Origin of the sequence: Pelagerythrobacter marinus (assembly GCF_034375205.1) — a bacterium.
Lineage (GTDB): Bacteria > Pseudomonadota > Alphaproteobacteria > Sphingomonadales > Sphingomonadaceae > Pelagerythrobacter > Pelagerythrobacter marinus.
This window is the reverse complement of the sequence record NZ_CP139719.1, coordinates 282235-507500: the sequence shown is the minus strand read 5'-3', so window position 1 is coordinate 507500 and position 225266 is coordinate 282235. Positions and strand designations below refer to the sequence as shown.

The 225266-nt window shown below is 66.4% G+C and carries 198 protein-coding genes, 1 tRNA gene, 1 other RNA gene and 4 pseudogenes (1 of these 204 running past the window's edge); 105 read left to right on the top strand and 99 right to left on the bottom strand.

Annotated elements, in window-relative coordinates:
• The first annotated feature begins 319 nt into the window (after positions 1-319).
• The 4 genes from T8T98_RS02345 to T8T98_RS02330 all read left to right on the top strand — a co-directional run bounded on the left by T8T98_RS02345 (position 320) and on the right by T8T98_RS02330 (position 6435).
• On the top strand, positions 320-1852 hold the full coding sequence (locus T8T98_RS02345) for a lipopolysaccharide biosynthesis protein (protein WP_251104191.1): 1533 nt from the start codon (positions 320-322) through the stop codon (positions 1850-1852).
• 111 nt (positions 1853-1963) lie between these two features.
• Entirely contained in the window at positions 1964-2941 is a 978-nt protein-coding gene (locus T8T98_RS02340; RefSeq protein WP_251104192.1) for a retroviral-like aspartic protease family protein, read from the top strand.
• 56 nt (positions 2942-2997) lie between these two features.
• A complete protein-coding gene (locus T8T98_RS02335; RefSeq protein WP_251104193.1) occupies positions 2998-4815 on the top strand; it encodes an ABCB family ABC transporter ATP-binding protein/permease in 1818 nt (605 codons plus the stop codon).
• A gap of 114 nt (positions 4816-4929) precedes the next feature.
• Positions 4930-6435, top strand: coding sequence for a SulP family inorganic anion transporter (locus T8T98_RS02330; RefSeq protein WP_251104194.1), 1506 nt, complete (start codon positions 4930-4932; stop codon positions 6433-6435).
• Between the two features lie 31 nt (positions 6436-6466).
• On the opposite strand, the gene T8T98_RS02325 is transcribed toward T8T98_RS02330, so the two are convergent.
• Genes T8T98_RS02325 through T8T98_RS02310 form a run of 4 tightly spaced genes read right to left on the bottom strand, consistent with a single transcriptional unit; the run spans position 6467 to position 9276 of the window.
• Positions 6467-6871: an ACT domain-containing protein gene (locus T8T98_RS02325; RefSeq protein WP_251104195.1), complete on the bottom strand. Its 405-nt coding sequence runs from the start codon at positions 6869-6871 to the stop codon at positions 6467-6469.
• Positions 6871-8172, bottom strand: a complete 1302-nt coding sequence (hslU, locus tag T8T98_RS02320) for an ATP-dependent protease ATPase subunit HslU (protein WP_160732026.1) — start codon at positions 8170-8172, stop codon at positions 6871-6873. Before hslU ends, T8T98_RS02325 begins: the two co-directional genes overlap by 1 nt.
• Before the next feature lie 27 nt (positions 8173-8199).
• A complete protein-coding gene (gene hslV, locus T8T98_RS02315) occupies positions 8200-8760 on the bottom strand; it encodes an ATP-dependent protease subunit HslV (RefSeq protein ID WP_160732025.1) in 561 nt (186 codons plus the stop codon).
• A 48-nt stretch (positions 8761-8808) separates the two neighbouring features.
• Positions 8809-9276, bottom strand: coding sequence for an outer membrane protein assembly factor BamE (locus tag T8T98_RS02310; RefSeq protein WP_237486649.1), 468 nt, complete (start codon positions 9274-9276; stop codon positions 8809-8811).
• 166 nt (positions 9277-9442) lie between these two features.
• Between T8T98_RS02310 and T8T98_RS02305 the strand changes: the two genes are divergently transcribed.
• A complete protein-coding gene (locus T8T98_RS02305; RefSeq protein ID WP_251104196.1) occupies positions 9443-9961 on the top strand; it encodes a ubiquinol-cytochrome C chaperone family protein in 519 nt (172 codons plus the stop codon).
• Complete coding sequence (locus T8T98_RS02300; protein ID WP_251104197.1) at positions 9958-10476, top strand: YceD family protein; 519 nt, start codon at positions 9958-9960, stop codon at positions 10474-10476. Before T8T98_RS02305 ends, T8T98_RS02300 begins: the two co-directional genes overlap by 4 nt.
• A 27-nt stretch (positions 10477-10503) precedes the next feature.
• Here the strand turns inward: T8T98_RS02300 and ssb are convergent, their stop codons facing one another.
• From ssb to T8T98_RS02270, 6 genes are all read right to left on the bottom strand, one after another.
• Positions 10504-11052 carry a single-stranded DNA-binding protein gene (gene ssb, locus T8T98_RS02295; protein WP_251104198.1) on the bottom strand — a complete coding sequence of 183 codons (549 nt, stop codon included), beginning with the start codon at positions 11050-11052 and terminating at the stop codon, positions 10504-10506.
• Positions 11053-11173: 121 nt separating this feature from the next.
• On the bottom strand, positions 11174-11584 hold the full coding sequence (locus tag T8T98_RS02290) for a nuclear transport factor 2 family protein (RefSeq protein WP_160732021.1): 411 nt from the start codon (positions 11582-11584) through the stop codon (positions 11174-11176).
• 131 nt (positions 11585-11715) lie between these two features.
• Positions 11716-12138: a nucleoside-diphosphate kinase gene (ndk, locus tag T8T98_RS02285; protein ID WP_160732020.1), complete on the bottom strand. Its 423-nt coding sequence runs from the start codon at positions 12136-12138 to the stop codon at positions 11716-11718.
• A 93-nt stretch (positions 12139-12231) separates the two neighbouring features.
• Positions 12232-12729: a hypothetical protein gene (locus T8T98_RS02280; protein WP_251104199.1), complete on the bottom strand. Its 498-nt coding sequence runs from the start codon at positions 12727-12729 to the stop codon at positions 12232-12234.
• Positions 12730-12770: 41 nt separating this feature from the next.
• Complete coding sequence (locus T8T98_RS02275; RefSeq protein WP_160732018.1) at positions 12771-13214, bottom strand: DNA polymerase III subunit chi; 444 nt, start codon at positions 13212-13214, stop codon at positions 12771-12773.
• Positions 13215-13224: 10 nt separating this feature from the next.
• Complete coding sequence (locus tag T8T98_RS02270) at positions 13225-14682, bottom strand: leucyl aminopeptidase (RefSeq protein WP_251104200.1); 1458 nt, start codon at positions 14680-14682, stop codon at positions 13225-13227.
• Between the two features lie 114 nt (positions 14683-14796).
• Here T8T98_RS02270 and T8T98_RS02265 point away from each other — a divergent pair, with 114 nt between their 5' ends.
• From T8T98_RS02265 to rsmA, 4 genes are all read left to right on the top strand, one after another.
• The gene (locus T8T98_RS02265) at positions 14797-17187 is read left to right on the top strand and encodes an LPS-assembly protein LptD (RefSeq protein WP_251104201.1); all 2391 of its coding nucleotides are present in this window, start codon (positions 14797-14799) and stop codon (positions 17185-17187) included.
• A 130-nt stretch (positions 17188-17317) separates the two neighbouring features.
• Complete coding sequence (locus T8T98_RS02260) at positions 17318-18646, top strand: peptidylprolyl isomerase (RefSeq protein ID WP_160732016.1); 1329 nt, start codon at positions 17318-17320, stop codon at positions 18644-18646.
• Positions 18643-19668 carry a 4-hydroxythreonine-4-phosphate dehydrogenase PdxA gene (pdxA, locus tag T8T98_RS02255; protein WP_251104202.1) on the top strand — a complete coding sequence of 342 codons (1026 nt, stop codon included), beginning with the start codon at positions 18643-18645 and terminating at the stop codon, positions 19666-19668. Before T8T98_RS02260 ends, pdxA begins: the two co-directional genes overlap by 4 nt.
• Entirely contained in the window at positions 19665-20513 is an 849-nt protein-coding gene (gene rsmA / locus T8T98_RS02250) for a 16S rRNA (adenine(1518)-N(6)/adenine(1519)-N(6))-dimethyltransferase RsmA (protein ID WP_251104203.1), read from the top strand. The genes pdxA and rsmA overlap by 4 nt, the downstream gene beginning before the upstream one ends.
• Positions 20514-20561: 48 nt before the next feature.
• On the opposite strand, the gene T8T98_RS02245 is transcribed toward rsmA, so the two are convergent.
• Both T8T98_RS02245 and T8T98_RS02240 read right to left on the bottom strand, forming a co-directional pair.
• A complete protein-coding gene (locus T8T98_RS02245; RefSeq protein ID WP_251104204.1) occupies positions 20562-21443 on the bottom strand; it encodes an OmpA family protein in 882 nt (293 codons plus the stop codon).
• A 249-nt stretch (positions 21444-21692) separates the two neighbouring features.
• Positions 21693-23792, bottom strand: a complete 2100-nt coding sequence (locus tag T8T98_RS02240) for a malate synthase G (protein ID WP_251104205.1) — start codon at positions 23790-23792, stop codon at positions 21693-21695.
• Positions 23793-24018: 226 nt separating this feature from the next.
• On the opposite strand from T8T98_RS02240, the gene T8T98_RS02235 reads away from it, so the two are divergent.
• The 4 genes from T8T98_RS02235 (at position 24019) to T8T98_RS02220 (ending at position 27908) form a co-directional block, all read left to right on the top strand.
• Positions 24019-25227: a hydrolase gene (locus T8T98_RS02235; RefSeq protein WP_251104206.1), complete on the top strand. Its 1209-nt coding sequence runs from the start codon at positions 24019-24021 to the stop codon at positions 25225-25227.
• Positions 25224-26240 (top strand): arginine N-succinyltransferase, encoded by a 1017-nt coding sequence (locus tag T8T98_RS02230; protein WP_160732010.1) that lies wholly within the window; start codon positions 25224-25226, stop codon positions 26238-26240. Before T8T98_RS02235 ends, T8T98_RS02230 begins: the two co-directional genes overlap by 4 nt.
• Positions 26241-26262: 22 nt before the next feature.
• Complete coding sequence (locus T8T98_RS02225; RefSeq protein WP_251104207.1) at positions 26263-27513, top strand: N-succinylarginine dihydrolase; 1251 nt, start codon at positions 26263-26265, stop codon at positions 27511-27513.
• 152 nt (positions 27514-27665) lie between these two features.
• Complete coding sequence (locus T8T98_RS02220) at positions 27666-27908, top strand: hypothetical protein (RefSeq protein ID WP_160732008.1); 243 nt, start codon at positions 27666-27668, stop codon at positions 27906-27908.
• Between the two features lie 146 nt (positions 27909-28054).
• Here the strand turns inward: T8T98_RS02220 and ssrA are convergent.
• Both ssrA and mscL read right to left on the bottom strand, forming a co-directional pair.
• Positions 28055-28401, bottom strand: a transfer-messenger RNA (tmRNA) gene (gene ssrA, locus T8T98_RS02215).
• Between the two features lie 76 nt (positions 28402-28477).
• Positions 28478-28915 (bottom strand): large conductance mechanosensitive channel protein MscL, encoded by a 438-nt coding sequence (gene mscL / locus T8T98_RS02210; RefSeq protein ID WP_160732580.1) that lies wholly within the window; start codon positions 28913-28915, stop codon positions 28478-28480.
• A 166-nt stretch (positions 28916-29081) separates the two neighbouring features.
• Here mscL and T8T98_RS02205 point away from each other — a divergent pair, with 166 nt between their 5' ends.
• From T8T98_RS02205 to T8T98_RS02185, 5 genes are read left to right on the top strand one after another with little or no spacing between them, the layout of a single operon-like run.
• On the top strand, positions 29082-29762 hold the full coding sequence (locus T8T98_RS02205; protein ID WP_251104208.1) for a LemA family protein: 681 nt from the start codon (positions 29082-29084) through the stop codon (positions 29760-29762).
• Positions 29763-29773: 11 nt separating this feature from the next.
• The gene (locus tag T8T98_RS02200) at positions 29774-30643 is read left to right on the top strand and encodes a TPM domain-containing protein (RefSeq protein WP_322295794.1); all 870 of its coding nucleotides are present in this window, start codon (positions 29774-29776) and stop codon (positions 30641-30643) included.
• Positions 30644-30646: 3 nt separating this feature from the next.
• Positions 30647-31321, top strand: coding sequence for a TPM domain-containing protein (locus tag T8T98_RS02195; RefSeq protein ID WP_160732006.1), 675 nt, complete (start codon positions 30647-30649; stop codon positions 31319-31321).
• Positions 31321-31860, top strand: coding sequence for an NUDIX hydrolase (locus tag T8T98_RS02190; protein ID WP_251104209.1), 540 nt, complete (start codon positions 31321-31323; stop codon positions 31858-31860). Before T8T98_RS02195 ends, T8T98_RS02190 begins: the two co-directional genes overlap by 1 nt.
• Before the next feature lies 1 nt (position 31861).
• Positions 31862-32644 carry an SDR family oxidoreductase gene (locus T8T98_RS02185; RefSeq protein WP_251104210.1) on the top strand — a complete coding sequence of 261 codons (783 nt, stop codon included), beginning with the start codon at positions 31862-31864 and terminating at the stop codon, positions 32642-32644.
• A 21-nt stretch (positions 32645-32665) separates the two neighbouring features.
• On the opposite strand, the gene T8T98_RS02180 is transcribed toward T8T98_RS02185, so the two are convergent.
• Entirely contained in the window at positions 32666-32887 is a 222-nt protein-coding gene (locus T8T98_RS02180; RefSeq protein WP_251104211.1) for a PspC domain-containing protein, read from the bottom strand.
• Complete coding sequence (locus T8T98_RS02175; protein WP_202388870.1) at positions 32884-33003, bottom strand: recombination protein F; 120 nt, start codon at positions 33001-33003, stop codon at positions 32884-32886. Before T8T98_RS02175 ends, T8T98_RS02180 begins: the two co-directional genes overlap by 4 nt.
• Before the next feature lie 228 nt (positions 33004-33231).
• Between T8T98_RS02175 and recF the strand changes: the two genes are divergently transcribed.
• Positions 33232-34314 (top strand): DNA replication/repair protein RecF, encoded by a 1083-nt coding sequence (gene recF / locus T8T98_RS02170; protein WP_251104212.1) that lies wholly within the window; start codon positions 33232-33234, stop codon positions 34312-34314.
• A gap of 13 nt (positions 34315-34327) precedes the next feature.
• Here the strand turns inward: recF and T8T98_RS02165 are convergent, their stop codons facing one another.
• Entirely contained in the window at positions 34328-35053 is a 726-nt protein-coding gene (locus T8T98_RS02165; RefSeq protein ID WP_251104213.1) for an arylesterase, read from the bottom strand.
• Positions 35054-35100: 47 nt separating this feature from the next.
• Here T8T98_RS02165 and T8T98_RS02160 point away from each other — a divergent pair, with 47 nt between their 5' ends.
• Complete coding sequence (locus tag T8T98_RS02160; protein WP_160732001.1) at positions 35101-35790, top strand: ABC transporter ATP-binding protein; 690 nt, start codon at positions 35101-35103, stop codon at positions 35788-35790.
• On the top strand, positions 35783-38302 hold the full coding sequence (locus tag T8T98_RS02155) for an ABC transporter permease (RefSeq protein WP_251104214.1): 2520 nt from the start codon (positions 35783-35785) through the stop codon (positions 38300-38302). The genes T8T98_RS02160 and T8T98_RS02155 overlap by 8 nt, the downstream gene beginning before the upstream one ends.
• Before the next feature lie 103 nt (positions 38303-38405).
• On the opposite strand, the gene T8T98_RS02150 is transcribed toward T8T98_RS02155, so the two are convergent.
• Both T8T98_RS02150 and T8T98_RS02145 read right to left on the bottom strand, forming a co-directional pair.
• The gene (locus T8T98_RS02150; RefSeq protein ID WP_251104215.1) at positions 38406-41030 is read right to left on the bottom strand and encodes a TonB-dependent receptor; all 2625 of its coding nucleotides are present in this window, start codon (positions 41028-41030) and stop codon (positions 38406-38408) included.
• 241 nt (positions 41031-41271) lie between these two features.
• Positions 41272-41727, bottom strand: a complete 456-nt coding sequence (locus T8T98_RS02145) for a DUF805 domain-containing protein (protein ID WP_251104216.1) — start codon at positions 41725-41727, stop codon at positions 41272-41274.
• Between the two features lie 205 nt (positions 41728-41932).
• Here T8T98_RS02145 and typA point away from each other — a divergent pair, with 205 nt between their 5' ends.
• Positions 41933-43768 carry a translational GTPase TypA gene (gene typA, locus T8T98_RS02140; protein WP_160731997.1) on the top strand — a complete coding sequence of 612 codons (1836 nt, stop codon included), beginning with the start codon at positions 41933-41935 and terminating at the stop codon, positions 43766-43768.
• A 24-nt stretch (positions 43769-43792) separates the two neighbouring features.
• On the opposite strand, the gene T8T98_RS02135 is transcribed toward typA, so the two are convergent.
• Positions 43793-44557: a ZIP family metal transporter gene (locus T8T98_RS02135; RefSeq protein ID WP_251104217.1), complete on the bottom strand. Its 765-nt coding sequence runs from the start codon at positions 44555-44557 to the stop codon at positions 43793-43795.
• Between the two features lie 218 nt (positions 44558-44775).
• Here T8T98_RS02135 and putP point away from each other — a divergent pair, with 218 nt between their 5' ends.
• Complete coding sequence (gene putP / locus T8T98_RS02130) at positions 44776-46251, top strand: sodium/proline symporter PutP (protein ID WP_251104218.1); 1476 nt, start codon at positions 44776-44778, stop codon at positions 46249-46251.
• Positions 46252-46344: 93 nt separating this feature from the next.
• Positions 46345-47019: an extensin family protein gene (locus T8T98_RS02125; protein WP_251104219.1), complete on the top strand. Its 675-nt coding sequence runs from the start codon at positions 46345-46347 to the stop codon at positions 47017-47019.
• A gap of 4 nt (positions 47020-47023) precedes the next feature.
• Here the strand turns inward: T8T98_RS02125 and T8T98_RS02120 are convergent, their stop codons facing one another.
• The 7 genes from T8T98_RS02120 to T8T98_RS02090 form a co-directional block, all read right to left on the bottom strand.
• The gene (locus T8T98_RS02120; RefSeq protein WP_251104220.1) at positions 47024-47623 is read right to left on the bottom strand and encodes a response regulator transcription factor; all 600 of its coding nucleotides are present in this window, start codon (positions 47621-47623) and stop codon (positions 47024-47026) included.
• A gap of 155 nt (positions 47624-47778) precedes the next feature.
• Entirely contained in the window at positions 47779-48531 is a 753-nt protein-coding gene (locus tag T8T98_RS02115; RefSeq protein ID WP_251104221.1) for a proteasome-type protease, read from the bottom strand.
• Complete coding sequence (locus T8T98_RS02110; protein ID WP_251104222.1) at positions 48531-49346, bottom strand: transglutaminase family protein; 816 nt, start codon at positions 49344-49346, stop codon at positions 48531-48533. Before T8T98_RS02110 ends, T8T98_RS02115 begins: the two co-directional genes overlap by 1 nt.
• 3 nt (positions 49347-49349) lie before the next feature.
• Positions 49350-50294: an alpha-E domain-containing protein gene (locus T8T98_RS02105; RefSeq protein ID WP_160731990.1), complete on the bottom strand. Its 945-nt coding sequence runs from the start codon at positions 50292-50294 to the stop codon at positions 49350-49352.
• Positions 50295-50310: 16 nt separating this feature from the next.
• On the bottom strand, positions 50311-51738 hold the full coding sequence (locus T8T98_RS02100; RefSeq protein ID WP_251104223.1) for a circularly permuted type 2 ATP-grasp protein: 1428 nt from the start codon (positions 51736-51738) through the stop codon (positions 50311-50313).
• Positions 51739-51807: 69 nt separating this feature from the next.
• Complete coding sequence (locus tag T8T98_RS02095; protein ID WP_251104224.1) at positions 51808-52581, bottom strand: esterase/lipase family protein; 774 nt, start codon at positions 52579-52581, stop codon at positions 51808-51810.
• A gap of 93 nt (positions 52582-52674) precedes the next feature.
• Positions 52675-53217 (bottom strand): DUF3617 domain-containing protein, encoded by a 543-nt coding sequence (locus tag T8T98_RS02090; RefSeq protein WP_160731987.1) that lies wholly within the window; start codon positions 53215-53217, stop codon positions 52675-52677.
• A gap of 105 nt (positions 53218-53322) precedes the next feature.
• Between T8T98_RS02090 and uvrB the strand changes: the two genes are divergently transcribed.
• The 4 genes from uvrB to T8T98_RS02070 all read left to right on the top strand — a co-directional run bounded on the left by uvrB (position 53323) and on the right by T8T98_RS02070 (position 58285).
• Entirely contained in the window at positions 53323-55512 is a 2190-nt protein-coding gene (gene uvrB, locus T8T98_RS02085) for an excinuclease ABC subunit UvrB (protein ID WP_160731986.1), read from the top strand.
• 48 nt (positions 55513-55560) lie between these two features.
• Entirely contained in the window at positions 55561-56124 is a 564-nt protein-coding gene (locus T8T98_RS02080) for a hypothetical protein (protein WP_251104225.1), read from the top strand.
• Between the two features lie 84 nt (positions 56125-56208).
• Positions 56209-57723, top strand: a complete 1515-nt coding sequence (locus T8T98_RS02075) for a S10 family peptidase (RefSeq protein ID WP_251104226.1) — start codon at positions 56209-56211, stop codon at positions 57721-57723.
• The gene (locus T8T98_RS02070; protein WP_160731983.1) at positions 57695-58285 is read left to right on the top strand and encodes a hypothetical protein; all 591 of its coding nucleotides are present in this window, start codon (positions 57695-57697) and stop codon (positions 58283-58285) included. The genes T8T98_RS02075 and T8T98_RS02070 overlap by 29 nt, the downstream gene beginning before the upstream one ends.
• Here the strand turns inward: T8T98_RS02070 and T8T98_RS02065 are convergent.
• Positions 58197-60359 (bottom strand): protein-disulfide reductase DsbD family protein, encoded by a 2163-nt coding sequence (locus tag T8T98_RS02065; RefSeq protein ID WP_251104227.1) that lies wholly within the window; start codon positions 60357-60359, stop codon positions 58197-58199. The two genes, T8T98_RS02070 and T8T98_RS02065, sit on opposite strands and share 89 nt — an antisense overlap.
• On the opposite strand from T8T98_RS02065, the gene T8T98_RS02060 reads away from it, so the two are divergent.
• Positions 60358-61611, top strand: coding sequence for an FAD-dependent monooxygenase (locus T8T98_RS02060; RefSeq protein WP_251104228.1), 1254 nt, complete (start codon positions 60358-60360; stop codon positions 61609-61611). The two genes, T8T98_RS02065 and T8T98_RS02060, sit on opposite strands and share 2 nt — an antisense overlap.
• Position 61612: 1 nt before the next feature.
• Here T8T98_RS02060 and T8T98_RS02055 read toward each other — a convergent pair whose 3' ends face one another.
• Genes T8T98_RS02055 through hemC form a run of 3 tightly spaced genes read right to left on the bottom strand, consistent with a single transcriptional unit; the run spans position 61613 to position 64218 of the window.
• Complete coding sequence (locus tag T8T98_RS02055) at positions 61613-62536, bottom strand: MICOS complex subunit MIC60 (RefSeq protein WP_251104229.1); 924 nt, start codon at positions 62534-62536, stop codon at positions 61613-61615.
• A gap of 51 nt (positions 62537-62587) precedes the next feature.
• The gene (locus tag T8T98_RS02050) at positions 62588-63271 is read right to left on the bottom strand and encodes a uroporphyrinogen-III synthase (protein WP_251104230.1); all 684 of its coding nucleotides are present in this window, start codon (positions 63269-63271) and stop codon (positions 62588-62590) included.
• Entirely contained in the window at positions 63268-64218 is a 951-nt protein-coding gene (hemC, locus tag T8T98_RS02045; protein ID WP_251104231.1) for a hydroxymethylbilane synthase, read from the bottom strand. Before hemC ends, T8T98_RS02050 begins: the two co-directional genes overlap by 4 nt.
• Positions 64219-64263: 45 nt before the next feature.
• Here hemC and tsaD point away from each other — a divergent pair, with 45 nt between their 5' ends.
• From tsaD to T8T98_RS02000, 9 genes are all read left to right on the top strand, one after another.
• Positions 64264-65292: a tRNA (adenosine(37)-N6)-threonylcarbamoyltransferase complex transferase subunit TsaD gene (gene tsaD, locus T8T98_RS02040; protein ID WP_251104232.1), complete on the top strand. Its 1029-nt coding sequence runs from the start codon at positions 64264-64266 to the stop codon at positions 65290-65292.
• Complete coding sequence (locus T8T98_RS02035; RefSeq protein WP_251104233.1) at positions 65289-66305, top strand: NAD(P)H-dependent glycerol-3-phosphate dehydrogenase; 1017 nt, start codon at positions 65289-65291, stop codon at positions 66303-66305. Before tsaD ends, T8T98_RS02035 begins: the two co-directional genes overlap by 4 nt.
• Positions 66302-67801: a lipopolysaccharide biosynthesis protein gene (locus T8T98_RS02030; RefSeq protein WP_251104234.1), complete on the top strand. Its 1500-nt coding sequence runs from the start codon at positions 66302-66304 to the stop codon at positions 67799-67801. Before T8T98_RS02035 ends, T8T98_RS02030 begins: the two co-directional genes overlap by 4 nt.
• A gap of 65 nt (positions 67802-67866) precedes the next feature.
• Positions 67867-68607 carry an OmpA family protein gene (locus T8T98_RS02025; RefSeq protein ID WP_251104235.1) on the top strand — a complete coding sequence of 247 codons (741 nt, stop codon included), beginning with the start codon at positions 67867-67869 and terminating at the stop codon, positions 68605-68607.
• A 111-nt stretch (positions 68608-68718) separates the two neighbouring features.
• Positions 68719-69369, top strand: a complete 651-nt coding sequence (locus tag T8T98_RS02020) for a hypothetical protein (RefSeq protein WP_160731976.1) — start codon at positions 68719-68721, stop codon at positions 69367-69369.
• A gap of 85 nt (positions 69370-69454) precedes the next feature.
• On the top strand, positions 69455-69817 hold the full coding sequence (locus tag T8T98_RS02015) for a response regulator (RefSeq protein ID WP_160731975.1): 363 nt from the start codon (positions 69455-69457) through the stop codon (positions 69815-69817).
• A gap of 147 nt (positions 69818-69964) precedes the next feature.
• Positions 69965-71149, top strand: a complete 1185-nt coding sequence (locus T8T98_RS02010) for an acyl-CoA dehydrogenase (RefSeq protein ID WP_251104236.1) — start codon at positions 69965-69967, stop codon at positions 71147-71149.
• On the top strand, positions 71149-71799 hold the full coding sequence (gene maiA / locus T8T98_RS02005) for a maleylacetoacetate isomerase (protein WP_251104237.1): 651 nt from the start codon (positions 71149-71151) through the stop codon (positions 71797-71799). Before T8T98_RS02010 ends, maiA begins: the two co-directional genes overlap by 1 nt.
• Complete coding sequence (locus tag T8T98_RS02000) at positions 71796-72806, top strand: fumarylacetoacetate hydrolase family protein (RefSeq protein WP_160731973.1); 1011 nt, start codon at positions 71796-71798, stop codon at positions 72804-72806. Before maiA ends, T8T98_RS02000 begins: the two co-directional genes overlap by 4 nt.
• Before the next feature lie 135 nt (positions 72807-72941).
• Here the strand turns inward: T8T98_RS02000 and T8T98_RS01995 are convergent, their stop codons facing one another.
• The 4 genes from T8T98_RS01995 to T8T98_RS01980 form a co-directional block, all read right to left on the bottom strand.
• A complete protein-coding gene (locus tag T8T98_RS01995; protein ID WP_251104238.1) occupies positions 72942-76145 on the bottom strand; it encodes an autotransporter outer membrane beta-barrel domain-containing protein in 3204 nt (1067 codons plus the stop codon).
• A 94-nt stretch (positions 76146-76239) separates the two neighbouring features.
• On the bottom strand, positions 76240-78600 hold the full coding sequence (locus tag T8T98_RS01990) for a TonB-dependent receptor (protein ID WP_251104239.1): 2361 nt from the start codon (positions 78598-78600) through the stop codon (positions 76240-76242).
• 2 nt (positions 78601-78602) lie between these two features.
• Positions 78603-79562: a FecR family protein gene (locus T8T98_RS01985; protein ID WP_251104240.1), complete on the bottom strand. Its 960-nt coding sequence runs from the start codon at positions 79560-79562 to the stop codon at positions 78603-78605.
• A gap of 56 nt (positions 79563-79618) precedes the next feature.
• Positions 79619-80146, bottom strand: a complete 528-nt coding sequence (locus tag T8T98_RS01980) for an RNA polymerase sigma factor (RefSeq protein WP_251104241.1) — start codon at positions 80144-80146, stop codon at positions 79619-79621.
• 187 nt (positions 80147-80333) lie between these two features.
• On the opposite strand from T8T98_RS01980, the gene T8T98_RS01975 reads away from it, so the two are divergent.
• The 5 genes from T8T98_RS01975 (at position 80334) to T8T98_RS01955 (ending at position 86842) form a co-directional block, all read left to right on the top strand.
• Positions 80334-81638 (top strand): acyl-CoA dehydrogenase family protein, encoded by a 1305-nt coding sequence (locus tag T8T98_RS01975; RefSeq protein WP_251104242.1) that lies wholly within the window; start codon positions 80334-80336, stop codon positions 81636-81638.
• Between the two features lie 152 nt (positions 81639-81790).
• Positions 81791-83218, top strand: a complete 1428-nt coding sequence (locus T8T98_RS01970) for an MFS transporter (protein ID WP_251104243.1) — start codon at positions 81791-81793, stop codon at positions 83216-83218.
• 17 nt (positions 83219-83235) lie between these two features.
• Entirely contained in the window at positions 83236-84447 is a 1212-nt protein-coding gene (locus T8T98_RS01965; RefSeq protein ID WP_160731966.1) for an acyl-CoA dehydrogenase family protein, read from the top strand.
• A 15-nt stretch (positions 84448-84462) separates the two neighbouring features.
• A complete protein-coding gene (locus tag T8T98_RS01960) occupies positions 84463-85533 on the top strand; it encodes an acyl-CoA dehydrogenase family protein (protein WP_160731965.1) in 1071 nt (356 codons plus the stop codon).
• A 4-nt stretch (positions 85534-85537) separates the two neighbouring features.
• Positions 85538-86842 carry an MFS transporter gene (locus T8T98_RS01955; protein ID WP_251104244.1) on the top strand — a complete coding sequence of 435 codons (1305 nt, stop codon included), beginning with the start codon at positions 85538-85540 and terminating at the stop codon, positions 86840-86842.
• On the opposite strand, the gene T8T98_RS01950 is transcribed toward T8T98_RS01955, so the two are convergent.
• The 3 genes from T8T98_RS01950 to T8T98_RS01940 form a co-directional block, all read right to left on the bottom strand.
• Complete coding sequence (locus tag T8T98_RS01950) at positions 86843-88075, bottom strand: TetR/AcrR family transcriptional regulator (protein WP_251104245.1); 1233 nt, start codon at positions 88073-88075, stop codon at positions 86843-86845.
• Between the two features lie 62 nt (positions 88076-88137).
• Positions 88138-89892 carry a class I adenylate-forming enzyme family protein gene (locus tag T8T98_RS01945; RefSeq protein WP_251104246.1) on the bottom strand — a complete coding sequence of 585 codons (1755 nt, stop codon included), beginning with the start codon at positions 89890-89892 and terminating at the stop codon, positions 88138-88140.
• A 2-nt stretch (positions 89893-89894) separates the two neighbouring features.
• The gene (locus tag T8T98_RS01940) at positions 89895-91073 is read right to left on the bottom strand and encodes an acetyl-CoA C-acyltransferase (protein WP_251104247.1); all 1179 of its coding nucleotides are present in this window, start codon (positions 91071-91073) and stop codon (positions 89895-89897) included.
• Positions 91074-91287: 214 nt separating this feature from the next.
• On the opposite strand from T8T98_RS01940, the gene T8T98_RS01935 reads away from it, so the two are divergent.
• The 6 genes from T8T98_RS01935 (at position 91288) to T8T98_RS01910 (ending at position 100770) form a co-directional block, all read left to right on the top strand.
• Positions 91288-92523, top strand: coding sequence for a serine hydrolase domain-containing protein (locus T8T98_RS01935; RefSeq protein ID WP_407675062.1), 1236 nt, complete (start codon positions 91288-91290; stop codon positions 92521-92523).
• Positions 92524-92538: 15 nt separating this feature from the next.
• On the top strand, positions 92539-94578 hold the full coding sequence (locus T8T98_RS01930; protein WP_251104248.1) for a 3-hydroxyacyl-CoA dehydrogenase NAD-binding domain-containing protein: 2040 nt from the start codon (positions 92539-92541) through the stop codon (positions 94576-94578).
• Between the two features lie 414 nt (positions 94579-94992).
• Complete coding sequence (locus tag T8T98_RS01925; protein ID WP_251104249.1) at positions 94993-98004, top strand: TonB-dependent receptor domain-containing protein; 3012 nt, start codon at positions 94993-94995, stop codon at positions 98002-98004.
• Between the two features lie 198 nt (positions 98005-98202).
• On the top strand, positions 98203-99144 hold the full coding sequence (locus T8T98_RS01920) for an acyl-CoA thioesterase (RefSeq protein WP_251104250.1): 942 nt from the start codon (positions 98203-98205) through the stop codon (positions 99142-99144).
• A gap of 52 nt (positions 99145-99196) precedes the next feature.
• Positions 99197-99961, top strand: a complete 765-nt coding sequence (locus tag T8T98_RS01915) for an SDR family NAD(P)-dependent oxidoreductase (RefSeq protein WP_251104251.1) — start codon at positions 99197-99199, stop codon at positions 99959-99961.
• Entirely contained in the window at positions 99958-100770 is an 813-nt protein-coding gene (locus T8T98_RS01910) for an SDR family NAD(P)-dependent oxidoreductase (RefSeq protein WP_251104252.1), read from the top strand. Before T8T98_RS01915 ends, T8T98_RS01910 begins: the two co-directional genes overlap by 4 nt.
• 40 nt (positions 100771-100810) lie before the next feature.
• Here the strand turns inward: T8T98_RS01910 and feoB are convergent, their stop codons facing one another.
• Genes feoB through T8T98_RS01890 form a run of 4 tightly spaced genes read right to left on the bottom strand, consistent with a single transcriptional unit; the run spans position 100811 to position 104288 of the window.
• Complete coding sequence (gene feoB / locus T8T98_RS01905) at positions 100811-102691, bottom strand: ferrous iron transporter B (protein ID WP_251104253.1); 1881 nt, start codon at positions 102689-102691, stop codon at positions 100811-100813.
• Positions 102688-102927, bottom strand: coding sequence for a FeoA family protein (locus T8T98_RS01900; RefSeq protein ID WP_251104254.1), 240 nt, complete (start codon positions 102925-102927; stop codon positions 102688-102690). Before T8T98_RS01900 ends, feoB begins: the two co-directional genes overlap by 4 nt.
• A gap of 55 nt (positions 102928-102982) precedes the next feature.
• Complete coding sequence (locus tag T8T98_RS01895) at positions 102983-103660, bottom strand: COQ9 family protein (RefSeq protein ID WP_251104255.1); 678 nt, start codon at positions 103658-103660, stop codon at positions 102983-102985.
• Between the two features lie 10 nt (positions 103661-103670).
• Entirely contained in the window at positions 103671-104288 is a 618-nt protein-coding gene (locus T8T98_RS01890) for an ankyrin repeat domain-containing protein (RefSeq protein WP_237486629.1), read from the bottom strand.
• Positions 104289-104424: 136 nt separating this feature from the next.
• On the opposite strand from T8T98_RS01890, the gene T8T98_RS01885 reads away from it, so the two are divergent.
• From T8T98_RS01885 to T8T98_RS01850, 8 genes are all read left to right on the top strand, one after another.
• Positions 104425-105018 (top strand): SCO family protein, encoded by a 594-nt coding sequence (locus T8T98_RS01885; RefSeq protein WP_251104256.1) that lies wholly within the window; start codon positions 104425-104427, stop codon positions 105016-105018.
• The gene (locus tag T8T98_RS01880) at positions 105006-105449 is read left to right on the top strand and encodes a YcgN family cysteine cluster protein (RefSeq protein WP_160731952.1); all 444 of its coding nucleotides are present in this window, start codon (positions 105006-105008) and stop codon (positions 105447-105449) included. The genes T8T98_RS01885 and T8T98_RS01880 overlap by 13 nt, the downstream gene beginning before the upstream one ends.
• Complete coding sequence (locus T8T98_RS01875; RefSeq protein ID WP_251104257.1) at positions 105446-106171, top strand: M48 family metallopeptidase; 726 nt, start codon at positions 105446-105448, stop codon at positions 106169-106171. Before T8T98_RS01880 ends, T8T98_RS01875 begins: the two co-directional genes overlap by 4 nt.
• Positions 106172-106234: 63 nt before the next feature.
• Positions 106235-106684 (top strand): hypothetical protein, encoded by a 450-nt coding sequence (locus T8T98_RS01870; protein ID WP_160731950.1) that lies wholly within the window; start codon positions 106235-106237, stop codon positions 106682-106684.
• Positions 106665-107690 carry a bifunctional diaminohydroxyphosphoribosylaminopyrimidine deaminase/5-amino-6-(5-phosphoribosylamino)uracil reductase RibD gene (gene ribD / locus T8T98_RS01865; protein ID WP_251104258.1) on the top strand — a complete coding sequence of 342 codons (1026 nt, stop codon included), beginning with the start codon at positions 106665-106667 and terminating at the stop codon, positions 107688-107690. Before T8T98_RS01870 ends, ribD begins: the two co-directional genes overlap by 20 nt.
• 5 nt (positions 107691-107695) lie before the next feature.
• Positions 107696-108313 carry a riboflavin synthase gene (locus T8T98_RS01860; protein ID WP_251104259.1) on the top strand — a complete coding sequence of 206 codons (618 nt, stop codon included), beginning with the start codon at positions 107696-107698 and terminating at the stop codon, positions 108311-108313.
• 208 nt (positions 108314-108521) lie between these two features.
• On the top strand, positions 108522-110891 hold the full coding sequence (locus T8T98_RS01855) for a TonB-dependent receptor domain-containing protein (RefSeq protein WP_251104260.1): 2370 nt from the start codon (positions 108522-108524) through the stop codon (positions 110889-110891).
• 137 nt (positions 110892-111028) lie between these two features.
• The gene (locus tag T8T98_RS01850; RefSeq protein WP_251104261.1) at positions 111029-111514 is read left to right on the top strand and encodes a hypothetical protein; all 486 of its coding nucleotides are present in this window, start codon (positions 111029-111031) and stop codon (positions 111512-111514) included.
• A gap of 80 nt (positions 111515-111594) precedes the next feature.
• Here the strand turns inward: T8T98_RS01850 and T8T98_RS01845 are convergent, their stop codons facing one another.
• Both T8T98_RS01845 and T8T98_RS01840 read right to left on the bottom strand, forming a co-directional pair.
• Positions 111595-112770, bottom strand: coding sequence for an amino acid aminotransferase (locus tag T8T98_RS01845; protein WP_251104262.1), 1176 nt, complete (start codon positions 112768-112770; stop codon positions 111595-111597).
• Positions 112771-112860: 90 nt separating this feature from the next.
• Positions 112861-113712 (bottom strand): DUF1134 domain-containing protein, encoded by an 852-nt coding sequence (locus tag T8T98_RS01840; RefSeq protein WP_251104263.1) that lies wholly within the window; start codon positions 113710-113712, stop codon positions 112861-112863.
• A 229-nt stretch (positions 113713-113941) separates the two neighbouring features.
• On the opposite strand from T8T98_RS01840, the gene T8T98_RS01835 reads away from it, so the two are divergent.
• Positions 113942-114033, top strand: a tRNA-Ser gene (locus T8T98_RS01835).
• A gap of 43 nt (positions 114034-114076) precedes the next feature.
• Here the strand turns inward: T8T98_RS01835 and T8T98_RS01830 are convergent.
• From T8T98_RS01830 to T8T98_RS01820, 3 genes are all read right to left on the bottom strand, one after another.
• Positions 114077-115576: a methyl-accepting chemotaxis protein gene (locus tag T8T98_RS01830; protein ID WP_251104264.1), complete on the bottom strand. Its 1500-nt coding sequence runs from the start codon at positions 115574-115576 to the stop codon at positions 114077-114079.
• Positions 115573-115893 (bottom strand): hypothetical protein, encoded by a 321-nt coding sequence (locus tag T8T98_RS01825; RefSeq protein WP_251104265.1) that lies wholly within the window; start codon positions 115891-115893, stop codon positions 115573-115575. The genes T8T98_RS01830 and T8T98_RS01825 overlap by 4 nt, the downstream gene beginning before the upstream one ends.
• A 100-nt stretch (positions 115894-115993) precedes the next feature.
• Positions 115994-118417 (bottom strand): PAS domain-containing protein, encoded by a 2424-nt coding sequence (locus T8T98_RS01820; protein WP_322295793.1) that lies wholly within the window; start codon positions 118415-118417, stop codon positions 115994-115996.
• Positions 118418-118623: 206 nt separating this feature from the next.
• Between T8T98_RS01820 and T8T98_RS01815 the strand changes: the two genes are divergently transcribed.
• The 5 genes from T8T98_RS01815 to T8T98_RS01795 are packed head-to-tail and all read left to right on the top strand — an operon-like array spanning position 118624 to position 125651.
• Positions 118624-120531 carry a cellulose biosynthesis cyclic di-GMP-binding regulatory protein BcsB gene (locus T8T98_RS01815; protein ID WP_251104267.1) on the top strand — a complete coding sequence of 636 codons (1908 nt, stop codon included), beginning with the start codon at positions 118624-118626 and terminating at the stop codon, positions 120529-120531.
• Positions 120532-120533: 2 nt separating this feature from the next.
• Positions 120534-122420, top strand: coding sequence for a glycosyltransferase family 2 protein (locus T8T98_RS01810; RefSeq protein WP_251104268.1), 1887 nt, complete (start codon positions 120534-120536; stop codon positions 122418-122420).
• On the top strand, positions 122417-123880 hold the full coding sequence (locus tag T8T98_RS01805) for a hypothetical protein (protein ID WP_251104269.1): 1464 nt from the start codon (positions 122417-122419) through the stop codon (positions 123878-123880). Before T8T98_RS01810 ends, T8T98_RS01805 begins: the two co-directional genes overlap by 4 nt.
• Complete coding sequence (locus T8T98_RS01800; RefSeq protein WP_251104270.1) at positions 123877-124848, top strand: response regulator; 972 nt, start codon at positions 123877-123879, stop codon at positions 124846-124848. Before T8T98_RS01805 ends, T8T98_RS01800 begins: the two co-directional genes overlap by 4 nt.
• On the top strand, positions 124845-125651 hold the full coding sequence (locus T8T98_RS01795) for a transporter (protein ID WP_251104271.1): 807 nt from the start codon (positions 124845-124847) through the stop codon (positions 125649-125651). The genes T8T98_RS01800 and T8T98_RS01795 overlap by 4 nt, the downstream gene beginning before the upstream one ends.
• 3 nt (positions 125652-125654) lie before the next feature.
• Here T8T98_RS01795 and T8T98_RS01790 read toward each other — a convergent pair whose 3' ends face one another.
• The 5 genes from T8T98_RS01790 to T8T98_RS01770 all read right to left on the bottom strand — a co-directional run bounded on the left by T8T98_RS01790 (position 125655) and on the right by T8T98_RS01770 (position 132771).
• Entirely contained in the window at positions 125655-126563 is a 909-nt protein-coding gene (locus T8T98_RS01790) for a glycoside hydrolase family 113 (RefSeq protein ID WP_251104272.1), read from the bottom strand.
• Positions 126564-126762: 199 nt separating this feature from the next.
• Complete coding sequence (locus T8T98_RS01785) at positions 126763-128421, bottom strand: alkaline phosphatase D family protein (protein ID WP_251104273.1); 1659 nt, start codon at positions 128419-128421, stop codon at positions 126763-126765.
• A gap of 14 nt (positions 128422-128435) precedes the next feature.
• The gene (locus T8T98_RS01780; protein ID WP_251104274.1) at positions 128436-130763 is read right to left on the bottom strand and encodes a TonB-dependent receptor; all 2328 of its coding nucleotides are present in this window, start codon (positions 130761-130763) and stop codon (positions 128436-128438) included.
• 105 nt (positions 130764-130868) lie between these two features.
• Complete coding sequence (locus T8T98_RS01775; RefSeq protein WP_251104275.1) at positions 130869-131537, bottom strand: NHL repeat-containing protein; 669 nt, start codon at positions 131535-131537, stop codon at positions 130869-130871.
• Between the two features lie 10 nt (positions 131538-131547).
• Entirely contained in the window at positions 131548-132771 is a 1224-nt protein-coding gene (locus T8T98_RS01770; RefSeq protein ID WP_251104276.1) for a helix-turn-helix domain-containing protein, read from the bottom strand.
• Between the two features lie 192 nt (positions 132772-132963).
• On the opposite strand from T8T98_RS01770, the gene T8T98_RS01765 reads away from it, so the two are divergent.
• From T8T98_RS01765 to T8T98_RS01720, 10 genes are all read left to right on the top strand, one after another.
• On the top strand, positions 132964-133623 hold the full coding sequence (locus T8T98_RS01765; RefSeq protein ID WP_251104277.1) for a glutathione S-transferase family protein: 660 nt from the start codon (positions 132964-132966) through the stop codon (positions 133621-133623).
• 151 nt (positions 133624-133774) lie between these two features.
• Positions 133775-134209, top strand: coding sequence for an EF-hand domain-containing protein (locus tag T8T98_RS01760; protein ID WP_251104278.1), 435 nt, complete (start codon positions 133775-133777; stop codon positions 134207-134209).
• A 272-nt stretch (positions 134210-134481) separates the two neighbouring features.
• The gene (locus tag T8T98_RS01755; RefSeq protein WP_251104279.1) at positions 134482-134886 is read left to right on the top strand and encodes a DUF2946 family protein; all 405 of its coding nucleotides are present in this window, start codon (positions 134482-134484) and stop codon (positions 134884-134886) included.
• A gap of 75 nt (positions 134887-134961) precedes the next feature.
• On the top strand, positions 134962-135525 hold the full coding sequence (locus tag T8T98_RS01750; RefSeq protein WP_251104280.1) for a copper chaperone PCu(A)C: 564 nt from the start codon (positions 134962-134964) through the stop codon (positions 135523-135525).
• Complete coding sequence (locus T8T98_RS01745; RefSeq protein ID WP_251104281.1) at positions 135518-136141, top strand: SCO family protein; 624 nt, start codon at positions 135518-135520, stop codon at positions 136139-136141. The genes T8T98_RS01750 and T8T98_RS01745 overlap by 8 nt, the downstream gene beginning before the upstream one ends.
• A gap of 33 nt (positions 136142-136174) precedes the next feature.
• Positions 136175-138193, top strand: coding sequence for a TonB-dependent receptor family protein (locus T8T98_RS01740; RefSeq protein ID WP_251104282.1), 2019 nt, complete (start codon positions 136175-136177; stop codon positions 138191-138193).
• Between the two features lie 13 nt (positions 138194-138206).
• Positions 138207-139550, top strand: coding sequence for a PepSY-associated TM helix domain-containing protein (locus tag T8T98_RS01735; RefSeq protein WP_251104283.1), 1344 nt, complete (start codon positions 138207-138209; stop codon positions 139548-139550).
• Between the two features lie 327 nt (positions 139551-139877).
• Positions 139878-141260: a glycoside hydrolase family 140 protein gene (locus tag T8T98_RS01730; protein ID WP_322295792.1), complete on the top strand. Its 1383-nt coding sequence runs from the start codon at positions 139878-139880 to the stop codon at positions 141258-141260.
• 109 nt (positions 141261-141369) lie between these two features.
• Complete coding sequence (locus tag T8T98_RS01725; RefSeq protein WP_251104284.1) at positions 141370-143559, top strand: thiamine pyrophosphate-dependent enzyme; 2190 nt, start codon at positions 141370-141372, stop codon at positions 143557-143559.
• The gene (locus tag T8T98_RS01720; protein ID WP_251104285.1) at positions 143556-144599 is read left to right on the top strand and encodes an ACP S-malonyltransferase; all 1044 of its coding nucleotides are present in this window, start codon (positions 143556-143558) and stop codon (positions 144597-144599) included. The genes T8T98_RS01725 and T8T98_RS01720 overlap by 4 nt, the downstream gene beginning before the upstream one ends.
• On the opposite strand, the gene T8T98_RS01715 is transcribed toward T8T98_RS01720, so the two are convergent.
• Entirely contained in the window at positions 144593-146683 is a 2091-nt protein-coding gene (locus tag T8T98_RS01715) for a TonB-dependent receptor (protein WP_251104286.1), read from the bottom strand. The genes T8T98_RS01720 and T8T98_RS01715 overlap by 7 nt on opposite strands.
• A 110-nt stretch (positions 146684-146793) precedes the next feature.
• On the opposite strand from T8T98_RS01715, the gene T8T98_RS01710 reads away from it, so the two are divergent.
• From T8T98_RS01710 to T8T98_RS01690, 5 genes are read left to right on the top strand one after another with little or no spacing between them, the layout of a single operon-like run.
• Entirely contained in the window at positions 146794-148308 is a 1515-nt protein-coding gene (locus tag T8T98_RS01710) for a flavin-containing monooxygenase (protein ID WP_251106007.1), read from the top strand.
• 58 nt (positions 148309-148366) lie between these two features.
• Positions 148367-149122: a competence/damage-inducible protein A gene (locus tag T8T98_RS01705; protein ID WP_160731922.1), complete on the top strand. Its 756-nt coding sequence runs from the start codon at positions 148367-148369 to the stop codon at positions 149120-149122.
• Positions 149123-149157: 35 nt separating this feature from the next.
• Positions 149158-149529, top strand: a complete 372-nt coding sequence (locus T8T98_RS01700; protein ID WP_322295791.1) for a polysaccharide deacetylase family protein — start codon at positions 149158-149160, stop codon at positions 149527-149529.
• Between the two features lie 9 nt (positions 149530-149538).
• Positions 149539-150117 (top strand): polysaccharide deacetylase family protein, encoded by a 579-nt coding sequence (locus T8T98_RS01695; RefSeq protein ID WP_251104288.1) that lies wholly within the window; start codon positions 149539-149541, stop codon positions 150115-150117.
• Positions 150117-151028, top strand: a complete 912-nt coding sequence (locus T8T98_RS01690; protein ID WP_251104289.1) for a GNAT family N-acetyltransferase — start codon at positions 150117-150119, stop codon at positions 151026-151028. Before T8T98_RS01695 ends, T8T98_RS01690 begins: the two co-directional genes overlap by 1 nt.
• Positions 151029-151064: 36 nt before the next feature.
• Here the strand turns inward: T8T98_RS01690 and T8T98_RS01685 are convergent, their stop codons facing one another.
• The 5 genes from T8T98_RS01685 to secE form a co-directional block, all read right to left on the bottom strand.
• Positions 151065-151244: a hypothetical protein gene (locus T8T98_RS01685; RefSeq protein ID WP_251104290.1), complete on the bottom strand. Its 180-nt coding sequence runs from the start codon at positions 151242-151244 to the stop codon at positions 151065-151067.
• Positions 151245-151412: 168 nt separating this feature from the next.
• Positions 151413-152108, bottom strand: coding sequence for a 50S ribosomal protein L1 (gene rplA / locus T8T98_RS01680; protein WP_160731918.1), 696 nt, complete (start codon positions 152106-152108; stop codon positions 151413-151415).
• A gap of 4 nt (positions 152109-152112) precedes the next feature.
• Positions 152113-152544 carry a 50S ribosomal protein L11 gene (gene rplK / locus T8T98_RS01675; protein WP_160731917.1) on the bottom strand — a complete coding sequence of 144 codons (432 nt, stop codon included), beginning with the start codon at positions 152542-152544 and terminating at the stop codon, positions 152113-152115.
• Between the two features lie 218 nt (positions 152545-152762).
• On the bottom strand, positions 152763-153299 hold the full coding sequence (gene nusG, locus T8T98_RS01670) for a transcription termination/antitermination protein NusG (protein WP_160731916.1): 537 nt from the start codon (positions 153297-153299) through the stop codon (positions 152763-152765).
• A 72-nt stretch (positions 153300-153371) separates the two neighbouring features.
• Positions 153372-153566 (bottom strand): preprotein translocase subunit SecE, encoded by a 195-nt coding sequence (secE, locus tag T8T98_RS01665; RefSeq protein ID WP_160731915.1) that lies wholly within the window; start codon positions 153564-153566, stop codon positions 153372-153374.
• 260 nt (positions 153567-153826) lie between these two features.
• Between secE and T8T98_RS01660 the strand changes: the two genes are divergently transcribed.
• Positions 153827-155365, top strand: coding sequence for an alanine/glycine:cation symporter family protein (locus T8T98_RS01660; protein WP_160731914.1), 1539 nt, complete (start codon positions 153827-153829; stop codon positions 155363-155365).
• Between the two features lie 84 nt (positions 155366-155449).
• On the opposite strand, the gene T8T98_RS01655 is transcribed toward T8T98_RS01660, so the two are convergent.
• A complete protein-coding gene (locus T8T98_RS01655) occupies positions 155450-155599 on the bottom strand; it encodes a hypothetical protein (protein WP_202388866.1) in 150 nt (49 codons plus the stop codon).
• Between the two features lie 212 nt (positions 155600-155811).
• Positions 155812-156231 carry a winged helix-turn-helix transcriptional regulator gene (locus T8T98_RS01650; RefSeq protein ID WP_251104291.1) on the bottom strand — a complete coding sequence of 140 codons (420 nt, stop codon included), beginning with the start codon at positions 156229-156231 and terminating at the stop codon, positions 155812-155814.
• A gap of 88 nt (positions 156232-156319) precedes the next feature.
• Between T8T98_RS01650 and T8T98_RS01645 the strand changes: the two genes are divergently transcribed.
• Positions 156320-157186 (top strand): pirin family protein, encoded by an 867-nt coding sequence (locus T8T98_RS01645; protein ID WP_251104292.1) that lies wholly within the window; start codon positions 156320-156322, stop codon positions 157184-157186.
• Positions 157187-157260: 74 nt separating this feature from the next.
• On the opposite strand, the gene T8T98_RS01640 is transcribed toward T8T98_RS01645, so the two are convergent.
• From T8T98_RS01640 to T8T98_RS16300, 5 genes are all read right to left on the bottom strand, one after another.
• Positions 157261-157572 (bottom strand): hypothetical protein, encoded by a 312-nt coding sequence (locus tag T8T98_RS01640; RefSeq protein WP_251104293.1) that lies wholly within the window; start codon positions 157570-157572, stop codon positions 157261-157263.
• A 13-nt stretch (positions 157573-157585) separates the two neighbouring features.
• Positions 157586-158653 (bottom strand): Leu/Phe/Val dehydrogenase, encoded by a 1068-nt coding sequence (locus T8T98_RS01635; protein WP_251104294.1) that lies wholly within the window; start codon positions 158651-158653, stop codon positions 157586-157588.
• A 137-nt stretch (positions 158654-158790) separates the two neighbouring features.
• Positions 158791-159267 (bottom strand): Lrp/AsnC family transcriptional regulator, encoded by a 477-nt coding sequence (locus T8T98_RS01630; RefSeq protein ID WP_160731908.1) that lies wholly within the window; start codon positions 159265-159267, stop codon positions 158791-158793.
• Between the two features lie 390 nt (positions 159268-159657).
• Complete coding sequence (locus T8T98_RS01625; RefSeq protein WP_228135201.1) at positions 159658-160557, bottom strand: MlaD family protein; 900 nt, start codon at positions 160555-160557, stop codon at positions 159658-159660.
• A gap of 51 nt (positions 160558-160608) precedes the next feature.
• Complete coding sequence (locus T8T98_RS16300) at positions 160609-161058, bottom strand: MarR family winged helix-turn-helix transcriptional regulator (protein ID WP_224802040.1); 450 nt, start codon at positions 161056-161058, stop codon at positions 160609-160611.
• A 177-nt stretch (positions 161059-161235) separates the two neighbouring features.
• Here T8T98_RS16300 and T8T98_RS01615 point away from each other — a divergent pair, with 177 nt between their 5' ends.
• From T8T98_RS01615 to T8T98_RS01605, 3 genes are read left to right on the top strand one after another with little or no spacing between them, the layout of a single operon-like run.
• Positions 161236-162363: an HlyD family secretion protein gene (locus tag T8T98_RS01615; protein WP_050599652.1), complete on the top strand. Its 1128-nt coding sequence runs from the start codon at positions 161236-161238 to the stop codon at positions 162361-162363.
• Between the two features lie 3 nt (positions 162364-162366).
• Positions 162367-163920 (top strand): DHA2 family efflux MFS transporter permease subunit, encoded by a 1554-nt coding sequence (locus T8T98_RS01610; protein WP_050599572.1) that lies wholly within the window; start codon positions 162367-162369, stop codon positions 163918-163920.
• Between the two features lie 37 nt (positions 163921-163957).
• Positions 163958-165445: an efflux transporter outer membrane subunit gene (locus T8T98_RS01605; RefSeq protein ID WP_050599651.1), complete on the top strand. Its 1488-nt coding sequence runs from the start codon at positions 163958-163960 to the stop codon at positions 165443-165445.
• A 440-nt stretch (positions 165446-165885) separates the two neighbouring features.
• On the opposite strand, the gene T8T98_RS01600 is transcribed toward T8T98_RS01605, so the two are convergent.
• The 11 genes from T8T98_RS01600 to T8T98_RS01550 all read right to left on the bottom strand — a co-directional run bounded on the left by T8T98_RS01600 (position 165886) and on the right by T8T98_RS01550 (position 180203).
• Positions 165886-168822, bottom strand: coding sequence for a TonB-dependent receptor (locus T8T98_RS01600; protein ID WP_322295790.1), 2937 nt, complete (start codon positions 168820-168822; stop codon positions 165886-165888).
• A 419-nt stretch (positions 168823-169241) separates the two neighbouring features.
• A complete protein-coding gene (locus tag T8T98_RS01595) occupies positions 169242-170213 on the bottom strand; it encodes an alpha/beta fold hydrolase (protein ID WP_067182404.1) in 972 nt (323 codons plus the stop codon).
• Entirely contained in the window at positions 170210-171847 is a 1638-nt protein-coding gene (locus T8T98_RS01590) for a flavin-containing monooxygenase (RefSeq protein ID WP_067182402.1), read from the bottom strand. Before T8T98_RS01590 ends, T8T98_RS01595 begins: the two co-directional genes overlap by 4 nt.
• A complete protein-coding gene (locus T8T98_RS01585; protein ID WP_067182399.1) occupies positions 171844-173454 on the bottom strand; it encodes an acyl-CoA synthetase in 1611 nt (536 codons plus the stop codon). Before T8T98_RS01585 ends, T8T98_RS01590 begins: the two co-directional genes overlap by 4 nt.
• A 63-nt stretch (positions 173455-173517) precedes the next feature.
• On the bottom strand, positions 173518-174609 hold the full coding sequence (locus tag T8T98_RS01580; protein WP_067182397.1) for an acyl-CoA dehydrogenase family protein: 1092 nt from the start codon (positions 174607-174609) through the stop codon (positions 173518-173520).
• The gene (locus T8T98_RS01575; RefSeq protein ID WP_067182395.1) at positions 174609-175859 is read right to left on the bottom strand and encodes an acyl-CoA dehydrogenase family protein; all 1251 of its coding nucleotides are present in this window, start codon (positions 175857-175859) and stop codon (positions 174609-174611) included. Before T8T98_RS01575 ends, T8T98_RS01580 begins: the two co-directional genes overlap by 1 nt.
• Positions 175860-175865: 6 nt before the next feature.
• The gene (locus T8T98_RS01570; protein ID WP_006834185.1) at positions 175866-176342 is read right to left on the bottom strand and encodes a Zn-ribbon domain-containing OB-fold protein; all 477 of its coding nucleotides are present in this window, start codon (positions 176340-176342) and stop codon (positions 175866-175868) included.
• Positions 176339-177511, bottom strand: a complete 1173-nt coding sequence (locus tag T8T98_RS01565) for a thiolase C-terminal domain-containing protein (protein ID WP_067182393.1) — start codon at positions 177509-177511, stop codon at positions 176339-176341. Before T8T98_RS01565 ends, T8T98_RS01570 begins: the two co-directional genes overlap by 4 nt.
• Positions 177508-178263, bottom strand: a complete 756-nt coding sequence (locus tag T8T98_RS01560) for a ubiquinone biosynthesis protein COQ4 (RefSeq protein WP_237233938.1) — start codon at positions 178261-178263, stop codon at positions 177508-177510. The genes T8T98_RS01565 and T8T98_RS01560 overlap by 4 nt, the downstream gene beginning before the upstream one ends.
• A gap of 18 nt (positions 178264-178281) precedes the next feature.
• On the bottom strand, positions 178282-179424 hold the full coding sequence (locus tag T8T98_RS01555) for an NAD(P)H-dependent flavin oxidoreductase (RefSeq protein ID WP_067182388.1): 1143 nt from the start codon (positions 179422-179424) through the stop codon (positions 178282-178284).
• 50 nt (positions 179425-179474) lie between these two features.
• Positions 179475-180203 carry a FadR/GntR family transcriptional regulator gene (locus tag T8T98_RS01550; RefSeq protein WP_011415894.1) on the bottom strand — a complete coding sequence of 243 codons (729 nt, stop codon included), beginning with the start codon at positions 180201-180203 and terminating at the stop codon, positions 179475-179477.
• A 201-nt stretch (positions 180204-180404) separates the two neighbouring features.
• Between T8T98_RS01550 and T8T98_RS01545 the strand changes: the two genes are divergently transcribed.
• The 5 genes from T8T98_RS01545 (at position 180405) to T8T98_RS01525 (ending at position 187290) form a co-directional block, all read left to right on the top strand.
• Positions 180405-181667, top strand: a complete 1263-nt coding sequence (locus T8T98_RS01545) for a cytochrome P450 (RefSeq protein ID WP_006834190.1) — start codon at positions 180405-180407, stop codon at positions 181665-181667.
• Between the two features lie 28 nt (positions 181668-181695).
• A complete protein-coding gene (locus T8T98_RS01540; RefSeq protein ID WP_006834191.1) occupies positions 181696-182022 on the top strand; it encodes a 2Fe-2S iron-sulfur cluster-binding protein in 327 nt (108 codons plus the stop codon).
• 68 nt (positions 182023-182090) lie between these two features.
• A complete protein-coding gene (locus T8T98_RS01535) occupies positions 182091-183302 on the top strand; it encodes an acyl-CoA dehydrogenase family protein (protein WP_067182385.1) in 1212 nt (403 codons plus the stop codon).
• Between the two features lie 18 nt (positions 183303-183320).
• On the top strand, positions 183321-184391 hold the full coding sequence (locus tag T8T98_RS01530; RefSeq protein WP_067182382.1) for an acyl-CoA dehydrogenase family protein: 1071 nt from the start codon (positions 183321-183323) through the stop codon (positions 184389-184391).
• 166 nt (positions 184392-184557) lie between these two features.
• Entirely contained in the window at positions 184558-187290 is a 2733-nt protein-coding gene (locus tag T8T98_RS01525; protein WP_322295789.1) for a TonB-dependent receptor, read from the top strand.
• A 214-nt stretch (positions 187291-187504) separates the two neighbouring features.
• On the opposite strand, the pseudogene T8T98_RS01520 reads toward T8T98_RS01525, so the two are convergent.
• From T8T98_RS01520 to T8T98_RS01510, 3 genes and pseudogenes are all read right to left on the bottom strand, one after another.
• Positions 187505-187759, bottom strand: a pseudogene (locus tag T8T98_RS01520) (integrase core domain-containing protein); the annotation flags it as partial.
• Positions 187760-187777: 18 nt separating this feature from the next.
• Positions 187778-188918, bottom strand: a protein-coding gene (locus tag T8T98_RS01515; RefSeq protein ID WP_089213974.1) for an IS3 family transposase whose coding sequence is annotated in 2 segments (ribosomal slippage) — positions 187778-188678 and positions 188677-188918 — 1143 coding nt in all. Because the reading frame shifts where the segments join, the coding sequence is not laid out codon by codon here.
• Between the two features lie 60 nt (positions 188919-188978).
• Positions 188979-189588, bottom strand: a pseudogene (locus tag T8T98_RS01510) (transposase); the annotation flags it as partial.
• Positions 189589-190133: 545 nt separating this feature from the next.
• On the opposite strand from T8T98_RS01510, the gene T8T98_RS01505 reads away from it, so the two are divergent.
• Positions 190134-190310 (top strand): transposase, encoded by a 177-nt coding sequence (locus T8T98_RS01505; protein WP_228766238.1) that lies wholly within the window; start codon positions 190134-190136, stop codon positions 190308-190310.
• Positions 190311-190516: 206 nt separating this feature from the next.
• Here the strand turns inward: T8T98_RS01505 and T8T98_RS01500 are convergent, their stop codons facing one another.
• The 6 genes and pseudogenes from T8T98_RS01500 to T8T98_RS01475 all read right to left on the bottom strand — a co-directional run bounded on the left by T8T98_RS01500 (position 190517) and on the right by T8T98_RS01475 (position 199935).
• Positions 190517-191146, bottom strand: coding sequence for a TetR/AcrR family transcriptional regulator (locus tag T8T98_RS01500; protein WP_082737149.1), 630 nt, complete (start codon positions 191144-191146; stop codon positions 190517-190519).
• A gap of 632 nt (positions 191147-191778) precedes the next feature.
• Positions 191779-193027, bottom strand: a pseudogene (locus T8T98_RS01495) (IS3 family transposase).
• Positions 193028-193643: 616 nt separating this feature from the next.
• The gene (locus T8T98_RS01490; RefSeq protein WP_067186978.1) at positions 193644-194894 is read right to left on the bottom strand and encodes an NAD(P)/FAD-dependent oxidoreductase; all 1251 of its coding nucleotides are present in this window, start codon (positions 194892-194894) and stop codon (positions 193644-193646) included.
• 306 nt (positions 194895-195200) lie between these two features.
• Complete coding sequence (locus T8T98_RS01485) at positions 195201-197387, bottom strand: TonB-dependent receptor (protein WP_322295788.1); 2187 nt, start codon at positions 197385-197387, stop codon at positions 195201-195203.
• Positions 197388-197434: 47 nt separating this feature from the next.
• Positions 197435-199036, bottom strand: a complete 1602-nt coding sequence (locus T8T98_RS01480) for a class I adenylate-forming enzyme family protein (protein WP_082737147.1) — start codon at positions 199034-199036, stop codon at positions 197435-197437.
• A 56-nt stretch (positions 199037-199092) separates the two neighbouring features.
• Positions 199093-199935, bottom strand: a complete 843-nt coding sequence (locus T8T98_RS01475) for an alpha/beta fold hydrolase (RefSeq protein ID WP_067182368.1) — start codon at positions 199933-199935, stop codon at positions 199093-199095.
• A 130-nt stretch (positions 199936-200065) separates the two neighbouring features.
• On the opposite strand from T8T98_RS01475, the gene T8T98_RS01470 reads away from it, so the two are divergent.
• Positions 200066-200854 carry an SDR family NAD(P)-dependent oxidoreductase gene (locus T8T98_RS01470; protein WP_082737146.1) on the top strand — a complete coding sequence of 263 codons (789 nt, stop codon included), beginning with the start codon at positions 200066-200068 and terminating at the stop codon, positions 200852-200854.
• 10 nt (positions 200855-200864) lie between these two features.
• Here the strand turns inward: T8T98_RS01470 and T8T98_RS01465 are convergent, their stop codons facing one another.
• The gene (locus tag T8T98_RS01465) at positions 200865-201662 is read right to left on the bottom strand and encodes an IclR family transcriptional regulator (RefSeq protein ID WP_067182365.1); all 798 of its coding nucleotides are present in this window, start codon (positions 201660-201662) and stop codon (positions 200865-200867) included.
• Positions 201663-201903: 241 nt separating this feature from the next.
• On the opposite strand from T8T98_RS01465, the gene T8T98_RS01460 reads away from it, so the two are divergent.
• The 3 genes from T8T98_RS01460 to dmpG all read left to right on the top strand — a co-directional run bounded on the left by T8T98_RS01460 (position 201904) and on the right by dmpG (position 204731).
• The gene (locus tag T8T98_RS01460; protein WP_067186977.1) at positions 201904-202695 is read left to right on the top strand and encodes a fumarylacetoacetate hydrolase family protein; all 792 of its coding nucleotides are present in this window, start codon (positions 201904-201906) and stop codon (positions 202693-202695) included.
• Between the two features lie 78 nt (positions 202696-202773).
• Positions 202774-203691, top strand: coding sequence for an acetaldehyde dehydrogenase (acetylating) (locus T8T98_RS01455; protein WP_067182363.1), 918 nt, complete (start codon positions 202774-202776; stop codon positions 203689-203691).
• Entirely contained in the window at positions 203691-204731 is a 1041-nt protein-coding gene (dmpG, locus tag T8T98_RS01450; protein WP_067186976.1) for a 4-hydroxy-2-oxovalerate aldolase, read from the top strand. The genes T8T98_RS01455 and dmpG overlap by 1 nt, the downstream gene beginning before the upstream one ends.
• 547 nt (positions 204732-205278) lie before the next feature.
• On the opposite strand, the gene T8T98_RS01445 is transcribed toward dmpG, so the two are convergent.
• The 5 genes from T8T98_RS01445 to T8T98_RS01425 form a co-directional block, all read right to left on the bottom strand.
• Complete coding sequence (locus tag T8T98_RS01445) at positions 205279-205824, bottom strand: 3-phenylpropionate/cinnamic acid dioxygenase subunit beta (protein WP_082737145.1); 546 nt, start codon at positions 205822-205824, stop codon at positions 205279-205281.
• 18 nt (positions 205825-205842) lie between these two features.
• Complete coding sequence (locus tag T8T98_RS01440) at positions 205843-207162, bottom strand: SRPBCC family protein (protein WP_067182357.1); 1320 nt, start codon at positions 207160-207162, stop codon at positions 205843-205845.
• Positions 207163-207193: 31 nt separating this feature from the next.
• Positions 207194-208012, bottom strand: a complete 819-nt coding sequence (locus T8T98_RS01435; RefSeq protein ID WP_067182354.1) for a DODA-type extradiol aromatic ring-opening family dioxygenase — start codon at positions 208010-208012, stop codon at positions 207194-207196.
• A 57-nt stretch (positions 208013-208069) separates the two neighbouring features.
• Positions 208070-208354 carry a hypothetical protein gene (locus T8T98_RS01430; protein ID WP_067182352.1) on the bottom strand — a complete coding sequence of 95 codons (285 nt, stop codon included), beginning with the start codon at positions 208352-208354 and terminating at the stop codon, positions 208070-208072.
• Positions 208355-208477: 123 nt separating this feature from the next.
• The gene (locus T8T98_RS01425; RefSeq protein WP_067182350.1) at positions 208478-209551 is read right to left on the bottom strand and encodes an NADPH:quinone oxidoreductase family protein; all 1074 of its coding nucleotides are present in this window, start codon (positions 209549-209551) and stop codon (positions 208478-208480) included.
• 371 nt (positions 209552-209922) lie between these two features.
• On the opposite strand from T8T98_RS01425, the gene T8T98_RS01420 reads away from it, so the two are divergent.
• Positions 209923-210174 (top strand): hypothetical protein, encoded by a 252-nt coding sequence (locus tag T8T98_RS01420; protein ID WP_067182347.1) that lies wholly within the window; start codon positions 209923-209925, stop codon positions 210172-210174.
• A 338-nt stretch (positions 210175-210512) separates the two neighbouring features.
• Here the strand turns inward: T8T98_RS01420 and T8T98_RS01415 are convergent, their stop codons facing one another.
• From T8T98_RS01415 to T8T98_RS01400, 4 genes are all read right to left on the bottom strand, one after another.
• Complete coding sequence (locus T8T98_RS01415; protein ID WP_067182344.1) at positions 210513-211283, bottom strand: NUDIX hydrolase; 771 nt, start codon at positions 211281-211283, stop codon at positions 210513-210515.
• A gap of 77 nt (positions 211284-211360) precedes the next feature.
• Positions 211361-212947 carry an ABC1 kinase family protein gene (locus T8T98_RS01410; RefSeq protein ID WP_067182342.1) on the bottom strand — a complete coding sequence of 529 codons (1587 nt, stop codon included), beginning with the start codon at positions 212945-212947 and terminating at the stop codon, positions 211361-211363.
• Positions 212944-213510: a MarR family winged helix-turn-helix transcriptional regulator gene (locus tag T8T98_RS01405; RefSeq protein WP_067182339.1), complete on the bottom strand. Its 567-nt coding sequence runs from the start codon at positions 213508-213510 to the stop codon at positions 212944-212946. Before T8T98_RS01405 ends, T8T98_RS01410 begins: the two co-directional genes overlap by 4 nt.
• A gap of 228 nt (positions 213511-213738) precedes the next feature.
• The gene (locus tag T8T98_RS01400; protein ID WP_067182336.1) at positions 213739-214215 is read right to left on the bottom strand and encodes a MarR family winged helix-turn-helix transcriptional regulator; all 477 of its coding nucleotides are present in this window, start codon (positions 214213-214215) and stop codon (positions 213739-213741) included.
• Positions 214216-214291: 76 nt separating this feature from the next.
• Here T8T98_RS01400 and T8T98_RS01395 point away from each other — a divergent pair, with 76 nt between their 5' ends.
• Positions 214292-215179, top strand: a complete 888-nt coding sequence (locus T8T98_RS01395; RefSeq protein WP_322295787.1) for an alpha/beta fold hydrolase — start codon at positions 214292-214294, stop codon at positions 215177-215179.
• Positions 215176-215589: a hotdog fold thioesterase gene (locus T8T98_RS01390; protein WP_082737144.1), complete on the top strand. Its 414-nt coding sequence runs from the start codon at positions 215176-215178 to the stop codon at positions 215587-215589. The genes T8T98_RS01395 and T8T98_RS01390 overlap by 4 nt, the downstream gene beginning before the upstream one ends.
• A 155-nt stretch (positions 215590-215744) precedes the next feature.
• Here T8T98_RS01390 and T8T98_RS01385 read toward each other — a convergent pair.
• Together T8T98_RS01385 and T8T98_RS01380 are read right to left on the bottom strand one after the other, a co-directional pair.
• Positions 215745-216817, bottom strand: a protein-coding gene (locus T8T98_RS01385) for an IS3 family transposase (protein WP_089217183.1) whose coding sequence is annotated in 2 segments (ribosomal slippage) — positions 215745-216658 and positions 216658-216817 — 1074 coding nt in all. Because the reading frame shifts where the segments join, the coding sequence is not laid out codon by codon here.
• A gap of 202 nt (positions 216818-217019) precedes the next feature.
• Positions 217020-217736, bottom strand: coding sequence for an AMP-binding enzyme (locus tag T8T98_RS01380; RefSeq protein ID WP_233453979.1), 717 nt, complete (start codon positions 217734-217736; stop codon positions 217020-217022).
• 104 nt (positions 217737-217840) lie between these two features.
• Here T8T98_RS01380 and T8T98_RS01375 point away from each other — a divergent pair, with 104 nt between their 5' ends.
• Together T8T98_RS01375 and T8T98_RS01370 are read left to right on the top strand one after the other, a co-directional pair.
• Positions 217841-218377: a Mov34/MPN/PAD-1 family protein gene (locus T8T98_RS01375; RefSeq protein ID WP_082737143.1), complete on the top strand. Its 537-nt coding sequence runs from the start codon at positions 217841-217843 to the stop codon at positions 218375-218377.
• Positions 218378-218790: 413 nt separating this feature from the next.
• Positions 218791-219866, top strand: a pseudogene (locus tag T8T98_RS01370) (IS3 family transposase); the annotation flags it as partial.
• An 834-nt stretch (positions 219867-220700) separates the two neighbouring features.
• Here T8T98_RS01370 and T8T98_RS01365 read toward each other — a convergent pair.
• Positions 220701-220916, bottom strand: coding sequence for a helix-turn-helix transcriptional regulator (locus T8T98_RS01365; protein WP_063511184.1), 216 nt, complete (start codon positions 220914-220916; stop codon positions 220701-220703).
• Positions 220909-221400 (bottom strand): hypothetical protein, encoded by a 492-nt coding sequence (locus T8T98_RS01360; RefSeq protein ID WP_063511185.1) that lies wholly within the window; start codon positions 221398-221400, stop codon positions 220909-220911. Before T8T98_RS01360 ends, T8T98_RS01365 begins: the two co-directional genes overlap by 8 nt.
• Positions 221401-221767: 367 nt before the next feature.
• Here T8T98_RS01360 and T8T98_RS01355 point away from each other — a divergent pair, with 367 nt between their 5' ends.
• The 6 genes in view from T8T98_RS01355 to T8T98_RS01330 are tightly spaced (at most 31 nt apart) and all read left to right on the top strand, a layout consistent with a single transcriptional unit that may run on beyond the window.
• Complete coding sequence (locus T8T98_RS01355) at positions 221768-222100, top strand: hypothetical protein (protein WP_006834207.1); 333 nt, start codon at positions 221768-221770, stop codon at positions 222098-222100.
• A gap of 31 nt (positions 222101-222131) precedes the next feature.
• Positions 222132-222419 (top strand): type IV conjugative transfer system protein TraL, encoded by a 288-nt coding sequence (gene traL / locus T8T98_RS01350; RefSeq protein WP_006834208.1) that lies wholly within the window; start codon positions 222132-222134, stop codon positions 222417-222419.
• A gap of 12 nt (positions 222420-222431) precedes the next feature.
• Entirely contained in the window at positions 222432-223001 is a 570-nt protein-coding gene (locus T8T98_RS01345) for a type IV conjugative transfer system protein TraE (protein ID WP_067695812.1), read from the top strand.
• Positions 222998-223813, top strand: a complete 816-nt coding sequence (locus T8T98_RS01340) for a type-F conjugative transfer system secretin TraK (RefSeq protein WP_089217186.1) — start codon at positions 222998-223000, stop codon at positions 223811-223813. Before T8T98_RS01345 ends, T8T98_RS01340 begins: the two co-directional genes overlap by 4 nt.
• Positions 223813-225129 carry a TraB/VirB10 family protein gene (locus T8T98_RS01335; protein ID WP_089217187.1) on the top strand — a complete coding sequence of 439 codons (1317 nt, stop codon included), beginning with the start codon at positions 223813-223815 and terminating at the stop codon, positions 225127-225129. Before T8T98_RS01340 ends, T8T98_RS01335 begins: the two co-directional genes overlap by 1 nt.
• Positions 225126-225266, top strand: partial view of a DsbC family protein gene (locus tag T8T98_RS01330; protein ID WP_322295786.1) — the beginning only. 732 nt of this gene lie beyond the right edge of the window; only the first 141 of its 873 coding nucleotides appear in the window; its start codon is at positions 225126-225128; the stop codon falls past the right edge of the window. The genes T8T98_RS01335 and T8T98_RS01330 overlap by 4 nt, the downstream gene beginning before the upstream one ends.

Genomic DNA, 225266 nt, shown 5'->3' with positions numbered 1-225266 from the left:
GGTGGAAACCGTCAGCGCCGCGTCGGTGAGAGGCCATCTAGGTGGGGTTCGGGATTCGGTCAACGCCTTTTTGCAATTTTGTTTCGTTTTTTCGCGAAACCCGCAGAAATCCGCGGTTTTCGAAGCCAACTTTCTCGCCGGGCCGAGCGCGCCTCCGGGCCGAATCCGACGCCGGACGCCCCGATTCAGCGATTCAGACCCGAATCCGCCCCCTCGCCCGGCACCGATTCCGGTCGAATCCGGCCGGCGCCCGGCCCGAATCCCTTTCCGTGCCGCCCCGCACAGCGAATCTTCACCTTTCGCGGTTAACGCCGCGCTCGTGAAAGAGATTAAGCATTCGATGACCGGGGGCGACGCCGCGTTCGCCGACCGCGTGCGGCGCGCGCTCGCGTGGCGCTGGGGCACGCAAGTGCTCGCACAGATCATAACCTGGACATCCACCATCCTGGTCGTGCGCCTGCTTTCCCCCACCGACTACGGCCTGTTCGCCATGGCGCAGACCGTCATCACCGCGCTCGCCTTCCTCAATGGGCAGAGCTTCGCCACTTCGCTGATCCAGGCGGACAAGGTGGACGAGCGCCGGATCGGCCAGGTCTTCGCCCTGCTGCTGATGCTGAACGGCGGGCTGGCCGCGGTCCAGTTCCTCATGGCCCCGCTCGCCGCCGACTATTACGACGAGCCGCTGATTGCCGACATGCTGCGCATACAGGCGCTCATTTTCCTGACGATTCCCTTCTCCGCCCTGCCGCAGGAACTGCTGGCGCGGCGAATCGAGTTTCGCAGCCAGGGCCTGGTCAACCTGGTCTGCGCCGTCGTCGGCGCGACCACCGCGCTTACCCTGGCCTGGTACGGTTTCGGCGTCTGGGCGCTGGTCTATGCCCCGATCGCCATGTTCACGACCCGCGCGATCGGCCTGACCCTGGCCGCGCGAATCCTCGTCAGGCCGGTCTTCGACCTGCGCGGCGCGGGCGACCTGATCTCTTTCGGCGGGGCGCTGACGCTGTGCCAGCTGTTCTGGATCGTGCAGAGCCAGAGCGACATCGTGATCGCCGGCCGCGCGCTGGAGACCCACGATCTCGGTCTTTATTCCGAGGCGCTGTTCCTGACCCTGATCGTCACCGGCCGGTTCCTGCCCCCGATCAACGAGGTCGCCTTCCCCGCCTATGCCGAACTGCACAAGGCCGGGCGCGCGCTCGCCCCCTATTTCCTGCGCAACGCGCGGATGGTCCTGCTGGTCGTCGCGCCCGTATATGTCGGCCTGTCGCTCACCGCGGAGCCGGCGATCCTCACCCTGTTCGGCAGCAAGTGGGCCGAAATGGCGCCATTCGTATCGGGCCTCGCGCTGGCCATGCCGTTCTTCGCGCTGCAGATCATCTGTTCGCCCACGACCAATGCTATCGGGCGCCCGCGCATATATCTGACGACGGCCTTCTGCGGCGCGCTGATCTTCCCCGCGCTGTTCCTGGCCGGGATCCGTTTCGGGCCGCTCGGCCTCGTCTATGCCTGGTGGATCGCGGCGCCGATGCTGCTCGCTGTCACCCTGGCGCTGACCCTGCCCGCGATCGGCGCGCGCCTGCGCGATCTCGTGGCGGCGATCGCCCCGGTCGCCGCGGCCTGCGGCGTGATGGCCGCGGTGGTGATCGCGGCATCGCCGCTCGCCGCCGATTGGTACCCGGTCGCGCAGCTGGCATTGCTCGGCTTCGTCGGCGCGGCTGCCTATGCGCTCGTGCTCTGGTTCGTCTGGCCCCATGTCGTGCGCGACGCCTGGGCCATGTTGCGCCAGCGCCCCGCGCCGGGGGAGGAGCAGCCCGCCGCGGCCGAGCCGGCCGTCGCCGGTTCGCCGAACGGCTGATCGCGCGCGCCCCGGCCCGCGCCCGCCATCGGCGGTGCCGTGAGCAGGCGGGCGCGATTAGGCCGCTCACCCCGTCTATGGTATATTGCCCCACTTCGTGGGGAGAATGCGATGCCGTTCCCGATGCTGCCCGCGGCCGCGCTGCTGCAGATCGCCGCGCCCGAGCCGATCCAGACCCCGCCGCCGATCGCGGAGCCCGACACGGCGGAGACTTCCGCCGCCCTGCTCGACCGGATCGCCGCCGCCGGGGGCGAGACGATCGAAAGCCGCACCGACTATTATCAGCGCATGACCGTGCCGGTCACGATCGAGGGCCAGGGGCCGTTCCGGTTCATGATCGACACCGGCGCGCAGGCGACCGTGGTGACCCACGGGCTGAAGACCCGGCTCGGCCTGCCTTCGCTGGGCAGCGCCACCGTCGTCGGGATGGCCAGCGCGCGCGAGGTCGAACTGGTCGAGCTGAACGGGCTGGAATTCGCCGCGCGGACATTCGACGACATCCATGCCCCCCTGCTGGAGGCGCGGCACGTCGGCGCGGACGGGATCCTGGGGCTCGACAGCCTGCAGGACCTGCGCGTCCTGATCGATTTCCGCGAGAACACGATCGCGGTCGACGATGCCGAGGCGCTGGGCGGCAATCGCGGTTACGAGATCATCGTCCGCGCGCGGCGCAAGCTGGGCCGGCTGATCATCGCCAATGCCCGGATCGACGGGATCCGCACCGCGGTGATCATCGACACCGGCGCGCAGGGCAACCTCGGCAACCTGGCCCTGCAGAAGCGCCTGCGCGCGAGGAAGCGCGACGAAGTCCGCACGACCGACGTTCACGGGGCGGAACTGGTGGGCAAGCTCGACTTCGTCGAATCGCTCAGGATCGACAAGTTCCAGCTGGCCAATGTCCCGGTCGCCTTTGCCGACGGGCCCGCTTTCGCCGCGCTGGGGCTGGCCGACCGGCCGGCGCTGGTCCTGGGAATGCGCGACCTGCGCCTGTTCGACCGCGTGGCAATCGATTTCGAGGCGCGGACCGTGCTGTTCGACGTGCCGCGCGGGGTGGCCACCCGCTCGCGTTACCAGCACGGCCGATTCTAGGCCGCCGGCCCGCCCCGCCATTGCGCTGTCGCGGGGGGATGGCCACATAGCGCGCGATGCCGCGCGACACCCCTTCCCCGGCCACCGGGCCCGCCGATGGCTGGGCGACCATTCGCCGCTTCCTTCCCTATCTATGGCCCCGGGACAACCCGGCGCTGCGGCGGCGGATCGTCGGCGCGCTGGTGCTGGTCCTGCTGGCCAAGGGAACGACGCTGGCCCTTCCCTATGCCTACAAGCGGGCGGTCGATGCGATGACCACGCCGGCGAACGAGGTCGCGATGGTCGCGATCGCCTTCGTCCTCGCCTATGCCGCCGGCCGCTTTGCCAGCGTCGTGTTCGACAACTTGCGCAACGTGGTCTTCGAACGCGTCGGCCAGGAGGCGACTCGCCACCTGGCGGAGGATACTTTCGCCCGGCTGCATCGCCTTTCGCTGCGTTTCCACCTCTCGCGCCGCACGGGCGAAGTCACCAAGACGGTCGAGCGCGGGACCAAGAGCATCGATTCGATGCTCTATTTCCTGCTGTTCAATATCGCCCCGACCGTGATCGAGCTGATCGCGGTGGCGGTGATCTTCTACCTGAATTTCGGCTGGGGCCTCGTCCTCGCGACGGCGCTGACCGTTGCGGCCTATGTCGCGGTGACCCGCTGGATCACCGAGTGGCGCGCGCGCCTGCGCAAGGAGATGAACGATCTCGACGGCCAGGCCCTGTCGCGCGCGGTCGATTCGCTGCTGAACTACGAAACGGTGAAATACTTCGGGGCCGAGGGGCGCGAGCGCGAGCGCTACGGGCAGGCGGCGCGGGCCTATGCCGAGGCGGCGATCCGCAGCGAGAACTCGCTCGGCCTGCTCAACGTCTCGCAGGCACTGATCACCAACCTGCTGATGGGCGGAGCCATGGCCTATACCGTCTGGGGCTGGAGCCAGGGCGAACTGACCACGGGCGACCTCGTCTTCGTCAACACCTACCTCGCCCAGCTCTTCCGCCCGCTCGACCTGCTCGGCTGGGTCTACCGCACCGTGCGCCAGGGGCTGATCGACATGGCGGCGATGTTCGAACTGATCGACACCCCGGCCGAAGTGGAGGACGCGCCCGGCGCGCCCGCCCTCGTCGTGCGCCGGCCCGGCGTCGCGTTCGAGAACGTCGTCTTCGGCTACGAGCCGGGGCGGACGATCCTGCAGGGGCTGAGCTTCGCGGTGCCGGCCGGGGCGCACGTGGCGATCGTCGGGCCTTCGGGCGCGGGCAAGTCCACGATCGCGCGTCTTCTCTTCCGGTTCTACGATCCCCGGTCCGGCCGGGTGACGATCGACGGGCAGGACATCGCGCAAGTGACACAGGCCAGCCTGCGCGCCGCAATCGGGATCGTCCCGCAGGACAGCGTGCTGTTCAACGACACGATCGGGTACAACATCGGCTATGGCCGCGCCGAAGCGACGCCCGAGGCGATCGAGGCGGCCGCGCGCGGTGCCGCGATCTGGCCGTTCATCGAAAGGCTGCCGGCGGGCCTCGACACCGAAGTCGGCGAACGCGGCCTGAAGCTTTCCGGCGGCGAGAAGCAGCGGGTCGCCATCGCGCGCACGCTGGTGAAGGATCCGCCGATCCTGCTGCTGGACGAGGCGACGAGCGCGCTCGATTCGCGCACCGAGCAGGATATCCTCGCCACCCTGCACCGCGTGAGCCGCGACCGCACGACGATCTTGATCGCCCACCGCCTCTCGACCATCGCCGGCGCGGACGAGATCCTCGTTATGGACCGGGGCCGCCTGGCGGAGCGCGGCAGCCATCCCGCGCTCCTGCGTGCAGGCGGGCTCTATGCGGAAATGTGGCGGCGCCAGCAGGCGGAAAAGGCAGCACCGGCGGGCCAATCCGGCTGAGGCCGGGGCACGTTGCGGGGCAGCGCCGGGTTGCACCGCGCGCCACTATCGGTCAGGGGCCTTGCTGCATCGCAGCATCGCCGCCCCCGCGCGGCCAGTTACGGACCCATGCCAATGATTTCCACCGCCGCGCTCAAGCGCGATTGGTTCGCCCAGCCGCGCGCAGACATTCTCGCCGGGATCGTCGTCGCCCTCGCCCTTATTCCCGAGGCGATCGGTTTCTCGATCATCGCCGGGGTCGATCCGCGCGTCGGTCTCTACGCCTCGGTCGCGATTGCCATGGTGATCGCCTTCACCGGCGGGCGTCCCGGCATGATCTCGGCCGCGACCGCGGCTGTGGCCGTGGTGGTCGTGCCGCTGGTGCGCGATCACGGGGTGGAATACCTGTTCGCCGCGACGATCCTGATGGGCATCTTCCAGGGCATCGCCGCGCTCCTGCGGCTGGACCTGCTGATGCAGTTCGTCTCGCGTTCGGTCATCACCGGCTTCGTCAACGCGCTGGCGATCCTGATCTTCATGGCGCAGCTGCCGCAGCTCGATCCCACAGCCGACGGAATCGGCTGGATGACCTACGCCATGGTCGCCGCCGCGCTGGCGATGATCTACCTCATCCCCAAGATCTTTACCGCCGTGCCCAGCCCGCTGATCGCGATCATCGTGCTCACCGCGCTGTCGATCTGGATCGATGCGCCGGTCAACACGGTGTCCGACATGGGCGAACTGCCCGAGGGCCTGCCCTATTTCGCGCTGCCCGACGTTCCGCTGACCTGGGAAACGCTGGCGATCATCGCGCCCTATTCGGCGACGATGGCGGCGGTCGGCCTGCTCGAATCGCTGCTCACCGCGCAGATCGTCGACGACATGACGCATACCGGAAGCAACAAGCGCCGCGAGAGCGGTGGCCAGGGCGTGGCCAACATCGTCGCCGCATTCTTCGGCGGCATGGGCGGCTGCGCGATGATCGGCCAGTCGGTCATCAACGTCGCCAGCGGCGGGCGCGGACGCCTGTCGACCTTCACCGCGGGCCTGGCGCTGCTGATCCTGCTGGCCGTGCTGGGCGATCTCGTCGGCCAGGTGCCGATGCCGGCGCTGGTCGCGATCATGATCATGGTCTCGATCGGGACGTTCAGCTGGAACTCGATCCCCAATATCGGAAAGCACCCGTGGCAGAGCTCGGTCGTGATGCTGGCGACCGTGGCGGTCGTCGTCGCCACGCACAATCTCGCGCTGGGCGTGCTGGCGGGCGTAATCCTGTCGGGCGTGTTCTTCACCCACAAGGTGATGACGATGTTCGAGGTCGTGCGCGAACGCGACGGCGAAACCGCGGTCTATCGCGCAAAAGGGCAGATCTTCTATGCCAGCGTCGAGCGCTTCGAGGCCGCGCTGGGCCCCGAGAGCCTGCAGCCCGATCCCGCCGACCACGTGATCATCGACGTGTCGAAAGCGCATTTCTGGGACATCAGCGCGGTCGGCGCGCTCGACAAGGTGGTGGAGCGGATGCGCCGCAACGGTCGCAGCGTGAAAGTCGTCGGCCTCAACCGCGCGAGCGCCGACCTGGTCGACAAGTTCGCGCTGACCGACAAGACCGGCGTGGAGATAGGCCTCGCGCCGCATCCCTGAGGAAATAGCCGCAGGAACGCCGTCCCAGCCGCTACTTCAGCGACGCCGCCAGTTTGCGCAGCACGTCCATTGCCTCATCGGCGCGGGCGGAAGGCACGAAGGCGTGATCGTGATGCAACGCCGCGACCACGTTGCAGGCTATGCCCGCTTCGGCCAGCGCACCCGACACGGCGGCGGTCAGGCCGACGCCTTCGAGGTCGGAATGCACCATCAGCGTGATGCGCGCGAAGTCAGGGCCTTCGATGCCCAGCTCTTCGGCCAGGGCGGCGGGGACGATCGCGGTTACGCCCTCATCCTCGCGGAAGGTGCCGATGGCCGTGCCGAGCAATTGCGGGGCGGTGTCCGGGCTGACGAGAACGAAGCGCCAGATGCGCGGGTCGAGCCGGGGCTGCATGGCGGCGATCATCGCGCGGCCATCGCGCACCCGGCCCGCCATCACAGGATATATTTGCTGAGGTCCGCATCGCCGGCGAGGTCTTCCAGCCGTTCGCGGACATAGGCGGCATCGATCGTCACAGTTTCGCCGCCGTGTTCCTCCGCCTCGAAGCTCAGTTCCTCCAGCAGCTTTTCCATCACCGTCTGCAGGCGCCGCGCGCCGATGTTCTCGACACTCTCGTTCACTTGCGCAGCGATGCGGGCGATTTCCTGCACCGCGTCCTCGCCCAGTTCGAGCGTGACCTGCTCGGTTCCCAGCAGCGCCTTGTACTGCGCGACGAGGTTGGCCCGCGTTTCGCTGAGAATGCGGACGAAGTCCTCCTCGGTCAGCGCGCGCAGCTCGACGCGGATCGGCAGGCGGCCCTGCAATTCGGGCAGCATGTCGGACGGCTTGGCGACGTGGAACGCGCCCGATGCGATGAACAGGACATGGTCGGTCTTCATCGGCCCGTACTTGGTCGAAACCGTCGTCCCTTCGATCAGGGGCAGGAGATCGCGCTGCACGCCCTCGCGGCTGACCGATCCGCCGCGCACGTCGCTGACCGCGATCTTGTCGATCTCGTCGAGGAACACGATGCCGTTCGTCTCGGCATTTTCCAGCGCGACCCGGGCGACGTCGTCCTGGTCCATCCGGCGTTCGGCTTCCTCCTCGACCAGCTTGTCCCACGCGTCGGGAACCTTGAGCTTGCGCCGCTTGAGGTTCTGCTTGCCCATCGCCTTGCCGAGCATGTCGGACAAGTTGATCATCCCGACATTGCCGCCCATGCCGCCCAGGTCGAACGGCATCTGCGGCGCTTCCTCGACCTCGATCTCGACCTCGACGTCGTTCATCGCGTTCTGGACGATCCGTTCGCGGAACGATTCGCGCGTCGCCTCGCTGGCGTTTTCGCCCACCAGGGCCTTCAGCAGGCGATCCATCGCCGCCTTCGACGCTGCCTCGCGCACGGCCTCGCGCCGGCGATCCTTCTCCAGCCGGATCGCTTCTTCCACCAGGTCGCGCGCGATCTGCTCTACGTCGCGGCCGACATAGCCGACCTCGGTGAACTTGGTCGCCTCGACCTTCACGAACGGGGCATCGGCCAGCCGGGCGAGGCGCCGGCTGATCTCGGTCTTGCCGCAGCCGGTGGGGCCGATCATCAGGATGTTCTTGGGCGTCACCTCATCGCGCAGGTCGGGCGAGAGACGCTGGCGGCGCCAGCGGTTGCGCAGGGCCACGGCCACGGCGCGCTTGGCGTCCTTCTGGCCGATGATGTGCTCGTCCAGCGCGGCGACGATCGCCTTGGGGGTCAGTGCTTCGGTCATGGAATTCAACAATCCGGTCAGGCGGGATCAGACGGTTTCGACCGTCACGTTTCCGTTGGTGAACACGCAGATATCGGCCGCGACGGCCATCGCCTTGCGGGCGATCGCCTCGGCATCGTCTTCATAGGCGTCGAGCGCGCGCGCGGCGGCAAGCGCATAGTTGCCGCCTGAACCGATCGCCGCGATCCCGGCGTCGGGTTCCAGCACGTCGCCATTGCCGGTCAACACCAGCAGGGCATCCTTGTCGGCGACGATCATCAGGGCTTCGAGATTGCGCAGGTACTTGTCGGTGCGCCAGTCCTTGGCCAGTTCCACCGCGGCGCGCATCAGTTGCCCGCTATACTGCTCCAGCTTCTTTTCCAGCCGTTCGAACAGGGTGAAGGCATCGGCCGTGGCGCCGGCGAAACCGGCGACGACCGCGTCGTCCTTGCCGATCCGGCGGACCTTGCGCGCATTGGGCTTCATCACGGTGTTGCCCATGGAGACCTGCCCGTCCCCGGCGATCACCGTCCGGCCGCCTTTCCTGACACCGATGATGGTGGTTCCGTGCCACTGGATCAGGCCGTGGCTCGCCGCGTTGTCGCTCATGCCGGGCGATATGGGGTGGGTGCCGCGCCGGTCAAGCGACGCGCCCCCTCAGGTGCCCGGGCCGCCGCCGCCGACCCCGGCCGCGCCGACCTGGCCGATATTGCCGAACAGGTCCTCGAAGAAACCGCGCTCGCGCCCCAGCGTCGGCGTCTCGTCGCCGTCGGGATCGAGGTAGACGACTTTCTCCAGCCCCGACTGTTCGGCCGCCACGACATTGCCGCCGGCATCGAAAGAGACGGCCAGCACCGAGTGTTCGCGGATCGTCGGGCTGACGAAGGGCCGGCGCCCGGTGACGCTGGAGACATAGTACCAGGTCGTCTGGCCGAACTGGCTGGTGAACGTCGGGCGGCCCAGCGTCGCGGCGACCGACTGCTGGTTGTCGATCCCCGGCTGGATCGCGCTGACGAGGACCGGGTCCTGGATATAGCCGCGGTTTTCGCGGATCGCGCTGCACCCGCTCGCCGCCAGCGCCGCCGCCATGACAGCTGCCGCGCCGAGAACCTTGCCTGCCTTCATCGAGAAACCTTCCGAATTCGTCGCCCGCACCTTTGCCAGCCGCGGAGAAACCCTCTATCGGCGCGAGCCTTACGGCGATGCGCGCGCGCTTGCAACTTTGCCGCGCGCAGGCACTGGGCGCGGCGGGTTGAATTGCCGCTGAACATTCGGGCAGGCAGCACGGGCAATGTCATTTCTTGCAGGAATTTTCGGGCGGCGACGCGATCCGCGGGACGCTCTCGTCCCCCTCTGGCGCGCCGTGGTCGCGGCCGCGCGACAACCGGAATGGTATGCCGAATGCGGCGTGGCCGACAGCGAGGAAGGCCGCTTCGACATGCTCAGCGCGATCATGGCCGCGGTGATCGTGCGGATGGAGCGCGACGGGCACCTCCATCCGCAGACCGCGCTGCTGACCGAGCTTTTCGTCGAGGATATCGAGGCGCAGCTGCGCCAGCAGGGGATCGGCGATCCGACCCTGGGCAAGCGCATGGGCAAGCTGATGAGCGCGCTGGGCGGCCGGATCGGCGCCTATCGCCCCGGCCTGTCCGCCGGCGACGAGGCGGCCCTGGCGAGCGCGGCGGAGCGGAACGTGACCTTCGCCGGCACCGCGCGCGGCGAATGCGTGGCGCGGCGGCTGGCGGCGTTCCATCGCCGCCTCCAGCAGACCCCCGACGACCGCCTGCTGGCGGGGGAGATCGGACGATGAGCGACAGCGAGATGTCCCGCGTCGTGCCGCTGCGCCAGGCTGACGGCCAGTCGATGACGGTCGAGGCAAGCGCGCAGGAACGCGCCGCGCTGGCGCGCCGTTTCGCGATCGTTTCGGTCGACAGCCTCTCGGCCGACGTCGCGCTCGAGCGCGAGGGGAGCGAGGTCGCCGTGTCCGGCCGGCTCGCGGCCGAGATCGTGCAGACCTGCGGCGTTTCGGGGGAGGATTTTCCCGTCCGGATCGAGGAGCCGATCGCGCTGCGTTTCGTCCCCGAGGTCGTTCGCAGCGTCCCCGATGAAGAAATCGAGCTGGAAGAGGCCGAGCTGGACGAGATCGAGTATTCGGGCGACGCCTTCGACCTGGGCGAAGCGATCGCGCAGACGCTCGGCCTCGCGATCGATCCCTATGCCGAGGGGCCCAATGCCGATGCCGCTCGCAGGGAAGCGGGGATCATCTCGGACGAGGCGCCTTCCGGCCCGCTGGCCGACGCGCTGCGCAAGCTGCGCGACGGCTGAATTTAACAGCCGGGCTCCGGCGCCCCGTCAGAACGGGATATCGTCGTCGAGATCGTCGTAGTTGGCGCCGCCACGCGATCCCGCGCCGCCCTGGCCCCCGCCGCCCTGGCCGCCACCGCCCGGGCCGCCGCCACCCTGGTTCCAGCCGCCGTCGTTGCCGCCGCCGCCCTGGTTCCAGCCGCCGGCACCGCCGCCGCCACGCTGGCCGCCGCCACCGCCGCCGGGCGCGCCGTCGAGCATTGTCAGCGTGCCGTTGAAGCCGCGCAGGACGACTTCGGTCGAATAGCGATCCTGCCCGTTCTGGTCCTGCCACTTGCGGGTCTGCAGCTGGCCTTCGACATAGACCTTGGACCCTTTGCGCAGGTAGTTCTTTGCGACGTTGATCAGCCCTTCGGAAAAGATCGCGACGCTATGCCACTCGGTCCGTTCCTGGCGCTCGCCGGTATTGCGATCCTTCCACTGTTCGCTGGTCGCAATGCGCAAGTTGCACACCGCGCCGCCGTTCTGGAACTCGCGCACTTCGGGATCGGCGCCGAGATTGCCGATCAGCATGACTTTGTTGAGGCTGCCCGCCATTGGAATCGCTTTCCTCTCGATTTCGTGGGCAGGGGCTTAGCCAATGGCTCGGGAGCGCGCCACCCCGGGGCCGCGCCAAACTGAAGATAGTTTTCGCACCGTGCCGCGCGCCGGCTACGGTTCAGCGCAGCTCCGCCCCGCGCGCCGCCTCGGGCATCAGGATGCGGGCGAGCGCGGGCGAATCCTCGCCATAGCTCTGCCAGTGAGTCAGCTTGCCGCCTTCGGCCCGGGCCCGCCAGAGCGTATCGTGCGAGAGCCGTTCCTCGCGCGCGGAGGCCCGCCCTTTGAGCAGGACGTCGCCTTCGTGCATGACGATCTTCATGTCGTGCAGCTTGTAGTCCGGATCCAGTTCGAAGAGGCGGCGCGTCGCGGTCGCGAAATTGCGGCGCCCTTCGATCCATTCGCCCCGGCTGTCGACGTAGCGGACATGCTCGTCCAGCAGGGCATCGACCCTGTCGGCATCGCGCGCATTGAGCGCGTCGACGTAGAGCTTGACCACCTTGACCGGCTCCGGCGTGTTCCATTCGAACATGGTTCGACCTTCCCGCACCGCCCGTTTTCGGCCGGATCCCTTAAACGGCCGTCAGGCGATACGGGCGCGACCCTACCACGCCCGGTCGAGTCGCGCCTAATGTCGAGTGCCAGGCCGTGGCCCGGGCGGGGTCAGCCGACGATTTCGTCTTCGTCGAAGAAGAAGTCGATCTCGATCTTCGCGTTCTCGTCGCTGTCGGACCCGTGGACCGAGTTCGCCTCGATGCTTTCGGCGAACGTCTTGCGGATCGTGCCCTCGGCCGCGTCGGCCGGGTTGGTCGCGCCCATGACGTCGCGGTTGCGCTTGACCGCGTCCACGCCTTCGAGGACCTGGACCACGACCGGGCCGCTGGTCATGAACTCGACCAGTTCGCCGAAGAAGGGGCGTTCCTTGTGCACGGCGTAGAAGCCCTCGGCCTGTTCGCGCGTCATGCGGATGCGCTTGGACGCGACGACGCGCAGGCCGGCGTCTTCCAGCATCTTGGTGACCGCGCCGGTCAGGTTGCGGCGGGTGGCGTCGGGCTTGATGATCGAAAAGGTGCGGGTGACCGCCATGGGGTGTTCCTTCGGTGTCTGAAGAATGCGGGAAACGTGCGGCGGCCCACTAGCCGCGGCTCGCCCCTGCTGCAAGCCCGCTTGGCCGGCGGCTCAGTCGAACGCCTCGCCCACCATCAGCTGGGCGGTGGTCGGCCCGTCGGCGGAAGGCGTGGCGGTAAAGCTGAACGGCGAGCCGTCGGACGCCTTGCCGCCGATCATCCGCATCGAATCGGTCGTCATGTCGAGTGTCAGGTCCACCCCGGCGCCCTCCGCCTGGCGGCGGTAGAAGGCGATCATCGCCTCCGGCGCGGCATCGGCCTCCATCGTCAGCAGGGCGCCTTTCGATCCCGGTTCCTCGAACACCGTGTTGGCCGTGACCTGCGCGCCGGGGTAGACGGTGAACCCGTCCGGCAGGTCCACCGGCACGTCCGCGCCCGATCGCATCGTGGCGGTGCCGTCGGCGGTTTCCATCCGCGCCGAAACGCCCTCCCCCGCGGTATCGACCGCATATGTCCCCGATTCGCCACCCTGCGCGCCGGGCACGGGATCGCTGCCGCAGGCGGGCAGCAGCGGCAGGAACGCGACGATCGCCAGTCTCTTCATGGCCATTCTCCCCGGTCGGGAGGAGCCTAGGCCCCGCGCGGCAAAGATCAACGCCTGCGGACCCACTTGCCCGCCTCCAGCTCGTGGAACTCGCGCGTCACGTCGTCGCGGTCGTCGAACCGGCGCCAGACCTCGCGCGCGGCGGCGCGACCCGCCTCGTCGAAGAACAGGAGGACGCGATCGAAGTCCTCGGCCTCCGCCCGCCACACCCCGTCGGCCAGCGCGGCCACGCGCGCGCCGTTATCCGCGCGGCAGGCCTGCGACAGCAACACCGGCTGGTGCGCGGCATGGGGCTGGTCCGCGCGGCCATTGGCGAGGAAATCGTCGGGCGCGTGTTCCCACAGCGCGCCGCCGACCCGGCCGAGCAGGTCGGCATCCTCGGCCACGATCAGCAGCCGCTGCCCCTGCCGCATCGCGGCGCGCGCGATCAGCGGCAGGACGCGTTCGACAGGCTGGCCCGGCGCAAGATAGAACCCGACGCGCAAGGCCACCCGGCCCGCCTCAACCTTCGAGCGTGCTGCGCACGAAGCGGTCGATCAGCCGCGCGCCATAGCCGGTTGCGCCCTTGTCCCAGGTCGCGCCGGGCTTGTCCGCCCAGACCATGCCGGCGACGTCGCAGTGCGCCCAGGCCACGCCCTTGTCGATGAAGCGCTGGAGGAACTGCGCCGCCGTGATCGAGCCGGCGGGACGCGGGCCGACGTTCTTCATGTCGGCGATCTGGCTGTCGATCAGCTTGTCGTAGGCCGGGTCGAGCGGCATGCGCCACAGCTTGTCGCCGCTGGTCCGGCCCGCGGCCAGCAGGTCTTCGGCGAGGCTGTCGTCGTTGGCGAAGACGCCGGCGTGTTCGCTGCCGAGCGAGATCACCATGGCCCCGGTCAGAGTCGCGAAATCGACGATCCGCCGGGGGGAGAATTCCTTCTGCGCCCAGTGCAGCGCGTCACACAGGACCAGCCGCCCTTCGGCATCGGTATTGAGCACCTCGATCGTCTGGCCCGACATCGAGGTGAGGATGTCGCCCGGGCGGATCGCGTTGCCATCGGGCATGTTCTCGACCAGGCCGACGACGCCGACGACATTGGCCTTCGCCTTGCGCCGCGCGATCGCGAGCATTCCGCCGACGACCGCGCCCGCGCCGCCCATGTCCCACTTCATGTCTTCCATGCCCGCCCCGGGCTTGAGCGAGATGCCGCCGGTGTCGAAGGTGACGCCCTTGCCGACGAAGACCGTCGGCGCCTCGTCCCCGCCGCCGTTCCAGCGGATCGCCAGGAGGCGCGACGGCTGGGCCGAGCCCTGCCCAACGCCGAGCAGCGCGCCCATGCCGAGGCGCCCCATCTCGTCCTCGTCCAGCACGATCAGCTCGGCGCCGGTATCGGCGAAGGCCGCCTGGCATTTCTCGACGAAGCTGACCGGATAGACCTTGTTCGGCGGCTCGGTCACCAGTTCGCGGGTGAACTCGACCCCGTCGGCCAGCGCGCTCTCGACCGACCAGGCCGCCTCGCTGCCCTCGGCCGCGCCGACCACGACGATCTTCTCGAGCGAGCGCTTCTGCTCGTCCTTCAGCCGCGTGCGATAGGCATCGTGCCGCCAGGCGCGCAGGCGCAGGCCCAGCAGCACGGCGGCGACGTCCTGCGCGCGAAGCCCGCTGCCCGACAGGTCGAGCGCGAGCGTGCTTTCGCCCGAGGTCAGATAGCGCGCGGCGAGCGCGGCCCCGGCCTTTTCCAGGTTGGCCGTGCGGCCTTCGGCCCCGGGTTCGCCCGCCCCGGCCAGCGCCACGCGCACGACCGTGCCGCCGCGTTCCACGAACCCTTCGAACAGTTCGCCCGCCCGGCCCTTGAAGCGCGCCGAACGCGCCCCTTCGGCGAGCGGCGCCTCGATCCCGTCGGGCAGGCCGTCCTTGTCGGCGACGAGCGCGATCAGCCGGGTTCCGGCCGGGAGACTGGGGGAAAACTCGAAATTCATGAAAACTCCAGGAATTTGCTGTGCGCGCCCGTTCTGGCGCCTGGCTGCACCGGGCCATCGGGGCGAATTGCGATGGCGATTGCGATTAGGCGCGACCGGTGCAATAGGCAAGCCATGCTCCCCGCCGTGCCGACCGCCCCGCAAGCCGAGAAACGCCGCTTGCCGCGGGCTGCGTGGCTGGCGGGCGCGGCGCTGGCCGGGCTCGCCGCGATGCCCGCCGCCCGGGCGCAGGACGGGCCGCCCCCTGCCCCGCCCCCGGGCGGGGAAGCGCAGGATGGGACCCCGGGGGCAGGCCCCGATGCGGCCGCAGACGACCTGCTCCGCACCCCCGCGCCGCCGGCCCCTGCATCGCCCCCGGCCGGGCAGGACGGCCCTGGACCCGACGCGCCGACCGGGCCGAACGAGATCGCGTTCGAGACCGACACCCTGTCCTACGATTCCACCGGCGACGTCGTGACCGCCAGCGGCAATGTCGTGCTGCGCAGCGCCGACCGGTCGGTGCGCGCGGACGAGGTCACGTGGAACCGCGCGACCGGGCAGATCGTCGGCCGCGGCAACGTGCGCTTCGTCGACGAGGAGGGCAATCAGCTCTACACCTCGCGCATCGAGCTGACCGACGAGTTCGAGGCCGGCGCGATGGAAGACCTGCTGCTGGCCCTGCGCGAAGGCGGGCGGCTGGCGGCCGAAGCCGGCGCGCGCGGCGACGACGGCACCGTGATCCTGTCGCGCGCCGCCTATACCGCCTGTGCGGTCGAGGATGCCGCCGGATGCCCGAAGGACCCGAGCTGGCGCGTCACCGCCGACCGGGTGGTCTACGACCCGGCCGACAACCGCGTGCGCTTTACCGGCGCATACCTGGAGATCTTCGGCGCGCGCCTGCTTCCCCTGCCGGGGCTCGCGATCCGCACCGACGGGCGCGCGGTGTCCGGCTTCCTCGTGCCCGACCTGCGGGTTTCCGAATCGAACGGCGTCGAAGTCAGCGGCAGCTATTACTGGCGGGTCGCGGACAACAAGGACCTGACGCTGGGCGCGCATGTCTTTACCGAGGCCCCGCCGATGGCATCGGCGCAGTGGCGGCACCTGACCGGCAGCGGCGCCTACCAGATCACCGGCTACGCCACCCACAGCAGCCGCATATCCGACTTCACCGGCGCCGCCGTTTCGGAAAGCGACCCGCGCGGATACCTGTTCGCCAACGGCCGGTTCCAGTTCGATCCGCACTGGAGCCTGACCGGCTCGCTGCGCCTCGCCAGCGACCGCACATTCCTGCGCCGGTACGACATCAGCCGCGACGACCGCTTGCGCTCGACTTTCGACGTGGAGCGGATCGACGACGATTCCTACCTCTCGATCGCCGGCTGGGCGACCCAGACCCTGCGCATCGGCGTGCCGCAGGGCGAAGTGCCGGTGGCCCTGCCGGTGATCGACTATCGCCGCCGCCTGGCCGATCCGGCGGGGCTGGGCGGCACGCTGGAGTTTCAGCTCAACTCGCTCGCGATAATGCGCGACGAGGGCCAGGATACCCGGCGCGCCTTCGCCGGCGCGCGGTGGGACCTGAAACGGATCACCGGGCTGGGCCAGGTCGTGACCCTGACCGGGATGGTGCGCGGCGACGTCTATCACAGCGACGAGAACGCGCTGACCGAAACCGCCGTCTATCGCGGCAACCCGGGCTGGGAAACGCGCGGCATCGCGGTCGCCGCGATCGACGTCGAATGGCCTTTCGTGGGCGAGCTTCTGGGCGGCACGCAGGTCTTCACCCCGCGGGTGCAGTTCGCCGCCAGCCCGCCGATCCGCAACCTCGACGTCCCGAACGAGGATTCGCGCGCGATCGACCTGGAGGATTCCAACCTCTTCGCGCTCAACCGCTTTCCCGGGTACGACCGGGTCGAGGACGGGGCGCGGGTCACCTACGGGTTCGACTGGGAACTGCAGGTCCCCGACTGGCGCGTACGCACGACCGTGGGCCAGACCTACCGGTTCGACAAGGATCCGGGCGTCTTCATCGACGGCACCGGCCTCAGCGAACGGGTGTCGGACTTCGTCGGCCGGACCGAAGTGCGCTTTCGCGATTTCCTCAGCTTCACGCACCGCTTCCGGCTCGACAAGGACAACTTCGCCGTGCGCCGGAACGAGCTGGACGCCAGCATCGGCAGCAAGCGGACATATGCCGAGATCGGGTACCTGCGGCTCGACCGCGACATTGCCGAGGAGATCGAGGATCTCCAGGACCGCGAGGAACTGCGCCTCGCGACCCGGATCGCCTTCGCGCGCTACTGGTCGATCTTCGGCGCGGGCGTGTTCAACCTGACCGACCGGCAGGAAGACCCGACGCTGACCTCGGACGGCTTCGACCCGGTGCGGACCCGGCTGGGCATCGCCTACGAGGACGACTGCCTCGAACTCGGCGTGACCTGGCGGCGCGACTATACCGACGCCGGCGATGCCCGGCGCGGCGACACGTTCCAGTTCTATTTCGCGCTGCGCAACCTCGGCTTCCGCTAGGCCGACCATCGCGATTGGCACTGCGGCGCAAGTGCGCTATCCGGCCGGTCACTCAGCTTCGGTTAAGTCGCCCGCTGCGACAGGCCGGGGCCAATGCAGGCGCCGCAGCGCGCCGTAACGGGATGTACACGTGATCGAATTCAGGTTTTCCAGGTTGCTTGCCGGGCTTGCCGCGCTGACCCTTTCCGGCACGCCGCTCGCGCTCCACGCGCAGACCGCGGCGTCGAGCGCGCTCGACATTCCCGAAGACGCATCGCTGCTGCAGGAAAGCGATCCCAACGTCCGCACGGCCACTGCCGTGGTGAACGGCACGGTCATCACCCGGACCGACATCGAACAGCGGCTGGCCCTGCTGCTCGCCTCCGCCAACCTGCCGCCCGAACAGATGCAGGCGGCGCGGATGCGGATCTTCCGCAACCTGATCGACGAGACGCTGCAGATCCAGGCGGCCGAGGCGCAGGAAATGCCCGTCACCGACCAGGAGGTGGAGGCCCGCTACGTCGATATCGCCCGGCGCAACGGGCAGGAAGCGGCCGGGATGGACGAGGCGCTGCGCGCCATGGGCTCCTCCCCCGCCTCGCTCAAGCGGCAGATCCGGGCCGAGCTGGCCTGGCAGCGGCTGCTGAGCCGGAACGTCGCGCCCTTTGTCAACGTCTCGGCCGAGGAAGTGAAGGAAGTGCTCGCCCGGCTCGAGGCCGATCGGGGCAAGGAAGAATACAGGCTGGGCGAAATCTACCTCGCCGCCACGCCCGCCAACCGCGAGGCGGTGCGCCAGAACGCGCTGCGGATCGTCGAACAGCTGCGCCGCGGCGCCGATTTCTCGGTCTATGCGCGCCAGTTTTCCGAGGCGACGACCGCCGCCAACGGGGGCGACCTCGGCTTCGTGCGGCTGGAAACCCTGCCCGCCGAAATGGCCACCGTCGCGCGCGAGATGCAGCCGGGCCAGCTGGTCGGCCCGTTCGAGATCCCCGGCGGGTTCGAAATCCTCTACCTGATCGACAAGCGCACGATCGGCATGCCCGATCCGCGCAACGCGATCCTCAGCCTGAAGCAGATCTCGATCACGTTCCCCCCGGGGGTGAGCGAGGCCCAGGCCGGCGCGCGGGTCGAACAGTTCACCACCGCCGTGCGCAACTTGAGCCGGTGCGACGATGCGGAGCGCGTCGCGGCAGAGATCGACGCCGAAGTCGTGACCAACAACGGGATGCGGCTGGGCCAGCTGCCCGAACCGCTCCAGCCCGCCCTGCTCGAACTCCAGGTGGGGCAGACGACGCCGCCGTTCGGCTCGATCGAGGAAGGCGTGCGCGTGCTGATGCTGTGCGGCCGCCAGGACCCCCAGGCCGACGGCGGCCCGACGTTCGACCGGATCATGGCGCAGATCGAGGACGACCGCATCGCCAAGCGCGCGCAGAGCTATCTCCGCGACCTGCGCAACGACGCCTACATCGAGTACAATTGACCGGTCCGCGTCCCGGCCCGCTGGCAATCTCGCTGGGCGACCCGGCGGGTATCGGGCCCGAACTGATCGCCGAAGCCTGGCGCCGGCGCGCCGGGGCGGACCTGCCGCCGTTCGCCGTGACCGGCGGGGCCGAGGCCCTGCGCGCGGCCGCAGCCTCGCGCGGGATCGCCCTGCCCGTCCAGCCGATCGCCGACCTGGCCGAAGCGCCCGGCGTCTTTGCCCGCGCCCTGCCCGTGCTGGGCGCGGCGGACGGGGACTGGGCGCCCGGCTCGCCCTCGGCCGAAGGGGCGCGGCTGGCGTTCGATTCGCTGGCCGCGGCGACCCGGCTCGCGGCCGAGGGACAGGCCGCGGCGGTGGTGACCGCCCCGGTCGCGAAAGGCTGGCTGGCACGGGTCGGCTTCGACCATCCGGGGCAGACCGAATATGTTGCCGCCGCCTGCGGCTTGGCCCCGGGCGACGCCGTGATGATGCTGGCCGGGCCGAACCTGCGCGCGGTGCCGCTCACCGTGCATGTCCCGCTCTCCGAAGTGCCCGCCAGCCTCTCGCAGGACCTGATCGTGCGCCGCGCGCGGATCGTGGCCGCGGCGCTGGCGCGCGATTTCGGCCTCGCGCAGCCGCGGCTGGCCGTGGCGGGCCTCAACCCCCATGCCGGGGAAGAGGGGCGCTTCGGCGACGAGGAAACGACGATCATCGCCCCCGCGGTGGCGCAGCTGCGCGACGAGGGGATCGAGGTCACCGGGCCGCACCCGGCCGATGCCCTGTTCACCCCGCGCGCCCGCGCCCGCTACGACGCGGCGCTGTGCATGTACCACGACCAGGCGCTGATCCCGCTCAAGGCGCTCGATTTCGACGAAGGGGTCAACGTCACGCTGGGCCTGCCGCTGGTACGCACGAGTCCCGATCACGGGACCGCGTTCGACATCGCGGGCAAGGGGCTGGCCGATCCCGGCGCGATGATCGCCGCGATCGCCATGGCCGGCGCCTGCGCCGCCCGGCGCGCGGGGGCCCGGGCCCGGTCATGAGCGCCCCGCCAGCCTCGCCGCCGCCCCCGCCGCCCCTGCCCCCGCTGCGCGAGGTGATCGCGCGCCACGGGCTCAGCGCGTCGAAGGCGCTGGGGCAGAATTTCCTCTTCGACGCGCAGTTGCTGGGCCGGATCGCGGCGATCCCGGGGCCGCTGGACGGCAGGGCCGTGCTGGAGATCGGCCCTGGCCCCGGCGGGCTGACCCGCGCGCTGCTGGCGGCCGGGGCACGCGTCACCGCGATCGAGATGGATCGCCGCTGCCTGCCCGCGCTGGACGAACTGGCGCAGGCCCACCCCGGCCGCCTTCGCGTGGTCGAAGGCGACGCGATGCGGATCGATCACGACGCGCAAATGGGCGAGCCTTACGCGGTTGTCGCCAACCTGCCTTACAACGTCGGCACCGCGCTGCTGGTGCGCTGGCTGGGCGCGGCGGCCTGGCCCCCGCGCTGGCGCAGCCTCACGCTGATGTTCCAGCAGGAAGTCGCCCAGCGGATCGTCGCCCGGCCGGACAGCGCGGCCTACGGGCGGCTGGCGGTGCTGGCCCAGTGGCGCAGCACGGCGCGGCTGGCCATGAAGGTCCACCGCAGCGCGTTCACCCCGCCGCCCAAGGTCATGAGCGCGATCGTCCACCTCGAGCCCGCAGCCATGCCGGAAGGGGTATCGCCGCGCGTCCTGGAACGGGTGACCGAGGCCGCCTTCGGCCAGCGGCGCAAGATGCTGCGCCAGAGCCTGAAGGGCCTGCCCGGCGCGATCGAGGCGCTGGACGCGATCGGGATCGATCCCCGGCGCCGGGCCGAGACCCTCGCGGTGGAGGAATTCGTCGCGCTCGCGCGCGGGCTTTCGTAATGCGCGGCAGCCGCGCGGGGCAGGCCTGCGCCCGCCCCGCGCGCCCGGTCACAGGCCGTCCACGCTCTTGCTGACGAGGATGTTCACCGCCACGCGACGGTTCTGCGCCTTGCCTTCCGGCGTCGAGTTGTCGGCCAGGGGATCGGCCTCCGCCATGCCGGTCGGGGTCAGCATCCGGTAAGGCGCCCAGCCGCAGGCCTGCTGCAGGTGGTTGACCACCCGGCTGGCCCGCCGTTCGCTGAGCTGCTGGTTGAATTCCTGGCTGCCGGTCGAATCGGTATAGCCGACCACCAGCATCAGCGCGTTGTCGGTCGCTTCCGCCTGGGCGGCGGTGGCGCACAGGTCCGCCTTGGCCCGTTCCGACAGGCGGGCCTTGCCCACGTCGAAATGAACGTTGGTCGTGCCCTTGATGTTGTACTTGTCGATATCGCCCATGCGGCCGCGCAGGGCCTCGGTCGCGGCGGCCTGCTCGGCGAAGCCCTGGGCCGTGCCGCTGCGGATCATCGAGGCGATGCGCAGGTCCTTCTGCTTCAGCGCGACCTTGCTGGCGATCAGCCCCTCGCCCCATTCGACCGTCTCGACCGAAACGGGCAGTCCGTTGAGCAGGGCATCGGGGCCGAGACTGTCGCGGTCGAGGCCGAGGAAGCCGCCGCGGGCGCGGATCTCGGTCGCCTGGCCGACCGCCACCACCGTGCGCGTCCCGTCTTCGGCGGTGACCTGCACCCGGTCGCCGTCGCGCGCGGAAATGACGCCCTCGATCTCGGGCCCTTCGGGAAGGCCGGCGAGATCGGCCGGAAGCGAGCCGTAGACGGTCGTGACGTATTCGCCCTCCGGCGCGTCGTGCGGCTGCGCGTGGACGGCGCCCGACGCCGATACCGCAAGCATCGCCAGCAGGAAGCGGCCCCTGGGCCTTCTGGAATTCGGATTCATGTACGCTACTCCTTGATCTGCACCGGCCGGCCTGCGCGAGCCCGACCGTCGAGACCCCCCTTGTTCTTCGGGCGCCGGCAGCGGGCAGCGCATGGTCCGCCCCCGCCGGTGCCGGGGACAGGGCTGTTCAGCCCGGCCTTGCCGGCCGATGAACGCCGTGCATCCGCGGCGCCCGACACGGGCGGCCCGGGCGCGAGGTGCGATGAACCGTTGCCCTGCCCCCCGCGGGGCGCGAAGGCGCGCGAATGGTCAGCCGCGCTTGGCCACCGCGCGCCAGTGGTGCAGCAGCGGCTCGGTATAGCCGCTCGGCTGCTCGACGCCCTTGAACACGAGGTCGCAGGCCGCGCGGAAGGCGGGGCCGTCCTCGTTCCCCGTCAGCGGGACATAGGCGGGGTCGCCGGCGTTCTGGGCATCGACCTTGGCCGCCATGCGGCGCAGGCTGTCCATCACCTGTTCGCGCGTGCAGACGCCGTGGAGCAACCAGTTGGCCATGTGCTGGCTGGAAATGCGCAGGGTCGCGCGGTCTTCCATCAGGCCGACATCGTGGATGTCGGGCACTTTCGAACAGCCGACCCCCTGGTCGATCCAGCGCACGACATAGCCGAGCAGCCCCTGCGCGTTGTTGTCCAGTTCCTCGCGCACTTCCTCGTCCGACCAGTTCGCGCCCTCGGCGAGCGGGATCGTCAGCAGGGCGTCGAGGCCCGGCGCCCCGCCCAGTTCGCGCTGGACCGCGAAGACATCCTTGCGGTGATAGTGCAGCGCGTGGAGCGTGGCCGCGGTCGGGCTGGGCACCCAGGCGGTGTTGGCCCCGGCTTCCAGGTGGCCGATCTTCTGTTCCATCATGTCGGCCATCATGTCGGGCGCGGCCCACATGCCCTTGCCGATCTGCGCCTTGCCCGAAAGCCCGCAGGCCAGCCCGATCGCGACATTGCGCCTTTCATAGGCATCGAGCCAGGCGCTGGCCTTCATCGCGCCCTTGCGGATCATCGGCCCGGCCTGCATCGAGGTGTGGATCTCGTCCCCCGTACGGTCGAGGAAGCCGGTGTTGATGAACACGATCCGGTCCTTCACCGCGTGGATGCAGGCCGCCAGGTTGGCGCTGGTGCGCCGTTCCTCGTCCATAACGCCGACCTTGATCGTGTGCCGCCCGAGGCCCAGGAGATCCTCGACCGCGTCGAACAGGTCGTTGGTGAACGCGCACTCCTCCGGCCCGTGCATCTTGGGCTTGACGATATAGATGCTGCCGGTGCGGCTGTTGCCGAAGCGCGTGTGCCCGCCGACGTCGAGCGCGCCGATCGCCGCGGTGAAGACCGCGTCCATGATCCCTTCGGGCATCTCCTCCCCGCCCGGCAGGGCGATGGCCGGGCTGGTCATCAGGTGGCCCACGTTGCGCACGAACAGCAGGCTGCGCCCCGGCAGGCTCCGCTCGTTGCCGTCGGGAGCGGTAAAGGCGACGTCGCCGGCGAGAGCCCGGGTGACGCGCCGCCCGCCCTTCTCGAACGATTCGCTCAGGTCGCCGCGGATCACGCCCAGCCAGTTGCGATAGGCCAGCGCCTTGTCCTCGCCATCGACCGCCGCGACCGAATCCTCGCAGTCGCAGATCGTCGTCAGCGCGGATTCGAGCATCACGTCGGCTATCCCGGCGCGGTCGTCGCGCCCGACCGGGTGGTCGCGGTCGATCACGACCTCAATATGCAGGCCGTTGTTGACGAACAGCGGCCCGCGCCCCGTGCGCCCCGCGTATTGCGCCGGGTCCGCCAGCGCGATCTCGTCCGAAAGGTCGGTCACCTCGCTCCAGCTGCCGGCGGCGAGCGGCACCGCCTGGTCGAGGAACTGCCGCACGCGGGCGATCACCGCCGCACCGCGTTCCGCGTCGTAGCCGCCGGGCCGCGGCGGTGGCGCGTCGAGCGCGTCGGTGCCGTAGAAGGCATCGTAGAGGCTGCCCCAGCGCGCATTGGCCGCGTTGAGCAGGAAACGGGCGTTGAGCACCGGCACGACCAGCTGCGGGCCGGCCATCGTCGCGATCTCCGCATCGACGTCGCGCGTGCCGATGGTGAACGCCCCGGGCTCTTCCACCAGGTAGCCGATGTCGTGCAGGAACGCGCGATAGGCCGCCGCGTCGTGCGGCCGGCCCCGGCGTTCGCGGTGCCAGGCGTCGATCTGCGCCTGCAGTTCCTCGCGCCGTTGCAGGAGCGCGCGGTTGCGCGGCGCGAAGCGTTCGGCAATCGCGGCGAAGCCGCGCCAGAAGGCCCCGGCATCCCGCCCCAGCACGGGCAGGACATCGTCTTCCAGCAATGTCGCAAGCGCAGGGTGGACCTGCAATCCGGCACGTTCGATCTTGTCGCTCATTCGTCCTCACTCGTTACTGGCCGCACGAAAACACTACGTGCGCGATCATGGCAGTATCCCGGGGAGGAGGACAGGACGCGCTATGGCCAAGCCGGGGGCGGATTGCAACGCCGCGGTGGCACGGGGGTGGACGGGCGGCCGCGCGCGGCTAGAATCGCACTTATCCAGACCGCGCCGGCCGCTACGGGTTCTGCCGGGCGGAGAATCACGCTAGGCCAGGTTGCGAATGAAACCGGATTTCGACAGCAATGCCGCGCGCGAGGCGATCGATGCCGACGCCATGCTTGCCCAGGTGCAGGCGTGGAGCGCGATCAACACCGGCACCGCCAACCTCGACGGGCTGGCACGCCAGGCCGACGCCCTGGCGGAGGCTTTCGCCGAGCTTCCGGGAGAGATCGAACTGGTCGATCCCGCGCCGGTGACCGCGATCGACGCCGCGGGCGCGGAAGTGGAACGGGCCTTCGGGCGGCACCTCGTCCTGCGCGTACGGCCGCAGGCGCCGCGCCGGCTGCTCCTGACCGGGCACATGGACACGGTCTTCCCGGCCGACCACCCGTTCCAGGACCAGCGCTGGCTGGACGAGGAAACGCTGAACGGCCCCGGCCTTGCCGACATGAAGGGGGGCATTGCCGTCATCCTCCACGCGCTGACCGCGTTCGAACGCACGGCCGCGGCGGAGCAGGTCGGCTACGACGTGCTGATCAACTCGGACGAGGAAACCGGCTCGCTCGCCTCCGCGCCGCTGATCGAGCAACTGGCGCGGGGCAAATATGCCGCGCTGACCTACGAACCCTCGGCCCTGCCCGACGGCACGCTGGCCCATGCGCGCGGCGGCAGCGGCAACTATTCGCTGACCGTCGGCGGCCGCTCGGCCCACGCCGGCCGCAACCCGCAGGACGGGCGCAACGCGATCGTCGCCGCGGCGGCGCTGGTCCTGGGGCTGAAGCGGCTCCAGGCCGAGGATTGCCCGGTCAACCCCGCGCGGATCGATGGCGGATCGGCGAACAACGTCGTGCCCGACCACGCGATCGTGCGCTTCAACATCCGCCCGCGCAGCCCCGATGCCGCCGAGCGGTTCGAAAGCGGGCTGGTCGCCCTCGTCGGCGAGGTGCAGCAGGCCCACGAAGTGGCCGTCAGCCGCCATGGCGGGATCACCCGCCCGCCCAAGCCGGTGGACCGGCGGGCGCAGAAGCTGTTCGACCTCGTGCGCGATTGCGGCGCCGCGCTGGGCCAGGACATCGCCTGGCAATCGACCGGCGGCGTGTGCGACGGCAACAATATCGCCGCCACCGGGGTGCCGGTGGTGGACACGATGGGCGTGCGCGGCGGCGCCATCCATTCGCCCGACGAGTTCCTGATCGTACCCTCACTGGCGGAACGGGCCGCGCTGAGCGCGCTCGTCCTGCACAGGCTTGCCACTGGAGATCACGTTTGACTTTCGCCCTGCGCGCCGCGCGCGCCGACGACCTTGAGCCGATCTACGAAATGGCCAAGCTGACCGGCGGCGGCTTCACCAACCTGCCTCCCGACCGCGACGCCCTCTCGGCCAAGCTCGCCCGGGCCGAGGCCGCCTTCGCCCGCAAGGACGACGAGCTGGGCGACGACCAGTTCGTGCTGGTGCTGGAAGACACCGCCGGCGGCGCGGTGCGCGGCACCTGCCAGCTGTTCAGCCAGGTCGGCCAGCAATGGCCGTTCTATTCCTATCGCCTGACCACGCTGACCCAGCATTCGCAGGAACTGAACCGGACCGTGCGGGCCGAGCTGCTGAGCCTCGTCACCGACCTGGAGGGATGCAGCGAAGTCGGCGGGCTGTTCCTCCACCCGGGGGAGCGGGCCGGCGGGCTCGGCCTGCTGCTCGCGCGCAGCCGTTACCTGTTCATCGCCATGCACCGGCGGCGCTTCGCCGACCGGGTCCTGGCCGAGCTGCGCGGGATCATCGACGATCGCGGCGGGTCGCCGTTCTGGAACGGGGTCGCCGGGCGGTTCTTCGGCATGAGCTTCCAGGAAGCGGACTATTTCAACGCGATCAACGGCAACCAGTTCATCGCCGACCTGATGCCCAAGCACCCGGTCTATGTCGCCATGCTCGACGACGATGCGCGCAGCGTGATCGGCCTGCCGCATCCGTCGGGGCGGGCGGCGATGAAGATGCTGGAGAAGGAAGGCTTCGCCTACGAAGGCTACGTCGACATCTTCGACGGCGGGCCGACGATGACGGCGCGCACCGACCAGGTGAAAAGCGTCGCCGCCGCGCATCCGCACGCGGTCGAACGGTGCGATCTCGACTACGGCGAACGCGCGATCCTGGCGACCGGGGAACTGGAGGGCTTCCGCGCCGCCTACGGAATGCGCGAGATCACGCCCGAAGGCACGCTGGCGATCGACGAGGCCGCCGCCGCGGCGCTGCAGGTATCGCCGGGCGACGAGGTCTGGAGCGTTCCGCGATGAGCCGAACGCAGGGGCGCCCCGCATGGCACTGACCGAGATCAACTTCGACGGCATCGTCGGGCCCAGCCACAACTACGCCGGGCTGAGCCTGGGCAATATCGCCAGCGCGAGCCACAAGGGCGATCCGTCCTATCCGCGCGCCGCGGCGCTGCAGGGGCTGGCCAAGATGCGCGGCAATCTCGCGCGCGGGCTGGCCCAGGGCTTCCTCCTTCCCCTCCCCCGCCCGAACGGCGCGCTGCTGGAGCGGCTGGCGGTGGACGAGACGGCCGATCGCGCGCTCCTGGCGGCGGCCTGGTCGGCCAGTTCGATGTGGACCGCCAACGCGGCCACCGTCAGCCCCGCGCCCGACACGGCGGACGGGCGCTGCCACCTGACCCCGGCCAACCTCGCGACGATGCTCCACCGCGCGCAGGAGTGGCGCGACACGCGCCGCCAGCTGGAAATCGCCTTCGCCGACCGCGCGCATTTCGCGGTCCACGACGCGGTGCCGGCCAGCTTCGGCGACGAGGGCGCGGCCAACCACATGCGCTTTTGCGAAGGCCATGGCGCCCCCGGGGTCGAGGTGTTCGTCTATGGCCGCCCGGGCGGCCGCTTCCCCGCGCGCCAGCACGAACAGGCGAGCCTGGCGGTCGCGCGCCTCCACCGGCTCGACCCGCAGCGGACCGTCTTCATCGAGCAGAATCCCGAGGCGATCGAGGCCGGGGCTTTCCACAACGACGTGGTCGCCGTCGCCAACGAGCGGGTCCTGTTCTGCCACGAGAAAGCCTTCGCCGACCAGGCCGGCGCCTGCGACGCGATCCGCCGCCGCTTCCCGGCGCTGGAAGTGGTCGAGGTGCCCGCGGCCGAAGTCTCGCTGGCCGAGGCGATCCGGACATACCTGTTCAACGCCCAGCTCGTGACCCTGCCCGAAGGCGAAATGGCGCTCGTCGTGCCCGAGGAATGCCGCGAAAGCGCCGCCGTCTGGGGCTGGTGCGAACGGATGCTGGCCGGCAACGGGCCGATCCGCCAGGTGATCCCGGTGGACGTGCGCCAGTCGATGGCCAATGGCGGCGGCCCCGCCTGCCTGCGCCTGCGCGTGGTGGCCGACCCGGCGACGATCGACCCGCGTTTCCTGCTCGACGAGGCGCGCGCCGACCTGATCGAGCGCACGATCGCCGCCGCCTGGCCCGAACAGATCGACCCGGCGGACATCGGCTCCGCCACCCTCGCCCAGCAGGTTCGCGCGGCGCGCGCGGCCCTGCTCGACGCGCTCGATCTTACGGAGCTTCCCTGAACGGCACAGCCTGGCAAGGCGGACTGGACGGCCCGGGCGCGAGCGATAGAAACTGGCAGGCCGGTTAACCCTTGGCCCGCGCGGCAACCGGGGGCCGGGAACGCGATCGGCGCGGCCGGCGTTAACGGTCGTGACAAGTCCAGAGGAATTCGATGCTTCGCAAGTTGGCCCGGCTGTTCGTGATCAAGACCCGGTTCGAGGCCTACGTGATCATCTATGCCCTCGCGCTCGGCGCGACGGCGCGCGGCTCGGCCTATCTCGCGCAATATCCGGGCTGGGGCGGCAAGGCCCTGTTCCTCGCCTGCACCGGCGCGGTCTTCCTGGCCGGAGCCAAGATCCTCGACGCCCTGCGGTACGAGCGCGAGCGGCGCGAGGCGGCGCAGCGGACCCGCTGACGGGCAGCCCCTGACAGCGCGCAGCCGCCTACGTATCGCGGCGCACCACTCGGGCAGCCGCGAAAGCGACATGCCGGAACCGGCAAAAGGGATGGCAGGAAAGGGGAAAGGATGGGGGATTCTGTTGCCAGGCTCCCCCGGGCCCCCGGTATCCGTTCTGTTGACCGGTCGGTCCAACCGCGCTCTTAGCTTTGTAAATTCAGGCCGCTAGGCCGTCACATTACGCAGCGAGAGCAAGTGCTTCGTTGTCGTTGGCACTTATGAGTTTTGAGCCTTTAACGGGTTACTCAGCCCGGGCGAAAACAGTGTCTTTCAACACACGTCGATCCTGGTTCGGCCCCGTCAGCAAGCGCCTGCTGGCAGGCGTTTCCTGGTGGAGCCGCCGGGTACTGCCCCCGGGTCCGTTGTGCCTATTGCACACCGCACTTTATCGCCATAGCCGACCGAAACCGGCACGTCCCTATATAGGCAGGCCGACGTGAATGTGAAGTGAGCGGATCGCTCCCCCGCGCCGGGCCGCTGCACACGGCCCGGACCAACCCGGCCTCGTGCCGGGCGCGGGATGGCGGTCAGCCGCGTTTCTTCAGCTCGTCGCGGATTTCCTTGAGCAGGTCCAGCTCGGTCGGCCCGGTGGGCTTTTCCTCGGGCGGCTTCTTCTCGAACTCGGCCATCACGCGGTTGGCGTAGCGGACCAGCAGGAAGATGATGAAAGCCAGGATCACGAAATTGATCGCCGCCGTCACCAGCGCGCCATAGCCGATCATCGCGGCGCCCGCCTCTTTCAGCGCGGCGTAGTCGCTGGTCGATCCTTCGTACCCCTCGGGCGTGGACAGGAGGATGAAATAGCTGGAGAAGTCCACGCCGCCGAAGATCCAGCCGACCAGCGGCATGATCACGTCTTCGGTCAGCGAGGTCACGATCGTGCCGAAGGCTCCGGCGATGATCACGGCCACGGCAAGGTCGATCACGTTGCCCTTTGCAATGAAAGCCTTGAATTCCGTGAGCATGGACAAGCTGCCTCCTCGAACGATTGGTCCCGTCCCCGGTCTGTGCCAGCTTGGCGCGGTCCTGCCAAGCCCGCCGGCCCCGCTTGAAAAGCCCCGGCGGTGTGCTATCTGCGCAATACAGATTGCCGCGGCGCACGGTGCGCCCGCGCAAGGGGAGCTTTACTCGATGAACTGGAAATCCGTCCGGCGTTTTTCGCTCGTTGCCCTCGCCTCGCTCGGCCTGGCGGCCTGCGGGATCAACTCGGTCCCCGCGGCCGAAGAAAACGCCAAGGCCAAGTGGGCCGACGTCCAGGCCGCGTTCCAGGAACGCGCGAACCTGATCCCCAACCTGGAACAGATCGTCCTGTCTTCCGCCGAGCAGGAGCGCGAGACGTTCAACCAGGTGATCGAGGCGCGCGCCTCGGCCACCCGGCCCGAGATCCAGGTCGACGGTGCCGACCTGAGCAACCCGGAAGCCATGGCCCAGTACCAGCAGGCGCAGAGCCAGCTCGGCAGCGCGCTCAGCCGCCTGCTCGTATCGGTCGAACGCTATCCCGAACTGCGCAGCCAGGAAAACTTCGGCCGTTTCATGACCCAGATCGAAGGGCAGGAAAACCGCATCCGCGTGGCCATCCGCGATTACAACGAGGCGGTGCGCCAGTATAACACCACGATCCGCACGTTCCCCGACACGATCGGCGCCAATCTGATCCACGGGGCGGGACCGATGGTTCCGTACGAGGCGGTGAGCGAAGGCGCCGAAGTCGCGCCGACGCTGAACATGCGCGCCGGCGGCAACGGTGCCGCCGCGGGTGCCGGGGCGAACGACAACGCCGCCGACCAGCCCGCCGCCGCGGCCGCCAACTGAACACCGGCCAAGTGACCGGCCCGCAACCGAACGCCCTGCCCGCGCGCGGTGGGGCCTCGCCCGCGCTGCGCGGGGCGCTGTGCCTGCTGCTGGCCCTGGCCGGTGCGCTCGCGCTCGCGCTGCCCGCCGGCGCGCAGGATTTCCCCGAGCGCGGGACCGCGCCGGTCGTCGATGCGGCCAATATCATCGACCCCGCGACCGAGGCGGAGCTGACCGAGGCGCTCGACGCCTTCGAACAGCGCACCCAGCGCCAGTTTGCCATCGCCACGATCCCCGATCTGCAGGGATACGACATCGCCGACTACGGCTATCGCCTCGGGCGCGAATGGGGCCTGGGCGACGCGGAGAACAACGACGGCATCATCCTGATCGTGGCCCCCAACGAACGGCGGATGCGGATCGAGGTCGGCTATGGCCTCGAAGGGGTGATCCCCGATGGCCTGGCGTTCGAATACATCGAGGAAATGAAGCCGTTCTTCCGCGACGGCGACTATTCGGCCGGCATCGCGCTGGGCGCGCAGCGGATCATGGACCAGCTGGAACTGCCCCCGGAAGAGGCCGCGCGGGTCGCCGCCGAGGCGGAGCAGTCGCGCGAGAGCGAGGGCGGCTTTCCCTTCGGCGCACTGATCTGGCTCGCCTTCGTGTTCATGTTCTTCGTCCTGCCGATGCTGGGCGGCGGCCGGCGCCGGCGCTATCGCCGCGGCGTGGGCGGTGTCGTGGGGGACATCGTCCTGTGGGAAGCGGGCAAGGCGATCGCGCGCGGCCTGTCCGACGACGGCTGGGGCGGCGGCGGCGGTTTCGGCGGCGGGGGCGGCGGCTTCGGCGGTTTTTCCGGCGGCGGCGGCAGTTTCGGGGGCGGCGGCGCCTCGGGGGGATGGTAGGCGATGGGATATCTTGACGCCGATGGACATCGCACCGTCACCGACGCGGTCGCGGCGGCCGAGTTGGAAACCTCCGGCGAAATCGTGACCGTGATCGGCGACCGGTCGGACGATTATAACGACATCGCCCTGCTCTGGGCCATCGCCGCCGCCTTTACCGCGATGAGCGTGCTGGCTCTGTTTCCCGAGGTCTTCCTCGGCCTGATCGACGCGCTGATGGGCGGGTGGACGCACGAGTGGACCCCGGGCGAGCTGTTCGGCATCGCGACCGCCGTCGGCCTGGCGAAATTCGCCGCGGTCTGGGCGATCCAGCTGTGGCAGCCGCTCAAGTTCGCGCTCGTCCCCGGCCCGGTGAAGAGCGCGCGGGTCCACGCCAAGGCGGTCAAGCTGTTCAAGGTCGGCGCCGAACGGCGCACCCACGGGCGGACCGGGGTGCTGATCTACCTCTCGATGCGCGAACACCGCGCGGAAATCGTCGCCGACCAGCCGATCGCGGAAAAGGTCCCGGCCGATGTCTGGGGCGAGGCGATGGCCGACATGCTGGCCGAAATCCGCAAGGGCTGCGTCGCCGAAGGCATGGCCGCCGGGGTGCGCGACGTCGGCAGGGTCCTGTCGGGCCACTTCCCCCGCGCCGAAGACGACCGGAACGAACTGCCCGACCGGCTGATCGAGGTCTGATGACCGCCGACCGGGACGCGCCTGAAGAGATCGTCTGGCAGGGCAAGTACATCGTCGCGCGCAAGCGCGGCCGGTGGGAATACGTCTCGCGCGCGCGGGGCATCCGCGCGGCGGTGATCCTCGCGATCGAGGACGGGCACGTCCTGCTGGTCGAGCAGTATCGCGTCCCCCTCGGCCGGGTGTGCCTCGAACTGCCGGCCGGGCTGGTCGGCGACGACGCCGGGTGCGAGGACGAGGCGGTCGAGACGGCCGCGATCCGCGAGCTGGAAGAGGAAACCGGCTACCGCGCCGCGCGGGTGGAGGAACTGGGCGAATTCCACTCCTCGCCCGGGATGGTCAGCGAGAGCTTCACGCTCCTGCGCGCGCACGGCCTGCGCCGCACCGGCCCGGGCGGCGGCACCGATGGCGAGGATATCACCGTCCACCGGGTGCCGCTGGCCGAAGTGGCCGCGTTCGTCGCCGCGCGCCGCGCGCTGGGCCACGCGGTGGACGTGCGTATCGCCCTCTTGCTGACGGGCGCAATCCTGGGGGAGAGCTGACATGGCGGGAAGATGTGCGGGCAAGCTGGCGCTGGTCACGGGCGCGGCGCAGGGGCTGGGCGCAGCCCATGCCCGGCGGCTGGCGGAAGAAGGCGCGCGGGTGCTGTGCACCGATATCAACGGCGAAGGCGCCGCGGCCACGGCGGAAGCGATCGTGCACGACCTGGGCGCGGGGGCCGCGTTTTCCTGCGCCCACGACGTGACCGATCCCGACCAGTGGGACCGCGCCCTCGCCACCGCGCGCAGCGAACTGGGGGGCCTCAACGTCCTGGTCAACAACGCCGGGATCGGCGTCGGCGGCAATATCGAGAGCTGCGATTTCGAGGACTGGCGGCGCTGCTTCGCGGTGAACGTCGATTCGATCTTCCACGGTTGCCAGAAGGCCCTGCCGCTGATGCGCGACCATGCGCCGGGTTCGATCGTGAACATTTCCAGCATCGCCGGCCTGATCGCGAGCGACACGATGCCGGCCTACAACGCCAGCAAGGCGGCGGTGTGGATGCTGACCAAGTCGATCGCGTTGCACTGCGCGAAGAACAACATGGGCATTCGCTGCAATTCGATTCACCCGACCTTCGTCGACACGCCGATCCTCGATGGAACGGCGCGCCAGCACGATCTGGACAAGGATGTCCTGCTGGAGAAGCTGGCGCGGCAGATCCCGCTCAGGTTCGTCGGCGAGCCGGGCGATATCGCCAATGCCGTGGTTTACCTGGCGAGCGAGGAAAGCCGGTTCATGACGGGGGCCGAGATCAAGCTGGACGGCGGTATCTCGGCGATGTGACGGGCCCCGCCGGGAGGCCCGTCAATCGGCGATCAGCGCGATCGCGAGGTAGACCAGGATCAGCGATCCGAACCCGACCAGCGTGCCGACGGCGAAGCCGATGCGGACCAGGTTGGCGTCGATCCCGAAGTGGTTGGCGATCCCGCCGCAGACCCCGAACAGCTTGGCATTGGCCTTGTCGAGGCGGAAGCTGCTGTCGGGCGTCACGGCGGGCTTTTCCTGCTGGCGGTCGAGCCGGCTCACACCAGGATACCCGCGGGGCTGGCCGGAACGATCGCGGCGGCGAAGAAGACGGCCGACACGGCGAGGGCCGAAACGGCGGCGAAGACGCGGTTGCTCATGTCGTTGAACGTTTGCATGGTGATATTTCCCTTCCTGGATCTGTGTCCGTGAGCCAATCCCGCGAACGCTCCCTGCTTTGCACGGGGCGTGCCAGTTTCGAAAAACGGCGGAAATCCGCCATTTCTTCGTCGGCTCGCTAGGTTCACGCGATATTCATTCCCGCTATTTGGGAAATGACGCCAACTTTCGGCATCGCCTGAATCCGGTGGTCTTGCAAACACCGTCTCGCTATCGCCGCGATCTCGATGGCGCTCGATCTCATCTCCCTTTCCGACTTCCGCAATCACGCGCACAGCGAGCTGTCGGGAACCGCGCATTTCAACCTGCTCACCGGAGAAAACGGGGCGGGCAAGACCAATGTTCTCGAAGCGCTTTCGCTGCTGGCCCCCGGCCGCGGCCTGCGCCGCGCCCCGCTGGCGGAACTGGCGCGGGGCGGCGGGAGCGGCGGCTTCGCCATCGGGGCCTCGCTCCGCGACGGATCGGGCGAGCCGGTGCGGCTGGGCACCTTCGTGCGCGCCGATCGGCCGAACCGCCGGCTGGTCCAGGTCAACGGTGCGGAAGCGAGCGCGGCGAGCCTGGCCGAGTGGCTGGCGATCGGCTGGCTCACGCCGGCGATGGATCGTCTCTTCACCGACAGCGCCGGCGGGCGGCGGCGTTTCGTCGATCGCCTGGCGCTCGCGCTGGAACCCGCCCATGCCCGCCACGCCGCGCGCTACGAGGCCGCGCTGCGCGAACGCAACCGCCTGCTGGCGGACGATGCGCCGCCCGATCCGGTCTGGCTGGACGGGGTCGAGCGGCAACTGGCCGAGCACGGCAGCGCCCTCGCCCAGGCGCGCGGGCGCACGATCGCGGCGATCGCGCGGGCCCTGGCCGATTTCCCCGACGAACCTTTCGCCCGCCCCGCGCTCGCCCATGCGGCCGGCGGCCCGACCGGAGAAAGCGATCTCGCCGCCGCGCTGCGCGATAGCCGCCGCCGCGACCGCCAGGCCGGGCGGACCCTCGTCGGCCCGCATCGCGACGACCTGGACGTGGTCATGGCGGGCAAGGGTGCCCCGGCCGCGATCTGTTCGACCGGCGAACAGAAGGCGATGCTGATCGCGATCACGCTGGCCCATGCCGAGCTGGCGGCGCGCGGACGACCGGGCCTGCTCCTGCTCGACGAAGTCGCCGCGCACCTCGACCCCTTGCGGCGCGAGGCGCTGTTCGAGCGGCTGCGCGCGGGCGGAGCGCAAGTCTGGCTGACCGGGACGGAGCCGGCCCCGTTCGCCGCGATCGCGGGCGAAGCCGCCATGTGGACGGTCGAGGGCGGCACGGTGACCCGCCGCTAGGGCGGCCGCACGGCTACCGGGCCGGCTGCAGTTCCCGCTCTGGCTCTGGCTCCGGCTCTGGCAGGGCCGCGACAACCTGGTCGGCGGTCGCCGCCACCAGCGCCTCGATCCCCTCGGCCGTGGGATGGATGCGGTCGTCCTGGATCAACTCCGGCCGGTCGTAGACCGGCTCGAGGAAGAACGGCACCAGCTCGGCCCCGTATTCCTCCGCCAGCGCGGGATAGAGCGCGTCGAACGCGGCCTGGTACTCCGGCCCGTAGTTGGGCGGCGCGCGCATGCCCATCAGCAGGACGGGGATGTCCCGATCGCGCAGGATCTCCAGCATCCGGGCCAGGTTCGCCCGGGTTTCCTGCGGCTGCAACTGGCGCAGCAGGTCGTTGCCGCCCAGTTCCAGGATCACCAGGTCGGGCGCGCGTTCCTGCGCGTCGAGCGTGAAGGCGAGCCGCTGCAGACCTGCCGCGGTCGTGTCGCCCGAGACGCCGGCATTGGCGACGCGGGCATCGATCCCCCGGGCGCGCAAGGCGTTCTCCAGCCGCGCGGGATAGCTTTCGTCCGCGTCGAGGTTGTAGCCGGCGAACAGGCTGTTCCCGAACGCCAGAATGCGCCGTTCCGGCCCGGTCACCGGGGCGGCTTCCTGCGCGGCTTCTTCCCACGGGGCACTGTCGTGCCGCGGCGGCTCGCCGCTGCCGCAACCGGCCAGCAGGGCGGCGAGAAGGATCGACGAAAGGGCGAGACGCATCGGCAAGGCTCCTTGTTCCTCGCCCCTGCCTATGCCATCGCCACGGCGTGACAAGCCCTCCTCTCGCCATTTCGGCACGCAACCTCACCCTCACCCTCGGCCAGTCCGGCGCCCCGGTCGAGATCCTGCGCGGGATCGACCTCGATATCCGGGGCGGCGAAGTCGTCGCGCTGCTCGGCCCGTCGGGCTCGGGCAAGAGCTCGCTGATGGCCGTCCTCTCGGGCCTCGAACGCGCGAGCGGCGGCACGTTGCAGGTCGCCGGGCAGGATTTCGCCACGATGGACGAGGATTCGCTCGCGCTCGCGCGGCGCGGCCACATCGGGATCGTGCTCCAGGCCTTCCATCTCCTGCCGACGATGACCGCGCTCGAGAACGTCGCCACCCCGATGGAACTGGCCGGCGAAAGCGACGTCAGGGCCCGCGCCCGAGCCGAGCTGGAGGCGGTGGGCCTCGGCCACCGGCTCGACCACTATCCGCAGCAGCTTTCGGGCGGGGAACAGCAACGCGTGGCGATCGCGCGCGCCACCGCGCCGCGCCCGCGGCTGATCTTCGCCGACGAGCCGACCGGCAACCTCGACCTCGCGACCGGACACGGCATCATCGACCTGCTTTTCGCCCGTCGCGCCGATACCGGGGCGACCCTGCTGGTGATCACCCACGACCCGGAACTGGCCGAGCGGTGCGAGCGCGTCGTCACGATCGAGGACGGCCGGATCGCGAGCGACACCGGTGGCTGACTCGCTACCCCTCTCCGCGGCCTGGCGGATTGCCCGGCGCGATCTCAACGCGCGGTTCAGGGGCCTGCGCCTGCTGCTGGTCTGCCTGTTCCTGGGCACCGGCGCGCTGGCCGCGATCGGCACGCTGACCGGCGCGATCGAGCGCGAGCTGGCCGATCGCGGGCAGGTCCTGCTCGGGGGCGACCTGGAGATCGAGGTCTGGCAGCGCGACCTCCTCCCCGAAGAGAAGACCGCGCTCGCCGAATATGGCCGGATCTCGGGCGGGACGCGGCTCCAGGCAATGGCCAGCGCGGGTGGGAACGCCGCGCCGGTGGAACTGAAGGCGGTGGACGAGGCCTGGCCGCTCTACGGCCGCCTGACCCTGGAGGGCGGGCGCACGGCCGGGGCCCCGGCACCGGGCGAGGCCTGGCTGGCGCCGGGCGCGCTCGACCGCCTGGGCATCGCGGTGGGCGACAGCTTTCGCATCGGCACCGTGGAACTGGTCGCCGCCGGGGTGATCGCGGATGAGCCCGATCGCCTGTCCGAAGGGTTCCAGCTGGGCCCCACCGTCATCGTGGCCGAGGACCTGCCGCGCGCCGCCGGCCTGCTGGCCCCGGGGGCCATGTACCAGTCGAAGTATCGGGTCGCCTTTTCGCCCGACCGCGATCCGGAAGCGGTGGAGGAGGCGCTGGAAGCGCGCTTCCCCGAGGCCGGCTTCGATCTCCGCACCCGCGATCGCGCCTCGCCCGGGGCCGACCGCTTCGTCGGGCGGATGGGCGAATTTCTCACCCTCGTCGGCCTCGCCGCGCTGGTGATCGCCGGGATCGGCATCGGCGGCGGGGTCACATCGTACCTCGACGCGCGCCGCGCGAGCATCGCGACGCTGAAGGTGCTCGGCGCGACCAGCCGCGACATCGCCCGCATCTACGCGCTCCAGGTCGGCGCGGCGGCCGTGGTCGGCAGCGGGCTGGGCCTTCTCGCCGGCCTGCTGGTCACGCCGCTCCTCTCGGCCGCCTTGCAGGATCTCCTGCCGGTGCGCGGCGGCTTCGTCCTCGCACCGGGCGCGCTCCTGCTCGCCGCCGGGTACGGGCTGCTGGTGGCGCTGGTATTCGCGGCCCCGCCGCTGCTGCGCGCCCGGCGGTTCCCCGCGATGGCGCTGATGCGCGCGCGCGTGGCGCCCCTGGCCCACGACACCGCCGCCCTGCGCTGGGTCGCGGCCGGCCTCGCGGGGATCGTCGCGCTCGTCCTCCTGACCTCGCGCGATCCGCTGCTCGCGGCGATGTTCCTCGCCGGCGCGGCCGCCACGCTGGGCGCCCTGGCCCTGCTCGGGCGAGCGATAGCGCGGCTCGCCGCGCGCCTGCCGCGCCCCGCCAGCCCGCTGCTGCGCAACGCCATTGCCAACCTGCACCGGCCCGGTTCGTCCACCGGCGCGCTCGTCACCGCGCTCGGCTTCGGCCTCTCGGCCTTCGTCCTGCTCGCCGGGATACAGACCGCGATCGGCGGCAATATCGATCGGCGCGTGCCGCAGCAGGCGCCCGACTACTTCGTGCTCGACATTCCGCGCGACCGCGCGGCGCAGTTCGAAACGCTGGTCGAAAGCGAGCATCCGGGCGCGGCGATCCGCATGGTCCCGGCGCTGCGCGGCTCCGTCCTCGCCTATGGTCCGCGCGATTCGATGATCCGCGTGGCGGACCTGGAGGAAATCCCCGACGGGGCGTGGGGCCTTCGGGGCGAGCGCGGGCTGACATATGCCGACCGGGTGCCGCCGGGCAACACGCTGGTCGAAGGCGAATGGTGGGGGCCGATGTGGGCCGGCGAACCGCTGGTCTCGGTGGACGAGGAACTGGCCGAGGCCGCCGGGATCGCCGTGGGCGACTATATCACCGTCGGCGTGCTGGGGGTGGAGCGCACCGCGCGCGTGGCCAACCTGCGCCGGATCGACTGGGAAAGCATGGGCTTCAACTATGTCTTCGTGTTCAGCCCTAACGTGCTGCAGGACGCGCCGCACAATCTCGCCGCGACGATAGAGCTGCCGCCCGGCGCGCCTGCTGCCGCCCTGCTGCAACGGCTGGTGCGCGAATTCCCCTCCAGCTCGGTGATCGAGGTCGGGCAGGTGCTGTCGCAGGCGCGCACGATCCTGGGCCAGGTCGGCATCGCCACCTTCGCCGCCGCCTCGGTCGCGGTGCTCGCGGGGCTGGCCGTGCTGATCGGCGCGATTGCCGCGGCACGCGCGGCACGGACATACGACACCGTGATCCTGCGCGTTCTGGGCGCCAGCCGGCGGCAGGTCCTGGCCATGCAGCTTGTCGAATACGGGCTGCTGGCGCTGGCATTGGCCATCGTCGCCTTCGCGCTCGGCTCGGCGCTGGCCTGGCTGGTCGTGACCCGCCTGTTCGAATTCGACTGGCTGCCCGACTGGGGGGCCATGCTCGCCGTTCTCGGGGCCGGCGTCGTGGTCGTAATCGTCTTCGCCCTGGCCGGTTCGCTACCGCTGCTGCGGGCGAAGCCGGCGCGGGCCCTGCGCGCGCTCTAGCGCTTCCCCGCCCCGGCAGACGGAACCTGCACACAGGAAAGGGGCCGCCCGGCACAGGCGGCCCCTTCGTTTATCTTCGTCCGGCCCCGTCGGGCGGGCGGTGTCAGAACTTGAACCGCACCGTGCCGCCGTAAGTGCGCGGCTGGTTGGGATAGCCCGAGACCGTCCCCGCCTGCGCGACGCCGTCGAAAATCTGCGTCATGTAACGCTGGTTCGTGAGGTTGCGGACGAAGCCGCTGATTTCCAGCCCCATGTCGAGCGCCAGCGTGAGCGAGGCGTTGACCTGGTTCACTTCGCGCCGGAACAGGCGCGCCATGGCGATGCCCGCTTCGTTGCTGCCGAAGCCGGTCAGGCCGTCGGTGATCTGCGTATTGCTCTCGTGGTAATAGTCGAGCCGGCCGATCAGGGCATTGCCCGACACGCCGAATTCGTGCGTGTAAGTGGCCGACGTGGCGAGCGTCCATTCCGGGATCCCGGCCGGGCGCGCGCCCGACAGGTCGCCCAGGGTCGAGTTGGGGAAGCTGTCGTACTTCGGATCGAGGTAGGTCAGCGCGAACGTGAACACCAGCGGATCGGCCGGCTGGATCATCGAATCGAACTCGAACCCGCGGGTGGACTGTTCGCCCGCGTTGGCCAGCGCGAACCCCGTGCCGGTGAAGACGTTCGACTGGAAGCCTTCCAGCGTCTGGTCGAACAGCGCCATGTTGAAGCGCAGGCCCGGGAAATCGCCCTTGAGGCCGATTTCGTAGACTTCCGCCTCTTCCGGCCCGGCAAAGCGCGTGCCGGTGGTGAGGTTCGGCACGGCCAGGCCAGCATCGCGGATCGGCGACGACGGCGCGAGGATCGTGCTGCCATAGGGCCCGGGCGTGTAATCGGCGGGCAGCGGGCGGCTGTCGCGCGAGAGGTTGACCGAAGACGCCTTGAAGCCCGTCGCATAAGTGACATAGGCGTTCAGCCGGTCGGTCACGTCGAACGCGGCGCGCAGCGTGTAGCTGAAATCGTCGTCGCGCGTGCGGCCCGGCTCGACCGCGTTGGGCACGTCGAGGAACGGCGGCAGGAACTGCAGCGGCTGCAGCGCCAGCAGCGGATTCGTCGCCGGGTTGCTCGCCCCGGCGGCAATCGCCTGGAACGCGGCCGGATTGGCCTGCTGGAAGGCGGCAATGGTCGCGCCGTCCACGCTGCCCGGCGGCACGCCCAGCGCGTTCGCGATCTGCCCCACGATCACCACGTCCACCAGGTTCACGTTCGCCAGCGGATCGAGCGAATCCTGCTCGAGCGTGAAATCCTTCTTGTCCTTGGTGTAATTGAACCCGGCGGTCAGCGTCAGGCCGTCGAACGGCTCGAAATCGACCGTGCCGAAGATCGACCAGGCCTCGTTATCGAGCGTGAAATACTCGCGGGTGGAGGGGCCTTCGGCGAAGATCGAACCCTGCGTGAAGCCGAGCTGGCTTTCGACGAAGCCGAGCGTGCCGGGCGTTCCGCTTCCGGCCAGGAGATCGAAGAACGGCCGCGCGTCGGGCCCGTTGCTGAGGCCGCTGTGCTGTTCGACCTGTTCGTTGAAATAGAACGCGCCGAGCAGGAAGTTCACCGGCCCGTCGAAATCGGACGCGATGCGGAATTCCTGGGTGAAGGTGTCGTAGGCCTGGTCGCGCATTTCGCTGACCACGTCGGCGCTGGAGAAATCGACGTCCTGCTGGCTCAGCGAACGCAGCTCGCGGTAGGCGGTGATCGAGGTCAGCGTCAGCGCGCCAAGCTCGAGATCGGCCTGGAGCGAGCCGCCGTAGTTCTCGATCTCGTTGACCGGCAGGGTGTTGAGATAAGTCCGATCGGAAAACAGGTTCTCCGGATCGATCTGCCCGCCCACCGCGAACAGCAGCGGCACCGTCGGCCCGGCCACGACATTGCCGGCGAAGCAGCACAGCTCGTCGATCTTGGCATAGTCGCCGATCGCGCGGATGCGCAGCGGGCCGCCGTTTTCGAACAGCAGCTGCCCGCGCACCGAGTAGCGGTCGCGCTCGTTGATCTTCTCGTCGAGGTTGACGACATCGACATAGCCGTCGCGCTTGTTCAGGCTGCCGTCGAGCGAGAAGGCGATGCTGTCGCTGATCGGGCCGGTGATGTCGCCCTTCAGCACGATCTGGTCGAAATTGCCGTAAGTCGCGCTGACCGATCCGCCGAAGTCGAACTGCGGCGCGCGCGTCACGACCGAGATGACACCGGCGGAGGCGTTCTTGCCGAACAGCGTCGACTGCGGCCCGCGCAGGACCTCGACCCGCGAGACGTTGGCGATATCGGCGATCTGCCCGGCCGAGCGCGAGCGGAAGACGCCGTCGATGAACACGCCGACCGACGGTTCGATACCCGCGTTGTTTGCGCCGTTGCCGAAACCGCGGATGATGAAGGTCGTGTTGGCCGAGCTTTGCAGCTGGCTGACGCGCAGCGAAGGCGCCACCGTCTGCAGGTCGATCAGGTCGCGGATCTCCGCCCGCTCCAGCGTTTCGCCGGACGTGACGCTGACCGAAACCGGGGTTTCCTGGAGGGTCATCTCGCGCTTCGTCGCGGTCACCACGATCGGTTCGCCGGCGGACATCGGGGCGGCCACCTCGCCCGTTTCCCCGGCCGGGTCGGCTGCCGTTTCCGGTGCCTCCTGCGCAAACGCCGACACCGGCAGGGCAACGCCGGCCACACCTGCAAACAGGGCCGAGCGAACGGAAGCTGAAAAGCGCATCGAGTTTCCTCTCCAAAAAACCATTATCGGCGCGAGCTCGTGAAGGGGGGCCCCGCCTGGCTCCCGCGAATAGGTTCTCTTTCCGAACCTCTCAAGCGCGCCGTGGCGCCCTTCCCCATCCGGGAACGGGCGATGTGCCTTTCGAGTCACAGGTGCCGTTACGGCAAGGCGAGGGGGCGGCAGGCAGGCCGCGCGAACCGCCGCGAATCCTCGCGGCAGGGCAGGCCGCGCTCTCCCGAAGCTAGGCGAAAACCTCCGGCGTTGCTGGCCCCTTGGGATCCTCTCCGAACCGATTCGGCCCCGGAGTGCCGGGCAGCAGCATCAGCACGAGGTAGGCTATGCTGGCGAGGATGCCGATGAGCGGAATCGCGCCCGCGACGATGAAGCCCAGAAACCACCAGCCCGACATGTCCCGATCGTGCAAGCGGCGTACATTGACCGCGATGTTCGGGATCAACGTTGCCAGCCACCACAGCGGCAGGAGCAGGCCGATGCCGGACAACAGCCCGCCATAGACGGTCATCGCCCCCGCGCTATCGTCGAAAGTCGAGAGGTCAGGCCTGCCGAACCCGAAGACCAGCGCCGTGATGGCCGCGAGCACGATCGCATTGAGCAACGCGAACATCCAGTATTCCAGGCGCCGCGAGCGGCCCGAGAAATCGAAGTAGCGCTTCAGCGGCAAGATCATCCAGTTCATCGACAAGTCCCCCATCCGCGAAAGTGGCCCCCGTTCGGCCCTTCCCGACCGCGCGAATGAACCACAAGCCTCCGCCGCCAGCAACGCCAATTGTCATCGGGCGGGCCGCCCCCGCTTGCCCCGGGCCCCGTGCTCGTCTACGGCGCGCGCGTTTATTGCGCTGCACCATCGTCGCGCGCCAGCACCGAACCGAAAGCTCCGAAAGATGTCCGAACGTCTCCGCAACGTGGCGATTATCGCCCACGTCGACCATGGCAAGACCACCCTTGTCGACCAGCTCTTCCGCCAGTCCGGCACGTTCCGCGACAACCAGCGGGTCGACGAGCGGGCGATGGATTCCAACGACCTGGAAAAGGAACGCGGAATCACGATCCTGGCCAAGTGCACCTCGGTCGAATGGTCGGGCGGCGACGGGGAAGCGACCCGGATCAACATCGTCGATACCCCGGGCCACGCCGACTTCGGCGCCGAGGTGGAACGCATCCTGTCGATGGTCGATGGGGTGATCCTGCTGGTCGATTCGGCCGAAGGCGCGATGCCGCAGACCAAGTTCGTCACCGGCAAGGCGCTGGCGCTGGGCCTGAGGCCGATCGTCGTCGTGAACAAGATCGACCGCCCCGACGGCCGCCCGCAGGAAGTGCTGGACGAAGTGTTCGACCTGTTCGTCAGCCTCGACGCCAACGACGAACAGCTCGACTTTCCCGTTCTCTACGCCTCGGGCCGCGACGGCTACGCGAGCGAGGACCAGGCCGCGCGCGAGGGCACGCTGGAACCGCTGTTCGAGCGGATCGTGAACCACGTGCCGGCGCCGGGCCTCGACGACAGCGGGCCGTTCACCTTCCTCGCCACCCTGCTCGATCGCGACAACTTCATGGGCCGCGTGCTGACGGGGCGCGTCCAGTCGGGCACGGTGAACGTCAACGACCCGATCCACGCGCTCGACGCCGACGGCAACGTGATCGAGACGGGCCGCGCGACCAAGCTGCTCGCCTTCCGCGGGCTCGACCGCGTGCCGGTGGACAGCGCGCGGGCCGGCGATATCGTGGCGCTGGCCGGACTGGAGAAGGCGACCGTCGCCAATACCCTGGCCGATCCCGCGGTGAAGGAACCGATCGCCGCGCAGCCGATCGACCCGCCGACCCTGGCCATGCGCTTCGCCGTCAACGACAGCCCGCTGGCCGGGCGCGAGGGCAGCAAGGTCACCAGCCGCATGATCCGCGACCGCCTGCTGCGCGAAGCCGAAACCAATGTCGCGATCCGCGTGACCGAGAGCGACGACAAGGACAGTTTCGAGGTTGCCGGCCGCGGCGAATTGCAGCTGGGCGTGCTGATCGAGACGATGCGGCGCGAGGGCTTCGAACTGGGCATCAGCCGCCCGCGCGTGCTGTTCCGCGAGGAAGGCGGCCAGCGCCAGGAGCCCTACGAAACGGTCGTGATCGACGTCGACGACGAACACTCCGGCACGGTCGTCGAGAAGATGCAGCGGCGCAAGGCCGACCTGACCGAGATGCGGCCGAGCGGCCAGGGCAAGACGCGCATCACCTTCTCCGCGCCGAGCCGCGGGCTGATCGGCTACCACGGCGAATTCCTGTCGGACACGCGCGGAACGGGGATCATGAACCGCCTGTTCGAGAAGTACGACGTCTACAAGGGGCCGATCGAAGGCCGGATCAACGGCGTGCTCATCTCCAACTGCGCGGGCGAGGCGGTCGGCTACGCGCTGAACGCGCTGGAGGAGCGCGGCGAGCTGTTCATTGCGCCCCAGGCCAAGGTCTACGAAGGGATGATCATCGGCGAGAATGCCAAGCCGGAAGATCTCGAGGTCAACCCGCTCAAGTCCAAGCAGCTCACCAATTTCCGCTCGACCGGGAAGGACGACGCGATCCGGCTGAGCCCGCCGCGCAGGATGAGCCTGGAACAGGCGATCGCCTATATCGACGACGACGAGATGGTCGAGGTCACCCCGCAGTCGATCCGTCTGCGCAAGGCGATCCTCGACCCGCACGAGCGCAAGAAGGCGAAACGGCGCGCGGAAGCCTGACGCCGGGCCGGCACATGGCGGCGATCACGTCGCCATGTGCAGTTCCCCCAGCGCCAGCGCGGCATAGAGCGCCGCGCCGCCGAAGAACGGCAGGAAGTAGCTCTGGCGTTCTTCCGGCAGCTCTTCCTTGAGCACGACCAGCACGATCGCGCCCCCGACGAAGGCGAACAGCCCGCCGATCGCCAGCGAGGCGAGCGTCAGGACGACGCCAGTGGCCCAGCCAGCCAGGGTCGCGAGGGCGAGCGCGCAGCGCCCCCGCCGGTCGTAAAGCTCCACGTGGTGGCGCCGCACGCCGTAATCGGCGGTGACGAAATGGAGCATCATCGCCACGAAGTAGAGGGCCAGCCCGGCGAGGCTGTCGTCCTCGCGGTGGTTTAGGAGATAGGCGATGACGAAGATCAGCAGGCCGCTGGCGGCGATGTGCAGGCGGAACATCGCCTTCTCGGGCCGGTCGCGCCCTTCCTCCTCCCGCCGTGAGTCGCGCGAGGTGACGATGGCCCGCTCCATCCCGTAGAACAGGATCATCCCGGCCAGCGCCAGCGTGTAGACCACCGCCTCCGCCAGCGGCGCGGCGAGGCCCGTCGCCCGTTCGAACGTCGCGGCATGGGCGCCGATCTCGGGCATGATGTGCAGGAAGACGTAACCGACGGCGACCCCGCCGGCGAAACTCAGCCAGCGGCTGCGCGGGACCGCGTCGAGAAACCGCAGGTGGCCGACGAACAGGTGCACCGCGCAAAAGCCCAGGGCCATGGCGAACGAGACGGCGGCGAGAACGGGATCGCTGGTCATCGCGCGCCCCTTGTGGACCTTTCGCGACCGGATCGGCAACCGTCCGGCCCGCCCCCTTTTTGCCCGGGCGACCGGAATTGCGCGAACACGCCATATTGTTTCGGATACCGGCGGCGCCGCCTAACATTCCGGCTGCGCCGGCCGGAGGGCGCTCGATCGGTCGCGAATTTCCCACTGCCGGTAGCCATCGCCGCGCTTGCTTGTTACCCCCCTGCCCCATGCAGACAGGGACCCTCGTATCGCTCGCCGCCTATTTCATCCTGATGCTGGGCATCGGGCTCTATGCGTGGCGCAAGTCGACCGACACATCGGAAGCCTATCTCCTCGGCGGCCGGCAGCTCCACCCGGCCGTTGCCGCGCTCAGCGCCGGCGCATCGGACATGTCGGGCTGGCTCCTGCTCGGCCTGCCCGGCGCGCTCTATGCCGCCGGCCTGGTCGAGGCATGGATCGGCATCGGCCTGTTTGTCGGCGCCCTCGTGAACTGGATCGTCGTCGCGCCGCGACTGCGCAAGCAGACCGTGCAATATGGCAATGCCCTGACGATCCCCGAATTCCTGGCCAACCGCTTCCCCGACCAGGCGACCGCGCTGCGGGTCGTCTCGGCGATCATCATCGTCGTCTTCTTCACCGTCTATACCGCCGCCGGCCTCGTCGGCGGGGGCAAGCTGTTCGTGACCAGCTTCGCCGGCCTGTTCGGCGATACGGGGATGAGCGATTACATGTTCGGCATCCTGCTGACCGCCGGGGTCGTGCTCGCCTACACGATGGTCGGCGGTTTCCTGGCCGTCAGCCTGACCGATTTCGTCCAGGGCTGCATCATGGTCGTCGCGCTGGTCATCATGCCGCTGGTCGTCATGTTCGGCCCGGGCGGCAGCGCCGGCGAATCGCTGACGCAGGTCCAGCCCGGCTTCCTCGATATCGGTTACGGCCTCACTTTCCTCGGCTTCCTCTCGGCGGTCACCTGGGGGCTCGGCTATTTCGGGCAGCCGCACATCATCGTGCGCTTCATGGCCGTGCGCAGCCTCAAGGACGTGGCCGTCGCGCGCAACATCGGCATGGGCTGGATGTTCGTGTGCCTGATCGGCGCGATCGGCGTCGGACTGGCCGGCCGCGCCTATGTCGCGCGCAACGGGCTGGCCGTGGAGGACCCGGAGACGATCTTCATCGTCCTTGCCAACCTGCTGTTCCACCCGCTCGTGACCGGCTTCCTCCTCGCCGCCCTGCTCGCCGCGATCATGAGCACGATCAGTTCGCAGCTGCTCGTCTCGTCGAGTTCGCTGACCGAGGATTTCTATCGCCTGTTCCTGCGCAAGAAGGCGAGCGAGCGCGAGATCGTGAACGTCGGCCGGGCTGCCGTCCTGCTGGTCGCGCTGGCGGCAATGGTCATCGCCTCCGACCCCGAAAGCAAGGTCCTGGGCCTGGTGTCCAATGCCTGGGCGGGCTTCGGCGCAGCCTTCGGGCCGCTGATCATCCTGTCGCTGACCTGGAACCGGATGACCGGCGCGGGCGCGGTCGCCGGGTTGGTGGTCGGCGCCGGGGTCGTGGGCCTGTGGATCGCGATGGGCTGGAATGCCGGCTTCCTCGGCGGCGAAGGCATCTACGAGATCATTCCCGGCTTCATCGCCGCCTGGCTGGCGATCTGGGGCGTCAGCCTGGCGACGGTCCCGCCGCAGCGGGCCGTGCCGGCCGAGTAACCTGCCGCGCCCTCGGCGCCGGGGAACAGGGCGCGGGGAAGCGGGGCGCCGCGGAAAGGCGCCATTAACCGGAGCGCCTGCAAGAAGGGCGCGATGTTTCGCGCGCTCGCCTCAGCTCTCGCCATGCTGGCGCTGGCCGGGTGCCAGCTCCTGCCCGAAGGCGACCGCGGCCGCGGCCCCCGCCCCCCGGCGGAAAGCGGGGGCGGGACGGTTTCCAACAACGCGCTGGCGCGCCAGTGCCTGGCCGAGTTGGGCGCGACGGGCGCAGCCTTCACCCCGCTGCCAGACCGCTACGCCGGACCGGGCTGCTCGCTCCTCAACACGGTCGAGCTTAGCCGCCTCGCGGGGGACCGGGGGAGTTTCTCGATCAGCAACCTCGGCCCGGTCGCCTGTCCCACGGCCCAGGCCTTCGCCGCATGGGCGCGCTACGGCGTCGATCGCGCCGCGCGCGTCTATCTCGGCAGCCCGGTGGTGCGGATCGAGACGATGGGCAGCTATGCCTGCCGCAACGTCGCCGGGAGCGGGCGGCGATCCGCCCATGCCACGGCCGAGGCGATCGATATCGGGGCCTTCCACCTCGCCGACGGACGCCGGATCAGCGTACTGCACGACTGGGACGGCGGCACCGCTGCCGAACGCGAGTTCCTGCGTGTCGTGCAGCGCAGCGCCTGCAAGCGGTTCCGCACCGTCCTGGGGCCGGAATACAACGCCGCGCACCGCGATCACTTCCATCTTGAACGGGGCGGCGACGGCGGCTTCTGCCGCTGAGCGGTCAGCCGTCGGCGTCGAGGCGGATGCGAACCGCCTCGGCCGGGTGGCGGGCGCCGAGCTTGGCCATCATGTTGGCGCGGTGGATCTCGACCGTGCGCGGGCTGATGCGCAGCGTCTGCGCGATCGCCTTGTTGCTCTGCCCGCGCGTGAGCCATTCGAGCACCTCGCGCTCGCGCCGGGTCAGCGTGCCCACCCGCTTGCGCGCCTCGATCAGGCGGCGCTGCGCCGCCAGGTGCTCGCCCGCCTCGTCGCCGAGCCGGCCCAGCAACTCGTGGAAGCTGTTCTCGCTCGCCGGCAGGGCCAGGAAATCGAGCGCCCCGGCGCGGATCGCGCGGACGACCTGCCCCACGTCCGGCTCCGGCGCGGTGGCGATCACCGGCAGACCGATCGCCTTGTTCCGCAAGGCCGCGATCGCGCCGCCGATGTTTCCGGCCCCGTCGCAGCGGACCAGCGCGAGGCCGCCGGCCGGGCAGTATTCGCCCAGTTCGCCGAGCGAGGCATAGACTTCCGCGTGGTGCCCCGCCGCCAGCGCCAGCCGCGCGAGTGCCGCGCGCTGGCGCACGTCCGGCTCCACGACATGGAAAGTCTCCGCCCCGTCCATGGATGCAAGGGATGGCGGGAAGTCGGGGCAAGCGCAGGCGGGACTATCTCCATTGTGCAGGTTTTTCGTCCCTCGCCCTGCATCGACCGACCCGCCGCCACCCGCCTGCGCCGGATCGCCCCCCGGCCGCGGCGATGGCTCCGGAACGGAGGCAGCTAGTCGTCGTCGGGGGCGTAGAAGCTGTAATCGGGCAGCGAGTGGAAGGCTTCGCGCAAGGCATCGCCCCAGCGCGACGATATCGCCTGGAAATAGGCGTCGTCATGGGTGATCCGGCGCGTATGCGTCGCGTCGAACCCGTCGCGCGCGATGACCATGAGGTCGAGCGGCAGCCCGACCGAGAGGTTGGCCTTGAGCGTCGAATCGAACGACACGGTCAGCAGCTTCACCGCGTCCTCGAAGCTCATCTCGCGGTCGTAGCCGCGGATCAGGATCGGCCGCCCGTACTTGGTTTCCCCGATCTGGAAGAACGGCGTGTCGAAGCTCGCCTCGATGAAATTGCCTTCGGGGTAGATCAGGAACAGGCGCGGCTCCATTCCCTTGATCTGCCCGGCGAGGATGATCGAGGCGGTGAACCGCCCCCGCCCGCGGTCGCCATTGGCGAGCTGGCGTTCCTCGATCGTCGAGCGCAGGAGATGGCCGATCTCGGTCGCGACCTGGAACATGCTCGGCGCCTCGAGCAGGGAATTGCGCCGTTCGCTCGGCGCCTTGGTCCGCTCTTCCAGCTGGCTGATCACGGCCTGGGTCGTGGCGAGATTGCCCGCGGTCATCACTGCCAGCATCCGTTCCCCGGGGACGCGCCAGTGGAACATCTTGCGAAAGACCGAGATATTGTCGACGCCCGAATTGGTCCGGGTGTCGCTCATCAGGACGAGGCCCTTGTCGAGCACCATGCCCACGCAATAGGTCATTACTGGTCCACCTGCTGTTGTTCCACCGCGACATCGACGTGGAGGTCCTCGCTGGCAACGCCAAAGCTGATCCCGGTGACGGGCGCCGCGTCGCGATAGTCGAGGCCCGTCGCAACCCGCACATAGCGCGGATCGGGGCTGATCCCGTTGGAAATGTCGAACCCGACCCAGCCCAGCCCCTCCACGTGCGCCTCTGCCCAGGCGTGGGTCGCCTCCTGATCGACCCGGTCGTTCATCATCAGGTAGCCGCTGACATAGCGCGCCGGGATCTTCGCCGCGCGCGCGGCGCCGATGAAGATATGGGCGTGGTCCTGGCAGACCCCGCGCCCGGCGGCGGCCGCTTCCTCTGCCGTCGTGCCGACCCCGGTGGCCCCGGTGCGATATTCGACCCGGCCGCGGATGCGCTGCAGCAGGGCGTGCAGGAAATCGAGCCGCGCCCCCGGTGCACAATCGAGGTCGCCCACCAGGCCCTGCACCGCATCGCCGGGACGGGTCAGCCGCGTCTGGGCGAGAAAGCTCCACAGCGGCAAGTGGCCCGAGTGCCTGCCGATCACCCCGGCGTTGTCCTGCGTGTCGACGGTGCCCGAACAGCTGACGACGACTTCGCGCGCGCCCTGTTCCACCGCGACCAGCGTGACGGTGTTGAAATGCTGATCGTCGTATTCGAGCTGCGGCACCGCGTTCTCGTAAGTCATCGACCAGTCGAGAATGTCCTGCCCCTGGGTCGCCTTCGGCGTCAGGCGCAGCCGCTGCAGCGCGTGGACCACCGGCTCGGCAAAGGCATATCGGGTCGTATGGCGGATCGAAAGGCGCATCGGTCAGCTCAGGAACCGGTAGTCTTCGGCAATGGCGCGCGCGATCGCATGGTTCGCCTCCATGAATTCCAAAAGGAACTCGTGCAGCCCCTGTTCGAAGATCCCCTCGATCGTCAGCTCGCCCAGCCGCGTCGCCTGGGCGCGCATCTGGGCATTGCTGTCCCCCTCGCGGCCATGCATGCGCGCCAGTGCCGCCAGCTCCTCGCGCAGGGCGGAGTGGCAGAACGCGAGGCTGCGCGGGAAGCGATCGTCGAGCACCAGGAACTCGACGATCTGGCGCGCCTCGATCCGCCCGGCGTTGAGCCAGCGGAAGGCCCGGTCGCCCGATACCGACCGCAGGACCTGGTCCCACTGCCCGGTGTCGAGGCTGGTCCCGACGTAGGAAAGCGAGGGCAGGAGCAGGTAGTATTTCATGTCGAGGATACGCGCGACGCAATCGGCACGCTCCACGAAAGTGCCTGCGCGCGCGAAATGGAACCCCTCGTTCCGCAGCATCGAGCCGGTGATCGCGCCGTGGACCGCGGTGCCCGCGCGGCGGATGATCTGGACCGCCTCGCCCACGCTGCTCTGCGCCACCGGCCGCGCGAGCAGGCGGGAGATCTCCATCCAGCTTTCGTTGATCGCTTCCCACAGCTCGCCGCTGATCGCATTGCGCACCGCCCGCGCGTTGGTCCGCGCCGCGCCGATCATCGCCAGCACGCTGGAGGCATTGTCCGGATCGCGCAGCAGGTAGTTCCAGGCCTGGTGGCCGGTATAGGTGCCGTGCTTCGCCTCGTAACCGGCGCGCTGGCCGAATGCCTCGATGACGGAGCGCCATTCCTCCTCCGCCGTGGCCACGTCGCGGGTCAGCGCCATGTGGAACCCGGCCTCCAGCAGGCGCGCGGTATTCTCCGCCCGCTCGAGATAGCGGCACATCCAGAACAGGCCGTGCGCGGTCCGGCCTAGCAAGGGCACCTCCTGTCCATCAGTCCTTCAACACCCAGGTATCCTTCGTGCCGCCGCCCTGGCTCGAATTGACCACCAGCGAGCCCTTGCGCATCGCCACCCGCGTCAGGCCGCCGGGCACGATCTCGATCCCGTCGGGCGAAACGAGAACGAACGGGCGCAAGTCCACGTGCCGGGGGGCAAGGCCGCTGCGGCTGAAGATCGGGCAGGTCGAAAGCGACAGCGTCGGCTGGGCGATGTAGTTTTCCGGCCGCGCCTCCAGCTTGCGCCGGAACCGCGCCAGTTCGCGCCGCGAGGCGGCCGGGCCGATCAGCATCCCGTAACCGCCCGAACCGTGGACTTCCTTGACCACCAGGTCGGCCAGGTTGTCGAGCACGTAGGCCAGGCTTTCGCGGTCCGCGCAGCGCCAGGTCTCGACATTGGGCAGCAGCGGCTTCTCGCCGGTATAGAATTCCACGATCTCGGGCATGAAGCTGTAGATCGCCTTGTCGTCGGCGACGCCGGTGCCGGGCGCATTGGCGATCGTGATCCCGCCCGCGCGATAGACGTCCATGATCCCCGGCACGCCGAGGATCGAATCCGGGTTGAACGTCAGCGGGTCGAGGTATTCGTCGTCCACCCGGCGATAGAGCACGTCCACCGGCTCGTAGCCGCGGGTGGTCCGCATCGCCACGCGCCCGTCGGTAACGCGCAGGTCGCTGCCCTCGACCAGCTCGGCCCCCATCTGGTCGGCAAGGAAGGCGTGTTCGTAATAGGCGCTGTTGTAGATGCCCGGCGTCAGCACCGCGACCGTCGGCCGGCCCGAGGTGCCCGAAGGCGCGCAAGCGGCAAGGCTCTTGGCGAGGCGGCGCGGATAGTCCGATACCGGGCAGACCGGGATCCGCGTGAACAGCTCGGGGAACATGGCCATCATCGTCTCGCGGTTCTGGAGCATGTAGCTGACGCCCGAAGGGGTCCGCGCATTGTCTTCCAGCACGTAGAACTCGTCGGGCCCGGTGCGGACCAGGTCGATCCCGACGACATGGGTATAGACCCCGCCCGGCGGGGTGAAGCCGACCATGTTCGGCAGCCAGGCCGCGTTGTCGCGCAGCACACGCTGGGGAATGCGCCCGGCGCGCACGATTTCCTGCCGGTGGTAGAGATCGTGGATGAAAGCGTTGAGGGCGCTGACGCGCTGTTCGATGCCCCGCGTCAGGCGGCGCCATTCGGCGGCCGTGATGATCCGCGGCACCATGTCGAAGGGGATCAGCCGTTCCTCGGCCTCGTCCTCGCCATAGACGTTGAAGGTGATGCCGGTGCGGCGGAACGCGATCTCGGCATCGCGATGCTTGCCCATCAGGAAACGCGATTCCTGGTCCTCGTACCAGTTCAGGTAATCGCGATAGGCCGGCCGTACGGCGCCGTCGCCGGCCCGCATCTCGTCGAAAGTCGCGTCAGGCGCGTACATGAACCCCCTTGCCACGAATTCCTGGCGCAGCATGGGCCGGCCGGTCGCACTTCGTGCCCAAAGAAAGGTTCAGGCCCGGTCCAGTTCCCGCAACACGGCGTGGATCGATTCGGGCGCGTAGGTGAACCCCATGTGCGTGCAGCGCAGGGCCACCGCGCGATCGCGCTCGCACCCGCGCCCGCAGGCGCTGCGGGGGCTGACGATCCCGTCGCGCGGGCTCCACAGCGCCACGGTGGGCACGGGCGGTTTCTCGCAGATGTCGGTTTCGATCGGCGGCTGGTCGACCCGGTGGCCGGTCACGAACTGGTACACCCGCCAGGCATGGTTGGCGCGCGGGTTGCCGGAAAAGGGCGACCCCATGGTGATGACCTTGGCCACGCGGTCGGGGTGGCGCTTGGCGATCTCGCGCGCGAACAGGCCGCCCAGGCTCCAGCCGACCAGGTAGACGTCGCGGCCATAGCGTTCGTGCACTTCGACCAGGCGCCGTTCGAGGTAGCGGATATTGGCCTCTGTCGGCCCGAAATTGACGCCCAGGCCCCAGCGCTTGACCTTGTGCCCGGCGCGTTCGAGCAGGCCGGCCATGTAGCGCATGCGGATCGGATGGGTCGCGAAGCCGGGCAGGAGCATGACCGTGCGCACATGCGCGGCGGCGGGAATGTCGATCCGGCGGAAAGGCCGGCGAAACGGCTCGACCAGGTGCGACAGCTCGCCCAGCAGGTATCGCAGCCTCGGCCCGCCGCGCGCATCGGCGGCCGGCTCGCTGGCCAGCTCCCAGCGTTCCAGCAGCTCTTCGCGCGAACTGGGCAAGTGCTCGAAAGAGGACGGGGCGGGAGAACTGGCCATGCGATCGCTATACCCTTTTCGGGCTAACGGCCGCTGAACGCCCCCGTTCCGGCGCGTGGCCGGCTTCATGGTCGGCCCGCGCACCTGCGCCCGTTACGGACAGTCGCCGACCCGTTCGGATTCGACTTCCATCGTCATGCGCATCTCGCCGCCGGGGATGGCGGCGGCTTCCTGGCGGATTTCCATCCGCATCCGGCTGGATTCGGGCGCCACCGTGCCGTCGATCGTCATCTGCGCGTTGACCCCGCCCGGCCCGGTGCAGGTCAGCGCGGCATCGAGATCGCTTCCGTCCGCCTCGAAGCTGGAGAAATCGCAGCTGACCCCGCGATCGCCCTCGCCCAGGTCGCGCACGACCCGGCGGAACCCCTCGTCCGCCTGTTCGCGCGTGACGCACTGGGTATGCTCTTCCCCGCGCAGGCCGGCCGCCATCTCGCGCATGCGCGCGGCCTGTTCGGGCGGGATGCCGGGAATGTCGAATTCCACGATCTCCGCCGTACTGCGATAGAGGCCGGGCCGCGGCTTGGTCAGCTTGTCGGCCGCCGCGATGACTTCTTCCGCCGTTTTCGGTTCGTCCGGCTCGCTGCTGCAAGCCGCCAGCGCCAGCGCGCCCCCCGCAATCATGACAAACGCACGCATTCGATCGCTCCCTCTCGATGTCCCCGAGCGGTGACACTGCTACCAAGCGGGCCGCGCGCTGCCAACCGCTTGCCGCGGGCGGGATGCAGGCCCATATTCGCCGCCATGGCCGAACTCGTCATCCGCCGGGGCCTCGAAGAGCCGGACACTTCGGGCAGCTTCACCCCGCACAAGCCGCAGCGCCCCGAAAAGAGCATGGGCGGGCGCAAGTTCGAACTCGTGTCCGACTATCGCCCCGCGGGCGACCAGCCGGCCGCGATCCGCGAACTTGCCGAGGCCGCGAAGGAAGGGGAGCGGACCCAGGTCCTGCTGGGCGTGACCGGTTCGGGCAAGACCTTCACGATGGCCAAGGTGATCGAGGAACTGCAGCGCCCGGCGCTGATCCTCGCGCCGAACAAGATCCTCGCCGCGCAGCTTTATGGCGAGTTCAAGAGCTTCTTTCCCAACAACGCGGTCGAGTATTTCGTCAGCTATTACGACTATTACCAGCCGGAGGCCTACGTCCCGCGGTCGGATACCTATATCGAGAAGGAAAGCTCGGTAAACGAGGCGATCGACCGGATGCGCCACTCTGCCACGCGCGCCCTGCTGGAGCGGGACGACGTGGTGATCGTCGCGTCGGTTTCCTGCCTCTACGGCATCGGTTCGGTCGAGACTTACTCGGCCATGATCTTCGACATCAAGAAAGGCGAGACGGTCGACCAGCGCGAGCTGATCCGCAAGCTCGTGGCCCTGCAGTACAAGCGCAACGATGCCGCTTTCGCGCGCGGCAACTTCCGCGTGCGGGGCGACAGTCTGGAAATCTTCCCCAGCCACTACGAGGACATGGCCTGGCGGGTCAGCTTCTTCGGCGACGAGATCGAGGAAATCAGCGAGTTCGATCCGCTCACCGGTGCCAAGGGCACCCGGCTCGACAAGGTGCGCGTCTATGCCAACTCGCACTACGTCACGCCCGGCCCGACGATGAAGCAGGCGAGCGAGGCGATCCGCTTCGAACTGACCGAGCGGCTGAAGGAACTGCACGAGGAAGGCCGCCTGCTCGAAGCCCAGCGGCTGGAACAGCGGACCAATTTCGACCTGGAGATGATCGCCGCCACCGGTTCGTGCGCGGGGATCGAGAACTACAGCCGCTTCCTGACCGGGCGCCTGCCGGGCGAACCGCCGCCGACCCTGTTCGAATACCTGCCCGAAAATGCGCTGCTGTTCGTCGACGAAAGCCACCAGACGGTGCCGCAGATCGGCGCAATGGCGCGCGGCGACCACCGGCGCAAGCTGACCCTGGCCGAATACGGGTTCCGCCTGCCCAGCTGCATCGACAACCGCCCCTTGCGCTTCAACGAATGGGACGCGATGCGCCCGCAGACCATCGCCGTCTCGGCCACGCCCGGCGGGTGGGAGATGGAACAGACCGGGGGCGTCTTCGCCGAACAGGTTATCCGCCCGACCGGCCTGATCGATCCCCCGGTCGAAATCCGCCCGGTGGAAGACCAGGTGCAGGATTGCATCGCCGAGGCCAAGGCCACCGCGCAGAAAGGTTACCGCACGCTGGTGACCACGCTGACCAAGCGCATGGCGGAGGACCTGACCGAGTTCATGCACGAACAGGGCGTCAAGGTCCGCTACATGCACTCCGACGTCGAAACGCTCGAGCGGATCGAGCTGATCCGCGACTTGCGCCTCGGCGTCTACGACGTGCTGGTGGGGATCAACCTGCTGCGCGAGGGGCTCGACATTCCCGAGTGCGGGCTGGTCGCGATCCTCGATGCCGACAAGGAAGGCTTCCTGCGTTCGGAGACTTCGCTGATCCAGACGATCGGCCGCGCCGCGCGCAACGTCGATGGGCGCGTGATCCTCTATGCCGATCGCGTGACCGGATCGATGGAACGGGCAATGGCCGAGACCGAGCGCCGGCGCGAGAAACAGCGCGCCTATAACGAGGAACACGGCATTACCCCGCAGACGATCCGGCGCGAGATCGCCGATATCGTCGCCCACACGGCGTCGAAGGACGGCGTCACCGTGGGCCTCGAGGCGGAGGACGGGCGTAACAACCTCGTCGGCCACAACCTGCGCGCCTATATCGAGGACCTGGAGAAGAAGATGCGCGCCGCGGCGGCCGATCTCGAGTTCGAGGAAGCCGGCCGGCTGCGCGACGAGATCAGGCGGCTCGAGAACGACGAGCTGGGGCTGGACGACAGCGAGAAGAAGGCCCCGCGCGTCGGGCGCAGCAACGAGGGGAAGCCGGGGACGCGCAAGCTGCGTTACGGCAAGACCCAGCGCAAGTGGGGCAAATAGGCGGAACGACTGGCCCGCGCGCACCGTTGCCGGTGCAGGAGGTGCCCGATGAAACATGTCATTCCCGCCCTGGCCGCCCCTGCGCTGGCCCTGGCCCTTGCCGCGTGCGGCGACGCCGACCGCGGCGACGAGACCACCCTCGCCGAAAGCGACCCGATCGCTGCCGGCGATGGCGCGACGCCGCCCGCTCCGCCGCAGGGCGCGCGCGACGACACCGACCCCGCCATGGGCCCCACGGCCGCGCCCGGGGGCTGGACCACCAAGACGATGGCCGGCGCGCCGGCGGCCCTGTTCGGTCCGCCCGATAGCGAGGCCGCCTTCTCGGTCCGCTGCGAAGACGGCACGCTCGTGCTCTCGCGCTCGGTCCTGCTGCCCGAGGGCGAAGCGTCGATGACCGTCGCCGCCGGGGGCGAGACGCGCACGCTCGCGGCGTCATCTTCGCCCGACCCGATGCCTTCGGTCACCGCCCGCCTGCCGGGCGCCGACCCCTTCATCGGCCAGCTGGCCGACGCGACGGGTGCGATCTCGGTCACCGTGGGCGGCGAACGGACGCTGGAGGTGCCCTCGGCCCCGGCCTTTCGGCAGGTCGTCGGCGGCTGCATGGCCAGCTGACGCGCCGCGCGCGGCTGGGGAAAGGGCCCGGCCGCACCGGCAGCGGCGATTTACCTTGCACGGCGGGTTTGCCATAGGGCGGACATGAAACGTCGTATCCTGCCCGCATTCGCCCTCTTCGCCGTGCTCGCCGCCCCGCTTGCCGGGGCACCCGCCCGGGCGGCCGAACCCGCAGACAGGGAAGCCGGCGACGGGCAGGCCGAAGCCTACGAGGCCAATTCGGCCAGTCGCACTTTCACCGGCACGTTCGGCGGGCGCAGCCTGCGCTATACCGCGACGGTCGAGGAGCAAGTGCTGAAGGGCGATGACGGCACGCCCAAGGCGGCGATCGTCACGACCGCCTACGTCGCCGAGCCGCGCGACCCGGCCCGCCCGGTCACTTTCCTGTTCAACGGCGGCCCCGGCTCCGGCTCGGTATGGTTGCAGATGGGCGCCTTCGGCCCGCAGCGGGTCGCGATCCCGTCCGACGCGCGCGACGACGGCGCGCCCCCCTTCCCCATCGTGCACAACCCGGATTCGATCCTCGACGTCACCGATCTCGTCTTCATCGACCCGGTCGGCACCGGTTTCAGCCACACGATCGGCGATACGAAGGGCGAGGAATACTGGGGCGTGACCAAGGACGCCAAGTCGGTGGCCGCGGTGATCCGCAAGTGGATCAGCGACAACGGCCGCTGGAACAGCCCCAAGTTCCTCGGCGGGGAAAGCTACGGCACGACCCGCTCGGCCGCGGTCGTGCACGAGCTGGAGGGGGGATACAACGACGTGTCGCTCAACGGCGTGATCCTGATTTCCGCCGTGCTCGATTTCGGTGCCGGGGCGGAGACCCAGGGCGCGGAGCTGGGCTATATCACCACGCTGCCGACAATGGCGGCGACCGCGCTCTACCACGGCAAGGCAACCGCCCCCTCGGTCGAAGGGTTCGTCGAGGAAGCCCGCCAGTTCGCGATCGGCCCTTACGCGGCCTTCCTCCTGAAAGGCCAGAACGCCGATGCCGCCGAACGCGCCGCGGTGCGGGCCCAGCTGGCGCGCTTCACCGGGCTTTCGGAAGACTTCCTCGACCGGGCGGACCTGCGCGTGACCTCGGGCCGGTTCTACAAGGAACTGCTGCGCGACCGCGGGCTGACGGTGGGCCGGCTCGACAGCCGCTATACCGGCGTCGACTACGACAATGCGGGCGAAACGCCCGACAACGATCCCAGCTTCTACGGGATCGACGGCGGCTATGCGGCCGCGATCAATCACTTCATGCGCGAGACGATCGGCTATCGCACCGATCGCGACTACGTGACGATCGGCAATGTCGGGCCGTGGGACTGGCGCCTGCCCGGCGGGCGCGACACCAATGCCTATCTCAACGTCGCGCCTTACCTCGGCAAGGCGATGCGCGAGAACGCCGACATGCGGATCCTCGTCGCGCAGGGATGGTACGATTTCGCCACCCCGTTCTTCGCCGCCGAATATGCCCTGACGCGGACCGGTTTCCCGCAGGACCGGATCGAGTGGCAATATTACGATTCCGGCCACATGATGTACATTCGCGACGAGGATCGGCGCAAGCTGTCGGACGATGTCCGGGCCTTCATCCGCGCGCGGTGACGCGGTGACGTTCCGGCCGGCCCTTGGCGCCGCCCTGGTCCTGCTCGCGGGCTGCAAGCCCCCGGCGACCGACGACTACGTCGAACGCGTCGCGCTGGACGAAACGCGCGCCCGCGCCAGCGACCCGCTTCCTTCGCCCGATGTCGAGGGCGCGCTCTGGGCCGAAACCGGCCAGGCGGGGCGCCTCGTCTACGGCAAGCCGGGCGAGGCGCCGCTGCTCGCCCTCGCCTGCGAACAGGGGGCCGGTGCCGCGCGGATCCGCGTGACCCGGTTCGTGTCCGCAGACCCGAAGGCGAAGGCGGTCCTGGCTCTCGTCGGCAACGGCCACGCCGCGCGCATCCCGGTCGATGCCACGTGGAACGGGCGCGCGTGGCTGTGGGAAGGGCACATCGCGGCCGACGACCCGGCCATCGGGGTGCTGACGGGCCCGCGCCGGATCGAGGCGACGGTGCCCGCCGGCGGGACGGTGGAAATCAATCCCAGCCCGCGCCCGCGGCACCTGGTGGAAGTGTGCGCGGGCCAGCGCGCGCCTGGCGACCCGGTACCGCCCGAGCCAGGCTGACGAGCGCCTCCGGCCCCAGGACCTGCGGCAGTTGCCGCCCTTCCTCGCCCGGGTCGTACCACAGGTAGAGCGGCACCCCGGCCGCGCCGTGATCGGAAAGGAACTGCGTGATCGCAGGGTCGCGCCGGGTCCAGTCGCCGCGCAAGGTCACGACGCCCGCGGCGGCGAAGGCCTCGCGCGTGGCCTCGCGCTCTATCGCGACGCTTTCGTTGACCTTGCAGCTGACGCACCAGTCGGCGGTGAACCAGACGAAGACCGGCTGTCCGCCGGCCCGCGCGCGCGCCAGCGCCTCTTCGCTGAAAGGCTCGGGATCGAGAAGGCTCTCGGCCGCTTCGACTTCCTCGCTCGCGAGCCGCGGGAGAAAGGCGATCGCGCCGATCGCCAGCATCAGCGCCGCGGCGAGGCCCGCCTGGCGGCCTGCGCCCTGCCTGCGCCCGGCAAGCGCGAGGAAGAGGACCAGGATCGCCGCCATCGCCGCGGCGGCCCAGCCCAGTTGCGGGCCGCCGAGCCGGAACGCGAGCCACAGCAGCGCGAGCGCGGTCAGGCCCATCGGCACGGCCATGACCCGGCGGAAGGTTTCCATCCACGGGCCGGGTCGCGGCAGCAGCCGGCGCAGCGCCGGGACGAGGCCGATCGCGAGGAAGGGCAGCGCGAGCCCGAGGCCGAGCGCGGCGAACAGGACGAGCGCCTCCAGCGGGGGCAGGACCAGCGCGGCCCCCAGCGCGGCCGCCATGAACGGGCCCGTGCAGGGCGTGGCGACGAAAGCCGCCAGCAGCCCGGTCGCGAAGGCACCGGCCGGTTCGCCCCGCCGGGTCAGCGCGATCGAAGGCAAGGCGAACAGCCCGGCAAGATTTGCGGTGATCGCGCTCGCCAGTGCCAGCAGCGCGATCACGACGGCCGGTTCCTGCAACTGGAACGCCCAGCCGACCGCCTCGCCGGCCGAACGCAGCGCGAGCAGCACGCCGCCCAGCGCGACGCAGGCGAGCAGGGCGCCGGCGGTATAGGCGATCCCTTCGCGCCGCGCCTCGGCCTGGCTCTCCCCCGCCCGCGCCAGGCTCAGCGCCTTGAGGCTCAGGATCGGGAACACGCAGGGCATGACGTTGAGCAGCAGGCCGCCCGCCAGCGCACCCAGGACCAGCAGCCAGAGCGCCGGCGTCTCCTGGACCGCGACCGGCTTGCCCGCGCTCGGCACCGCGCCCGGCACCGCGGTGAAGCGCACCCCCACCTCGCGCGAGAAGGCCAGGATGCCGTCGAGCCGGGAAGGCGCCGGTTCGCGCACGATTTCCGCCGGCAGGTTCAGCTGGTCCAGCGGCACTTCCGCCACCAGCAGGTCGCCGTCGCGATAGAACGTCTGCTCGCGCGCGTAGGCCGGCCGCCGGCCCTTGCCCAGCTCGCGCTCCTCGATGAACAGGTGCGGGCTGGACAGGGTCATGTCGGCAGGCAGGGGGATGCCGATGCGCAGGCGGCGATCCTCGATCGCGAAGTTCGCCCGGCTGTCGAGCATCGGCGCGATCGCCGCGCGCCAGCGCACGAAGCGCGGATCGCCGCCGCCGGCCTCCGGCGGGTCCAGCGTCAGCTCGGCGCGCTGCGGGACGCAGAGCTTGTCGGTGCAGGCAAGATAGTCGGCCGTCACGCCGATCGGGCCGATCTCCGACAGGTCCGCCCCGCGCGGCACGCGGATCGGCACGAGGACCGCATAGGACCCTTCGTAGACGTGGTTCATCAGCCCGCCGATCACCAGCCGGCGCGGCACCGGGTATTGCGGCTCGCCCGCCGACCATCCGCGGGGGAGGTCCCAGGCGAGCTCCATCCCCAGCCCGGCATCGCCGGGGTTCGACCAGTACCCGTGCCATTCGGGCGACCGGGGGGTGAAATGAAGCGCCAGCATCCATTCGCCGCCCGCGACCGGGGGGCCTTCGGCCGCCAGGGCGGCACGGATGTTCTCGTCGCCGATCTCGGGCTGGGCCGCCGCGCGGCCCGGGGTGAACAGGGCCAGCACGGCCAGCAGTGCCAGCACGGCCCAAGCGAACCGGCGGCCCGCCCCGCCCATTGTCCTTGCCTCGATCACGCGCATGGCCCTAGGACGGAGAAAGGATTACCGCAACGAGAAGGCGATGGACGACACCCGCGACCTGTTGATCCTGGGCGGCGGCCTGGTGGGCATGACCCTGGCGCTGGCCGCGGCGCGGCAGGGCCTGTCGAGCCACGTGGTCGATCGCGCCGATCCGGCCGAGCTGACCGCCGAGGGTTTCGACGGACGGGCGAGCGCGATCTCGACCGCGAGCTGGAACCTGTTCCGCAACATCGGCCTCGCCCCCGCGCTGGAGCCGTATGGCTGCCCGATCGAGGCGATCGCGGTGACCGACCAGCTCAGGCCCGGGCGAATCGACTTCCGCCCCGAGGCGCACGAAGGTTCGCTGGGCCGGATGTTCGCCAACCGCACGCTGCGGCTCGCGCTGTTCGAGGCGGCGACGCAGGAACCGCTGATTGCCTGGCATTCGCGGGCCGAAGTGGTCGCGCGCGACAGGGGCGAGCACGCCGTTTCCGCCCGCCTCGCCGACGGACGCACGCTGCGCGCCGCGCTGATGGTCGGCGCGGAAGGGCGCATGTCGCCCACGCGCGAGGCCGCCGGGCTGGCGATCGCGAACTGGCGTTACGGCCACAGGGCGATCATCGCCGGCCTCGAACATGCCGACCCGCACCGGGGGGTGGCATGGGAAATCTTCTACCCCGCCGGCCCTTTCGCCCTGCTGCCGATGCGCAGCGGCGATGCCGCGCACCGCAGCGCGCTGGTCTGGACCGTGGACGAGAAGGACGCCGCCGGCACGCTCAAGCTGTCCGACCGGGCCTTCCGCGCGGAAGTGGAAAAGCGCATGGGCGGCGTGCTCGGCGGCGTGCGTGCGGTCGGGCCGCGATCGTCGTTTCCGCTCGGCTTCCATCACACCGCCCGGATCACCGCGCACCGCCTGGCCCTGGCCGGCGATTCGGCGCACGGCATCCACCCGATCGCCGGGCAGGGCCTCAACCTCGGCCTGCGCGACGTGGGCGCCCTGGTCGAAGTCCTGGCCGAAGGCGCGCGCCTCGGCCTGGAGCCGGGCGATGCCCAGATGCTCGCCCGCTACGAGCGCTGGCGCGGGCTCGATTCGTTCATGGTTGCGCTCGCCACCGACGGGCTGACCCGCCTTTTCGGCGTCCCCGGCCGCACGGCCTCGCTCGTCCGCCGCGCCGGGATGGCGGGCGTCCAGCGCCTGCCCGCGCTCAAGCACTGGTTCATGGACGAGGCGCGCGGCGTTTCGGGCGACGTGCCCGAACTGATGCGCGGGTGACTTATTCCCCCTCGGCGGGATTTTCCGCCGGGCTGGGCTGTTCGATCTGGTTGCCCGACCCGTCGCGCAGGCGCCGCGGCTCCAGCACGGCGGAAGTCTCGATCAGGTCGAGCGCCTGGCGCGCCGCGACATAGCGTTCGGCGTCGGCGATCCACCGCTGCGCCTGGGCGGCGCCGGGCATCTTGCCGACTTCCTCGATCGCCTTGTTCACCCGCCCGCTCTCGAGGAAGAACCGCGCACGTTCGATCCGCCGCCGCGGCTGGGGCGAGGGGGTGGTTTCGCGCCGGATGACGAACAGCTCGCTCAACTCGTGGCCGATCCGTTCGATCAACGGGGCATCGCGCGCCTCGGTCAGTTGCGGCGCCAGCCCTTCCAGCCGCGCGACGAGCACGTCGAGCGTGACAGGGTTGCGCGAAAACTCGATGATCGTGTTGACCGCGTTGGGCTTGGCATCGCCGAAGCGCAGCCGCAGCTGGTCGGCGAGATAGCCCAGTTCGGCCCCGCGATCGAGCGCGCGGCGCGTGGCGAAGGCGATCAGCAGCCCTTCGGCGCGCGCGGCATTGCCGGCCGCGGCCTGGGCCTGGAGATCGAGCCGGGCGAGCCGCTGCTCGGCCGCGGCCAGCCGCTGGTCGAGCCCGCCTTGCTGTTCGGCCACCTGCTCGACCCGCTGGTCCGCACCGCCGGCGGCCGCGGTCGCCGCGGGCGACGGGCTGGCGACCGGCGCCGGCGCGGGATCGCCGGCCGCCGCAATCGGCTCGGCCACAGGCTGCGCGGGCAGGGGATCGCCACCCATCCCGAAGTCGGCGCCCGAACGCCAGGCGAAATAGCCGACGATCAGCGCGCCGAGGAGGAAGGCCGCCGCGGCAACTGCCAGAATGGGCTTGAGTGATCCGCTCGACCGGGTCTGGTTCGGGTATCTGTCCATCGAAATCCGTTCTGCTACCCGCAGTTCGTTGCAGGTGCCGCCCCGTGCGGGTCAATGGCACATGTCGCGCGCCAATGCCAGCAGCGCGGCATCGCTCGGCTCCGCCGCGACGCCGAGCGCGCGCCAGCCCCCGCCGGCGAGGTCCGCGATCCGCGGCGCCAGGGCGGCCAGGGCGACCGCGCCGCGGTCGATACCGCGCCGGTCGCATTCGGCGGCGAAATGACGCGCCGCCTCCCCCGAATGCAGCAGGACGAGCGCGCCCGCGCGCAGCCGCCCGGCCAGTTCCGGCGGGACGGGGCAATGGGCGATCTCGTAGACCACGCGCGTTGCGATCGACAGCCCGGCGACCGGCGCCAGCGCGCGGTGCCGGCGCCCGGCCAGCCGCAGCAGGCGCAGCGGCGCGCGCTCGCGCAGGCCCTCCACCACCGCCTGGAGGCCGCCGGTGCCGACCGTGTCCACCGCCAGCCCGGCCTCGCGCGCGGTCGCGGCGGTCGCCGCGCCGACGACGTGCGCGGGCCGCCCGCGCCAGCCGGCGAGCGCCGGCCCGGCATGGCGAACGGCATTCGCGCTGCCGAGCAGGAGGCCGTCGAACCGCGCGGCCTCGGGCGCGTCCCAGGCCACCGGGGCCACTTGTGCGAGCGGATGGCCGTGTACCTCCAGGCCCGCAGCGCGGGCGGCGGCAAGGCTCGCGCCCAGGCCCGGTTCGGGCCGGATCACGACCACCGGCAGGCTCATCGCGGCGTGGCCGAACCTTCCGGCGGCCCGGCAAAATGCGGGGCGATACCCGGCGTCGCCCGCGCCAGCAGGTCGGCAGCGAGCGCGGCGGGAGCGCCCGGCGCGCCGGGCGTGACACGGCATTCCCCCTCGACCCGCTCGTTGCCGTCGGGGCTGAACAGGACGGCGCGCAGGACGATGGCCTCCCCCTCGTGCCGCGACAGCGCGGCGACCGGGCTGTGGCAGGTCGCGCCCAGCGCCGCGAGCAAGGCACGTTCGGCCAGCACGCTTGCCCGCGAAGGGGCGTGATCGACCGCGGCGAGCAGCGCGCGCACGGCGGCATCGCCCGCGCGGCACTCGATCCCGATCGCCCCCTGCGCCGGTGCCGGCAGCCAGTCGGTCGCCGGCAGCGGCGTGCCCACCCCTTCTTCGCCCAGGCGGCCCAGTCCGGCGGCGGCGAGCAGCGTCACCTCGGCTTCCCCCGAAGCCAGCCGGGCAAGCCGGGTGGCGACATTGCCGCGGAACGTCACCACCGCGCAATCGGGCCGGTGGTGGAGCATCTGCGCCGCCCGGCGCGGCGCGCTGGTGCCGACGCGCGCCCCGCGCGGGATCTCGGCCAGGCTGGCCGCGCCGACCAGGACGTCGCGCACGTCGGCGCGCGGCAGGATCGCGGCAATCGCCAGGGCTTGCGGCCGCACCGTTTCCACGTCCTTCATCGAATGGACCGCCCCGTCGATCCGCCCCTCGCCCAGCCAGGCGTCGAGTTCCTTGGTCCACAGCGCCTTGCCGCCGATTTCGGCCAGGGGCCGGTCCTGCACCTTGTCGCCGCTGGCGCGCACGGGAACGAGCTCGACCGCGCTTTCGGGCCACCCGTGCGCCGCGCACAGACGGGCCCGCGCCTCGCGCGCCTGGGCCATGGCAAGCGGCGACTGACGGGTTCCGAGGCGAAGCTTTGGCTGGTCGGTCATGGGCGATGCTTGCCCTAGCGGGCCAATTTGTTCAGGGAAAGCGGCATGGGGATCGTGCTTGGCATCGAATCGAGCTGCGACGAGACCGCGGCCGCCCTCGTCACCACCGACAGGCGGATCGTGGCGCAGCGCATCGCGTCGCAGGACGCGGAGCACGCGCCGTTCGGCGGCGTCGTGCCGGAAATCGCCGCGCGCGCCCATGCCGACCGCCTGGCCCCGATGGTCGAGGCGGTCATGCGCGAAGGCGGGCTGGAGCTTCACGAGCTCGACGCGATCGCGGCGACCGCCGGCCCCGGGCTGATCGGCGGCGTCATGGTCGGGCTGGTCACGGCCAAGGCGCTGGCCATGGCCGGCGAGGTGCCGCTGATCGCGGTCAACCACCTCGAAGGGCATGCGCTCTCCCCCCGGCTGGCCGATCCGTCGCTGGCGTTTCCCTATGCCCTCCTGCTGGTTTCGGGCGGGCATTGCCAGATCCTGCGGGTCGAGGGCCTGGGCCGTTACCGCCGGCTGGCGACGACGATCGACGATGCCCTTGGGGAAGCGTTCGACAAGACCGCCAAGATCCTCGGCCTCGGCTTCCCCGGCGGCCCGGCGGTAGAGCGGCTGGCCCGCGAGGGCGATCCGCGCGCCGTGCCCCTGCCGCGCCCGCTGGTCGGCAGCGGCGAACCCCATTTCAGTTTCGCCGGGCTGAAGAGCGCCGTGCTGCGGGCCCGCGAAAGCGGCCGCTACCGCGATGCCGACATTGCCGCCAGCTTCCAGCAGGCCGCGCTCGATTGCGTGGTCGATCGCCTGGCGCTGGCGCTCGATGCCATGGAGCCGGTGCCCTCGCTCGTGGTCGCGGGCGGGGTCGCGGCCAATCGCGCGATCCGCGGCGCGCTGGAAGACCTCGCGGAAGGGCGCGGCCTGCGGTTCGTCGCCCCGCCGCCCGCGCTGTGCACCGATAACGCGGCGATGATCGCCTGGGCCGGCTGCGAACGGATCGGCCAGTCCGATCCGCTCGACATCGCGGCCCGCCCGCGCTGGCCGCTCGATCCCGGGGCCGAGCCGGTGCGCGGCGCGGGGTACAAGGCATGAGCGCGCGCGAGGGGGCGATCGGCGTCGTCGGCGCGGGCGCCTGGGGCACCGCGCTGGCGCAGATGCTGGCCTCCGACGGGCGCGACGTCCTCCTCTGGGCGCGCGAGAGCGACCTCGTCCGCGAAGTCAACGAAAGCCGCCGCAACCCGCTCTACCTTCCCGCGGCCGAACTGGCCCCGACGATCCGCGCGACCGAGGCGCTGGGCGACCTGGCGGCCTGCGCCACGATCCTGGCCGTGACCCCGGCGCAGCATCTCGGCGCGGTCCTCGGCGGGCTGGAGGCCGCCCCGCGCGATCTCGTCCTGTGCAGCAAGGGGATCGAGGCGGGCACAGGGCGCCTGATGAACGCCGTCGCTTCGCAGGCCGTGCCGGGCAGCGAGATCGCGGTCCTTTCCGGCCCGACGTTCGCCCACGAGGTCGCCGCCGGCCTGCCCACCGCGGTCACCCTCGCCTGCGGCGGGGGTGAGGCGCAGTGGGACCGGCTGGCCCCCGCGATCGCGCGGCCTTCGTTCCGCCCCTATTATTCCGACGACCTCGTCGGCGCGGAGATCGGCGGCGCGGTCAAGAACGTGCTCGCCATTGCCTGCGGCGTAGTCGACGGGCTGGCGCTGGGCCAGAACGCGCGCGCGGCCCTGATCGCGCGCGGCTATGCCGAAATGCTCCGCTTCGGCGAAGCGCTCGGCGCGCGGCCGGAAACGCTCGCCGGCCTGTGCGGGCTGGGCGACCTGGTGCTGACCTGTTCGTCCACCTCGAGCCGCAATTTCTCGCTCGGCAAGGCGCTCGGCGAAGGGCAATCGGCCGCGAGCCTGATGGCCGACCGGCGGACCGTGGCCGAGGGCGCCCATACTGCCCCCGTCCTGACCGAGCTGGCCATGCGGCACGGGGTCGCCATGCCGATCGTCGCGGCGGTCTATCGCCTGCTCGGCGGGGCGCCCGCGCGCGAGATCGTCAGCGAATTGCTCGCCCGGCCGCTGCGGTCCGAGCAGGACCCGGCGCAGGACGACCCGGCGTGAGCGAGACCGCGCAACAGGGCGACATCGCCGCGCTGGCCAAGGGCGGACGAACCAATTTTTTCGGCTTCCTCCTGCGGCTGGCGGCGCGCCTGCCGTTCCTGTTCATCGCCGGGCGCCTCTACGGCGCGGAAGAGCTGGGCCGCTTCGCCTCCGCCCTCGTCGTCGTGGAACTGCTCGCGCTGGTCTGCTCGATGGGGGAGAAGCGCGGCCTGGCGCAGCGCCTGTCCGAAGGCGAAGGCATTCGCCCCGCGAACCTGGTGTTCGACGGGCTCCTGCTCGCCCTGCTCCTTTCCTGCGGCGCGGCGGTGTTCCTGTGGTTCGTGCCGGCCCCGATGTTCCCGGCCGGCGAATACGGCCTGCTCGACAAGCTCCTCGTCACCGCGATCCCCGCCTATGCCCTGACCGAGATCCTGCTGGCGGCCCAGGCCTATCGCTATGACATCGCGACCACGGTGCGCGCGCGCGCGATCGTGGAGCCGTGGACGATCTCGATCATGGCCGGCGTATTCTATTTCCTCGTTCCCGAGGCGGGCCTGTCGCTGGCCTATATCGCCTCGATCTACGCCGGGCTGGCGGCGGCGGCCTGGCCCTTCGCGCGGACATACGGCCTGCCGCGCGGCTGGCGCCCCAACCTGCCCGACATGTGGCGCATGTCCACCCGCGCCTTCCCGCTGGCGACGGCCGACGCGATCGAGTGGGGAACGCGCCGGCTCGACATCTTCATCCTCGGCCTTTTCGCCGCCCCGGCCGCGGTCGGCATCTATTACGTCGCGCAGCAGGTCGCGAGCCTGCCGCAGAAGCTCAAGACCAGCTTCGAGCCGATCCTCGGCCCGGTGATCACCCGCAACCTGAAGGAGAACAATCTCCCCGCGATCGCGAAACAGGTGTGCCAGGTCGGCTTCTGGATCGTCGCCGCGCAAGCGGGCATCGCGCTGGCGCTGGGCGTTCCGGGGGAAGCGGTCATGGGCCTCGTCGGGCCCAATTTCGTCGGCGGCACCGGCGCGCTGTCGTTCCTGCTCGCGGCCGAAGTGGTCGCGGCCACCGCCGTCGTGTCGGAAGCGGCGCTGGTCTATGTCGCGCGCAAGCGCAACCTCGCCATCTCGCTCGCCACGATCGCCCTGCAGGGCGCGCTTACCGTGGCCGCGATCCTGGCGGTCGAGCGGATGGACCTCGGCGAACCCTACAAGGCGGCTGCGGCCGCGATATCGCTGATGATCGCGCTGGGCGTGGCCTCGCTGGTCAAGGCCTGGCTCCTCTCGCGCATCCTGGGCGAACGGGTGAACAACTGGCGCTGGGCGCTCGTCTGGGCGGCCGCGCCGGCGATCGCCGTCGGATACCTGGCCACGCGAATGCCCGAATGGGCGGAACTGATCTTCGGCATCCCGCTGATCCTGCTGACATATGGCTGGGTGATCTGGCGCAAGGGCTTCGGCCCGGAAGACCGCGTGCTGTTCCGCCGCAATGTCGAGGGTGCCGGGGGCGAGGCGCAGGCCTGACCGGGCAGGTGCGCGGCACGGCCGCGATTGCGCCGGCGGCGGGCAGTGATTAAGGCACTGGAACGATGCCGTTTCGCCCGATCATCGCCATTGTCGCCGGCGCGCTGGCAACCGCCGCCATGGCGCTCGCCGGGGCGACGATGTCGGCCCACGAGATCCAGGCGGGCCTGGAACGGCAGGCGGCCGCGGCGATCGCCCGGAACGGCGGGACCGGCGTGACCGCCCATTTCACATCGCCTTCGGGCTGGCCCTCGCGCCACCCGGTGCTGGAAAGCCGGGGCGGGCTGGACGAAGGGACGCGGGCCGAGGTCGCCCGCGCGGTCGCGGAGATTCCCGGGATCGGCGGGGTGCGCTGGGCCGACGGCGAGGCGCGGGCCCAGGTCGAGGGGATCGAGTATACCCCGATGCATTGCCAGGAAGACGTCGATGCACTGCTGCGCGCGCGGACGGTGCGGTTCGAACAGTCGCGCAGCACGATCGACCGGGCGAGCCAGCAATTGCTCGACGAAGTCGCCGCCGCGCTGCGCCCGTGCCTGGGCAGCATCATCGCGATCACCGGCCATACCGACAGTTCCGGGACCGAGCCGGGCAACCTTGCGCTTTCGCGCGAACGGGCCGAGGCGGTTCGCCAGGCGCTGATCGCGCGCGGCATCCCGGGCGACGGGCTGCGCGCGCGGGGCGTCGGTTCCAGCGAGCCGGTGGAAGGGCTCGCGCCTGCCGACCCGGCCAACCGCCGGATCGAGTTTTCCGTCATCGCGACCGAGCCGCTGGAAATCGCGCCGGTCGATGTCCCGGGGGCGCGCTGATGGCAATCTGGTTCGAATTGATGGTGATGCTGCTGGTCACATATGCTCTCGGCCTGGGGGTCGGCTGGCTGTTGTGGGGCCGGGTATCGAGGGACATGGGAGAATGATCGCATGATGCAGATTGTGCAGACCTGGTGGCCGCTTTTCGTCGCGGCGCTCTTGCTGGGCATCGTCGTGGCCTGGTGGATCTTCCGGCCCGGGCGCAGCGCCCGCGTGGTCGATCGCAGCGGGGCGGACGTACTCGACGAAGGGGCGGCGCCCGCCGCGCGCAACCAGGCGCTCATCGACGCCCCGCCCGCCGCGGCGGCCCAGCCACCGGTGGTCCCGCCGGGCGTCGCCGGAACCGGCACGGCGGTCGCCGCCGCGGTCGAGGCACAGCAGGCGAAAGCCGCGCCCGACGCGGCCGAGGAAGCCCCCGCCGCCGGAAGCAGCGCACCGCCCCCGCCCGCTCCGGCCCCTGAAGCGAAACCCGCGGCCCCCGCCGGCACCGCGACCCCCGACACCGCGACCACCACCGCAGCGGGCGCGGACGATCTCACCCGGATCAAGGGCGTCGGCCGCAAGCTGGACGAGCTTCTGCGCTCGCTCGGCGTCACCGGCCTGGCCCAGATCGCGGCGTGGGACGATGCCGAGATCGACCGCGTCGATGCGCAGCTGGGCCGGTTCCAGGGCCGCATCCGGCGCGACAACTGGGTCGAGCAGGCGCGGCTACTTTCCGCCGGCGACATGCGCGGTTACGAGGACAAGTTCGGCAAGCTGTGAGCCGTGTTCCCGGGCAATCCCGGGAACATTTTCCCTGTCTGAGATTTAATCGATTAAATGTAATCGTAATTTCAACAGGTTCGCCATGTCTGATCATGTTCGTATTCTCGTCGCCGAAGACGAATTCATCGTCGCCTTCGACTTGTGCGATACGGTGAAGGAAGCCGGCTTCGAGGTCGAAGGCCCGCATTCCGAGATTTCGACCGCCATGCTGGCGGTGCAGAAATCGCGCCCCGACCTCGCCATCCTCGACGTTCGCCTGGAAGACGGCGACAGCTTCAAGCTGGCCGAAACCCTGATGGCGGAGGACGTTCCCGTCATCTTCCACTCGGGCCAGTTCAGCCCGGACGAGGTGCGTCGGCGCTTCCCCTCGGCCATCGCCTGCGCGAAGCCCTGCCCGCCCACTGTCATGCTGGACAAGGTGCGCGAGGCGCTGTCGGTCCATTGATGCGGCCGGCAGGCGGCGGCCTGTGCTTTCGCCGCCCCAAGGATTTCTCCGCGACGCAGCCTCGCCGCAGCCGCCCGCGCAAGGTGCGCGGGCTTGTCGTGTTTGCCCAAGCCTGCAAAAGGTGAGGAGACAGTTACAGGAGAAACCATGGCCGGAATGGTGCCGTTCAACTGGCAGGACCCGCTCGACCTCGACAGCCAGCTGAGCGAGGACGAACGCATGATCCGCGACGCCGCCCGCGGCTTCGCGCAGGGCGAGCTTCAGCCGCGCGTGCAGCAGGCGTTTCGGCAAGAGGCCGATGCGCCCGAGCTCTTCCCCCTGATGGGCCGGGCCGGCCTGCTGGGCGCGACGATCCCCGAGGAATTCGGCGGCGCCGGCGCGGGCTATGTCGCCTATGGCCTGATCGCGCGCGAGATCGAACGGGTCGATTCCGGCTATCGCTCGATGGCCTCGGTCCAGTCGAGCCTCGTCATGTACCCGATCCACGCCTACGGCACCCCGGAACAACGGCGCAAGTACCTGCCCGGCCTGGCCAGCGGCGAGTTGATCGGCTGCTTCGGCCTGACCGAGCCCGACGCCGGCTCCGATCCCGGCGCGATGAAGACATATGCGAAGAAGGACGGCGACGGCTATTCGCTGTCGGGTTCGAAGACCTGGATTTCCAACGCCCCCTTCGCCGACGTCTTCGTCGTCTGGGCCAGGAGCGAGGCCCATGGCGGCGCGATCCGCGGCTTCGTGCTGGAAAAGGGCATGGCCGGGCTGTCCGCGCCGAAGATCGAAGGGAAGCTGAGCCTGCGCGCATCGACCACCGGCATGGTGGTGATGGACGAGGTGAAGGTCGGCGCCGACGCGCTCCTGCCCGACGTCGAAGGGCTGAAGGGGCCGTTCGGCTGCCTCAACCGCGCGCGCTACGGGATCTCCTGGGGCGCGATGGGCGCGGCGGAATTCTGCCTCGAGGCGGCGCGCCAGTACGGCCTCGATCGCCACCAGTTCGGCGTGCCACTGGCCTCGAAGCAGCTTTACCAGCTGAAGCTGGCCAACATGACCAGCGAGATCGCCCTCGGCCTCCAGGCCAGCCTGCGCGTCGGCCGCCTGATGGACGAAGGCCGCTTCGCGCCCGAGATGATTTCCATCGTCAAGCGCAACAATGTCGGCAAGGCGCTGGAGATCGCCCGCGCCGCGCGCGACATGCACGGCGGCAACGGCATTTCCGACGAGTACCAGGTGATCCGGCACATGGTGAACCTGGAAACGGTCAACACCTACGAGGGGACGCACGATGTCCACGCGCTGATCCTCGGCCGGGCGATCACGGGGATTGCGGCGTTCTGATGAAGCTCCACGGATACTATCGCAGCTCGACCAGCTATCGCCTGCGGATCGCGCTCAACCTGAAGCGGATCGATTACGAGTACGTGCCGGTCAACCTGCTGGCGGGCGAGCAGGCGGGTGATGCCTACAAGGCACGCAACCCCTTCGCCAGCGTGCCCCTGCTGGAGGCGGACGGGCGCGACCGGGCGCAGTCGATGGCGCAGCTGGAATGGCTGGACGAGGCCTATCCCCAGCGCCCCCTCCTGCCCGCCGACACCGAACGGCGTTTCACCGTGCGCGAGCTTGCCTATGCGATCGCGACCGAAACGCACGCGCCGAACAATCTCCAGGTGCTCAAGTACCTGAAGGCCAGTTTCGGCGCTTCGCAGGAACAGGTCGATACCTGGTACCGGCACTGGCTCTCGCGCACCTTCGCCCCGGTCGAGGCGCGGCTGGAGCAGCTCGGCACCGGCGATTTCCTGTTCGACGGCCCCGGCCTGTTCGAGGTCGTCCTCCTCCCGCAGATCTACAACGCGCGCCGCTTCGCGCTCGACCTGTCGGCCATGCCGCGGATCGAGCGGATCGAGGCGGCGTGCCTCGCGCTCGAACCCTTCCAGCGCGCCCATCCCGACAACCAGCCGGACAACCCGGAAAAAGGACAGGACACATGAAGCTCGCAAGCCTCAACGACGGAACCCGCGACGGCAAGCTCGTCGTCGTTTCGCGCGATATCACCCGCTGCTGCGCGGCCGACAATATCGCCCCGACGATGCAATATGCGCTCGACAACTGGGCCGAAGTCGCGCCCAAGCTCGAAGTGCTCTACCGCGATGTGGAGCACGAGGCGGTCCCGTGCGAGCGGTTCCACGAGCGCGACGCCCATTCGCCGCTGCCGCGCGCGTACCAGTGGGCGGACGGTTCGGCCTACATCAATCACGTCGAACTGGTGCGCAAGGCGCGCGGGGCCGAAGTGCCCGAGAGCTTCTATCACGATCCGCTGATGTACCAGGGCGGCTCCGACGATTTCCTTCCCCCGCGGGCGGACATCCCGCTGAAGGACACCGCGTGGGGCTGCGACATGGAAGGCGAAGTCGCCTGCATCGTCGACGACGTCCCGATGGGCGTTTCCGCCGAGGACGCGGCCGGGCACATCAAGCTGCTGATGCTGGTCAACGACGTTTCGCTGCGCGGGCTGATCCCGGGCGAGCTGGCCAAGGGCTTCGGCTTCTTCCAGTCCAAGCCGGCGACGGCCTTCAGCCCGGTCGCGGTGACGCCGGACGAGCTGGGCGACGCCTGGCAGGGCAACGTGGTTCATCGTCCGCTGATGGTGGATTACAACGGCCAGCCCTTCGGCCGCGCCGATGCCGGCCAGGACGCGACCTTCAGCCTGGCAGAGCTGGTCGCCCACGCGGCCAGGACGCGCAACCTGGGCGCGGGCGCGATCATCGGCTCGGGCACAGTGTCCAACCAGGGCCCCGAAGGCGATCCGGGCAAGCCGGTGTCCGAAGGCGGCAAGGGCTATTCCTGCATTGCCGAGATCCGCATGATCGAGACGATCGCCCAGGGCGAGGCGAAGACGCCGTTCATGTCGCCGGGGGACAAGGTCGCGATCTGGATGGAGGACGAGGCCGGCCATTCGATCTTCGGCAAGATCGAACAGGAAGTGGTCCAGGCCTGACCGGTCCGACGTACCGGTAGAAGGGACGCTCCCGGCAACGGGGGCGTCCCCGGGCAAAAAAGATGGCCATGCCGCCCGGCCGGAGGGGACCGGACGGCATGGCCGGCCCACGTCAAACGTGGGCTGGGGGGGGCCTCAGAATCCCATGCGGATCGTGCCCCGCAGGGTGAAGCCGACATCATCATGACGTTCCTCGGCACCGGCTTCACCCGAGATGGTGAAGGCTTCGTCGCCGCCGAGCGCACGCAGGCGGGCGAACCAGCCGTTGGCGCCCTGCTCCGCCTGGAGCGTGAACGGGTCCCCACCTTCGAAATGCGCGGTCGTGTCGCCCAGCGAGCCGCCGACGATCTCGCGCCAGCCGCCCTCGCCCTCGATCCGGAACCACGTCCGGTCGCGCGCGCGCATGCCCTTGAAATCGACCCCCAGCGTCAGGCCGCCGTTCACGGCGAACTCGTCGCTGGTGCGCTCGGCCACGGTCAGGTTCAGCCCCTCGCCGCCGGTATCGGTATATCCGTCTTCCTTCAGCCGGACGTAATCGACGCTTACCGCCGGGCGGAAGAAGAAGAACTGGCTGCCCCCTTCGAACGATGCGCCGGCCATGAAGCTGGTGACGGTGCCATCCCATTCGCGCTCGATATCGCGCGAGACGACCTCCTCGCCCAGCTTGGCGTCGAAGTGGCGCGTGCCGTCGAAATCGACCATGCCGATGCCGGCCCGGGCGAAAGTCTGCAGGCCGCCCCACTTGCCGACCCAGTGGGCCGCGACCTCGTAAGTGCCCGAATGGACCGCGCTCGTGTCGCCGGTGTCGTGGCGGTTCCACAGGTATGTGATCGTGCCGCCGAAGCGGCCCAGCCCGGTCGCGATCTCGGCACCGGCGGCGAAGCCGAGGCCGCTCTGGTCGTAGGCGGCCGTTTCGCCCTGGTCCTTCTGCGAGCCCCAGCCGCCGGCATCGAAGATCAGGTGGATCCTGGATGACGGTTCGATCGGCCCGTGCGGATCGGCGAGGAAGCGCGCCATCGTGCGGGTGCCCAGGCTGACCCCTTCGAACGCGCCGCCGGCGTGGTCGGGCAGCATCAGCGTCACCGTTTCGCGGAAGGCATTGCCCTCGGTGATGTTGAGGAAGACGCCGGCGATCTCCTCGTCGCCGCCCAGGGCATCGAGGATCGCGTCGTACGCTGCCGCCTGCGACCGGTTGAGCCCCAGTTCGCTCACGGTCTTGCGGCCGATTTCCACCGCCAGCTCGTTGGCCGCCTCGTCCGCGTCGATCGTCGCCTTGTACATGAACGGCAGCAGCGAGCTGTCGCCGGTCAGTTCGTCGCCCACCTGCAAGTCGCCGGCGGTCAGGACGACATAGCGCCCTTCGGCATCGTTGATGTCGGCCAGGCGGAAGCGCAGCTTCGCCTCGTCGTCGAAGGCAGCCGTGCCGGCGACGTCGATCAGCGTCCCCTCGCCCGCGTCCTTGTCCAGCGTGACGTCGAGGATCGCGCCCGAGGCCATGTCGAGCGAGGCGATCGCCGTCGGGCGGGAAAGCGCGAGCGTGCCGCCATCGACCCGGACCGCGAGACCGGCCGCGTTGGTCAGCGTGCCGCTGAAGCGCGCCGAGCCGGCCAGCGTCAGTTCGTCCGCGCCGCCGCCGAAATCGACCGAACCGTCGAACGCCGACTTGCCGGCCAGGCTCATCGTGTCGGCGCCGCCGCCGAACACGACCGCGCCGGACTGCTCCGCGTCGCCGGACAGGGCGAGGCTGTTGTCGCCTGCACCGAAAGTCACGTTGCCTTCCACCGTGCCGTCGGCGATCTCGAAGCTGTCGTCGCCGCCGCCGAACAGTACGTCGCCGGTGATCGAGGGGGCATCCTTGTTCGCCGCGACCTCGGTCTGCCGCACGGTCGCGCCGGTGGTATTGGCCGAGAGGTCGATCGCCATGTTGCGGTCCGAATCCTCGTCCGCCCCGCTGGCCGAGATCGCCCCGCTGTTTTCCACCAGCGCAACGCCGCCGCTGCGGTCCACGATCGCAATCGCGGTGCCGTCGTCGCCCGAGACGGCAGCCTTGATCGTCCCGCTGTTGCGGATCGTGTCGACATTGCCGCCTTCGTCCACGACCACTGCGATCGCGCGCGATTCCTCTTCCTTGCCGGCGCTGGCGTTGATCGTGCCGGAATTGCGGATCTCGGGCACGGTCGCATCGGCCCCGATCCGCAGCGCGGTCGCCTCCGCCGCGCCGACCGCCTTGGCCGCGACGGTGCCGGAAATGGCCATGCCATTGGCAATATCGACCGCGCCGCCGCGGCCGCCGATCACCAGGCCGTTGCCGTCGATATCGGCATAGACGCCGGAGCCGCCGACTTCGCCTTCGATGATCAGGCCGAAATCGTTGCCGCTGGCCGCGACGGGGCCGATCGCGATGTCGCGGTCCTCGGCACCGATCACCATGGCCGGCGCTTCGCCGGCCGACACGATCTTGGCCGTGCCTTCCTTGTCGTCGTCGATCCCGTCGCCGTCTTCGTCGTCGTTGCCCGAATCGCTGTCCTTCGGCGCCGCGGCAAGGACGATGCCGCCCGTCACGTCGCCTTCGACGACGAGTGCGGACCCGCCCTGCAGCATGTCGTCATCGTCGAGCTTGGACGCGTCGGACGGGGGCGAGGGATAGCGATAGCCGCTGGACGAAATCTCCCCCTGGACGACCATCGCCCCGTCGACGTCGCCGTCGAAGTGCGCGCCCACGGTGCCTTCGCCGCGCACGGTGACCTTGCCCGCCAGGCGCACGTCGCCGTCGATGTCCTGCGTGCGGACGCCGACCGAATCGGTGCCGATGACAGTGGTTTCGCCGTCGTGCGTGAAATCGCCGGCCAGCGCGCCGCCCAGCACGATGCCGGCCGACTGGTTGCCCTCGACCACGATCTCGCCGCTGTTCACGATATTGCCGGTGTGGGCGCCCAGGGTACGGATGCCCGCGCGCCCGGTGCCGACGGCAAACGGTCCGTCGGGATCGCCGTCGTTATCGATGTCTTCCGCGGTATAGGTTTCGTCGATCGTGATCGTGCCCGCGTTGACGATGTCGCCGCTGGTTCCCGCTTCGGCGGCGATGCCGGTCGCGCCGTCGGCATTGGTGATCTCGATCGTGCCTTCGTTGGTGACCGCGTGATCGCTGTCCATCGTGACCGCGGTGCCCCCCGAGACCACGACCGAGCCGTCTTCGTCGATGCGGATCGAATCGGGCGATCCGTCCTTGATCGTCGACGTGCGCACCGGCTCGGTGCGTTCGTCCGAGATCACGGTCTGGGCGGCGAGCGGCGTGGCGACTGCGGCAAGCGCAGTGGTCGCGAACAGGTAACGGTTCATGGGTCCTCCGGTCAGTTATCGACCGCAAGACGGAGACGGCCCGCCCGAACCTTGGCGCGCAGGCGATTTTTTCGGCGCGGCCGGTTCGGCGCGGCTAGAACGCCAGGTCCAGCCCCAGCCGGACCGTGCGCGGGCGCAGCGGCGTGATCTGTTCGCGCCCGACCTCGAAGGGCGTGCCGAGCGCGAAGCGGTTGCCCTCCGCGTCGAGGATGTTGGTCACCCCCAGCGACAGCCCGATCCGTTCGCGCCCGACGCGCACGGTCAGCGCGCTGTCGAGATAGTCGCCCTGCTCCTCGCCCAGCTCGGGCCCTATGCCGAGCCGCGACTTGCCGACGTAGCGGGCCCAGCCCTGCGCCGTCAGCACGAGGCCGTCGCCCAGCGGGCGCTGGTAATCGAACCCGGCGCGCGCGTTGACCCGGGCGATGTTGGGGACTTGCCCGATCTCGGTGGAGGCCAGGGTGCGCGGGCTGTCGATCCGGCTGTGGTTCCACGACAGCCCGCCTTCGAGCCGCAGCCCGCGGGCCACCGCCACGCCGCCCGAAACGGTCGCCGTCCAGACCTGCCCGTCGCCGATATTGGCGGTCGTCGGCAGGCCCAGCGGGTCGATGAAATCGGCCTGGATGTCGCGCCAGCGGGTGAAGGCGAGGCTGGTCGCGAGGTCGAAGGGGCCCGATCCCTGCCGCCCATGGCGCGCGCCGAGTTCGAAGGTCGCGGTCCGGTCGCTGCGGAAACGGCGGACGAACTCGCCGTCGATCGCCAGGCCGCCGGGGCGGAACCCTTCCTGGTACTTGATGTAGAACGAGGTATCGGCCAGCGCGCTCGCGGTCAGCGAGAGCGAGGGCAGGAAGACCGTCTCGTGCCGCTCCGCCGTCACTTCCGCACGCATCAGGGCCAGCATGCGATCGACGTCCTCGCCCTCGCCGCCCAGTTCGGACCGGGTCACGCGGCCGCCCGCCGTGGCGACCAGCCCGGCGCGCAGGCGATAGCTGGCCTCGCCATACAGCGTCACCTCGTCCACGCTGTTGCGGACGCCGGTGCTCGTCACCAGCGCCTCGGCCGCCTCGAAGCTGCGCGTCAGGCGCGTGCGGTTATGGGTGAAGCTCGCGCCCAGGACCCAGCCGAAACGGTCCTCCATCGGCTGCCACAGACGCGTCTCGTTCGCGATCATGCGCGAATCGTTGTGCTGCACGAACAGCCGCGTCGGATCGTCGGGACGCGTCGCGTCGTAACGTTCCTCCAGCTCCTGGTGCACCACGCCGGTGGACGACCGCAGCCGGATCGCGCCGAGTTCGCCGGTCACGACCAGCTGCCCCTGGACATACCCGGCGTCGAAGCCCTCGGTCACCCGGGCGGAACGGGTCAGGTCCTCGCCCTCGCGGTCGGCATACTGGCTGTCCGCCCCCTCGGTCCGCTGGCCCAGGCCGATCAGGTCCACCGTCCACCCGCCGCCGGCGTCGAGCCGGGCGAAGGCCCGCCCGCCGTATATCCGCGTGCGGTTCACGTCGCTTTCGCCCAGCAGGGGCTTGTCGATATAGCCGCCCTGCGTTTCCGCGTCGAAGACCAGCCGCAGAGTCGCCCGCTCGCCCGCGAGCGGCAGGTTGGCGACTGCGCCCAGGTCCGCCCCGGGCGCGCCGTGCTGCGTCGCCGAACCGCCGATCCCGCCCGAGAGGCTGGTGACGCCCGGCTCCGGCTCATTGGGCACGAGGCGGATGATACCGCCCAGCGACCCGGCACCATAAAGCGTGCCCTGCGGTCCCTCCAGAACTTCCACTTTCTCCATGTCCGACAGGCGCAGGTCGGGGTCGGGCGAATTGTAGCTGAGCCGCAAGTCGCCGAAATACTGGCCCACGGTCGCCTGGGTCGGGCCGGTGAAGCTCGAATCGGCGATCCCGCGGATGAACAGCTTGTTGCGCCCGCTGCCGAGATAGGTCGAGGTGACGCTGGCGACGCGGTCGGCGATGCGGTCCGTCCCGACCGGCCCGCCGAGCGAAAGCGAACTGCCGTCGAGGATCGTGATCTGCCCGGCATAGTCGCGCAGGCGCATGTCGCGCTTGCTGGCCTGGACGATGATCGGCGTCTTGCCGATTCCCGGCGGGGGCTGCGCAACCGGGGCCGCCCGGCGCGCCGGCGGGCGGGCGGGCGTGCGCCGCGCTTGCGCCGGGCGGGGATCGGGGACGAGGCGCCACCCGGACCCGCCCGCGGTCACCGGACGGGCGCCGATCGCCCGCGCGAGGCGGCGCACGGCCTCGCCGGCAGTGTAATGCCCGCGGATCGCCGGCACGCTGCGGGCCGCAAGGTCGGGTTCGGCGATGACGATGCTGGTGCCCGTCTGCCGCGCGATCGCCGCCGCCGCCTCGCCCGCGCGCCCGGCCGGTGCGTCGATGCGCTGCTCCTGCGCCTGTGTGGCGGTGGCGGCGAGCAGGGCAGCCAGGGCTATCGGCAGGCAGGTTCGCATCGTCAGCGGCTATCGATCGTCCAGCCATCCCCTTCGCGCCGGACGACGACGCCGAACAGGGGCCCGAGGGAAGCCGGGTCCTGCGCCAGCGGCGCCAGCGCGACGCTGCCGCTTGCACGGCGACCGGCCACGGCCGGCGCGGCGGTGAAGGCAATCCCCGTGCTGCCCGAAAGCTCGCGCGCGACCTCGGCCAGGGAAGCATCGTCGAAAGTCAGGTGCCCGGTGCTCCATTCGCCGATCCGCGCGATCGGGGCGGTGCCCCGGCGATAGTCGTGGCCGCCGTCGGCCACGCTCAACGTGTCGCCGGGTTCGAGTCGGGCGAGCTTGCGCGCCGGGTTGACCAGGACGACCCCTTCCGAAACCGCCACGCTGGTGGCCCCGCCGGCGCGCGCCACGTCGAACACGGTCCCGGCATCGACCAGGGTGTGTTCGCCGACGGAGACGGTGAACGGGTCGCTTTCGTCGTGGCGCACGGTGAACAGGGCCCGGCCCTGCTCCAGCGCGGCGAAGCGCGGCCGGTCGCGGTCGAGCGCGATCCGCGTACCCCCACCGAGCGCGATCTCGCTGCCGTCCGCGAGCGGCACGACCATGGTTTCGCCGGGCGCGGTCTCGACCACGTAGCCGGACCCGCGGAGCTGGAGGAAACCGACCATCGCGACCAGGACCACCGTGGCCGCCAGCGCCAGCCAGCGCCAGCGCCGGCCCCCGCCTGCGGCGCCCGCTCCCGCCGATGCCGCGGCGGCTGCGGCATCTTGCGGCGCGGGCGGCTCGCCCGGCCGCGCGTCGTCGTTGACCGCCGGCGCGGCGTGCCCGGCCTCGGCCGCATCGGCGACGGCGGCCATTGCCCGGTCGTAGGCGCGCGCGCGGCCCGGGTCGCCCTCCAGCCAGGCGGTGAAGGCATCCCAGTCCGCGAACGCGGGGTCGCCGGTTTTCACGGCCCAGGCAATTGCTTCGTCGGTCATCCGGTCATCTTGCCCCATGGCGAGCCCCTTTCGCTGACAAGACGGAGCCGTTCGCCTCAATCCTCATCGAGCCGCTCCCTGATCTCCAGGACGGCGCGATAGGCGCGCCTCAGGTCGCTTTCCACCGTGCTCAGGCTGACGCCGAACTCGCGCGCCACCGCCTTCTGCGGAACGCCGTCGATCCGGTGGCGGCGAAAGATCGCCGCCGGCCGTTCGCCCAGCGCGTCGAGCGCGGCGGCGACCATGCGCGCGTGCTGGCGCGCGATCACCACCCGCTCTCCCGACGGGGCGTCGGACACGCCGGGCACGGTCGCTCCGGTCGCCTCGCTCCAGGCCCGCTCGCGCTTGCGCGCCTGGTTCTCGGAGCGATAGCGATCGATCATCACGAGGTTCGCCGTGCGGTAGAGATAGGCCAGCGGCGCGGCAACCGGCCCCGGCCGCGCGGCCGAGACCTTCAGCCAGACCTCGTGCAGCAGGTCCTCCGCCGCTTCGCCGGCCCCGCGCGCGCGCAGGAATCGCAACAGGCGCTCGCGATGGGCGAGGAAGGCGGCTTGGAGACCGTCGGGCGCAGGGGTGCTGGTCACGGCAATACCTTGGGCGGCGCGCGATACGGCAAAACCGGCGCGGTGGGAAGACGGAGACGTTCGCGCCGCCCCTTGCCCGCCACCGCGCCGGCACCCGGGCAGCGCACCCGCCTTGTGCTGTTTCAAATATCGGGTATGTTGATTCGCGCACGACCCGGCAAACGGGCGGCCTTTGGGGACGAGAGCGATGGCCTGGGATTTCGAAACCGAACCCGAGTTTCAGGAGAAGCTCGACTGGATGGCGGATTTCATCCGCGACAAGGTCGAGCCGCTCGGCCTGCTGGGCATTCACCCCTACGACGTGAAGAACCCGCGCCGCAATGCGCTGGTCCGCCCGTTGCAGGAGGAGGTGAAGGCCCGCGACCTGTGGGCCTGCCACCTCGGCCCGGAGCTGGGCGGCCAGGGCTACGGCCAGGTCCGCCTGGGCCTGATGAACGAGATCATCGGCGGCGCCAGCTTCGCCCCGATCGTTTTCGGATGCCAGGCGCCCGACACCGGGAACGCGGAGATCATCGCCCATTTCGGGACCGCCGAACAGAAGGAACGGTATCTTCGTCCCCTGCTCGCCAACGAGATCGTTTCCGCCTTTTCGATGACCGAGCCGCAGGGCGGGTCCGACCCCACGGGCTTCGTCACCCGGGCCGAGAAGGACGGCGATCACTGGGTCATCAACGGCGAGAAGTGGTTTTCCACCAACGGCAAATGGGCCGAGTTCCTGATCGTCATGGCCGTCACCGATCCCGACGCGCCGCGCCATGAACGGATGAGCATGTTCATCGTGCCCGCGGACACGCCGGGGGTGGAGATCGTGCGCAACGTCGGCGTCTATGGCCAGCAGGACGGCAGCGAGAGCTACATCCGCTATACCGACGCGCGCGTGCCAGCCGATCACCTGCTGGGCGAACGCGGCGGCGCCTTCGCGATCTCGCAGACCCGGCTGGGCGGCGGGCGCGTCCACCACGCGATGCGCACGGTCGGCAACTGCCGCCGCCTGCTCGACCTGATGAGCCGCCGCGCGGTCAGCCGCCGGACCCGCACCGGGACGATCGCCGATTACCAGGCGGTCCAGATGCAGATCGCCGACAGCTATATCGAGCTGGAGCAGTTCCGCCTGTTCGTTCTGAAGACCGCGTGGGCGATCGACAGCCACCGCGATTACCGCAAGGTCCGCAAGGACATCGCCGCGATCAAGGCGCTGATGCCCAGGGTCTATCACGACATTGCCGCGCGCTGCATCCACATCCACGGGTCGCTGGGCGTCTCCAACGAGATGCCCTTTGCCGGCAACCTGGTGGCGGCGATGGTCATGGGGATCGCCGACGGCCCGACCGAAGTGCACAAGGTCACCGTCGCCAGGCAGCACCTGCGCGCCTATCGCGACGTGGCCGACCCGGTCTTCCCCGATTACTCGCTGCCCAGCCGCCGGGCGGCCGCGCGCGCGCTCCACGACCCGGTGGAGGAACTGGCCGAGGCGGCGGAGGCCCTCGCGTGAACGCCAGCCGGGCCGCTCCCGACTCGGGCCCTGACGCTGGCCCTGACTCCGGCCCTGACTCTGGCCCCGCCCCGGTCGCCGCCTCCGGGCCGGAGAGCGCAGGGGCGCCGCCGCTGAGCCTTCCCACGCGCCTCAGCTACGGCATGGGTGCGATGGCCAACGGCATCAAGGGCGCCACCTTCTCCAGCTACCTGATGCTCTATTTCAACCAGGTCGTGGGCGTGCCGGCGGCGATCGTCGGCACCGCGCTGGCCTGCACCCTCCTGGTCGATGCGATCGTCGATCCCTTCCTCGGCCGCTGGGCCGACGTCACCCGCTCGCGCTGGGGCCGCAGGCACCCGTTCATGTATGCCGCGGCGATCCCGACCACGGTGTTCTTCTTCCTCACCTGGTTCCCGCCCGACGGGCTCAGCCACGTCCAGCTGGGCCTGTGGATCTTCGCCTTTGCCGCCGCCACCCGGGCCGCGATCAGCGCGTTCGAGATCAACGCTTCTGCCATGGCGCCCGAACTGAGCGGCGACTACACGGAGCGCACCCGGCTGTTCTCGCTGCGCTACTGGTTCGGCTATGCCGGCGCCTACGGCTTCACCGCGTTCTCGCTCGCCTTCATCTTCGTCGAGAGCGAGGCCTATCCGCGCGGCCAGCTCAATCCTGAAAGCTACGTCAACTTCGCCGCGCTGGGCGCGGGCCTGATCTTCCTCGCGATCCTGGTCTGCGCCGCCGGGACGCACAACCGGGTTCCGTGGATGCGCCAGGCGGACGGGCAGGCCGGCGACCCGGCGATGCCGCTGCGCGAACACTTGCGCGAAATGCTCGCCGCCTTTCGCAACCGCGCCTTCCTGGCGATCTTCGGCTTCGGCGTGTTCAAGTATACCGCGATCGGTCTCTACAGCGCGACCACGCTCTATTTCGGGACTTACCTGTTCAAGCTCGACACGGCCCAGCTCGCGCTGCTCACGCTCGACAGCTTCGTGGCCGCGACGCTGGCGGCGCCGCTGGCCCCGATCTTCTCCCGCTGGTTCGGCAAGCGGACGAGTTCGATGGTCTTCGCCGTTCTGGGCGTGTCGATCGGCCTCAGCCCGCTGCTGCTCAGCCTGTTCGGCCTGTTCTTCGTCCCCGGCGACGCGCTGCTCGTGCCAGTGCTCTTCGCGATCGGGGCGATCTACGGCGCGATGGTCGCGATCTCGCTGATCAACACCAGCGCAATGCTCGCCGACGTGGTGGAAGACAGCGCGGTCGAAACCGGGCGGCACACGGCCGGGACGTTCTTTTCCGCCTCCAGCTTCATGCAGCAGTGTTCGAACGCGCTGGGCATCTTCGTCGCCGGACAGGTCCTCGCGCTGGCCGAGTTTCCCGAGCGGGCAGACCCCGATACGGTCCCCCGCCCGGTGGTGGAAAGCCTGCTGATCCACTATATCCCGACCTCGATCGGGCTCTGGACGATTGGCGCGCTGATCCTGCTGTTCTATCCGATCACCCGCGCCCGGCACGAACGCAACGTCGAGATCCTTCGCGCCCGCGAGGCCGAGGCGCGCGAGAGGGAACAACGCGACGCGGCCCTGGGTGGGCCGGCGCGATAACACGTGAGGAGAATTGAATGGCGACCCAGCCCGACGTGACAGCCCCAGGCGCGGACGACGCCTTCCGCGAGGAGGTGCGCCAGTTCCTGGCCGAGAACTTCCCGCCCGAGCTCAAGGGCAAGGGAAATGCGCTCGCCAGTGTCGAAGGGCCGACGCAGGAAAGCGACGCCCAGCGCAAGTGGCGCGAGGCGATGGGCGAACGCGGCTGGGGCACGCCCACCTGGCCGCGCGAATACGGCGGCGGCGGGCTGACCCGGCGCCAGGCCCGGATCCTGGACGAGGAAATGGCCCGCGCCGGCGCCTACAACCCGATCGGGGGCATGGGGGTGATGATGTTCGGCCCCACCCTGCTCGAATACGGCAGCGAGGCGCAGAAGAAGGAACACATCCCGCCCATCTGCCGGGGGGAAATCCGCTGGTGCCAGGGCTATAGCGAACCCAATGCCGGATCGGACCTCGCCAACCTGCAGACCACGGCGGAGGACAAGGGCGATCACTACCTGGTCAACGGGCAGAAGACCTGGACCAGCGGCGGCCAGTGGGCCGACAAGTGCTTCTGCCTCGTGCGGACCGACAAGAGCGACAAGCATCGCGGGATCAGCTTCCTTCTGATCGACATGGACGCGCCGGGCGTCGAAGTCCGCCCGATCCAGATGATCAGCGGGATGAGCCCGTTCTGCGAGACGTTCTTCACCGACGTGAAAGTGCCCAAGGAGAACCTCGTCGGCGAGGAAGGCCAGGGCTGGACCATCGGCAAGCGCCTGCTCCAGCACGAGCGGACCAATCTTTCGGGCGGCGGCAGCCTGGCCCGGATGATGGGGGCAAGCCTTTCGGACCTGGCGAAGAAATACGTCGAGACCGACGCCGACGGCGCGATCGCCGACAAGGTCCTGCGCGACCGGATCGCCGATTTCGAGATCCGCTGGAACGCCTTCCTCCTCACCGCCCGGCGCGCGGCCGAGGAAAGCAAGGCCGCCGGCGGCGTCTCCGAGATCAGCTCGGTGCTCAAGAAACTGGGCACCAAGCTGGGGCAGGAACGGGCCGAGCTGACGATCGAGATCATGGGCCTGCAAGGGCTCGGCTGGGAAGGCGAGGGCTTTTCCGAGGCCGAGCTGGCCGGGGTTCGCGCCTGGCTCTTCGGCAAGGCGACGACGATCTACGGCGGTTCGACCGAGATCCAGAACAACATCATCGCCAAGCGCGTGCTTGGCATGCTCGACCACCAGTAAGGGGCGCGAAGAATCATGGCGGTTCTCAACGAAGAACAGGAAATGCTGCGCGACATGGCGCGCGAATGGGCCACCAACGAAAGCCCGGTGGCGGCTTTCCGCAAGATCCGCGCGAGCGGCGATCCCGAGGCGTTCGACCGCGATGCCTACGGCGCGATGGCGCAGATGGGCTGGAGCGGGATCATCGTGCCGGAAGAGCACGGCGGGTCCGATTTCGGCTGGCTTTCGGCCGGGCTGGTGGTGGAGGAACTGGGCAAGACCCTGACCGCGAGCCCGCTGATCGCCACGACCCTGGCGGCGGCGGCCATCGTGCTGGGCGGCAGCGACGAGCAGAAGGCGAAATGGCTTCCGCGCCTCGCCGCCGGCGAGACGATCGGCACCCTCGCGATCGACGAGGGGCCGCGGCACGATCCGGCGAAGCTGTCGGCCAGCGTGGCGGGCGGCAAGCTCTCGGGCACCAAGGCCTTCGTGCACGAGGCGCACGGCGCCGACCTGTTCGTGGTCGCCGCGGCGGACGGCCTCTACCTGGTCGAGAAAGGCGACGGCGTATCGCTCGCCACGCGCAAGCTGGCCGACCAGCGCAGCCATGCCGAAGTCACCTTCGACGGCGCGCCGGCGGAAAAGCTGGAGAACGGGGGCGACAGCCTGCTTGGCGACGTGCTCGACCGGGCGCGCATCCTCACCGCCTGCGAAATGCTCGGCATGGCCCAGGCAGTGTTCGACATGACGCTCGACTACCTGAAGCAGCGCGTCCAGTTCAACCAGGTGCTCGCCACGTTCCAGGCGCTGCAGCATCGCATGGCCGACCTGTTCGGCGACCTCGCGATGATGCGCTCCGCGGTCGAGGGCGGGCTCCAGGCGCTGGACAGCGGCTTCGGCGTAACGCGCGCGGCGACCATCGCCAAGGCGGAGGCGAACCGCGTGCTCCACGCGATGAGCCGCGAGGGGATCCAGCTGCACGGCGGGATCGGGATGACCGACGAATACGACGTCGGCTTCTACCTCAAGCGCGCCCGCGTGCTGGAGGCGAGCTGGGGCAGCACCGCCTACTTGCGCGACCGCTTCGCCGGGACGAGCGGCTACTGACCCCTTGGGGCCGGAGCGCGATAGCGAAGACGACGATGCATCGGCCGGCGCCCGGGAACGGGCGCTGGCCGATCACGCCCGGTTCGTCGATGCGAACCTGAAACGGAATTTCCGCGCCAATTTCATCCACGGCGTGCTGGGGATGACGGGATTCCGCCTGATCTATGCCCCGACGATCATCCCCGCCTACCTGATGCTGCTGACCGGCAGCGCGGCTGCGGTCGGGCTCGGCACCGCGCTGCTCCAGCTGGGCGCGACGATCAGCCCGATCGCCAGCGGGGCCCGGATCGAACATCGCAGCCATATCCTGCCCTATGCGATCAGGGTCGGCTCGCTGATGCGGCTCATGGTCCTGCTGCTCGCGCTGGCGGGCTGGCTGCTGACGGGGGACCTGCTGGTCCTGGCCACCTTCGCCTGTTTCCTGCTGCTGGGGTTCTTCTCCGGCGCGCAGCGGGTCGCCTTCCAGATGCTGATGGGCAAGCTGATCCCCATCCGCAAGCGCGGGCGCCTGCAGGGATACCGCAATTTCGCCGGCGGGCTGATCGCCGCGATCCTGGCCTGGGTCGCCGGCAACTGGTTCATCGCCGACCGGTGGCTGGGCAACGGATATGCCACGACCTTCCTGTTCGCCTTCGTCCTCACCAGCGCGGGCCTGGTCGTGCTCAAGACCATGATCCGCGAGCCCGCCGCGCCGCTCGCACGCCCGCAGATGCCGATGCGCGAACGGGTCAGGGAGTTTCCCCAGCTCCTGGCCGATCGCGATTTCGCCCATTTCCTGGGCGTTCAGAGCCTGGCGACGATGGCCCGCGTCGGCGCGCCGTTCTGGACCGTCTATGCCGGCAGCCTGCTCGGCCTCGACGGGGCGCTGATCGGCGGGCTCAGCTTCGTCTTCCTCGGTTCCGACACGATATCCAACATCGCCTGGGGGCCGATGGGCGACCGGCTGGGTTTTCGCATCGTCTATGCGCTCTCGCTCGCCTGCTCGATCGCCGGTGTCGCGCTGCTGGTCGCGGCCGAGAGCGCACCGCCGATCTATGCCGCCTTCATGCTGCTCGGCTTCGGCCAGTCGGGGTGGATGCTGGCCGCGACCACGATGGTGTTGGAATTCGGCACGCCGCAGGACACGCCGATGCGGCTCGCCTTCGCGACCACGGTCGAAGGGGCGATCGCCGCCGGCGGGCCGGTCGCGGCCGGCCTGCTGGTCGCGATCTGGGGCTTCACCCCGCTGTTCGCGCTGGTCTTCGTGGCGCTGGCGGCGGCGCTGGCGCTCCTGCTGCTGCGGGTGCGCGAACCGCGCCGGATCGGCTGATCAGTCGACCGGGGCGAGCAGGCCCTGCGACAGGGTCGAGGCATATGTCTTCAGCGCCAGGCCCGGATCGCCGAAGCGATCCGCCCAGTTGCGCGCCTCGTAAGCGCCGTTGAGGGTGGACATGATCACCTGGCTCGCGACCAGCGGGTCGATCGGGCGGACCGAGCCGTCGGCGACGCCGTCGATCAGCATCCCGGCGAAACGCCGCGCGAGGCGGTTGGACCGGGTCACGACATCGGCCTTGTGATCGCTGTCGAGCGCCTGGAGCGCCGTCGTGCGCAGCAGGGGCATGGCGTCGAAAAGCTGCACCTGGAGCAGTTCGTCCAGAACGCTCGCGAGCCGCGTCCAGTAATCGGCGTCGATCGTCTGCCCGGCCATCTGCACCGCGGAAAGCCGGTCGTAGCTGCGCTGGAAGCACGCGAGGACGAGGTCGTCCTTGGCATCGTGGTGGTGGTAGAAGCTGCCTTTCGTCACGTTCAGCGCGCGGGCGATGCGGTTGACCGAGGCCCCGCGATAGCCGCGCTGGTTGATCATGACCGTCGCCGCGCGCAGGAACTCGTCGTTCTGGCTCGGCTTCGCATCCTCGCGCGTGCGCCATCCGCCGTCGTCCAGCGCGCGCGGCTGCCACGCGCCACGGCGGGCGGGAATGCCATGGGCGAGAATGTCGAACATCCGCTCGCTCACACGCGGGAAATCCAGCGTCGAATAGCGCAGCGACCACACGGGCCACCACATCACCGCCTCCAGCAGGACATGGGCCCGCGCGGAGAACAGCGCGCGCGCGCGATCGCTTTGCGGTTCGCCGAAAAATCCGCGCACGCGGTTCACGATCTCGCGATACCGGGCGAGAAGCGGGGCCTGGGCCGCCGGGTCGAGCGTGCGGATTTCGGACAGCGCGGTCAGCAGGCCCTTCTCCCCCCGGCGGATGCGGGTGCGTAGCGCGACGTGTTCGTCGATATAGCGGCGCAGGCGGGCGGCCGGGTCCGGTTCGGCCAGGGCCTCGGTCGCCATCCGCTCCATCAGGTCCAGCGTCGCCTCGTAAACCGCGACGACGAGCTGTTCCTTGCGCGAGAAGTAGTACGTGATGCTGGTCGCGTTGAGGCCGATCGCGCGCGCAACGTCGGACAGGGTCGTCGCCTTGACCCCCACTTCGTTGATCAGGACCGAGGCGGCGTGGATGATCGCCTGGCGCTTTTCGCCGAACCGCCTCGTTTCCGCACTCTTGCTTGCCATCGGCTCCCCCGTTTCAGGCGCGTTACATCAGCCGGGATGAAACTGCCAAGCGGGCAGGCTGGCTATTCCCCCTCGAACAGGGCGCCCAGGTCCTTCTTCAGGATCTTGCCGTTGGCATTGCGCGGCAGCGTGTCCTCGACGAAGGCGATCCGCACCGGCACCTTGAACTTTGCCAGGCGCGCGGCGACCCAGGCCTGCAGCTCGCTTTCGCTGGCGCTGCTGCCGGGGGCGAGGTGGACGACGGCAGCCGGCTCTTCACCCAGTTGCGGATGGGGCAGCCCGATCAGCGCGGCGTCGGTCACGGCCGGGTGGTCGTAGAGCACGTTTTCCACCTCGGACGAATAGATGTTCTCCCCGCCGCGGATGATCATGTCCTTCGCCCGGTCGACGATGTAGCAGAAGCCTTCCTCGTCCAGCCGCGCGAGGTCGCCGGTCCGCACCCAGCCGTCGACGAACGTCGCGGCGGTCGCTTCGGGATTGTTCCAGTACCCCTTCACCACCATCGGGCCGCGCGCCCACAGCTCGCCCACTTCGCCGGGCGGCAGCTCGCGTTCGCCGTCCTCGCTCATGATCTTCAGGTCGGCCACGGCCACCGGCGGACCGCAGCTGTCGGGGCGGTTCAGATAGTCCTCGCTCGAATGGCCGGTGACGGTGGCCATCGTCTCGGTCATCCCCCAGCCATTGCCGGGAAGCGCGCCGAAGACCTCGCGGATCTTGCGCACCAGCTCGGGCGCGGCGGGCGCGCCGCCATAGGCGATCGCCTCGATGCTCGACAGGTCGTAGTCCTTGCGCGCCGGGTGTTCGATCAGCTGCCAGGCGATCGTCGGCACCCCGCCGGTGACGTGGACTTTCTCGCGCTCGATGATCTCGAAGGCCTTTATCGGGTCCCACTTGTGCATGAAGATCAGCGTGTTGCCCGCCGCGAGGTTGCCCATCAGCCCGGCCGAACAGGCGGTGACGTGGAACAGCGGGATCACGGTCAGCCCGACCTTGGGCGTCGGCTCGGGGATCTCCTCGCCCCGGCGCAGCACGGCGCAGGCCGCGTTGTAACCGCTGGACAGGATATTGGTGCACAAGTTGCGATGCGTGCCCAGCGCGCCCTTGGGATTGCCGGTCGTGCCGCTGGTGTAGAAGATCGTCGCGTCGTCTTCGGGCGCGATGTCCACCTCGGGCAGTTCGGCCGCCGGCAGGCCGGCATAGTCGTGCGGGGTGCCGATCACGTCCTCCAGCCGCGCGGCGCCCTCGGGCGCGGCGGCGCTGCGCGAGACCAGCACGCTTTCCAGTTCGGGGCACTCGCCGCGATGCGGCGCGATCCGTTCCCACCGCTCCGCGTCGCAGATCAGCAGCCGCGTGCCCGAGTTGGACAGGCCATAGGCCAGCTCCGGCCCGGTCCACCACGCGTTCAGCGGCACGCAGATCGCGCCGATCGTGGTCGCCGCGAAGAAGGCCACCGGCCATTCGGGCAGGTTGCGCATGGCCAGTGCGACCCGGTCCCCCTTGCCCACGCCGCGTGCGCGCAGCGCCTGGGCCAGCGTGGCCACCGCCCGGAACCAGGCGTCGTAGGTAACCCGCTCGTCCTCGTAGATCAGGAACTCGCGGTCGCCATACATGCGCCCGACCAGTGCGATCGCGCGCAGGCTGGGCGGGGCGTTCTTCCACACGCGCGTCGGCACGCCGCGAATGTCCACCGTTTCCATCTCGAACCGCTGGCCCGGCGCGGTCAGGATGTCGCGGCACCGTTCGCGCGTGATCGCGGGCCAGCCCGCGGGCGGGGTCCAGCCGATGGCCGCGGCGAGATCGCTTGCCTGTGTCGCCATGATCAAAGCACCTCGAACAGGCCGGCGGCGCCCATGCCCCCGCCGACGCACATCGTTACAACCACGTGGCGGACGCCGCGCCGGCGCCCCTCGATCAGCGCATGGCCGACGCAGCGGGCCCCGGTCATGCCGAAGGGATGGCCGATCGCGATCGAGCCGCCGTTGACGTTCAGCCGTTCGTCGGGAATGCCCAGCCTGTCGCGGCAATAGAGGACCTGGACCGCGAAGGCCTCGTTCAGTTCCCACAGGCCGATGTCGTCGATCGACAGGCCGAACCGGTCGAGCAGCCGGGGAATCGCGAAGACCGGGCCGATTCCCATCTCGTCGGGCTTGGCCCCGGCCACCGCCATGCCGACATAGCGGCCGAGCGGCTCCAGCCCGCGCGCGCTGGCGAGCCCCGCCTCCATCAGGACCGAAGCGGCCGACCCGTCCGAAAGCTGGCTGGCATTGCCGGCGGTAACCGTATGCCCTTCGCCCATCACCGGCTGCAGGCGGGCGAGCCCTTCCAGCGTGGTGTCGGGCCGGTTGCAATCGTCCATCGCGATCGTGACCTCGCGCTGGCTGACCTCGCCGGTTTCCCTGTCGGTCACGTTCATCGTCGCCGTCACCGGCACGATTTCATCGTCGAACCGGCCGGCTTGCTGCGCGGCGGCGGTGCGCTGCTGCGACCGGAGCGCGTATTCGTCCTGCGCCTCGCGCGCGATGCCATAACGTTCCGCGACCACTTCGGCCGTGCCGATCATCGGCATGTAGATATCGGGATGCATCTTCAGCAGGTCTTCGTCGCGCTGCGTGTTCTGCTGGCCGGAGCGGATCGAGGTGATCGATTCGACCCCGCCGGCGACACAGACGTCCATTCGGTCGACGATGATCTGCTTGGCCGCGGTCGCGATCGCCATCAGGCCGGAGGAACACTGGCGGTCGATCGTCATCCCCGCCACTTCCACCGGCAGGCCGGCGCGCAGCGCCACCTGGCGCCCCATGTTGAAGCCCTGTTGCCCCTGCTGGTTGGCGGCGCCCATGATCACGTCGTCGATCTCTTCGCGCGCGATCCCGGCCCGTTCGACCGCGGCGGCGACCGACCACGAGCCAAGCTCGACCGCGTGGGTAGCGTTGAAGGCGCCGCGCATGGCCTTGGCCAGGGGCGTGCGGGCGGTGGACACGATCACGGCGTCGCGCATTTCGGGCAGGTTCCTCTCGTCGTTCGCCTATGCGATTTCTTGTTTGGCGCTTGTGCGATTCTTGTCGCACGATTTATGCAGATGCCGCGCGCGCTGGCAAGGCGGAACGCGGATTTTCTGAATGTGAGGTATGAGGGTTCAAAAGCGCGCTGAATTGTCTATCGTCGATTGTCAGAAGAAAAGGTATGCCCCGCCCAGGGGCGCGGGAGAGAGCATGATCGAACTGGCCGACGCAGGGGAACTGGGCTTCGACGCGGAGCGCCTGGCCCGGATCGACGGCTTCCTGCAGGAACGCTACATCGATACGGGGCGCCTGCCCTGCGCGCAGATCCTGGTCGCGCGCGAGGGGCGCCCGGTGCACTACGCCCATTTCGGCACCCTGCGCGAAGACGGCACCCCGATGCGCGAGGACGCCCTGTTCCGCATCGCCAGCATGACCAAGCCGGTGACCTCGATCGCCTTCATGCAACTGGTCGAGCAATGCCGCGTCGCGCTGGAAGACCCGGTGACGCGCGTTTTCCCCGAATTCGCCGATCTTGCCGTCTATGCAGGCGGCGGCGGTTCCGTGCCCTTCGCGCCGGGCACGCCCGCCCCGCCGATGCGCTTCGTCGACCTGCTCACCCACATGTCGGGCTTCACCTACGGGCTGCAGAACCGCACCAATATCGATGCGCTCTACCGCGAAGAGAACCTCGATTTCGCGCGCGACCACCTCGATTCGGATGCCTACGTGGCAAAGCTCGCGCGCCTGCCGCTCGAATTCGCCCCCGGGACCGGCTGGAACTACTCGGTATCGACCGACGTGCTGGGCATCGCGGTCGAACGGCTGAGCGGAATGCGGCTGGGCGATTACCTGGCCGAACACGTCTTCGGCCCGCTGGGCATGACCGACACCGCCTTCGGCGCGGGCGACGCGGGGGCGGATCGGCTGGCGGACGCCTATGCCTATCGCCCGGGCAAGCCGCCGCGCATGGTCGATGCCGGGGCGACCAGCCGGCTCAACCGGCCCGGCACGTTCGACAGCGGCGGCGGCGGCCTCGTCGGCACGATCGCCGATTACCAGCGGTTCGCGACCATGCTGGCGAACGGCGGCGCGCTCGACGGCGCGCGGATCGTCTCGCCCAAGACCCTGCACCTGATGCGGACCAACCACCTGCCCGGCGGCGCCGACCTGACGCAGGTGTCGCGCAGCCTCTTTTCCGAATCGCACAATGCCGGCACCGGTTTCGGCCTCGGCTTCGCCATGGTGATCGACCCCGCGCGCACGCTGATGCCGGCGAGCGAGGGCGAGTTCTACTGGGGCGGCGCCTATTCGACCGCCTTCTTCGTCGACCCGGTGGAGGATGTGACCATGGTCTTCATGACGCAGCTCTACCCCTCGTCCGCCTATCCTATTCGCCGCCAGCTCAAGACGCTGATCTACGCGGCCCTGACACACAGCAAAGTCTGAAGGAGAACCCGATCCATGACATCGCCCATTCGCACCGAGCGGCACGACAACGTGCTCGTGATCGTTTCCGACAATCCCCCGGTCAACGCGCTGGGCCAGGCCGTCCGCGCCGGCCTCGCCGCCGGGATAGAGGAAGCGCTGGCCGATGACGCGGTCGAGGCGGTCGTGATCCGCTGCGACGGGCGCACGTTCTTCGCCGGGGCCGACATCACCGAATTCGGCAAGCCGCCGCAGGGACCGAGCCTGCCCGAGGCGCTCGACAAGCTGGAGGCGAGCGACAAGCCGGTCGTCGCCGCGATCCACGGCACGGCGCTGGGCGGCGGGTGCGAAGTCGCCCTCGCCTGCCATTACCGGGTCGCGGTGCCGAGCGCGAAGCTGGGCCTGCCCGAGGTCAAGCTGGGCCTGATCCCCGGCGCGGCGGGCACCCAGCGCCTGCCCCGCCTGGTCGGTGCGGAAGCCGCCCTGCCGCTGGTCGCGGTCGGCAACCCGATTCCGGCCGGCAAGGCCCAGGCGATCGGGCTGGTGGACGAAATCGTCGGGGAAGACAGCCTGGAAGCCGACGCGATCGCCTTCGCCAAGGCTCGCATCGGCCAGCCGGTGCCCCGCACGTCGGAAGGCACCGCCAACCAGGACGGGGTCAAGAACCCGGCGATCTTCGACGAGTTCCGGCAGAAGAACGCGCGCAAGATGCGCGGCTTCGATGCCCCCAATGCCGCGATCGAGGCGGTCCGCGCGGCGGGCGAGCTGCCCTATGCCGAAGGGGTGCAGAAGGAACGCGAACTGTTCATGAAGCTGATGGGCGGCACCCAGTCGAAGGCCATGCGCCATTACTTCTTCGCCGAGCGGGCGGCGAACAAGATCGACGACGTGCCGGCCGACACCCCGCTGATCCCGGTGAAGAAGGTCGGCGTCATCGGCGCCGGGACGATGGGCGGCGGGATCGCGATGAATTTTCTGTCCGCCGGCATCCCGGTCACGATCCTGGAAATGAAGCAGGAAGCGCTCGACCGCGGCACCGGGGTCATGCGCCGCAACTATGAAAACACTGCGAAGCGCGGGCGGATGACCGCCGAACAGGTGGAAGCCGCGATGGGCCTGCTGACGCCGACGCTCGACTACGCCGACCTCGCCGACTGCGACCTGGTGATCGAGGCGGTCTATGAAAGCATGGACGTGAAGAAGGATGTCTTCGGCAAGCTTGACGAGGTGGTGAAAGAAGGCGCGATCCTGGCGTCGAACACCAGCTATCTCGATATCGACGAGATCGCGACCGCGACGAAGCGCCCCGGCTATGTCATCGGCCTGCATTTCTTCAGCCCGGCGAACGTGATGAAGCTGCTGGAAATCGTCCGCGGCGCGAAGACGCGCGACGACGTTCTGGCGACCGCGATGAAGCTGTCGCGCAAGATCGGCAAGGTCGCCGCCGTTTCGGGCGTCTGCCCGGGCTTCATCGGCAACCGCATGCTGTCCAAGCGGCAGGAACAGGCGAACCAGCTGATCATGGAAGGCGCCGATTACTGGGAAGTGGACGAGGTCCTGCTCGATTTCGGCTTCCCGATGGGGCCGTTCCAGATGGGCGACCTGGCGGGGATCGACATCGGCTGGCACCGCGATCCGAGCAAGGTGACCACCGTGCGCGAGGCGCTCTGCGCCGTCGGGCGGTTCGGCCAGAAGGCGGGCAAGGGCTTCTACGATTACGACGAGGCGCGCAATCGCACCCCGCCGGACGAGGTCAAGGCGATCATCGCCGACTTCGCGCAGAAGGAAGGGCACGAGCAGCGCGAGATATCGAAGGACGAGATCCGCGAACGCCTGCTCTACCCGATGGTCAACGAAGGGGCGAAGATCCTCGACGAGAAGATGGCGCAGCGCGCCAGCGACATCGATGTCGTCTGGATCAACGGCTACGGCTGGCCGCTCTATACCGGCGGGCCGATGTTCTGGGCCGACACGATAGGGCTCGACACCGTGGTCGCCGGGCTGGAGAAGCACGGCCTTCCGGTCAGCGACTACCTGCGCGGCAAGGCGGAACGGGGCGAAAGCTTCACCGGCTAGACCGCCCGCCCGCCGCCACCCGCGGCATTCTTGCGGCACCGCCCGGCCCCGGCCGGCGGTGCCGCTTTCGCATCCGGCCGCTGCATCGCACATTGTTCGAACACGCGGTATGAGTGGCATAGTGCAACTGGAAACCGGGCCGCGGCGGCTCCGCACGCGCGGGCTGCGATCACCCCTGTTCCGCCTTCGGTATGGTTCGGAACGGCAGATTTCCGCCGCGTTATGGCCGTAGACGACTCCGCACGAATCCTCATTCGGAATAAGGGTTTGACGAAACATTCGCACGAAAGGCGCGCCGGCGAACCGCGTTCCATTCCACGAATCGCTTGACATAGGACCCGTGAAATACTCCACTTTCGATGACCGGGTATGCATCGCCAAGAGAATGCAGCCCGTCATGGAGAGGAGAGGATCATGAGGACACGAGCCTTCAGGCACGCGTGCGCCCTGCCGGCACTGGCAACGGCGCTCGTCGCGACACCCGCACTGGCGCAGCAAGGCGCGCCCCCGCCGGACGGCCCCGCCCCCGGCACCCCGGCCCAGGCCGCCGCCGGCAGCGGCAATCCCGTCATCGTCGTCACCGGATCGCTGATCCGCGGCACGCCCGAGGACGCCGCGCTCCCGGTCGAGGTCATCTCGCAGGAGGAGCTGCTCGACCAGGGCTCGCCCACCGCGCTCGACCTGATCAAGAACCTGCCCGGCTCCAGCGGGGTGCTGGGCGATTCCAACCAGTTCGATTCCCGCTCGCAGGGGGGCGAGGGGATCGCGACGGTCAACTTGCGCGGGCTCGGCCCGTCGCGCACGCTGATCCTGCTCAACGGCAAGCGGCTGGCCAATTCGCCGATCGGGGTGCCCGCGGTCGATGCCAACCTCCTGCCCTCGGCCGCGATCGGCCGGATCGAGGTGCTGAAGGACGGCGCCGCCGCGACCTACGGTTCCGACGCGATCGGCGGGGTGGTGAACTTCATCACCAACAACCAGCTCGACGGCCTCGTGCTCAGCGGCGACTATCGCTTCATCGACGGGTCGGACGGCGACTGGACCGCCTCGGCCGCCTTCGGCCACCAGGGCGACGGGCTGCGCGTCCTGGCGAGCTTCGGTTACCAGCACCGCTCGCCGCTGGCGGCGGTCGACCGCGATTTCGCCGTCCGGCCCTATGCCGACAACCCGGCCGGCGGCTTCACCCAGGGCGGCAACCCCAGCGCCTTCCTGCCCTTCGCGTTCTACCCGGGCACGTTCGTCGGACTGACCGCCGGCTTCCAGGTCGATCGCGGGTGCGACGACCTGGGCGGCGTGCCGGTCCACGATTCGGCGCCGACCGATATCGACAGCGCGACCCGCTGCGCAACCCAGTACACGCCGTTCGACCTGCTGGTCGAACGCGAAGACCGCTGGCAGGCCTACCTCGAAGCGGAAGTGGAATTGACCGACACGCTCAGCGTCGAGGTCAGCGGCCTGCTGGGCAATACGCGGGTTTCGGCCAATACGTCGCCCAGCTATATCCTGCTCAACACCCCGACCCCGGGGCTGGCCAACCCGATCGGGTCGCAGTTCTGGGTTCCGCCGAACAATCCCGGCCTGATCGCCTATCGCGCGGCCAACCCGGACCAGTTCCCTTCCGGCGCGAACAGCGCGCTGCTGGCGGCGGGCGTGTTCCGCACCGCCCTCCTGGGCGGCAACCCGCTGTTCGCCGACCAGAACGGGATCGACGGCGCCGCGCCGGTCACTCGCGACAGCGAATCGACCCGCTTCACCGCGACCCTGCGCGGCGAGCACAGCGACGCGTTCAACTGGCAGTTGAGCGGGACGTACCATCGCTACACCCGCGAATCGACCGGCTTCGACACGATCATCGACCGGGTGCAGCTGGCCCTGCGCGGCCTCGGCGGCGAGGACTGCGACCCGCTGACCGGCACGCCCGGCGTGGGGCCGTGCATGTTCTACAACCCGTTTTCGAACGCGATCGACCGTCACCCGGTCACCGGGGCGACCAATCCGGGCTACAACGCCGCGGTCGCCAACGATCCGGCGGTCTTCGACTACTTCACCAAGAAATCGAGCAGCCGGATAGAAAACGCGCTCAAGGTGGCGGACTTCGTGGTCAGCGGCCTTACCGGGATCGCGCTGGGCGGCGGCAATGCCATCGGCTACGCCATCGGCGCGCAATACCGGCAGAACGACTACAGCGCGCGCTACGGGATCTACAACAATCTCGACGTCTATCCCTGCCCGGCCTCGCTCGATTTCGGGGTCGATACCTGTCCGCGGCCGATCGGCCTGTTCGGCTTCCTCGGGTCCGACCAGCCCAACGCCAGTTCGCAGGACGTGCGGGCCCTGTTCGCCGAATTGCAGATCCCGATCGGCGAGCGCGTCGATATCCAGCTCGCCGCGCGGTACGAGGATTACGGCGGGGCGGTCGGCTCCACGTTCGATCCCAAGGCCAGCGCGCGCGTGCAGGTGACCGACTGGCTGGCACTGCGCGGATCGTACCAGACGACCTTCCGCGCCCCGCCCTCCAACCTCTTGACCGAGGGCGACTACGTCACCTCGCTGCAGTTCGTCGGCGGTTCTTTCCGCGCGGTCCAGGTCAACGACAACCCGGCCCTGACCCCCGAAAGCGCGGAAAGCTACGGCGGCGGCGTGCTGGTCGATCTCGGCCGCTTCCGGGCCAGCGTCGATTACTGGCGTTACGACTTCGCCGACGACATCGCTGCCGAGCCGGTTTCGGGCCTGCTCAACGCGGTGTTCGATTCCACGCTGGGATCGAACACCCCGGGGACCGCGCCGGCCGACTGCTCGAGCCCGCTGGCCGATCGCTTCACGTTCTCCGGCGGCCCGGCCGGCGGCGGCTGCGGCGCGCTGGCGCCGACCCTGGCCGACGTGACCACGATCGACACGTTCTACGCCAATGGTGCCGGGCTCCGCACGTCGGGCATCGATTTCCAGGCGAACTATCGCGGCGATTTCGGCGCGCGGGGAACCTGGGGCCTGGGCCTCACCGGCAGCTATGTCATCGATTACGAAACCAACGATTTCTTCATCGGCGACGAGCTGATCCAGCCCGGCTTTTCCGCGGTGGGCAAGCTCAATTACCAGACGACGGCCTATCCGCTGCCCGAATGGAAACTGAACGGCCATGCCGACATCGGCTGGGGGCGGCACAATGCCCGCCTGACGGTGACCCACATCAAGGGCTACGTCGACCAGCGCCAGCAGCCGGGGGACCGCGGCTACCGCATCCCCGATTTCACGACGCTGGATTTCACGCTGCGGCTGGGCCTGCCGATGGATACGGACCTGACCCTGTCGGTGCTGAACCTGCTCGACAAGGACCCGGGCTTCGCCGCGCTCGATTACAACTACGATCCGTTCACGGCGAACCCGCTGGGCCGCAATTTCAAGGTCGGCCTGCGCAAGGCGTTCTGACCGGGGCCGGGGCGGCTTTCACGAGCTGCCCCGAAACCGGGGCCCGTCGTTTCCAGTGCCGGGTATGGGGCCGCGGCGCCCACGCGCCTTTTCGCCCGGGCGGGCCGGTGCGCGCGGGCGTTCGGCCCGGCCGACAAAACTGCCGGTTGCAATATGCGACGCAAATGCGCATCGATCGGGCAGAAACGATCGCTGGGGGTGGATTTGGAATATCGGGTACGCGCAGACAACGGCGAGGAAGGCAGCCGGCTGGAAGAGATCCTGCAGCCCGCGCCGGGGAGCGAAGGCAGCTGGATCGGCGCGCCGGGGCCGAAGATGGGCCCGCGCCTGTTCGGCGGCCAGGCGGTGGCGCAGGCGCTGATGGCGGCCTCCCTCGAAGAGGATTCGGGCCGGCTCGCCCATTCGCTGCACTGCTATTTCCTCAAGCCCGGGATGGCCGACGAGCCGGTCGAATACCGGGTGACCCACCTCACCGCGGGGCGCAGCTTCGCCGCCCGGCGGGTGGAGGCCTGGCAGGGCGCCTTGTGCATCTTTTCCATGATCGCCTCGTTCCACCGGCCCGAACCGGGGTTCCGCCATGCCGACGAGTGCCCCTATCCGCTCGATGTCGAGGCCGCGCGCGCCGCGCTGGCCGAATGGCGCGCGCGGGGCGACGACGGGGCCGAGCCGCCGCTCGCCCGCCGGCTGCAGCGGCGCCCGATCGAGATCGTGCCGATCGACCCGGGATCGGTCTTCGGCGGGGCGGCCCGCGCGCCGCGGGCGGCGTGGTGGATGCGCCGGCGGAGGCCGTCGGGGGCGGGGCCGGAGATGCAGCGCGCGCTGCTCGCCTATGCCTCCGACATGCTGTTCATGCGCAATGCCATGCTGCCCCACGCGATCCAGCCGGGCAGCCACGACGTCCAGGCCACCAGCCTCGACCACGCGCTGTGGTTCCACGAGACGCCCGATTTCGACCGCTGGCACCTGTTCGCCAGCGAAAGCCCCTGGGCCGGCGGCGCGCGGGGGCTGAGCCGGGGGCATTTCTATGCCGAGGACGGGCGGATGATCGCCACCGCGCAGCAGGAAAACCTGATGCGCCCGCAAGGCGAGGCGCTCGAACGCCTCGCGCAGCAGGAAGCGGGCGCGCCGCCGCCTGCCTGACCGGGCGCACCCGGCGGGCCACACGAGACAGGAAGCGAAGAGAGGAACCGCGATGTCGCTATTCGACCTTACCGGCAAAGTCGCCGTCATCACCGGATCGAGCCGCGGGATCGGCCGCGCCATTGCCGAGGAACTGGCCGCCCACGGCGCGAAAGTCGTGATCTCCAGCCGCAACCAGGAAAGCTGCGACGAAGTGGCCGCGGCCATCGACGCGCAGCACGGCGCGGGGACCGCGCTGGCGCTCGCCGCGAGCATTTCGGACAAGGCCCAGCTGGAAGACCTGTTCGCCCGCACGCGCGAACGCCTCGGCCCGGTCGATATCCTGGTGTGCAACGCGGCGAGCAACCCGCACTACGGTTCGCTCGACGCGATCGACGACGAACAGTTCCGCAAGGTGCTCGACAACAATATCCTGTCGAACCACTGGCTGATCCAGCTCGCCCTGCCCGACATGCGGGCGAAGGGCGACGGTGCGGTGATCGTGATCAGTTCGATCGGGGGGCTGCGCGGATCGCCGACGATCGGCGCCTACAACGTGTCCAAGGCGGCGGACTTCCAGCTCGTGCGCAACTACGCGGTCGAGAACGGCGAGCATGGCGTTCGCGTCAACGCGATCGCCCCGGGGCTGGTGAAGACCGACTTCGCCCGCGCGCTGTGGGAAAATCCCAAGGCCCTGGCCGCGACCGAGGCGCGCCTGCCCATGCGCCGGATCGGCGAGCCGCGCGACATCGCCGGGGCCGCGGTCTACCTCGCCGCCCCCGCCGCGCGCTGGACCACCGGCCAGATGATCGTGGTCGACGGGGGGGCGACGATATGAGCGGCCGGCTGGAAGGCAAAGTCGCGGTGGTCACCGGCGCGGCCTCGGGCATTGGCCGGGCGAGCGCGCTGCTCTTCGCCCGCGAGGGCGCGCGCGTCGTCGCCTTCGATCGGGCCGAGGGCGTTCACGAAACGGCCGAGGCGGTGCGCGCCGGCGGCGGGCAGGCCCTGGCCAGAACGGGCGACGCCGGCAGCGAGGACGACATTGCGGCGCTGGTCGCCGCCGCCGGGGCCGAGTTCGGCGCGCTGCACCTGTTCTTCGCCAATGCCGGGATCACCGGCGGCGTACGCGGCGGGTTCTTCGATGCATCGCCCGACGGCTGGGCCGAGGTGCTGCGCGTCAACCTGATCGGCCCGTTCCTGGCGGTGAAGCACGCCGCCCCCGCGATCCGCGACGCCGGCGGGGGCGCGATCGCCTGCACCGCGTCGGTCGCGGGCCTGCGGTCGGGCGCCGGGCCGGCACAGTATTCGGCGAGCAAGGCCGGGGTGATCAACCTGGTGCAGACGGCGGCGCAGCAGCTCGCCGGCACCGGGGTGCGGATCAACGCGGTCCTTCCCGGCCTGACCGAGACCGGCATGACCCGCCCGCTCTACGACAGTGCGCGCGCGGCGGGGAAGGAAGGGCGCATCGGGCAGCTCAACCCGCTGCTGCGCGGAGGCGAGCCGGAAGAGATCGCGGCGGCCGCACTGTTCCTGCTTTCGGACGAGGCCAGCTACGTCAACGGGCAGGCGCTGGCCGTGGACGGCGGGCTGTCGAGCTCGCACCCGACCTCGCGCCCGCCCGGCGACCCGAACCGACCCAGCTCCTGAGGAACCTGGGCCGCGTCGTGCGGGGACGGCGACAACCGGCCTAGAGCCCGGCGGCGACCGCGATCCAGTAAGTCGCCCCGGCGAAGACGTAAGCGAGCGCGAAGAGGTAGCCGACCATGAACATCGGCCATTTCCAGCCGTTCGTCTCGCGCCGGGCGACCGCGATGGTCGAAAGGCACTGCGGCGCGAAGACGAACCAGGCGAGGAAGGCGAGCGCGGTCGGCAGGCTCCAGCGCGCGGCCACTTCCTCCTCCAGCGCCATCGCGGTCTGCTCCTCGTCTTCGGAGGCCACCGCATATGTCGTCGCGAGCGAGGAGACCGCCACTTCGCGCGCGGCCATCGCCGGCACCAGCGCCAGCGCCATCTCGCGGTTGAAGCCGATCGGCTCGACCACGGCGTGGACCCCGGTCGCGATCGTGCCCGCGAACGATGCCTCCACCTGGCTTTCGCCCGGGTCGGCCTTGGGGAACGTCAGCAGGACCCACAGCGCGATCGTGGCGACGAAGATGATCGTGCCGGCCCGCCGCAGGAACACCCAGGCGCGTTGCCACAGCCCGATCGCGAGATCGCGCAGGCGCGGCATCTGGTAACGCGGCATTTCCATGATGAAGCCGCTCGCCGCGCCCTGCGCCACCGTGCGGCGCAGCAGGAGGGCAGCCGCCATCGCGCCGAAGATCCCGGCGACGTAGAGCGCGAAGAGCACGAGCCCCTGCAGCCCCACGCCCGGCCCGACCGTGGTGTTGGGGATCACCGCCGCGATGATCAGGGCATAGACCGGCAGGCGCGCCGAACAGGTCATCAGCGGGGCGACGAGGATCGTCGTCAGCCGGTCTTGCGGATCGGCGATGCTGCGCGTCGCCATGATCCCCGGAATCGCGCAGGCGAAGCTCGACAGCAGGGGGATGAAGCTCTTGCCCGACAGGCCCACGCGGGCCATCAGCCGGTCCATGATATAGGCCGCCCGCGCCATGTAGCCGCTCGCCTCCATCACCAGGATGAAGGCGAAGAGGATCACGATCTGCGGCAGGAAGACGACCACCGACCCGACCCCGGCCAGCACCCCCTCGGTCACCAGGTCGCGCAGGAAACCGCCCGGGAAAGTGGCGACGACCCATTCGGAAACCGCGGCCACGCCGGCTTCCAGCCCGTCGGCGAAGGGCGTCGCCCAGGCGAAGACGGCCTGGAACATGACGAACAGCAGCGCGAAGAGGATCGGCACGCCGAGCCAGGGATGGAGCAGGACCTTGTCGAGCCCGGCGTGGAGCCGGCGCCGGGCGGTTTCGGAAAGCACCGCCGCACGCGCCATGTGCCGCGCGGCCAGGCGCCTTTCGGGCAGGGTCATGTCCTGCCGGGCCCGGGCAGCTTCGCCGGCCTCGCCCCCGCCGGCCCCGCCCTCATCGGCCCCGCGATCGCCGGCGCGCGCGATCGCCGCGGCCAGTTCGTCCAGCCCGCGGCGGCGCACGGCGACCGTGGGGATCACCGGTACGCCCAGCGCCTGCGACAGGGCCGCGGGGTCGAGCGTCAGCCCGTCGCGTTCGGCGAGATCGACCATGTTCAGCGCCACGACCGTCGGCCGGCCGAGCGCGATCACTTCCTGCGCGAAGACGAGGTGCTGTTCGAGGTTGGCCGCGTCGAGCACGAGCACGAGGACTTCGGGCAGGGCCTCCCCCTCGAACTCGCCGTGGACGACCTTGCGCGTCACTTCCTCGTCGGGGCTGGCGGCGTCGAACGAATAGGAACCGGGCAGGTCGATCACTTCGACCGGCTCGCCCGAGGGCAGGATCAGCCGCCCCGCCTTGCGCTCCACGGTCACGCCCGGATAGTTGGCGATCTTCTGGCGCGCGCCGGTCAGCGCGTTGAACAGCGCGCTCTTGCCCGCGTTGGGATTGCCGACCAGCGCGGCCGTGCGCTGGCGGCTCATGCCCGTTCCACCTGCATCGCGGCGGCATGGGCGCGGCGCAGGGCGACCGTCATCCGGCCGACCGTCACCGCCAGCGGATCGCCCCCGCCGAACATCCCGCGATGGGCCAGCGACACGCTGGCCCCTTCGTCGAGGCCCATGGCCCGCAGGCGCTTGGCATCCTCGGGGGCGAGGCTGGCCCAGTCCACCGCGACGACGGTCGCACGCTGGCCGCGATCGAGCTGGTCGAGCGTCATGCTGCGCGCGCTATGGGATGCAGGCGCACTTTGCAACGCATTATCAATAGGGCGGTCAACGCGCCGGGTAACGCAGGCGGCCGAGGAAGCGGGCGACGTTGAACCCATCGCGCTCGCCCCCGCCCAGCAGGCGGGCCTTGGCCTTTTCGAACCGCATGATCCCGGCGATCCGGCGATCGAGGAAGGCGCGCGTCTCACGCTTGCCCTCGCTCTCGTCGTCGACGAAGACGCTCAGCGTCGCGCCGTAGATCGCGCCCAGCATCGTGCGCTTGGTATAGTGGTTGTAATCGGTCGCGGTGTCGCCCGCGCGGCGCCACATGATGTCCGCCGTGCGCCAGCCGAGCTGCAGCGCGCGGGCCGCGTTCTGCGGCATCGCCAGCACCGCCAGCGCGCGGCGCAGCGCCTCTTCCCGCCCGCGCATCGCGTCGAGCCGGGCGAGCACGAGGCCGGCGATCCGGTCGCGGATCTTCATTTCGGCGAGGCGTTCGGCGGGCAGCGCGGCGATCATCGCCAGGTCCACCGATTCTATCCACGCCGCGATCATGTCCATCGCCCCGCCGGGATAGGCGAGCGCGGCCACGTCCGGGTCCACCCCCTCGATCTCCGCCGCGGCGCGCACCGCCGCCTCGCTCCAGCCATCGAACACGACCGCGTCGGCCACGGCCGGGGCCAGCGTGAGGCGCAGCTCGTCCAGAGTCGGGTCTTCGGGCAGCGGGGGCGTCGGGCCGGTCATCGCGCGCGCCTCAGAACCGCGGCCCGTAGGTGGCGCCGCCGTCGTCGCCGCGACGGGCATCGGCATCGGCGATCGCCTTCGCGATCCGCGGGTCGGTGCCGGGCATCGCGGCATAGTCTCGCGCGGAGCGGCCGGAATTGTCGGTCCGGTCGGGGCTCGCGCCGTTCTCCAGCAGGGTTTCGACCATCGCCGTGTCGCGCCGGTGGATCGCCACGATCAGCGGCGTCTCGCCGGTGGCGTTGGTCTCGTCGACCCGCGCGCCGGCCTCGATCAGTTCCTTCGCCCCTTCGACGAAACCGAGGCTGACCGCGAGCGAGAGCGGGCTGTTGCCGCGCTTGTCGCGCACGTTCGGATTGGCGCCTTTCTGCGTCAGGAACCGGATCCACACCGCGTCGCGCCGCTCGGTCACGATATGCAGCGCGCTTTCGCCGCTGGTGATGTCGCGCGCGTTGACGACGACCGATCCGGGCTGGCTCAGCGCCTCGGTCACCGCAGTCCCGTCGCGGTCGCGCACGGCCTTCAGGAACTCGTAGCCTTCCGACATCATCTGGGCCGCGGCGGGCGCCGTGAAGAGCGCGGCCGCGAGGCCGGTGGTCGCGATCGCCTTGCGCAAGAGGGCGCGGGCCATGCCTGTCCTACCTTTCATCGCGTTTCGTCCGTGCGGGCCGCCACGTCTGGGCGGGGCCGCGATCCGGGGGCATGGCGCCCCCTTGCCGAACGGCGATTAGCAGAGCATGAAGCGGCGCGCCATGCCTCTCCCCATCATGCCCTCCCTCCGCCGCGCGGCCCTCGCCCTTGCCGGGACGCTCGCGCTGACCGCCTGCGACAGCCAGCCCACGCTCGAATCGGCCCCGCTCCACGGCGCGGCGATCGGCGGGCCTTTCGCGCTCACCGGACAGGACGGCGCGGTCCATCGCTGGGCGGATTACGAGGGGCAGTGGCGGATCGTCTATTTCGGCTATACCTACTGCCCCGACATCTGCCCCACCGATGTCCAGCGCCTGTCGCAGGGGCTGATGCAGTTCGAAGACGCCAACCCGCAGCGCGGGGCCGGGGTCCAGCCGATCTTCATCACGATCGACCCGGCGCGCGACACGCCCGACACGCTGGCCCAGTTCGCTTCCAACTTCCACCCGCGGCTGGTCGCGCTGACCGGCAGCGAGGACGAGATCGCGCAGACCGCCAGGGCCTTCGGCGTCTATTTCTCGCGCGGGCGCGAAGGCGAAGGCGGCGCCTACGACATGAATCATTCGAACATCGCCTATCTCTTCGCCCCCGACGGCGCGCCGGTGGCGATCCTGCCGACATCGGAAGGCGCGGATGCGATTGCCGCGGAACTGGACCGGTGGGTGCGCTGAGGGACCGTTTCTGGGAACTGCCGCTGGCGGATCTCTCGCGCGAGGAGTGGGAAAGCCTGTGCGACGGCTGCGGCCGCTGCTGCCTGCACAAGATCGAGGATGCCGACAGCGGCGAGATCGCCGATACCAATGTCGCCTGCAAGCTTCTCGACACCGATACCGCGCGCTGCAGCGACTATCGCCATCGCAAGGCCTACGTGCCCGATTGCCTGCGCCTGACGCTGAAGATCGTGGACGAGGTCGAATGGCTGCCCGAAACCTGCGCCTACCGCCGCCGGGCGGCGGGCCGGCCGCTGCCCGAATGGCACCACCTGCTGACCGGCGACCGCGAGGCGGTGCACCGCGCCGGGGCCTCGGTCGCCGGACGGGTCATCAGCGAGCGCGAGGCCGGGCCGCTCGAACACCATATCGTGGACTGGGACGCGCCGTGATCGACTGGCTCCGCCGCGAACCGCGCGAGGCGCCCGAGATCGCGCTGGGCGAGCGGCGCCTGCCGGTGATCGTCGTGCGCCACCCGCGCGCCCGGCGCATGACGCTGCGCCTCGCGCCCGCGGGCGACGCGGTGCGCGTCACCCTGCCGCGCTGGGGCCGGACGGCCGAGGCGCTGGCCTTCGCCCGCTCGCGCGCCGAATGGCTGGCGGCGCAACTGGCCAAGGTCCCCGCCCCCGATCCGCCGCGCCCCGGCGGCCGCCTGCCCTACCGCGGGCGGGCGCTGGCGATCGCCTGGTCGGCCGAGGGCCCGCGCGGGCCGCATCTCGTCGACGAGACGATCGCCGTCGGCGGGCCGCAGCGGCACCTCGCCGCGCGCCTCGCCCGCTGGCTGGAGGGGGAAGGCCTGCGCCTGATGGCGGCGGACCTGGCCGATTTTGCCGCCGCCGCCGGTGTGCCGCGGCCCGCGCTGCGCCTGTCGCGCGCGCGGCGGCGCTGGGGCAGCTGCGCCAGCGACGGGACGGTGCGGATCAACTGGCGGCTGGTCATGGCGCCCGACGCGGTGCGCCGCTCGGTCGTCGCGCACGAAGTCGCCCACTTGCTCCATTTCGACCACGGGCCGGCGTTCAAGGCGGCGCTCGAACGGATCTACGACGGCGATCTCGCCGCCGCCGACCGCTGGCTGAACGAGCGCGGCCGCACGCTCTACGCCCCGTTCGGCTGACCGATCGCGGCGCGCGCGATCGCGGCACTGGCACTCGGGCCGGCGAACGCCTATCTTGGCGCCATGCGACTTATCAGCCGCCTCAATCCCGCCGAAGGCGTCGGCGACTTCTGGGCCTATATCCGCCGTCCGCAGCCCTATCGCTGGCCGATCCTCGGCCTGTCGATGCTGATGACCGGCAGCCTGCTGTTCTGGGTGATGCAGGAACGGTACTACCTGCCGCCCGAACGGCCCGAGGTCACGTACATCACCACTTTCGCGCCGGGGCGCACCGACGAGGAGATCGCCGCCTCCAACCGCGCCAACCAGGAACGGCAGGAGGCGCTGGCGGCCGAGCGGGCCGAGCGCGAGGAGCTGCGGCGCGAGATCTACCGCACGTTCGGCCGCGCGGCGGGGATGGACGTCGAGCGGATCGAGCGCGAGGCCGCCGAGGAACGCGCGCGCGAGGAAGCGGCCGAGGCCGCCCGCCGCGCGGCGATGGCCGGCGATTCGATTGCCGAACGCGCCGAATAAGGCCGGCGCGCCCGAGCGGGCAGACGATGCCCGCTGGCTGGCGGCGGCCGCCCGGCTGGCCGCGCGCGGCCGCCCGCTGAGCCGGCCCAACCCGGCAGTCGGGTGCCTGGTCGTGCGCGACGGAATCGTCGTCGGGCGCGGCTGGACCCGCCCCGGCGGCCGCCCCCATGCCGAGGCGGTGGCGCTGGCCGAGGCGGGCGAGTCCGCGCGCGGGGCGAGCGTCTATGTCACGCTGGAACCCTGCGCCCATCGCGCCGGGCGCGGTCCGGCCTGTTCGGACCTGCTGGTCGAGGCGCGTCCCGCGCGGGTCGTGGTGGGCCAGCGCGACCCGGACGAGCGCACGCGCGGGCGCGGGATCGAGCGGCTCGGCGCGGCCGGGATCGCGGTCGCCCTGCACGATTGCCCGGCCTCCCGCGCGAGCCTCGCCGGCTATCTCGCGCAGGCCGAACATGGCCGCCCGCACGTCACCCTCAAGCTCGCCACCTCGCTCGACGGGGCGATCGCCACCGCCGGCGGGGAGAGCCGCTGGATCACCGGGCCGGCCGCGCGCGCCCATGTCCATTCGCGCCGCGCGATGGCCGACGCGATCCTGGTCGGCGGCGGGACCTGGCGCGCCGACGCCCCGCGGCTCGACGTGCGCCTGCCGGGGCTGGAAGCGCGCAGCCCGCGCCGCCTCGTCCTCTCGCGCAGTATCGCCGCGCCGGGGGTCGAGACCCTGCCCGCGCCCGCGGCGATCGCGGGGCTGGAGGCGGTGCAGTACCTCTACGTCGAAGGCGGGGCCGGGGCCGCGGCGGCCTTCCTCGCCGCCGACCTGGTCGACCGGATCGAGCTCTACCGCGCGCCGATCGTCGTCGGCGGGGGCGCGGGGGCGATCGGCGACATCGGCCTCGCCTCGCTCGCCGCCGCGCACGGCCGCTGGCGCCTCGCCGAACGCCGGCAGCTTGGCAGCGACACGTTCGAAGCCTATCGGCGGCAGGGGCAAGGCCAGCCGCAAGACGGGGATTAGCGACAATGTTCACCGGTATAGTCAGCGCCATCGGCACGATCGAGGATGTCCGCGAAGGCGGCGACCTGCGGCTGAAAGTGGCCTGCCCCTACGACCCGGCGCAGGTCGCGATCGGGGCATCGATCGCCTGTTCGGGCGTCTGCCTGACGGTTGTCGAGCGCGGGGGCGAGCCGGGCAAGGCCTGGTTCGCGGTGGACGTTTCGGGCGAAACCGTCTCGCGCACGGTGCCCGGCATGTGGAGCGAGGGCCGCCGCCTCAACCTGGAAACCGCGCTGCGGCTGGGCGACGAGCTGGGCGGCCACATCGTCACCGGACACGTCGACACCGTCGGCGAAGTCCGGCTGGCGCGCGCGGAAGGCGGATCGACGCTGATCGCGATCCGCACCAGCGCCGCCTTCGCACCCTTCGTCGCGCCCAAGGGATCGATCACCGTCGACGGCGTCTCGCTGACCGTCAACGACGTGCGCGACCGCGACGACGGGGCCTGCGATTTCCTGCTCAACGTGATTCCGCACACGGCCGAAGTGACCACGCTCGGCGCGCTTGGCGAAGGGGACCAGGTCAACCTCGAGATCGACGTGCTCGCGCGCTATCTCAAGCGGATGCAGAGCCTCCAGCGCTAACGCGCCGCGAACTTCTCCGAACCCGGCTTCCCCGCACACGCCCCCTCCGCACCGGCCGCGGGCGCGGCCTCGCGGGTTTGCGCCCGGTCGCGCCGCCCCCGGACCGACTTCGCTTGACGATACAGTATATCATTGCCTATCGGGCCCGCGCAGGCCGCAACGCGCGTTCGCCGCGCGGCCTTCCTACGGACAAGGGGTTACCGACAGCATGACATTCCCGATTTCCTCCCCCGCACGCGGGCGCTGGCTGGCCACGGCCGCCGCGATCGCGCTGCTTGCCCCGGCGAGCGCCCTGGCCGCGGACACGACCGAAGATGCGGACGCGGATACGGCTGAAGAAACGGCTGAAGAAGCGGCCACCGGAACCGCCGGGGCCCGCACCGCGCGCGCCGATATCGTCGTCACCGGCCGTTCGCTCGGCAGCGACCAGGCGACCCAGCCGCTGCCGGTCCAGGTCCTGTCGGGCGACGAACTGGCCCACCGCCGGCGCGGCACGCTGGGCGAAACGCTGGACGGGTTGCCGGGCGTGCACATGGACAATTTCGGCGCCGGCGCCTCGCGCCCCGTCATTCGCGGGCAGACGATGCCGCGGATCGCGATCCTGACCGACGGGGCCGACCTGTTCGACGTCGCCTCCGTCTCCCCCGACCACGCGATCGTGACCGATCCGCTCCTGCTCGACGCGATCGAGATCCAGCGCGGCCCTGCCGCGATCCGTTACGGCGGCAGCGCGGTCAACGGCGCGATCAACCTGATCGACGGCAAAGTGCCCAAGGCCCTGCCCGATGGCGGCATCGCCGGCGCGTACGAATTGCGTTACGGCACCGGCGACCAGGAAATGACCACCGCCGGGCGCGTCACCGCGGCCATCGGCCCGATCGCCTTCCACGCCGAAGGCTCCTATTCCGACCGCGAGAACTACGAGGTGCCCGACGCCTTCGGAACCGACAGGCTGCGCGATTCCTTCGGCGAAAGTTCGAGCTATGCCTTCGGTGCCTCGTGGATCACCGACAGCGGCTATATCGGTGCGTCCTACACCCGCAACGAGGCCGAATACGGCCTGCCGGGACACAGCCATCTGAACGGCGTGTGCCATACCCACGGCCGCGACCTGCACTGCGCCGCGCACGGCGATTACGAGGACCCGTTCGGTTCGCCCGACGACCACACCGCCTATATCGACCTGAAAAGCGAGCGCGTGGACCTGCGCGGCGATTTCGCCGACCTGCTGCCCGGCATCGCCAATATCCGCCTGCGCGGTTCGTACACCGATTATGTCCATTCGGAGATCGACGGGCCGGCCCTGTTCAGCCGCTACACGAACGAGGTCTGGGATGGCCGGATCGAGCTGACGCACAAGCCACTGTTCGGTTTCACCGGCACGCTGGGCCTGCAATATACCGACGGAACTTTCTCCGGCCTCAACGTCAGCGACCTTCACCAGGTCGGACCGGGGCCCGACGACGCCCTGGCAATCGGCTTTCTGCCACCGTTCGAATACGTCACCGAGAATATCGGACTGTTTCTTGTCGAAAGGCGATCCTTCGGCCCGGTCGACATCGAACTGGCAGCGCGCAAGGACTGGCGCGAGATAACGCTTCCGACGCCGGAACTTTACTTCTGGGTCGACCCGGAGCGTGAAGCGATCTTTGACCGCATTTTCGAGCCCCTTTACGGGCCCGACTGGAAAAACGTCATGCGCGAACGCCGGATCGAGGCCTATCACGAGGACAGCCCGGATTCGCAGCACAACCCGTTCTCGGCCTCGATCGGGGCGACGTGGAACATCGCGAACGGCTATTCCGCGGCGCTGTCGCTGGCCCGCACCGAACGCGCGCCCAATGTCCGCGAGCTCTATGCCTATGGCAACAACCTCGCGACCAACAGCTACGAGGTGGGCCTGGCGCAAAGTTCGCGCGCGTCGATGTATTTCCCCGAATCGCGCACCGACGTCATGGAAACCGCGAAGACGGTCAACCTCACCTTCCGCAAGGCGGGCGGCCCGCTGGAATTCGAAGTGGGCCTGTTCCACCAGGACGTGGACGATTACATCTTCGCCCGGCTGGTGGAGACCGAGACCGAAACCGGCGTCCCGCACCACTACCTGCTCTACACCGCGTCCGATGCCAGCTTCACCGGTATCGACGGGCAGGTCAGCTATGCCTTTTCGCCCGAAGTGCGCGTCACCGTGTTCGGCGACTATGTCGGCACCGACCTGACGAGCGAGGAGGTGGACGTCGACCTCGATGCGTCGGACGACAACCTGCCCCGCATCCCCCCGGGCCGGCTGGGCGCGCGGCTCGACCTCGCGGGCGGCCCGCTCAGCGCCGATATCGAGTATTACCACACGTTCGCGCAGGAAAAGGTCGCGCTCTACGAAACGCCGACCGATGGCTACGGCATGCTCAACGCCACGTTCGCCTATCGCTTCGAAATTCCGGGCGGCGGCGAGCTGGAAGTCTATGCCCGCGGCACCAACCTGACGAACCAGCTTGCCTATGTGCACACCTCGTTCGTCAAGGACCAGTCGCCGCTGCGCGGGCGCAGCGTCGTGCTGGGGCTGCGGCACAGCTTCTGATGGCTGACGGTGGGCGGCGCGGCAGGGGGCCGCGTCGTCCGCCGCCATCGGTGTCGCGCCCTGCCTCGCGGTCGAGGTTGCGGTCGAGGCGCGAAAACACTTTCCTACAGGCGGGCGCCTGTGCCTTATCCTGCGGGATGAAGCGTTATTTCCCTTCCCCGCCGCGCCGCTGGGTTCGCCCGCGCGGGCGCATTCCACTGTTCCACGCGGTGCCCACGCGCCAGCGCGCCGATGGCTGGACGCCCGAGCGGCAGGCGCGTTTCATCGGATTCCTGGCGGAAACCCGCTCGGTGACCGAGGCGGCCCGGCGCGTTTCGATGGCGCGCGAAACCGCCTATCGCCTGCGCGAGCGGCCCTGTGCCGAAAGTTTCGCGCGTGCCTGGGACGCCGCGCTGGGCAGGCCGGCGGGGGCGCAGGCGCGCGGAAAGTCACACCCGACCGCGGCGCCCGGAAAGAGGCCGCGAAAGGTCACGAACGAGGAACTCGGCTGGCGCGTCGGGACCGGGCTGTGGCAAGTGCGGATCTACCGCGGGCGGTTCGTCGGGCTGATGCGAAAACCCGACAATAGCGCGCTCTTGCGGCTGCTCGCGCGGCTCGACCGGGCGCGGGCCGACCCGTCGTGACGGCCGGCCCGCGCGCGAAAGGTCACGCGTTCAAGTGCCGCGTCGAGCGTAACGGCCGGCGGGCGGCGCGCGCCGCCGCGTCAGCCGGTCACGTCGGCCAGGGCCTTCACGAACTTGTCGATATTGCCCTGGTGCAGGCCGGCGACGTTGATCCGGCCCGATCCGGCCATGTAGATCGCGTGCTCTTTCCGCAGCCGCTCGACCTGCTCCTTCGTCACCGGGAGGGTGGAGAACAGGCCGTTCTGGTGCGCCAGCGGGGCGAGGTCCACCGAACCGGCGGTGCCGGCGGCGGCGAGCGATTCGCGCACTTCGCGCATCCGCGCGCGCATCGTTTCCAGCTCGTCCAGCCACAGCCGGGTCAGCCCGTCGTCGCGCAGGACCACGCGCACCGCCGCGCCGCCGTGATCGGGCGGCATCGACCACGAAGCGCGCGCGAGCGCGTTGAGGTTCGACTGGATCGCCGGGAGCTGGCCGGCATCGGCGGCGAGGACGTAAAGCGCGCCGACCCGGTCGCGGTACATGCCGAAGTTCTTGTCGCAGCTATAGGCGACCAGCGCCTCGGGCACGGCGGCGAGCACCCGGCGCAGGCCATAGGCGTCTTCCTCGATCCCCTGCCCCAGCCCCTGGTAGGCGAGATCGAGGATCGGCAGCGCCGCGCCCTCGGCGAACGCCTCGGCGATCGCGTCCCATTCCTCGGGCGAATAGTCGATCCCGGTCGGGTTGTGGCAGCAGCCGTGGACCAGCACGGCATCGCCCGCCTTCGCCCCGCGAATCACCGACAGCAGGGCGTCGGCATCGGCCGTGCCGTCGGCCCGGGCATGGGGGAACGTCGCCGTCTCGACCCCGACGTCGGCCAGGATCTGCGCGTGGTTGGGCCACGAGGGCGTGCCCAGGTGGACCCGGCCCACGCCCGCGCGGCGCGCCAGCGCCACGGCCAGCCGCACGCCCCCGGTGCCGCCCGGGGTCTGCATCCCGGCCAGGCGGCCGCCCATCGCCGCGTCCTTGCCGAAGGCATAGGGCATCAGCGCGTGGACGAAGCCCATGTCGCCTTCGGGGCCGAGGTAGGACTTCGAATCCTGCTCCTCGACCAGGCGCGCCTCGGCCTGCTTGATCGCGGCGAAGACCGGGGTGTCGCCCTGCCCGGTGCGATAGACGCCCACGCCGAGGTCGATCTTGTCGCTCCGCTCGTCGTCGGCATAGAGCTTGATCAGCGCGAGCAGCGCGTCGGGCGATTGGGGTTCGAGTCTGTCGAGCATGGCCAGCGCCATGCCCAGACGCGCGCGGGGCCGCAACAGGAAATCCCGCTACGGCCCCGGGGGAACGGCGCAGATTTTCTAATCGCGCGCCTAGAAGGGCAACCAGCGCTGCTTCTTGGAGAACTTCATGTACCCGGCGTTGACCCCCAGCCGCAGCCCGGCGCCGACGCGGATCGGGATCAGCACGACGTCGCCCTTGCGCAGGTAGGAGGCGGTGAGGCCGCCGACGACGTAGGCCTGCCCCTCGCCCGCGGGGTAGCGTTCGTAGAGCTCCTCGCTGTCGTAGAGGTTGTAGACGAGGACGAAGGTATTGCCCGCGTTGGCGCCCACGTCGAACCCGATCGACGGGCCGGTCCAGTAGACCGGGCGCTGGCCCTCGACCTTGTGGTAGAGCGTGCCCGAGCCGTAGCGCGCGCCGACCACGAAGGCTCCGCCCGCCTCGCGCCCGACGATATAGGCATTGGGTTCGCCCTGCTTCTCCAGCAGGTCCTCGATCATCCGCGCCACGCCCTCGGCCCCCTTGCCGAAGACCCCTTCGGCCGCGCCGATCAGGTCGTCTTCCTTGTAGGTGTCGCTGGCGGCGGCGACTTGCGGGCTTCCGGCCCGGGCCGCCGGGGACACAGGGCCGATGCCCGGGGCCGTTGCGGCGGCGGGGGCGGTGGCGGCCGACGGGTCCGACCATGCCGGGGCCACCGGCGCATCGGCCGGCGGGGTCGGCGAATAGGTAACCGCGTCGTCGCCGGGCCCGGTCGCGGCCGTATCGGGCGTGGGCTGCGGTTCGGCATAGACCGGCTGGTCGCCGGGCCGTTCCATCAGGTCCCCGTCGATGGCGGTATCGGGATCGAACGTCTCGATCGTCTGCGCGGCGAGCGGCGCCGCGGCAAGTGCGGCGGCCCCGGCCAGCGCCGCGAACGTGCCGCGGATTGTGGCGATGATCTGCATGGGCCCCTCCTGGCTCGAAATGCGGGCCCGCGACGCGGACCTGTCCACGCGCGAACAGAATCCTTCGCGGCTGAAGCGGCAATGAACCGGCGACGAAGCGAATCGAAAACACGGCGAAACGAGTCGGAACGGGCCTTCGCACGCCCCGCGGCCACGCGCCGCGACAGGCGGCTTGCAGGGGCAGGCCCGGGCCGTTATAGCGCGCCCCTCGCACGGCCCCCGGGCATGCGGAGACGTGGGTGAGTGGCTGAAACCAGCTCCCTGCTAAGGAGCCATACCTGGTAACGGGTATCGAGGGTTCGAATCCCTCCGTCTCCGCCACCGGGCCGGCCCTTCCCCCCTCCTCATCGCGGCTCCCGTCGCTTCAGGCGCTTGCCGGGCGGTGGTCGCTTGCTGCGCGGTCGAGACGCTGGAGGAAGTCCCTCGCCGACCGGTCGAGCTCGCCGACATTGCGGACCAGCGTGGCAGAGGCCGACTTGAGATCGGTCGAAAGCCGCTGCGTCAGCCGGGCGCTGCGGGCCAGCTCGTCGCTTCGCGCCGCCATCTGCCCGGTCTCCGCCGCCGCCTGGCGGGCGTTGACCTCGATATCGGCCGAAAGCACCCGCTGCCGGTCGACGTCGTGGCTGATCGCGGTCGCGGCGGCGGCCAGTTCGCGCACCGAGAGGCTGATCTGCGAGAAGTGGCTTGCCGCGTCGTGCGACCCGTCGCGGAGACGGTTGAGCAGGGCCTCGATCTCGCCGGTCGCGTCCGCCGCCTGGCGCGCCAGGGTCTTCACTTCCTGCGCCACGACGGCGAACCCGCGCCCGCTCTCGCCGCCGCGCACGGCCTCGATCGTGGCGTTCAGGGCCAGCATGTTGGTCTGGTCGGCAACTTCGGTGATCGCGCGGGTGACGTCGCCGATATCGGCAGAGTACTCGGCGAGCCGGGTGACCGAGTGCCCGCCGGACTGCGACTGCCCCTGCGCCTCGTTGGCCAGGGTGTCCTGCTGCGAGGCGGTGACCGCGATGCTGGCGATCGAGGACGAAAGGTCCGCGATGTGGTCGGCGACGAAGGCCACCGCCCTGGAGGCCGCGGCGGCCGCCTGCGCCGCCCCGTCGGCGCCGCTGCCGGTGTCGCGCGCGACCCGGTCCAGTTCCTTCGTCGTCTCGTCGAGCACGCCGGCGGTCGTCGCCACCGCCGCCGTCACGCGCGAGACGGTGTCCTCGAACGCCTGCCCGATCTCGGCCAGTTCCGCGCGCCGCCCTTCCGCCTGCGCGCGTTCGAGCGCCTCGCGCCGCGCGCGTTCGCTGCGGCTCGCCGCCAGCGCTTCCTGCGCCTTCCCGCGCGCGAGCGCCGACTGCACGAGCGTGCGGGTCAGGCTGCGCGCGATCGCGCCGAGGATGGCGGCCTGGAGGACGACCGCGAGCGCGTGGACGAGCACGCGCGGGATGCCGCCCCCGCCGGAAAAGACCCAGGCGGGCGCGATCATCGCCAGGAGGAGGTGATGCAGCGCGATCGCCGCCGCGGCGGCCATGATCGGCCGCAAGTCGCACAGCACGGTCAGGCTCGCCAGCGCGACGAAGAAGTACATGTGCATGTCGATCTGCCATTCCGACCCACGCGTGGCGTAGAGCAGCAGGGCCGGTTGCGAAGCGGCCATCAGGCCCACCGCGAGCCGGGCCACGGCGTCGGAGCGGCGCTGCAGCGCGAGGATGCTGGGCGGGACGTTGACGAGAGCGCTCGCCAACAGCGCCTGCCATGCATAGTCGCCCGACCACAGCGCCACGAGCAGGAACGCGAAGCTCGCCGCCCACCCGGCCAGCGTCAGCCACCGCACCCCGCGTTCGCGCAGCGTGCGCAGCTCCTCCGTCACCACCGCGCTCATGCCGAACACCCCATGTCCGGCACGCCGAGGACGAGCACGCCCTTGCCGCCCACGCGGTCCCAGATCGAGCGGCGCGGACCGCGCAGCACGAGCGAGCCGGGAATCGGCCCGGCGGCGATCAGGCGGGTCGAGCGGTCGCCGAGCGCTGCGACCAGCGAGCGCGAGCCCTCCTCGGTCAGGGGAACGAGCAGCATCTCCCCTTCGGCGGGCGGGGCGAGGATCACCGCGAGAACGACGACCGGGATCCACACCGGCATCGTCACGACAGAAAGGATGCGCGGCACGGCACCGGCAGGAAGGAGGCGCGATCGGGTCATGCCCGCCCCTTGCGGCGATATGGTTTAACCGCGGTTAACTCTGGCCGCGCCGCGGGCGCATCTTTCGTCCCGGCGCGGACCGCCGCGGACGCGGGCGCGCCTAGCGCGCTAGCCGGCCGCGCAGGTCGGCGAGGTCCCGCGCCAGCCTTTCGCGGTCGGTCCCGTCCTTGAGATTGCGATCGATCCGCCGGGCGAGATCGCCCAGTTCGCCGTCTCCGAAATGGGCCGCCACCCCGGCCATGACATGCAGCTGCTCGCGCAGTTCGCGGCCCTGCTCGCTATCGGCCAGGCGCCCTTCGTCGAGCGATTCGACCAAGGCTCGCAAGTCCGCCTTGCGCCGCTCGTACATCCGGCGGGCATCGTCGATGTCCTGCCCTTCGCCATTCTCGGCGGGCGCGGACGCGCCGTCGTCGCGCACCAGCCATTTTTCGAGCGACCGGCCGAGCCGCTCGATCGAGATCGGCTTGGCCAGGTGGTCCTGCATCCCGGCCTCGAGGCACTGTTCCACGTCGTCGGCATAGGCATTGGCGGTGATCGCGATGATCGGCAGTTCCTCCCCTGAGACGCCGCGCGCGCGCAGCAGGCGCGTCGCCTCGAGCCCGTCCATCCCGGGCATCTGCATGTCCATCAGCACCGCATCGAACAGCTGCCCGCGGGCCTTCGCCCCCTCGACCTGCTCGACCGCCTCCTTCCCGTCCTCGGCAACCTCGACCGCGACGCCGAGGCGCGCGAGCATGGCGATCACCAGCTTGCGGTTGATCTCCGCGTCTTCGGCCAGGAGCACCCGGCGGCCGGCCAGCGTCCGCCGGAAGGAGGCCGCGTCCTTCGCCGCCGGCTCGGGCGCGACGCCCGCGTCGCACCTGACAAGCGGAAGGCGCAGTTCGAACGTCGAGCCGCGGCCGAGCGCGCTGCGGGCGACCAGTTCACCGTCCATCAGCTCGGCCAGCTGGCGCGCGATGGCGAGGCCCAGCCCGGTTCCGGTGCCGGCCGCCGTGCCCGGCGCCTGTCCATCGAGCTGCGTGAACTCCTCGAAGATATAGGCCAGCTTATCCTGCGCGATCCCCGGCCCGGTGTCGATCACCCGGATGACGACCACGCCGTCTTCCTCGCACGCCTCGATCCGGACCGACCCGCTTTCGGTGAACTTGATCGCGTTGCCGACGAGGTTGAGAATGATCTGCCGCACGCGCAGCTTGTCGCCCACCCCTTCGGGCAGGTCGGGCGCGATGTCGGTTTCGAGCGCCAGGCCCTTGGCCCGGGCATTGGGTTCGAACAGGCGCACGCTGCTGCGCACGAGGTGCCCGAAATCGACCGATTCGCGCGACAGCTGCATCCGCCCCGCCTCGATCTTGGAAAGGTCGAGCAATTCGTTGAGCAGGCGCAGCATCGCCTTGCCCGAATCCGAGATCATGCGGACATATTCGCGGTGCTCGTCGGCGAGGTCGCTTTCGAGCAGGAGATCGGCAAAGCCGATCACCCCGTTCATCGGGGTGCGGATCTCGTGGCTCATGTTGGCGAGGAAGTGCGCCTTGGCCTGCGATGCACGCTCCGCCTCGTCGCGCGACCGGCGCAGGCGTTCCTCCGCCATCACGGTCTGGGTAATGTCCTTGAACACGCCGAAGACGGTGATGACTTCGCCCGTGGGCGAGGTTTCGGCATGGCCGACGCTGGCCACGTGGCGGATCTCCCCATCGGGACGCACGATGCGCGCGCGGAACTGGAAATCCTTCCCTTCGGCAAAGGCCTTCTCGACCATCTCGGTCACCATCGGCCGGTCTTCTTCGTGATAGAAGTCGATCCCCTGCTCGACGTTAGGGACGAAATCGTTGGGCATTCCATGGATGCGATAGACCTGGTCCGACCAGATCAGCGTCCCTTCCTGCACGTCGACGCGCCAGTGGCCGATATTGGCGATCTTCTCCGCCATCTGCAGCAGCCGGTTGTTCTCGCGCAGCTGGGCGTTGCGCTCCGTATCGCGCAGCTTGTCGCGCCGCCGCGCGCCGATGTCGCGCACGACGCCGACGAAATCGCGCAGTTCGCCCGCGTCCGTGTGGCGGGCGGTGAAGTTCGCTTCCAGCCAGACGTAGTGCCCGTCGGCATGGCGATGGCGATAAGTCGAAAGCACGCTCGGCACCTTGCCCTGGAGCAGCTTCTCGCTTGCTTCCATCGTCGCGGCGCGATCGTCGGGATGGATGCCGTTGATCGGCGACTGGCCGATCATCTCCTCCGGCCGATACCCAAGAAGCCACTGGCACGCGGGGCTGATATAGCGGCGGACCCGGTCGGGGCCGACGACGACGACCATGTCGGGCACGGCATCGGCCAGGCCGGCGAAGATCCCGTCTTCGACCGCGGGGCTCGGCATGGCCGGGGCGACGGCGGAAGGCGGCGCGTCCTCCCGCGCCCGGTCCGCAGCGGCGCGCGAACGCAGCCAGACGGCCGCCACCGCACCCATGACGACCATCCCCAGAACGAGGCCCAGCAGGACCGAGAGAACGTCCATAGCGATGATAACCCTGCTCAACGTGTCGTGCGACGGGGGCTGCCCAACGGGTATGCAAGAAAGCCGATCCGGGCACAATCCCGCCCCTCGCGCGCTATACACTGCACGTCGCGCACCTGCGGAAAGTTCGCCCCACTGGCTTGAACTTGGCCGATAGTTTTGCGCTTCTGTCGTGTGAACGACGCCGGCCAGCGCCGGCAGGATGCAAAGCGAGCCAGGGCATTTCCATGACGAGACACGCATTCCTGGGGGCCGTCGCGGCAGCGGCCATGGCGGCGTCGGCCGCGGCGTCGGCACAAGTCGGGGCGCCAATCGCCCCGACTGTGGCGGCCGCCACCGACGAGCCGGCCCCGTCCGTCGCGCGCACGATCACGCTGCGTGAACTCGGTTTCGAAAGCGGCTTCGAAATCGCCGGCCTTTCGGGCGCGCGCGACCTCTATTTCCCGGTACCCGCAGGCGCGGAAGTGGAAGAGCTGCGGCTGGTCCTGCCCTATCGCGCCGATTCCGCTTTCGGCAGCCGGCGATCGGTGGCGATAGAGATCGGCGGACGCACCCAGTATACTGCCGCCCTGCCGCAAGGCCCGTCGCAGGGGGTGATCGACATCCCGGTCGATCCCGCGCTCGCGGACCGGGGCTACCTCGCGGCGCGGATCATCTACTCGGGCGCGATTACCGAGGATCGCTGCGTCGACCAGCGCCTTTCCGGCGCCTATCTCGCCTTTGCCGGCGACGGCGGGCTGCAAGCCCGGTTCGACGGCGGCAGCCTGCGGCGCGTCTCCACGCTGGCGGCGGCCATGCCTGCCGCGCTCGACCTGTCGCTGCCCGACGGGGCCAGCGCCCGACAGGCCGCCGCCGCCCTCACGCTGATGCTCGGCGGCGGCGATGCGCGCCTTGCCGGATCGCCGCCGCGCGGGGGCACGCAGGGGAACGGCTGGCAGGTCGCGCGCGTCGGCTTCGCCGGGCCGGCGGCGCCGGCAATGGCGGTGCGAATGGACGGAGGACGGCCGGCGCTCGACCTGGGCGGAGAGGACCCGGTCGCCGGAGCCCGCCTGTTGCGCAGCGACTGGAAAGCCGTCGCCGCCGCGCCCAGCCTCGCCGCTGCGGGGCGCGATGCGCGCAGCGCAGCGCGCGGCCTGACGATCGCCGACCTCGGCGCCGACACTTCGGTGCAGGCCATTTCCGATCGGGGCGAGTGGAACGTGCCCATTCACGCCTCGGCCATTCCGGCCGGACAGCGCATGACCGGCCTCGTGCTCGACGTCGCCGTGGCCGAGGACGGCGGCGCCTCGCCGCCGGTCATCGCGGTGCTGTTCAACGGCGTCCTGCTCGCCAGCGCCGAGGCGGAGGAAGACGGCCGGACGCAAATCGCGGTCGACCTGCCCGATGGCCTGGCGAACACGCAGAACAGCCTGGATGTCAGCGTCGTCCGGCAGACCGCGAGCGGCGACTGCAAGTACGCGCCGCAGGGATACCCGGCGCAACTCCTGCCTTCGAGCCGAATCGAACTCGGCCCCGCCGAAGCGCCGGACGATTTCTCCGACCTGCCATCCGCTCTGAATGACGGGTTCACGCTGGTCATGCCCGATGCCGCCGCCCTCGGTCCGGCGGCCGCACTGCTGGGTCCGCTCGTCAGCGGCGAAGGCGCGGTCGGCGTTTCCTACGACGCCATCCCCGACGCGGGGCCGGTGGTCTATGTCGGCGCGCAGGCCCCTGCAGGCACCGAGCCGATCGTGCGGTTCGACCGGGGCGCGATCGCCATCGCGGGCGAGGACGGCCGGACCATCCTCGACCGCGAGGCGATCGAGAACCTGACCACGGTGCAGATTCTGGAACAGGGTGGCCGCCCGGTCCTGTGGATACGCCCCGGGGCCGACTTCGCCGCGCTCGGCGCCAGTGAGGAACCGCCGGTGCTTGGATATGGCAATGCCGCCTTCCTCGCCGGCGACCAGATCGCGTTCGCGTTCCACGACGCGCGCGAGCGGCTGATCGACATCCGCTACCCCGATGAAAGCTCCTTCGCCCAGTTCCTCCAGCGCTACCGCCTATGGTTGATCGGCTTCGGCTGGGTCCTGCTGACGCTTGGCTTCGTCTACCTGCTGCGCCGGGTGATTGCGTCGAACAAGGCCAAGGGCTGACGGTGGCCCGGTTCGTCTCGGCCGACAGCTGGACCGGCGACTACCTCGCCGAGCGCAACCTCGTCACGCCGCGGCAGCTGAACGAGGCCAGCGAGCTGGCGGCGCAGTGGGGTTCGAACCTGGTCGATGTCATGTTGACCAGGAACTGGATCGAGGCCGACGAATACTACGCCGCGCTGGCCGAGCGCTTCGGCGTCGAGCAGGTGGACCTGGAGAAGGAGCCGCCCGACCCCGCGCTGCTGGAGGAAGGGGAAGTCGCCCGCTACATGCGCGAGCTGACCGTGCCCTGGCGCGAAACCGGCGGGGTGGTGACGATCGTGACCGCGCGCCCCGGGCCCGATGTCGTTCTCTATGCCCGGCGCAAGTGGGGCAGCGGCGTCAGGATCGGGATCGCCCCCAAGAAAGACATCCAGCGCGCGGTGCAGAAGGTCTTTTCAGACCGCTATCTCGATGCGGCGGTGTTCGACCTCGCGAACCACGATCCCGTGATGTCGGCGCAAACGGTCTTCACTCCGGTCCAACTGGTCGTCGCCTGGGGCCTGGTGACCGCGATCGCGGCCGGGCTGGCGCTGGCGCCGATCGCCACGCTGATCGCGATCAACCTGGTGATGACGCTGTTCTACCTCGGCAACTTCGTCTTCAAGAGCGTGCTGATCTGGTATGGCGGCAAGAACCAGCACGCGAGCGAACGCCAGCTCGACGCCGCGGTCAGCCTGCTGCGCGACGAGGACCTGCCGATCTACACCGTGCTGGTGCCGATGTTCCGCGAGCCGGACGTCCTGCCGATCCTCGCCAACGCGCTGCGCGAACTCGACTATCCGACCAGCCGGCTCGACATCAAGATCGTGCTGGAGGAAGGCGACCGGCTGACGATCGACGCGGCGACGGCGCTGGGGCTGGAGGACATCTTCGAGATCATCCTCGTCCCGCCCTCGCAGCCGCAGACCAAGCCCAAGGCATGCAATTACGCGCTGCAGTTCGCGCGCGGAGAATATCTCGTCATCTACGATGCCGAGGACAAGCCCGAGCCGGACCAGCTGAAGAAAGTGGTCGTCACCTTCGATCGCGCGCCCGAGAACGTCGCCTGCGTCCAGTGCCGGCTGAACTATTTCAATCGCGACGAGAACTGGCTCACGCGGTTGTTCACGCTCGACTATTCGCTGTGGTTCGATCTCATGCTGCCCGGGCTGGAAAAGCTCAAGGTGCCGATCCCGCTCGGCGGGACGTCGAACCACTTCAAGATGGACGTGCTGCGCGAATTGCGCGCCTGGGACCCTTTCAATGTGACGGAGGATGCCGACCTGGGAATCCGGCTGACGCAGAAGGGATACGAAGTGCGGCTTGCCGCCTCGACCACGTTCGAGGAAGCCAATGTCTCGCAGAGCAACTGGATCCGGCAGCGCTCGCGCTGGATCAAGGGCTATATGCAAACTTTCCTCGTGCACACGCGCCGGCCGCTGCACCTGGTGAAGACGATCGGCCCGCTGGGCGTTTTGGGCTTCGTTTTCTTCATCGGCGGCACCATGCTGTCGGGCCTGCTGAACCCGCTGTTCTGGCTGATCTTCGCGCTCTGGCTGGTGACCGAAACGGGCGTGTTCGACCCGCTCTTCCCCCCGGTCCTGCTCTACCTGTCGCTGTTCAACCTTCTGGCCGGGAACGGGCTGTTCATCTTCGTGATGATGCTGGCTCCCTTCCGGCGGAATTGGCTCTCGCTCGCGCCCTACAGCCTCACGGTGATCTGGTACTGGGTGCTGATGTCTGTGGCGGCATGGAAAGGCGCGTGGCAGCTGATCACCAAGCCGTTCTATTGGGAAAAGACCGAACACGGCCTGTCGAAGCACACGGCATCGGAAGTCAGCAAGGCGCAGGCCGGGCAGCTCGCCGGATGACGGCGCGCAGGGCGGCCCCCTACCTGGTCCCGCTGGCCCTGGCCGCGGCGGTCCTGGCCTTCGCGCTGGTCCTCCACGCCCGCGGCTACGTCTCGGCGAGCAACCTCGACCTGCACGGGCGCACGCTGTTGAGCCTGGGGGGCATGATCCGTTTCGAGAACGTCGTCACGGCTTTCCCGCCCCTGCCCTATATCGCTGCGATCGCCGTCAGCTATCTCTTCCCCCAGGCGGGAACGGCGGGCTTGGCGACGCTGAGCGCGGCCATGGCGGGGCTGCTCGTCGTCGCCTGGTTCGCCGCCTTTCGGGCCAATGGCCTGTCGCTTGCCGAAGCAGCCGCGGCGAGCGCCGCGCTGGGCCTCAACCCCGTGTTCCTGCGCGCCGCGACCGAAGGAGCCGGGTTCATGGCGATACACTGGGGGCTGTGGCTGACCGCGCTCGGGACGTTCAGCCTGCGCCGCGGCGAACGCGTCAACGACCTGATGCTGGTGTCGCTGGGGCTGGCGCTGATGGCGTTCGCCCACCCCTTCGGGCTTCTGCTCGTCTTCGCCAGCCTGCCCTTCCTGGCGCTGGTCATGCCCGCCGACCGCTTGCGCAACGCGCCCGTCCCGATGTACCTGATGCTGCTGTTTCCGGTGGCCTTCAGCCTCCTCGCCTTCATGTACGTCAACTGGGTCTTCCTGGGGAACCCGGCCGCGTTCGTCGACACGATCAGCCGCGAGGCGGCGGGCCTGGGCGCGCGCCTGCCCGGGGGCGAAAGCTCCGGCTGGCGATCTTTCGCCCTTTCGATCATCGGGGTCTTCGCGGTCGGCCCGGTGCTGATGGCATTCTTCTTCGCCGCACGCGGCCGCGCGCCCTTGCGCTACGCCGTCCTCGCGATAGTCGCCACGCTTTTGGCGGGCATGGTTCTGGCGCTGGCCATCGGCCTGCTCCCGTCGGCCGCGCTGGCCGCCAGTCTGGCGATCACCGGCGCCGCGGCCTGCGTTGCCCGCTGGCCGGCGGGCCGCCTCGACCGGGTCGAGCTGAACCTGCTTTCCGCCGGCCTGCTCGGCGGGGCGATCCTGGTCCTTGCCGACCGGGCACCCGAGAACCAGCGCTGGAAGGCGGCGATAGCGGACAGGCCGGCCGGCTACGGCGATCCCGAAGTGGCGGAACTGGCCCGTGCCCTGGCAGGCAAGGACGATGTCCTGTTCGATGCGGAGGCCGTCCCGGCGGTCATCGCCCTGCGCGGCGATGCGCGGGGAATCCGCAGCAGCGGAACCGAGGCATTCCGCCTTGCCTCGCTGCGCAACCGGACCGAGGCGCAGGTCCTTGTCGTCCGCAACAGCGCGTCAGGCCTCGGCAGCGACCGCGTTGGCCGGATATTCCCTACACTCTATGATAACGGTGCGGCGGGATACCGGCTGATCTACGACGGAGACCGCTGGCGCGTGTACGAGATGAACGACGAGGTCGGGCCATGACGCAGAACGGGCGATCGCGAATTCTGGTCGTGGACGACGTTCCCGAAAGCGCACTGATCACGAAGTCGCTGCTGGCGAAGGGCAACTTCCACGACATCGACATTGCCCGCGGCGGACACGAGGCGCTGCGCAAGTGCGGCATTCCGGAGGCGGGGGAGAGCGATCTGCAGGTGGCCGGCGGCGAGGTGGACTACAGCCTCGTCATCCTCGACATCATGATGCCCGATATCGACGGGCTGGAAGTCTGCGCGCGGATGCGCCTCTCGCCGCGCACGCGCTACCTGCCGATCCTGATGCTGACGGCGACCAACGATACCGAGCTGCTCAACCAGGCCTACATGGCCGGGGCGGACGATTTCCTGACCAAGCCGATCGACGAGATCAGGCTGCTGGCGCGCGTGCGTACGCTCCTGCGGATCCAGCGCGAACGCGAGCGCCGGGCGCTGCGGGAAGAGGACCTGAAGGTTCAGAACGCGGCCCTGCGCCAGGGCCAGGCGGGCATGAGCCTGATCGATCCGCAGACCGAGCTGCTCAAGCGCCGGATCCTCGATCTCGTCATCTCCGACTGCCGGGCGCAGGATCGCCCGGCGGCGATCGGCCTGCTCCAGGTCGTCGACTTCGAAGCTTACGCCGCGCTCCACGGAGAGGCGGCAGCACGGCGCCTGTCGCAGGACCTGGCCCGGCGGTTCCAGGCCATCCCCGCCCCGCTGAACATGCTGGTGGTCGCGAACGGGCCCGGCTCCTTCATGCTGATCCACCCCGGCGCCCCGCAGGCGCAGGCGCTGGAAGCTTGGAACCGCCGGGCCTGCGCGGCGGTTGAAGAAGCGCAGATCGCCCACGGCAACTCGATCCAGTCCGAACACGTCACGCTTTGGGCGAAGGCGGCCTGGGCCGGGCCGCACGAACTGGCGCTGACCGCAGACGCCCTCGTCGATACGACCCGACAAGCACTCCTGGAGCGACAATGACCGGTAGATCCAACGCCTTCGCCATCGCCTTCGCCGGCATGTTCGCCCTCGCCCCGGCCGCGGCCGCGCAGGACCTTCCGCCCCCGGCGGCGGAGCAGGCGGACAAGGGGCAGGTCATCGCCACGTTCTACTATTCCAGCAGCGCGCGCGGCTTCGACGCGGACGGCGAGAGCATCGACATCGCCGATTACCAGAAGGTCGAGCTCTACCTGCTGTCCGAGTACGAGATCGCCCCCGATCTCACGCTCATCTTCAAGCCGAGCCTGCGCGACGTCTCGGTCGAAGGCGGGGAGGACGACAGCGGGCTGGGCTATACCGACATCGGCGGCCGGTACCGCTTCGCCGACAGCGAAGAGGGCTGGTTGGCGCTGGAAACAACCGTGCGCATCCCGGGTGTCTCGCGCGACGACAAGCTGGCCCAGGTCGGCAGCACCGATACCGAGTACGACCTGCGCCTGCGCGGCTTTCACAATCTCCGCTTGGGGGGGGACAGCGGCTTCATCGACGGGCAGGCCAGCTATCGCCTGCGCGACGGCGATCCGCCGAACGAGTTCCACGCCGACCTGACGCTGGGCTATCGCCCGCGACCGAACGTCCTGCTGATGGTGCAGTCGCTTAACACGATCAGCGACGGCGCGGGCGGGGGCATCTTCGACGAATACCGCTATCACAATCTCCAGCTTTCCGGCGTCGTCGATGTGGCCCCCGCGGTCGCGCTGCAGGCAGGCCTGCTGGGCACGATCGCAGGCGAGAACGCACTGCGCGAGCGCGGTTTCTTCGGCGGGGTGTGGATTTCCTTCTGACCGCTATCTGCCGGCGAGAAGGCCCTGCGCCGGCTTGTTCTGGATCGTGAAATCGGTATCGGCTGGGCCGCCGCCCGCCGGATCGCTCAGCCAGCGCCAGACCAGCGCCGTCTCGATGCCGCCTCCGCGCGCCACGTCCAGCCACAGGCGCAGGACGTCGCGCTGCAGGGCCGGGTCCGGCGCTGCCGCGCGCTCTTCGGCGCTTTCCCAGGGCCTGGCGGTCGCCCCCTCGGCAGAACGCAGGCCGATCTCGCCCAGCCAGGCCGCCTTCCCATGGCGCTCTGCAAGCGAGCGCAATGCGCCGACCTGCGCCGTCATCGCCCGGCGCCAAGCCTGCCGCTGCGTCGGCCGGCCGAGCGCGGGATAGGCCGAGAGCGCGACGATATCGAGCCGGTCCCAGAACCCGATCCGCTGCGCCTCCTGTGCGTTGTGCGCGACATACATCAGCCGGCCCGGAAACGCCTCGCGCACGCGCGCGATCATGTCGTGCCATTCGGCGCGCGCGCTCGTCTGCGCCAGCTCCGTCCCAACGCTCAGCACCTGCGCCCCACCCTCACGCGCGGTATCGGCGCAGTCCAGCAGCGCGCGTTCATAGGCCGCGAACCATTGGCGCCAGGCCTCTTCGCGATCGAATGCGATGCTCCCAGCCCAGTTCCCGGGAACCCAGACATGCGGCTTGACCACGATCTCCAGCCCGACGCGCGCGGCCTCGGCCATGCCGAGCCGCAGGCGTTCGGCCGGCAGCGCGGCGCCGCGCACCAGCGCCGGATCACCGGGATGCGACTGCCAGAAGAAAGGCACCAGCGCGACCACGCGCGCGCCCGCCCGGGCGAGGCGTTCGAAACTGGCCCGGGCGGCCCCGCTTCCGAAGTGCGCGGACGCCGTCTCGATCATGTTGACGCCGGTTTTCATTGCCGGCCGGCCCGCGGCCGAAAGGCGTGCGACCGCGCCGGTCGCGAGGCCCACTGCGGCAGCCGCGGCGATGACGTCGCGCCGCCGGGGGCCCGCCCCATGCCACGATCTGCCGCTATCGCCCCGATCCACGCTCGCCTTCCTTCGCCGCTCCCCCCTCTATCGGCGGTTTCGGCGCGGACCGCCAGCGGGCAGGGGGTCAGGCGTTCACATGTCGCAGCGGGCCGCCTTTCGCGCTGGCGTGGTGGCGGGCGGTGATGCGCCGGTCGAAAGGCCGCTCCAGCACGGTGGAGACGGCGACGTGCTCGGCCCGCATCGCGTCCGGCGTCAGGGTGACGAGGGCATAGCCCTTGTTGTCCTGGTCGCAGAAGACGACTTCCTCGTTCGCCGCGGCCAGCGCGCGGCCGATCCCGGGCAGGATCGATCCGTAGGACGGGCTGGAGATCGCCGTGCAGCCGACCTCGATCCCCGTCAGCCGGCCGGCGGTATCGTGCAGGTTGTTGCTCCAGGCGGCATGGCTGTCGCCCGACAGGACGAGCGGCCGTGCCCCGGCCCGGGCGAAGAGGTCGTAGAGCCGCTCGCGCGCATGGGGGTAGCCATCCCAGCTGTCGAGGTTGAACGGCACCCCGGCGCGATAGCCGACCAGCGCCTCGTCGATCCGCGCGCGAAACTGTTCCGGCATCCGGGCCCGCATGGCGGCATAGGCCTCGGCCCCCAGGCTCGCCTCCAGATCCGGCCCGGCGACCCGCGCCATTACCACCTGATTGCCGATCACCTGCCACGGCTTGCCGGCCTCGACCGAGGCGGCGAGGACGCCTTCCAGCCACTCGCTCTGCCCGCGGCCCAGCAGCTCGCGTTCGGGGCGGTCGCGTTCGGCCAGCACGGCCTCGACCCGGTCGGCCTGAGGCAGTTCCCCCTTGGGCGCGACCTGCCTGTCGCGCGCGAGCAACCGGGTCTCGACCATCGCCAGCGTGGCGAGATCGCCGAATTCGAAGCTGCGGAAGATCGCCTCGTGCGCGCGGAGCGGATCGGGATCGCGAATGGGCATCCATTCGAAATAGGCCTGCATGGCCACCGCCTTGCGCCCGGCCCAGTCGCCCTCCGTCTCCGGCTGGTGGTTCTGCGCGCCGCCGATCCATCCGTCGTTGGTGACCTCGTGATCGTCCCACACGCAGATGAAGGCGGCGCGCGCATGGGCGGCCTGGAGATCGGGGTCCGATTTCACCTGGGCGTGGCGCCGGCGATAGTCGGCCAGGGTCACGATCTCGTGCGGGGGATCGGGCAGGCGCCCCAGCCGCTCGCCGATCTCGGCGCCGTAGCCCGCTTCGCCGTATTCGTAGATGTAGTCGCCCAGGTGCACGACCGCATCGAGCCGGGGCAGCGCCGCCATGTCGGCATAGGCGTTGAACAGTCCGCCGGGATAGAGCTGGCACGAGGCGACCGCGAGGACCACCTGGTCCACCGCGCCCGCCGGCAGGGTGCGGAAGCGCCCCGTCGGCGAGCGCGTCCCGTCGGCCGCCTCGAACCAGTAATGGTACTCCGCCCCGGGTCGCAGCGAAGCGACCTCCACTTTCGCCGTATGGTCGGCCGCGGCGCGCGCCCAGACCTCGCCGCCTGCGACGGGGGAAGCATCAGGCGCAGTCGCAACGTGCCAGCGCAAGGCGATGTCGCCGGCGAAGCCTTCCTCCGCCGTCGCGCGGGTCCAGATCACCGCGCCGTCCTGCGCCGGGTCGCCGCTGGCAACCCCGTGCACGAAACGCACCCGGGCGGGCGCCTGGCGCGCGATGGTCGCGGACGGCAGGGTCAGCGCGCTGCCCGCGCCCAGCAGCCTCAGGACATTGCGGCGATCGATCGACATGGCTCAGCCTCCCCTCAGAAAAGTCGCGCGGTCAGCTCGATGCCGTAGAAGCGCGGCTCGGCCGGAATGAACGTCGGGTAGCCGAAGGCTCCGCCGGTATTGCCGGCGTCCAGCAGGTAATCCTCGTTCGTGGCATTGCGGATGAAGCCCGCGATCTCGAACCGGTCCCGCGCGAAGGCAATGCCCGCACGGGCATTCAGCAAGGTGACCGACCCTTGCGACGTGACCGGGTTGTTCGGCAGCTCGAAATAGATCCTGCTGCGATGGGTCACGCTGGGGGTCGCGAAGAACCGCGCCCCTTCGCCGATCGGCGCGTCGATCGTGAAGCCGGCCGCGGCCTGCCACTTGGGCTGGAGGCGAAAGCGCGCGCCCGAATAGGCGTCCGCCAGCGCCGAGTCTTCGTCCACCTTGGCGTCGATATAGGCGCCGTTGGCAAACAGGCTCAGCCACGGTGCCGCCTGGACGGCCAGCTCCGCCTCGATCCCGAGGTTCGAAGCCGATCCGGCGCTTTCGGTGCGGGTCGTGCCGTCATCCTGGATCACGCTGACCTGGAAGCCGGAATAGTCAAGGTAATAGGCACCGAGCGAGGCCGAGACCGGGCCCCTGCTCAGCTTCGCGCCCAGCTCGTAGTTCCACACGACTTCTTCGGGCACGAGCTGGTAATTGGGCACCGCTATCCCGTTCTCGTCGCGCGTCGCGCCCAGTTGCACGACCGCGGAACGGCGCCCCTTCGAGACGGTGGCGTAGAAGTTGAGATCCGGGCTCGCGCGATAGAGCGCGTTGAAACGCGGGAGAACGTCGAAGAAGTCCTCGCGGGCCGTGAAGGTCCGCCCGTTGGTGTCGGTCTGGCCGGGGATCAGCGACGGCCCGCCGGTCAGGACCGAGGGAGCGACCTCGGCGAAATAGCCCGATTGGCGGTCTTCCCACAGCAGGCGCACGCCGGCGGTCAGCTCGAGCGCGCGGGTCGCGATCCAGGTGGCATCGGCAAAGACGGAATAGCTGTCGTTCTGTCCCTGGTTCTCGAACACCGACTGATAGGGCAGCTGGGCGACCTGCCCGCCGGTGAGCAGGCCGGTCACCTGTTCGGCCGGCACGCTGCCATCGGGGGCGACGCAGGCGATGTCGGGCACGACCCCGGCGGCGCATTGCAGGAAGATCCCTTCCTCCGACGAGAAGGGGACGTTCTGCCGCCCGTCTTCGGTAAAGACGTTCCAGCCGAACGATCCGCGCAGGTCCATGCCCGAATAGGAGAAGCGGCCTTCATGGCTGAACTGCCACCCCTCGGCGATCTCGGCGAACTCGAGGAACCAGGCCGCCGAACCGTCGGCATCGAACGTCTCGAGGCTGTCGAACTCGCGGTATCCGTTGACCGTGGTGAAGGCCCAGTCGTCGGCGAACCGGTATTCGGCCGTCAGGTTCAGGTCGTAGATTTCGCGGTCGAGGCCCAGCTGGTCCTTGCCCAGCACCTCGCGCGAGAACGGCGATCCGCCGAGGTTGGCCGGGCCGAAGGGGTCGGCCGGCCCCGCCTCGGTCGGGAAATTGCCCGAGATGAACGGCGTGCCGCCGTTGCGCTGGCGATCGAAGGTGCCGACGAGGTCGATCGTGAAATCCGGCCCGGGCCGCACACGCAGCGAGCCGCGCAGGCCGAGGTTGTCGAGCGCGTAGAGCTCGTCCTCCTGCGAGGCGCTGAGGTTCTCGACATAGCCGTCGCGCCGCTTCCATTCGAAGGCGATGCGGCCCGCCACCTGGTCGCTGCCCGCGTTCAGGTAGCCGGTGAGCAGGGTATAGTCGTAATTGCCGTAACCGCCGGTCAGCTCGGCCGACAGGCCCGGCTCGGGCCGCGCGGGCACGATGCTGATCGCGCCCACCGCCGATGCGGTGCCGAACAGCGTGGCCTGCGGGCCCTTGATCACCTCGACCCGGTCGAGGTCGTAGATCGACTGGTAGCTCCCGCGCGAGCGCGAGATATCGACGCCGTTGTAATAGAGCGTGACGCGCGGCCCCTGCTGGGCGGAACCGGAATCGGAGGTGACCCCGCGGATCACGATGCCCGGGTTGTTCGCGCTCTGCTCCTGCACGTTGAGGCCGGGGATGTAGTTCGACAGCTCGTCGAGATCGCCGACGCCCAGTTCCTCGATCCGGTCGCCGCGCAGCGCGGAAATGGTGATCGGCACGTCCTGCGCGCGCTGTTCGATCTTCTGCGCGGTGACGACGATCTGGTTGCCCGCCTGCGCGGCCCCGTCGCTGCCGGCCTGACCCCCGGCTTCCTCGGCCATGGCCGGAACGGCGGCCAGGGCGGTGGACAGGAAAATGGCGCGTGCGCTTGCATAACGAATGTTCATGGCGGCTCCCGAATGTTGCGTTCGGGATGGGCAGCTAGGTCCGCCGTGTGACGCGCCCGCGGCTGTTCGGTTGCAAAATCGTGAACCGGCCGCGGGCGGCGAATATCAGGACGTCGCGGCCGCCCCCCGGTCCCCCGGCTCCGCGCGCGGGAGACGGACGGCCCGCACGCCACCTTCGGGGCCGCCGCCGCAGAAGAAGCGGCCTTCGCCATCGGAATCGAGGCCGGAGACGACGGCGCCGCGCGGCATCTCCAGGCATTCGAGCACCGCGCCGGAACGTGGATCGACGCGCCGCAGGTCGCTCCGCTCGTCCTCCCAGGTGCCGTGCCAGAGCTCCGCGCCGACCCAGCAGACCCCGGTCACGAAGCGATCCGATTCGATCGTGCCGAGGATTTCGCCGGTGTCGGGATCGACCCGGTGGATCTTCTTCCCGCGGTGCTTGCCGACCCACAGCGAGCCTTCGGCCCAGGCGAGGCCCGAGGCGCCGTCGTCGCCGGGGGTGGGAATCTCGCGCACGATCTCCCCGCTGGACGGGTCGATCTTGCGGATCATCAGCTCGGCGATCTGGTACAGGTAAGTGCCGTCGAACGTCGTTCCCGCGTCGGCGAGCGTGGGCAGCTCCGCCCCGATCTCGCCGGTTTCCGGGTCGAAGGCCCGCAGGCCCTGCGCCGATGCGAACCAGACGCGCATGCCGTCGAATGCGACCCCGGCGACATTGTCCGCGCCGGGAAAGGGGCCGTAATGGCCGACGATATCTGCCTTGCTCTGTGTCATGCCCGACTGCCTAGCCCAGCCCCAGCGAACCCGGGAGTAACAAGCCTGTCGGGAAACCGGGCGCCTTGCGGATGACCCAGCGGCGGCCGCGTCCGCGCCCGAACGGTTCCGCCTCGCCGTCGTGCGCGAGCCTTTCCAGCGCGCGCTGGACCGTGCGGGCGCTGACGCCCAGCGCGAGCGCGAGGGCGGAGCTGGACCAGGCCTCCCCGTCGGCCAGCAGGGCCAGGACATCGCCGTGCCGGTGTTCGCGCAGCGGCGCGAGGACCACCGGCTCCCGTCCGCCCCGCGGTGCAAGGGCGAACCCGCGCGCCGTCGCCCGCACGTCCGCCAGATCGCCCAGCGCGCGCCGCAAGCGGCCCACCTCGACCCTCAACCGCGCGCGGTGGCTCTCGTCGGCATGGCGCGCACGACAGGCGCGCAGCAGCAGATCTTCGCGCGAGACATCGGCCGGCCAGGCCTCCGCCAGCGCGCGCACCAGGGCAAAGAGCACTGGCCGGCTCGCCAGGGGGACGACGGTCGCCCCGCCGCGGACGGCATGGCGACAGGCATCGACCACCACCACCGCGCCGGAACCGAACAGCGCCTCCACTTCGGCCAGCGCGAGGGGGTGTCGCCGATCGCGCGCGATCCTGCAGGCGGCCGGTTGCCCGAAGGCATCGCGCGCCCGGTCGACTTCCGCCTGGAGCGCGGGAATCGCGAGGTGGCGGGCGATGCGATCGGCCTCGTCCAGCGCCTCGCGCGCGGGCGCCGCGCGTATCCGCCGCATCGCGATGCCTGCCCTCACCAGCCAGTACCCGACGCGCGAGACGGCGGGCAGGCAGCCGGGATCGACGCCGTCGATAGCCTGCTCCGCCTGCCCGATCCGGCCGATCAGCAGCAGGCGGCGGGCGGCAAGCGCCCCGGCATGGGCGGCATTGCGCGTGTCGCCGCGCGATTCGAGCGTCGCCCTGGCCCGGGCCAGCCGATCCGCCGGGCCGGCAAGATCGCGCGAGACGAGCGCGATCTCGGCCTCGGCCACGGCGCACCGGGCCTGCGCGACCGCTTCCCGCGATCCGAAGGCGCGCCCCGCCTTGCGCAACAGCGCGCGCGCCCGGGCAAGGTCGCCGAGCTGGGCCATGCCCATCCCCCGCAGGGCCAGCGCGGGCGGATCGTCGCGCAGGCTCACCCGCTTCAGCGCGGAGAGCGGGTCCCCTTCCCCCAAGGAGCGCGCGGCAGCGGCGATCTGCGAGTCCATCCTAATCCCGTCACACTTGTCACTCTCGGCCCGGCGCTCCGCCGGTTAGCCCGGGCGAGGCAAAGGCATGCCGATCGCGGCAGTGTCGGCAGGCAGGGGCAAAAGCGCAAGCGCCGCGAATGCGCGGCCCGCTCGCGCCGCTGCCGGTCGATGCCCGCACGCGCCCGCCGGATAACCGACAGGAGAACCACGATGACTGAATTCACCGTAACCGGCTTTCGCCAGGTGCCCCCGTTCGCGCGCGGGATCGTGCGCGACCTGCGCGTGCGCTGGGCCCTGGAAGAGGCGGGCCTGCCTTACGAAGTCGACCTGGTGGACCCATCGGAACGCAAGGCCCCGGCCTACCTGCGCAAGCAGCCGTTCGGCATGGTTCCCGCCGCGACCATCGACGGGGCGGCCCTGTTCGAATCGGGTGCGATCGTCCAGCTCGTCGCCGAAGAGAGCGAAGCCCTCATGCCGACGGAGACGGCCCCGCGGCGCGAGGTCGTCGTGTGGATGCATGCCGCCCTCAATACGCTCGAGCCGCCGCTGGACGCGCTCTTTGCCCTCGACATGCTGCACGGCGGGGAAAGCTGGGCACCGGCGCGCCGCCCCGGCCTGGTCGAGACGGTTCGCGACCGGCTGGCGGTGGTGGCGGGGCGGCTGGAAGGGCGCGCGTATCTCGTCGATCGCTTCAGCGCGGCGGATATCCTGATGGCGAGCGTCCTGCGGCTGGCGGGCCATACCGACTTGTGCTCGGCCGATCCCGTGCTCGGGCCCTATCTCGCGCGGTGCGAGGGGCGGCCGGCGTTTCGCGCAGCGCTGGACAGCCAGCTCGCCGACTATGCCCGGCACGAGCCGGCGGGCACCTGACAATGGCCGGAATCCAGCGCGTGCGGCCGCGGCACCCGGGGCGAGTCAGCGGAACCGCCCCCAAATGTCCACGGCCCGATCGGAAGGGAGAGACGCGATGAAAGGACTTAGCACGATGAAAGGACGAAGCACCATGAAAGGACGAAGCACGATGGAACGCCCCGTGTGGCCCGTCGTGCTGGCCGGCGGCGCAATGGCCCTCGCCCCCGCCGCCGAGGCGCAGTCGCGCGACCCCGCGCAATTGCTGCTGCGCGCCGATGCCAACGGCGACGGCCGCGTCACGCGGGAGGAGTTCACTGCCGGCAAGGCCCGGCTGTTCGACCGGCTCGACAGGAACCGCGACGGCGCCCTCGACAGCAGCGACCGCGGTCGCCGCGGGCTGCTCCGCCGCCGGTCGGGCGAACGGATCAGGCAGCTGATCGACGCGATGGACGAGGATGGCAGCGGCAAGGTCGAACGCCAAGAATTCGCTTATGGCCGGGCGCGCGTGTTCGACATGGCCGACGGCAACCGCGACGGCGTGGTCGATCGCGAGGAACTCGCCGCATTCCGAAAGCGCGCGGAAGAGCGGCGCCACCAACGCTAGAAACCCTTCCGCAAGCGTCCAGCGTGCCGGCCGCGGCTCCCGGGCCGGCACGCTGGTTCTCGCCTTCGGCCTCAGGCAGCGGGCACTGGGCACCGGGCACCGGGCCACCACCCTGAACGCTGGACCGGCCAGACCGAACGCGAACCAGGGGCGCGGCGCCGGGGTCGACCCGTCCGAGGACCGATACGAACAGTGGCCAGTTGACCGGCCGGGGCGGGCGCGCCGGCTGGGTGGATGACAAGCGCGGGCGGGGGCGATAAGGGGCGCGGTCGATGACGCAGTTGCGCGCCTTGATTCGACGGCATCGCCACCTGGCGATCGTGCTGCTCGTCGCCGCGTTCTGCTTCAAGATCGCCGTTCCCGCCGGGATGATGGTCTCCGCCGCGCCCGACCGGGTGCTGACCGTCACGATCTGCACCGGCGGGCTGGACCAGGGCCAGACGGTGGACATCGTCGTGCCGGGCGCGGGACAGGGCCACGCGGACGACGCCGGGGCCGGCGATCACTGCGCCTTCACCGGGCTTTCCAAGGCGGCGCTCGGCGGCGCGGACTCGGTCCTGCTCGCCGCCGCCTTCGCCTTCATCCTCGTGCTCGGCCTCGCGCCGCGCACCGGCGCGCCGCTCGCGCGCATTCCCTATCTCCGCCCGCCGCTGCGCGCGCCCCCGGCAGCCGCCTGACGATCTGAACCGATCCTTCCTGGCGATCCGGCCGCGCACGAAGCGCATGGCCGGGCTGTGCGGAGCAATAGTGACATGACCAAGCATCTTGGCCGCCTGCGCGGGCGGCATCGGGTATCCGGCCGTGCCGGGCCCGTTCGTAACCACTGGGCGGCAGCCGCCCTCCTTGCCCTTTCGATCCCGCTCGCCGGCTGCGGCGCGGACCCTGCCGATGAACCGCCGGGCGAGGCACCGGGCGCGGCCGTCGTGGCCGTGCAGGCCGCCTGGTCGCGCGAGACCGCGCCCGGACAGGACGCGGGCGGCGCCTTCCTGACGCTGGACAACCGCGGCGCGGAGCCCGACCGGCTGCTGGGCGGCAGCACCCCCATCGCCGAGGATGTCCAGGTGCACAGCGTCGACATGGCCGGCGGCGTCATGCGGATGCGCGAGATCGCCGGCGGGCTGCCGATCCCCGCGGGCGGCACGGTAACGCTGGAACCCGGCGGCTATCACATCATGCTGATGGGCCTGCGCGAGCCGCTGCGGCAGGGGGCCGAAGTGCCCCTGACGCTGACGTTCGAGCGCGCCGGCGCGGTCACGGTCGCGCTCGACGTCCGCCCGATCGGGGCCGAGGGGCCGTGGGAGGCGCACGATGACTGACCGCCCCGCGCAGCCCGGCGGCTGGCTGAGGCACCTGCGCCGCGCGCTCTGGCTGGCGGTGTTCGCAGCCGCCGGCATCGCCCTCTATGCAGCGACCAACCGGCCCGAGGGCCCAACGGTATCGAGCGACTTCGCCGACAGCGTCGGCGGGCCGTTCACGCTGACCGCCGCTGACGGTTCGACCGTGACCGAGCGGACGCTGGCCGGCAGGCCCTTCGCGATCTTCTTCGGTTTCACCCGCTGCCCGGACGTCTGCCCGACGACCCTCGCCCGGCTGGCCCGGCTTCGCGAGCGGATGGGGGACGGGGGCGACGAGTTCGAGATCGTCTTCGTCTCGGTCGACCCGGAGATCGACCGGCCGGAGGACATCGGCAACTACGTCGCGCTGTTCGACACGCCCATCATGGGCCTGACGGGCACGCCGGAGCAGGTCGAGGCGATCACGCAGGCCTACCACGTGTTCTACGAGAAGGTGCCGATCGATGGCGGCGGCTATACCGTCGATCACTCGGCCTCGGTCTTCCTGATGGACCGCGACGGCCGCCTGCAATCGATCATCGACCATCACGAGGATCCCGACAGCGCGCTCGCCAAGCTCGAGCGGCTCGTCGCCTGATCCTCGCTCCCTTTCTTCCAGGATAGCCGAACCATGACCATTTCACGCATTACCCTCGCGGCATCGCTCGCCTGCTTCGCCCTGCCCGCCCACGCCGAAACCGCCACCGAAACCGCGACCGCGGAAGGCGCCGGGGGGGCCGAGGGCCGCACGATCATCGTCACCGGCGCCCGCGCGGCCGACGCGGCGCAGGACCGCGCCGACGCCACGCCCGGGGGCACCGACGTCGTCACGCACGAGGATTACGCCGACAAGTCGCCCGTCTCGCTGCGCGACGTGATCGCCTTCTCGCCCGGCGTCTATCTCCAGCCGCGCTACGGCCAGGAAGTGCGCATCTCGATCCGCGGTTCCGGCCTCTCGCGCGGGTACCACATGCGCGGGATCACGCTGTTGCAGGACGGGGTGCCGATCAACCTCGCCGACGACAACGGCGACTTCCAGGAACTGGACCCGATCTTCTTCGACCACCTTGAGGTCTATCGTGGGGCGAATGCGCTGCGCTTCGGCTCGGGCACGCTGGGCGGCGCGATCAACGGGGTGACGCCGACCGGCGAGACGGCCGGCGGCCTCTACCTGCGCGCCGATGCCGGCAGCTTCGACACCGTTCGCGCGCTCGCCTCCGCCGGGCTCGAGGCCGGGGCGGGCGATGCCTGGGCCGCAGTCGCCTTCGACCGGTCGGACGGCGACCGCGACCATGCCGCGCGCCGATCGTTCCGCTTCCACGGCAATGCCGGGATCGGCCTGGCCGAGCGGGTCGAGACGCGCTTCTACGCCAGCGTCAACAACATCAACCAGGAACTGCCCGGCGCGCTGGACCTCGAAACGGTGCGCACGGCGCCGGAGACGGGCAACTTCGCCGGCGACATGGCGCGCGACATCGATTCGCTGCGCCTGCAGAACCGCACCCGCCTGCGCCTCGACGGGGGACAGGTCGATGCCGGCGTGTTCGTGAATGCCAAGTCGCTCTACCACCCGATCTTCCAGGTCGTGGACCAGGAATCGCTCGACCGGGGAGTCTATGCGCGCTTCGACTACGCGGCCGGTCGCTTCGCCCTGACCCTGGGCGGGGAGGCGCGTTTCGGCGACACCCGGTCCAAGCGCTTCGTCAACCTCGAGGGCGAGCGCGGCGATCTGACCTTCGATGCCGACCAGGACGCGCGCAGCGCCAGCGTCTACGGCGAAGTCCGCTATCGCCCGCTCGACGCGCTGCAACTGATCGCCGGCGGGGTCTATGCCGACGGCTACCGCCGGCAGCACTTGCGCTACAACGCCTTCATGGGCGGCGCGGTCGATGTCACCGGGCGGGCGGACTACGACGCGTTCTCCCCCCGCTTCGGCCTGCTCTACGAGCCGGCGCCGGGCGTCCAGGTCTTCGCCAACTACAGCCGCTCGGTCGAGTTTCCCGGCTTCATCGAACTGGCCCAGATCGCCGGCTTCGTCGATCTCGACCCGCAGCGCGCCTGGACGCTGGAGGCCGGCACGCGCGGCCGGCGCGGGATCGTGCAGTGGGATCTCAGCCTCTACCGCGCCGACCTGGAGGGCGAACTGCTGCAGTTCGACATCGGGCCCGACATCCCCGCCGCCACCTTCAACGCGGGCGAGACGCGGCACCAGGGGATCGAGGCGGCGCTGTCGCTCGATCTCGCGCCCTGGGCCCGGCTGCGGCAGATCTACCAGTACAGCGACTTTCGCTTCATCGACGATGCGCAGTACGGCGACAACCGCCTGCCCGTGGTGCCCGAGCACCTCTACCGCGCGGAGCTGCGCCTCGGCACCGATGCCCTGCACCTGGCCCCCAGCGTCGAATGGGTCCCGCGCGGGGCCTGGGCCGACTATACCAACAGCCTGCGAGTGGACAGCTATGCCCTCGTCGGCCTGACCGCCGGCGCGACCGTGGCCGAGGGGATCGACCTGTTCCTCGATGCGCGCAACCTGCTGGGCGAGACGGCGGTGGGAGACATCAGCGCGGCGATCACCGCGACGCCCGCGTCCGCGATCTTCTACCCGGTCGAGCGCCGCGCCGTCTTCGGCGGCCTTCGCGCGCGGTTCTAGGGGGGAGGCGACGATGGCCGATCCGGCGCTCTATCGCAGGGTATGGCGATGGCATTTCTATGCCGGCCTGCTCGTCCTGCCCTTCGTCCTCCTCCTCTCGGTCACGGGCGCGATCTACCTGTTCAAGCCCCAGATCGACCGGTGGGAGGAACGGGCCTATCACGGCCCGGCCGGCGGGGCGCCGGTCTCGCCCGACGCGCAGCTCGCCGCCGCGCTCGCCGCGCACCCGGGAAGCCGCTTCGTCCACTATCGCCTGCCCGAACGGGCCGGCGACGCGGCGATGGTCAGGCTCACCCTCCCCTCCGGCGAAGCGGCGGAGGTCTTCGTGTCCCCCGCCGGCGACGTGCTCGGCACGCTGGCGCCGGAGGGGCGCATCTCGCCCACCGTGGCACGGCTGCACGGCTCGCTGCTGATGGGCACCTGGGGCGACCGGCTGGTCGAACTGGCCGCGAGCTGGACGATCGTGCTGATCGTCAGCGGCCTCTACCTGTGGTGGCCGCGCCCCTTCCGCGCGGCGGGCACGCTGTGGCCCCGGCTCTCGCTGCGCGGGCGGCCCTTGCTGCGCGACATCCACCGGGTGACCGGCTTCTGGATCGCGGGGCTGGTGCTGGTCATGCTCGCCAGCGGGCTGCCCTGGGCCGGGGTCTGGGGCAGCGCGTTCAAGTGGGCGCGGGCGGAGCTGGGCCTGGTCGAAGGGCCGCAGGAGTGGAAGATCGGCAGCGGGGCCGCCCCCGCCCAGGCTCACGACCATGCCCACGGCCCCGCGGCCCCCGCGGCGAAGGTGCCCGCGGCGACGGGGGCCGCGCCCGGGGGCACCCTGCCCCTCTCCGCCTTCGTCGCGCGGGCCCGGGAGGAGCGGCTGGCCTTCCCCGCTCTCGTCCTGCCGCCCCATGCGCCGCAGGCCTTCGGCCCGCCGACCGGCAACGAGTGGACGGCCACTTCGATGACGCAGAACCGGCCGCGCGCGCTGACGGTGACTTACGATCCCGCGACCGGGGCGGAGACCGGGCGCCGCGGCTTTGCCGACAAGCACCCGATCGACCGCGCGGTCGGCTATGGCATCGCCTGGCACGAAGGGCAGCTGTTCGGCCTTCCCAACCAGCTGATCGGGCTGGCGACGGCGATCGCGCTGATCGCGGTCAGCCTGCTCGGCGCGTGGATGTGGTGGAAGCGCCGCCCGCGCGGCCAGCTCGCCGCGCCGCCACGGGTCGAACACCGCGCCGGCTGGGGCCTGCGGGCACTGGTGATCGCCCTCGCGATCCTCCTGCCGCTGTTCGCCCTCTCGCTCGTGGCGGTCCTGATACTCGACCGCGCGACGACCGCCTGGCGCGTGAAGCGAAGGGTCGCCAGCGCGTGACGCATAACACACGTATCGAAAGCGTGACCTTGCGAGAAAAGCCTCGCCTTTCCCGCAGGTTACACAGCCCCCGGCGCGAACCGATGTGACCTTCGGGCCGATACCGGACCGGGACCGGCGCCCCCGTGTGACCTTCGGGCCGGGCGGACGACAAAGCGGATAGCCAACGATGCGAAAGACCGATTGCACAAGGGCTAGCAAGCGCGCGGCCCTGTAGGAAAGCGGTTTGCGCGCCCGCCGCCCGCCGGGTCGTCGCCGGCGATGGGCAGCGATCTGGACATAGGTGATGACACCGGTTACCTTTCGCGAAAAACGGGGAGGAACGACTTGTCGAAACTGCTTTCACTGCGATCGGGGCTCGTCGCGGCGGCGCTGGCCGCGCTGCATCCGGGGCCGGAGGCCCAGGCCCAGGGCCGGATCGAGATCGCGCCGGACCAGCGCCATCTGCAGACCGAAGACGGCAAGCCGTTCTTCTACCTCGGCGACACGGCCTGGGCCCTGTTCCATCGGCTTACCCGCGAAGAGGCCGAACGCTATCTTCGCGATCGCGCCGACAAGGGCTTCAACGTCATCCAGGCGGTGGCCCTGGCCGAACTGAGGGGGCTGGACGAGCCGAACGCCTATGGCGAGCTGCCGCTGCTGAACCGCGACCCGGCGACCCCGAACGAGGCCTACTTCGCCCATGTCGACCACGTCATCGCGCGGGCCAATGCCCTGGGGCTGACGGTCGGCCTCCTGCCATCGTGGGGCCGTTACTGGCGCGATGGCGATTCGCAGATTTTCACGCCCGAGAACGCCCGGGCCTACGGGCGCTTCCTCGGCCGGCGATACCGCGACGCGGGCATCATCTGGATACTGGGCGGGGATTCGAACGTGCGATCCGCCAACGAGCGTTCGATCATCGATGCCATGGCGAAAGGCATTGCCGAGGGCGACGGCGGACGGAACCTCGTCACCTTCCATCCGCGCGGTCCCGGCCTGTCGTCGGCCCAGGTGCGCAATGCCCCGTGGCTGGATTTCTACATGAACCAATCCTCGCACGCGGCGCGCGATTTCGATACGGGCCTCTACGTCGAAAACGACCTGGCGCTGCGCCCGAGGCGCCCGGTCATCGACGGGGAACCCCGTTACGAAGGTATCCCGGTAGGATTCTACAACCGGGGCCATGACCCGCGGCTGCGGTTCGACGACGACGACGTGCGACAGGCGGCGTGGTGGTCGGTGATGGCTGGCGCGGCCGGACATACCTACGGCAACAACAACGTCTGGCAGATGTGGGCCCCGGGCCGCGAACCCGCGATCGGCGCGAACCGGCCCTGGCACGATGCGATCGAAGACCCCGGCGCGCGCCAGATGGGCCTGCTCCGCCGCTTCATGGAAGAACACCGGTTTCACCTGCTCGAGCCGCGACAGGACCTGATCCTGGACGGCCCGATGCATGGCCCTGCCAAGCTGCGCGCTGCACGCGCGGCCGACGGGTCGAGGATCATCGTCTATTCGCCCCGGGGCGAACCGTTCACCCTCGACCTCGGCGAACTGGAAGGCGGCATGCACACGCAGACCTGGTTCGATCCGCGCTATGGGGCGAAGTACCCGTTCCGCACCGAACAGAGCCAGGGCATCCAGGGGTTCGTGCCGCCGTCCAGCGGCGAAGGGGAGGACTGGGTCCTGGTTCTCGAAGCCGAGACCGAGCGAGAGGGATCGCCCTAGCCCCCCCGCCCCGGGCCGCCCCGGGCCGCCCCGCGCCAGCGCCGGCACCGGGGGCGACACGCCTTCACGCCCCCTTTTCTTTTGCGGCAAAGGGGCTAGCACCGCGGCCATGGATCGCGCTTCGATCGTGCATGAGAACTTCCTGCGCCGGGTGGCCGCGGGGGACCTTCCGCAGGGGCGGGCGCCGGGCGGGCCGCTGGAGCCGCAGGCGGCGGTGCAGCTCTATCGTTCGGGGTGCCTGACGCGCGCGCTCGATATCGTCAGCCGGCGGATGCAGGCGGCGGGCGAAGGGTTCTATACCATCGGTTCTTCCGGCCACGAGGGGATGGCGGCGGTCGCCGCCGCGCTGCGGCCCAGCGACATGGCCTTCCTCCATTACCGCGATGCCGCGTTCCAGATAGAGCGCGCCAACCAGGTGCCCGGCCAGTCGATCCTGTGGGACATGCTGCTGAGCTTCGCCTGTTCGCGCGAAGACCCGATCTCGGGCGGGCGGCACAAGGTCCTGGGCTCGAAGGCGCTCAATATCCCGCCGCAGACGTCGACCATTGCCAGCCACCTGCCCAAGGCGGTCGGCGCGGCCTATTCGATCGGCCCGGCCCGCCGCGTAAGGCCCGAGCACCAGGCCCTGCCCGACGACGCCATCGTCATGTGCAGTTTCGGCGATGCCAGCGCCAACCACTCGACCGCGCAGGGGGCGATCAACACCAGTTGCTGGACCGCGTTCCAGAACGTGCCGATGCCGCTGCTGTGGGTGTGCGAGGATAACGGGATCGGCATTTCGACCAGGACCCCGGCGGGCTGGATCGCCGCCAGTTTCGCGAACCGCCCCGGCCTCGGCTATTTCGCCTGCGACGGGCTCGACATCTACGACACATATGCCACCGCCCGCGCGGCGGCGGAATATGTCCGCACGCGGCGCAAGCCGGCCTTCCTCCATGTCCGCACCGTGCGCCTCTACGGCCATGCCGGGGCCGACATGCCGACGACCTACATGGCCCGGCACGAGGTCGAGGCCGAGGAAGCGAACGACCCGCTGCTCCACTCGGTCCGCCTGCTGGACGCGGCGGGCGCGCTGTCCCCGGCCGAGGCGCTGGCGATCTACGAGGAGACGCTGGAACGGGTCGAGCGCGTGCGGGCCGAGGCGGTCACCCGCCCGCGGCTGGAAACGGCGGGCGAGGTCATGGCCAGCCTGGTCCCGCCCGCGCGCACGAACGCGCCCGGCAACGGCCCTTCGGCCGAAGCGCGCGCGGACGCCTTCGGGGCCGACCTGAAGGCGATGGAAAGCCCCCAGATCATGAGCCGCCTGATCAACTGGGCGCTGACCGACCTGATGCTGGAACACCGCGAGATCGCGCTGATGGGGGAAGACATCTGCGCCAAGGGCGGCGTCTATGGCGTGACGCAGAAACTGGGCCAGCGCTTCGGCCGGGCGCGGGTGATCGATACCCTGCTCGATGAACAGTCGATCCTCGGCCTCGGCCTCGGGATGGCGCACAACGGCTTCCTGCCGATCCCGGAAATCCAGTTCCTCGCCTATTACCACAACGCCGAAGACCAGATCCGCGGCGAAGGGGCGACGCTGCCGTTCTTTTCGGACGGGCAATACACCAACCCGATGGTCGTGCGGATCGCCGGCCTCGGGTATCAGAAGGGGTTCGGCGGGCACTTCCACAACGACAATTCCTTCGCCGCGCTGCGCGACGTGCCGGGCGTGATCCTGTGCTGCCCCTCCAACGGGGCCGACGCGGCCAGGCTGCTGCGCGAATGCGTGCGGCTGGCGCGGGAGGAACAGCGGCTGGTCGTGTTCCTCGAACCGATCGCGCTCTACCCGATGCGCGACCTGCACGAGCCGGGCGACGGCCTGTGGCTGCGCCGCTATCCCGCCCCGGACGAACGGATCGCGCTGGGCGAAGTGACCACCCACGGCGACGGGCGCGATCTCGCCATCGTCAGCTATGCCAACGGCCTGCACCTCTCGCTCCAGGCGCAGAAGCGGCTGGCGGAGTCGGGAATCGCGAGCCGGGTGATCGACCTGCACTGGCTCAATCCCCTGCCCGCCGATGCCCTGATCGACGCGATCGGCGATGCCGCGCGGGTCCTGGTGGTGGACGAGACGCGGCGCACCGGCGGCCTGGCCGAAGCGCTGATGGCGCTGATGGCCGAACGCGGCGGCAGGCCGCATGCGCGCTATTGTGCGGAGGACAGCTTCATCCCCACCGGCCCGGCCTATGCCGCGACGATGCCGGGCGTGGAGGGGATCGTCGCCGCGGCGCGGGCGCTGACGGGGGACGCGGCATGAGCCGGCGCAGGACCGCCGTGGTCGTGTGCCCGGGCCGCGGCACCTACAACAAGGCGGAGCTGGGCTATCTCGCCCGCCATTTCCCCGATGCCCGCCTGCTGGCGGCCTTCGACGCGCAACGCGAGGCGGCCGGGCAGGACAGCCTGAGCGCGCTCGACGGGGCGGAGCGGTTCAGCCTCGCGCGCCATACCCGCGGCGACAATGCCTCCGCCCTGATCTACGCCGCGACGCTGGGCGATTTTCTCGCGATCGACCGCGACCGGGTGGAGATCGTCGCCGTCACCGGCAATTCGATGGGCTGGTATTCGGCGCTCGCCTGCGCCGGGGCGACATCGCCCGAAGACGGTTTCGCCATCGCCAACACGATGGGCACGCTGATGCAGGAGGCGCTGATCGGCGGCCAGCTGGTCCACCCCTTCCTGGGCGAGGACTGGCGGCCCGACCCGGCGCGCAAGGCGCAATTGCTGGCCATGGTGGCGGAGATCGGCGCGCGCGCGGGCCACACACTGGCGCTGTCGATCGATCTGGGCGGAATGCTGGTGCTGGCCGGCAACGCCGCCGGGCTGGAAGCGTTCGAACGCGCGGTCGAGCCGGTCGACGGGCGTTTCCCGATGCGGCTGGGCAATCACGCGGCCTTCCACACCGCCTTGCAGGAACCGGTGGCGGCGCGCGGGCGCGCGGCGCTGGGCCCCGGCCTGTTCGCCCAGCCCGCACTGCCGATGATCGACGGGCGCGGGGCGATCTGGTGGCCCGGCGCGACCGATGCGGGGGCGCTGCGCGACTATACCCTGGGCCACCAGGTCACGCGCAGTTACGACTTCACCCGCGCGATCACCGTCGCCGCGCGCGAATTCGCGCCCGACATGTTCATCGTCACCGGCCCGGGCACGACGCTGGGCGGCGCGGTGGCGCAGTCGCTGGTGCTCGCCGGCTGGCGCGGCATGGGCGACAAGGCCGCGTTCAAGGCGCGGCAGGGGGAAGAGCCGCTGCTGGTGTCGATGGGGCTTGCCGAACAGCGCCCGCTCGCCGCCGGTCAGTAACCCCAGCGCAGGCCCGCCCACAGCGTGCGCGGCGCGCCGAGATCGATATTGCCGCCCGAGCTGCGCGTCACCACCGTTTCGTCCGTCAGGTTCTCGCCCCGCAGGACCAGCGCGAGCCGGCCGGTCAGCGGCACCTGGGCATAGGCGCCCAGCGTGGTCGCCGCGGGCAGGACCTCGCTCTCGCGGTCGTCTTCGAACTGCGCGCCGACGTGGCGCAGCGAGGCGCCGAGGACCCAGCCGGGCGCGGGGGTCCAGGCGAGCGAGGCGCCGGCGGCCCAGCGCGGGGTCTGCGCCGGGCGATTGCCGTCGAGATCGGCCGAGGGGCCGCGCCCTTCGACTGCGGCATCGGTATAGGCGACCGTCGCGTCGAGCCGCAGGTCGCCGCGCGTTACCGCCAGCCCGCCTTCGACCCCGCGCGCCTCGATCGCGGGCAGGTTGCGCCGCTGGCGCAGGTTGGGGGCCAGGGTGACATTGGCGATCGCCCCTTCGACCCGGTTGTCGAAGGCGGTCAGCGCGATCTCGATCCCTTCGGCCGGGGCCAGGTCGATCCCCGCCTCGAACCCCTCCAGCCGCTCGTTGTCGAGCGCGGCATTGGCCTGCGTCACCACCGGGAAGACGACAAAGGGGCGGTAAAGCTCGTTCAGCGTCGGCTGGCGCAGCCCGGTATAGGCCGCCGCGCGCAGGCGCAGGCGCGGATCGGCGGCATAGGTCGCGCCGGCGCGCCAGCCCAGGGTCCAGTCCGCACGGTCGGGCGCGATCGTTTCTTCCACCACCGCGCCGGCCGCGTCGCGCGCGCGGTAGAACCCGTCGGACACCGTCGTCCGGTCGAGCCGCAGGCCGCCGGTCAGCACGAGGCCGGGGGCCGCGGTCCAGTCGTTTTCCGCGAACAGGCCGAGATCGCTGTTGGTCCCGCCCGCGCGGCGCCGTTCGGTCAGCGCGCCGGAGAAGGCGCTATAGGCTTCTTCCTGCAACTCGCCCGAGGCGCGGCGATAGTCGAGCCCCAGCCGCAGGACATGGTCCCGCCCCATCGGCGGGCGCAGTTCGAACTTGCCGCCAAGGCCGGTGGACGGGGTCTTGCGCTGATCCAGCACGCGGGTGAAGCGGCTGGAGCTGATCACGACGTTGGAGAAATTGCGCGCCTGGACATAGCCGAGCGCCTCGAACTGCCAGGCCCCCCGGCCCACGATCCGCAGGCTCGCATCCTGCCCCTCGCTCGACGAATCGGCCCCGTCGAAGCGCAATGTGCGATCGTCGCGGAAGACCAGCATCCGCGCCTGCAGCTCGACCGCCTCCCCCAGCGGCGCGCCCCCGCGCAGCGCGGCGGACCACGAATCGAACGCCGCGCGCGCGGTGGCGGGAACGCGCTGGTCGGCAGGCGTGGTGTAGAACCCCTTGCCCCGGTCCCACCGCGCATCGGCGACGACGAAGCCCGCGCCCAGTTCGCGCGCGAGGCCGAGGCTCGCCTCCGTCTCCCCCCGATCGTTGGCGAGCAGCGAGGCGGATAGCGGCGCGAGCGCGCGCGGGTCGGCGCTCTCCAGCTCGATCCGCCCGGCCAACGCGCCCGCGCCGAACGGGCCGGACCCGCCGCCGCGCGCGACGCGCACTGCGCCGAGGCGGTCCGGCGCGATCGCGCTGAGCGGGATGTAGCCGAAGAAGGGATCGGCCATCGGCACCCCGTCGAGCGTGACGAGCGCGCGGCTGGTCGCGTTGCCGCCCAGCGCGCGCAAGGTCACCCCCTGGGCAGAGGGGTTGGAGGAGCGGCTGTCCGACCGGCGATACTGCTGGAAGCCGGCGACCGCGCCCAGCACGTCCTCGATCCGGCCCGAAGGCGCGGCGAGGATCTGCGCGCGGCCGATTTCCAGGCTGTCGTAGGCCGGCGCGGCGGGCGTGGGATCGAGGCCGAAGCCGTGGACCACGATCTCGCGCCGCCTTGCCCGTTCATCCGGCCCGGTCCCATCCGACGCAGCGGGCGCGGATTCGGCCTCTTGCGGATCGGGCGCCTCCTGCGCGGACGCGGGCCAGGCGACGGGGAGCGAACAGAGGGCGGCGAGCGCGGCGGTGCGAACGGAAATGGTAACGGGCATGGGGCGGGCCCCTAGCCGATCGCGCGGGCCCAGTCAGTTTCAAATTGCCATCGGGACTCGCCAATCGCGACGGGATGATTTACGTTCGCGTCAAGAGGAGAGAGGATGCCATGCTAGCAACACCGCCGGACCACGAGGTCCTGATCGTCGGTGCCGGAATCTCCGGCATCGGCATGGCCGCGCACCTGGAAATGCACTGTCCGCAGCGCAGCTACGCGATCGTCGAGCGGCGCGCGAACCTGGGCGGCACCTGGGACCTGTTCCGCTACCCCGGCATCCGCTCCGACAGCGACATGCACACGCTGGGCTTCAACTTCGAACCATGGAAGCACGAGAAATCGATCGCCGATGCCCCGGCGATCCTCGATTACCTGAACCGGATCGTGGACGAGCGCGGCATTCGCGATCACATCCGCTTCGGCCACCGCGTCGTCGCCGCCGACTGGCGCGGGGACGAGGCGCGCTGGCACGTCGAGATCGCGCTCGACGACGGCACGACCACGCGGATGACGGCGCGCTTCCTCTACCTCGGTTCGGGCTACTACGATTACGACCAGCCTTACGATCCCGGGTTCGATTTCGGCGAGTTCGAGGGCCGGGTGGTCCATCCCCAGTTCTGGCCCGACGATCTCGATTACGATGGCAAGCGCGTGGTCGTGATCGGATCGGGCGCGACCGCGGTCACGCTGGTCCCGGCGATGGCGAAGCGCGCGGGGCACGTCACGATGCTGCAGCGCACGCCGACCTGGATGTTCTCGCGCCCGGCGAAGGACGCGGTCGCCAATTTCCTGCGCCGGGTCCTGCCCGAAGAGCTGGCCTATCGCATCACCCGGTGGAAGAACATCAAGATGCAGGACATCGGCTTTCGCCGCGCGCGCACGCGGCCCGAGAAGGTCAAGCAGTTCCTGCACAAGCGGATCGCCAGGGTCTTCGGCGACGCGCCTTACGACCCGGCCGACTTCACCCCGCCCTATAATCCGTGGGACCAGCGCCTGTGCCTGGTGCCCGACAACGATCTGTTCGAAGCGATGAAGCGCGGCGATGCCGCGATCCGCACCGGGCGCATCGCGCGCTTCGTGAAAGGCGGGGTGGAACTGGAAGACGGCGAAGTCCTGCCGGCCGACGTGGTCGTGACCGCGACCGGCCTGCGCCTGGCGATCGCGGGCAAGATCGCCTTCAGCCAGGACGGCGCGCCGGTCGATTTCGCGCAGCGGTTCTATTACAAGGGATGCATGTTCTCGAACCTGCCCAACCTGGCGGTGGTGTTCGGTTATCTCAACGCCAGCTGGACGCTGCGGGCGGACCTCAATTCCGAATATGTCTGCCGCCTGCTGAACGAGATGGAGCGGCGCGGGGCCGATGTCGCGGTGCCGGTGCTGACCGCCGCGGACGAGGCCGCGCTGGAGGAAGACGACATCTTCGATTTCTCTTCCGGCTATATCCAGCGTTCGAAACACATCATGCCGCGCAACGCGGTCGCCTATCCTTGGCGGCTGAACCAGGAATACGTCACCGACCGCAAGCGCATGGCGCAAGACCCGGTGGACGACGGGATCATCGCCTTCGGCCGCGCGGGGAACGACCTGGCCGGCGCGCGCGAACGGCAGCTGGAGGCGGCCGAATAGGCCGCGCGGGGCCCTTGGGGCTGGCACAGCGACGGGCAATCGAATACCCCCGCGGGCCATGAGCGAGCGCATCTATACCGCCGGGCTGGTCGTGATCGGCGACGAGATCCTCTCGGGCCGCACCCACGACCGCAATATCGCGCAAGTCGCCTCGTGGCTGCAGGTCCAGGGCATTCGCCTGGCCGAAGTGCGCGTCGTGCCCGACGTGATCGAACGGATCGTCGAGGCGGTCGATGCCCTGCGCACGGCGAACGATTACCTGTTCACCACCGGCGGGATCGGCCCGACGCACGACGACATCACCGTCGATGCGATCGCCGCCGCGCTGGGCGTGCCGGTCGTGATCCACCCCCAGGCGCGCGCGATCCTCGAACGCTATTACGCCGACAAGGGCGGGCTGACCGAAGGGCGGCTGCGCATGGCGCGCGTGCCCGAAGGGGCGGAGCTGATCCCCAACCGCATGTCGGGCGCGCCGGGCATCGCGATCGGCAATATCCGCATGATGGCGGGCGTGCCGCACATCGCCGCGCAGATGCTCGATTCGCTGACCGGCACGCTGGAAGGCGGGGCCCCGCTGCTGAGCGAGACGGTCGGCGGCTATATCCCCGAAAGCGAAGTCGCCGTGCTTCTGCGCGAGGTCGAGAAGGCGCACGAGAACTGCCAGATCGGCAGCTACCCCTTCTTTCGCGAAGGGCGGGTCGGGGCGAACTTCGTGATCCGTTCGACCGACGCCGACGCGCTGCAAAGCTGCCTGCACACGCTGTGCGAAGGGCTGGGCGAACTGGGCTTCGATTTCACCCCGGGCGGCATCTAACCGCGTTTTAACCCCGATCCCCTATTGCGCCGCGCATGACCGCGGTTTTCATCACGATCGACACCGAATATGCCGCCAGCCTGGCCGCGCGCGGGCGGGCGGAGAACTTCGCGCGCTCGATCGCCTGCGAAACGCCCTCGGGCCCGGCGGGCCTGTTCTACAAGATGGCCCTGATGGACCGCCACGGGCTGAAGGGGGTGTTCTTCGTCGACCCGATGCCCGCGCTCCTCTGGGGGCAGGAGGCGATATCCGACATCGTCGGCCCGATCGTCGCGGCCGGGCACGAGGTCCAGCTCCACTGCCACACCGAATGGCTCGCGCTCGCGGGCGCGAACAATCGCTTCGGCGCGACCGGGCAGAACATCGCCGATTTCCCGTTCGAACGGCAATGCGCGATCCTCGACTAGGCGCGCGGCGTGCTGGTCGCCGCGGGCGCGCCGGCGCCGGTCGCCTTTCGCGCCGGCAATTACGGCGCCAACGACGATACCCTGCGCGCGCTCGCCCACCTGGGCCTGCACTACGACAGCAGCCACACGCCCGGGATCGCGGGCGGGGCCTGCCGGATCTCGCTCGGCCGCGACGATCGCCGCCCGGTGCGCCATTGCGGGGTGACGGAAGTTCCGGTGGGCTGCATCCGCACGTTCGGCGGCGGCCTGCGCCATGCCCAGGTGACCGCGATCTCCGCGCGCGAGATGCTCGCCGCGATCCGCCACGCGCGCGATCACGGCCTGTCGAGCTTCACCATGGTCTCGCACAGTTTCGAGCTGCTGTGCCGCGCGCGGGCGCGGGTCAACCGGGTCGTGCGCCACCGTTTCGAACGCCTGTGCCGCGGGATCGCCGCGATGGAGGGGGTCGAAAGCGGCACTTACGCCAGCCATCCGCCGCGTCCCTCCGCCCGGCAGGAACCGCGCCCCGTCCTGCCCGCCGCCGGGCTGCGCGAGGGGCTGCGCCTGGCCGAACAGTTCGTGTCCAACCGGCTTTACGGCGCGCGCTGATGCTGCGCGAGACCCCGGTGCGCTTCGTCGTCGGTTCGCGCCAGCTGCTGGCCGTGCCGCGGCGGCTGATGGTGGTCGGCCACCGGCTGGACCGGCTCGTCGCGGGCGAGGCGGCGCCCCTGCCCCCGCTGGCGGACGACGCCGACGGCTACCGCGTCCTCTCGGCCCCGGCGGCGACGGTCGCGGGCACGATCGCGGCCCATCGCGACATGATCCCGGGCGGCGTACAGCATTACCGCCGGCACTACATCGCGATGGAGGGCGGGTTCGAACGCTACATGGCCGGTTTCTCGGGCAAGACGCGTTCCACCCTGCGGCGCAAGCTGCGCAAGTTCGCGGCGGACGACGGCGGCACGCTGGACCTGCGCGAATATCGCGGGGCCGACGGGTTCGACCGGTTCATCGCCGCCGCGCTGCCGCTCTCGCGCAAGACCTACCAGGGCCGCCATCTCGACGCCGGGCTGCCCGAAGACGCCGATCGCCTGGCCGCGCTGCGCGCCGCGGCGGGCGAGGACCGGCTGCGCTGCTTCCTGCTCCATCGCGCCGGCCGCCCGTCGAGCTACCTGTGCCTGCCGGTCGAGGGGCGCACGCTGGTCTATGCCTGGCTCGGCTACGACCCGGCCGACGCGCCGCTTTCGCCCGGCACCGTGCTGCAGCTCGCCGCGCTCGAACGGCTCTTCGCCGAGGAACGCTTCGCCTATTTCGATTTCACCGAGGGGGAAGGCGCGCACAAGGCGCTGTTCGGCACCGCCTCGGTGGAAGCCGCGAGCTTCCTGCTCCTGCGCCGGCAGGCTTCCAACCGCCTGCTGCTGGGCGCGCTCGAGGCGTTCGACCGCTCGGTCGCGCGGGCCAGGGCGCTCGCCCGGCGCAGCGGCGCGCTGTCGGGCGCGCGGCGCCTGCTCAAGCGCTAGCGCGCGCCTGCCCGGGGCCGGGCGTCGGGGCCACGGCTAGAGATCGACCGTCCGGTCCTGCTTGTCCTCCAGGTCTTCGCGCAGTTCGCGCGCGCCGCGTTCGGACCGGGCGACCGTGCCGCGGCTCGCCTGGCGGTTCCGCGCCCAGACGTAGATCGCCACGGCGAGGAGAAGGATCGGGCCCGCGACGAGGGCAACGGCCCAGAAATTACCCATGGGTTTGCTCCTTGAAAGCTCTTCCCCCGGGCAACGCGCGAGCGGGGCAATCTTTCCGCCCCGGCCGGCCGGGCGGCGCCCGGCGCGAACGCGAACGGCCCCGCCCGAACGAAAAAGGGCCGGGAAGATATCCTCTTCCCGGCCCCTTTTGCGTGGCAGTCCGAAGGATCAGGCGCCTTCGACTTCGCCCAGGTCGAGCTTGAGGCCCGGGCCCATCGTGCTGGTCAGCGAGACCTTGCGCACGTACTTGCCCTTGGCGCCGCTCGGCTTGGCCTTCACGACCGCGTCGGTCAGCGCCTTGAAGTTCTTCTTCAGGTCCTCGTCGTTGAACGACAGCTTGCCGATGCCGCTATGGATGATGCCCTGCTTCTCGACGCGGAATTCGACCTGGCCGCCCTTGGCGTCCTTCACGGCCTGTTCCACGTTCGGGGTGACGGTGCCCAGCTTCGGGTTCGGCATCAGGCCCTTGGGGCCCAGGATCTTGCCGAGACGGCCGACGACGCCCATCATGTCCGGCGTGGCGATCACGCGGTCATAGTCGAGGTTGCCGTTCTGCATGTCTTCCATCAGGTCCTCGGCACCGACCTTGTCGGCCCCGGCGGCGGTCGCCTTCTCGGCATTGTCGCCGCGCGCGAAGACCGCGACCTTGACGTCCTTGCCCGTGCCCGAAGGCAGCGAGACCATGCCGCGCACCATCTGGTCCGCGTGGCGCGGATCGACGCCGAGGTTCATCGCGACTTCGACCGTTTCGTCGAACTTCTTGCTGGCGAACTGGCGCAGCGTGGCCAGCGCCTCGTCGACGCCGTAGAGCTTTTCCGAATCGAGTTCGGCCAGCGTCTTCTGCTTCTTGGTCAGCTTTGCCATCGGATCAGCCCTCCACCACTTCGAGGCCCATCGAACGCGCGGAGCCTTCGATGATCTTGGTCGCCTGATCGATGTCGTTCGCGTTCAGGTCCTTCATCTTCGTTTCGGCGATCTCCGCCAGCTGCGAGCGCTTGATCGTACCGGCCGAGACCTTGCCCGGCTCCTTCGAACCCGACTTGAGCTTGGCCGCGCGCTTGATCAGGAAGCTGGCGGGCGGAGTCTTGGTGACGAAGCTGAACGAGCGATCCGCGTAGACCGTGATGATGGTCGGGATCGGCATGTTCTTTTCGAGATCCTGCGTCGCGGCGTTGAACGCCTTGCAGAATTCCATGATGTTGACGCCGCGCTGACCCAGCGCGGGGCCGATCGGCGGGCTGGGGTTGGCAACGCCAGCCGGCACCTGCAGCTTGATATAGCCGTCGATTTTCTTGGCCACGTATGGCCTCCTTTCTCACTGTCGCCCCGGCCCGGGGCCGAAGCTCATGGTAAGCGGTCAGGCAGCCTGCCCAGCTTGCTGGAAAATGCAGGCCTTCCGCACGGATTTCCCCCTGCCCCGGGGAATCGGGACGGGCGGGAAGGCGCGCCGATAGGCGCAAACGCTTCGAAATTCAACTCATCGATGCATGGCCGGCGCGGGGGCAGCCCCGCGCCCGATCACTTGACCAGTTCGACCTGTTCGAAATCGAGCTCCACCGGGGTGGCGCGGCCGAAGATCGAGACGCTGACCTTGACCTTCTGCTTGTCGAAATCGAGCTCTTCCACCACGCCGTTGAAGCTGGCGAAGGGGCCGTCGAGCACCTTGACCTGGTCGCCGATCTCGTAATCGACGCTGATGTCGCGCTTGGGCGCGGACTTGGCTTCCTCGACCCCGCCGAAATAGCGCGCGGCCTCTTTCTCCGAAATCGGCTGCGGCTTGTTGTTCGAGCCGAGGAATCCGGTCACCTTCGGGGTGTTCTTGACCAGGTGATAGACATCGTCGGTCATCTTCAGCTTGGCGAGGACGTAGCCGGGCATGAACTTGCGTTCGACCTGGACCTTCTTGCCGCGCTTCAGCTCGGTCACCGTCTCGGTCGGGACCTGCACTTCCTCGACCGCCTCGGACAGGCCCAGCCGCTCGGCCTCGGCGATGATCGCATCGCGCACCTTGTTCTCGAAGCCGGAATAGGCGTGAATGATGTACCAGCGAGCCATTGTGATCCTTAAGTCCAGTCGTGTTGTGCCCGTATCAGGCCCCGTATCGGGCCCCAGTATCGGGCCCCAGTATCAAGCCAGCGTCAGCAGCCAGCGCACGACCGCGCCGAAAGCCGAATCGATCCCGAGGAAGAAGAGCGACAGGAGCACGACCATGATGCCCACGAAGATCGCGGTGCGGACCGTCTCCTCGCGAGTCGGCCACACGACCTTGCTGCCTTCGCTGCGGACCTGGCGGATGAATTCACCGGGGGTCGTCTTGGCCATCTGTGCTCGTATCCCGTTGCAAAACCTGTCGTGCCTTCCGGGATGGGGCCATCGCCGCCCCGGTTCAAGTCCGGGAGGGGCTGTCGTGGGCTCCGATGTCGGAAAGCATCGCCGCATTTAGGCCGCGCGCCGGGCAAAAGCAAGGCACAGGAAAATGCGCGCGGGCGGTTGCAAACGAAACTTGGGGCTGGTCTTGCGTGCCGCGCGCTACTAGCGTGCCCGGTTATTCCAAGTTGACGGATCTAGGGGGAATATCGCGAATGGCAACGGGCCAGGCATCCACGCTGGGCGAACGACTGGTGCAACCGGTCACCAATGTTTCCGACTTCATCTGGGGCGGCACGTGGAACGGGGAACAGCTGATTCCCATCCCGCCGCTGGCCGTGATCCTGCTGGGCATCGGCCTGTGGATCATGGTCGGCCTGCGTTTCTATCCGATCGTCAAGCTGGGGGCCGCGATTCGCGGCCTTTTTGCTGGCCGCAAGGGGTCTGGTTCGGGCGAGATCAGCCCCTTCGCCGCGCTTTCCACCGCGCTTTCGGGCCAGGTCGGCACCGGCAACCTGGCCGGCGTCGCCACCGCGATCGCGCTCGGCGGGCCGGGCGCGGTGTTCTGGATGTGGGTCACGGCGCTGTTCGGCATGGCGCTCGCCTTCGCCGAGGGCAGCCTCGCCATCCGTTACCGCGAGACGACGTCCGACGGGGTCCAGCGCGGCGGCCCGATGAGCTACATCATGCTCGGCCTCGGCCCCAAGTGGACCTGGCTGGCGATCGTCTTCTGCCTCGGCACGCTGTTCTCTGCGCTGGTGACGGGCAACTCGATCCAGGCGAACGAGGTCGCCAGCGGCCTCAACGAACTGTTCGGCTTCGAACGCTGGCTGGGCGGCCTGATCGTCGCGATCGCGGTGTTCGTGGTGATCATCGGCGGCATCAAGTCGATCGGCAGCGTGGCGGAAAAGATCGTGCCCTTCATGGCCGCCACCTACCTGGTCATGGCGATCACCGCGCTGATCCTGAACTTCGGCGACCTGCCCGAGACGTTCGGCCGGATCTTCGCCGGCGCGTTCAATTTCCAGAGCGCCAGCGGCGGTTTCGCCGGGGCCGCGATCATCCTGGCGATCCGCGCCGGCGTGGCGCGCGGGCTGTTCTCGAACGAGGCGGGCCAGGGCTCGACCCCGATCGCCCACGCCGTGGCCCAGACCGACGACCCGGAACAACAGGGCCGCATGGCCATGCTGGGCACGTTCATCGACACGATCGTGATCTGCACGATGACGGCGCTGGTGATCCTGACCGTCCAGGGCGACTTCACCTACCAGGGCCAGCCGGTCGATCACGTCTGGCAGTCGGACCTGGGGACGACGGCCATGTCGGGCTTCGTCACCACCTCGGGCGCCTTCGCCGCGGCCTTCCCGTTCGAAATCGCCTCGATCCCGCTGGGCACGCTGGTGGCCAGCACGGCGCTGATCCTGTTCGTCTTCACGACCCTGCTGACCTGGTCGTATTACGGCGAGCGCGCGATCACCTTCATCTACGACCGGTTCCCCGGCTCGACCCGCGGCGGGGAGAAGGCGCTGCACATCGGCTGGCGCGTGATCTGGTGCGTGGCCATCTTCATCGGCGCGACCCAGCCTTCGCAGCTGGTCTGGCGGCTGGGCGACATCTCGAACGCGACGATGGTCCTGCCCAACCTGCTCGCGCTGACGCTGCTGTCGGGCGTGGTCTTCAAGCTCGCGCGCGGCGAACGCAACGCAGGGCGCGATTTCCGCCGCGAAACGCCGGAGGAGCCGGAAGAGTACTGACCGGCCCGGTCGCGGCGCGGGCCGCGAACGTGAAAAGGGGGCCGGCTGCCAGTGGCGGCCGGCCCCCTTCGCGTTTGCGGTAAGTCAGCGAAGCCCGAACAGGCGGGCGAAGAATCCGGGCTCCTCCATCGGCTGGATCGGCCCGTGGGTCATGTATCGCAGCGAGGCGTCGCGGTGCGGGCGGGGCTGGACCCACCCGTCGGGACGGCTGCTGCGGAAGGAATAGCTCGACATGGGATTACCTCCATGAACTGACATCTTCCCTCCGTCCGTCCCGTGTAATGCCCGCTTCGCCGCATGGTTCCCGCAAAGTTCACCAAATGCGGCCCCGCTGCCCAACCGGCGCGCGGCAACATGGTTCCGCCGCGGCGCGCGGCGATGTTCGGGTGGGACCGGTGGATGGCCGGGGACGCGGGGGGCTGACGCACCCTCGCCGCCTGGTTCGGTCAGGCCTGCGGGCCCGGGGCGGGGGCGGGCGCGGAGGTCGTTTCGTCCGCTTCGTGCTGGTCGGCGGCCCATTCGGCCATGGCGTCGAGCACCGGCCGCAGGCTGCGCCCCCTGGCGGTGAGCGAATAGTCCACCCGCGGGGGAATCTCGCCGTAGTCGCGGCGCGCGACCAGCCCGTCGCGCTCCATTTCCTTCAGCGTCTTCGACAGCGTGCGATGGGTGATCCCGCCCAGCCTGCGCTGCAAGGCGTTGAAGCGCAGCGGCCCGTCGAGCAGCCAGAAGATGACCATCGGCCGCCACTTGCCCGACAGGAATTCCAGCGTCCGTTCCGCCGGGCAGCGCCAGCCGTCGGCCGGCGCGCCGGAGCCGGTTTGGCCGCGGGCGGATGCAGTATCCATCGGGATCGTACTTGTTGCCATGTCAGTGCAGCTCTATCTTGCCTGCAGGACGAAGGCAATGCCCCCGGGGCGGGGCCGACCAATACGCCCCCTTGTGAAAGGCAGTGACATGAAGACACTCGATACGATCCTGCGCAACGACAGCGCCCACTGGGTCGGCGACGGTTTCCCGGTCCGCTCGCTGTTCAGCTATCACGGCGATACGGCCGCGATCAGCCCGTTCCTCCTGTTCGACTATGCCGGGCCGTGGAACTTCGAGCCGGTCGAGGGCCGCCCGCGCGGCGTGGGCCAGCATCCGCACAAGGGGTTTGAGACGGTGACCATCGTCTATGACGGCGAAGTCAGCCACCGCGATTCCACCGGCGGCGGCGGCACGATCGGCGCGGGCGAGGTGCAGTGGATGACGGCCGGTTCGGGCGTGCTGCACGAAGAGTTCCATTCCCCCGGCTATTCGAAGACCGGCGGGCCGTTCCGCATGGTGCAGCTGTGGGTCAACCTGCCGGCGAAGGACAAGCTGGTGCCCGCGCGGTACCAGGCGATCACGCGCGACACGATCCCCGAAGTCGCGTTCGACGGCGGCCGCGCGCGGATCATCGCCGGCACCTTCGGCGAGGTGGAGGGACCGGCGCAGACCTTCACCCCGATCAACCTGTGGGACGTGCAGCTCGACGCGGGCGCCACGGCCACCCTGCCCCTGCCCGATGGGCACACGACGATGATCGCGGTGCTTTCCGGCCATGTCACGATCGATGGCGAGGGCGTGGGCGAGGCCGAGATCGCGCGCCTCTCGCGCAGCGGCGACGCGGCGCGCATCGCCGCCAACGGCGACAGCATCGTGCTGGTCATGACCGGCGAACCGATCGACGAACCGGTCGTCGGCCATGGCCCCTTCGTGATGAACACCGAGGGCGAGATCCGCGAGGCGATCGCCGCGTTCAACGCGGGCAAGTTCGGAACCCTCGCGCCGGCCGGATAGGGCCGACGGGAGAACGAGGGCAACGGCACGGAAGGGGCGGGCGCCGCGGCGGCCGCCCCGTTTCCCGTCTCGCGTCAGCCGCTTGCGGCCAGGCCCGGGCAGCGCGCGGCGTCGCCCGCGCCCACCCCTGCTTCCGGCCCCGCCTCCGGCCCCGCATCCGGCCCCGCTTCGGGCCGGCACGTCCGCACGGTCATCCCCACGATCCGCCCGGTCAGCGCGGCCAGCCGCCCGGCCTCGTGCGCGGTGAGCGCGGCGGTGTCGATCGTCACGCGCATTCGCGCGCCCTCCACCGCGACCGTCATCGCCGCCGGAGCGAAGCCGAGACGGGCATGGATGTCGACGACCCGCGCCAGCAGCGCGGTATCGGCCGGGCATTCGAGGACCATGCGTCGCGCGCGGTCAGGCGGCGACCGGCCGGACATCGCCCGCGCGCCGCTCCAGCCGCCGGCGCGCCAGCAGGTCCGCCGCGCGATGCGGGGCCAGCCCGTGCTCCTGCGCGTGGTCGAGCACCGCGGCAAGGCGCTGCCCCGTCTCGCGCACCCGCCGCTCGGCCTGCGCGCTGTCCCACCCCAGGTATTCGGCGCAGACGTTGACGATGCCCCCGGCGTTGACGACGTAGTCGGGCGCATAGAGCACGCCGCGGCGCGCCAGCGCATCGCCGTCTTCCGCGCGCGCCAGGACGTTGTTGGCCGAGCCGCAGACGACCCGCGCCCGCAGCCGCCCCACCCCCGCGCCGTCGAGCACGCCGCCCATCGCGCAGGGCGCGAAGACATCGGCCCTGGCGGAAAGGATCGCGCGCGGGCTGGCGATTTCTGCCCCGTATCGGCAGGCGATCTGCGCCGCGACGTCGGAACGCGTCTCCGCCACGATCAGCCGGGCCCCGGCCTCGTGCAGGAGCCGGCACAGCGCCGCGCCGGTATGGCCCAGCCCCTGGACCGCGACCGTGACCCCGGACAGGTCGCCGCCGAACGCGCGGCGCACCGCCTCCTGCATCGAGAGGAACACGCCCAGCGCGGTCCACGGCGAAGGGTCGCCGCCGGGCCGCCCTTCCTGCTGGGTCAGGCCGGCCACGTGGCGCGTCTGCCGGCGCACGGCCTCCATGTCCTCGACCCCCGTGCCGACATCCTCCGCCGTCACGTACGAACCGCCGAGCTCGGCGACCGCGCGGCCGAACGCCTCGAACAGGGCGCGCCGGTCGAACGGTTCGGCGGGCAGGTTGATGACCGACTTCCCCCCGCCCAGCGGCAGGTCCGCCATCGCGTTCTTGAACGCCATCCCTTCCGCCAGGCGCAGCGCGTCGCGCGTCATCGCCCGGCTGTCGGGGTAACGCCATGCGCGGCACCCGCCGGCCGCCGGGCCGAGCACGGTGGAATGGAGAACGATCACGCCGTCGAGGCCGCTCGCCTCGTCTTTCACGAGATGGACGGCCTCGGGCACGCCGGCGGTGGATTGGGTCTGCTCGCTCATCGGGAAACTCCTGCCTGCCGGGCAGCATCTGCCCCAGCTTGCGCGAAATTTCCTGTCTGATTGGCGCGAAAGTACCGCGTGAGAGAAAAGTATTTTCGATTCCGGCGCAGAACCGGGTCAATCTTGCCCCGCGGGCGCTAGAGCGGCAGCGCGGTCGTCGTCTTGATCTCCGACAGGGCGACGGTCGAGTGGACTTCCTGCACCCCGGGCACTTGCGAGAGGCGGTTGAAGAAGAACGCCTCGTAAGCCTCGATGTCGGGGGCGACGATCCGCAGCAGGAAATCGACGTTGCCCATCAGGACATAGCATTCGAGCACTTCGGGAAAGCTTCGGATCGCCTCGGCGAACTCGTCGAGGTTCGCCCGCCCGTGGGCGTTGAGCTTGACCTGGGCGAAGATATGCGCGTTGAGCCCGACCTTGCGCCGATCGACCAGCGCGACCTTGCGGGTGATGAACCCGTCGCGCTCCAGCCGGTCGATCCGGCGCCAGCAGGGCGAGACCGACAGGCCGACCCGCTCGGCCACCGCGGCGGTCGAGAGCGAGACGTCCTCCTGCAGGATCCGCAGGATCTTCTTCTCGTACCGGTCGAGACTGTCGCCGCCGGGCGCCGTCATGGCGATAACCTTCCCTCCTGCCCCGCTCCCTCCGCCGCGCGGAGGACACGGATCACGTTGCCGCTCGTCATCTTCTCGATCTGCGCCGGCGTATAGCCGGCCTCTTGCGAACCTTCTGCGTACATTGCTGAATGAGAAAATGGTGCCAGAAGAGGCATCACATTCGAACTTCTTTTCCGTTTAATTTCTGATGTTTAGATATTTCGGTCAAGCTGAAAAGCCCGCAAAAGGCCCGCAAAATCCCTCTAATGTATTGGTTCGATGCCTTTTTTAGGACTCGGAATTTCAATTTCAAACTTGACCGCGGAGTAGGTCGTTATCCGCTTTGCGCTCCAATCTCCGCTATTCTACGGGCTGCGCGCTCTGCCCGGAAGCAGTCATCCGTTCGGTTTACTTTAAATCATCGATATTCGTTCCAGCTTCTCTTCTTTTTGGCCGATAGTCTGGGAGGGGAGGATTTGATGTAATTCCCTCAACCTGAATATCTTCTATTTTTTCACTGAGAGGAGCAAGTTCGCGACTAAGCTCGCGAAGGTCCGTTTCACCTTCAACCAAAGAATCTTCGACCGCCGGAATGCCACTCCTTATCTGGGAAAGTTTGTTTTCAGCGTTCTGCACGCCCTCCCTGAATTGGCGAAGGCGTCGTTGCGCGATAGCAGAAGCGCTCCGCCCTGAGATCCGCCGATCTGCATCTCGAAGATTATTTCCCCATCCACCAACCCTGTGCCCTAAGTCTAACAATCTTCCTTTTGTTGAGGCCAATCGTTCGTCCCAACCTTCGGCGTCCGATGCGAGTGCGGCCGTCGTGACTCGAAGCCGGACAAGATCGGAGGTGATCACCCGTTGCTTTTCTGGCTCCAGTCCTTCGTTCAGAGCGCGAATGCTATTTGCCACGGTCTCTACAGTGGCGGTCGCATCCCTCCCCAATAGTCCGGTTTCGTCCGCGGCGGGAATGATCTTTTTTCCTGACTTGTCGGTGTAAATGCCCTGACGACCCCGTCGGCCCTCGAGCACGAGCGCAGCCTCTCCAGTTATCAGATCCGTGCTGATTGTCGCTTCAAGGCCGTGGACTTTCGCCGCAGAAGGATCGAGAGTCAGAACAACGACCACGTTTTCCGGTTCATTTTCCGCCAGACGGACCGATGTTACCTGTCCCACAGGGACTCCCGATAGTGTTACAGTCGATCCCGACTGAAGGCCTTCCACGGAGCGATCAAACTTGATCTGATATGTTTCCTGATTTGGTCTGGGATCGATTAGCCACATCGCGAAAGCGATGGTCGTAAGCATCAGAATGCCAACGATCCACGCCACTAGGGAGAAGTTTGCGTTAGTTTCCATCTAGCACGCCGCCAGCGGTTTGTTCGTCCGGCAGAGGGCCGGTGCAATGAAAGTTCGCGTCCCGCATGCTCCATTCGGTTGTCCGCTATAGAACATGACCGAGGTTCGTCCCCTGGCGCAATCGCCACGAGCGGGGCATCCGGGCGCGTCGAATGTGTTTTGGTTTTGAGATCGGCCTAGTCCCAACACGGGCGTGATGCCGCCCCGCCCGTGGCGACCGAATATTGCTATGACTTGCGCAAGCCGCGTCCGGTCACTCAAGCGCGAAGGCGTCATGTCTTCCAGGCCGCTGCTGGAGGATGTGATTTCAAGTCTCCTGGCGATGTCCGTCTGGTTCAGGGCAGGAGCTCTGATCAACTGCGCCAACACACGCCACTGCGTACGATTGAGGCTCAGCGGCTGTGCTCGGTCATCGAATGCCTTGCGCGCGGCGCGGCTGATCTGGTCCATCATGAAGATCGCTCGATCATCGTGGGTGATGACATTGTCGAGTGCGAGAGTGCCCTCATCTTCTGGCATGAGACATTCCTATCGATCGGAGAAAAATAGTAAAGGACTTTCGCATTTTGTTTTGGCCGCTATATCGCTCGCGCAGCGGCTCAAACGATGGCGAGGAGCGAAATAATCATGGCGGACGAGACAGCAGGGGCTAGCGATGAAGGCGCACGTCCGACGGGGTTGTCCAGTCCGCGGGTCCGGCTGGGTCTGCTGATCGCCGGCATTCTGGTCCTGCTCGCCGGGAGCTACTGGTATTACAATCATCAGACGTACGGCAGATTCCAGCAGTCCACCGACAACGCTTATATTGCCGCCGACAGCGTCATCATCTCCCCCAAAATTGCGGGCTACGTCGAGCGCGTATTAGTGACGGAGAATCAAACGGTCGCGTCGGGCGATGCGCTTGTCCAGCTGGACGTGCGAGATTATCGTGCCCAAACGAACCAGGTCGAAGCCCAGATCGCCGCGTCGCTCGCCGGAGCAGATACGGTACGCGCCCAGCAACAAGAGCAGGACGCGGCAATTGCCCAGGCCCGTGCACAGCTCGCAGCGGCATCTGCACAGGCTGGTCTCGCTGCTGAGCAGGTTGTCCGGTACCGCCCCCTTGCCGCTTCGGGAGCGGAGCCGCGCGAGAGGCTCGATCAGCTGGAGGCCCAGGCCAGAGAAGCGCAGGCTCAAGTCGCGGCAGCGCGCGCCGCGCTCACGGCGGCACAGCGCCGACAGAACACGCTTAGCGAGCAGATAGACCAGGCCAATTCGCAAGCCAACGCCGCTCGTGCGCAACTCGAGGCCGCCCGTCTGAACCTGTCATCGACCACGCTCCAGGCCAGTATTTCCGGGCGGGTGGGTGACCTCACGGTCCGACCTGGACAATTTGTCCAGCCTGGCCAACGCCTTATGAGCCTCGTACCGACCGACCGCCTCTACGTGACAGCAAATTTCAAGGAAACGCAGCTCGGACTTGTCCGCCCGGGGCAACCCGTCACCTTGGAAATCGACGCGCTGCCGGACCTCGAGCTATCAGGAAGAGTGCAGAGCATCGCGCCGGGTACCGGGGCAGAATTCTCAATCCTTCCGCCACAGAACGCGACGGGTAATTTCACCAAGATCGTTCAGCGCGTCCCGGTGCGCATATCCATTCAGGCTTCGCCCGAGATCCTGCGTCTGCTGGTGCCGGGCATGTCTGTTGTCGCGAGTGTCGATACGCGCGCCGCTAGAGACCAACTCGATTCGATCCGCAACGCGGCCGGAGACTGACCGATGGCAGGCGCCGCTGCAGCGGTTTCGCCGCCGGTCGAAAAGGCCGATGCTACGGCCTGGATCGCCGTAGCCGCCGGTGCGCTGGGGGCGATGCTGGCAACGCTTGACATCTCGATCGTCAATTCGGCGCTGCCGACGATCCAGGGGGAAATCGGCGCGACCGGAACCGAAGGCACCTGGATCGCGACAGCCTTCCTTGTTGCCGAGATCATCATCATCCCTCTGAGCGCGTGGCTGGAAAGACTGCTCGGCCTTCGCACGCTGCTCATCGTCGCGGTTTCTGCCTTCACGGCCTTTTCGGTGTTGTGCGGCATTGCCACCGATCTGACGACGATGATCATCGGTCGCACCGGTCAAGGGTTCATGGGCGGCGCGCTTATTCCAACCGCCATGACCATCGTCGCAAAGCGACTGCCTCCATCGCAACAGCCGATTGGCATGGCGCTCTTCGGAATGACCGTGGTTCTTGGGCCGGTAATGGGCCCGTTGGTGGGGGGCTGGCTTACCGAGAACCTGAGCTGGCACTACGCCTTCTTCGTCAACGTGCCCGTCTGCGCGTTGCTCCTTGCTTTACTATTCATCGGGCTACCCCATGAAAAGCCCGACTGGGTTTACCTGCGCGAGGCTGATTGGGCGGGAATAGCTGGTATGATCCTTGGGTTGGGTGGGCTGACCATCGTTCTGGAAGAAGGCCACCGTGAGGAGTGGTTCGATTCCACGCTGATCGTCCAGCTCACACTGATGACGGTCGTGGGTTTTGCACTTCTGACCTACGGACAGCTTTACGCGCGCAAACCCGTGCTCAAATTGCGCCTGATGCTCAGCAGGCAGTTTGCCAGCGTCGTGGTGATGGCACTGGCGCTTGGCATGGTCATGTATGGCTCGACCTACGTGATCCCGCAATTTCTCGCGATAATTTCCGATTATAATGCCTTGCAGACCGGACTTGTGATCTTCTGGATGGGCGTTCCGGCTTTCCTGTTGATGCCCGTTCTCCCGTTCATGATCCGCAGGATTCACATCCGCATTGCGGTCGGCGCGGGCATGTTCATCATGGCGCTAAGCTGTTTCGTCAGCATAAATCTGACAGCGGAATCGGGAGGTGGAGTGTTCACCGAAAGCCAGTTCCTGCGTGGCATCGGCATGATCCTCACGATGATGTTCCTCAACCAGGCGACGGTAGCTTCGGTTGCCAAGGAGGATGCCGGCGATGCTTCCGGGATCTTCAACGCGGCGCGAAACCTCGGGGGCTCGTTCGCGCTCGCGGGGCTTGCCTCGTTCCAGGATCAGCGCCTGTGGCATCATAGTCGACGCATGGAAGAAACCCTCAACGCCAACAGCCCCCGGCTACAGGAATACCTGGACGGCATGACGGCGTCGCTGGGCAGCCCACAGGCCGCGCTGGAGATGCTTTCCGGCATCATTCAGCGCGATGCGTTCGTGATGACCTACAACGATGTCTTTTTCGCCATGGGCGCGATTACCCTGGTCACGGTGCCGCTGGTACTGTTCCTCAAGCCTCTCCCGAAGAACTTATCCCTTTCGATGCACTGAGAACTCTATGCGCAAGACCCTAACCCTCCTCGCTCCCATGGCGCTCCTCGCGGGTTGCATGTCCGGTCCCGACTATGCCGGTCCCCCGCAACTTGCGACCGCCGCAGGCAATGCGTTCGTACGCGCCGGCCCCGAAATCGATCCGTTTGCGCCGATTGCCGGCGACTGGTGGACGCTGCTCGGCGATCCGGTTCTCAATGAACTGGAGGCGCGCGCGCTGGTCGGCAATCCGGGCGTGGCCGCGGCGCGCGCTCGCATCGAACAGGCAAGGGCTTCTCTCCGCCAGGAGCGCGCCAACCGGCTACCCGCCGTGGCTGCGCAGGCGACTGCGGTCCAGGCGAATATCCCAGGGCTAGATATCGGCAGCGGCCCGCCCCCGGGATCGCCCGGCGCTCCTGCAGACACCGAAGAGCAGGACAGCCTCAGCGTCTACAACGTCGGGCTCAATGCAAACTGGGAGATCGATTTCGCTGGGGGGCAGGCACGGCGTGTCGAGGCCATTAACGCTCAGGCTGCGGCCTCGGTGGCGAACGCCGAGGATGCGAAAGTCCAGCTCGCCGCCGAAATCGCGCGGGCGTATGTGAGCCTGCGAGAAGCGCAAGGGCGGCTCGAGCTTGTCCAGCGAGAGCGCGACTTGCAGCAGCAAATTCTCGAATTGACCTATCAGCGCTATACACAGGGCGCTCTCGCGCTGTTCCCGGTCGGTAACGCGAACGCCGAGCTCGAACTGCTCAAGTCGCAGATCGCGGAAGCTCAAGCGGACATCGATGTATTCAAAGACACGCTCGCGGTGCTGACGGGCGAAGCGCCCGGCGCACTCGACGGGCTCCTGGCGGCTCAGGCCGAAATTCCGCTTCCCCCCGAACGGGTCGCGGTGGGCGATCCCGCAGCGCTAATAGCGCGGCGGCCGGATGTTCGAGCCGCCGAACGCATGCTGGCCGCGGCGAATGCGCGCATTGGCGTGGCAGAGGCTGCTCGCTTCCCCAAGATTTCCTTCATGGGGATTCTCGGTTTGGGCGGATCGGAGCCCGACGACATCCTGGACCCGGGCAACTTATCGGCAATCGCTTTGCCGCGGCTGCAGTGGAACCTGCTTGATTCCGGCCGCACGGCAGCATCGATCGATCAGGCCGAGAGTGCGCGCGACGAGGCCGAAGCGCGCTATCTTGAAGTGGTCCTGGGCGCACTACGCGACGCCGAACAATCGCTTGCTCGGTTCGGGCAACAAAGAGCCAACGTAGCCGCGCTGGCGCAGATCAGTCGGCAGGCCGACACGGCTGCGGAGCTTAACGAGCAACGCCGCGCCGCGGGGGTAATCTCGCAAGGCGAACTCGACACTTCGATCCGCAAGCGCGAACAGGCCAGAGCAAATCTCGATCGGGCGATCGCCGCCATGACAAATGGCTGGATCGCGATCCAGAAGTCGCTTGGGTTGGGATGGGTCGAATTGTCTCGCGACAATCGCACGTCGGTTGAGCCAGCTCCGGTCGATCGAAAATCAGTTATGAAACCTGAACAGAGTTAGGATAAGTTTTCTCAGAAGTCTGCCCCGCAGCCCCTTCCAACTTTTCCTAACGCGTCAGCACCTCGTGCACTGCGACCCAATCTTGGATCATAGGGGTCAGCATGTTTCCGCCTTTCGCAGAGTGCGTTTGCCAGTATCACCATCGGATATCCCGATTGCACTATTCGGTGACTCTTCATTGTCGTTTCTATGTAAGGCCTTAAGCTTTCCGCGAGCATCTCGTAGCGACATCAACGAGCGATCGTACAGGCATTTCGAGTGCAGCTCGCATTTGGCCGGTTCGATGACCGCCTCGTCGGTAGGCTTACGAGGCGGTCATCGAGCATTACGCCGCTCTGGAAAAGCTATAAAGTCATGGGTCGAAATACGAACTAGCTGGCACTGTCCTTTCGGGTCGTTGGGAGGACCACCGATCTCCCCGCCAACACGATCTGGACCTGTTAGAAACTGAACCCCAAAGCAACACCATATCTACGAGGATCCAAAGTGTAGATATTGGTAAAATTCCCCGAGGATGCGTCGGTCAAGTACAATCCTGTCACCGAGCTGCTGTCGAAAATGTTCTGAACAAATCCGCGCACGAACCAACGCTCATCCGCACTGTTCAACTGCACGATCGCGTTGGCTTGCACGAATGGCTCGATCCGGTTGACCCTGCCGTTAAAGATATTGCCGTATTGCTCACCAGTCAGCGCTACGTCCACGCGAGGAACCAGAGTCATGCCATTGTCGAAAGTGGCGGTGTACTGCACACCCATCGAAACCTTCATTTCGGGGGCCTGCGGCAACTTGTTCCCTTTTAAGTTGACCTCTACGCCAGGGCTTAATACCGCAAGGCCGCTGCCCGCCGGAACGGCTCCGGCCAAGACATCGCAAATGCTGAATGCGCCGCTTGACGCAAGATTGCCGTCATTAGGAAATTCTTCGGGACCACGAAGACCCAGAGCTGCGTTCACTCCGGCGACGAATGCGTCGGCCACGCCGGGGGCTGGCCCGGTTACGGCACAATTAGCACCGTTGCTGATATCCTTGATGATGACGGCATCAGGATCGCCGCCACCCGGGTCGCGCGGATTGGAGAAGAACTGGTCGCCGGCAACTTCCGCGTTGAGATAACTGAACGTCAAGTTGACAAGCCAATCGGGATCGGGCCGGATAACGGACTCTAGTTCCACACCCCAGATATCGGCATCGATAGTATCATTAACTGAGGTACGGGCGACGATGCGGCTAAGCTGCAACCCGCTATACTTATAGTAGAATGCAGTAGCGTTTAATTGCAGTGCGCCATTCGCAAAGGTATTTTTCGATCCGATTTCAAATGCGTCGATGGTTTCTGATCCGAAGCTTTCAGCCACATCGAAAACGGGCGAAAGGGGCGGGTTGATACCCCCGGATTTATAGCCCCTAGCATAAGATGCGTAAATCGAATTGTCAGGCGTAACTTCGTAGTCGAGCACCGCACGCCCGGTTATTTCATCGAAACCTACTTCTCTAAATTGCGTCAGCTGCTCACCTGGCGTACCAGGATCGGCATCAAAAAGACCAGAGGGACCGGTTAAGGGAGTGATCGGGCTGTCGAACGGCTCCCCGTCATTCGCGTAAGGATTGAGGAAGCTAATCAAGGTCGTGCGCGCAGTCACGTCTTTCTTGTCGTCGTTATACCGCAAACCTCCGGTGAAGGTCAGACGCTCGGTCAGGTCGACGTAGATCTCCCCGAACACACCGAAGCTCTCAAGATTAGCCTCGAGAGAATTGTTGCGGTACATGGATGTTGCGAAGTAGGATGGCGGTGCACCGCCTGCCAAAGTACCAAACGATCCCAGAATGGCACTGGCGTAGTCAAGCGCGAATGAGTTTACATAGTAACTGTTGTCGGTAGTCTTGGACTTTGCATAGATCCCTCCGAGCAGGAAATTGAATGCTCCGTCGAAATCACTGGAAAGGAGGATTTCGCCGCTCCAGGATTCGCGTTGCTCTGAAGACCTGTCGAAGGATAGCGGCGTTTCGCCGCACAATACATTACCTTCGAACGCGCCCCTGTTCCCATCATCGTTATCGGAGGTGCACAATAAGCCCCCTGGGCCATTGGGGATGAGAGCCTCCACAATCGGGGTAAAATACGCCGACGAACCTGGCACGAACGCCGGTGCAGGTGCGGGGAGGCCGGTAGGCAAACCGTTGGCCGCGAAGCCGGACAACACGTTCAAGGCCGTAGCAAAGCCGGTACGATCCTGAATGCCCAGAAAGTAGTCCTGCCGGGAATCGACTTCGGTGTCCTGATAAAGACCGGTTGCAGTCAGTGTCATAGCTCCGATGCGCTGCTCGAGACGGGCCTGTAGCTGCACTTCATCGGCAAAATAGAATGGAGTATACGCCGTGTTTACCGTGCGCACATCGTCGGGCTTATCGAATCCTGCAAATGCATCGGGGCCGTACAGGCTTCCCAATCCCAGTACTGAGGGAATTCCCTGAATAGCGAAGAACTCTTGCGAACTGAGCGTTGCGCCGACTGTGGAATTGGCATTGGTGATGTCAAAGTCGCGGCGATTGTTCAGACAACCCAGCACGCCGAGCGGGTCACGCTGGCAGGCCTGCTTTTGATTACGTAAACGGGTGTCATCTTCCCTGAAATAATATGCCATGAAGTCGAGAGTGGTATCGGCACCGGGTTCAAAACGAAGAGAACCACGAACAGCGTACATGTCTCGGTCGTCGACATCCGAATTGTCGAAAAGGTTTGTGGTGTAACCGTCGCGATTCAGAAAGAATCCGGCTACCCGAATGCCGATAGAATCGCCGATCGGGACATTGACCATCCCTTCGGCCTTGATGCTGTTGTAATTCCCATACTCGAACTCTCCGGCCGCGCCGAAAGAACCGAGGTCAGGCTTGGCTGTCACAAGGTTGACAACACCCGAGGTAGCGTTGCGGCCGAAGAGGGTGCCCTGCGGCCCCCGTAGGACCTCAATTCGCTCAAGGTCAAAATATTCTGTTTCGAACAGCCGGGTACCAAAAAGAGGGGAACCATTGATATGGATAGCCGTCGCTGCGTCACACGTCACACCAACACAAAGATCGCCGATACCACGGATGGTGAAGGACGACCCGGTGAAGTTGCCCTTCGAAAATGAGACGTTCGGGAGCGTCAATTGAAGGTCAGCAGCGTTCTCGATCTGCTGGCTTTCGAGAGCCGTAGCATCGAAGGCACTGACCGCGATCGGCACCTCTTGCAGACTTTGAGATTGGCGTTGGGCCGTCACGATGATTACGGATCCTTGGGGTTCCGCCTCATCAGTTGTGGAATCCTGCGCTAAAGCCATCTGCGGCCAAGCCAAGATGGCCGAAGTGGCGAGCACCATCGCTCTCAGTGTCATATAGCATCCCTTCCCATCTCTTCAGTGCGACGATAATTGGCTCCGCCGCTTACTGCAAAATGGGGCGACCTCGAGGGTCGCCCCTTAGTCTGTGGAGAGGAGAGGGAGAGAATTAGCCCAATCCCCGTCCATGGGCATATACATCCGCGTGATATTAGTAAAGCGCCTTATCTTTTGACCCCATGGGCCACGATCCAGATCGCACGCGGAGTGAACGTTTGCTAAAGATCAGCAATGGTTGGCGTGCTAAGCGAGTTGCTCCCGATAAAGCTTTTGCCCCAGCTGGCATCGAGACCAACGAAGCGTTCGCCGTGCCGACGGCGACAATAGTTCGGATATAGTACAAGATGAATATGGACGCCCTTTGCCCCCATCTCGCTGGCCTCTGACCAGGAACCAGCCTCTTAGTATGGGGGATCTCAGAGGCTCCAAAAGGCCAGTACCGCCCGTAGCGCAGCGACGAACGCGAGCGGCTGATCCAGCATGAGATGATGGCGTGCATCGGGCACTGCAACAATTGGTATCTTTCCCCCTCCCAGTTCCCGGATATAGCGGGCGGAATCGCGATCAAAGAGCTGACTTTTCTCGCCGTACACAATCGCTTTGCGCCCGGGCGCATCGACCAGCCTCTGGCCTACTGTCAGCCATTCGTCGGGCTTGTTGCTGCGCCGGAACACTTCGGGAGAAAACTTCCATGTCCACTCCTCGCCATCGCGGCGGAGAGAGTGATAGGCCATGTAATCCATCAGGAACGGCTCACCAACTGCCTGCGGCGGCGACAGGATATACCTCTCGCGCGCCGCTTCGTAGGTGGGGTAGCGTCGCACCGGTTTGTCAGGATTACCCGACCCGGGGCTCGATCTGCCCATGGTCCAGTATTTCTCCAGCTTTTCGGGCCGCATCACCATGAGATCGCAGACAATAACGCCGGCGAAGGCATCCGGCGATTGGGAAACGGCGGTCAGCGCTGCACCCGAGCCGAAGCTATGGGCGATGATCGTCGGTCTGCTTCCATCCGCAAACAAATCGAGCGCTTCGCTGATCTCGACGAATTCCTTTCCCCGCGCAGCTATATCGGCCACGCCGCGCATCTCGCTATCGCCCATACCGGCCAGATCGAACGCCACCACGTCGTAGTCTTCGGCAAGGTACGGTGCGATGAAGGCAAAGCAGCGGGCATGGGCGAGAAAACCGTGAGTCATGAGCAATTTGGGCCGGTCACGCTTGCCCCAGCGAAGATAATGCACCCGCGCGCCACCAACCTCTACGAAGCCTTCCTCACGGGGCACGCTCAGCGCCCAGGCGAACCATTCGGGTATATCCGCCCCGTCGCCGGCCCATACGGGATCGATATCTGCTGACCCGTCGTGGATTGGTTTCATTTCATTCATTTCGGCGCAGTCTCCATACCGGATAGTGTATTCCTGATAAAACCACGATAATCGTGCCGTGCGACATCGTGGCATAGATCGGCGTAACCAGATACGCTGGGGAAATTGATCAGTTGTCGGGGTTTGCCGGGAATATTGGCGCCCATGTACCACGATTCAGCCTTGGGGAAGAGCGTCATCGACCCTACTTGGGCGACCATATCGGTCCAGCTTCGCTCGGCCAGCGCATCGGCTTCGAAAAGGCCGATCCTGTTATCGCGCAGCCAGATCAGGAAATCGCAGATCCAGTCACCCTGGATTTCGGCGCTTGTCGGACCGTTGGAAAAGCCTGAAGGGCTGAGCGGGCCGTAGGCGAACAGCATGTTCGGAAATTGGGCGACGGCCATGCCTAGATAGGCTTTGATCTCGCTCTTCCATGCTTCTGCCAGCCCCAGCCCACCGCGGCCGGTGATGTTCATGTCGATGAGCCCGCCACGACCGGCATCGAAGCCGGTCGCGAAGACAATGAGATCGCACGGGATCATGCCAGTGGCTGTTTCTATCCCGGCCTCGGTGACGCGAGTGATCGCGGTGTCGTTCAGATCGACCAGCGTCACATTGTCTTGTGCGAAGATCTCGTAATAATTCTGTTCGAGCGATGGTCGCTTGGTCCCGAAGGGATGTGGCGGCTCATCGGGAGCGAGCTTCTCGGCAATGGTCGGGTCGCAGATCCGCTCGCGCACCTTGTCACGCCAGAACTCGTAGGCGTGGCGATTGGCGTCCTCGTTCGTCAGTATGTCAGCGAAATTATGATACCAGAAGCGCAACCCTCCTCGCTGCCACAAATCCTCGAAATGCGTAGTCCGCTCTTCCTCGGTCACAGCCAGGGCCGAGATGTCCAGCGATTGGCATTCGAAACCGCCACTTGTCGTAAGCCTTTTCTGGAAGACAGCGGGATATTCGGATTTTTCGCGAAGCTGACGATCAGCGTCCAGTTTTTCCTGCCGCATGGGAAGGGCGAGAATCGGGGTTCGCTGAAAAAGCGTCAGCTGCTCCGCGCAGCTTGCCGCCTCCTGCGCCACCTGTACGCCGCTGGCACCCGTGCCGATCAGGGCGATCCGGCGGCCAGAAAGGTCGATGCCTTCCTGCGGCCAGCGGGCGGTATGGCACCAGTCGCCTTCGAAATCGCTAAGACCCGGGATATCGGGAATGTAGGGTTTCGAGGCGAACCCCAGGGCCGGCAAAAGGAAACGCGCGCTTACTTTCCCGCCTTCGTCGAGCTTCAATCGCCAGTAGGCGGTGTCTTCATCGAACTGCGCGCTTTCGACCCGTGTTTTCATTCGCATTGCCGGCCAGAGGTCGAGCGTATCGCAGACGTGGAGGAAATAGGCGCGCAGTTCCTCCCAGCCTGGAAATCGTTCGCTCCACGTCCAGCTTTTCCATACTTCCGCAATGGAAAATTCGTAAAGTGGAACCTGGGAATCGACCCGTGCTCCCGGGTAGCGGTTCCAGTACCAGATTCCCCCCGGCTGCTCCGCTGCGTCTACCAGCAGAACGTCGAACCCCGCCTGACGCAGCTTGTAAAGCAGGTATATTCCGCTGAACCCGGCCCCGACGATTACGACATCATAGTCAGGAGGGGGCAAATGGCTCACGAGGCCCCGGCACCCGCTTTCGCGATCTCTTTGGCCGTAGTATAATCCGCCTTGCCGTTTGACGCGCGCAAGGCGGTTTGCGTTGGGCAAATCGCCTTGGGTGTTTTGTAGCCTGCCAATTGTTCCCGCACGTGATCCTTGATCGCTTGCGCGTCGAAGTCCGCATCCTGGGTCAAATGCACCACAGCGGTCACCGCTTCGCCCCATTTTTCGTCAGGCACCCCGACGACAAGCGCGTCGGCAATGGCGGGATGGGTTTTGAGCACTTCCTCCACCTCCTCGGGGTAAACCTTTTCACCTGCGGTGTTGATGCAGACGCTGCCGCGGCCCAGCAAGGTCAGGCTTCCATCGGATTCCACCCGGCACCAGTCGCCCGGGATGGAGTAACGCACGCCATCGATCGTCCTGAAAGTCTTGGCCGACTTTTCCGGGTCCTTGTAGTATCCTGTGGGGATTGCGCCCTTGCGGGCAATAAAGCCGGGCACGCCGCTCCCCGCCTCGACCTTCCGGTCGTTCTCGTCGAATACGTCGCAAAATTCCCCGATCCCGAATTTCGCGGTGTTGGTGCCGCCCTGTGCGGTCGTCACCGACAAGCCGTAGCCCAGCCCTTCCGAAGCGCCAAAACTGTCCATGAGGATGACCTGGGGGATATGTTTGCACAGGCCCGCCTTTACCTGTTTACTCCACATGACGCCGGACGAGATGATCGAAATCAGGCTGCTCGTGTCCCAGCGCTTCGGGTGGGCGTCCAGCGCCTGCAGCATGGGTTTGGCAAAAGCGTCACCGACAATGGCGATGCTCTGCACCTTGTGCTGGTCCACCGCATCCCACAATTCTTCCGCGTCGAAGGATGGATCGGACAGCGTGACGATGGCCCCGCCCGACATGAGCGTGCCGATAGCAGTAATGAACCCGGTTCCATGCATCAGCGGGCACGCCGGCAAAGTGATGCGTGCAAGCTCGCCCTGCTTCACCAGGGCCACCATTTCCTCCATGGTCTGGGGAACCGGACCCAGCAGCTTTTGCGCGTCGAGCTGAGCCTTGCGCATATCATCGTGTCGCCACATCACGCCCTTGGGCATGCCGGTGGTACCGCCTGTATATATGAACAGCAGGTCATCGGGAGAACGCTCGATATCGAGAGGCGCGCCGTTACCTTCTACAAGTTTTTCGTAAGGAAGCGCGAAGGAAGCGATCTGCGAAGCATCGCCGATTTCTACAAATGTATGAACCTTGGTCAACCGTTCCTTCAGTTCAAGAATGCAGTCGCGGAACTCGGAACTGTAAACAATTACCTCGCTATCGGAATCGTCGAAGATGTAGAAAACCTCCTCGGGACGGTAACGATAATTGATGTTCACGTGCGTGAGGCGGCCCTTGAAGCATGCGGCCATCAATTCCCCGTATTCGGAACGGTTGCGCATGTAGAAGGCTATCTTCGCCCCGTCGCCTGCACCTTGCGCGCGCAGATTGCGCGCCAAATTGTTCGAACGCTTCGACATTTCGGGCCAGGTAATGATCCGGTCGCCGTTAATCAGCGCCGGAGCATCTTCCGGGACCGCAGGTTCGATTGCATCAAGGATGTCGCCAAGGTTCCAGTCGATCACGTATTAATTCCTCTCTCCTTGGTGGCCACGATTTTGTCGGTAGCGTGCGCCTAATTCATCGTCTCATGCGACCTGCGTCCACCCCTGCAAGGCCGCTGCTTCGGCCCGGACCGCTTCGGGACCTCCCAGAACCTGGCGGTCGAAACCGATTCGCTTGAACCAGAAATGCAGACCTAGGAGATCGGTAAAACCCATCCCCCCATGCACCTCGGTTGAGGTTCGGGCGACAAAACGGTGGACTTCGCCCGTATGTGATTTGGCATGGCATGCCACCAGCGAAGCCTCGTCGGGCGTCGCATCGAACGCATGGGCGGCATACCAGACCAGCGAACGGCATGGTTCATGGCGGGCAGCCATTTCCGCGCACATATGCTTGACCGCCTGGAAGCTGCCGATCACTCGTCCGAACTGTTCGCGCTGCCCGGCATAGTCGACCGCTTTTTCGATCATAGCCTGGCCCGCACCGAGGCTATCGGCGGCTAGGAGCACCCGGCCGGCGTCCCGCAGGCGCCTGACTGTGGCCCCACCATCGTCCGCGAGAGCCTCGCCCGCTACGCCAGAAAACCGCAGCTCCCCTACGCTCCGGGTCCGGTCGATCGTTTTGAGAGCAACCTTCTCCAGACCCGCAGCATCGCCAGCTACGAAGTGCATACGACCGGCGGTATCGGCTACCAGAAACGCGTCGGCTTCCAGGAAGTCGAGCGCGAACAAAGCCGTTCCGTCGAGCTTTGCGCCGTCGAAGTCCACGCCTGCCCGGTCCCGGATCTCCACCGTTTCCGCGATCGCGACGGCGATTTGCGCCTCGCCCTTCGCTATCCTCGGCAGCCAGTGCGCCTTCAACTCCTCGCTACCGCCCTGTGCCAGCGCAAGGGGTGCCAGTACATGGGCACCGATAAAAGGCACCGGCGCGACGGCATAGCCGAGCTGCTCGGCCACAGCGGCGGCATCGAGCATTGTCATCCCGAGCCCGTCATGTTGCTCGGGAACCATCATTCCCCAAATGCCGATTTCGCCCAGCGCCGAACGCACGTTGTCGCTGAAGGGAACCGAGCCCTCCGCGCATTCGCGCACATGATCGAGCGGACAAGTATCAGCAAGAGTGCGGCTGATCGCGTCGCAGAGCATCTCCTGGTCTTGCGAAAGTCCGAAATCCATCAGGCGGCTCCCTTATTCTGCCCGCTTGCAACGGCCGTCGCCTGTTCGGCCGCGGGAGGCGTTGCGAACTTGGGTTCGCGCGGCATTTCCAGCCCGCGTTCGGCGATGATGTTCTTCTGGATCTGGGCGGTGCCTCCACCGATGATCAGACCAAGCTGGAACATGTAGTTCCACTGCCAGGCACCGTCTTCGCGCTCGCGCTCGCTTCCGTGATAGAGTATGCCCATCTCGCCCATTGCGTCGATCGCGAGCGCGGAAATCTGATGGGCGAGCTCACAGCTCTGCAGCTTCACGACAAGTTTCGCCATGCCGCCGGCATCCCCCCTAAGGCTGTTCGACAGGATGCGCATGCCGTTGAATTTCATCGCCGCGACTTCGGCTTGCAATGCAACCAGCCGGTCACGCAGAACGGCGTTGTCCATTGCGCAACCCTGGCCGATGCGTTCTTTTTGCATCAGCCTGACCAGCGCCTGGAGCCGGTTTTCCAGTGCATCGGGGTCGCCCAGCATGCCACGTTCATGGCCCAGTGTGGCATTGGCCACGTACCACCCCTGCCCGCGCTGCCCGACGATCTGGTCCAGGGGAACCCGCACGTCGGTAAAGAACGTTTCATTGAACTCGGCGTGACCGGTCATGGTCTTGAGTGGTCGGACCTCGATCCCTGGTGTGTCCATCGAGAAGATCAAGTAGGAGATGCCGCCGTGCTTGGGCGCGTCCGGTTCGGTCCGAACAAGGCAAAAGATCATGTCCGCCTGCTTGGCCGTGCTGGTCCAGATCTTCTGTCCGTTGATGACAAAGTCGCCATTTTCGACGCGGGCGCTGGTCTTGAGCGCGGCGAGGTCCGATCCCGCTCCAGGTTCCGAATATCCCTGACACCAGATTATCTCGCCATTAAGGGTCGGCTCGATCCATTGCTGTTTCTGGGCTTCGGTTCCGAGTTCCAGCAGCGTGGGAACGAGCATGGAAATGCCCTGGTTCGCAAGGCCTGCGGGGATGCCAGCGCGCGAAAATTCCTCGGCAATGATCCGCGATTTCAGGATGTCCGGCTCGGCTCCGTATCCGCCGTATTCCTTGGGAATCGTACGCGCCGTGTAACCATGCAGGATCAACAGCTTTTGCCATTCGACGGCTTCGGGGGAAGGGCGCGCGGCACGGCCTTGGCCATCGGGTGCGCGGTGACCGTGGGTTTGCAGGAACTGGCGCACTTCCTCGCGAAACGCGTCATACTGGGGTCCGTAGTCGAGATCCATCTTGGTCTATCCTTCTGCGCGCGCGATCGCGACGGGTCGGAATACTGGCAGGCGAAAATCTTCGGAGATCGGCTCGAAATCCAGCGTGACCGGCAGATCGAGCTCAAGCTCGTCGAGCGCGCAATCGACCAGCCGGGTTGCCATGCGCACTCCCTCCTCCAGTTCCACCACCGCAGCGATGAAGGGAATCTCGCCGGCGAAGGCGGGATGCAGTGCCTGATGGGTCACCGTCCAGGAAAACAGCGTGCCATTGCCGGTGCTACGCTCCCACGACCATTCAGGAGAACCGCATCGGGCGCACATATAGCGCGGCAAATGCCGAAAACTGCCGCATCCTTCGCACTGCTGGAAGTAAAGGTTGCCGTCCTGACACCGGTTCCAGAATTCCTGCTCCACCGGATCCTGCGGGCGCGGCTTTGGCTTGGCTGGTGCGGCCTGCGCCGAGGGGCGCATCTTGGGCGGCAGATCTTTCTCGTCGCTCACGCAAACCTCCTCAAAATCGCTATACTGCCGTCACCCAGATCGCCCCAGCCGGTCACCAGGCCGGTCTGGGCGCCTTCGACCTGCCGCTCCCCACAATCGTGGCGCAACTGACGCACCGCCTCGACGACATGGTTCAGTCCCCAAATATGGGCCTCGCTCAGCAGGCCGCCATGGGTGTTGACGGGATAGCGCCCGCCCAGCTCGATCTGGCCATTCGCGACGAACTCTGCCTGTCCACCTGGTTCGCAATAGCCCAGGGCCTCCAGCTGCAGGAGAACCACGTAGGTGAAGCAGTCGTAGATCTGCAGAAAATCCATGTCTTCGCGATCGACCCCCGCCATTTCGAACGCGCGCGGCGCGGCGTAGCTCAGGCCGATCTTGAAGGGGTCGGGACGCGAAGGGATATCGTCGGCGGGGTAAGGATGCCCTTCAGCCGCACCGGCGATGCTCACGGGAACATGCGGCATGTCCCTGGCGCGGTCCATTCGCGAAACCACGACTGCGCATGCCCCGTCAGTCTCCAGACAGCAATCGTAGAGGCGAAAGGGTTCGGATATCCAGCGCGCGGAATGGTAGGTTTCGGCATCCAGTTCCCGGCCATGAGTGAAGGCCTGCGGATTCATCTGCGCATGGCGACGGCACGCCAGTGCAACGGCCGCCATCGCTTCCGGGCCGATATCGTAAATTCGGGAGTGCCGGGTGGCGAGCCAGGCATACATCTGCACCGGCAGGAACACGCCATACGGAATGTAATAGCCTTGGATCGTATTCGTCAGGGTGTTCATGTTCATCGGCCGCGTCGGCGGTGCGCCAGGCTTGGGCCGCAAGGCGGAATAACCGTTCCACCCGAGCGTCACCAGCACATGGTCGCATAAGCCGCTGGCAATTGCCATCGCGGCGTTCTGGAGTGCCGTGGTAGGGCTCGCCCCGCCCATGTGGACCGTAGAGGCATAGCGCAGAACTTCGATACCGAGGTTAGCCGCCATCTCTTCCGAGGTGGTGTAGATCGGCGGAGGAACCATGCCGTCGATATCCGACGGCTTCAGCCCTGCATCTGCTATGGCTTTGCGCGATGCTTCCAGCATCATGTCGACCGCGGTTTTCTCGGTGCCTTTCACGAAAGCGGTTTCGCCCACTCCGGTGATGGCCGATTTGTCGCTTAAGCTCATGCCTGCCTGACCGCCTGGTAATCGCGTTCGAGCTGTTCGGAAAGAGCGCGCACCCTCTGATAGGTCTCCGGCGGACGCAGTCGCAACTCGCGGCGGGCATCCTCCAACGGACGATCGAGATTTTCTTCCCAGTAGAAGGTGGTCAGATCGGCTGCAGCCCGGCCCCGGCGCCACGCTTCAAATGCAGCGCGCGCCACTGGCAACTTGGCAGCTTCCAGTTTCATCTTGGGAATGCCGACGCCCACGATGAAAGCGATCCCGTGATTATAGAATTGCGCGTTTCCGAAGGACAGCACGCACAATTCGCCCAGTGCGTCCCTGCCGTATCCGGTGACGACGTGAAACAGGTCATGCGAATCGCGAAGGCGCCGACGATAGAGGGAAACATCGGGGTCGCCGAAGTCCTCCAGACCTCCGGCCTCGCTGGCTTCCGCCAGACCTTCTGCTGTCAGACCCTCCCCGTAAACAAAATCGAGGTAGGCTCGGCCAAGCGTGCCAGACGCACAGGTCGCAAGGCGTTTGCGATCGCACAAGGTTTCAAGCAGGTCGGCCCGGTCGGAAGCGATGCGCCGCCCATCGCTCGACTTCATGAAGAGATTGAAATTCCGATAATAGGAATTGCCCGACAATGCCTTGACGATACGGAACACCTGCGCCGTATCCTCCTTGTCTGCAATCAGCTGCCTCATCGCCCCCAGCGCCTTCAGCGGCTCTACGGGGCGGCGCAATTCATGACCTTTGGCGTAAGCCATCTTCTTGCCTCCTGCGCTTCACTTGTAGGTACCGGCGGACGCCAACGCCTTCTCGGCTCCATCGACCAGGTCGCGCATCACTTCGGCGGCAGGTCGGATCGAATCGATCAGGCCGATGCCTTGCCCCGCGAAGCCGGGGATGACATCCTTGCGCTCTGCCTTGATCCCGGAGGCCATGACCGGGCCGGAGATCATCGACTGATAGGGCATCGGCAGAGGTTCCTTTCCGGCCTGCACCCAGGCGTCGGCCCATTTGTTACGGATCATGCGCGCCGGTTTGCCGGTAAGCGATCGACTAACGACCGTATCGGCATCGCCGCTTTCGGTGATCGCCTCTTTCTGGAAGCGCTCGATGCCCGCTTCCTCGGTCGCGAGAAATGCCGTGCCGACCCACGCGCCCTCTGCCCCCAGCATCATCGCAGCGGCAACACCCCGGCCATCCGAGATACCGCCGGCCCCAAGGACAGGAACACGATCGCCAACGGCGTCGACCACCTGGGGAATCAAGGAAATAGTCCCGATCGGCGAGTTGTGACCTCCGCCATCGTGCCCTTGCGCGACGATCATGTCGATGCCCGACCCGACGACCTGTTCGGCGTGCTTGACCTTGCCGATCACCGCCATGACCTTGGTGCCATTGGCATGGAGCCGATCCATCCACGGTTCAGGATTGCCAAGGCCGGCAGCATAAACCGGCACCTTTTCCTCGATCACCACTTCCATCTGCGCCTCAAAGAATTCCTTCGAGAACAACTGCGGGCCGCCCTTGCCCATTTCAGGCGCGCCCGCCGCCCGCATGGCGGCGGCAGCATCGACCTCCGGAAGCTCTTCACGATCCATGAAGTCGCGCGCGAACTGCTGATATTCACCCATCAGATCCATGGGATTTTGGGGTGCAGCACCGCTTTGAGGGGCAGAGCCGCGCCTGACCGACGCGGGGAGCAGCGTATCGACACCGAAAGGTTTGTCGGTCAATTCCCGGGTCTGGCGAATCCAGTCACGCAACTGATCGGGCGAACACGCCGCGGCACCCAGGACCCCGAGCCCGCCGGCATTCGAAACCGCAGCCGCCAGCGCCGGAACGCTCGCTCCGCCCATCCCGGCAAGCAGGATCGGGTACCGGATCCCCAGCATTTCGCATATTCGGCTCTTCAACGCCATTCTTCCTCTCCAGCCACTTGCCTAAACGCACACTCAAACTATTGAAAATTCTACAGCTGCCCCCATCGCACCCGCTGCGAGACCAGCTCGGGACTGCGCTCCGAAAGATAGACGGCAGAGCCGGCCACCAACCGGCTCATTGCTTGACGGGCCGCGGCGCTGTCGCCAGTCCGCACTGCCTCGAGCACCCGCACCAGAAACTTCATCTGCACCGCCCGTTCCTGTGCCGAATATCCCAGCGAATGGGAAAACTCGCGGGTCAACAGATGCATCGCAGAGGTCAGCAAACCGAACAGCGGATTGCCGCTCGCCCAACCCAACAAGTCGTGAAATCTGCGATTAAGTTCCTCGAATTGATCAGAGGCTTCATGATGCCTCAATTCCGCCAGACACCCTGCCAACGCGCTGAGATCAGCGGTAGTTGCACGCTGGGCTGCATACCCTGCGACATCGGGAGCAATTGCTTCGCGCAATTCAAGCAAACCACGCAAATCGGCTTCCATGAAATGCAGAATCAATGACAAACTGCTTGCAAAATCGCCGGTCTGCGGACGGGCTACGACGGGACCTCCACCACGGCCGAGCTGGAGATGGATGACCCCTTGCAATTCCAGGAACCGCAAAGCCTCCCGCAAAGTTGCGCGCGCAACCTCGTAACGCGCGAGCATTTCATCCTCGCGCGGAAGCCTGTCACCCGGGTTATGGCGACCCGCCTCGATGTCCCGCACGATGCTTTGCGCAAGAGAAAGGGCACGCTTGGCCTTCTTCACCGCTGGCATCCGCCACTCATCAGCACACCCGCACCTCTCGAATAAACAGTATAAGGATATTAGCCAACCTTCGCTGGATCGGCACACTATCCGATGGGATTGGTGTCTGCAAGGGACTAAAAGAGTATACGATTTATTGACTGCACGAGATTTCTCGCTTATGGAGGACTGAAGGCCGATCAGGCCTGAGATGTAGAAGGAATAGTTCTTATGGACAGCCAGATCGCCGAGCCGGATGCCGCGGCGAGGATCGCGTCAATTCCGATCGAGGAAATCGACGTGGCCCGGCCAAGCCTGTTTCAGAACGATACCATCGGTCTATTTTTTGACAGGTTGCGCGCCGAAGAACCTGTGCACTACTGCCGCGAGAGCTATGTCGGCCCTTACTGGTCCATTACCAAGTTCGACGACATCATGGCGGTGGACACCAATCATAAGGTCTTCTCTTCGGAAGCGAAGCTAGGCGGAATTGCAATCCAGGACATGCATTCGGTGGAAGGCGCGCTCGAACTTGAAATGTTCATAGCGATGGACCCGCCCAAGCACGATCAGCAGCGCAAGGCGGTGACTCCGGCAGTGGCTCCGTCCAACCTGCAACTGCTCGAGCCGATCATCCGCAAGCGCGCGGGAGAGATTCTCGATGAACTCCCGATTGGCGAAGATTTCGACTGGGTGGATAAGGTTGCGATCGAGTTGACGACGATGACGCTGGCAACCTTGTTTGATTTCCCTTGGGAGGAGCGGCGCAAGCTGACGCGCTGGTCCGATGTAGCAACTGCGGCACCTGAAACCGGGATCGTCGAATCCTACGAGGCGCGGCGCGAAGAACTCATCGGTTGCGCGATGTATTTCAAGACTCTGTGGGACGAACGGATAAACGAGGAGCCGAAGAACGACCTCATCTCGATGATGGCTCATTCTCCCGCCACGCGCGACATGCCGTTCCTCGAGTTTCTCGGCAATCTTATGCTGCTGATCGTCGGTGGAAACGACACAACACGCAATTCCATCAGCGGCGGCGTGCTCGCCTTGAACCAAAGCCCGGACGAGTACGCGAAACTCGACGCGGATCCTTCGCTCATTAGCAAAATGGTTCCGGAAATCATCCGTTGGCAGACCCCCCTCACTCATATGCGCCGCACCGCGCTGGAAGATTGGGAGATCGGCGGCAAACAGATCAAGAAGGGCGACAAGGTGGTGATGTGGTACCTGTCAGGCAACCGCGACGAGAGTGCTATCGAGCGCGCGGACCAGTTCATCATCGACCGCAAAAATCCGCGCCATCACCTCTCATTCGGCTATGGCATTCACCGCTGCATGGGAAACCGGCTCGCGGAACTGCAGCTGCGGATCATCTGGGAAGAAATTCACAAGCGCTTTTCCCGGGTCGAGGTTACAGGTGAACCAGAGCGTCTTTTTTCAAACCTCGTCCGCGGAATCACCAGGCTGCCGGTGCGGCTCCGCGCCCGCTGACTCTCGAGATCGAAATGCGGAGTTCAAGATGATCAAAATTACGTTCGTGGCTAGCGATGGTGAGCGACGGGAGGTCGAAATAGAAGAAGGCGAGACAGCCAGGGAAGCGGCGCTATACAATGACGTGCCGGGTATCGATGGCGATTGCGGAGGGGTATGTGCTTGCGCGACCTGTCATGTGCATGTCGATCCCGAATGGATCGACAAGGTGGGTCGGCTTATGCATGATGGAATGGAGGCCGACCTCTTGCAGTTCGCCGAAGGCACCACTGAATACAGTCGCCTTGCCTGCCAGATTCCGATGAAGCCGATGCTGGATGGATTGGTTCTTCACCTACCCGAACAACAATACTGACGGAGGGATTTTCGTCCCCGTAGCCTACATTCTTATCTGTCTTTCCTCGATTCTTTGAGAAAACGCCCATGGCCACACAAATTGAGCCCGCAACCCAGACCGACGAAAACGCCTTCCGCGCGGAAGTGCAGCAGTTTCTGGCGGACAATTTTCCCGCCGAACTCAAGGGCCAGTCCAACGCACTAGCCGGCGTGGACGGCCCCACCAACGAAACGCCGACGCAGACCAAGTGGCGCGAAGCCGTGGGCGCGCGCGGCTGGGGCACCCCCACCTGGCCGAAGGAATACGGCGGCGGCGGCCTCACCAAGGCGCAGGCGAAGATCATCGACCAAGAATTCGCCAAGGCGGGTGCCTACAACCCGATCGGCGGCATGGGCGTCATGATGTTCGGCCCGACGCTGCTCGAATACGGCAACGAGGCACAGAAGCAGGAGCATATTCCGCCGATCTGCCGCGGCGAAATCCGCTGGTGCCAGGGCTATTCGGAACCCAATGCCGGTTCCGACCTCGCCAACCTCCAGACCTTTGCCGAGGACAAGGGGGACCACTACCTCGTCAACGGCCAGAAGACCTGGACCAGCGGCGGCCAATGGGCCGACAAGTGCTTTGCAATTGTGCGAACCGACAAGAGCGACAAGCACAGGGGCATCAGCTTCATGCTGATCGACATGGACACGCCCGGTGTCGAGGTTCGCCCGATCACCATGATCAGCGGGACCAGCCCGTTCTGCGAAACCTTTTTCACCGACGTGAAGGTGCCCAAGGAAAACCTCGTCGGCGAGGAAGGCCAGGGCTGGACCATCGGCAAGCGCCTGCTGCAGCACGAGCGCACCAACATCTCGGGCGGCGGCAGCCTCGCCCGTCTGATGGGCCAGAGCCTTGGCGATATCGCCAAGAAGTACCAGCCGACGGGCGCCGACGGCGAACTCGCCGATGCGGTGCTGCGCGACAAGATCGCCGATTTCGAGATCCGCTGGAACAGCTTCCTGCTCACTGCGCGCCGCGCGATGGAGGAAAGCAAGGCGGCTGGCGGCGTCTCCGAAATCAGCTCGGTGCTCAAGAAGCTCGGCACCAAGCTGAGCCAGGAACGCAGCGAATTGCTGATCGAAATCCGCGGCCTGCAGGGCCTCGGCTGGGAAGGCGACGGCTTTTCGGACGGGGAGCTCGAGGCCGTGCGGGCGTGGCTCTTCGGCAAGGCGACCACGATCTACGGCGGCTCGACCGAAATCCAGAACAACATCATCGCCAAGCGCGTGCTCGGCATGCTCGACCACCAGTAAGAGAGGGGAGCAAGGACAATGGCCGTTCTCAACGAAGAACAGGAAATGCTGCGCGACATGGCGCGCGAATGGACCGTCAACGAAAGCCCGGTCACCGAATTCCGCAAGGTCCGCGCCAGCGGCGAGCCCGAAGCCTTCAACCGCGACGCCTATGCGACGATGGCGCAGATGGGCTGGGCCGGGGTCATCATCCCCGAAGAGCACGGCGGTTCGGACTTCGGCTTCCTGTCCGCGGGCCTCGTCGTCGAGGAGCTCGGCAAGACGCTCACCGCGAGCCCGCTGGTGATGAACACCGTCGCGGCGAGCGCGATCGTTCTGGGCGGCAGCGACGAGCAGAAGGCAAAGTGGCTGCCCAGGCTGGCGAGCGGCGAGGCCATCGCCACCCTCGCCATCGACGAAGGGCCGAGCCACGATCCTGCGAAGATCGAGACCAGTGTGTCCGACGGCAAGCTGAGCGGCACCAAGGCCTTCGTCCATGAAGCGCATGGCGCGGACCTGTTCGTCGTTGCGGCCAAGGACGGGCTCTACCTGGTCGAGAAAGGCGACGGCGTCGCGCTCACCACCCGCAAGCTGACCGACCAGCGCAGCCATGCCGACGTCACCTTCGACGGCGCGGCGGCGGAGAGGCTCGCCAATGGCGGTGACAGCCTGCTCGATGACGTGCTCGACCGCGCGCGCGTGCTCACGGCGGCCGAAATGCTCGGCATGGCGCAGCAAGTGTTCGACGACACGCTCGACTATCTGAAGCAGCGCGTGCAGTTCAACCAGGTGCTGGCGAGCTTCCAGGCGCTGCAGCACCGCATGGCGGACCTCTTTGCCGACCTCGCGCAGATGCGTTCGGCGGTCGAGGCGGGCCTCCAGGCCGTCGACGGCGGCTTCGGCGTCGCGCGTGCGGCGACCATTGCCAAGGCGGAGGCCAACCGCGTGATGCACAAGATGGCGAACGAAGGCATCCAGCTCCACGGCGGCATCGGCATGACCGACGAATACGACGTCGGCTTCTACCTCAAGCGCGCCCGCGTGCTCGAAGCGAGCTTCGGTTCGTCGAGCTGGTTAAAGGACCGTTTTTCCAAGCTTTCTGGCTACTAGAAACCTGCATGTAGTAACCTGCATGGCATTTTTGCCACATGCTTGTCGACAATGTGAAATAATCCGTCAATTCATCTACCAAGTCTTGAAATTAAACGCGCTTATCGGCATCGTTTCTAACATCGACTAGTGCCTAGGATGGGGCACATTCTTAGAGGAGAGGCACATGAAAAGATTTCCATCACGCCACCATTGCGCCCTTGGTGCATTGGCAGCGGCACTTGCCTTCACACCGACAGCCGCCTTCGCCCAGGATGTTGGCGAACCCGATGCGGATCTGGTTGAAGGGGCCGATGTCGAAGACCAAAACGTAATCATTGTTACCGCGCAAGGGCGATCGCAGGTCTTGGCGGATGTTCCAGTCGCCGTGTCAGCTGTTTCCGGAGAAACCCTCCAGAATTCGGGCGCCAGCGACATACGTGAGCTGAACCAGGTTGCACCGTCCCTGCTGGTGTCTTCCACCGGCAACGAAGCTAACGGTTCCGCGCGTATTCGCGGTATCGGCACGGTCGGCGACAACCCTGGTCTGGAAAGTTCGGTCGCGGTTTTCGTCGATGGAGTCTATCGCTCTCGTTCGGGAAGCGCCCTGAGTGAGCTCGGCCCTATCGACAGGGTCGAGATACTTCGCGGTCCCCAAGGTACTTTGGGCGGGCGGAACTCGTCGGCAGGCCTGATCAATATCTATACCGCACCGCCCGAGTTCGATTTCAGCGCATACGGGGCCTTCACTTATGGCAACTATGATGCGATCCGCGTCGAAGGCGGCATAAACGCTCCGCTTGGCGACAGAGTAGCTGCGCGCGTTGACGGCGTGTATTTTGAGCGCGACGGCTTCTACAACGATATTACCAATCGTGGGACGATCAACAATCGCGATCGTTATCTGGTCCGCGGTCAGCTCCTGTTCGAACCTAACGACGACCTGTCCATTCGCCTTGTCGGGGATTATTCCAAAAAGGACGAAGCGTGCTGTGCCGCGACGTTCGTCCAGCCCGAGTTTGCTCCGCTTGCACGGATCAGCGCTGGATTTGATCCCTTTACGAGGCCATCGGATGGGGCCGCCCTGACGAGTACCGCAAATCCGATCGTTCCCGTGTTGCTTGCGCTTGGGCAGGATCCGCGTGCCCTCACCCAAGACACATTCAACCGCGACCTGTACCCTACGCCAGGCAGAAGCTATGAAGGCGAAACCGAAGACTACGGTATTTCGGCTGAGATCAATTGGGATTTCGGGAACGTCACGTTGACGTCTATCACGGGCTACCGTGAATATGCCAACAGCCAGGGATCTGACACCGATTACACTACTGTCGATATTCTCTACCGCGCTCCGACCGAGAATGCTCTTGCTCGAGACTTTGAAACATTCACTCAGGAACTGCGCCTTACCGGTGAGGCCTTCGATGGCAAACTGGATTGGTTGATCGGCGCGTATTACGCCAATGAAGAACTGCAGGTGCGTGATAATCTGCGGTTTGGCACCCAGTACGGCAATTTCGTAGCGTGCCGCATCGCGATCGCGATCAATCCGGCTTTGGTCAATCCGGGGGCTTCCAATTGCCTGGGTGCCAACGTGGCGGCATTGGACGGTACGCTGACCGGAAGCCCGGCATTCGGCGCTGCAACCCCGGCGATCCTCGCAGGTATCAACAACCTTGCAAGCATCAGCGATTTGGGAACGGTCAGCGAGGTCTACAATCAGACGAGTGAGAACTTCGCGTTCTTCACGCATAATATCTTTGCGATCACGGATACGCTCGATTTGACGCTGGGGCTTCGTTATACGAACGAAACCAAGGACTTCGACGCAACTTTCCGCAACGACAACACGGTTTGTCCGACAAACCGCAATCTGCTCGGAGGCTTTCTGGGTGTTCCGACTTTGGCACCTCTGGCCGGTGGTATCATCAGCCTTTCCTGCCAAGGCAATTCGACATCGGAGCTCGATGGAGTTTCTCTCGAAGACTCGCGCGAAGAAGAGGAGTTTACCGGCACGGCTATCCTGAGCTGGAAGCCAACTCCCGATCTGCTAGTCTACGGTTCGTATTCACGCGGCTACAAGGCGGGCGGTTTCAACCTCGACAGGTCTGCACTGTCAAATCCGCTTGCGTTCGATCCGGCCAATATCTCGGCAGCCGCGCTGCAGTTCGATGAAGAAACAGTCGATGCATATGAGATCGGCCTCAAATACTCGACACGCGAGTTCGGGGTTAGCATTGCAGGCTTCCGGCAAGAGTTCAGTAACTTCCAGTTGAACACGTTCAATGGGGCGTTCTACATCGTGCAGACGGTCAATAGTTGCGATAGCGATCTCGGCGGGGCCGACAGGGACGCAAGCGCGACAACCGGAGCATGCTCTTCCGATGAAGTTGCACCAGGTGTGATCGCTCAAGGTGTCGAGATCGAAACCTATCTACGGCCCGCTCGTGATTTGGATATTACCCTTGGCGTCACCTATTCTTATACGAGCTTTGAAGACAATCTTATCGGGGACGATACCGGGGTACCGCTCGACCCCGCACTACGCTTGCTGCCAGGCGACAACCTGTCGAATGCACCAGAGATCGTGGCAACATCGTCGCTTACGTGGACGCCGCCAATCGGCGACAGTGGGCTCGAAGGCCTGGTCTTCGTGAACGCTCGTATGGCTGGTGATTACAACACCGGTTCCGACCTGATCTTCGGCAAGGAACAGGACAGCTTCGTCGTAGTGAACGGGCGTGTGGGTCTAACCAATATTGCGGATCGCTTCGCGATCGAGGGATGGGTCAATAATTTGTTTGACGTTGGGTATACGCAGGTGGCCTTCAACACGCCTTTCGTGGCTCCGCAACAAACGTTCTCCGCTTTTCTTGCGGAACCGCGGACTTACGGCATCACCGTGCGCGGCAAGTTTTGAACTTACTCGCTAATTGCAAGAGGGTTCGGCGCTTCGCTGTGTCGAGCCCTCTTTTTCGAACTTTTATTTGCTCACGACTAGGTGGCGTCCGAACAAAAGTTCCGTGTGCTCAATATCGTCGATGATGTGATAGGGAGAGGCCGGCAGCGGTGTTCGCTGCATGAATCCCTCTTTGCAGGGACTGACGTGACCCCCAGCTTTCGCCCAGCTGGGATTAGGGCCTAGTAGCGGCATTGTTGCGCATGAGCGCGGCTGAAGCAATGGGCTGGGTAGCGGTGCCCGTAGGGCGTAGCGAGGCAGGCCATTGGTTATTCAGTCGGGCGGCGAACGCCGCCGAGCTTGCGTAGCCGAGGGCTGAGTGTGGTCGCTCCCGAATGTAATCTTCAACCCCAACCCGAGATCTCGACGTGGCATGCGCGAGGCTGAGGAACAGCGTTTCGTTGAGCAGCTCGTCGCGCATGCGGCCGTTTGAGTAGCCCCTAGTTTTCTAGACGCCTTCGGCTTTCAAAATCTGCTGCCGTTCGAACTCGACGGGTGACAGCATCCCGTTCCTGACATGTTTGCGCACCGGGTTGTAGAACATCTCGATGTAATCGAACACGTCCTGCCGGGCTTCCTCGCGAGTTTTGTAGGTACGGCGCCGGATGCGCTCACGCTTGAGCGAGGAGAAGAAGCTCTCGGCCACGGCATTATCGTGGCAGTTGCCCCGTCGGCTCATCGAGTGCTCAAGATTGTGAGCCCGGATGAAGGCGGCCCAGTCTATGCTGGTGAACTGCGAGCCTTGGTCCGAGTGGATCAGCACCCGTTGCTTCGGTTTACGCCGCCATACCGCCATGTGCAGTGCCTGCAGCACCACATCGGTGGTCTGGCGGCTTTGGATCGACCAACCCACCACACGGCGGGAGTACAGGTCGATCACCACTGCCAGATAGGCAAAGCCTGCCAGGGTGCGGATGTAGGTGATGTCTGTTACCCAGACCCGGTCCGGCGCAGCCACGTCGAACTGGCGATCCAGAGTGTTGTCGACCACCAGGGACGGCTTGCCACCATGGCTGCCCGGCCTGCGCTTGTAGCCGATCTGTGCCTTGATGCCCGCCAGCCTGGTCAACCGGGCAACGCGGTTCGCGCAGCAGGTCTCGCCGTGATCAAGCAGGTCATCGTGCAGCTTGCGGTAGCCATAGACCTTGCCGCTGTCGTTCCACGCTTGCCGCAGCAGCTCCGTCTGCCGGGCATCTTCCCGGGCCCGCTGGCTCAGCGGGCTCTTCTGCCAAGCATAGTAGCCACTCGGCTGCACAGCGAGGCACCGGCACATTGCCCGCACGCCGAAACGATCGCGATGCTCGGCAATGAACGCGTACCTCACTTTGCATCTCGGGCGAAGTACGCGGTGGCTTTTTTAGGATGTCGCGCTCCTCCGTCACCCGGGCCAACTCGCGCTTCAACTGGCGGATCTCGGCATCCTTGCTCGCATCGCTAGACACTTGCCTGCCCAGCTGTCGCTTCCACGCATACAGCGAGTGCTGGCTGACACCGAGCCGCTGCGAAACCTCGGCTACCGGATATCCACGCTCGGTGATCTGGGCCACCGCATCGCGCTTGAACTCATCACTGAAGTTGGGCTTCCCCATCGTCGCCTCCTGTCCTCAAAATTAGGATAGAAGGCGTCCAGAAATCTAGGGGCTACTCATCCACCGCGGATTCGGCAGAGCCAGGACCGGTGCTGGCGCTCTGGTTCGCATAGCCCGCTTGCGGCCGCGTCGCCACCTGACTGCTAGTCTCTCTTACTGATATAGGCGCTGGGTCTTCTTCCGGTTGATCATGATCCCCTCCCGACGCAGCAGGAAATGCAGGCGGCGGCAGCCGAACCAGCGACGCTGGTTGGCCAGTTCGCGCAGCTTTTCGCGAAGCTCAGCGTCAACGTCCCGCGTGGAACGGTACCGCACACCCTTGCGATCGGTATCGATGACCCGGCACGCCCGCCGCTCGCTCATCCCATGGCAGTCCCGGAGATGAGCCACAGCTTCGCGCTTCGCGCCCGGCGGCAGAATTTTTTGCCAGGAGATCCTTCAGCGCCGCTTTGTCCAGCATTGCATCGGCCAGCAGACGCTTCAACCTCGCGTTGTCGCTTTCGAGTTCCTTCAGCCGCCGAGCCTCCGAAACCTCGAGCCCGCCATACTTCGACTTCCAGTTGTAGATCGTCGCTTCCGCTATACCATATCGACGGGCCAAATAGGCGGTCTTCGCTCCAGCTTCGGCCTCCTTAAGCAAGCCAATGATCTGCTTTTCGGTGAACCTCAGTCACTTCGTCTCGTCCGTCCTTCCAACAGGGCCGGTCTCTCGTCCAGATCGGAGGAAAATCAGGGGGCCACATCACACTCGGCCACAGCCTCACAGCTTCACTCAATGCAGGCGTTTCGTCCAACGTTTGCATTGCCTTACGATGGCACCCCTCATTTCGCGCGGACTACTGCGAAGCTTCAGATCGTTGTTTCAAACGCCAGCGAAATGGCAAGCCCTCGTAAGACATAGCCTGCCTTGACCGTATATTTCAGCTTGGAGGCGCTATCGAGATTAATGAGACGTCCATCATTCCTTGCTGCAATAGCTGAGTCGAGATGCGGCTCCTCCGCCCTCACCCGAGAGGCGATAATAGGGACGGAACTATTTTCACCTATCATAAATTTAGTGTCGCGCCCGGGGAGCTACCCTTCCGACTTCGGTCGGCGGCCACACAACTTTTCACGATCGCCACCACCTCGTCTAGGCACCCAAGTATCTCTCGGGGTACTGCACGGCAAAGTCCGACTGGGATTGCGCGAAATCATCTGCCAGGTCTGCCCCAAATGGGCGCGAAGATTAGCAACTGGTCCTTGTCCCGCGACTGCGGGCATATGTTCGTCAAAATCCCACCACAATTCTCGGTCGCTGATTTCGTGCGCCAGGCCAAGGGGCGCTCCTCGCGCAAAATCCAGCAGGAGTTCGAAAACATGCGCAAGCGCTACTCGGAACAGCGCTTTTGACAACGCGATTACCTCTCGACCACCTCCGGCAACTTCACCCAATGACATCTTCAAGCGCTATTTTGACCGGCGTACCCACAAAAATGGCTTCAGCCCCTCCGCTTGAAGCTACGGGCGTCAGCCGGTCAGTCATTCAGAGCGGACTACTGAGCGTGACCACGGTTGCCGGCCATTTCGATCCCCCAGCAACGACTGCTGAATCGCTGTCATCCCGAGGTAAGGAACATAATTTGAAATGCTTTATTATAATCAGTAAGATCTTCCCTGGGTTCGGATCGCGAAAGAACGTTTAGGCCAATTATCTGACCAAGAGCCATAGTAGCAATTCGACGTGCATCGACTTCGCTTTTTCCAAGTTCGATGTAGGCATCTGCAATTAACCGAATCCGTTCTTGATCGACACGTTGGGTTGTTTTTGATGCCGCTTCAGAAACCCGGGCCCATTCTTGCAGGGCCCGCTCAACCGGTCCACCAGGGACATCGTACCTTTGATTAAATGCTAAACTGAAAAAATATCTTAGACGATCAATAGGATCGCTGAAACTGCGATTGGCGGCACGACCAATTATCCTTGTTGCAGTTTCGTACCAATATGAGAGGGCATCATTCAAAAGTGCGTCTCTTCCTTTAAAATGCCAATAAAAACTACCCTTTGTAACATTCAAATCTTTAGCAAGGGATTCTATTTGAATATTAGCGACACCCACCTCGCCAATGGTTTTGAGGGTGTGTTTTAGCCATGCGTCCTTCGATAGTTGCTTAGAATCGCCACTCTTACCCTTATCGTTAAGCATATATGTCCCAATATCTAATCTCGTGCCCAGCCAAGGTTGCATGATATCCGCTGGTTCGATAGGTAAGATTACACCCAAAACGCGTTTTCGTGCAGGAGATAAACTTTAAAGCAACGCGTCGACTCACCCCACTTTGCGACGACTGCGACGAAGTCCGGTGCATTTCTAGTATTGCGCAGAATGAGCTAAGATTGCGTGAACAAGTGAATTGTTGAGGTCCGCCCGATTTGGGGCCCAGATCCCCTGTATGGTTGAGATGAGAGTAACCACTCGGCGAAGAGGGGGCACTTGCGCAATTTTTCCCATATGGTCCTTTCTGAGGCTCGAAGTTGCCGTTCTGCCTTTGTGTACCCAGTCTGTTTCAATATCCGACGGCTTTTGATCAGCTCACGAGGTCGCCTTGCCAGAGCTATGGGCAACATGGGGGCTGGCAACGGTTGGCCACTGATAGCCCGGTTGGTTTATTGGGTCCACGTGAGATAAATCAAGACGAAACGAGCTCGTTGGCGGCATACTATCGAATCGCAGGAGACTTGAAACGACTCCTGGAAACACCAACGCAATTTTTTGGAGGGATCACGCCCCGCCTTTTGTGATCATCTTTCATGAAGGTAGCTGACGAGACCCCCGGCTGTCCCCCAGTTGGGATTAGAGCCATTCGGTTGCTTATACTCCTACCGAACCTTGGACCACGCGGGCCTGGAGTTTTCCACCTGGCTCAGGTCCGGTGGGTTGGTCGCACCGGCTGAGTTTGGCAGCAAGATCGGAGGGATATTCCAGATCGCGCTGTGCGGTCGCTCTTCGTCGTAGTGTCTACGTTACGCCTCCAGCTTTTCGCAAGCACCTTGCACAGCCTTCGCTGGTTTCCGGCCTCGTCGTGGTTGAGGATGCGGTCGCCCCCGCTCAGGAGCCCAGGCTCGAACGGCTTATCGATGCGGCACCGCTCTCGCCCAGCAACAGGAAGCGGTGCGCGTTCAAGCATTCACCCGTTGCTTGCTGTTGAACGCTTCGATGAACACGTTATCTGCGGGCTTACCAGGGCGAAAGAAGTCCAAGGTAACACCGCGCTGGTAAGCCCTCCGATCCATGTCTCGCGAGATGAACTCGCTGCCATTGTCCACCCGTATCGTCTTTGGATAGTCGATCTTCTGGCAAGCCTTTTCAGGCGTTGCGACCACATCTTCCCCCGGTAGCTGAACCGCGGATCGATCACAGGTGACAGACGCGAAAACGTGTCGACTACCGTCAGGATGCGCAGTTTGCGACCAGTCGCAAGCTGGTTTTGAACAAAGAACATCGCCCACACATCGTTCGGCCGGATCGCCATCGATCGATCCTCCCGCAGCTTGGCCTTCACCCGACGCTTGGACCTCTCGTTCCTGAGCTGAAGACTTAACTCCTTGTAAAGGCGATAGGCCTTCTTCATGTTCACGCCCCAACCGTGGTGGCGAAGAATGTAGTACACGCGCCGATAGCCGTAGCGGACATGCGTCTCGCAGGTCTCCCTGATACGCTCCTTCAAAAAATGACGGATCGTTGCGGCGGAACCAGTAGTGATAGGTCGAAGGATCGAAGTGCAGTATGGCACATGCTCTGCGGATCGTCACCTGCAAGTCCTGCCGAACCTCGTCGTTGATCTCGCGCTCTCGATCCGGCCTCAGAGCTTACGCTTGATGACATCCTGATGCATCGCACGATAGAGCGTCAGGTCTGAGACGATCTGCTTCAACTGCCGATTCTCGTCCTTGACCTCGCGCAGCCTCCGCACCTCCGACGGCAAAAGTCCGGCGTACTTCTTCTTCCAATTGAAGTACGTCGTCCGGCTTATTCCGCCTTGCGGCAGATCTCCGCCACCGGCGTCCCTTCCTCACCCTGCTTGATGACGAACGCCTTCTGCGCGTCCGTCAACTCCGATGCCTTCATGCCATAACTCCTCGGCCAGCCAAGGATATCTACGGCAGAAAAGTCTAACCGCGAATGGTCCAGGATTCAGGTGGCAGAGTAGCCCGTGCCTGGATCGAGCCGCTGCCTTGGGCGAGGACTACAATCGGGAGAGAACGCAACTGTTCTGGTGTACGCAAATCCGGCGGCGTTCGGCGCAGAACTGATAACGCAACAGCTATTCCCGCAACGCCCAACTGGCTCCGCTAAGGCGCCCAACACTTCAACCGAACACATGCGCAACGAAGCGGTTTGACTTTGATTTTTTCCCGAGCAAATTTTGGGAGCTACGTTAATCAGCATCCGGTGTATCAAATGCCGAGACAACCGTTGCGCGGCCAACCGCGTTATCGGACGGATTCAAACGAGCCAGGTTGAGTGCAGGTCAACGGGCCGACCGGCCCCGGGTATCCGGGGATCAGCCATTTCATGCTCGCCACCGGAATATGTCGCTTCGACCATTTCTTGGTTGAGGCTTTCGTTCACCTTCGCCCCATTCAACACCTTTGCGTTCAATTATAATTATCCCTAATACTTTGATATCAGTCATCGATTGGGAGAAAACGATGTAGCCATTCACAATAGTCGTCGTGAGTTTTCACTTTTTCTCACCTCTCAGAACCGATATGAGATTCTTCAGCGGCGTCTCAGAGTCAACCAGCGCCTCGACCGCGACTTCTGCCCTTGCCTCCACTAGCTTAAGGCCTTGGACGTAGTCTTTCATCGCATTTACACAGTCGAGTGCGATGACCTTACCCCGTTTTAGGTAGATCACCGAAAAGCTTCGTTTGAACGGATCACCGCGTAGAACGGTCTTGTCATGGCCTGCAGATAGGCCAGCCGTCTGTAGCCTCAAGTCGTATTGATTGGACCAAAACCAAGGGGTCGCTAAATAAGGAACTTGGCTTCCGCACAGGTTTTTCGCAACTGTATTTGCCATCCCACCGGCGTTTTGCACACTCTCAATCCGGATCATCTTACCATCGGCAAAACTGTTGGCTTGAAGGGCGACATCGCCGATGGCGTGGACATGCGGCAGACTTGTACGGCAATACTCGTCGACGGCCACGCCATTAGGCGTATCGGCGCCAGCTGCGGAAAGTTGCTCGACGACGGGAACAATGCCTATGCCGACGATGACCATGTCGCAGTGGATAACTTCACCATTATCCAACTTCACGCCGGTGGCTTTGGTACCATCCCCTTGAATGCAGTCGACCACTGTATTGAGTCGAACCTGCACACCGTGCACTCTGTGCTGTGCCTCGAAGAACCGGGAAATCGCTTCGCACGCGACGCGGGCCAATACGCGTTCCATTGCTTCGAGTAACACGACAGTGCAGCCAAGTTTGCGTAGCACGGCTGCCGCTTCTAGTCCGATATAGCCGCCGCCGATCACCACGACCCGCCTCGCTCCGTTACCGAGTTGGCCCGTGATTGCGTCAACATCCCCCTTGTCGCGCACGGAGTGGATGCCTTGGAGGTCAGCGCCTTCGCAAGTTAGCTTGCGTGGTGAGCCGCCCGCGGCCCACACCAACTCTCCATAACCAAACGTTCGGCCATCCTGCAACGCAACGGTGCGAGCATCGGCATCAACCGCGACGACTTCACTACCAAGCATCAGGCGCACCTGCTTGTCTTTCCAAAAGCTGACGGGGCGAATCAGGATGCGTTCGAACTCTTTCTCACGCGCGAGATATTCCTTAGATAGAGGTGGTCGTTCGTAGGGTGGTTCTTTGTCTCGCCCCAACATGGCTATGGTGCCTTCAAAGCCATTCTGGCGGAGCGCCAGCGCAGTCTGGGCGCCACCGTGCCCAGTACCAACAATCAGCACGTCGAAACGATCAATCAACGCCGGTCCTCCTCAATGATTGGGACGCTCGATCCCGTCTGATGCTCAAATTTCGGCATCTGGCAAAACAGCCGAGAAGTCTCGGTGCAATTGCCGGAGCTGTGGGGCTCGTCGTTTCGGTCATAGTTCATGGATGGGGCGCTTTCTGGTATTACCAGCCCCGCCTGGTCCGGACATGTAGCGCCCCTACAGCAATCACGGCAATGCGTGAGTAGACCGCCTACTCCAATGACGTGACCCCAATCGAGGTGATGCTGGAGAGTACAGCTTGACTTTAATTCAGCGTTCCCTCCAGCCGTCAGGTTAGAATCTTAATTCTACACTTGCACCTATTTCGCGTGGGCGCTCATAAATGATGTATGCCCCGAGCGGACCCGGTGAGATCTGTTGAGCCACCGCTTCATTCGTAAGGTTCTTGGAGTAAACCCGGAATGTCAGATCATCATCTGGGCTAATCCAGCCGATCTCGGCTGAAAGCAGTTCATATGAATCCTGACCGAAAATGTTGAGGTAGTCGTAATAAACCTCACTCGAATGAAACAGGTTGCCGCCGATAAATGCTTCACCCTGAAACGCATCGAAAGTGTAGCGACCACCCAGCGTCAAAGTGAATTCTGGCGTACGGACAAGTTGATTTCCTGATGCGTCAGCCGAGGCAACCATGTTTCCCCCACCGGGCTGAGGAATGAACACCTGCGCACTTTCAAATTCATCGTAGGTGGCATGCGTGTAAGCCAGGGCAGCTCTCAGATTGAGGCCTCGCGTGGGCTCTGCTGAAAGTTCAAGCTCACCGCCGTAGATTTCCGCGCTTGCAGCATTCTGAAGAACGAAGGAATTGTCCGCCGCCCGCGCGGTAACTTGCAGATTGTCATAGGTATAATAGAAGGTCGCAAGGTTTGCGCGTAGCCATGGGAATGGATCGGATTTGATGCCGAATTCCAGTGCTTCGATGGTTTCGGGTTCGACAGCAACGCTGGAAGCGCTGAACGTGTTAAACGTGCCGCTCTTAAAGCCTGTCCCATAGGTCGCATAAAGGTTCAGGTCAGGTGAAGCTTCATACTGGACAGCCACCCGATAGGTAAACTTATCGAAATCTTCTTCTGCATCGGAGAAGAGCTGATTCCCGTTAATCCGTTGAGAAAACTTTCGTGTTTCAGTGGTGAACCGCCCGCCCAGAGTTACCGAAAGCCTTGGTGCCAACTCATAGGTTCCTTCGGCGAATACCGCTATCGAAGAGTTCTTGACTTCAGGTTCAATCGTGATCGGCGTAACAGGGGTCGCCGTATCCTGGCGATTTATTAATATGAGCGGCTGCTCGCCCTCAAGCTGGTAGTAATAAACGCCGGCAGTCCAACTTAACGGACTGGCATTGTCCGAAATCAGACGAAGTTCCTGCGTGAATGTGTCGGGCTTTACCCGCATGTTCGTTTCACCAAGGAGGATGTTGGTGGCATCGGAATCTGCGATCTGATGGACGCGCGTCTTCATATAAGAACTAGTCGATTCAAGCATAACTCCGCCCAGATCAATCTGCCCCTTCAGCGCAAGATCGAGACGGGTGAATTCCGACAAGCCCGGTGTTCCAAAGGCGAAGTTCGAGATTTCCCAAGGCTCGTCAGAGATGATCGCTCCGGCGAATTGTGCGCCACGGGTGTTGCCTTCAAAAGGCTGGGCGGTCGCCGCAGTTTCTTCGTGCGTATCGACGTAGGCAACCGTCAGAACGAACTCAGCATCGTCGCTAGGTTGAAACAACAGCTTGGATCTGATGGAAGCAATTTCGGTATCGCCGACTGTGCCGCCGCTGACCAAGTCAGTCGCGTATCCATCTTGATTTCGGTACAGTACCGCCAGATCGGCAGCGATCGAGTCTGTCAACCCGCCGGTTGCATAGGCGCGGATGTCGAAATTGTTCGAGTCTTCGCGCAGTCGGCCCCAGCTTCCCCTTACCCAGGCCCGTGGCGCGAACTGCGGATCCGGCGTCACGACGTTAACCAAACCGCCGGTCGCATTACGACCGAATACCGTACCTTGCGGTCCGCGCAATACCTCTACCCGCGAAACTTCGACGAGATCAATCTGTGTCGAATAAGGATCGCCTTGGTACACCCCATCGACATACACGGCGACGTTCGATTCATCACCCACTGAGGTGCCGCTGGATCCTACGCCACGGATACTGGGCTGCATCACGCTCTGATTGCGCCCGCCATTGAATCCGGGCACAAGCTGGTTGAGTGAACGGACCTGCTCGACGCCGGATGTCGTCAGCGCTTCGGTAGAAACTGCCGTCACCGCGACTGGCACTTCCTGCAGGCTTTCCTCACGGCGAGTGGCGGTAACGATAATCGTCCCATTGCCTTCCTCAGCCTGTGCCTCGGTCGCTCCTGCGAACTCGCCCGCTTGATCCTCAGATGCACCCTGCGCAAAAGCTGCGGCCGGGCAGAGCAAAACCGGCAGCGCAGCCACCGTTGTTAAAAAGTATACTTTCATAAAACCTCCCCAATTTGGCATAATAAAATTAGCAATCTATTCCTGTATTACTTTGCAGTAATTTTATTGCCTTGCTTCCTCAAAAAATCTCTAGCCAGTTTCTCGAGCCTCTTTTTGTCCGGCTTGCGTGCGGGCGTCTTTGGAAGCTCGTCAAGCAAGACGATTGCTCGCGGAATCTTGTAGTTGGTCAGGTGCTCGGCGCAGTGATTTAGGAGTGTCTTTTCAGTAATCCCGGCCCCCTGGTCGATTGCTACAAAAGCAAAGGGCACTTCACCCTTGCGATCGTCAGGCACTGAGATTACAGCCACATCCGTGACCTCCGGAACTTGGGAAATTACTTCCTCGATCTCGCTGGGATAGACATTAAATCCCGCAACAATGAGCATGTCTTTCTTGCGGTCGACGACTGTCAGAAAACCATCCGAAGTCAAACATCCGATGTCCCCGGTGGGGAGCCATCCGTCATCTGCACATGGTGGAAGGCCCATGTATTGCTCAATGACACGTTCTCCGCGGATCAAAATTTCACCGTTCTCATTCGGATCCAGCCGCTTGCCACTTCCATCGAGCGCAGCAATGGCCACCTCGATACCGGGCAATGGGAGGCCAGCAGTGCCGTACTTGTGCGAGCCGTCGAGTGGTTGCGCCGTCAGTGGGCCGCCTTCTGTCATGCCAAATGCCTCGAGTATCGGAAGGCCGGTCTTGGCCTCCCAACGCAGAAGGGTTTGCCGAGAGAATACCGAACCGCCGCCAGGGCACAGCCACAGCGCAGATAAGTCGGCATCAGGGGCTGCAAGGAGTCCCTGATAGATAGCCGCCGGACCACCGCTGAAGACGCTGACCCTGTGCTTTTCCATCAGACCTGCCGTGACGTCTGGCTGGAAGCGCGGAACGATTACGAGGGGAGCGCGCCCATAAACAGGATTGAAGCACCCCATGTGCAGGCCCCAGACATGGCTGACGGGGGCAACATTAAGCCAGACTTCTTCGTATAGGCGAGTAGGCCAAGCGGTTTGCATTGCCTTGATGCAGCTCATTTCCGAGCTTTGAGAGCGCCGGACACCCTTCGGTGCGCCCGTCGATCCACCCGTAAACATGATTATACAGGGGCTTTCGCCCGTTATTTCGAGTCCCGGCCGCTCTGGCGGCGTTTCCAGCAACTGCTCGATCGCAATGCCGCCCTCGCCCACGATCGCTAGTGGTTTACCAATGCTGCCGGCGGTGGCACCGGCGACCGTGGCGTTCTGTCCACCCGCCAGAACGAGATCGGGCTCCGCAATCCCGAACAACACTCCAAGTTCGCGCGGCGTATATTCGGCATTGACCATCGAAATCTCGGCACCAGCGCTCAATGCAGCGAAAATGGCGACGTTTGCCTCGATAGAATTCGGGATGGAAATCGCGACACGGCCTGATGGCGGGACAATCTCGCCAATGCGCGCAGCGAGACCTGCAACCGCAGAACCGTACTGCTCGTATGAGAGTTTTCGATCTCCCTCAATCAGTGCCAGCTTTTCAGGACAAGCTTCTACCGCGTCCCAGAACATGGTCACGACATCACTATATTCTTCGCGCAGGAAAGCTCGATCGCCTTCACTGAGACGACGAAGTATCTCGGTTCTGGTTTTCGACATCTGCATAAATACCATTTCGCCGGAAACTGTGTTAAGGATTTTGCGGCCAAGAAATACGGCTAGCGAGGATTTCAATTGCGACGGAGAAATGCGCGTATTTGGTCCAGAAACTGATGCTCACGCTCTAGCTGGACCCAGTGGCCGCATTGACCATAGACATGCATCTCGGAGCGCTTGAGGTGTTCGTGCATTCGCACTGCAACATGCAATGGAATCATCTTGTCTTCGCGGCCGTGCAGAATCAGCGTTGGCGCATCGATAGCTTTCAACTGCTCCAGCGGAATGCCCTTGACGATTCGTGGACCTTTCGATGCTTGATCAGCGCCAGGCTGCAGCTTGCGGATTGTCTCTTTCCCGCTGGCGATTTCCGCCACACGCAGGCGCGCGGCCACTGCCTCGTCGGTAACTATTGACGGATCGTATGGGAATGCCTTCATCATAGCGCGCATGGCGTCCATGCTGGGCTCGAAGGATCGGCTGTCCGCCAATCCCTGCGTCTGCTCAAACTCACCAGCCGGTGTGCCCATAAGAATAAGCGAGCGCACCTTGTCGGAATGAAAAGCCATCATTCCCAGCGCGAGGGCACCACCGAAGCTGTTGCCGACCAGCGTTACGCGGTCGAGGCCAAGGGCTTCTATAAAGCCCGCCAGATGCCGCGTCCACAGTTTGATGCCCGGCTTCTCTCCTTCAGGCAGTTGGCTAAAGCCGAAGCCCACGATGTCGGGGGCCAGAACCCTGTGCGTTTCCCCAAGTTTTGGCAGGATTCCTCGCCAGTTTTGCCAGGCGGTCACGCCCGGACCCGAACCGTGAAGGAGGATGACGGGGTCACCTTCTCCACAATCGTGATAATTTGTCTGGATACCGTCGACGTCTATCGACAACCCGATATCGGGAAGCTCCGTATTACCGGGCATACCTCTCTCCAAAGCAGCATTTCGCCAAATTCTTCTTCCTTGTCTGTTGCGAGGGACCTTGGAAGATGTCAATACGCTGGAGTATGGATGGTTGATCTGAAATAGACAAAAAACCAGAGGGTGAGAATTGATGGGAAAACTTTCGGGCCAAACAGCGTTAATCACTGGCGCGGCTTCAGGTATCGGCAAGGCAGTGGCGATACGTCTCGTCGAGGAAGGAGCGAATGTAGTTGCGTTGGATCGCAATGCCGACGCTCTCGCGGATTTGTCGGATCACTTGGGGGATCGGTGCTCTGTCCTCGCGGGAGATTGCACAGAGGCTGCGATCTGCGAAGCGGGCGTCGAACTTGCGCAGGAAAAATTCGGAAAACTGGACACCACGATAGCGAACGCCGGCGTTTACGACTGGTACAAGCGTATAGATCGCATGAAAATGGAAGACGTGGAGGCAGCGTTCGAGGAATTGTTCCGAATTAATGTGCTGTCGACTTTGCTCTTGGCGCGAGCTTCCGCAGATGCGTTGCGGAAATCCACGGGCTCTCTGATAGTGACCTGCTCCAATGCTAGTTTCAGAGCTGGCGGCGGTGGCACATTGTACACTGCCAGCAAGTTCGCACTGCGGGGCATAGTTTATCAACTTGCTTATGAATGGGCGCCGCAAATCCGCGTTAACGGCGTTGCTCCTGGCGGGACTGTCACGGGCCTTTCGGGATTGGACACACTGGAGAGCGCATCGCGTCGTCTCGATTCCGAACAGCGCACAGTTGAAATGGTGGCGAAGGCATCGCCACTGGCAAGGGCGGCAGAGGCGGAAGATCATGCCGGATGCTATGTGCTTCTCGCGTCACCTAGAGATGGAGTAAACCTAAATGGAACGATCCTGGTCAGCGATGGCGGATTGATCTCGCGAATGGGTTAGGCCGAGCACTTCAAGTCTTGTTACTTCGCTTCTCGCGAACCTCGTCCCCTGGCATTCGCAAAACATCGGAAACTGCCTCTGCCGCTTCAACGATGCGCGGAAAAAGCGTCAGCAAATCCTGTTCCGCTTTCTCGGGATCAACGTCGTTGCAGACCTCGGTGACTGACACCGCCGCCAACAGGCCGGTCCTGCCCCGTATCGGCACCGCGAGGCAGCGCAGCTCTGGATACATCTCCCCTCGATCTATCGCCCATCCCTGTCGGCGTACGCCGTTGATTTCTTGTCTCAGGTCATCGACATCGAATATTGTGTTGTCCGTAAGAGGAACGAAATCGCCCAAGGCAAGATAGTCTTCAAGCCTGTCCCGTTCCAGTTGAGCAAGCAGGGCCTTGCCAATCGCTGTGCAGTAAGCCTCGAGCTCGATCTCCTCCCGAGAAGGAGACCGTCGGCACCCGGATTCGGCCTTGACCAAATAGCGTACAAGATTGTCACGAAAGACGCCCAGATGCACCGTACGCCTGCAAGTCTTGGCGAGGTCTGCCATAATGGGCCGGGTTGCAGTGGTAATAATCGAATCGATATCCGCACGTACCGCTATTTCCACGCTGGCGATGCCGAGAGCGTATAATCCTCGACGTTGCCGGATTACAAATTTGCGCTCGACCAACGGCCTCAAGAGCCGGTGAGCTGTAGAAACGGGAATGCCGGTATGTTCGCAGATTTCCCTTACCGTCTTGGGCGCCGACGAAAGGCAACCGATCAGGTCGAGTATTCGCTCGACAACCGATGTGCTGGATGCATCGTTCATCTTGTCGCTCCTCTCACAGAGTGAGGCTCTAGGCCTCAATTGCCGCCGGTCAAGCTTGGCAGGGTGCCAAACGATAGCGCACAGACACAAACATAGATTGAAGACGCCGTTTTCGAACCGTGCCGGATTCGCTGACTGCTCAGATTGGACGGGCGGTGAATTGCTCGATGGTGGCCAGGAGACGAGATCGGCAAAAGATACAAGGGCGTTTCGATGCGCACGTTTGGGAGAATTTAAGGCAATGCCACTCGAAAGTTCAATAATATCTTCCCTGGGTGATGAACTCTACGGCGCACTGATCAAGGGCCGAACGGTTTCCAATCTGCGGGATCGCCATCCGGAGATAGATATTGTCGACGCCTATCGCGTCCAGGAACGAATGGTCGCGCGCCGTCTGGAAGCTGGCGAAAAGATCATCGGCAAAAAGATCGGCGTTACTTCCAAAGTGGTGCAGGAAATGATCGGGGTGTTCGAGCCTGATTTCGGACAATTGACCGATCGAATGCTGGTTCCCGATTGCGCTACGGTAGATCACAAATCACTCATCCAACCCAAGGCAGAAGGCGAAATTGCGTTCATCCTGCAACATGATCTCAACGGGCCTGGCGTGACCGCCGCCGATGTACTGGAGGCGACCGAATATGTCACTGCCTGTTTCGAGATCGTCGATAGCCGCATTCAAGACTGGGATATCAGAATTCAGGATACAGTCGCGGATAACGCCTCGTGCGGAATATTCGCGATAGGGACCGAGCGGGTCGATCCCCGTGAGATCGATCTGGCAAAAGTGGCCATGACAATCGAGTGTAATGGAGTCGAGGTTGCGAGCGGGATCGGCGCCGCTGTTCAGGGTTCCCCTCTTAACTCTGTCGCCTGGCTGGCCAATACGCTTGGCGAGCTTGGAATGCCGTTCAGGGCGGGCGAAATAATCCTTTCCGGAGCACTTGGTCCGATGATCGACATATCCAGCGGTGACACGCTGCAACTTAACCTCAGCGACGGGCTTGGGTCCTGTCGCATGATTTTTTCTTAGCCAATCGCGTGCTTCGGCAAGGATAGCAGCGAGGTGACAGACCTCGGCGCACTCTAGTGACAAAGTAAGGATGCTCGGATGGACAAAATTAAATGCGCAATAATCGGGCCGGGGAATATCGGCACCGATCTGCTTTACAAACTGCTTCGTTCCGAAGTTCTCGAACCCGTTTGGATGGTGGGTATTGAGGCCGGATCCGAAGGTCTGGCCCGCGCGAAGGAACTGGGCCTCAAGACCACTGCTGAAGGGGTTGACGGGCTGGTGCCTCACGCGATCGAGGATGGAGTGAGCATCGCGTTTGATGCGACTTCGGCCTATGTCCACGCCGAAAACAGCCGCAAGCTGAACGAGCTGGGCATTCTTATGATCGACCTGACGCCCGCCGCCCTTGGCCCGCTTTGCGTTCCCCCGGTGAATCTCAAGGATCTGGCAGGCCGTAAGGCAATGAACGTCAACATGGTCACATGCGCGGGTCAGGCCACGATTCCGATGGTCGCCGCCATCAGCAATGTTCAAAGCGTGGATTACGCCGAGATAATCGCAACGGTCGCGTCGAAGTCGATCGGAGTGGGTACTCGGAAGAATATCGACGAGTTCACGCGCACCACTTCTGCGGCAGTCGCGAAAGTGGGAGGTGCAGCGCAAGGCAAGGCTATCGTGGTCGTCAATCCGGCCGAGCCTCCGCTGATGATGCGTGACACCGTCTATTGCGAAACAGTCGACGAGCCGGATCAGGAAGCGATCACCGCATCCGTGCACGAGATGATTTCTGCTGTGCAACAATATGTCCCCGGCTACCAATTGAAGAACGGGCCAATTTTCGAGGGGCGCAAAGTCTCGATCTTTCTGGAAGTGCAGGGACTTGGCGATTTTCTCCCCAAATATGCAGGAAATCTGGACATCATGACTGCCGCTGCAGCGCGCACGGCCGAAATGTTTGCACAAGACATCCTTGATGGCCGACTTGAACTCTCACCATTGAAGGAGAACGCATGATGACACTCGAAGAACAGGTTAGGGGTAAAAAGCTCAAGCTGCATGATATGTGTCTGCGCGACGGCATGCATTCCATGCGGCATCAGATCACGCTGGATCAGATGGTCGATATCGCTTCCGGGCTTGATGACGCAGGGGTGCCGTTGATCCAGGTCACTCACGGTGACGGGTTGGGAGGATCATCCCTGAATTACGGTCGCGGACTCCATTCGGATAGCGAATATATCTCGGCAGTGGCCAAGGTAGTGAAAAAGGCGACTATCTCGGTACTCCATGTTCCGGGCATTGGCACTCTGGATGAGTTGCGGATGGCCGCCGATTGCGGGGCAGGATGTGTTCATGTCGCCTCGCATTGCACCGAAGCCGACGTTACCGAACAGCACATTGGCCTGGGACGGGAACTTGGGCTTGATACAGTCGGCTTTCTCATGATGGCGCATATGACGCCGCCCGAGCACCTGGTTGAGCAGGCGCTGTTGATGGAAGGGTATGGAGCAACAACAATCTACTGTGTTGATTCGGCAGGTTACATGCTGCCTGATGAAGTTACCGATCGCATCACCATCCTTCGCACAGCTTTGCAGGACGAAACCGAGATCGGATTTCACGCTCATCACAATCTCGGGATGGGAGTCGCCAATTCGCTGGCTGCTGTAGCCGCGGGCGCGGACCGCATCGACGGTTCGGCTGCCGGATTGGGTGCTGGCGCTGGCAATACACCCCTCGAACTGATGGCTGCCGTCGGAGAGCGATTGGGCATCGAAACCGGGGTGGATCTGTTTAAGCTGATGGACGTAGCAGAGGATCGGGTTTTGCCGATCATGCCTCAGCCGCCCCGTGCGGACAGGGATTCCATAACGCTCGGTTTTGCAGGGGTCTACTCAACCTTCCTGTATCAGGCCAAAGAAGCCGAACGTAAGTACGGCTTGTCTGCACGTGATATCTTGATGGAATTGGCTCGCAAGAAAATGATCGGGGGTCAGGAGGACATGATCGAAGACACCGCGCTCTCGATGGCCAAGGAACGCGATCTGGTTTGACGGCGATTCAAGCACTTCAAAACAGAACGAAGTTACGAAAGGCGTTGCTGTCGCTCCTTGTCGGGAGGCCAAATTGGACGAGAAGTCCTCGGACCCACGCGACAGGGAGCGGACAACCTCATCACCGCAGGCTTTGCTAAGAACTCTGCCTGGGGTCGTATCCTGCCGACCATTTGGCAAAGGCTCCGACCCGCCAAAATCGCGAACTCCCTGATTATCGGCGCTATATCGACTGTCACCTCATTGAAACCAAGTCTCGTTTTCTCTCCCGAAAGGGCAGACCGGCCATAGCGAAGCAATCCACACTATCTTGCGCTGCCGATCCTGACATTGCGGAATTGTCAAGGCCGTGGGGTGTTCCGATCAGCTGCGGTGCCAGAAACGACACCTGCTTCTCTACATCGTTCCGAGCCACTTTTCCCGCACGGTGGCAGCCGCCAAGAGGCCGTCAGCAACAGCGGCAAGAGTACTTTCGGGCAACCTACGCCGCCAGGCCTATGCAACAGATTCGGCCCAGTTGCGGGCAAGCAGAAGGGCCTTCACACAATCAAAGGAACGTATTGATGTTCTTTGCTTGCAAGACAGTTTCCTGCAAGATGACCTTCCTGCGCGCCAGTTGGAGCAGACCTTCTGAGTTCCGCCTGATTGTATCGACGCGTCTGGCTTTTAGTTCCATTTCATCGTCTTCAGTCCGATGACGATGGTTGAGGATCACAGAATGGACCGTCCACTCGTTAGAATCTTCAGTAGGTAAGACCTCGATATTGCCGATCAGGTGAAAATGCCTGGTGGGTGGATCTTCGGCCCATGCCGACGGCTGCTTGGCGCGTGCCACGCGGATCTTGAGATATTCGAGGCCGTCGTCGAAATAGGCCATTCGTTCGGAACTGAACTTCGCCTCATCCTTTCGATAGCGGGCCTGCACTCCTGGTACCCAATAATGGATATCGTCCGTCAGCAATTCTAGCCATTCATCATATTGCTCGTTATCGAGCAAACGGGCTTCTCGATACAGAAACTGCTGTATCTCCAAAAGTAACTCGGCTGACACAGAGCAGTGATCGCGCCGGGTGGTTTGTTCGAGAGTCTTCACATTTACCTCTGAATATTTCTAACGGACAGGAACGTCGGCCCAGGTTTCTGCACCCATCAGATCTGCCCAGCGCTGGTAGAAGGCCCGTTGGTTCGCTTCATTGATCTGGCTTTGATAAACATTGCCGCGCAGTTCCTCGTGTTCGATTTTCGAATCGAGGCCCATCCCGAAGTGAAGCTGTTGCTGCCGGGTCACCACGCCTACATTGACCGCCGTGCAATTCTCGAAGTTCTCGCCGTCATCCATTTCGAACACACCCGCCGGAGAAAAGGTTAACATTACCCCGCGGCGATATTCTTCCTTGAGTTCTTCCGGGGCATTTGCGTTCAGGAACACCCAGGTGTGAAGTTCCGTGCTCCTTGGACCCTTGGGGTTCCATGTCCGAAAAGTGTTGTGACCTGCCAGGAAGGAAAGATTGGGAAAGACGTTAGCGGAGCTTAGAGCGCCTACCATCCTGCTGCGAACCTTCCCCAGACGTTCGGCAAATTTCGCCTCCTGCTCACGCAGATAGTCGATAATCGGCGGTGAATTGAGCGTTGCCGCGTTCCCAATGAAATCCAGTCCAAACTCCCAGCCGTGGCCGTTCGCATTGGCATGATAAGAACGGTCAGGTCGCATGGTCGGCTGTTTTCCGAACATTGCGATCAAGGCTGAGCTATGCGTCCAGGGAGCGTGATACGAGTCGCCCACGAAGTTCTCTGCCGGGAATTTCCAATTGCATTTGAGCCGAGATTTGATGTTGCCATCGATAAACTCGATACCACCTTCGTCATTGTCGAGGATCACATCTAGATACCAGCGAAATTCGCCTAGATATTCCTCAAGCGACGGGGCCTCCGGGTCGAAGCAGGCGAAATGCATCCCCTTATAGCTTTCGACACGCGCCTTGTGCAGGCCAAGCTTGGACTTATCGAGGTTCGATTTTCCACTATAGGACTGCGGGCGACTGACATTCTTCAAGCTACCGTCGAGACCGTAGGACCAGCCATGAAAATTGCATGTGAACCGCCGGGAGTTGCCCGCCTCTGCAAAGCACACGCGATTACCTCGATGCGTACAGGAGTTGAGAAAGGTGTGGATCTTGCCGTCTTCGCCACGCGACACGATGACCGCATCTTCACCGATTGTCGTCGTTAGAAAATCGCCAACATTGGGCAATTGCGTGTCATGCGCGACAAAAATCCAGCATCGCGCAAAAATCCGTTCAAGCTCCAGGTTGTAGATAGATTCGTCCCAGAAGATCCGGCGGTCAATATTTCCCGCTTCGGCGTCGACGAGTTCCTCGATGCCCGCAGCCAATTTTGCATTACTATCCGGCTTCAAGAGCGATTCAGTCATGTCATTCTCCAGCTATTCGAACCCGACCCGTTCAGGCGGGCAGTATCTCCGCAAAGCCGAGGCCGGTAACGCCGCCATCCCAGGCTTCGTAAGCGAGCACTTCGCCTCGGCCCGCCGGCAGAGCACCCATCACTGCAAGAAAATGACGAATCTCCATTCCACCGTTGCCGCCTTCGCGCATTATTTCCTCGTCTGTCATTGAAAGGAGAGGGGTCGCATCGCCGGAAACGATGCAGTCGAGGACCTTCCGATCAAACTCGGAATTGATGCGCCCCATTTCTCCGGTGCCCACCCAGTGGCTGATCCCTCCGCTGCCGATCAACACTACGGATTCGTCTACGGGCATTTTCGCAATGGCATCGCCAATCATTCGTCCGAAATCATATGCCCTTTGGAGACGAACATACGGCGCTACGCCACTCGCCATATAAACGGGAACCGTCTTGACCGACCCGTCGGCCGGAAGGGCAAGCTGGGCGGGCACCCCGATTGCATGATCCACCCCCAAGTCGCGCGCCACAGACACGTCGAAGCCGCTTTGATGGGCATGGCCGACCAAATACTCTGCGAAACCCGGATCGCTGGCGATCGGTGAATCTCCAACACCGGGCAACCGGTCAATGGGACCATGAAGCTCGCCTGTCGGGATAAGAAACTGTGGCAGACAGCGAGGGCCGAAGAGAATATAATGGTCCGCGCCGAAGATGATCGCCTTCGTCGCGCCGGACTTGCTTACTTTGTCGCGAATTTCCGAATAAGCGCCAATCAGGTGGTCGCGCTCTTTCTTCTTTGGGTTCACAAACAACAATGGATCATGCGGCATGATGAAGCCGCCGACTATTTCGGCCATCTTGAAACTCTCCTAAAGATAGACGGGTAAGCGCTTCGCTGCCGCCGGCCTCTCACTTCATTCGCTTACCGTCTCGAGCTGTGACGTCAGCGTCGGAACGCGGGACAGATAATCCGGCATCGATTGCGGTCCGTTTACGCTTGTCCAGAAGCCCATCAGAAGCATCGGGTTAATGCCGTACTCGAAGAGTCCCTCGGCATTCATGGACAAGACCATGTCGCGTTCTAGCTCGCTGAGGGCGTACTTCTCTGCGAAAGCTGTGGCATCCTCGCGAAACGCTGCGCGGGAATTCCGTTTGGTACTCACGTCGTAAAACAGTTGCTCGACGGCTCCAAAACTCATCTGTCACGTCCCTTCCGGCACCTCAGATATCGTTCAATCGGATCTTCGGGTCGAAAAGTCAATACGCAAGAGTATGGTTTTGCCTTCGAGGTCGCTGAGCCGGCCCAATCAGACCGTTTGCTGCTACATGGCAATCACGACTTTACCTACCGTTCCGCGAGAGCGCAGCGACTCCATTGCTGAAACGAGTTCATCCATTTGATACACATCCCGAATTAGGGGGCGAATTTCGCCTCTGGCACATTGATTAACCAGCTTCTGCTGTATGGTGCGAATCGCTTCCGGCGAGCGGTCGAAGCTCCAGTATACACCGTGCACACTGGCGGACTTAACCAGCATGTAGTTCGCCTTGAGCGCCTGAACCGTCCCACCGGCAAAGCCGCATACTAACAGCCTGCCCTCCCATGCCAGAAGACGCAGACTCTGTTCCGAAGTTTCGCCGCCGACCGGATCCATGACGATATCGACCCCATCTGGTGCCAGAGCTCTTACTCGCTCGGACCAGTCAGATTGACGATAATCGATCACATGATCAGCCCCATTCTCTTTAGCGATTCGCCGCTTGTCTTCGTCGCCTGCCGTGGCAACGATGCGAGCTCCCGCTGCTTTTGCAAGCTGAGTGGCAGCGATGCCCAATCCGCCTGCCGCCGCATGGATTAGGACCGTATCTCCCTTCTTGAGATTACCCTTTTCGAAAAGGGCGACATGGGCAGTGGTGTAGGAAACCGGAAGCGCGGCGGCCACCGAGGCTGGTAAGTCTCCTATCGCCATCAGACGGTCAGAAGCGACGCCACAATATTGTGCAAAGGCACCACTGCGGACCTGACATGCGACCTTGTCACCGGGAGAGAATCGAGAACCCGGGATTGCCTCGACGACCGTTCCCGCCAACTCGTTGCCTGGCACAAACGGCGGTTTTATCCGATCCTGATATTTTCCTGCAATCGCGATTTCGTCCGCAAAATTCAGACCTGCAGCGTCAATCTTGACCAGAGTGTCCGCCCGATTCTCTTGCCCTTCCCCCAGCTTCGGCATGGCAGTTTGTCCTAAGACCATCTCCTCCGGATTGCCATATTTCCTGACGATCCAAGCCTTCATGGTTTCCAACTCAAACTCCCGTGTCCGCAAATTACCATTCGCATAGGTATGGAGATTGCGGCAAGACTGCAATTGGGGCATAAAAGCAATGGCTCGCATGAATTTCCGAGCCTTTTCCCCTCTGGCCTAAAAACCGGCCGCACTGAGTGGTCCGCACCGATTGTTTCTACAAGTCTGCTTCTGGCACCAATACGGTCCGCTGGTGGAACGTGGCGGAACGGGATGGCAGCCGTGGCGGTGTCACGCCTTCCCTGGAACAAGGCCGATAGTGAAACGAGCTGTGAGACCCGGCGGTGCTGTATCAAGGTCAAGCAGTAGTCATTCGCTTATACAGGTATCATTCGCCGGATCTGTCCGATGCGCCATCGTCGAAGCGAGAGACTGAGATGATTACCTTGCACCTCCCAGAAGGAGCAGATTGTATAGCGTGAGTTCTGACGCCGCGCGCTGCAACCGGGGGATTCCTTTGCATGCTCTTTCGGAAGCTGCGCCTGATCCATTTTGAGGCTGGCATTCCCCTTGCGCTAGCGATATTGGCTCGGCTCGCCGACACCGATCCCGCGGCACAGATCCGCGATCGTTCCGCCCTGCACCCGAACAATCTCCACTACTCGCAGCTTAGCGATGTTTTCTTTCAGATGGTGCTTCCTCACCATTCCGTCACTCTCTTAACCAATTCAAAAATAGAAATCGGGCCAATTAGAAGAGTGCAGATCAGCTAACATGCCGGTAGTCGCAGTAGATCAGCGTCACTTTAATTTCGTGGATGTTCTGGTTCATCTCGGTCCTTGGAGCTTGTTTGCTCGGCTTCTCTTAGGTCTAATGATGCTGCTGCTAGACCTATCTGGCCCAACGCTCGCTGTTTCATTGCGATAACAGGACAGAGACTGAAAGGCGATTCCTGAGTTCCGACCGGAATATTTTCGAACGAACATCCTGCAAGACAGCAATAAACCCTAATAAGCCAGGCGCATAGCTAGGTGACACGGTTTGCGACGGGGCTACAAAACGATGGTAGCCGGTCCCCTCTTGCCGAGACGATCGATCGTCTCGGCGTTATTCATCCTATAACCTCGCTTGCCGGGCCGTAGCCTGCATCCTCCGGGATGGTCAGGATATTCTTGCCATCTCGCTGCAAGACCCACGGCAGGACAGGCACGATCGTGCGCGCCTGCGCGCGATCTACGCAGTCCGTAGCACTGTTCGCCTTGGACAACAGTTCCAGGTTCAGTCGGGTCGGGAAAATGACCGTGCGCTCGCCCGATTGCCCCATCTCCAGAGCACGATTTGGTGACAGCCATTCGGCATCTACCGTCTCATAGCCATCGCACGCGGCAATTTGGCGTTCCGGGGCTCGAGCGACGTAGAACCAGGTGTCGAACCGCTTCTTCATGAAGACCGGGGTAATCCACCGGGCAAAATCGGTGAGGCTATCGAGCCGCAAGATCACATCGGACTCCCGGACGACATCGAGGAACGATCTTTCCCCCTGTTCGACTGCCCGGCGGCTGTCCGGGTCACAGGCCCCTTCGAAAGGGCTGCCATCGCGGTTGACCGCCAGCAAAATGCCAGCCTCCTCGTAAGCTTCGCGGATCGCAGCGATCTTTAAAATTCTCTGGGTCGTATCGACCTGATCCCGCCCGTCGCAGTAAGCGGCCCATTCCTCCAGAGAATCATCGGAGTGGGGTTTCCCGCCGGGGAAGACCAGTGCGCCAGATGCGAAGTCTATCTGATGATGTCGCTTCACCATGAGAACCTGAAACTCCGGTTCATCCCGCACCAACAGCATGGTGGCGGCAGGCACCGCCTCGGCTGGTTTCTGTTCGGTCATTTCCACTCTTCTCCCTTGATGTAGCCAATATCGGTGCCGGGCGGCCGTGATCTAAGCGTTCAACGCGTATGGTCTTATCAGTTCCATCTAGGAATGAGTGCTATTCCCGCGAAAGCCAGAACAATGCCTGCCAGTAACAACGATTGGTCGGCCAGCAATGCGGCAGAGACGATCAATGCGGCGACCACCGGACCCTTGACGGGGGTGCTGCGGTCCTCTTCCCGCGTCAGATGGTTCAGGCTGGCTGGGTCGATGGACACCTGAATCGTACCTGATCGAGCGACCGAGGCAACGTTCTCGATTAGCTCGGGCAGCGATGCCGAGAAATCAAGCAGCCCACTGCGGACCTTGGCCAAATGATCCCGCGCGGCTCCGATCGAAAATCGCTCGGCAAACAATTGCATCACGATCGGCTTCGTTTCTTCGGCGATATTGTAGTCCGGCGCCAAAGAGCGAACGAAGCCTTCTGCGGTCAGCAGGGTGCGCAGCAAAATAGCGAGGTCGGGCGGCAATACGAGGCGATACTCGCGCAACAATCCGAAAACCCGATCGAAGATTGCCGAGAATTCAATCCCCGCAAGAGCTGTGCCGCGAAATTCCTCGATCAGCTCATCCAGATCCATCGCCAATTGCGCGCGGTCCACGAGTGGATTGCCTGCCCAGTCAAGCAGCAGATCGGCCACCTTGTCTATCTGATCGTTCGCGATAGCAAAAATCAGGCGGACGATTTCCTGACGCCGCGCGCCGCTGAGAAAGCCGACCGAGCCGAAATCGATGAAGCCTACCTGGTTCCCTTCCATCCAGAAGACGTTGCCGGGATGCGGGTCGCCATGAAACTCTCCGTTGAGAAGGATCATCCGTAGCACCGCATCGGCATAGCGCTTCGCGAACCGGGCATTATCTCCCTGACCAGTTGCCGGGGGCCGCGACGCAGGCTTTCCGACCAGGGCTTCCTGCACATTGATCGTCATGCCTGTAAGTTGCCAGTGGATCGCGGGGGTCTTCACCCCAAGCATCTCCAGATAACCGCCAATCCGTTCACAAGCGCGTGCTTCTGCCGCCAGGTCCATCTCCCGCGCTAAATTCTTGGCGAATGTCTGGAGGAACTGCACGGGTCGATAGCGGGCAATGTCGCTTGACCGACGCTCGGCGAGGCCCGCGAGCCGTGTCAACAGCCTCATGTCCGCCTCGATCCTGGGCGCCATGCCGGGTCGGCGGACTTTCACGATAGTCTCGCTTCCGTCCAGCAGGGTTGCGACATAAGTCTGCGCGATAGAGGCTGAGGCGATCGGGTTTCTCTCGAAAGCGGCGAATTCACATTCCCAGTCGCTGCCCCAAGCCGATACAATCACCGGTTCGATCTTATCGAACGGCAGCGGTTCCACCTGGTCGTGGAGAGTGCCGAACGCGGAAATCCAGGGTTGTGTAAACAGATCGCTTCTGGTCGCCAGGAGCTGGCCAAGCTTTATTCCGACAGGGCCGACATCGCGCAACAGCGCCACCACCGATGCAGGACGCAAGTCCTCGGTATCTGGCTCCTTCTCCGAAACCGGCATAACGCCAAATAAGCTTCCGAGATTTTTCAGACCGTGCCGGGCGAAAATCTGACCGAGTTCTGCTAGCCGCGTCAGTTCACCGACACTGTTTTCCAGATCATGCTTCATCGGCTTTCTTCGCAAGTGTCAGCCTGCTTCTGATTCTCCGCAACTTTTCGAAGCATCGTACGCAGGAGGTCGATTTCAGGCGCAGACATTTCCTTCCAGAGAATTTCGTGGAGTCGATCAGCCGCTTCGCGCAGTTCTGGCCAGATGGTTCTTACTTGCTCGGTGAGGTGGAGGTTCCAAACTCTTCGATCGTGCGCCGCCCGCTCTCGCTCGATCAAACCTTTTTCAACCAAAACTGCGACAGCCTGTCCTATCGTCGCCGATTCAAGCTCAAGCAGGCGAGAAATCTCGGTCTGTGTTAGCGTAGGTTCCCTCAACAAGGACGCGATGATCCGCCATTGTGTTTGATTGAGGTCGAGCCCCACGATCAGAGCGTCGAACGTCCGCCGAGCGGTCCTGTTCACCTCTTCTAGCAAATATAGAATGTCATCCTTTTCGTTGGGGGCGTAATCACGTATCTCATCTTTCGACATATGCTTATCCATCGCGCTATCTTGGAAGGCTCGCGCAAGCCTGGCGTGTTCAAGCTCAGCGTCGACCATATTCGCTAGCAGTGCCGCCATGCAAACACTCGCTGATTTCACGCTACAGCAGAAATTGAATCCGAGGGTCGCTCGAGCTGATAAGGTACCGAACGGCGCTGGGTAAGTGCGAGGGCTCCGGCCACCTCGCCTGCCACGACTGCCGGGATCTTATGATCGCATGCGCTCGGCGTCCCTCATCTGAGCATAAGTCCCCCCTGAAGGGCAACGTGGGGTGCGAATGCGGGGCGCGGGCTCGATTTCGAGTGATTATGGCTCGCTGCCCAGATTGTCATGCATCTTGGCCAGCGATCCGCGTAAGCGTTCCAGTTCCCCAAAACGGATCCCCCCGAGCAAGCGAGCATGCACCGCATCAGCTTCTACTCGCATCTTGGGAAGTAGCTCGATCGCGGCAGGGCGTAAATGAACCCGCCAAACGCGCCTGTCGTTCTTCGCGCTGCGTCTTTCTACCAGCTCAAGTTCTTCCAGGCGATCAATAGTCCGGCCGATGCTAGCGCGCTCTAGTTCCAGTTCCCGAGCCAGCTCTGTCTGGGTCATGCCTGGGCTCCGAAAGAGATAAGCCAATGCACGCCATTGCGTCCGCGTGAGCCCGAATTGTTCAACCGAAGAATCGACGGTCCTGCGCAAACGCCGGGTCACTTCCTCCATAAGAAAGAACAGCCGATCGGTATCGGTGAGGAAACTTGCCCCCTTTGTATCCGGGTCATAGTCCGTCGTGGCCGCCATCCTGGGCAACCTACCATAACCGATCAGGAAATAAAGCCGTTTACTGTAAACCGATTTACAATATAGAGGTTGCGGTATGCAGTCGCAAACTTTCCATATCGGGGGAGATGGTGGCATCTCCATAGCAGCCGAAGCGACCGGAAATGCCGATGCTTTACCGGTCTTGCTCGCGCATGGGGGCGGCCAGACCCGTCACGCATGGAAACGTGTCACAGCCGATCTCGCCAATGCGGGATTCCGTGCGATCACAATTGATATGCGCGGTCACGGCGACAGCGAATGGTCTGCCGAGGGCGCTTACGAAACGCGCGACTTCGCTTCAGATCTCGTTGCGATTGCTTCAAAAATAGACCGCAAGCCAGCGCTCGTCGGGGCCTCCCTTGGCGGGCTGGCCGGACTGATCGCCGAAGGACACCTTGCGCCGGGCCGCTTCGCGTCGCTCACTCTCGTCGACATCGCGCCGCGTATGGAAACGGGGGGCGTTATGCGCGTAGTCGGCTTTATGGAGGAGCACGTGGAGACCGGTTTCTCTTCACCCGACGAAGCGGCAGAGGTCATCGCGCGTTACATGCCACATCGCCGCAAGCGCGGAGCCGGCAAGGGTTTACGGCGCTATCTGCGAGAGAAGGAAGACGGCCGCTACTACTGGCATTGGGATCCGGCCTTTATCCGCAACATTACGCTAGCCAAGCGAAGCGATCCGGCTCATCAGGAACGCCAATTTGATGCGCTGAACGATGCAGCCAGCAGGCTTTCGCTGCCATTGCATATTATTCGCGGCGGATCGAGCGATCTGGTCTCCGAAGACGCGGTCGCGCAATTGCTCGAACTTGCTCCACACGCTGAATACACCGACATCGCAGAGGCAACACATATGGTGGTTGGCGATGCCAACGATGCCTTTTCGGCAGTGATACTCGATTTTCTCAAGCGTAATCACAGTGCGCAGGGAGCCGTTACATGACCGATAATCCGACAAGGATCGATCCTAAGCGCCTCGAAGAGATCCTGCAGATTGCCCCGTTTCACCGGTGGCTTGGCCTCACTTTACGGTCATGTTCGAGCGAGCAGCTTGAACTGGAGATGCCTTGGCGCGACGAGATCGTGTCAAACCCGGCAATCGGTTCAGCGCATGGCGGCGTGCTCGCCTCTCTGATCGATTTAACCGGGCTCTACACCTTATTGTCGCAAGGTACAGGGGCCAAGGCGACCGCCGATCTGAGGGTCGACTACCACCGCCCGGCAACCTCGGGACCACTCGTAGCATCGGGCAAAATAATCAAGATCGGTAAAACTATCTCGGTCGCTGAAACACGTGTATACGGTCCTACTGGCAACCTTTTGGCTAGCGGCCGCGGTGCCTACGTATGCTAGCAGCGTTATCCTAATGGAACTAACTGCAGGGCGAAAATTAGCAGGTCTGTTCCTCGAAGACCTGCAAAATAGTCCCACGACTTTCAGAGCGATTTGCGTCACGATAGCCGCCTTCCAATGAGTGACGTGACCCCCTGATTTTCCCCCAGCTGGGATTAGAGCCGAGCCGCGTTGTTGCGTATGAGCGAGGTTGAAGCAATGGGCTGCGCAGCGGAGCCCGTAGGGCGTGGCGAAGCAGGCCATTGCTTATCTAGTTCGGCGGCGAACGCCGCCGGTGTCGCGTAGCCAAGGGATGAGGGCGGTCTCTCTCGGTTGTAGTCTTCCACCCATACGGCGATCTCGACGCGGGCATGGGCCAGGCTGATGAACAGGGTCTCGTTCAGCAGTTCGTCGCGCATGCGGCCGTTGAAGCTCTCCACGTAGCCGTTCTGCATCGGTCTGCCCGGAGCGATGTAATGCCACTCCACGCCAATCTCCTCGCACCATGCCAGCACGGCATTGCTGGTGAGCTCCGTGCCGTTGTCGCTGACGATCATGCCGGGCTTCCCACGCCGTTCGATCAGCGCGGTCAGCTCGCGAACGACGCGGCGACCAGAGATCGACGTGTCCGGCACCGCTGCCAGGCACTCCCTGGTCACGTCAACGACCACGTTGAGCACGCGGAACCGTCTTCCTGACGCCATCTGATCGTGCACGAAGTCGAGGCTCCAGCGCTGGTTCGGCAGGGCAAGCACCGGAGCAGGCGCTCTGGTCCCGACAGCCCGCCGACGACTGCGCCGTCGGCTGACAGCCAGCCCTTCCTCCTGATAGAGCCGCTGGGTCTTCTTGCGATTGATCATCACGCCCTCCCGGCGTAGCAGGATATGCAGGCGGCGATAACCGAACCGCCGACGCTGGTTGGCCAGCTCGCGCAGCTTCTCACGGAGCTGGGCATCATCGTCCTGCGTGGAACGGTAACGCACGCTCTTGCGATCGGCATCTATGACTCGGCACGCCCGCCGTTCGCTCATCCCGTGACAGGTCTGGAGATGAGCCACAGCTTCCCGCTTCGCGGCGGGCGTCAGAACCCTTTTGCCAGGAGATCCTTCAGCGCTGCCTGGTCGAGCATCGAATCGGCCAGCAACCGCTTGAGCTTCGCGTTCTCGCTCTCGAGCGCTCGCAGGCGTCGAGCCTCGGACACCTCCAGCCCGCCGATAATCTGGTCTTCTGAAAACCTCGTTCTCTTCATCTCGTCCGTCCTTCCATCAGGGCCGGACGCTAATCGAGAATGGAGGAAAATCAGGGGTCACGTCAGCGCTCCGCGCCGCGCTTTAACTCGTCATTAGTATTTGACCGTCCCATCCTCGCCTTCTGTCCTCAAAACTAGGGAAGAAAGCGTCCACAAATCTAGGGCTATTGGTCACGTAGGATGAGTCGGTCGCCGAGTTCCTTCACGATCCGACATCGTTTTTGACCTTTCCAAGGCTCGTAATAAGGGTATGCCGAATATCTTTCTTCGAGATTTTGCCGGTGGCAGTGTGCGGCAACTTATCAACGACAACCAGGTGGTCAGGTACGTGCCATTTGGAAGTCTTGCCTTCGTATTGGGCCCTCATGTCATCGTAGCTGAAAGTCGCGCCAGGCTTCAGGACCACCACCAGGGCCGGGCGTTCGTCCCAGCGGCTATCCGGCACAGCGACGATGGCAGCCTCTTTGATCGCGGGATGATCTTGAGCGATGTTTTCGAGCTCGATGGATGATATCCACTCACCCCCAGACTTTATCAAATCCTTGTTGCGATCCACAATCTGTATGAAGCTATCTTTGTCAATGGTCACGACATCGCCGGTATCGAACCAGCCTGGGTGCTGCTCGTGAGTATCTGCGTCCTCGGCGTTGAAATATTGCGCGGCTACCCACGGACCGCGAACGAGCAAGGAGCCGATGCTTTTGCCATCGTGTGTTACCTCATGTCCGTCTTTGTCGGCAACGCGAAATTCCATCCCGAACTGTGGACGCCCTTGCTTGCATTGCAACGCCAAACGATCCGCCTCCGGTAAGGCGAGTTGATGGGGCTTTAGCGCTGCGGAAAGGCCCAAAGGGCTGGTCTCTGTCATTCCCCAGGCTTGGCGCACCTCAACGCCTTTGGACTGGAAACGTTTGATCATGTTGGCTGGTACAGCCGATCCGCCGATTACCACACGCTTTAGAGAGCCAAAACGTCTCCTTCAGCTCACAAAACGTGCCCATCATGCCTGTCGAGGGATCGATCATGATCGAGGGCATTCTTGTCGATCATGCAGCGGCAGAGAAAATGCTAAAATGTACGCGGCAGCATCGCCCGTTAGAAGCTGGGGGGCTGGTACTAGGGCTGCGCAAGGGTCTTTACCTTCATGTGACTGAGATCACCCGACCATTGCCATGGGATCGACAAAGTTCGACGCGCTTCCAGCGCTCACCTAAGGGACACAGAATAGCTGCACTAAGGCGGTGGCGTAAATCCGGCGGAAAGATGGACTGGATTGGCGAATGGCACAGCCATCCCGAATTTTCTCTTTCGCCTTCATCCATCGATATACGCAATTGGTATGACATCGTTAGACAGCGCAAAGCAGAGATGATTTTCCCTATCTGCGACGGTCGAGAAACCGCCTTCTACCTTCAGTGTTGGGGTGATCGGGGCAAGGTCTTGCTCCGGCAAGTCGAGAAAGATGCGCTTGGCACTTTTTACCGCACCCCGGCTGCTATCAAGCGTCAGCTGCGCGAAACAGGGAACGAGGCTTATGGGCCAACCGTCGAGTTGCCTTAACCTAACAGGCGAGCGCAACCACACTTTGCCCTGCTTCTGCGAACATCCGATTCGTGCACGAGCATTGGTAGGGCAACCCGCGAGCCGCAATTGAAACCAAACGATCACAACAACCCGAGATCCTGAGCCTAACAGTAGTAACTCCCGCACAAACGGAAGTGCGCAACGACGAAAGATGAATCTCTTTCCTAAGGTTTAGAGCTGGCAACAAAATCTGGGATGAAACGGCAGCATTCCGTGTCGGGCTTGCCAATAGAAGCCAGTCCGCTACCGGCCCTATTCTGTTGAAAAGCTCTGCTTGCAGTAAGGCTAAGTCGCTGATTCAGTGTGCCCCCCGTTAGCGCCTATGGCACAGATTTGAGGTTGTGAAGTAAGGAGGATTTGGGCTTCGTCGTAGTGACGAAGGAACGAAGATGAAGCCAAGATCCTCCAATGCAAAATCGACTGCCGAGCTGGTGATCAAGGATATCCGCCGCAAGACCCGCCGACACTTTTCGGTCGAGGACAAAATCCGCATCGTGCTCGATGGCCTGCGCGGCGATGACTCCATTGCCGAGCTATGTCGCCGCGAAGAGATTGCGCAGAGCCTGTATTAAACCTAGTCCAAGGGGTTCATGGAGGCTAGCAAGCGCAGGCTCGCTGGCGATACGGCACGTACCGCGACCACAGAAGAGGTGAAGGATCTGCGCCGTGAGGCCCGCGATCTGAAGGAGTGCGTGGCCGATCTCACTTTGGAGAGCCGGCTGCTCAAAAAAAGCATCATCGCGGATGGGGACGACGACGCATGAGGTATCCCGCATCAGAGAAGCTGGAGATCATCAGGATCGTGGAGCAGTCGCATCTCCCGGCCAAACGCACGCTGGACCAGCTTAGCGTGGCACGGCGGACCTTCTACCGCTGGTAGGATCGCTTCCTCGAAGGCGGGCCGGAGGCGCTGGCAGACAGGCCATCCACGCCAAGCCGGGTGTGGAACCGTATTGTGCCCGAGCTGCAGGACCAGATCGTCGAGATGGTGCTCGAGCAGACCGAGCTGTCACCGCGTGAGTTGGCCGTCCGCTTCACCGACGAGAAGCGTTACTTCGTGTCCGAAGCTACGGTTTACCGGCTCTTGAAGGCCCATGACCTGATCAGCAGCCCGGCCTACACGGTTATCAAAGCGGCAGAGGCGTTCCATACAAGGACCACACGTCCAAATGAGATGTGGCAGACCGATTTTACCTACTTCAAGATCATCGGTTGGGGTTGGGTCTACCTATCCACCGTGCTCGACGATTACTCGCGCTACATCATTGCCTGGAAGCTCTGCACCACTATGTGTGCCGAGGATGTGACTGACACGCTCGACATGGCGCTGGTCGCTTCAGGCTGCGATCATGCCAATGTGCTACACAGGCCGCGCCTGCTCAGCGACAATGGCCCGAGCTACATCGCCGGAGAACTGGCGGAATACATCGAGGCGAACCAGATGAGCCATGTGCGCGGCGCACCACCGGTAACAGCGTGGGCTGTAGACTGGAGTTCGTTCGACCTGAGGCCGGTCGGATTACGACTTCTTACCAGTCGTCGAAACTTTGAATTTTGCTCAGATTGGAAACCTCATTCAAGTGCGTTTCCAAGTGATGGCGTTCCTCATCCCAAACCGCAAACAGATATTCTGCGCCAGGATTCTCAATGTTGTTTAATTCGAAATCGTACACATCGAGAAACAATTGCTCGTAGTACTTAGAGAGACGATTCTCCATGCTGGTGAATGTCACGTATAGCTGGGCATTCTTCGACCATTTTTTTCTGACGTGGCTATCAACGCGAAGCTCAGCAAACCCTTTCCCGACATACACGCATAACATCGTGTAATTGCCATGGTCGTCGCAGGCGTCATAGTCTACCCACAGGTGATAGAGGCCTGTCTGACCACGGAGGAATTTAAGATAGAGCTTGTACGTTATGTTCCCAATACGGAGTTCGTCGTCGACCGGCAGTTCCGCACAAAATGCGCTCTCGTTCACCAACTCATGGGCAGAAATTGGCTGGCTTAGTTCTAAGAGCGCTATTTGATCGAACGCATCGTACTCTTGATTTTGACACGGGAAATCTTGTTCGATGCACTTTGTCATGATCGGCTCGACCTACTCAATATTGTATGTTCCTTAATAGGCGCCGGTGGCTTCCGAAAGCAGCTCGGTTCTTGCAGCGACGAGCGCTCCCAATACTCGAGGGTATCGGGCCGACTGCTTCGATCCGGCGACCGCGCAAAGGATGCCTTTGACTGCCCCTGTCGATGGCACGTCCGCCTCCAACCAGTCAGCTCCAGACCAATAAGCGGTCACTTCAGGCGGTCCGAAATCCAGGCTTCGACTTCTCTTTCCGACCATGCCACGGAATAGCCTCCGAGCTGTACGGGTTTGGGAAACTTGCCCTCGCTCATCCAACGGTAGATCGTCGAACGGCCAAGCCCGACGCGGTGCTGCACTTCGGGCAAGCGAATAAGCCGCGTCACCCGGCGAGACTCCGTCGCTCCTTTGTCGATCTCTTCACCCACGATGGCCTCTTTCGGCACCGGCGAAGACATCGCCAAGCAGCGCGTCCTTACGTTCGAGCTCATCGATGTGATCGGAAAGCAGGCGGGCGACACGGTGTGCCGTGCCCTTGGCCCAACGCGGCTTCACCTCATGAACCTGGTTGCCTAGGACTCGTTCGAGCGCTGAAGGCAGTTCGCCAGAAAAGTCCTCGAAGAACTGCGCGAGGTCCGATTGCAGCCAGGCAATCGCGTGATCGCCGCTGCTGACGAGGAACAGCAGCAGGTGGGCATGAGGAGCGACGCCGCACGCGGCGAGAACGCGCAAGGCTTCGCCGAGGCTAGCCGAGCGTTCACCGGCAAGGACGCGGCGCAGGGCATCCTTATGGATCTGCGCGTCGCGCGCGATGTCGCAGCGTGCACGGCCGCTGGCTTCGACGGCTGCCAAAAGCAGCCGGGCAAGGTCGGCGCGAACCTGTTGTTCGGCAAAGAGCGCCATGTTGGTCATCGACGAATCCTTATCTCTGGAGGTGATCGAACCACCGGCTAACCGCGAAGGAAGCCTGTAGGAAAACGAAAAGAACAATTAGAGAACATAGAGGAACCACCGAATCGGCTTCCTTCGTTGATTCGCGCGAATTCCGGTCGTGTTCGCGCATATGGCGGCACGCTCCTCGCCAAACTCGGCACAGTTGGCGCTGATCCGCGATCAACCTGCGCGAATCCCAGCCTGCGCACCTCCAGATGTCGCTTTTTGCTTGGGCAGCAGCCCCAAAATCCAGTTCCCGATTTCCTACAGCCCGGCTCCGGGGAGAGGAAAGAACATACAGCGAACGCATCGCTGGCTGATGTTCAATCCCTCGGAGTTTCCATCCATGACCACCAAGACTGCCCTTCCGGTCCAGCAGCGCTCGCCCAACGGGGCTCGCGGCCGCGACTACATTCTTCCCGCCTGCGTGGCGCTGGCCTGCGCCGGTGCCGCCTTTGCCGGGGCCGATACCACCTTCGATCCCGCGTTGACCAAGTTCACCGACTTCCTCGAAGGTTCGGGCGGCAAGATCATCACTGTGCTCAGCCTTGCGGGCGGCCTGATCGGTCTCGCCTCCGGGCGTTTCTCGCTCGGCCAGGTCGCGGTGCCGGTCGGCGTCGGCATCGGTGTCGGCACCGGCGTTCCGATCGTCACCTCGGTCGTGACCGCGGTCATCTGATCAGCGGATCCGGTCACGACAGGAGGGCGGCATGGCCGACAGGTACCTCGTTCCACGGCGGCTCGACGACCCGGAGCTCATCGGCTTCTGGACCATCGACGAGTTTGCAGGGATTCTCATTCCCTTCGCCTGGGGCATTCTCTCGCAGCATATCTTCATCGGTATCGGCCTGGCCGCCGGGGCCTGGCTTGCCTTGCGGAAGGCAAAGGCACGCGGCGCCGGTTCGGCACTGGTGCATGCTGCGTACTGGTACCTTCCCGGGAGCTTTCTCGGTCTAAAAGCCACGCCGCCCTCCCACTGCCGCCTGTTGGCGGGCTGAGGGAGGCGACCCATGCGAGCAGAATTCGCGCACGAACAGGCGCAGACCTACCTGCGGCAACGCAACCGCTTTGCCGTGCTGGCAGGTGTCCTGGGCCTGACCACGCTGGTCAGCCTCGGCGCCGCGGTCACCCGCGACGAGCAGGTTGTGTTGGTGCCGATCACCTCAGAGCGGATCACCGTCTCGAGCGGCGGGATCGACGCGCCCTATCTCGAACTTGTCACCCGCGACACGGCACTGATGCTCCTCAACCGGGCGCCCGAAAGCCTCGATTACTGGATGACGAACATCCTGAAGCTCGCCGATCCCGCCGCGCACGGCCGCCTCAAGGCCGAGCTCGTCCAAATCGTCGAGGAACAGCGCGGCTCGGACATCAGCCAGGCCTTCGTGATCGCGGAAATGCACGTCGACCCCAAGGCCCTGACCTCGACCGTCACCGGCACGCTCAAGACCTTTGTCGGCGCGCAGGTGATCGCGAGCCAGCGCCGCTCCTTCCGTTTCCGCTGGTCGAAGCGTGGTCTCAGCCTCGCGCTCGCCGGCTTCGAACAACTTCCCACCGACAAGGAGGAACCCGGCCAATGAGCCTTCTCCCATCCCCCCTCGCTGCTGCGCTTGCCGGAACCGGCCTTGCCTGTTTCGCAATCGGCGCAACAAGGCGCCCCGATCACGGACTCAAGCTGACCGGCCTCGCCGTGCTTGCCTTCGCGCTCGCACCGGTCCCGGCGCATGCCGACCAGTTCGTCGAAGCGGCCGACAACGCGACCATCGATTGCGAACTCGCCCGCGGCGAACTCACCCGGATCGCGCTCATCGATGACGGTTTTGCCAATGTCTCGAAGATCGCGAGCGGCTTTCCCTACAACGACTTCCAGGTGACGCATGAGCCGGTGCGCGGAGACATCTATATCTCCGTACCCCCGCAATTTGCCGCTGCCCGGGTCAGCTTCTTTGCGACCAGCAAGGCAGGCTACGTCTACAAGTTCGCCTGCCGCCTCGGCGGCGAGGAAGCGACCCAGCTCTTCATCACCAATCCCGCGCTCGCGAAAAACGAGGCTGCCGAATGGGAAACCGAGACCGGGCCCGAGGACGCCGCGATCCGCCTGATCGAGGCGATGGCGAGCGATGCCGTCCTGCCCGGGTTCACTGCCCGCGCCGAACTTTCGGCTCCGCGCCGTACCGGCGGGATCGAGGTCCAGCTGGTCGCCGAATACCAGGGCGATGAACTTACCGGACAGCGCTTCCTCGTGCGCAACCTCGGCCAGGAGAGCCTTGCGCTTGGCTCCGAGCGCGAAGGTCCCGCAGGCACGCTCGCCTTCGCCTATGGCCGCGATGCACTCGCTCCCGGTGAAGCGACCAGTGCCTTCCTTGTCTTTGCCAAGGGAGGGCTCGACTGATGGCCGAGGCAACACAGAAGGAGGCTGAAAAGAAGCCTCTGCCGGGCTCGCCGGAAGCGCGTGAAAGCGGACGGCGCAACCTCAATACGCAGATCGCGCAGCGCCAGAAGATGCTGCTCGCCGGGATCGGGGCCATCGCGCTCATCGGCGGCGGGATGTTCATCTTCGGCGGCGATGGCGACGAGGGCGGCAGTGATGCCAATGGTGCGGCGACAATCGACACCGGCGGCCTCGTCAATCGCAACCTCTCGCAGCGCGAGTTCGTCGCGAGCTACGGCAACCGGCTCGACGCGCAGGGCCGCGCGATCAAGGATCTGCAGCAAGCGCAGTTACCACGCCCCGAGATCGAACAGGAGCTCGAAGCCCTGCGCAGCGAGAACGCGCAGATGCGCTCCGACGGTCAGGCAGCGATCGACGCCATTTCGGCCGAGAATGCCAATCTGCGCTCACAGCTCAGCGACGCTGCAAAGGCGCCGGCGTCCGCTCCGCCGCTGCCGCCGCCACCTGCCTATGGTCCCGGCGTCGGCACCGGCGTAGCTGTCCAGCCACCGCAAGGAGCGCCGGAAACGCAGGGCGGACAGCTCAGCCTGATGAGTTTCAACGCGGATACAGGCAAGGACGGCAAGCCGCGTGCGGCCGAGACTGCGCCCGCCTTGCTGCTCGAAGCGAGCCGCGATTACCTGCCGCCCAACAGCTACGCACCGGCAACGGTCATCGTGGGTGTCGATGCCTCGACCGGCGTTGCCAGCCAGAGCGATCCGCTTCCCGTGGTGCTCCGGATCACCGGACCGGCCCGCTCGGTGATGCGCGGCAACAAGCTGCTCACCACCGACATCACCGGCTGCCTCGTCAATGGCGCTGCGCGCGGCGATCTCTCGGCCGAGAAGGTCTACGTCAAGCTGGTGCGCATGACCTGCGCGCAACCCGGCGGCCGCTTCGCTGTCAGCGAGGTCAAGGGGTTCATCTCCTTTGCCGGAAAGTCGGGCGTGCGTGGTCGCGTAGTCAGCCGCGAGGGCAGCTTGGTCAGCCAGGCGCTGCTGGCTGGGATCGTCGGCGGCTTCGGTCGCGGATTTTCCGCCAACGCCAACGGCATCTTCACGCAGCCTGTCGGCGCCAACGGTCAGCGCGAGGCGCTGTCGCCGACCGACATCCTTGCCGGTGGCTTTGGCCAGGGTGCCGGCGAAGCCGCCGACACCGTCAGCCGATACCTCATCGAACGCGCCGAACAATACCAACCCGTCGTCGAAATGCCGACCGGCATAGAGGTCGAGATCGTCTTTCTCGACGGCGTCCACGTCAGGAGCCCCTCCAAATGAACTACAATGACCACCGGCCGGGCCTGAAGGCCCGCGCCGCCCACCTTGCCCTTGCCCTCTCGAGCGCCGCCGCCGTGCTGACGCTCGGCGTCTCTGCCGTCACCGCTATGCCTGCGAGCGCTGCCGGTATGGCGAGC

Bases quoted from the DNA above. Each gene is read 5' to 3' on its own strand.
- T8T98_RS02340 (WP_251104192.1), top strand. From the start codon at position 1,964: ATGCCGTTCCCGATGCTGCCCGCGGCCGCGCTGCTGCAGATCGCCGCG.
- T8T98_RS02335 (WP_251104193.1), top strand. From the start codon at position 2,998: ATGCCGCGCGACACCCCTTCCCCGGCCACCGGGCCCGCCGATGGCTGG.
- T8T98_RS02330 (WP_251104194.1), top strand. From the start codon at position 4,930: ATGATTTCCACCGCCGCGCTCAAGCGCGATTGGTTCGCCCAGCCGCGC.
- T8T98_RS02325 (WP_251104195.1), bottom strand. From the start codon at position 6,871: ATGGCGGGCCGGGTGCGCGATGGCCGCGCGATGATCGCCGCCATGCAG.
- hslU (WP_160732026.1), bottom strand. From the start codon at position 8,172: ATGACCGAAGCACTGACCCCCAAGGCGATCGTCGCCGCGCTGGACGAG.
- hslV (WP_160732025.1), bottom strand. From the start codon at position 8,760: ATGAGCGACAACGCGGCGAGCCACGGCCTGATCCAGTGGCACGGAACC.
- T8T98_RS02310 (WP_237486649.1), bottom strand. From the start codon at position 9,276: ATGAAGGCAGGCAAGGTTCTCGGCGCGGCAGCTGTCATGGCGGCGGCG.
- T8T98_RS02305 (WP_251104196.1), top strand. From the start codon at position 9,443: ATGTCATTTCTTGCAGGAATTTTCGGGCGGCGACGCGATCCGCGGGAC.
- T8T98_RS02300 (WP_251104197.1), top strand. From the start codon at position 9,958: ATGAGCGACAGCGAGATGTCCCGCGTCGTGCCGCTGCGCCAGGCTGAC.
- ssb (WP_251104198.1), bottom strand. From the start codon at position 11,052: ATGGCGGGCAGCCTCAACAAAGTCATGCTGATCGGCAATCTCGGCGCC.
- T8T98_RS02290 (WP_160732021.1), bottom strand. From the start codon at position 11,584: ATGTTCGAATGGAACACGCCGGAGCCGGTCAAGGTGGTCAAGCTCTAC.
- ndk (WP_160732020.1), bottom strand. From the start codon at position 12,138: ATGGCGGTCACCCGCACCTTTTCGATCATCAAGCCCGACGCCACCCGC.
- T8T98_RS02280 (WP_251104199.1), bottom strand. From the start codon at position 12,729: ATGGCCATGAAGAGACTGGCGATCGTCGCGTTCCTGCCGCTGCTGCCC.
- T8T98_RS02270 (WP_251104200.1), bottom strand. From the start codon at position 14,682: ATGAATTTCGAGTTTTCCCCCAGTCTCCCGGCCGGAACCCGGCTGATC.
- T8T98_RS02265 (WP_251104201.1), top strand. From the start codon at position 14,797: ATGCTCCCCGCCGTGCCGACCGCCCCGCAAGCCGAGAAACGCCGCTTG.
- rsmA (WP_251104203.1), top strand. From the start codon at position 19,665: ATGAGCGCCCCGCCAGCCTCGCCGCCGCCCCCGCCGCCCCTGCCCCCG.
- T8T98_RS02245 (WP_251104204.1), bottom strand. From the start codon at position 21,443: ATGAATCCGAATTCCAGAAGGCCCAGGGGCCGCTTCCTGCTGGCGATG.
- T8T98_RS02240 (WP_251104205.1), bottom strand. From the start codon at position 23,792: ATGAGCGACAAGATCGAACGTGCCGGATTGCAGGTCCACCCTGCGCTT.
- T8T98_RS02235 (WP_251104206.1), top strand. From the start codon at position 24,019: ATGAAACCGGATTTCGACAGCAATGCCGCGCGCGAGGCGATCGATGCC.
- T8T98_RS02225 (WP_251104207.1), top strand. From the start codon at position 26,263: ATGGCACTGACCGAGATCAACTTCGACGGCATCGTCGGGCCCAGCCAC.
- T8T98_RS02220 (WP_160732008.1), top strand. From the start codon at position 27,666: ATGCTTCGCAAGTTGGCCCGGCTGTTCGTGATCAAGACCCGGTTCGAG.
- mscL (WP_160732580.1), bottom strand. From the start codon at position 28,915: ATGCTCACGGAATTCAAGGCTTTCATTGCAAAGGGCAACGTGATCGAC.
- T8T98_RS02205 (WP_251104208.1), top strand. From the start codon at position 29,082: ATGAACTGGAAATCCGTCCGGCGTTTTTCGCTCGTTGCCCTCGCCTCG.
- T8T98_RS02195 (WP_160732006.1), top strand. From the start codon at position 30,647: ATGGGATATCTTGACGCCGATGGACATCGCACCGTCACCGACGCGGTC.
- T8T98_RS02190 (WP_251104209.1), top strand. From the start codon at position 31,321: ATGACCGCCGACCGGGACGCGCCTGAAGAGATCGTCTGGCAGGGCAAG.
- T8T98_RS02185 (WP_251104210.1), top strand. From the start codon at position 31,862: ATGGCGGGAAGATGTGCGGGCAAGCTGGCGCTGGTCACGGGCGCGGCG.
- T8T98_RS02175 (WP_202388870.1), bottom strand. From the start codon at position 33,003: ATGCAAACGTTCAACGACATGAGCAACCGCGTCTTCGCCGCCGTTTCG.
- recF (WP_251104212.1), top strand. From the start codon at position 33,232: ATGGCGCTCGATCTCATCTCCCTTTCCGACTTCCGCAATCACGCGCAC.
- T8T98_RS02165 (WP_251104213.1), bottom strand. From the start codon at position 35,053: ATGCGTCTCGCCCTTTCGTCGATCCTTCTCGCCGCCCTGCTGGCCGGT.
- T8T98_RS02150 (WP_251104215.1), bottom strand. From the start codon at position 41,030: ATGCGCTTTTCAGCTTCCGTTCGCTCGGCCCTGTTTGCAGGTGTGGCC.
- T8T98_RS02145 (WP_251104216.1), bottom strand. From the start codon at position 41,727: ATGAACTGGATGATCTTGCCGCTGAAGCGCTACTTCGATTTCTCGGGC.
- typA (WP_160731997.1), top strand. From the start codon at position 41,933: ATGTCCGAACGTCTCCGCAACGTGGCGATTATCGCCCACGTCGACCAT.
- T8T98_RS02135 (WP_251104217.1), bottom strand. From the start codon at position 44,557: ATGACCAGCGATCCCGTTCTCGCCGCCGTCTCGTTCGCCATGGCCCTG.
- putP (WP_251104218.1), top strand. From the start codon at position 44,776: ATGCAGACAGGGACCCTCGTATCGCTCGCCGCCTATTTCATCCTGATG.
- T8T98_RS02125 (WP_251104219.1), top strand. From the start codon at position 46,345: ATGTTTCGCGCGCTCGCCTCAGCTCTCGCCATGCTGGCGCTGGCCGGG.
- T8T98_RS02120 (WP_251104220.1), bottom strand. From the start codon at position 47,623: ATGGACGGGGCGGAGACTTTCCATGTCGTGGAGCCGGACGTGCGCCAG.
- T8T98_RS02115 (WP_251104221.1), bottom strand. From the start codon at position 48,531: ATGACCTATTGCGTGGGCATGGTGCTCGACAAGGGCCTCGTCCTGATG.
- T8T98_RS02110 (WP_251104222.1), bottom strand. From the start codon at position 49,346: ATGCGCCTTTCGATCCGCCATACGACCCGATATGCCTTTGCCGAGCCG.
- T8T98_RS02100 (WP_251104223.1), bottom strand. From the start codon at position 51,738: ATGTACGCGCCTGACGCGACTTTCGACGAGATGCGGGCCGGCGACGGC.
- T8T98_RS02095 (WP_251104224.1), bottom strand. From the start codon at position 52,581: ATGGCCAGTTCTCCCGCCCCGTCCTCTTTCGAGCACTTGCCCAGTTCG.
- T8T98_RS02090 (WP_160731987.1), bottom strand. From the start codon at position 53,217: ATGCGTGCGTTTGTCATGATTGCGGGGGGCGCGCTGGCGCTGGCGGCT.
- uvrB (WP_160731986.1), top strand. From the start codon at position 53,323: ATGGCCGAACTCGTCATCCGCCGGGGCCTCGAAGAGCCGGACACTTCG.
- T8T98_RS02080 (WP_251104225.1), top strand. From the start codon at position 55,561: ATGAAACATGTCATTCCCGCCCTGGCCGCCCCTGCGCTGGCCCTGGCC.
- T8T98_RS02075 (WP_251104226.1), top strand. From the start codon at position 56,209: ATGAAACGTCGTATCCTGCCCGCATTCGCCCTCTTCGCCGTGCTCGCC.
- T8T98_RS02070 (WP_160731983.1), top strand. From the start codon at position 57,695: ATGTCCGGGCCTTCATCCGCGCGCGGTGACGCGGTGACGTTCCGGCCG.
- T8T98_RS02060 (WP_251104228.1), top strand. From the start codon at position 60,358: ATGGCCCTAGGACGGAGAAAGGATTACCGCAACGAGAAGGCGATGGAC.
- T8T98_RS02065 (WP_251104227.1), bottom strand. From the start codon at position 60,359: ATGCGCGTGATCGAGGCAAGGACAATGGGCGGGGCGGGCCGCCGGTTC.
- T8T98_RS02055 (WP_251104229.1), bottom strand. From the start codon at position 62,536: ATGGACAGATACCCGAACCAGACCCGGTCGAGCGGATCACTCAAGCCC.
- T8T98_RS02050 (WP_251104230.1), bottom strand. From the start codon at position 63,271: ATGAGCCTGCCGGTGGTCGTGATCCGGCCCGAACCGGGCCTGGGCGCG.
- hemC (WP_251104231.1), bottom strand. From the start codon at position 64,218: ATGACCGACCAGCCAAAGCTTCGCCTCGGAACCCGTCAGTCGCCGCTT.
- tsaD (WP_251104232.1), top strand. From the start codon at position 64,264: ATGGGGATCGTGCTTGGCATCGAATCGAGCTGCGACGAGACCGCGGCC.
- T8T98_RS02035 (WP_251104233.1), top strand. From the start codon at position 65,289: ATGAGCGCGCGCGAGGGGGCGATCGGCGTCGTCGGCGCGGGCGCCTGG.
- T8T98_RS02025 (WP_251104235.1), top strand. From the start codon at position 67,867: ATGCCGTTTCGCCCGATCATCGCCATTGTCGCCGGCGCGCTGGCAACC.
- T8T98_RS02020 (WP_160731976.1), top strand. From the start codon at position 68,719: ATGATGCAGATTGTGCAGACCTGGTGGCCGCTTTTCGTCGCGGCGCTC.
- T8T98_RS02015 (WP_160731975.1), top strand. From the start codon at position 69,455: ATGTCTGATCATGTTCGTATTCTCGTCGCCGAAGACGAATTCATCGTC.
- T8T98_RS02010 (WP_251104236.1), top strand. From the start codon at position 69,965: ATGGCCGGAATGGTGCCGTTCAACTGGCAGGACCCGCTCGACCTCGAC.
- maiA (WP_251104237.1), top strand. From the start codon at position 71,149: ATGAAGCTCCACGGATACTATCGCAGCTCGACCAGCTATCGCCTGCGG.
- T8T98_RS02000 (WP_160731973.1), top strand. From the start codon at position 71,796: ATGAAGCTCGCAAGCCTCAACGACGGAACCCGCGACGGCAAGCTCGTC.
- T8T98_RS01995 (WP_251104238.1), bottom strand. From the start codon at position 76,145: ATGAACCGTTACCTGTTCGCGACCACTGCGCTTGCCGCAGTCGCCACG.
- T8T98_RS01990 (WP_251104239.1), bottom strand. From the start codon at position 78,600: ATGCGAACCTGCCTGCCGATAGCCCTGGCTGCCCTGCTCGCCGCCACC.
- T8T98_RS01985 (WP_251104240.1), bottom strand. From the start codon at position 79,562: ATGACCGACGAAGCAATTGCCTGGGCCGTGAAAACCGGCGACCCCGCG.
- T8T98_RS01975 (WP_251104242.1), top strand. From the start codon at position 80,334: ATGGCCTGGGATTTCGAAACCGAACCCGAGTTTCAGGAGAAGCTCGAC.
- T8T98_RS01970 (WP_251104243.1), top strand. From the start codon at position 81,791: ATGGCCAACGGCATCAAGGGCGCCACCTTCTCCAGCTACCTGATGCTC.
- T8T98_RS01965 (WP_160731966.1), top strand. From the start codon at position 83,236: ATGGCGACCCAGCCCGACGTGACAGCCCCAGGCGCGGACGACGCCTTC.
- T8T98_RS01960 (WP_160731965.1), top strand. From the start codon at position 84,463: ATGGCGGTTCTCAACGAAGAACAGGAAATGCTGCGCGACATGGCGCGC.
- T8T98_RS01950 (WP_251104245.1), bottom strand. From the start codon at position 88,075: ATGGCAAGCAAGAGTGCGGAAACGAGGCGGTTCGGCGAAAAGCGCCAG.
- T8T98_RS01945 (WP_251104246.1), bottom strand. From the start codon at position 89,892: ATGGCGACACAGGCAAGCGATCTCGCCGCGGCCATCGGCTGGACCCCG.
- T8T98_RS01940 (WP_251104247.1), bottom strand. From the start codon at position 91,073: ATGCGCGACGCCGTGATCGTGTCCACCGCCCGCACGCCCCTGGCCAAG.
- T8T98_RS01935 (WP_407675062.1), top strand. From the start codon at position 91,288: ATGATCGAACTGGCCGACGCAGGGGAACTGGGCTTCGACGCGGAGCGC.
- T8T98_RS01930 (WP_251104248.1), top strand. From the start codon at position 92,539: ATGACATCGCCCATTCGCACCGAGCGGCACGACAACGTGCTCGTGATC.
- T8T98_RS01925 (WP_251104249.1), top strand. From the start codon at position 94,993: ATGAGGACACGAGCCTTCAGGCACGCGTGCGCCCTGCCGGCACTGGCA.
- T8T98_RS01915 (WP_251104251.1), top strand. From the start codon at position 99,197: ATGTCGCTATTCGACCTTACCGGCAAAGTCGCCGTCATCACCGGATCG.
- T8T98_RS01910 (WP_251104252.1), top strand. From the start codon at position 99,958: ATGAGCGGCCGGCTGGAAGGCAAAGTCGCGGTGGTCACCGGCGCGGCC.
- feoB (WP_251104253.1), bottom strand. From the start codon at position 102,691: ATGAGCCGCCAGCGCACGGCCGCGCTGGTCGGCAATCCCAACGCGGGC.
- T8T98_RS01900 (WP_251104254.1), bottom strand. From the start codon at position 102,927: ATGACGCTCGACCAGCTCGATCGCGGCCAGCGTGCGACCGTCGTCGCG.
- T8T98_RS01895 (WP_251104255.1), bottom strand. From the start codon at position 103,660: ATGACCGGCCCGACGCCCCCGCTGCCCGAAGACCCGACTCTGGACGAG.
- T8T98_RS01890 (WP_237486629.1), bottom strand. From the start codon at position 104,288: ATGGCCCGCGCCCTCTTGCGCAAGGCGATCGCGACCACCGGCCTCGCG.
- T8T98_RS01885 (WP_251104256.1), top strand. From the start codon at position 104,425: ATGCCCTCCCTCCGCCGCGCGGCCCTCGCCCTTGCCGGGACGCTCGCG.
- T8T98_RS01870 (WP_160731950.1), top strand. From the start codon at position 106,235: ATGCGACTTATCAGCCGCCTCAATCCCGCCGAAGGCGTCGGCGACTTC.
- T8T98_RS01860 (WP_251104259.1), top strand. From the start codon at position 107,696: ATGTTCACCGGTATAGTCAGCGCCATCGGCACGATCGAGGATGTCCGC.
- T8T98_RS01855 (WP_251104260.1), top strand. From the start codon at position 108,522: ATGACATTCCCGATTTCCTCCCCCGCACGCGGGCGCTGGCTGGCCACG.
- T8T98_RS01850 (WP_251104261.1), top strand. From the start codon at position 111,029: ATGAAGCGTTATTTCCCTTCCCCGCCGCGCCGCTGGGTTCGCCCGCGC.
- T8T98_RS01845 (WP_251104262.1), bottom strand. From the start codon at position 112,770: ATGCTCGACAGACTCGAACCCCAATCGCCCGACGCGCTGCTCGCGCTG.
- T8T98_RS01840 (WP_251104263.1), bottom strand. From the start codon at position 113,712: ATGCAGATCATCGCCACAATCCGCGGCACGTTCGCGGCGCTGGCCGGG.
- T8T98_RS01830 (WP_251104264.1), bottom strand. From the start codon at position 115,576: ATGAGCGCGGTGGTGACGGAGGAGCTGCGCACGCTGCGCGAACGCGGG.
- T8T98_RS01825 (WP_251104265.1), bottom strand. From the start codon at position 115,893: ATGACCCGATCGCGCCTCCTTCCTGCCGGTGCCGTGCCGCGCATCCTT.
- T8T98_RS01815 (WP_251104267.1), top strand. From the start codon at position 118,624: ATGACGAGACACGCATTCCTGGGGGCCGTCGCGGCAGCGGCCATGGCG.
- T8T98_RS01805 (WP_251104269.1), top strand. From the start codon at position 122,417: ATGACGGCGCGCAGGGCGGCCCCCTACCTGGTCCCGCTGGCCCTGGCC.
- T8T98_RS01800 (WP_251104270.1), top strand. From the start codon at position 123,877: ATGACGCAGAACGGGCGATCGCGAATTCTGGTCGTGGACGACGTTCCC.
- T8T98_RS01795 (WP_251104271.1), top strand. From the start codon at position 124,845: ATGACCGGTAGATCCAACGCCTTCGCCATCGCCTTCGCCGGCATGTTC.
- T8T98_RS01790 (WP_251104272.1), bottom strand. From the start codon at position 126,563: ATGAAAACCGGCGTCAACATGATCGAGACGGCGTCCGCGCACTTCGGA.
- T8T98_RS01785 (WP_251104273.1), bottom strand. From the start codon at position 128,421: ATGTCGATCGATCGCCGCAATGTCCTGAGGCTGCTGGGCGCGGGCAGC.
- T8T98_RS01780 (WP_251104274.1), bottom strand. From the start codon at position 130,763: ATGAACATTCGTTATGCAAGCGCACGCGCCATTTTCCTGTCCACCGCC.
- T8T98_RS01775 (WP_251104275.1), bottom strand. From the start codon at position 131,537: ATGACACAGAGCAAGGCAGATATCGTCGGCCATTACGGCCCCTTTCCC.
- T8T98_RS01770 (WP_251104276.1), bottom strand. From the start codon at position 132,771: ATGGACTCGCAGATCGCCGCTGCCGCGCGCTCCTTGGGGGAAGGGGAC.
- T8T98_RS01765 (WP_251104277.1), top strand. From the start codon at position 132,964: ATGACTGAATTCACCGTAACCGGCTTTCGCCAGGTGCCCCCGTTCGCG.
- T8T98_RS01760 (WP_251104278.1), top strand. From the start codon at position 133,775: ATGGAACGCCCCGTGTGGCCCGTCGTGCTGGCCGGCGGCGCAATGGCC.
- T8T98_RS01755 (WP_251104279.1), top strand. From the start codon at position 134,482: ATGACGCAGTTGCGCGCCTTGATTCGACGGCATCGCCACCTGGCGATC.
- T8T98_RS01750 (WP_251104280.1), top strand. From the start codon at position 134,962: ATGACCAAGCATCTTGGCCGCCTGCGCGGGCGGCATCGGGTATCCGGC.
- T8T98_RS01745 (WP_251104281.1), top strand. From the start codon at position 135,518: ATGACTGACCGCCCCGCGCAGCCCGGCGGCTGGCTGAGGCACCTGCGC.
- T8T98_RS01740 (WP_251104282.1), top strand. From the start codon at position 136,175: ATGACCATTTCACGCATTACCCTCGCGGCATCGCTCGCCTGCTTCGCC.
- T8T98_RS01735 (WP_251104283.1), top strand. From the start codon at position 138,207: ATGGCCGATCCGGCGCTCTATCGCAGGGTATGGCGATGGCATTTCTAT.
- T8T98_RS01725 (WP_251104284.1), top strand. From the start codon at position 141,370: ATGGATCGCGCTTCGATCGTGCATGAGAACTTCCTGCGCCGGGTGGCC.
- T8T98_RS01720 (WP_251104285.1), top strand. From the start codon at position 143,556: ATGAGCCGGCGCAGGACCGCCGTGGTCGTGTGCCCGGGCCGCGGCACC.
- T8T98_RS01715 (WP_251104286.1), bottom strand. From the start codon at position 146,683: ATGCCCGTTACCATTTCCGTTCGCACCGCCGCGCTCGCCGCCCTCTGT.
- T8T98_RS01710 (WP_251106007.1), top strand. From the start codon at position 146,794: ATGCTAGCAACACCGCCGGACCACGAGGTCCTGATCGTCGGTGCCGGA.
- T8T98_RS01705 (WP_160731922.1), top strand. From the start codon at position 148,367: ATGAGCGAGCGCATCTATACCGCCGGGCTGGTCGTGATCGGCGACGAG.
- T8T98_RS01700 (WP_322295791.1), top strand. From the start codon at position 149,158: ATGACCGCGGTTTTCATCACGATCGACACCGAATATGCCGCCAGCCTG.
- T8T98_RS01690 (WP_251104289.1), top strand. From the start codon at position 150,117: ATGCTGCGCGAGACCCCGGTGCGCTTCGTCGTCGGTTCGCGCCAGCTG.
- T8T98_RS01685 (WP_251104290.1), bottom strand. From the start codon at position 151,244: ATGGGTAATTTCTGGGCCGTTGCCCTCGTCGCGGGCCCGATCCTTCTC.
- rplA (WP_160731918.1), bottom strand. From the start codon at position 152,108: ATGGCAAAGCTGACCAAGAAGCAGAAGACGCTGGCCGAACTCGATTCG.
- nusG (WP_160731916.1), bottom strand. From the start codon at position 153,299: ATGGCTCGCTGGTACATCATTCACGCCTATTCCGGCTTCGAGAACAAG.
- secE (WP_160731915.1), bottom strand. From the start codon at position 153,566: ATGGCCAAGACGACCCCCGGTGAATTCATCCGCCAGGTCCGCAGCGAA.
- T8T98_RS01660 (WP_160731914.1), top strand. From the start codon at position 153,827: ATGGCAACGGGCCAGGCATCCACGCTGGGCGAACGACTGGTGCAACCG.
- T8T98_RS01655 (WP_202388866.1), bottom strand. From the start codon at position 155,599: ATGTCGAGCTATTCCTTCCGCAGCAGCCGTCCCGACGGGTGGGTCCAG.
- T8T98_RS01650 (WP_251104291.1), bottom strand. From the start codon at position 156,231: ATGGCAACAAGTACGATCCCGATGGATACTGCATCCGCCCGCGGCCAA.
- T8T98_RS01645 (WP_251104292.1), top strand. From the start codon at position 156,320: ATGAAGACACTCGATACGATCCTGCGCAACGACAGCGCCCACTGGGTC.
- T8T98_RS01640 (WP_251104293.1), bottom strand. From the start codon at position 157,572: ATGGTCCTCGAATGCCCGGCCGATACCGCGCTGCTGGCGCGGGTCGTC.
- T8T98_RS01635 (WP_251104294.1), bottom strand. From the start codon at position 158,653: ATGAGCGAGCAGACCCAATCCACCGCCGGCGTGCCCGAGGCCGTCCAT.
- T8T98_RS01630 (WP_160731908.1), bottom strand. From the start codon at position 159,267: ATGACGGCGCCCGGCGGCGACAGTCTCGACCGGTACGAGAAGAAGATC.
- T8T98_RS01625 (WP_228135201.1), bottom strand. From the start codon at position 160,557: ATGCTTACGACCATCGCTTTCGCGATGTGGCTAATCGATCCCAGACCA.
- T8T98_RS16300 (WP_224802040.1), bottom strand. From the start codon at position 161,058: ATGGACCAGATCAGCCGCGCCGCGCGCAAGGCATTCGATGACCGAGCA.
- T8T98_RS01615 (WP_050599652.1), top strand. From the start codon at position 161,236: ATGGCGGACGAGACAGCAGGGGCTAGCGATGAAGGCGCACGTCCGACG.
- T8T98_RS01610 (WP_050599572.1), top strand. From the start codon at position 162,367: ATGGCAGGCGCCGCTGCAGCGGTTTCGCCGCCGGTCGAAAAGGCCGAT.
- T8T98_RS01605 (WP_050599651.1), top strand. From the start codon at position 163,958: ATGGCGCTCCTCGCGGGTTGCATGTCCGGTCCCGACTATGCCGGTCCC.
- T8T98_RS01600 (WP_322295790.1), bottom strand. From the start codon at position 168,822: ATGACACTGAGAGCGATGGTGCTCGCCACTTCGGCCATCTTGGCTTGG.
- T8T98_RS01595 (WP_067182404.1), bottom strand. From the start codon at position 170,213: ATGAATGAAATGAAACCAATCCACGACGGGTCAGCAGATATCGATCCC.
- T8T98_RS01580 (WP_067182397.1), bottom strand. From the start codon at position 174,609: ATGGATTTCGGACTTTCGCAAGACCAGGAGATGCTCTGCGACGCGATC.
- T8T98_RS01575 (WP_067182395.1), bottom strand. From the start codon at position 175,859: ATGGATCTCGACTACGGACCCCAGTATGACGCGTTTCGCGAGGAAGTG.
- T8T98_RS01565 (WP_067182393.1), bottom strand. From the start codon at position 177,511: ATGAGCTTAAGCGACAAATCGGCCATCACCGGAGTGGGCGAAACCGCT.
- T8T98_RS01560 (WP_237233938.1), bottom strand. From the start codon at position 178,263: ATGGCTTACGCCAAAGGTCATGAATTGCGCCGCCCCGTAGAGCCGCTG.
- T8T98_RS01555 (WP_067182388.1), bottom strand. From the start codon at position 179,424: ATGGCGTTGAAGAGCCGAATATGCGAAATGCTGGGGATCCGGTACCCG.
- T8T98_RS01550 (WP_011415894.1), bottom strand. From the start codon at position 180,203: ATGCCAGCGGTGAAGAAGGCCAAGCGTGCCCTTTCTCTTGCGCAAAGC.
- T8T98_RS01545 (WP_006834190.1), top strand. From the start codon at position 180,405: ATGGACAGCCAGATCGCCGAGCCGGATGCCGCGGCGAGGATCGCGTCA.
- T8T98_RS01540 (WP_006834191.1), top strand. From the start codon at position 181,696: ATGATCAAAATTACGTTCGTGGCTAGCGATGGTGAGCGACGGGAGGTC.
- T8T98_RS01535 (WP_067182385.1), top strand. From the start codon at position 182,091: ATGGCCACACAAATTGAGCCCGCAACCCAGACCGACGAAAACGCCTTC.
- T8T98_RS01530 (WP_067182382.1), top strand. From the start codon at position 183,321: ATGGCCGTTCTCAACGAAGAACAGGAAATGCTGCGCGACATGGCGCGC.
- T8T98_RS01525 (WP_322295789.1), top strand. From the start codon at position 184,558: ATGAAAAGATTTCCATCACGCCACCATTGCGCCCTTGGTGCATTGGCA.
- T8T98_RS01505 (WP_228766238.1), top strand. From the start codon at position 190,134: ATGGGCGCGAAGATTAGCAACTGGTCCTTGTCCCGCGACTGCGGGCAT.
- T8T98_RS01500 (WP_082737149.1), bottom strand. From the start codon at position 191,146: ATGCAACCTTGGCTGGGCACGAGATTAGATATTGGGACATATATGCTT.
- T8T98_RS01485 (WP_322295788.1), bottom strand. From the start codon at position 197,387: ATGAAAGTATACTTTTTAACAACGGTGGCTGCGCTGCCGGTTTTGCTC.
- T8T98_RS01480 (WP_082737147.1), bottom strand. From the start codon at position 199,036: ATGGTATTTATGCAGATGTCGAAAACCAGAACCGAGATACTTCGTCGT.
- T8T98_RS01475 (WP_067182368.1), bottom strand. From the start codon at position 199,935: ATGCCCGGTAATACGGAGCTTCCCGATATCGGGTTGTCGATAGACGTC.
- T8T98_RS01470 (WP_082737146.1), top strand. From the start codon at position 200,066: ATGGGAAAACTTTCGGGCCAAACAGCGTTAATCACTGGCGCGGCTTCA.
- T8T98_RS01465 (WP_067182365.1), bottom strand. From the start codon at position 201,662: ATGAACGATGCATCCAGCACATCGGTTGTCGAGCGAATACTCGACCTG.
- T8T98_RS01460 (WP_067186977.1), top strand. From the start codon at position 201,904: ATGCCACTCGAAAGTTCAATAATATCTTCCCTGGGTGATGAACTCTAC.
- T8T98_RS01455 (WP_067182363.1), top strand. From the start codon at position 202,774: ATGGACAAAATTAAATGCGCAATAATCGGGCCGGGGAATATCGGCACC.
- dmpG (WP_067186976.1), top strand. From the start codon at position 203,691: ATGACACTCGAAGAACAGGTTAGGGGTAAAAAGCTCAAGCTGCATGAT.
- T8T98_RS01440 (WP_067182357.1), bottom strand. From the start codon at position 207,162: ATGACTGAATCGCTCTTGAAGCCGGATAGTAATGCAAAATTGGCTGCG.
- T8T98_RS01435 (WP_067182354.1), bottom strand. From the start codon at position 208,012: ATGGCCGAAATAGTCGGCGGCTTCATCATGCCGCATGATCCATTGTTG.
- T8T98_RS01430 (WP_067182352.1), bottom strand. From the start codon at position 208,354: ATGAGTTTTGGAGCCGTCGAGCAACTGTTTTACGACGTGAGTACCAAA.
- T8T98_RS01425 (WP_067182350.1), bottom strand. From the start codon at position 209,551: ATGCGAGCCATTGCTTTTATGCCCCAATTGCAGTCTTGCCGCAATCTC.
- T8T98_RS01420 (WP_067182347.1), top strand. From the start codon at position 209,923: ATGCTCTTTCGGAAGCTGCGCCTGATCCATTTTGAGGCTGGCATTCCC.
- T8T98_RS01415 (WP_067182344.1), bottom strand. From the start codon at position 211,283: ATGACCGAACAGAAACCAGCCGAGGCGGTGCCTGCCGCCACCATGCTG.
- T8T98_RS01410 (WP_067182342.1), bottom strand. From the start codon at position 212,947: ATGAAGCATGATCTGGAAAACAGTGTCGGTGAACTGACGCGGCTAGCA.
- T8T98_RS01405 (WP_067182339.1), bottom strand. From the start codon at position 213,510: ATGGCGGCACTGCTAGCGAATATGGTCGACGCTGAGCTTGAACACGCC.
- T8T98_RS01400 (WP_067182336.1), bottom strand. From the start codon at position 214,215: ATGGCGGCCACGACGGACTATGACCCGGATACAAAGGGGGCAAGTTTC.
- T8T98_RS01395 (WP_322295787.1), top strand. From the start codon at position 214,292: ATGCAGTCGCAAACTTTCCATATCGGGGGAGATGGTGGCATCTCCATA.
- T8T98_RS01390 (WP_082737144.1), top strand. From the start codon at position 215,176: ATGACCGATAATCCGACAAGGATCGATCCTAAGCGCCTCGAAGAGATC.
- T8T98_RS01380 (WP_233453979.1), bottom strand. From the start codon at position 217,736: ATGATCAAACGTTTCCAGTCCAAAGGCGTTGAGGTGCGCCAAGCCTGG.
- T8T98_RS01375 (WP_082737143.1), top strand. From the start codon at position 217,841: ATGATCGAGGGCATTCTTGTCGATCATGCAGCGGCAGAGAAAATGCTA.
- T8T98_RS01360 (WP_063511185.1), bottom strand. From the start codon at position 221,400: ATGACCAACATGGCGCTCTTTGCCGAACAACAGGTTCGCGCCGACCTT.
- T8T98_RS01355 (WP_006834207.1), top strand. From the start codon at position 221,768: ATGACCACCAAGACTGCCCTTCCGGTCCAGCAGCGCTCGCCCAACGGG.
- traL (WP_006834208.1), top strand. From the start codon at position 222,132: ATGGCCGACAGGTACCTCGTTCCACGGCGGCTCGACGACCCGGAGCTC.
- T8T98_RS01345 (WP_067695812.1), top strand. From the start codon at position 222,432: ATGCGAGCAGAATTCGCGCACGAACAGGCGCAGACCTACCTGCGGCAA.
- T8T98_RS01340 (WP_089217186.1), top strand. From the start codon at position 222,998: ATGAGCCTTCTCCCATCCCCCCTCGCTGCTGCGCTTGCCGGAACCGGC.
- T8T98_RS01335 (WP_089217187.1), top strand. From the start codon at position 223,813: ATGGCCGAGGCAACACAGAAGGAGGCTGAAAAGAAGCCTCTGCCGGGC.